The organism is Vibrio sp. SALL6 (assembly GCF_002002385.1).
In the GTDB taxonomy this organism is placed as follows: Bacteria; Pseudomonadota; Gammaproteobacteria; order Enterobacterales; family Vibrionaceae; genus Vibrio; species Vibrio parahaemolyticus.
On sequence record NZ_MQVK01000031.1, the window covers coordinates 1 to 193,737 of the forward strand.

166 protein-coding genes, 4 tRNA genes and 1 other annotated feature are annotated in these 193,737 nt (G+C 45.2%); of the genes, 70 read left to right on the top strand and 100 right to left on the bottom strand.

The window, feature by feature from the left end; translation table 11 throughout:
- Positions 1 to 23 precede the first annotated feature (23 nt).
- On the bottom strand, positions 24 to 596 hold the full coding sequence (locus tag BIW15_RS19120; protein WP_077281466.1) for a hypothetical protein: 573 nt from the start codon (positions 594 to 596) through the stop codon (positions 24 to 26).
- Positions 597 to 753: 157 nt separating this feature from the next.
- Positions 754 to 1,395, bottom strand: a complete 642-nt coding sequence (locus tag BIW15_RS19125) for a hypothetical protein (RefSeq protein WP_025795258.1) — start codon at positions 1,393 to 1,395, stop codon at positions 754 to 756.
- 803 nt (positions 1,396 to 2,198) lie between these two features.
- Here BIW15_RS19125 and BIW15_RS19140 point away from each other — a divergent pair.
- On the top strand, positions 2,199 to 3,161 hold the full coding sequence (locus tag BIW15_RS19140) for an integron integrase (RefSeq protein ID WP_077281517.1): 963 nt from the start codon (positions 2,199 to 2,201) through the stop codon (positions 3,159 to 3,161).
- A gap of 50 nt (positions 3,162 to 3,211) precedes the next feature.
- On the opposite strand, the gene BIW15_RS19145 is transcribed toward BIW15_RS19140, so the two are convergent.
- The 8 genes from BIW15_RS19145 to BIW15_RS19180 form a co-directional block, all read right to left on the bottom strand.
- Positions 3,212 to 3,685, bottom strand: a complete 474-nt coding sequence (locus BIW15_RS19145) for a DUF2947 domain-containing protein (RefSeq protein WP_025441687.1) — start codon at positions 3,683 to 3,685, stop codon at positions 3,212 to 3,214.
- A 13-nt stretch (positions 3,686 to 3,698) separates the two neighbouring features.
- Positions 3,699 to 4,286, bottom strand: a complete 588-nt coding sequence (locus BIW15_RS19150) for an HD domain-containing protein (RefSeq protein WP_005458832.1) — start codon at positions 4,284 to 4,286, stop codon at positions 3,699 to 3,701.
- Between the two features lies 1 nt (position 4,287).
- Positions 4,288 to 4,872 (bottom strand): ribosomal protein S5-alanine N-acetyltransferase, encoded by a 585-nt coding sequence (gene rimJ / locus BIW15_RS19155; protein WP_005458831.1) that lies wholly within the window; start codon positions 4,870 to 4,872, stop codon positions 4,288 to 4,290.
- Positions 4,873 to 4,908: 36 nt separating this feature from the next.
- On the bottom strand, positions 4,909 to 6,453 hold the full coding sequence (tyrR, locus tag BIW15_RS19160; RefSeq protein ID WP_025572249.1) for a transcriptional regulator TyrR: 1,545 nt from the start codon (positions 6,451 to 6,453) through the stop codon (positions 4,909 to 4,911).
- Between the two features lie 100 nt (positions 6,454 to 6,553).
- The gene (locus BIW15_RS19165) at positions 6,554 to 7,594 is read right to left on the bottom strand and encodes a YcjF family protein (protein ID WP_069535772.1); all 1,041 of its coding nucleotides are present in this window, start codon (positions 7,592 to 7,594) and stop codon (positions 6,554 to 6,556) included.
- On the bottom strand, positions 7,591 to 8,967 hold the full coding sequence (locus BIW15_RS19170) for a YcjX family protein (RefSeq protein ID WP_015296940.1): 1,377 nt from the start codon (positions 8,965 to 8,967) through the stop codon (positions 7,591 to 7,593). The genes BIW15_RS19165 and BIW15_RS19170 overlap by 4 nt, the downstream gene beginning before the upstream one ends.
- 211 nt (positions 8,968 to 9,178) lie before the next feature.
- A complete protein-coding gene (locus tag BIW15_RS19175) occupies positions 9,179 to 9,364 on the bottom strand; it encodes a hypothetical protein (RefSeq protein WP_005458825.1) in 186 nt (61 codons plus the stop codon).
- Positions 9,365 to 9,537: 173 nt separating this feature from the next.
- Positions 9,538 to 11,055, bottom strand: a complete 1,518-nt coding sequence (locus tag BIW15_RS19180; protein ID WP_005376905.1) for a fumarate hydratase — start codon at positions 11,053 to 11,055, stop codon at positions 9,538 to 9,540.
- 271 nt (positions 11,056 to 11,326) lie between these two features.
- Here BIW15_RS19180 and pabB point away from each other — a divergent pair, with 271 nt between their 5' ends.
- Positions 11,327 to 12,691, top strand: a complete 1,365-nt coding sequence (pabB, locus tag BIW15_RS19185; protein WP_077281468.1) for an aminodeoxychorismate synthase component I — start codon at positions 11,327 to 11,329, stop codon at positions 12,689 to 12,691.
- Between the two features lie 127 nt (positions 12,692 to 12,818).
- Here pabB and BIW15_RS19190 read toward each other — a convergent pair whose 3' ends face one another.
- Positions 12,819 to 14,519 carry an ATP-binding protein gene (locus tag BIW15_RS19190; RefSeq protein WP_005458818.1) on the bottom strand — a complete coding sequence of 567 codons (1,701 nt, stop codon included), beginning with the start codon at positions 14,517 to 14,519 and terminating at the stop codon, positions 12,819 to 12,821.
- 7 nt (positions 14,520 to 14,526) lie between these two features.
- Entirely contained in the window at positions 14,527 to 15,066 is a 540-nt protein-coding gene (locus tag BIW15_RS19195) for a heme NO-binding domain-containing protein (protein WP_015296942.1), read from the bottom strand.
- Between the two features lie 284 nt (positions 15,067 to 15,350).
- Here BIW15_RS19195 and BIW15_RS19200 point away from each other — a divergent pair, with 284 nt between their 5' ends.
- The 5 genes from BIW15_RS19200 (at position 15,351) to BIW15_RS19220 (ending at position 21,687) form a co-directional block, all read left to right on the top strand.
- Positions 15,351 to 15,950 (top strand): CoA pyrophosphatase, encoded by a 600-nt coding sequence (locus tag BIW15_RS19200; protein ID WP_020840865.1) that lies wholly within the window; start codon positions 15,351 to 15,353, stop codon positions 15,948 to 15,950.
- Positions 15,951 to 16,304: 354 nt separating this feature from the next.
- Complete coding sequence (locus tag BIW15_RS19205) at positions 16,305 to 17,558, top strand: serine transporter (protein WP_005458812.1); 1,254 nt, start codon at positions 16,305 to 16,307, stop codon at positions 17,556 to 17,558.
- Between the two features lie 98 nt (positions 17,559 to 17,656).
- Entirely contained in the window at positions 17,657 to 19,018 is a 1,362-nt protein-coding gene (locus BIW15_RS19210; RefSeq protein WP_005483216.1) for an L-serine ammonia-lyase, read from the top strand.
- A 303-nt stretch (positions 19,019 to 19,321) separates the two neighbouring features.
- The gene (locus BIW15_RS19215; protein ID WP_077281469.1) at positions 19,322 to 21,037 is read left to right on the top strand and encodes an EAL domain-containing protein; all 1,716 of its coding nucleotides are present in this window, start codon (positions 19,322 to 19,324) and stop codon (positions 21,035 to 21,037) included.
- A 182-nt stretch (positions 21,038 to 21,219) separates the two neighbouring features.
- Positions 21,220 to 21,687, top strand: coding sequence for an N-acetyltransferase (locus BIW15_RS19220; protein ID WP_021448879.1), 468 nt, complete (start codon positions 21,220 to 21,222; stop codon positions 21,685 to 21,687).
- Positions 21,688 to 21,769: 82 nt separating this feature from the next.
- Here BIW15_RS19220 and queD read toward each other — a convergent pair whose 3' ends face one another.
- The gene (gene queD, locus BIW15_RS19225; RefSeq protein ID WP_005494779.1) at positions 21,770 to 22,132 is read right to left on the bottom strand and encodes a 6-carboxytetrahydropterin synthase QueD; all 363 of its coding nucleotides are present in this window, start codon (positions 22,130 to 22,132) and stop codon (positions 21,770 to 21,772) included.
- 294 nt (positions 22,133 to 22,426) lie between these two features.
- On the opposite strand from queD, the gene BIW15_RS19230 reads away from it, so the two are divergent.
- Both BIW15_RS19230 and asnS read left to right on the top strand, forming a co-directional pair.
- Positions 22,427 to 24,052, top strand: coding sequence for a methyl-accepting chemotaxis protein (locus BIW15_RS19230; RefSeq protein ID WP_025533449.1), 1,626 nt, complete (start codon positions 22,427 to 22,429; stop codon positions 24,050 to 24,052).
- A 188-nt stretch (positions 24,053 to 24,240) separates the two neighbouring features.
- Positions 24,241 to 25,641: an asparagine--tRNA ligase gene (gene asnS, locus BIW15_RS19235; protein ID WP_005458036.1), complete on the top strand. Its 1,401-nt coding sequence runs from the start codon at positions 24,241 to 24,243 to the stop codon at positions 25,639 to 25,641.
- A 91-nt stretch (positions 25,642 to 25,732) separates the two neighbouring features.
- Here asnS and BIW15_RS19240 read toward each other — a convergent pair whose 3' ends face one another.
- Both BIW15_RS19240 and BIW15_RS19245 read right to left on the bottom strand, forming a co-directional pair.
- Positions 25,733 to 25,957 (bottom strand): hypothetical protein, encoded by a 225-nt coding sequence (locus BIW15_RS19240; protein ID WP_005485465.1) that lies wholly within the window; start codon positions 25,955 to 25,957, stop codon positions 25,733 to 25,735.
- Between the two features lie 99 nt (positions 25,958 to 26,056).
- Positions 26,057 to 27,448 carry a PLP-dependent aminotransferase family protein gene (locus tag BIW15_RS19245; protein ID WP_031848616.1) on the bottom strand — a complete coding sequence of 464 codons (1,392 nt, stop codon included), beginning with the start codon at positions 27,446 to 27,448 and terminating at the stop codon, positions 26,057 to 26,059.
- 178 nt (positions 27,449 to 27,626) lie between these two features.
- On the opposite strand from BIW15_RS19245, the gene BIW15_RS19250 reads away from it, so the two are divergent.
- The 3 genes from BIW15_RS19250 (at position 27,627) to BIW15_RS19260 (ending at position 29,919) form a co-directional block, all read left to right on the top strand.
- A complete protein-coding gene (locus BIW15_RS19250) occupies positions 27,627 to 27,857 on the top strand; it encodes a hypothetical protein (protein WP_005483298.1) in 231 nt (76 codons plus the stop codon).
- A 198-nt stretch (positions 27,858 to 28,055) separates the two neighbouring features.
- Entirely contained in the window at positions 28,056 to 28,355 is a 300-nt protein-coding gene (locus BIW15_RS19255; RefSeq protein ID WP_005458048.1) for a hypothetical protein, read from the top strand.
- Between the two features lie 373 nt (positions 28,356 to 28,728).
- A complete protein-coding gene (locus BIW15_RS19260; protein WP_005458051.1) occupies positions 28,729 to 29,919 on the top strand; it encodes an amino acid aminotransferase in 1,191 nt (396 codons plus the stop codon).
- 99 nt (positions 29,920 to 30,018) lie between these two features.
- Here BIW15_RS19260 and BIW15_RS19265 read toward each other — a convergent pair whose 3' ends face one another.
- On the bottom strand, positions 30,019 to 30,660 hold the full coding sequence (locus BIW15_RS19265) for an outer membrane beta-barrel protein (protein ID WP_031415793.1): 642 nt from the start codon (positions 30,658 to 30,660) through the stop codon (positions 30,019 to 30,021).
- A 194-nt stretch (positions 30,661 to 30,854) separates the two neighbouring features.
- On the opposite strand from BIW15_RS19265, the gene BIW15_RS19270 reads away from it, so the two are divergent.
- Together BIW15_RS19270 and BIW15_RS19275 are read left to right on the top strand one after the other, a co-directional pair.
- Positions 30,855 to 32,744 (top strand): putative nucleotidyltransferase substrate binding domain-containing protein, encoded by a 1,890-nt coding sequence (locus BIW15_RS19270; protein ID WP_017448443.1) that lies wholly within the window; start codon positions 30,855 to 30,857, stop codon positions 32,742 to 32,744.
- Positions 32,745 to 32,752: 8 nt separating this feature from the next.
- The gene (locus BIW15_RS19275; RefSeq protein ID WP_179115311.1) at positions 32,753 to 33,472 is read left to right on the top strand and encodes a 3'-5' exonuclease; all 720 of its coding nucleotides are present in this window, start codon (positions 32,753 to 32,755) and stop codon (positions 33,470 to 33,472) included.
- Positions 33,473 to 33,573: 101 nt separating this feature from the next.
- Here BIW15_RS19275 and BIW15_RS19280 read toward each other — a convergent pair whose 3' ends face one another.
- Both BIW15_RS19280 and BIW15_RS19285 read right to left on the bottom strand, forming a co-directional pair.
- Complete coding sequence (locus tag BIW15_RS19280) at positions 33,574 to 35,457, bottom strand: methyl-accepting chemotaxis protein (RefSeq protein ID WP_005458057.1); 1,884 nt, start codon at positions 35,455 to 35,457, stop codon at positions 33,574 to 33,576.
- 226 nt (positions 35,458 to 35,683) lie between these two features.
- The gene (locus BIW15_RS19285) at positions 35,684 to 37,255 is read right to left on the bottom strand and encodes a BCCT family transporter (protein WP_005458059.1); all 1,572 of its coding nucleotides are present in this window, start codon (positions 37,253 to 37,255) and stop codon (positions 35,684 to 35,686) included.
- Positions 37,256 to 37,650: 395 nt separating this feature from the next.
- On the opposite strand from BIW15_RS19285, the gene cosR reads away from it, so the two are divergent.
- On the top strand, positions 37,651 to 38,127 hold the full coding sequence (gene cosR, locus BIW15_RS19290; RefSeq protein WP_005494763.1) for a MarR family transcriptional regulator CosR: 477 nt from the start codon (positions 37,651 to 37,653) through the stop codon (positions 38,125 to 38,127).
- Between the two features lie 37 nt (positions 38,128 to 38,164).
- Here the strand turns inward: cosR and BIW15_RS19295 are convergent, their stop codons facing one another.
- The 6 genes from BIW15_RS19295 to BIW15_RS19320 form a co-directional block, all read right to left on the bottom strand.
- Positions 38,165 to 38,803: a response regulator transcription factor gene (locus BIW15_RS19295; RefSeq protein ID WP_005458063.1), complete on the bottom strand. Its 639-nt coding sequence runs from the start codon at positions 38,801 to 38,803 to the stop codon at positions 38,165 to 38,167.
- Positions 38,787 to 40,151 carry a cache domain-containing protein gene (locus tag BIW15_RS19300; RefSeq protein WP_005458065.1) on the bottom strand — a complete coding sequence of 455 codons (1,365 nt, stop codon included), beginning with the start codon at positions 40,149 to 40,151 and terminating at the stop codon, positions 38,787 to 38,789. The genes BIW15_RS19295 and BIW15_RS19300 overlap by 17 nt, the downstream gene beginning before the upstream one ends.
- Positions 40,152 to 40,265: 114 nt before the next feature.
- On the bottom strand, positions 40,266 to 41,552 hold the full coding sequence (locus BIW15_RS19305; protein WP_005483284.1) for a TRAP transporter large permease subunit: 1,287 nt from the start codon (positions 41,550 to 41,552) through the stop codon (positions 40,266 to 40,268).
- 12 nt (positions 41,553 to 41,564) lie between these two features.
- Positions 41,565 to 42,104 (bottom strand): TRAP transporter small permease subunit, encoded by a 540-nt coding sequence (locus BIW15_RS19310; RefSeq protein WP_017448440.1) that lies wholly within the window; start codon positions 42,102 to 42,104, stop codon positions 41,565 to 41,567.
- A 125-nt stretch (positions 42,105 to 42,229) separates the two neighbouring features.
- A complete protein-coding gene (locus tag BIW15_RS19315; RefSeq protein WP_005494757.1) occupies positions 42,230 to 43,318 on the bottom strand; it encodes a TRAP transporter substrate-binding protein in 1,089 nt (362 codons plus the stop codon).
- Positions 43,319 to 43,805: 487 nt separating this feature from the next.
- Complete coding sequence (locus tag BIW15_RS19320; protein ID WP_005490722.1) at positions 43,806 to 44,195, bottom strand: hypothetical protein; 390 nt, start codon at positions 44,193 to 44,195, stop codon at positions 43,806 to 43,808.
- A gap of 270 nt (positions 44,196 to 44,465) precedes the next feature.
- Here BIW15_RS19320 and BIW15_RS19325 point away from each other — a divergent pair, with 270 nt between their 5' ends.
- Positions 44,466 to 45,131 (top strand): DUF2982 domain-containing protein, encoded by a 666-nt coding sequence (locus tag BIW15_RS19325; RefSeq protein WP_005494755.1) that lies wholly within the window; start codon positions 44,466 to 44,468, stop codon positions 45,129 to 45,131.
- A 20-nt stretch (positions 45,132 to 45,151) separates the two neighbouring features.
- Here the strand turns inward: BIW15_RS19325 and BIW15_RS19330 are convergent, their stop codons facing one another.
- The 15 genes from BIW15_RS19330 to nrfB form a co-directional block, all read right to left on the bottom strand.
- Positions 45,152 to 45,808, bottom strand: a complete 657-nt coding sequence (locus tag BIW15_RS19330; RefSeq protein WP_077281473.1) for an MBL fold metallo-hydrolase — start codon at positions 45,806 to 45,808, stop codon at positions 45,152 to 45,154.
- Positions 45,809 to 45,904: 96 nt separating this feature from the next.
- Complete coding sequence (locus BIW15_RS19335) at positions 45,905 to 46,453, bottom strand: DUF882 domain-containing protein (protein WP_005457820.1); 549 nt, start codon at positions 46,451 to 46,453, stop codon at positions 45,905 to 45,907.
- A gap of 182 nt (positions 46,454 to 46,635) precedes the next feature.
- Positions 46,636 to 48,177 carry a murein L,D-transpeptidase gene (locus BIW15_RS19340; protein WP_024702487.1) on the bottom strand — a complete coding sequence of 514 codons (1,542 nt, stop codon included), beginning with the start codon at positions 48,175 to 48,177 and terminating at the stop codon, positions 46,636 to 46,638.
- A gap of 152 nt (positions 48,178 to 48,329) precedes the next feature.
- Entirely contained in the window at positions 48,330 to 49,412 is a 1,083-nt protein-coding gene (locus tag BIW15_RS19345; protein ID WP_077281474.1) for a DUF1513 domain-containing protein, read from the bottom strand.
- Positions 49,393 to 50,430, bottom strand: a complete 1,038-nt coding sequence (locus tag BIW15_RS19350; RefSeq protein ID WP_077281475.1) for an imelysin family protein — start codon at positions 50,428 to 50,430, stop codon at positions 49,393 to 49,395. Before BIW15_RS19350 ends, BIW15_RS19345 begins: the two co-directional genes overlap by 20 nt.
- A 10-nt stretch (positions 50,431 to 50,440) precedes the next feature.
- Positions 50,441 to 51,823, bottom strand: coding sequence for a di-heme oxidoredictase family protein (locus BIW15_RS19355; RefSeq protein ID WP_179115312.1), 1,383 nt, complete (start codon positions 51,821 to 51,823; stop codon positions 50,441 to 50,443).
- Positions 51,824 to 51,907: 84 nt separating this feature from the next.
- Positions 51,908 to 53,170 (bottom strand): imelysin family protein, encoded by a 1,263-nt coding sequence (locus BIW15_RS19360; protein WP_005494743.1) that lies wholly within the window; start codon positions 53,168 to 53,170, stop codon positions 51,908 to 51,910.
- 176 nt (positions 53,171 to 53,346) lie between these two features.
- Entirely contained in the window at positions 53,347 to 54,003 is a 657-nt protein-coding gene (gene ribA / locus BIW15_RS19365; protein ID WP_256857007.1) for a GTP cyclohydrolase II, read from the bottom strand.
- Between the two features lie 221 nt (positions 54,004 to 54,224).
- Positions 54,225 to 54,401, bottom strand: coding sequence for a hypothetical protein (locus BIW15_RS19370; protein ID WP_005483239.1), 177 nt, complete (start codon positions 54,399 to 54,401; stop codon positions 54,225 to 54,227).
- Between the two features lie 148 nt (positions 54,402 to 54,549).
- Entirely contained in the window at positions 54,550 to 54,960 is a 411-nt protein-coding gene (gene nrfF, locus BIW15_RS19375; protein WP_025521957.1) for a heme lyase NrfEFG subunit NrfF, read from the bottom strand.
- Positions 54,947 to 55,480, bottom strand: coding sequence for a DsbE family thiol:disulfide interchange protein (locus BIW15_RS19380; protein ID WP_024699808.1), 534 nt, complete (start codon positions 55,478 to 55,480; stop codon positions 54,947 to 54,949). Before BIW15_RS19380 ends, nrfF begins: the two co-directional genes overlap by 14 nt.
- Positions 55,458 to 57,365, bottom strand: coding sequence for a heme lyase CcmF/NrfE family subunit (locus BIW15_RS19385; protein ID WP_077281478.1), 1,908 nt, complete (start codon positions 57,363 to 57,365; stop codon positions 55,458 to 55,460). The genes BIW15_RS19380 and BIW15_RS19385 overlap by 23 nt, the downstream gene beginning before the upstream one ends.
- 9 nt (positions 57,366 to 57,374) lie before the next feature.
- A complete protein-coding gene (nrfD, locus tag BIW15_RS19390) occupies positions 57,375 to 58,346 on the bottom strand; it encodes a cytochrome c nitrite reductase subunit NrfD (RefSeq protein WP_020838774.1) in 972 nt (323 codons plus the stop codon).
- The gene (gene nrfC / locus BIW15_RS19395; RefSeq protein ID WP_020840962.1) at positions 58,343 to 59,029 is read right to left on the bottom strand and encodes a cytochrome c nitrite reductase Fe-S protein; all 687 of its coding nucleotides are present in this window, start codon (positions 59,027 to 59,029) and stop codon (positions 58,343 to 58,345) included. The genes nrfD (BIW15_RS19390) and nrfC overlap by 4 nt, the downstream gene beginning before the upstream one ends.
- A 1-nt stretch (position 59,030) precedes the next feature.
- Positions 59,031 to 59,633 (bottom strand): cytochrome c nitrite reductase pentaheme subunit, encoded by a 603-nt coding sequence (gene nrfB / locus BIW15_RS19400; protein ID WP_143694964.1) that lies wholly within the window; start codon positions 59,631 to 59,633, stop codon positions 59,031 to 59,033.
- Between the two features lie 468 nt (positions 59,634 to 60,101).
- Here nrfB and nrfA point away from each other — a divergent pair, with 468 nt between their 5' ends.
- Positions 60,102 to 61,511: an ammonia-forming nitrite reductase cytochrome c552 subunit gene (gene nrfA / locus BIW15_RS19405; protein WP_373270267.1), complete on the top strand. Its 1,410-nt coding sequence runs from the start codon at positions 60,102 to 60,104 to the stop codon at positions 61,509 to 61,511.
- 116 nt (positions 61,512 to 61,627) lie between these two features.
- Here nrfA and BIW15_RS19410 read toward each other — a convergent pair whose 3' ends face one another.
- The 3 genes from BIW15_RS19410 to gyrA all read right to left on the bottom strand — a co-directional run bounded on the left by BIW15_RS19410 (position 61,628) and on the right by gyrA (position 65,593).
- Positions 61,628 to 62,179 carry a hypothetical protein gene (locus tag BIW15_RS19410; protein ID WP_077281480.1) on the bottom strand — a complete coding sequence of 184 codons (552 nt, stop codon included), beginning with the start codon at positions 62,177 to 62,179 and terminating at the stop codon, positions 61,628 to 61,630.
- Positions 62,180 to 62,211: 32 nt separating this feature from the next.
- Positions 62,212 to 62,835 (bottom strand): hypothetical protein, encoded by a 624-nt coding sequence (locus BIW15_RS19415; protein WP_179115313.1) that lies wholly within the window; start codon positions 62,833 to 62,835, stop codon positions 62,212 to 62,214.
- A 121-nt stretch (positions 62,836 to 62,956) separates the two neighbouring features.
- Entirely contained in the window at positions 62,957 to 65,593 is a 2,637-nt protein-coding gene (gene gyrA, locus BIW15_RS19420) for a DNA topoisomerase (ATP-hydrolyzing) subunit A (RefSeq protein WP_077281482.1), read from the bottom strand.
- A gap of 309 nt (positions 65,594 to 65,902) precedes the next feature.
- Between gyrA and ubiG the strand changes: the two genes are divergently transcribed.
- The 4 genes from ubiG (at position 65,903) to yfaE (ending at position 70,887) form a co-directional block, all read left to right on the top strand.
- Complete coding sequence (gene ubiG, locus BIW15_RS19425; RefSeq protein ID WP_005483291.1) at positions 65,903 to 66,610, top strand: bifunctional 2-polyprenyl-6-hydroxyphenol methylase/3-demethylubiquinol 3-O-methyltransferase UbiG; 708 nt, start codon at positions 65,903 to 65,905, stop codon at positions 66,608 to 66,610.
- 501 nt (positions 66,611 to 67,111) lie between these two features.
- On the top strand, positions 67,112 to 69,394 hold the full coding sequence (gene nrdA / locus BIW15_RS19435; protein WP_005457837.1) for a class 1a ribonucleoside-diphosphate reductase subunit alpha: 2,283 nt from the start codon (positions 67,112 to 67,114) through the stop codon (positions 69,392 to 69,394).
- Between the two features lie 81 nt (positions 69,395 to 69,475).
- A complete protein-coding gene (gene nrdB, locus BIW15_RS19440) occupies positions 69,476 to 70,609 on the top strand; it encodes a class Ia ribonucleoside-diphosphate reductase subunit beta (protein ID WP_005494727.1) in 1,134 nt (377 codons plus the stop codon).
- Complete coding sequence (yfaE, locus tag BIW15_RS19445; RefSeq protein WP_005457859.1) at positions 70,609 to 70,887, top strand: class I ribonucleotide reductase maintenance protein YfaE; 279 nt, start codon at positions 70,609 to 70,611, stop codon at positions 70,885 to 70,887. The genes nrdB and yfaE overlap by 1 nt, the downstream gene beginning before the upstream one ends.
- 72 nt (positions 70,888 to 70,959) lie before the next feature.
- Here the strand turns inward: yfaE and BIW15_RS19450 are convergent, their stop codons facing one another.
- Entirely contained in the window at positions 70,960 to 72,192 is a 1,233-nt protein-coding gene (locus BIW15_RS19450) for a CinA family nicotinamide mononucleotide deamidase-related protein (protein WP_069504432.1), read from the bottom strand.
- Between the two features lie 197 nt (positions 72,193 to 72,389).
- On the opposite strand from BIW15_RS19450, the gene BIW15_RS19455 reads away from it, so the two are divergent.
- The gene (locus BIW15_RS19455; protein WP_021448933.1) at positions 72,390 to 73,292 is read left to right on the top strand and encodes a DUF3943 domain-containing protein; all 903 of its coding nucleotides are present in this window, start codon (positions 72,390 to 72,392) and stop codon (positions 73,290 to 73,292) included.
- A gap of 224 nt (positions 73,293 to 73,516) precedes the next feature.
- A complete protein-coding gene (locus BIW15_RS19460) occupies positions 73,517 to 74,029 on the top strand; it encodes a glycine cleavage system protein R (protein ID WP_005483182.1) in 513 nt (170 codons plus the stop codon).
- A gap of 77 nt (positions 74,030 to 74,106) precedes the next feature.
- Here BIW15_RS19460 and nspC read toward each other — a convergent pair whose 3' ends face one another.
- The 10 genes from nspC to uvrY all read right to left on the bottom strand — a co-directional run bounded on the left by nspC (position 74,107) and on the right by uvrY (position 84,126).
- Positions 74,107 to 75,240, bottom strand: coding sequence for a carboxynorspermidine decarboxylase (nspC, locus tag BIW15_RS19465; RefSeq protein ID WP_077281483.1), 1,134 nt, complete (start codon positions 75,238 to 75,240; stop codon positions 74,107 to 74,109).
- A 113-nt stretch (positions 75,241 to 75,353) separates the two neighbouring features.
- On the bottom strand, positions 75,354 to 76,607 hold the full coding sequence (locus BIW15_RS19470; protein ID WP_077281484.1) for a carboxynorspermidine synthase: 1,254 nt from the start codon (positions 76,605 to 76,607) through the stop codon (positions 75,354 to 75,356).
- Between the two features lie 18 nt (positions 76,608 to 76,625).
- Positions 76,626 to 79,502 carry a pyridoxal phosphate-dependent class III aminotransferase gene (locus BIW15_RS19475; RefSeq protein ID WP_077281485.1) on the bottom strand — a complete coding sequence of 959 codons (2,877 nt, stop codon included), beginning with the start codon at positions 79,500 to 79,502 and terminating at the stop codon, positions 76,626 to 76,628.
- 732 nt (positions 79,503 to 80,234) lie between these two features.
- Positions 80,235 to 80,310, bottom strand: a tRNA-Gly gene (locus BIW15_RS19485).
- A gap of 10 nt (positions 80,311 to 80,320) precedes the next feature.
- Positions 80,321 to 80,407 (bottom strand) — tRNA-Leu (locus BIW15_RS19490).
- 76 nt (positions 80,408 to 80,483) lie between these two features.
- Positions 80,484 to 80,559: transfer RNA gene (locus tag BIW15_RS19495), tRNA-Gly, on the bottom strand.
- A gap of 20 nt (positions 80,560 to 80,579) precedes the next feature.
- A tRNA-Cys gene (locus BIW15_RS19500) sits at positions 80,580 to 80,653 on the bottom strand.
- A 390-nt stretch (positions 80,654 to 81,043) separates the two neighbouring features.
- Entirely contained in the window at positions 81,044 to 81,601 is a 558-nt protein-coding gene (pgsA, locus tag BIW15_RS19505) for a CDP-diacylglycerol--glycerol-3-phosphate 3-phosphatidyltransferase (RefSeq protein ID WP_005494716.1), read from the bottom strand.
- 46 nt (positions 81,602 to 81,647) lie between these two features.
- A complete protein-coding gene (gene uvrC, locus BIW15_RS19510) occupies positions 81,648 to 83,480 on the bottom strand; it encodes an excinuclease ABC subunit UvrC (RefSeq protein WP_077281486.1) in 1,833 nt (610 codons plus the stop codon).
- 1 nt (position 83,481) lies between these two features.
- Complete coding sequence (gene uvrY / locus BIW15_RS19515) at positions 83,482 to 84,126, bottom strand: UvrY/SirA/GacA family response regulator transcription factor (RefSeq protein WP_005386783.1); 645 nt, start codon at positions 84,124 to 84,126, stop codon at positions 83,482 to 83,484.
- Between the two features lie 499 nt (positions 84,127 to 84,625).
- Here uvrY and BIW15_RS19520 point away from each other — a divergent pair, with 499 nt between their 5' ends.
- A complete protein-coding gene (locus BIW15_RS19520; RefSeq protein ID WP_077281487.1) occupies positions 84,626 to 86,989 on the top strand; it encodes a DNA polymerase II in 2,364 nt (787 codons plus the stop codon).
- Here BIW15_RS19520 and BIW15_RS19525 read toward each other — a convergent pair.
- Positions 86,986 to 87,753 (bottom strand): nucleotidyltransferase domain-containing protein, encoded by a 768-nt coding sequence (locus BIW15_RS19525; protein WP_021454126.1) that lies wholly within the window; start codon positions 87,751 to 87,753, stop codon positions 86,986 to 86,988. The two genes, BIW15_RS19520 and BIW15_RS19525, sit on opposite strands and share 4 nt — an antisense overlap.
- Before the next feature lie 186 nt (positions 87,754 to 87,939).
- Between BIW15_RS19525 and yeiP the strand changes: the two genes are divergently transcribed.
- Positions 87,940 to 88,506 carry an elongation factor P-like protein YeiP gene (yeiP, locus tag BIW15_RS19530; protein ID WP_017448416.1) on the top strand — a complete coding sequence of 189 codons (567 nt, stop codon included), beginning with the start codon at positions 87,940 to 87,942 and terminating at the stop codon, positions 88,504 to 88,506.
- A gap of 2 nt (positions 88,507 to 88,508) precedes the next feature.
- Positions 88,509 to 88,829, top strand: a complete 321-nt coding sequence (locus BIW15_RS19535; protein ID WP_005465080.1) for an HI1450 family dsDNA-mimic protein — start codon at positions 88,509 to 88,511, stop codon at positions 88,827 to 88,829.
- Between the two features lie 150 nt (positions 88,830 to 88,979).
- On the opposite strand, the gene rluB is transcribed toward BIW15_RS19535, so the two are convergent.
- On the bottom strand, positions 88,980 to 89,918 hold the full coding sequence (gene rluB / locus BIW15_RS19540; RefSeq protein ID WP_005465081.1) for a 23S rRNA pseudouridine(2605) synthase RluB: 939 nt from the start codon (positions 89,916 to 89,918) through the stop codon (positions 88,980 to 88,982).
- A gap of 344 nt (positions 89,919 to 90,262) precedes the next feature.
- On the opposite strand from rluB, the gene BIW15_RS19545 reads away from it, so the two are divergent.
- The gene (locus BIW15_RS19545) at positions 90,263 to 90,973 is read left to right on the top strand and encodes a calcium-binding protein (protein ID WP_062906942.1); all 711 of its coding nucleotides are present in this window, start codon (positions 90,263 to 90,265) and stop codon (positions 90,971 to 90,973) included.
- An 89-nt stretch (positions 90,974 to 91,062) separates the two neighbouring features.
- On the opposite strand, the gene BIW15_RS19550 is transcribed toward BIW15_RS19545, so the two are convergent.
- A complete protein-coding gene (locus BIW15_RS19550) occupies positions 91,063 to 91,683 on the bottom strand; it encodes an L-threonylcarbamoyladenylate synthase (protein ID WP_017448415.1) in 621 nt (206 codons plus the stop codon).
- Between the two features lie 109 nt (positions 91,684 to 91,792).
- The gene (locus tag BIW15_RS19555; RefSeq protein ID WP_005465084.1) at positions 91,793 to 92,650 is read right to left on the bottom strand and encodes a PHP domain-containing protein; all 858 of its coding nucleotides are present in this window, start codon (positions 92,648 to 92,650) and stop codon (positions 91,793 to 91,795) included.
- 95 nt (positions 92,651 to 92,745) lie between these two features.
- On the opposite strand from BIW15_RS19555, the gene BIW15_RS19560 reads away from it, so the two are divergent.
- From BIW15_RS19560 to BIW15_RS19595, 8 genes are all read left to right on the top strand, one after another.
- Positions 92,746 to 92,871, top strand: coding sequence for a trp operon leader peptide (locus tag BIW15_RS19560; protein WP_005465085.1), 126 nt, complete (start codon positions 92,746 to 92,748; stop codon positions 92,869 to 92,871).
- Positions 92,818 to 92,921, top strand: a sequence feature (Trp leader region). (Overlaps the previous gene by 54 nt.)
- Positions 92,922 to 93,046: 125 nt before the next feature.
- Entirely contained in the window at positions 93,047 to 94,624 is a 1,578-nt protein-coding gene (locus tag BIW15_RS19565; RefSeq protein WP_069514916.1) for an anthranilate synthase component 1, read from the top strand.
- 5 nt (positions 94,625 to 94,629) lie between these two features.
- Entirely contained in the window at positions 94,630 to 95,220 is a 591-nt protein-coding gene (locus BIW15_RS19570) for an aminodeoxychorismate/anthranilate synthase component II (RefSeq protein WP_005465090.1), read from the top strand.
- A gap of 19 nt (positions 95,221 to 95,239) precedes the next feature.
- Positions 95,240 to 96,238, top strand: coding sequence for an anthranilate phosphoribosyltransferase (gene trpD / locus BIW15_RS19575; RefSeq protein WP_069514917.1), 999 nt, complete (start codon positions 95,240 to 95,242; stop codon positions 96,236 to 96,238).
- 13 nt (positions 96,239 to 96,251) lie between these two features.
- Positions 96,252 to 97,691 (top strand): bifunctional indole-3-glycerol-phosphate synthase TrpC/phosphoribosylanthranilate isomerase TrpF, encoded by a 1,440-nt coding sequence (trpCF, locus tag BIW15_RS19580; protein WP_025535464.1) that lies wholly within the window; start codon positions 96,252 to 96,254, stop codon positions 97,689 to 97,691.
- Between the two features lie 40 nt (positions 97,692 to 97,731).
- Positions 97,732 to 98,922, top strand: coding sequence for a tryptophan synthase subunit beta (trpB, locus tag BIW15_RS19585; RefSeq protein WP_005465096.1), 1,191 nt, complete (start codon positions 97,732 to 97,734; stop codon positions 98,920 to 98,922).
- Complete coding sequence (gene trpA / locus BIW15_RS19590; RefSeq protein WP_077281488.1) at positions 98,922 to 99,728, top strand: tryptophan synthase subunit alpha; 807 nt, start codon at positions 98,922 to 98,924, stop codon at positions 99,726 to 99,728. The genes trpB and trpA overlap by 1 nt, the downstream gene beginning before the upstream one ends.
- A gap of 173 nt (positions 99,729 to 99,901) precedes the next feature.
- Positions 99,902 to 100,594, top strand: a complete 693-nt coding sequence (locus BIW15_RS19595; RefSeq protein ID WP_005494705.1) for a Crp/Fnr family transcriptional regulator — start codon at positions 99,902 to 99,904, stop codon at positions 100,592 to 100,594.
- 111 nt (positions 100,595 to 100,705) lie between these two features.
- Here the strand turns inward: BIW15_RS19595 and BIW15_RS19600 are convergent, their stop codons facing one another.
- The gene (locus BIW15_RS19600) at positions 100,706 to 102,253 is read right to left on the bottom strand and encodes a long-chain fatty acid--CoA ligase (protein WP_077281489.1); all 1,548 of its coding nucleotides are present in this window, start codon (positions 102,251 to 102,253) and stop codon (positions 100,706 to 100,708) included.
- Between the two features lie 541 nt (positions 102,254 to 102,794).
- On the opposite strand from BIW15_RS19600, the gene BIW15_RS19605 reads away from it, so the two are divergent.
- From BIW15_RS19605 to BIW15_RS19640, 8 genes are all read left to right on the top strand, one after another.
- Positions 102,795 to 104,054, top strand: coding sequence for a dicarboxylate/amino acid:cation symporter (locus tag BIW15_RS19605; protein ID WP_005481619.1), 1,260 nt, complete (start codon positions 102,795 to 102,797; stop codon positions 104,052 to 104,054).
- Positions 104,055 to 104,210: 156 nt separating this feature from the next.
- Positions 104,211 to 105,392, top strand: coding sequence for an acyl-homoserine-lactone synthase OpaM (opaM, locus tag BIW15_RS19610; protein WP_077281490.1), 1,182 nt, complete (start codon positions 104,211 to 104,213; stop codon positions 105,390 to 105,392).
- A complete protein-coding gene (locus tag BIW15_RS19615; protein WP_077281491.1) occupies positions 105,385 to 107,937 on the top strand; it encodes a hybrid sensor histidine kinase/response regulator in 2,553 nt (850 codons plus the stop codon). The genes opaM and BIW15_RS19615 overlap by 8 nt, the downstream gene beginning before the upstream one ends.
- 95 nt (positions 107,938 to 108,032) lie before the next feature.
- A complete protein-coding gene (locus BIW15_RS19620) occupies positions 108,033 to 108,275 on the top strand; it encodes a hypothetical protein (protein ID WP_179115314.1) in 243 nt (80 codons plus the stop codon).
- Between the two features lie 221 nt (positions 108,276 to 108,496).
- A complete protein-coding gene (locus BIW15_RS19625; RefSeq protein WP_005481614.1) occupies positions 108,497 to 109,060 on the top strand; it encodes a septation protein A in 564 nt (187 codons plus the stop codon).
- 157 nt (positions 109,061 to 109,217) lie between these two features.
- Positions 109,218 to 109,613, top strand: a complete 396-nt coding sequence (yciA, locus tag BIW15_RS19630; protein WP_005459205.1) for an acyl-CoA thioester hydrolase YciA — start codon at positions 109,218 to 109,220, stop codon at positions 109,611 to 109,613.
- Positions 109,614 to 109,728: 115 nt separating this feature from the next.
- Entirely contained in the window at positions 109,729 to 110,025 is a 297-nt protein-coding gene (locus tag BIW15_RS19635; RefSeq protein WP_005481648.1) for a YciI family protein, read from the top strand.
- Positions 110,026 to 110,028: 3 nt separating this feature from the next.
- Entirely contained in the window at positions 110,029 to 110,421 is a 393-nt protein-coding gene (locus BIW15_RS19640) for a GspS/AspS pilotin family protein (protein WP_015296982.1), read from the top strand.
- Between the two features lie 144 nt (positions 110,422 to 110,565).
- Here BIW15_RS19640 and metE read toward each other — a convergent pair whose 3' ends face one another.
- A complete protein-coding gene (metE, locus tag BIW15_RS19645; RefSeq protein WP_077281493.1) occupies positions 110,566 to 112,848 on the bottom strand; it encodes a 5-methyltetrahydropteroyltriglutamate--homocysteine S-methyltransferase in 2,283 nt (760 codons plus the stop codon).
- 445 nt (positions 112,849 to 113,293) lie between these two features.
- Between metE and metR the strand changes: the two genes are divergently transcribed.
- On the top strand, positions 113,294 to 114,205 hold the full coding sequence (gene metR / locus BIW15_RS19655; protein WP_029802547.1) for an HTH-type transcriptional regulator MetR: 912 nt from the start codon (positions 113,294 to 113,296) through the stop codon (positions 114,203 to 114,205).
- 20 nt (positions 114,206 to 114,225) lie between these two features.
- On the opposite strand, the gene BIW15_RS19660 is transcribed toward metR, so the two are convergent.
- The 3 genes from BIW15_RS19660 to BIW15_RS19670 all read right to left on the bottom strand — a co-directional run bounded on the left by BIW15_RS19660 (position 114,226) and on the right by BIW15_RS19670 (position 117,842).
- Complete coding sequence (locus BIW15_RS19660; RefSeq protein ID WP_005457961.1) at positions 114,226 to 114,426, bottom strand: DUF4250 domain-containing protein; 201 nt, start codon at positions 114,424 to 114,426, stop codon at positions 114,226 to 114,228.
- A 108-nt stretch (positions 114,427 to 114,534) separates the two neighbouring features.
- Complete coding sequence (locus tag BIW15_RS19665; protein ID WP_005457936.1) at positions 114,535 to 115,221, bottom strand: hypothetical protein; 687 nt, start codon at positions 115,219 to 115,221, stop codon at positions 114,535 to 114,537.
- A gap of 164 nt (positions 115,222 to 115,385) precedes the next feature.
- Entirely contained in the window at positions 115,386 to 117,842 is a 2,457-nt protein-coding gene (locus BIW15_RS19670; protein ID WP_021453774.1) for an EAL domain-containing protein, read from the bottom strand.
- Positions 117,843 to 118,274: 432 nt separating this feature from the next.
- Between BIW15_RS19670 and BIW15_RS19675 the strand changes: the two genes are divergently transcribed.
- Positions 118,275 to 120,608 carry a YgiQ family radical SAM protein gene (locus BIW15_RS19675; RefSeq protein WP_005494690.1) on the top strand — a complete coding sequence of 778 codons (2,334 nt, stop codon included), beginning with the start codon at positions 118,275 to 118,277 and terminating at the stop codon, positions 120,606 to 120,608.
- Positions 120,609 to 120,716: 108 nt separating this feature from the next.
- Here BIW15_RS19675 and BIW15_RS19680 read toward each other — a convergent pair whose 3' ends face one another.
- Complete coding sequence (locus tag BIW15_RS19680; protein WP_077281495.1) at positions 120,717 to 122,813, bottom strand: methyl-accepting chemotaxis protein; 2,097 nt, start codon at positions 122,811 to 122,813, stop codon at positions 120,717 to 120,719.
- A 560-nt stretch (positions 122,814 to 123,373) separates the two neighbouring features.
- Between BIW15_RS19680 and BIW15_RS19685 the strand changes: the two genes are divergently transcribed.
- On the top strand, positions 123,374 to 124,051 hold the full coding sequence (locus BIW15_RS19685) for a response regulator transcription factor (protein WP_005457963.1): 678 nt from the start codon (positions 123,374 to 123,376) through the stop codon (positions 124,049 to 124,051).
- A complete protein-coding gene (locus BIW15_RS19690) occupies positions 124,048 to 125,337 on the top strand; it encodes a HAMP domain-containing sensor histidine kinase (protein WP_077281496.1) in 1,290 nt (429 codons plus the stop codon). Before BIW15_RS19685 ends, BIW15_RS19690 begins: the two co-directional genes overlap by 4 nt.
- Before the next feature lie 100 nt (positions 125,338 to 125,437).
- Here the strand turns inward: BIW15_RS19690 and BIW15_RS19695 are convergent, their stop codons facing one another.
- Positions 125,438 to 126,676 (bottom strand): leucine-rich repeat-containing protein kinase family protein, encoded by a 1,239-nt coding sequence (locus BIW15_RS19695; protein ID WP_179115315.1) that lies wholly within the window; start codon positions 126,674 to 126,676, stop codon positions 125,438 to 125,440.
- A 280-nt stretch (positions 126,677 to 126,956) separates the two neighbouring features.
- On the opposite strand from BIW15_RS19695, the gene BIW15_RS19700 reads away from it, so the two are divergent.
- The gene (locus tag BIW15_RS19700; RefSeq protein WP_021448889.1) at positions 126,957 to 127,853 is read left to right on the top strand and encodes a 1-aminocyclopropane-1-carboxylate deaminase/D-cysteine desulfhydrase; all 897 of its coding nucleotides are present in this window, start codon (positions 126,957 to 126,959) and stop codon (positions 127,851 to 127,853) included.
- Positions 127,854 to 127,892: 39 nt separating this feature from the next.
- Here BIW15_RS19700 and BIW15_RS19705 read toward each other — a convergent pair whose 3' ends face one another.
- Together BIW15_RS19705 and BIW15_RS19710 are read right to left on the bottom strand one after the other, a co-directional pair.
- A complete protein-coding gene (locus BIW15_RS19705) occupies positions 127,893 to 128,435 on the bottom strand; it encodes an isochorismatase family protein (RefSeq protein ID WP_179115316.1) in 543 nt (180 codons plus the stop codon).
- A 150-nt stretch (positions 128,436 to 128,585) separates the two neighbouring features.
- A complete protein-coding gene (locus tag BIW15_RS19710) occupies positions 128,586 to 129,446 on the bottom strand; it encodes a LysR family transcriptional regulator (protein WP_024700258.1) in 861 nt (286 codons plus the stop codon).
- 99 nt (positions 129,447 to 129,545) lie between these two features.
- Here BIW15_RS19710 and BIW15_RS19715 point away from each other — a divergent pair, with 99 nt between their 5' ends.
- Both BIW15_RS19715 and BIW15_RS19720 read left to right on the top strand, forming a co-directional pair.
- The gene (locus tag BIW15_RS19715) at positions 129,546 to 130,610 is read left to right on the top strand and encodes an HlyD family secretion protein (protein ID WP_031852158.1); all 1,065 of its coding nucleotides are present in this window, start codon (positions 129,546 to 129,548) and stop codon (positions 130,608 to 130,610) included.
- Positions 130,611 to 130,619: 9 nt separating this feature from the next.
- On the top strand, positions 130,620 to 131,639 hold the full coding sequence (locus BIW15_RS19720) for a DUF2955 domain-containing protein (RefSeq protein ID WP_077281500.1): 1,020 nt from the start codon (positions 130,620 to 130,622) through the stop codon (positions 131,637 to 131,639).
- Positions 131,640 to 131,729: 90 nt separating this feature from the next.
- Here the strand turns inward: BIW15_RS19720 and BIW15_RS19725 are convergent, their stop codons facing one another.
- The 4 genes from BIW15_RS19725 to BIW15_RS19740 all read right to left on the bottom strand — a co-directional run bounded on the left by BIW15_RS19725 (position 131,730) and on the right by BIW15_RS19740 (position 136,050).
- On the bottom strand, positions 131,730 to 132,758 hold the full coding sequence (locus BIW15_RS19725; protein ID WP_005481684.1) for a methionine synthase: 1,029 nt from the start codon (positions 132,756 to 132,758) through the stop codon (positions 131,730 to 131,732).
- Between the two features lie 30 nt (positions 132,759 to 132,788).
- A complete protein-coding gene (locus BIW15_RS19730) occupies positions 132,789 to 133,763 on the bottom strand; it encodes a DUF1852 domain-containing protein (RefSeq protein WP_005457949.1) in 975 nt (324 codons plus the stop codon).
- 296 nt (positions 133,764 to 134,059) lie between these two features.
- Positions 134,060 to 134,983, bottom strand: coding sequence for a hypothetical protein (locus tag BIW15_RS19735; protein WP_021484936.1), 924 nt, complete (start codon positions 134,981 to 134,983; stop codon positions 134,060 to 134,062).
- Positions 134,984 to 135,135: 152 nt separating this feature from the next.
- Entirely contained in the window at positions 135,136 to 136,050 is a 915-nt protein-coding gene (locus tag BIW15_RS19740) for a GlxA family transcriptional regulator (protein WP_025610099.1), read from the bottom strand.
- Between the two features lie 110 nt (positions 136,051 to 136,160).
- Here BIW15_RS19740 and BIW15_RS19745 point away from each other — a divergent pair, with 110 nt between their 5' ends.
- Complete coding sequence (locus BIW15_RS19745) at positions 136,161 to 136,685, top strand: cysteine hydrolase family protein (RefSeq protein ID WP_077281501.1); 525 nt, start codon at positions 136,161 to 136,163, stop codon at positions 136,683 to 136,685.
- A 121-nt stretch (positions 136,686 to 136,806) separates the two neighbouring features.
- On the opposite strand, the gene BIW15_RS19750 is transcribed toward BIW15_RS19745, so the two are convergent.
- The 7 genes from BIW15_RS19750 to BIW15_RS19780 all read right to left on the bottom strand — a co-directional run bounded on the left by BIW15_RS19750 (position 136,807) and on the right by BIW15_RS19780 (position 143,920).
- On the bottom strand, positions 136,807 to 137,526 hold the full coding sequence (locus BIW15_RS19750) for an ABC transporter ATP-binding protein (RefSeq protein WP_005457931.1): 720 nt from the start codon (positions 137,524 to 137,526) through the stop codon (positions 136,807 to 136,809).
- Positions 137,527 to 137,548: 22 nt separating this feature from the next.
- Positions 137,549 to 138,832 carry an ABC transporter permease gene (locus BIW15_RS19755; protein WP_021822609.1) on the bottom strand — a complete coding sequence of 428 codons (1,284 nt, stop codon included), beginning with the start codon at positions 138,830 to 138,832 and terminating at the stop codon, positions 137,549 to 137,551.
- Positions 138,833 to 138,834: 2 nt separating this feature from the next.
- Entirely contained in the window at positions 138,835 to 140,049 is a 1,215-nt protein-coding gene (locus BIW15_RS19760) for an ABC transporter permease (protein WP_077281502.1), read from the bottom strand.
- The gene (locus tag BIW15_RS19765) at positions 140,046 to 141,317 is read right to left on the bottom strand and encodes a TolC family protein (RefSeq protein WP_017633886.1); all 1,272 of its coding nucleotides are present in this window, start codon (positions 141,315 to 141,317) and stop codon (positions 140,046 to 140,048) included. Before BIW15_RS19765 ends, BIW15_RS19760 begins: the two co-directional genes overlap by 4 nt.
- On the bottom strand, positions 141,310 to 142,443 hold the full coding sequence (locus tag BIW15_RS19770) for an efflux RND transporter periplasmic adaptor subunit (RefSeq protein WP_023585296.1): 1,134 nt from the start codon (positions 142,441 to 142,443) through the stop codon (positions 141,310 to 141,312). Before BIW15_RS19770 ends, BIW15_RS19765 begins: the two co-directional genes overlap by 8 nt.
- A gap of 227 nt (positions 142,444 to 142,670) precedes the next feature.
- Entirely contained in the window at positions 142,671 to 143,105 is a 435-nt protein-coding gene (locus tag BIW15_RS19775; RefSeq protein ID WP_077281503.1) for a hypothetical protein, read from the bottom strand.
- A 2-nt stretch (positions 143,106 to 143,107) separates the two neighbouring features.
- A complete protein-coding gene (locus BIW15_RS19780) occupies positions 143,108 to 143,920 on the bottom strand; it encodes a TIGR02594 family protein (RefSeq protein WP_020841003.1) in 813 nt (270 codons plus the stop codon).
- 376 nt (positions 143,921 to 144,296) lie between these two features.
- Here BIW15_RS19780 and BIW15_RS19785 point away from each other — a divergent pair, with 376 nt between their 5' ends.
- Entirely contained in the window at positions 144,297 to 144,830 is a 534-nt protein-coding gene (locus BIW15_RS19785) for a hypothetical protein (protein ID WP_029840610.1), read from the top strand.
- A gap of 49 nt (positions 144,831 to 144,879) precedes the next feature.
- On the opposite strand, the gene BIW15_RS19790 is transcribed toward BIW15_RS19785, so the two are convergent.
- From BIW15_RS19790 to BIW15_RS19800, 3 genes are all read right to left on the bottom strand, one after another.
- Positions 144,880 to 145,395: a protein disulfide oxidoreductase gene (locus tag BIW15_RS19790; protein WP_025521472.1), complete on the bottom strand. Its 516-nt coding sequence runs from the start codon at positions 145,393 to 145,395 to the stop codon at positions 144,880 to 144,882.
- On the bottom strand, positions 145,392 to 147,503 hold the full coding sequence (locus BIW15_RS19795; protein ID WP_077281504.1) for a protein-disulfide reductase DsbD: 2,112 nt from the start codon (positions 147,501 to 147,503) through the stop codon (positions 145,392 to 145,394). Before BIW15_RS19795 ends, BIW15_RS19790 begins: the two co-directional genes overlap by 4 nt.
- Positions 147,504 to 147,564: 61 nt before the next feature.
- Positions 147,565 to 147,963: a hypothetical protein gene (locus tag BIW15_RS19800; RefSeq protein WP_143694965.1), complete on the bottom strand. Its 399-nt coding sequence runs from the start codon at positions 147,961 to 147,963 to the stop codon at positions 147,565 to 147,567.
- A 140-nt stretch (positions 147,964 to 148,103) separates the two neighbouring features.
- On the opposite strand from BIW15_RS19800, the gene BIW15_RS19805 reads away from it, so the two are divergent.
- The gene (locus tag BIW15_RS19805; protein ID WP_024700276.1) at positions 148,104 to 149,000 is read left to right on the top strand and encodes a LysR family transcriptional regulator; all 897 of its coding nucleotides are present in this window, start codon (positions 148,104 to 148,106) and stop codon (positions 148,998 to 149,000) included.
- Positions 149,001 to 149,019: 19 nt separating this feature from the next.
- Here BIW15_RS19805 and BIW15_RS19810 read toward each other — a convergent pair whose 3' ends face one another.
- Positions 149,020 to 149,631 (bottom strand): response regulator transcription factor, encoded by a 612-nt coding sequence (locus BIW15_RS19810; protein WP_077281505.1) that lies wholly within the window; start codon positions 149,629 to 149,631, stop codon positions 149,020 to 149,022.
- 20 nt (positions 149,632 to 149,651) lie between these two features.
- Positions 149,652 to 151,475, bottom strand: coding sequence for a PhnD/SsuA/transferrin family substrate-binding protein (locus BIW15_RS19815; protein WP_143694966.1), 1,824 nt, complete (start codon positions 151,473 to 151,475; stop codon positions 149,652 to 149,654).
- Positions 151,476 to 151,653: 178 nt separating this feature from the next.
- On the opposite strand from BIW15_RS19815, the gene dsrO reads away from it, so the two are divergent.
- The 8 genes from dsrO to BIW15_RS19855 all read left to right on the top strand — a co-directional run bounded on the left by dsrO (position 151,654) and on the right by BIW15_RS19855 (position 162,357).
- Entirely contained in the window at positions 151,654 to 152,421 is a 768-nt protein-coding gene (gene dsrO, locus BIW15_RS19820; RefSeq protein ID WP_025502983.1) for a sulfate reduction electron transfer complex DsrMKJOP subunit DsrO, read from the top strand.
- The gene (nrfD, locus tag BIW15_RS19825; RefSeq protein WP_077281506.1) at positions 152,418 to 153,548 is read left to right on the top strand and encodes an NrfD/PsrC family molybdoenzyme membrane anchor subunit; all 1,131 of its coding nucleotides are present in this window, start codon (positions 152,418 to 152,420) and stop codon (positions 153,546 to 153,548) included. Before dsrO ends, nrfD (BIW15_RS19825) begins: the two co-directional genes overlap by 4 nt.
- Before the next feature lie 17 nt (positions 153,549 to 153,565).
- On the top strand, positions 153,566 to 156,658 hold the full coding sequence (locus tag BIW15_RS19830) for a tetrathionate reductase subunit A (RefSeq protein ID WP_077281507.1): 3,093 nt from the start codon (positions 153,566 to 153,568) through the stop codon (positions 156,656 to 156,658).
- A 212-nt stretch (positions 156,659 to 156,870) separates the two neighbouring features.
- Positions 156,871 to 157,434: a cytochrome c gene (locus BIW15_RS19835; protein WP_180766580.1), complete on the top strand. Its 564-nt coding sequence runs from the start codon at positions 156,871 to 156,873 to the stop codon at positions 157,432 to 157,434.
- A gap of 8 nt (positions 157,435 to 157,442) precedes the next feature.
- A complete protein-coding gene (locus BIW15_RS19840; RefSeq protein WP_077281508.1) occupies positions 157,443 to 158,495 on the top strand; it encodes a c-type cytochrome in 1,053 nt (350 codons plus the stop codon).
- Positions 158,496 to 158,808: 313 nt separating this feature from the next.
- Complete coding sequence (locus tag BIW15_RS19845) at positions 158,809 to 160,140, top strand: paraquat-inducible protein A (protein ID WP_077281509.1); 1,332 nt, start codon at positions 158,809 to 158,811, stop codon at positions 160,138 to 160,140.
- Positions 160,133 to 161,779 (top strand): intermembrane transport protein PqiB, encoded by a 1,647-nt coding sequence (gene pqiB / locus BIW15_RS19850; RefSeq protein WP_005457973.1) that lies wholly within the window; start codon positions 160,133 to 160,135, stop codon positions 161,777 to 161,779. The genes BIW15_RS19845 and pqiB overlap by 8 nt, the downstream gene beginning before the upstream one ends.
- Positions 161,779 to 162,357 (top strand): membrane integrity-associated transporter subunit PqiC, encoded by a 579-nt coding sequence (locus BIW15_RS19855; RefSeq protein WP_024700284.1) that lies wholly within the window; start codon positions 161,779 to 161,781, stop codon positions 162,355 to 162,357. Before pqiB ends, BIW15_RS19855 begins: the two co-directional genes overlap by 1 nt.
- 91 nt (positions 162,358 to 162,448) lie before the next feature.
- On the opposite strand, the gene BIW15_RS19860 is transcribed toward BIW15_RS19855, so the two are convergent.
- The 4 genes from BIW15_RS19860 to BIW15_RS19875 are packed head-to-tail and all read right to left on the bottom strand — an operon-like array spanning position 162,449 to position 166,642.
- Positions 162,449 to 164,173: a glycosyltransferase family 39 protein gene (locus BIW15_RS19860; RefSeq protein ID WP_077281510.1), complete on the bottom strand. Its 1,725-nt coding sequence runs from the start codon at positions 164,171 to 164,173 to the stop codon at positions 162,449 to 162,451.
- The gene (locus BIW15_RS19865) at positions 164,170 to 164,838 is read right to left on the bottom strand and encodes a TVP38/TMEM64 family protein (RefSeq protein ID WP_005494615.1); all 669 of its coding nucleotides are present in this window, start codon (positions 164,836 to 164,838) and stop codon (positions 164,170 to 164,172) included. The genes BIW15_RS19860 and BIW15_RS19865 overlap by 4 nt, the downstream gene beginning before the upstream one ends.
- Positions 164,835 to 165,584, bottom strand: coding sequence for a glycosyltransferase family 2 protein (locus BIW15_RS19870; protein WP_021448894.1), 750 nt, complete (start codon positions 165,582 to 165,584; stop codon positions 164,835 to 164,837). Before BIW15_RS19870 ends, BIW15_RS19865 begins: the two co-directional genes overlap by 4 nt.
- A 53-nt stretch (positions 165,585 to 165,637) precedes the next feature.
- The gene (locus BIW15_RS19875; protein WP_025518931.1) at positions 165,638 to 166,642 is read right to left on the bottom strand and encodes an NAD-dependent epimerase; all 1,005 of its coding nucleotides are present in this window, start codon (positions 166,640 to 166,642) and stop codon (positions 165,638 to 165,640) included.
- Between the two features lie 490 nt (positions 166,643 to 167,132).
- Here BIW15_RS19875 and BIW15_RS19880 point away from each other — a divergent pair, with 490 nt between their 5' ends.
- Positions 167,133 to 167,372, top strand: a complete 240-nt coding sequence (locus BIW15_RS19880) for a hypothetical protein (RefSeq protein ID WP_015297020.1) — start codon at positions 167,133 to 167,135, stop codon at positions 167,370 to 167,372.
- Positions 167,373 to 167,443: 71 nt separating this feature from the next.
- Here the strand turns inward: BIW15_RS19880 and BIW15_RS19885 are convergent, their stop codons facing one another.
- The 8 genes from BIW15_RS19885 to sohB all read right to left on the bottom strand — a co-directional run bounded on the left by BIW15_RS19885 (position 167,444) and on the right by sohB (position 176,503).
- Positions 167,444 to 169,282, bottom strand: coding sequence for an extracellular solute-binding protein (locus BIW15_RS19885; protein WP_025527269.1), 1,839 nt, complete (start codon positions 169,280 to 169,282; stop codon positions 167,444 to 167,446).
- Between the two features lie 434 nt (positions 169,283 to 169,716).
- Complete coding sequence (gene pyrF, locus BIW15_RS19890; protein ID WP_005481650.1) at positions 169,717 to 170,418, bottom strand: orotidine-5'-phosphate decarboxylase; 702 nt, start codon at positions 170,416 to 170,418, stop codon at positions 169,717 to 169,719.
- A 90-nt stretch (positions 170,419 to 170,508) separates the two neighbouring features.
- Positions 170,509 to 171,684: a lipopolysaccharide assembly protein LapB gene (gene lapB, locus BIW15_RS19895; RefSeq protein WP_077281512.1), complete on the bottom strand. Its 1,176-nt coding sequence runs from the start codon at positions 171,682 to 171,684 to the stop codon at positions 170,509 to 170,511.
- A gap of 18 nt (positions 171,685 to 171,702) precedes the next feature.
- Positions 171,703 to 171,996: a lipopolysaccharide assembly protein LapA domain-containing protein gene (locus tag BIW15_RS19900; RefSeq protein WP_005457987.1), complete on the bottom strand. Its 294-nt coding sequence runs from the start codon at positions 171,994 to 171,996 to the stop codon at positions 171,703 to 171,705.
- Between the two features lie 250 nt (positions 171,997 to 172,246).
- Positions 172,247 to 172,528 carry an integration host factor subunit beta gene (gene ihfB, locus BIW15_RS19905; RefSeq protein WP_005491075.1) on the bottom strand — a complete coding sequence of 94 codons (282 nt, stop codon included), beginning with the start codon at positions 172,526 to 172,528 and terminating at the stop codon, positions 172,247 to 172,249.
- A 204-nt stretch (positions 172,529 to 172,732) separates the two neighbouring features.
- A complete protein-coding gene (gene rpsA / locus BIW15_RS19910; RefSeq protein ID WP_005494602.1) occupies positions 172,733 to 174,403 on the bottom strand; it encodes a 30S ribosomal protein S1 in 1,671 nt (556 codons plus the stop codon).
- 110 nt (positions 174,404 to 174,513) lie between these two features.
- A complete protein-coding gene (cmk, locus tag BIW15_RS19915; RefSeq protein ID WP_011106010.1) occupies positions 174,514 to 175,194 on the bottom strand; it encodes a (d)CMP kinase in 681 nt (226 codons plus the stop codon).
- Positions 175,195 to 175,441: 247 nt separating this feature from the next.
- A complete protein-coding gene (gene sohB, locus BIW15_RS19920; protein WP_005494599.1) occupies positions 175,442 to 176,503 on the bottom strand; it encodes a protease SohB in 1,062 nt (353 codons plus the stop codon).
- A 255-nt stretch (positions 176,504 to 176,758) separates the two neighbouring features.
- Between sohB and BIW15_RS19925 the strand changes: the two genes are divergently transcribed.
- From BIW15_RS19925 to BIW15_RS19940, 4 genes are all read left to right on the top strand, one after another.
- Complete coding sequence (locus BIW15_RS19925) at positions 176,759 to 177,505, top strand: YciK family oxidoreductase (RefSeq protein WP_077281513.1); 747 nt, start codon at positions 176,759 to 176,761, stop codon at positions 177,503 to 177,505.
- 131 nt (positions 177,506 to 177,636) lie between these two features.
- Positions 177,637 to 178,329 (top strand): translesion DNA synthesis-associated protein ImuA, encoded by a 693-nt coding sequence (imuA, locus tag BIW15_RS19930; RefSeq protein WP_021448897.1) that lies wholly within the window; start codon positions 177,637 to 177,639, stop codon positions 178,327 to 178,329.
- Positions 178,330 to 178,333: 4 nt separating this feature from the next.
- Positions 178,334 to 179,737, top strand: coding sequence for a DNA polymerase Y family protein (locus BIW15_RS19935; RefSeq protein ID WP_077281514.1), 1,404 nt, complete (start codon positions 178,334 to 178,336; stop codon positions 179,735 to 179,737).
- A gap of 6 nt (positions 179,738 to 179,743) precedes the next feature.
- Positions 179,744 to 182,818, top strand: coding sequence for an error-prone DNA polymerase (locus BIW15_RS19940; RefSeq protein WP_077281515.1), 3,075 nt, complete (start codon positions 179,744 to 179,746; stop codon positions 182,816 to 182,818).
- A 58-nt stretch (positions 182,819 to 182,876) separates the two neighbouring features.
- Here the strand turns inward: BIW15_RS19940 and BIW15_RS19945 are convergent, their stop codons facing one another.
- Together BIW15_RS19945 and BIW15_RS19950 are read right to left on the bottom strand one after the other, a co-directional pair.
- Positions 182,877 to 183,830 carry a chemotaxis protein CheV gene (locus BIW15_RS19945; protein ID WP_005494587.1) on the bottom strand — a complete coding sequence of 318 codons (954 nt, stop codon included), beginning with the start codon at positions 183,828 to 183,830 and terminating at the stop codon, positions 182,877 to 182,879.
- Between the two features lie 288 nt (positions 183,831 to 184,118).
- On the bottom strand, positions 184,119 to 185,336 hold the full coding sequence (locus tag BIW15_RS19950) for an ROK family protein (protein ID WP_005494578.1): 1,218 nt from the start codon (positions 185,334 to 185,336) through the stop codon (positions 184,119 to 184,121).
- Positions 185,337 to 185,757: 421 nt separating this feature from the next.
- On the opposite strand from BIW15_RS19950, the gene pyk reads away from it, so the two are divergent.
- Positions 185,758 to 187,200: a pyruvate kinase gene (gene pyk, locus BIW15_RS19955; RefSeq protein ID WP_005453949.1), complete on the top strand. Its 1,443-nt coding sequence runs from the start codon at positions 185,758 to 185,760 to the stop codon at positions 187,198 to 187,200.
- A 68-nt stretch (positions 187,201 to 187,268) separates the two neighbouring features.
- Here pyk and BIW15_RS19960 read toward each other — a convergent pair whose 3' ends face one another.
- Both BIW15_RS19960 and BIW15_RS19965 read right to left on the bottom strand, forming a co-directional pair.
- Entirely contained in the window at positions 187,269 to 188,420 is a 1,152-nt protein-coding gene (locus BIW15_RS19960) for a patatin family protein (protein ID WP_005453952.1), read from the bottom strand.
- Positions 188,421 to 188,450: 30 nt separating this feature from the next.
- On the bottom strand, positions 188,451 to 188,543 hold the full coding sequence (locus BIW15_RS19965; RefSeq protein WP_005494575.1) for a YnhF family membrane protein: 93 nt from the start codon (positions 188,541 to 188,543) through the stop codon (positions 188,451 to 188,453).
- 127 nt (positions 188,544 to 188,670) lie between these two features.
- Between BIW15_RS19965 and BIW15_RS19970 the strand changes: the two genes are divergently transcribed.
- The 3 genes from BIW15_RS19970 (at position 188,671) to BIW15_RS24780 (ending at position 191,297) form a co-directional block, all read left to right on the top strand.
- Positions 188,671 to 189,261 (top strand): outer membrane beta-barrel protein, encoded by a 591-nt coding sequence (locus tag BIW15_RS19970; protein ID WP_005494573.1) that lies wholly within the window; start codon positions 188,671 to 188,673, stop codon positions 189,259 to 189,261.
- 477 nt (positions 189,262 to 189,738) lie between these two features.
- Positions 189,739 to 191,205: a sodium-dependent transporter gene (locus BIW15_RS19975; protein ID WP_005453956.1), complete on the top strand. Its 1,467-nt coding sequence runs from the start codon at positions 189,739 to 189,741 to the stop codon at positions 191,203 to 191,205.
- Positions 191,202 to 191,297, top strand: coding sequence for a MetS family NSS transporter small subunit (locus BIW15_RS24780; RefSeq protein WP_005494570.1), 96 nt, complete (start codon positions 191,202 to 191,204; stop codon positions 191,295 to 191,297). Before BIW15_RS19975 ends, BIW15_RS24780 begins: the two co-directional genes overlap by 4 nt.
- 66 nt (positions 191,298 to 191,363) lie before the next feature.
- Here the strand turns inward: BIW15_RS24780 and BIW15_RS25165 are convergent, their stop codons facing one another.
- Together BIW15_RS25165 and ptsG are read right to left on the bottom strand one after the other, a co-directional pair.
- Positions 191,364 to 191,765, bottom strand: coding sequence for a hypothetical protein (locus tag BIW15_RS25165; RefSeq protein ID WP_005453959.1), 402 nt, complete (start codon positions 191,763 to 191,765; stop codon positions 191,364 to 191,366).
- A 287-nt stretch (positions 191,766 to 192,052) separates the two neighbouring features.
- Positions 192,053 to 193,483, bottom strand: a complete 1,431-nt coding sequence (gene ptsG, locus BIW15_RS19990; RefSeq protein ID WP_005453963.1) for a PTS glucose transporter subunit IIBC — start codon at positions 193,481 to 193,483, stop codon at positions 192,053 to 192,055.
- Positions 193,484 to 193,737: the final 254 nt, after the last annotated feature.

Genomic DNA, 193,737 nt, shown 5'->3' on the forward strand with positions numbered 1-193,737 from the left:
CTCTTGAACAGTTTGTTAAGTGCCTAGAACTCATGCCAAGCAGTATCAAACTCCTTCTTAAATTCAACCTTCAAATTCGACTTGAGACCGTACACAAATACTTTGTTACTCGTCTGTACCGTAATGATGTATAAACAATCCGGATTCGCTTCTAGTTTCAAATTACTTTTACGAGGTCCCTTAGAAAACTGAACAACCTGTAAGCGTACATCGAGATCTTGAAAAGGAACATCTTGGCTACTTAACTCATTAATTACCCAACAAATCGCCGCATCTTCACTAACCCTAGTTGGATTACATTTTTCAATTAGCGAGGATAATTTTTTACCGATCGAAATCCACGCTTCAAGGTTTTTGTTAATCTTGTCGCCAAGCATAAAAACGCCAGCAACAGATGAAGCCGATACAACCGTCCAATCTAGGCTATCAAAAAACTCAACAAGAATTGCAGGGAAATCCGCACCATGCCCCGTGTCTACATGGTGTAATTGCAGGCTTTCATCATACTCTCGAAGCCATCCTTCAAGCTCGTTCAAGTACTGATTTTCATCCCAGTTATCAGAATCATAATATGGGTCACCAAAAATAAGCTGCATTACAATATTATCCTCATAGCTGACAAGGCACTTAACGCCGCATTAAGGTGTGAGTAACGCAACCACGAAATCCAACCATACCACCGTAAACACTGAACTCAACGATGGAATGAAAAATGCCAAGCGTTATGAATCACTCTTAAATGCTTTGTTAGCACTATTGATGAGTGTTTAGCTTAAGTAATTGTTCTGATAGATTGTCAAGGTAAACTCTCTTTGTCTCTATCTCTGATTCAATAGCTGATATTTCCCCCAACTGAGAACTGGCTAATTCACAGATATTTCCCAAGTTTTTTTCCTGTTTATCACATTCAGCTTGTCTGTAATTGTATTCTTTCTTTATCCTTAACAATGTCTTGTGCAGGACTGATAACTCATTGGCAACTGAAGTTTCCTGTTTTTTAAGTGTTCGCAGATAGCTAACAAAGCTCTTGTAAGCTTCACTAGTTTTATTCCCATAAGAGTCTGAAATATCGAGTGACTTCTTACATGAACTGAGCGACATTTCGAGCTCATTTACTCTACTTTTTAATAAGTTCTCTTTGATGACATAGATTTCCTTGTACTCTTTCAGTCGTTCATTTGTTCTTTTATCGCTAATTTGAGTAATATCTGTAATGGTTGTTTGAAGTGTACTTATCTGTTGCTGTAGAGCTACGTTTTTACTTGTCGTAAACGTAACCTCCCTTTCCATGTCCTGAATAACGAGAAAATAAATAGCTGAGGAAACAACTGTAGCTGTACCTATGGCTAAAGTAACACTGTAACCTAGTATATGATTCTTAACCTGTTCTAACATACAAACCCTTTTTGATTACTGTGTAGTTTCATAGTGCTAACGCCCAGTTAAGGGGTGAAGCACGCAATAACGATGTTACTGCATGGCACTTCAACACCGAAACCAACGCATACCAAAAGTGCCACGCGTGCTGAATCCCACTTGAACTGTTTGTTAGCACGCTGCCCTTTAAGCCTTTGGCGCACGCCAAGGCATTGAAATATAGCACGAAATTTATGACTAAAAACACTGAAACCAAACTGGCAGCTGCCAAACAGAAAACTAACTTCAAGACGTAAGTTGGCTAGAAGAAAAACATGCTTAACTGCCCTTTTTCACCGCTTTCAAATTAGCAAAGAATACGGGCTTCGAACTTGAACAACAGCGACAAAGAAACGCTTGTTTTGCCGAAAATTTCTCAGCGCCAAAGAAACAACACCAGAGAAGTAGCCCGAAAGTTAGAAACCGTAAACGATAAACTCACAGCGAAAACTTCACATCTAGTGCCACCGGAACGGACGTGAAAGGCACATTTGATCAGGTGTAAAGTTAGGAAAAGAGACCAATAAACACAGAAACTTTTAACCTTTGATCCCAATCCAGTGCTAACGCTTTCTATACCGCAAATAGCGGCCTTTCTCGCACGCTACCGCCTTCTTTCCTGACAAAAGAAAAGTAAATCCTAGCACTTACCTTCATGAAACAAATAGAAAAGTAGTATGAATATGTGTGTTTGAACACGCAATTAGACGGCAAAAAGCATGATAACTGGGCCAGTATTGATAAATTACAACACCTGTATAAATAAACAGCCTTATAATATTATGAAAAGTCAGTTTCTGCTAAGTGTAAAAGAGCATATGCTTACTCGCCATTATGCCAACAAAACTATCGAGAGTTACCTATTCTGGATAAAGCGCTTTATCGTATTCCACCAGCTTGCTCATCCATCGAAGTTATCTGAAGACGACGTTATTCGATTTCTCAGCCACCTCGCTATCGATGAAAAAGTTGCAGTCAAAACTCAAGCATTGGCGCTGAATGCTATTTCGTTTTTATATCGAGACTTTTTTAAAACCCCGCTTTCCCTGGATATGAGGTTCCAAAAATCACTGACGGAAAAGAAGCTCCCTGTTGTTTTGACTCGTGATGAAGTCCGCAAGTTTGTGCAACATATCGATCCGAGATATAGGCTTCACATCCAACTCCTATACGGTTCTGGGCTTCGAATTATGGAATGCCTTAGACTAAGAATCCAAGACATAGATTATGACTATGGTGCAGTGAGAGTCTGGCAAGGGAAAGGTGGAAAAAACCGTACGGTCACATTGGCGAAAGAGCTCCATGAGCCGCTAAAATCGCAGATGAACTTAGCAAGAAACTACTACTTCAAGGACCGGCATGTACCCGGATACGCAGGTGTTTACATCTCTGAAGGTTTACGCCGTAAATATCCGAATGCAGAACTAGATTTCAATTGGCACTTTTTGTTTCCATCCAATAAGTTAAGTGTCGACAAAGAGACAGGGCAACTGCGAAGACATCATATAAATGAAAGCGCTATTCAAAGAGCGGTAAAGCGCTCCGCGCTCGATGCAAGCATAGAAAAAACTGTCACCTGTCACACGTTAAGACATAGCTTTGCAACGCATTTATTGGAATCTGGTGCCGATATTAGAACAGTGCAAGAGCAGCTTGGCCACACCGATGTAAAGACCACACAAATATATACCCACGTGATTGAGAGAGGTGCAGGCGGAGTCCTAAGCCCTTTATCAAGTCTTTAAAAAAACAAAAGCCACCTGGTTGGTGGCTAGTATCATGAGCGGGTGATGAGTTAGTGACGCTCACCAAGTTTAACCATTCCTTTTGAGTCAAACCACAGTGCTTGCGAGCGGCGACGACCAATAAGAATAGGACCATCATCATAGAACAAAAAGTTCTTCCAATGCTTTTTAAAAATCGACCATTTTGTTTCTATGACATTGTACTTTTCGTAACAGAAATATACGGTCACATCATCTTGCCAATCGATATGTGCATTAACTTCTTGTGGCATTTCAGGCTCATCCGATTCCCATGCAGCCATCCAATCTACAGATTCTAACCAATTTGATTCACTCATCGGCCAATCTTGTGAGCTTAGGCGGTCCATATCAGGGCTTTGCGCGCTAATGTTCTCTTTCCAAAATTGCGCAGAACGAGCTTGGCTCATCGGCTTGATAAATGCCAAATCTTCTTCTGGCACTGGCATCGACTGATGCGTAAAAATCCATTTTCTTTGGTATTCATCCAAAGGCAAATAAGACATTCAGTCTCCTTTATTACGATTTCAGCCAACCTTTCTCTGTGGCTTCTTCAATCAACTCTTTCGCTTTGTCCCACAAGGTAACAGAGCCAAATTCAATTCGTTTATTAATGGTAAGCGCCTGTTCACGCGTTACACTATTCTCTTTCCAACTTTGACCATTGTTATGGTAGTTCAAGAGCATCGGAATTAAACGATCAAGCGCTTTTGCATATTTTGCATCATCACTCTGCGCGGCTTCAAATTCTTGCCAAAGCGCTAATAATTCTTGCCCTTGATCTGTTGGTAACATACCAAATAAGCGTTCAGCGGCTTTTATTTCTTTTTCTGCTTGCTCTTTTGAAGCTGCAGTATCATAAACAAACGTGTCGCCTGCGTCGATCTCAACAACGTCATGTATCAATAGCATTTTCATCACTCGACAGATATCGACTGGCGCATTTGCGTGCTCTTCCATTAAGACTGCCATCAATGCGACGTGCCAACTGTGCTCACCGCTGTTTTCAAGACGACCTTCGGCGCTTTTCACCCGAGTACGACGCAATACGCTTTTGAGCTTATCAAGTTCAATGAGTAATGCTAACTGCTTTTCTAATCGAACCATATTAGCGCCCTTCTTGCTGCCAATGAGGGTTAGTTAATGATGTCAGCACATGGTCTTGCCATTCACCATTGATCAAAAGGTAATCTTTTGCGTAACCTTCTTTGCTAAACCCGACAAACTCTAGCACAGCTTCACTGCGTTTGTTATGAGGCATATAGCCGGCTTGGATACGATGCATTTTTTGCACGTTAAACATGTAGTCGCATGCCATTTTTAACCCACGACGCATATAGCCGTGACCTTGTGCCTCTTCCGCCAAGGAATAGCCAACGTTACAGCTATAAAATGGAAAACGACTCATACTGCTGAATGAAATCGTTCCTAGCATGCGCCCTGTATCAACATGAATTAGCAAGCAATAGTAGCCAAGCCCCATGCGATGGAGCTCATTCAACTTAATCAGTTTTTGGAGCCAACCATTAACAGAGAAAAACGCCTCTTCTCGCTTTGGTTCAAATGGCTTCAAATAATCGCGATTAGATTGAAAATACGCCGCGATCATATCGGCATCACCGATTTCAGCGGTTCGTAGAAGCAAGTCGCCGTCCAACTTGTGAACGGCGATTGATGAACTATGATCTTCCATTACAAACGACAACTTCCCTTTTCTTGATTACTCGCGTTAATTCTTACGAATCCCATAGTCACGTAACTTATTCGCAATAGACGTATGCGATACGTTCAAACGCTTCGCTAACTTACGGCTTGACGGGAACGACTGGTACAAACGCTCCAACACCTGGGATTCATAATCACGCATGATCTCGTCCAAAGAACCATCAATATTAAGCGTTGCACTGCCCCCGCCAACTGACTGCGGCTGTGGCAAATTAAAATGTTCGGCTTTCAGTAAATGACCATCCATTTCTGTTAGCGCTCGCAACACCATATTATCTAGCTGACGCATGTTACCCGGCCATTGGTAGCTGGCCAGAGCATCAACCAAACCGTCATCCAGCCCCGGCTTATCGATACCCAGCTGCTGCGCGTGTTTTGTCACGAACAAATCTAGCAAAGGTGCCACATCATTCGAGCGCTTGCGCAGTGGAGGAATGCTTAGCGTCAGTACATTGAGGCGATAATACAAATCTTCACGGAACATACCCGCTTCAGAAAGCTCAGCAAGGTTATGTTTTGTCGAAGCAATAATGCGAACATCTACATGCATTTCATCTTCTGCACCAACACGACGGAAGTTACCATCTTGTAGAAAACGAAGAAGTTTGATTTGCAGATGAGCACTCATCTCACCAATTTCATCAAGAAATACCGTACCGCCATTTGCCTGTTCAAAAATACCTTTGTGGCCTTGTTCGTGATTGAATGAACCCGGCGCATGACCAAACAGCTCGGTTTCTGCAACGTCATCTGGCATGGATGCACAGCTCAACACAAGGAATGGTTTACTCGCACGGCTTGAACGACTATGACAGGCTTTTGCGAGCATTTCTTTGCCAGTACCTGTTTCACCTTCGATTAGTAGCGGTTGATCCAGAACAGAAAGCTTCTTAGCCTGATTAATCAAGGCTTTATGTCGGTTTGATATTCCTACGAAGTGCTCAAAACCCAATGGATTATGCAACGGTAGTCTTTCTTCGATTTGCGTGCCGTGCTGGCTTGTTCGAATCGTCATCAAAGTGCTTGCAAGCGTAGAATTCTGCGCTTCGTCTCTGATATAGACAGGCATGAGCTCTAAGATGTAATCCAACCCATCAATGACTAGGTTTTCACGAGTACGAGCGTTCACGCCTTCAGACCAACGAGAGAAACGGACGCTTGGTAATAGCGCACCAATCTGAGTGCCAATGACTTCTTGTTTATGCAGGCCGAGTAGCGACAAAGCAGACATGTTCGCCATATCGACAGCACCTTTGAGGTCGATTGCAAAAACCGGGTCCGGCAAATTATCAACCAACGAAAGCAGCTCAGTGTTGTGGCGCTCCATTGGCATAAATTGGATTTTACGTACGTCTTTAACCCCCGGAATACGGCGGATTTCAGCCATCAACTCACTAAAAGTATCAAAATCAATATCTGGGCAATTTAAATAGATGATGCCACTGATATCGATTTCAATACCACGTAAGTCGATACTTTTAGACGCTAAAATATCGAGCAGTTCTCGGGTAAGACCGAGTCTATCTTCACATAAGACTTCAAGACGCACTGAAAATATCCCAATTCACAACTGTCAGGAAAAGTTGACAGTAGTTTCTATCAAGCTTGTATTGGCGTCAAGCAATCCTATCGGTCAAAGGTGATATTCGTTATGGTTTCATAGTGATTGATGCAACTTTAGCCACCACGGCTTTGCGGATAGTCCCGAGTTTGACTTGGCGATCAGGATACCAAGGAAGCGGACGCAGTAAGGCCATTGCTTTCAATCCTAAACGCGCAGTAAGAATCCCCACGCCGAGCCCCTGCCCTGCACGAGCAGATACTTTGCCAGCAAGATCCATCGACATCAAATCCATACCAGCGTCAATGGCTAACTCACTTGCGCCTGCCGCTGCCATATTGACGAATACCGCTCTCAATAGCTTGATGCGCGAAGCATAACCTAATTCAACGCCATACACTTTGGATAAGTTATCGATCATTTTGAAGTTTCGCCACGCCACCAGCAACATATCAGCGGCGGCGAGTGGACTTACCGCAACTAACGCAGCAGACTCAGTCGCGTGCTGAGAAACCACTTTTGTAGCGAGCTTGTCTTGTTGACTAACGACCATAGAATCGTACATATCGAGGATTTCCGCATCACTGTGTGCTGGGTTAATGCTGTTCTGCCAGCGATCAAAGCCTGGGTTTTCTGCTAATACACCACTCTGTTCCGCCACCTTTTCGCAAAACACCTTGCCTTTACCCACACTGTCACTGTGAACGAGCAGTTCGGCTTCTTCTTGAATGCTGAAATGATTTCTTAATTTACGTAGCTTCCAGAGTTCTTTACCGATAGCACCTAGGCCCAATGAAGCCACTGCAGTAATGAAACCCGCCCAACCTAATGCTAGCCAGTCAGCTGTTTGCACCGCAGTGACAAATGAGTCTACAGCCTGCCACCCGACCAATCCGGCAAAAGTAGCAAACACGCCGGTTGCGAGCCATTTTCTGCCCGGCCTAGGACGAATCACGTGTTCAAGTTGCAGTTCTTGTTCGGTTTCAATTCGATCTTCTTCTATCTTTACTGGTACAAAAGTTTCTTTTTCACTGAATGTCTTTTGCGCCGTTAACTCTGGTGAATCCGATTGCTGCTCTTTCTCTAGTGCTTTATCAGAGAAAATTTGTTTCTGCTTCAATTCACTCATTTCAATTTGTCTCCTAGCAGATAATCCAGTGCTTTATCTAGACGTATGTGTTTCATCGGTTCATCACTTGCTGACGGCATAGGGCGGAAGGAAGTAAAGTCGAAACCACTGTTTTGCCAATAGGCAGCATTGGGTAGCTTCTTCGGCACCTCTCCTGGGAACATCGTCATTGCCTCACCGTTTAAGGTCGTCCCTTGTAACGCAGAAATGGTTTTGTCGCCTGAGGTAATAAACCCAGAAGTGGTCGCTTGGATGGAAGCAATGCTCATACAACTCATTTCAATGTTCTCATAAGCAGCGGTTTGCCATGCTGGGTGCACCATTTGTTGCAGTAGAGAAACAAGATGCGGATGCTGATCTGGTGTCACGTGATCGGCCTTGGTGGCGGCAAATAGCACTTTGTCTATTTTTGGCGAGAACAAACGACGTAAAAAGCTACTGCGACCATAACGAAAGCTGTGCATTATCTGCTCAAGAGCCTGACGCATATCATAAAACGCCTCGTCGCCAGCATTAAGTGGCTGTAAACAATCCACCAGCACAATTTGGCGGTCAAATGTTGCAAAATGGTGCTTATAAAACGCTTTCACGACTTTTTGCTGATATTCATGAAAACGCGCTTCTAACATGGCTAAATTGCTGCCTTTAGGCGCTTTGCTTTCCGGTTCAAATCGACAAGGAAAGAACTGCAACACCGGTGCACCAGCAAGCTCTCCTGGTAACACAAATCGTCCTGGCTGAACCCAGTGCAGCCCAGCATCTTTACAAGCATGGAGATAATCCGTGTAAGCGTGAGCCACTTTCTCTAGCTGTTTTTCATCTGCATCCGCATTGAGCTCGATCTGTTCGAGCTCTGCAAGCCATGCTTGAGCTAACTCTTTGCGTTTGCCTTTCAGCGCGTCAAACTGCGTTTGAGACCAACTCAAAAAATTCATATCGAGCAAAGGCAAGTCCAATAGCCATTCACCCGGATAGTCGATGATGTCAACATTGAGAACCGCCGTTTTACTGAGCAGCTTCTTGGTCGTTTTCTTTGGTTTGTATTTTAAAGCTAGGCGAATTTCGCTCACATCACGCGTTGGCACTGGCCATTGTGGTGGGTTCGCATGAATCTGGCTCATCGCCTCGTCGTAAGCAAAGCGAGGCACCATCATATTGGTTTGAGGTTCACGCTTTGCACCAATAAGGCGTTTGTCTCTCGCGGCGGTCAATAAAGGTAGATTGTCGTGAGTGGCGGTGTGAAGCAACTGATTAACCAAAGACGTGATAAAGGCCGTTTTACCCGCTCGGGATAACCCTGTTACCGCAATTCTTACATTAGAATCCATACCACGGCTGATAAAGTCGTTCACTTCTTGCTTTATTCTTTTCATAGTTTTTATTTATCTCACCAGTTTTTATACCCAACGCTTCAATAGAAGTAACTTGAGTATCACGAGTCTAAGTTTACCAACCTTAATCAAAGATGAACAAAATCTGCAATCGAGTGCTGACCTCGATAAGTGTAAAATATTGCTGCCTATAAACGGAAAAGCCTCTGAATCACTTCAGAGGCTTATATATTCTAACTAGCGGCTTGATGTTCTAATCTTCTTCAATCAGCTTGTAGATAACAAAGAGTGCGATTTCAAGAACAAACCAAAGCACACAAGTGATGGTGACGTATTTCTCATCAAAAATACTGATACCGTGAAGAATCAAGTCGTAGCCAACAAAGCCACCAACCACTACAGCAAGAATAATTTGTAGAATCTGAATAAAACGAGGCATGCCGTCTCCTAATTATTGTTCGCATAACGTTTGATTGCTATGCCCTAAGGTTTATATCTACATTATATAGACAAAAAGTGCAGTTTTCGCTGCACTTTTGTCAAATGTTTGCTAGGTAAATCAGCACCTTGTCACATTCTCTCTACTGAGACAATGTAAGATTACCGTTTACCTTACGCTTCCATCTCTTGAATTTTCACTTTCCAAGTGTCTGGACCGATTTGGTGCGCGTTAACACCATTTGAGTCGACAGCCACTGTTACTGGCATATCTTCAACTTCAAATTCGTAAATCGCTTCCATACCTAAATCTTCAAATGCAACAACGCGAGCTTTCTTGATCGCTTTCGCTACAAGGTAGGCCGCGCCACCAACAGCCATTAGGTAAACCGCTTTGTGATTCTTGATAGATTCAACCGTTGCAGGGCCACGCTCAGCTTTACCGATCATGCCCATGATGCCGGTTTTTTCTAACATCATATCGGTGAATTTATCCATACGCGTTGATGTTGTTGGGCCAGCAGGACCAACGACCTCATCACCAACTGCATCGACAGGACCTACGTAGTAAATGAACTTACCGTTTAAATCTACGCCTTCTGGTAGACCTTCGCCATTATCTAGCATGCCTTGAATACGTTTATGCGCAGCATCACGACCAGTCAGAATTTTACCTGATAGAAGAACAGTTTCGCCTGTCTTCCACTCTTGTACTTCTTCTTTAGTGATCGTGTCTAAGTTTACGCGACGCGTATTTTCGCCAGCTTCCCAAGTAATGTCTGGCCAATCTTCTAGTTTAGGTGGCGTTAGCTCTGCTGGGCCGCTGCCATCAAGCGTGAAGTGTACGTGACGAGTCGCCGCACAGTTCGGGATCAAACAAACAGGCTTAGAAGCCGCGTGCGTTGGCGCAGTTTTGATCTTAACGTCGACAACAGTCGTCAAACCGCCAAGGCCTTGCGCGCCGATACCAAGTTTGTTCACGCGATTGAAGATATCAAGACGAAGCTCTTCTTCTGCGTTTTGTGGACCACGGTCGATAAGCTCTTGAATATCGATGTGTTCCATTAGAGATTCTTTTGCCAATACTGCTGCTTTTTCAGCCGTACCGCCAATACCAATGCCAAGCATGCCTGGTGGACACCAGCCCGCGCCCATTGTTGGTAGCGTTTTCTCTACCCACTCAGCAATATCGTCAGATGGGTTTAGCATCACCATCTTAGTTTTGTTTTCACTACCGCCTCCCTTCGCTGCGATCTGAATTTCAACTTTATCGCCCGGTACCATGTTGATGTGTACGACAGCAGGCGTGTTGTCTTTGGTATTAATACGTTTACCGGCAGGATCCATAAGTACTGACGCACGCAACGGGTTATCTGGGTTCGTATACGCTTGTCGGACACCTTCATCTACCATCTGCTGAACCGTCATGTCGGTTGAGTCCCATTGCACGCCCATACCGATGTTGACGAAACACGTCACGATGCCAGTATCCTGACAAATTGGTCGGTGACCTTCTGCTGACATTCGGGAGTTAATTAGGATCTGAGCAATCGCGTCTTTCGCGGCTTGACTCTCTTCGCGGTGATAGGCTTTTTCAAGAGCTTGAACAAAGTCTAGCGGGTGGTAGTAAGAAATATACTGTAGCGCATCAGCGACACTGCTGATTACATCCTGCTTGCGTATTACCGTCATTACATGCCTCGTTATAGTTATGCTTCCATTATTGGCTTGGCTTCAATCGTGTTTGTTGAGCTTATTGCTCTTTTGAGCTTCGTTTTTTTATAAACAATTGTCGAACGGCTGATATCGACACACGAAACGCTGAAGTCGCCTACTTGTAAACCATCTCAAAACCCTATGAATAGAGGGAGTTTGGCTATACAGAGGAATATGATACTCTTGCTGCCCATGACATGCCATGCAGTGAACGATCTCTTTGTCACAAATTACACAAATGAACAACATGGACAATCAATTCATTGATTTTAAAGCGCTGGAATACGCACCAGAGTTTGCTCTTCACCTCTTTTCTCGCATTCAACACCAGCCTTGGGCGATGTTGCTGCGTTCTGCATCAAAAACGCATATCGATAGTCGCTTTGATGTGTTGGTTGCCAACCCAATTGCAACGTTAGAAACCATTGCCGACAGCACACAAGTTGAAACGCCATCGAATGCCTATTCAACTCAAGATGACCCATTCACGCTGCTTCATCAGTTGCAAGAACAGTGGCTTCCTCACGTTGAGTTAAATAAAGAATTGGATTTGCCTTTTGTCGGCGGAGCGCTCGGTTACTTCAGTTACGATTTAGGTCGACGCGTAGAAACAATGCCAGAACAGGCCGAAAAGGATCTCAACACGCCTGATATGGCGGTAGGTCTGTATGAATGGGCCGTCGTTGTTGACCACAAACTTAAAAAAGCATGCTTAGTCGGTCAGAACATCGAGCAAGCTTGGCAATGGTTAGACAAGCAAGAAGCGGAGCAAAACGTAGACTTCGCTCTGTCTGGCGATTGGCAGTCAAACATGACGAAAGAGAGCTACGCCACTCGCTTTGACAAGGTGCAAGAATACTTGTTGAGCGGTGACTGCTATCAGATCAATTTGGCGCAACGCTTTAACGCACCGTATCAAGGCAGCGAGTGGCAAGCGTATCTGAAATTGGAGTCCGCCAACCAAGCGCCATTCTCAGCGTTTATCCGCATGCCTGAGTCTTCGATTTTGAGTATCTCTCCAGAGCGATTTTTAGAACTCAAAGATCGCGTCATTGAAACGAAACCAATCAAAGGTACTCGCCCACGCAGCGAAGATCCAAAGCAAGATAACGCTAATGCCCATGACTTGCAGACAGCAGAAAAAGATCAGGCAGAAAACCTGATGATTGTCGATTTGCTGCGTAATGACATTGGTCGAGTTGCATCACCGGGTAGCGTTCACGTGCCAAAGCTGTTTGATATTGAAAGCTTCCCTGCCGTGCATCATTTGGTGAGCACCATTCGTGCGAATTTGGACGAGCAATATTCTCCTGCAGATTTGCTACGAGCGTGCTTCCCGGGCGGTTCAATTACCGGCGCACCTAAAGTTCGCGCAATGCAGATCATTGAAGAGTTAGAGCCACATCGACGCAGCGCGTATTGCGGCAGTATTGGCTACATTTCTCGCCATGGTCGTATGGATACCAGCATCACCATCCGTACTCTCGTCGCGGAAAATCACAAACTGTACGCTTGGGCTGGCGGCGGCGTCGTTGCAGATAGCGATTGTGCCTCTGAATATCAAGAAACGTTGGATAAGCTTTCAAAAATTTTGCCAGCGCTGCAATCGTAGGTTTCGGACGAAAACAAGTCAAAACGCCTCCAGTACGGAGGCGTTTTTGTGAGCGTTGTTTGTATGCCCTTTAGCCGTTAGCCGTTAGCCGTTAGCCAATAAGCATCCGTTTTTTAAGAGGCAGCGTCTACTGCTCGAGCCACTTACACATAATCTGTTCAATATCGGTTGCGGTGTACGGCTTAGTGAGGATATCGTCCATGCCTGAATCAATGCACTTTTGACGTTCTTCAATCGTTGTGCCTGCTGTTAAGGCGATGATTGGACGGTCGAAGCCTTTTTGTCGCAAGTGAGCCGTTGCTTCGTAACCATCCATTTCCGGCATTCGACAATCCATAAATATCAATTCGTAATCTTTGTTTTTAACCGCTTCTAGCGCTTCCAAACCATTGGCTTTTAAATCAGGAGTAATGTCGAGCTTTTTCAGCATCTGCGTCACAATGACTTGGTTCATTCGGATATCATCCACCACCAATATCGAGCGCCCAGCTAAGTCGCTTCGTTCGACAACAGCCAACTCACCCGACGCTGCGCCTTGAGCTTGCCCCTCTTTTAAAGGGATGGAGACTTTAAAGGTTGTACCTTTGCGCTCTTCACTTTCGAAACTGATCTCACCTTGCATTAAATCCACGAGGTTCTTACAAATCGCTAAGCCCAAACCTGAGCCTTCAAAACTGCGTTTTGCCGAGCGGTCAACTTGTACAAAAGGGTCAAACAACGAACTTTGCGCCGCTAACGGTATCCCAATTCCGGTATCTTCCACCTCAAAAAACGCAGTGCCGTTTACCCACTCGACTCGCAAGACCACGCCGCCCAAATGGGTAAATTTGATCGCGTTCCCAATCAAATTAACTAAGATTTGGGTGATTCGTTCTAAATCGCCAATCAGAAACTCCGGAATGCCTAACTTCTTGTCGATAGAAAAATGAATGCGCTTCTCTGCCGCTTTCGCCGCAAATACGCCCGTAATGGCTTTTTCGAGATCATCCCATGCAAAAACCTTGTCGATAATTTCCATCATGCCAGCATTCATCTTGCTGAAATCGAGCAAGTCGTTGATGATGACGCGAAGTAAATCGCCCGACTGAATCAAATTACCGAGATATTGCCGTTGATCTTCTCCCAACTGAGTTTTGCTTAACAGCTCTGCGCTGCCGAGTACGCCATTAAGTGGCGTTCTTAACTCGTGATTAATCATTGCGACAAACTCTTTCGTCGCTTTTTCTGACTCTTCCGCTCGCTTTCTTAACTCGACTTCACGTTCAAGGCTGAGATGACGGCTGATCACGCCGTGAACCAAATCAGAAACCAGTTCCATTTGTTTGGAGATAAAAGCTTGCTCAATTTGTTCCAGCGACACAGAAAATATCAATTCGCCAACGACTCGCTCATCAATGATGATGGGTAAATGTAGCGCCTCATTCTGCCAATTGGGTGTTCGAGCGATAGGTTTGTCACTTTTTAGATCCAAATGCCCGAAATGATGACGACGTAAAGAAGTGAGTTGGACAGGATCAAGGTATAAATACGAAGCGGTAATAACGGAATTGGACGTCAGTTGCTCAAGAAAACTGGCAATCATTGTCTCGTCGAAAGTGCTGGAAAGGAATGTCCGTCCAAACCGAATAAGCGTGGCATCAATTTTTTCTTCAAACTCAAACTTGCGCAGATCGCTTTCCGATCGAAGTTCTAGCTTCTTTAACGCGACACTCAATTTTTGCGTCGATTCGTAGAGCTCATAACTTTTTTGCTCTAAAAGCAGTTCTGCCGCCTTTCTTGAGGCGATTTCTCGTTTGAGTTTCCTTTCTAATGAGGAGTTACCCGTCATACTCTTCTTATTGTGCCTCCAGCCAAAATCGAACTTGGCTTCCGTCTTCAGTTTGGTTTTGATGCGTAATATGAATGACCTGTCCAAAGTGCGCAGCACAGCCTTTGAGCAACCCTAAACAAACATGCGCCATACACCTTGCACTATGGTAGTCGAACACCAGTTCTGACTGTGTTTCGCTGATAAAATCGAACTTAGGCGGATTGGCGTCTGGGTAAAGTTTTTTAACTTCTACATGAATAAAGCTTTCTACATGTCGAACAAATTGAAAGGTATTGTCGCACTGCTGCAAGCTTGCATGACTGGGAATGGAGCGTAGCAGGTTCAAAAATACGCTTTCACCAAACACTTCTTGTAACTGCTCTGGGGGAATATCAGAAACTTTGCTGAGATTGACGATCAGTTTGACTAAGTCTCGGTGATCATAACTGCCGACAGAGGTATATACCCCTTCGTCATCGGAAAGTTCGAGCACTTGGTCAAGCACTTCAAGTCCAAATTTGCTTTCCACTAACTCCATGAACTCGGTAAAGATTATCCCTTTCATTGGCAAACACCAACCTCATTGCAACGCCTTAAAAATAAGAATGGTGTATAACCCTATAAGTTTCAAATCAATATGCTTCGGCAGAGTGAGACACAAAGCACAAAGCAAAAGGTTGCCTAGATGTGAAGCGATTTTCCTTTAACATTTGAGCTTACTGTTTTATTAACAATAAGGCGGAGTGCACTCACCACTCATTTTCTCACTCAAGCACGCTCGCTTCCGGAGTTTAGGGTTATTATCTTGGGTGTATAATAATGAGTAGACACGAAAATTAGGGATTCGGTTTGGTTATCGACAAAACAAAATTGCTGCAGAACTTTCAATTTCATCTTCCGACGGGGTATCACAAGGAGTCTCTTGCCCGCCTGAATTTTATGAAAGGTAAACAGCTTCGAGACGCCGCGGTTCTGATTGGTTTTGTGGATAGACCTGAAGGCCTACAAGTGATTTTGACCAAGCGAGCCGAACATCTTCGGCATCATCCAGGGCAAATCAGCTTTCCTGGCGGTAAGTTTGAACCCGAAGATATCCATCTGGTGAATACGGCGCTTCGTGAGACTAATGAAGAGGTCGGTATAGAAGATAAACACATTCATGTGTTCGGTCAGTTGCCAAAACTGCCAACGATTAGTCAATTTAATGTGACACCATTTTTGGCCTTTATTTCTCCAGATTACAAAACGCATATTGACCCAAATGAGGTCGAGTCGGTTTTTGAGGTACCAGCCAACCATATTTTGAACCCAAATAAGCTCTACAGCAGTAAGTTTGAGTTAAAAAGAAGCAGTCATCGTGTATTTGCTATCCCATATCGTCAACATTTCATCTGGGGCATGACGGCACAGATCATTGAGTCGATGCAAAAGCACATCATTTCCGGCTAAATCTCTCCTCTTTCATTCGGTAATGATCGTACGACCAATGCGATCATTATGTGCATCAATATTAATAAAACGTTACTTCATAAACATTCATTCACATTAGATTAATTTGCCATTTTCACCGCAAACGCTTGCGGTGAAATAAATTTATACAAATCGCCCCATTGATAAGTTTTTCTAATTTTACTCATTAGCAATAATCACGAGTAGCACATCATTTTCGTGATAAAAAGCAGGTTTTTGACATATCATTCAATAAGCACGAGCAATACATGATTTAGATCTAATTTTCCTAGTGTAAAATCTTGCAAAATTGCCCGCGACTTATTTCCTGTTCCCAAAATGAGTAACTCAAAAATGAATACAACTACTTCTGCGGTTTCTACCGCACAATCGTCTAGTAAGTTTACTTACAAAGACTTCACCTGGTGTCTGTCTCTGTTCGGCACAGCAGTAGGTGCAGGTGTACTTTTCCTTCCTATTAAAGCTGGTGCGGGTGGTTTTTGGCCATTAGTAATCCTAGCTCTAATCGCGGCACCAATGACTTGGTTCGCACACAAATCTCTAGCTCGCTTCGTTCTTTCAGCTAAGAACCCAGAAGCAGACATCACTGACACAGTAGAAGAACACTTCGGTAAAACTGGCGCAAACCTTATTACGTTCGCATACTTCTTCGCTATTTACCCAATCGTACTTATCTACGGTGTTGGTATCACAAACACGGTTGACTCTTTCCTAGTTAACCAAATGGGCATGGAATCGATTCCTCGCTGGCTACTTTCTGGTGCGCTTATCGCAGCAATGACAGCAGGCGTAGTATTCGGTAAAGAACTGATGCTGAAAGCAACTTCAGCAATGGTTTACCCTCTAGTGTTCATCCTATTGGCGTTGTCTTTCTACCTAATCCCTGAGTGGAACACGTCTATGATTGAAGTGGCTCCAGACTGGGCTGCAATGCCAACTATCGTTTGGTTAGCAATTCCTATCATCGTATTCTCATTCAACCACAGCCCAATCATTTCTCAGTTCTCTAAAGAGCAACGCATGCAATACGGCGACGAAGCTTACAAGAAAACAGACATGATCACTGGCGGTGCAGCGATGATGCTAATGGGCTTTGTTATGTTCTTCGTATTCTCTGTAGTACTTTCTCTATCTCCAGAGCAACTAGCATCTGCGAAAGAACAAAACATCTCTGTACTTTCTTACCTAGCGAACATCCACGAATCTCCACTGATCTCATACATGGGTCCATTGGTTGCATTCGCGGCGATCACTTCTAGCTACTTCGGTCACTTCCTAGGTGCACACGAAGGTCTAGTAGGTCTAATCAAATCTCGCTCACAATCTCCAGTAAGCAAGATCGAAAAAGGTTCTCTACTGTTCATCGTTATCACTACTTGGATTGTGGCTATCGTTAACCCAAGCATCCTAGGCATGATCGAAACAATGGGCGCGCCAATGATTGCGGCAATCCTATTCTTGATGCCTGTATTCGCGATGCAAAAAGTTCCAGCAATGGCGAAGTACAAAACTTCAGCACCTGTGCAAATTTTCACAGCAATCTGTGGTCTTGCAGCAATTACTTCTGTAATCTACGGCGCTCTTTAATCATCCCTGTTTTTTAACAGAATGATTAATCCAAAAATATAACGATAAAATTAAGCCTCCCAACTCCCCTTGGGAGGCTTTCTTCTGAGGTAATCGATATGATTAGTGTTTTTGATATCTATAAAATCGGTGTTGGTCCTTCAAGCTCACACACTGTAGGCCCAATGAAAGCGGGTAAAGAGTTTATTGATGATCTTCGTGCAATGGGAAAACTGCGCGACATCACTAAAATCACCGTTGACGTTTATGGATCACTATCACTGACAGGGAAAGGTCACCACACAGATATTGCTATCATCATGGGTCTTGCGGGCAACTCCCCTGAGAAAGTTGATATCGATTCTATTCCGGGCTTCATCGCTCGCGTAGAAGAAACTGAGCGCCTTCCTGTTGGCATGCACTGTCATACAGTATCGTTCCCACGTGAAGGTGGAATGAACTTCCACAAAACGAACCTTGAGCTACACGAAAACGGCATGCAAATCCACGCTTGGATTGATGACGAAAAAGTGTACTCAAAAACTTACTACTCTATCGGTGGAGGCTTCATCGTTGATGAAGAGAACTTCGGTAAAGAAGCTGAGAACCCAATCAAGGTTCCTTACGAGTTCACAACAGCTGAAGAGCTGGTTAACCAGTGTAAAGAAAGCGGTCTTTCTATCAGCGCGCTAGTGATGAAGAACGAACAAGCACTTCACTCAGACGAAGAAACTCGTACTTACTTCGCGAACATCTGGCGCACGATGCGCGAATGTATGGATCGCGGTATGAACGAAGAAGGCATCCTGCCTGGTCCACTACGTGTACCTCGCCGCGCAGCTGCACTTCGTCAACAACTGCTTACTTCTGAGAAAACAACGAACGACCCAATGTCTGTTGTTGACTGGGTAAACATGTTCGCTTTCGCAGTAAACGAAGAGAACGCAGCCGGTGGCCGTGTTGTTACCGCACCGACTAACGGCGCTTGTGGCATCATCCCAGCAGTATTGGCTTACTACGACAAGTTCATCCAAACTGTGACTGAAAAAGATTACATCCGTTACTTTGCCGCTTCTGGCGCAATCGGTGGTCTTTACAAGCGCAACGCGTCAATCTCTGGTGCAGAGGTTGGCTGTCAGGGTGAAGTTGGTGTGGCATGTTCTATGGCGGCGGCTGGCCTTGCAGAGCTTATGGGTGGTAGTCCAGAGCAAGTATGTATGGCTGCAGAAATCGCGATGGAGCACAACCTAGGTCTAACTTGTGACCCAGTTGCAGGTCAGGTTCAAGTTCCATGTATCGAGCGTAACGGTATCGCAGCTGTAAAAGCGATCAACTCAACTCGTATGGCACTACGTCGTTCTTCTGCTCCTACTGTATCTCTAGATAAAGTTATCGAAACAATGCTAGAGACTGGTAAAGACATGAACGCGAAATACCGCGAAACTTCTCAAGGCGGTCTAGCGATCAAAGTGATTTGCTAATCGTCTCGTTATAAAAAAGATATCGATAAGCCCGAGTGAATACTCGGGCTTTTTTTATCCCAAATACGATGAGGTATGCGCATGCAGACGCATTTGAAGCATCACCCGTCATTGCCTTATTCCTGCCGATATTTCTGTTTGTCCCGGCTAAAAACCAGTCAGAGCCTACTCTCGCTGTAGCTCATAAAAAAAACTAAAACTGTTACTATATCCAAATGTTTAGGATATCCCCGTACAAAATCACACCCTTCACTTCTCATTATTGATAACGTAGCCAAAATTTAAATTGGAGCTTATCAACACATGATTAGGTTTGAACTTGGAAACCAAATCTGCGTTTGCTTGTCCGAAAACGACATTTCTTTAGAGATCAACAACACACTCCACCACGCCATCCCTGTTAGTTCAAATGAGTATGCCATTCTTTCAACTATTGCTACTTACGGCAGTTTAAATACGCCGATCAGTCAGCGCGTTATTGAGAGAAAAATCACTCAACACTACAAGATGGCTTTGCCAGAAAATGGATTTAAAAACGCGGTGGCAGCATTGAGAAAGAAGTTTCGCAAGCTCACGGAAGATCACGTTTCTCCCACGAGAAACATCATAGAAAACATTCACAGGACGGGATATTTCATCCCTTTTACCATGCTACATACTCACCAAAGCGGCATCTATCAACAAAAGAGAATCAACCAACACACGAAAAATAGCGTCAGAAAAGCCCTTCGTATTTGCTTGCGGAATAAAAGGATATACACCGACATCGCTTGGGTGCTGCTGGTTACTACAGCTATCTTTTTCTCGGTCTGCTATTACGCCATCAACAGTATTGTGAAACACAACTATTTAGATAGCGCATTGGACATTGCCGACAGCCTGTCTCAGATGAGTTGCTATGCTGATGAAGACCAACTAAAAGGGTTGTTTGATAACGTAAAGCTCGTTGAATCCAGCATGATGTTGGATCGCTTTAATATCCGCTGCTTGGTCACGCCAGAGGCGGTGGTTCCCGTCAGCCAAAAAGCGTTCAACGAGTGGAGCGATAACAGCAATTACACGACTCAATCCTTCGACATCAACAACGCCACCATTTTAGTTCGTGTGAAAAACATCAACTTACAGAATAACGTGGAGAGCCACATCTCGCGCTTTTTCCTTTCAGGGATGAAGCTTTACACCAACACAGGTACATCGTTCGAAATTGGCAACACCAACGGGCGATACTTTCACTATCAAATTAAAGATACAGGCTATAAAGAGGTGTATTACATCTCAGGACCTTTTAAGAGCATCATTTTGTTGAGCCTGTTCTTTTTAGTGATACTAAGGCATCGGTCGCTACAAGCGTTCATCACGTATCTGTTTGCTATTCGAGAATTTCATATCAAGCTCGAACCGATCTACAACACCTCAACGCAGCAAAATATTCACTACGAAGCCCTTTCTCGATTCAAAGTGAAGAACACCCAAAGGTTCATCGAAACACTCATCAGCAATGGACTGCTTTTGATCCACACGATCTTGGTGATCCGAGCAATTTACGCCAAACAGCCGACTTTGTTGGTGCCCATCAGCATCAATGTGTGCCCTTCTCTTCTACGAGGCAGAAACTTTTCGACTCTTTATCAAGAACTCGCGAGCAGAGACTGCCGTTTACTGACCATCGAAATCACGGAGAACGCGTCCATGTACTACACCTCCGAGATCTACGACAACGTCGCGAAACTAAAATTACTGAACTGCAAAATCAGCATTGATGACTTTGGTACTGGAAACAACAACGTGTCACTTATCAGCAAAATCAATCCAGATTATTTGAAAATAGATCGGGAGTTTGTGATTGGTTTAAAATCGGACGATAAGAAAGTGGAAACGCTGCGTCAGTTGATTGCGATGGGAAACACTTACCGCTGCACAGTCATCGTCGAAGGCGTCGAAACCGCAGATAGTGCTCACTTACTCACAACGTTAGGAGCCTACATTCATCAAGGTTACTTCTATCCTCTGCATTTCTAGCTTTTCTTAATGCCGCGAGTTACTTAAACTAGCTGATACCCAAATGACTTCATAATGTATTCGCGCTAAGTGTGCGAAGTGATTTGGGTATCACTAGCGTCTATAACTGGATGAAAGTTAAAGACGTTCGTCCATTTTTGTTAGGTGGTGAGACCATCCACCGCCCACTCGTGATTGAAACCATGATTGCTATTAAACCAACCAAACTGAAAGATTTTTCGAGTTTGATGCAATTGGACGTGCAGGAAGAGCAAATAGGATTTGCCAAGCCGTTTGAACAGGCTTACCAAAAGCGAAACAAGTCAGAAGTATTTTTTACTATTTATTCGGACTACCTAACCGTCGGCTATCTGATCATCGATAAAGGGTTTGCTCAGCATGCTCCTTTTGCAATGCGGCATGAGTTGGGCCTTAATTATTTGATGATTGATCGCCGCTTTCAACGCCAAGGTATTGGTGCAGAGGCGCTGAAAAAACTGTTTGTGTACGCATATACCATCGACCCAGAGAGCACCTCGCTTTGCGTGACAGTACCAAATAGCCATCAAGGTGCACTCGACTTTTTCTCGGCTTGTGGCTTTACGAATACAGAAAAAGCCATTTATGGCGAGCAAGAAAAAGAATGGTTGATGCGTCACCCGCTTGGTTAAACGCTCAATAACCAAACGCTAGATAAAACAAAGGCAAGCGATAGGCTTGCCTTTGTTATTGAACATGGGATTACTACGAAGGTTATTCACCCTTGTAGATACAACCTGCTGTACAAGTTTCTTTGATCTCTACTTTGCTTAGTAGCGGTAGGTTTGGTTTTAGCTGTTGCCAAATCCATTTTGCTAACACTTCGCTGGTCGGGTTTTCTAGACCTTCGATGTCGTTTAGGTAGTAGTGGTCTAAGCGATTGTAAATTGGTTTAAATGCAGCTTTTATCTCTGCAAAATCCACAACCCAACCTGTATGTGGATCAACTTCACCTTCTACATAAAGACGAACAAGGAAAGAGTGTCCGTGCAAACGACCACACTTGTGACCTTCTGGTACGTGTGGCAAATGGTGTGCCGCTTCGAACATAAACTCTTTGTACAATTCTGTTTTCATCTTGATTCTCAGGCTTTAAAAAAGACAGGCAATACTAAGGAATTCGCTGGCAAGAGACAAGCGTTACCCCATACAAGCGTAGCAAAAACTGCCGCTTATTCCTGACCTCTTTGCCATCACGCACACCAAAGCGTCGCATTTTTGTCATGCGCCAAACATTTGATTACACAGCACTCACATCACAATTACATATCCCCAACATGTGTAGGGTCACAATCATTCATTTCGCTCATCGCGCAACCTATGCGAGAAGACTAATATTGTGCAGTTCGTTCCAATTACACTTATAAAAATATGCGCTCAACTATTACCTTTAAGCTCCTGCTCGCGTTAATTGTCGTTTTTAGCTGTGTTCTCGCCGCGTCGACGGCATACCAACACTATCAACAAAAAACGCTGATAAATGATGTTCTTAGTGAACAACTGCACGACAAAGCCAGCAACTACTTCGATAGTCTGAACATGATGATGCTCACTGGCACCATGTCTCAAAAGGAAACGCTGCGACAAAAAGCACTCGCTCAAGAAGGTATTGAGCAAGTTCGAGTGCTACGTGCCGATGCCGTTACAAAACTGTACGGTGCAGGACAAGCCAATCAGCAACCTATTGATGAGATTGATCAGCGTGCACTAGCGGGCGAGCTAGTGATAGAACCAATTACTGCGGACTGGGGCAAAGGCATTGTTGTGGCGCTGCCAATGAAATCGAGCCAAAACTATCGCGGCACCAATTGTGTTTCTTGTCATGTCGCGCCAGAGGGTGAAGTATTGGGTGCTATTCGCTTGGAATACAACATGAACCACGTGAGTTCGATGATCAATAAACAAGCGATGTACGCGATGGGCATCATGTCTGCCATTGCGTTGGTTGGTTTTCTCATCACCATGGGATTGATTCGTAAGATCATCGTGCGACCAATTCAAAAAACCTCGCACTTTATGTCGAACGTTAGTGCCAGCAAAGATCTCTCCCAGAGACTTGTCCATAAACAAAATGACGAAGTTGGCCAACTTTCCCAGTCTATTAATTCCTTTATGGATACCGTTTCGGAAAGTCTTGAGCGCGTGCAAGACACCTCACACTCGTTAGCAGGGTCTGCGGGTCGTCTCACCGACGTTGCTCAATCCACTGATGAAGCAGCAAACAATCAGCAATTAGAAACCAATGAAGTGCAAAACAACATTATTGATATGTTGCAGCAGCAAGTCGTGGTTGAAGAAGCAACAATCAACGCAACGACGTTGGTAAACCACACCGTTGACGTAGCTGCAAACAGCGCCAGCCAAGCGCACAATGTCAGCGAAGACATCAAGAGCTTAGTCAGCAACATTGAACAAGTGCGTGAGAAGATTACGTCTCTAAATCAGAGAACCGAAGAAGTTTCCTCAATACTCGGTGTGATCAAAGGCATCGCCGAACAAACTAACCTACTCGCTCTAAACGCAGCAATCGAAGCGGCACGCGCCGGAGAGCAAGGTCGTGGCTTTGCAGTCGTTGCCGATGAAGTGAGAAATCTGGCCTCACGTACCGCCGAAGCCACCAGCAACATTGAAAGCATCATTTCCCAATTTCAGCAAGGCAGCGAAGAGTCCCTGTCGTCAGTCGATCATGTTTGTCAATTTGCTCATCAACGTTCACTGGATGTCGAAGCGCTGTCTGAAACCATGCACAATGTCGTAGATGAGATGCATCAAGTGCTGAAACACGCAGAAAACATCCAACTGCAAACTCAAACCACCTCGGATGTCAGCAAGCACATTCAATCGAAAATCGACGTGATTACTTTGCACGCGAACGACACGTCTCAATCTGCCTCTCATACACGGGATATCAGTGTCGATTTGGAAGAACTTTCTGAGCGTTTAGAGCAATTACTTAACCAATTCACCCTTTCTGAGCAACAAAGGGCAAATAAATAGGAAATTTCTCGCGTCCAAATTGAATATAAAGGTTGAAGCTGACGAATTGACGGGTAATATGTCCCATTGAATCTGTAAAATTCTATCCAACTCAATGCTTCGCTTGTTTTTTAAACAAAAATGTTTTGAGACAAGCACTTTGATAAGCGTTGAGTTGAATTTTTACCTCAATGGAGAATATTTAAAACATGACTTACGCGCCTGTATCAGACGTACTAAGCGGTAAGCTAGCAGTAGACAGTGAAGTAACTGTTCGCGGCTGGATCCGTTCACGTCGTGATTCCAAAGCTGGAATCTCTTTCCTTGCCATATATGACGGCTCTTGTTTCGACCCGATTCAGGCCGTGGTCCCTAATAATCTTAATAATTACGACAATGAAGTGCTTAAGCTAACGACTGGCTGCTCTGTTGAAGTAACTGGTAAGATTGTTGAGTCTCCTGCGCAAGGTCAGGACTTCGAACTGGCTGCAACTGACGTTAAAGTTGTAGGTTGGGTTGAAGATGCTGAAACTTACCCAATGGCAAAAACTCGTCACTCTATCGAGTACTTACGTGAAGTTGCGCACCTACGTCCGCGCACTAACGTAATCGGTGCGGTAGCACGTGTACGTAACTGTCTATCTCAAGCAATTCACCGTTTCTACCACGAGCAAGGCTACTTTTGGGTCTCTGCGCCACTAATAACGGCTTCTGATGCAGAAGGTGCTGGTGAAATGTTCCGCGTTTCGACGCTAGACATGGAAAACCTACCTCGCACAGACGCAGGCAAAGTGGACTACAACGAAGACTTCTTCGGTAAAGAAACGTTCCTAACCGTATCTGGTCAGCTAAACGCGGAAGCTTACGCTTGTGCACTAAGCAAGGTTTACACTTTCGGTCCTACTTTCCGTGCTGAAAACTCAAACACAAGCCGCCACCTAGCAGAATTCTGGATGGTTGAGCCTGAGGTTGCGTTCGCAGAACTAGACGATGTAGCGAAACTGGCTGAAGACATGCTTAAGTACGTGTTTAAAGCAGTACTTGAAGAGCGTCGCGATGACCTTGAGTTCTTCGCTCAGCGTATCGACAAGCAAGCGATCACTCGTCTAGAGCAATTCGTTTCTTCTGACTTTGCACAAGTTGACTACACTGACGCGATCCAAATCCTTCTGGACTCTGGTCGCGAGTTCGAATTCCCAGTTGAATGGGGTATCGATATGTCTTCTGAGCACGAGCGTTTCCTAGCTGAAGAGCACTTTAAAGCGCCAGTAATCGTGAAGAACTACCCGAAAGACATCAAAGCGTTCTACATGCGTATGAACGACGATGGCAAGACTGTAGCTGCGATGGACGTTCTAGCACCTGGTATCGGTGAAATCATCGGTGGTTCTCAGCGTGAAGAGCGTCTAGACGTTCTAGATGCACGTATGCGTGAAATGGGCATCGACCCTGAACACATGAGCTGGTACCGTGACCTACGTCGTTACGGCACAGTGCCACACGCAGGCTTTGGTCTAGGCTTTGAGCGTCTAGTCTCTTACGTAACAGGCATGGGCAACGTTCGTGACGTAATCCCATTCCCACGTACACCTCGCTCTGCGAACTTCTAATCACTTTTTAGTGATTCAGAATTAGAAAGACCTCCCAAGTGGAGGTCTTTTATTTTGTACGAATAATTTTCTCGCAATCTGCGTGTGCAATTTAGCTGTTGCTTTCGTCTTCATCCTTATCTGCTCGCGCGGCGTATTTCACTCCAACAACACACAAACCAAACATGACGAATGGAATCACGGCAGCAGTGTATTCCGTCCAAACCATATGAGAAAAAGACTTCGCCAATATTAGGTGCGCAAACACCAACAAAAATGCGCTAAAGATAGCAACACCCATTAGCCTAAGTTCATGCTTTACCAACTGCTTTTTCATTATTGCTCCTAACCTAAAATGGTTGTCAGCTAGTAATTGAAACACAGCTTCGGATTCGTTCACTGATACAGTTTGAGCAAAAAATAAGTAAACAGTTGGCTAGTGAAGTAATTCTCCGATCTTCTTCACGGCTTCTTCTAGTTCATCGTTGCAGGGTAACGAAGTATTAAGCCTTAGGTAGTTCTCATAATCTGGGCCGACAGAAAACAACTTACCGAATGCAACGGTGATGTTGTCTTCCAATAACTTCTGATAAATCGATTTTCCGCATTTTGATTCCGGCAGTTCAACCCATAAAAAATAGCCGCCCTCTGGCTGTGTGTAGTGAATCGATTTCGGAAAGTACTTATCGAGAAGCTCAATGAACGCAGATTGTCGCTGCTCAAGATTCTTTCGAAGTTTTCTAAGGTGATTATCATAGCTGTCATTTTGCAAATAATGTGCAATACCTTGTTGGATAGGCGCACTACCTGACAAAGTCGAGATAAGTTGCAGTTTTTGCAGATGCTCATTAAAGCGCTTGTTGACCACCCACCCCAGCCGATAACCCGGGCAAAGACTTTTTGAAAATGACCCGCAATGCAACACACGATCTTGTGTATCAAAAGTTTTAAGCGAACTTGGTTTCTTGTTAGAAAAATAGAGCTCTGAATACACATCGTCTTCAATCAAATACACATCGTGTTTATCAGCAAGCTCGACGATGCGCTGCTTCTGCTCATCGTTTAATGACATTCCGGTTGGGTTGTGAAAGTTCGTCATCAACCAACACGCGCGAACATCATGGTCAGTAAAAGCCGCTTCAATTTGTTGCAAAGAGTGCCCGATACGCGGGTCTACTGAAATTTCTATCGCCTTTAAACCCAAACGTTCTATCGCTTGAAGCGCTCCGTAAAATGTTGGCGATTCAACCACGATAGTATCTCCCGGTTGTGTCACGGCCTGAAGGCTCAAATTCAACGCTTCTAACGCCCCTGAAGTAATGACAATGTCATCATGGGTTAACACCATACCTTGTTGAATGTAACGTTGAGCAATCAAACGACGCAATGATTCAGAGCCTGGCGGTAAGTTATCCAATAACGTCTCTGGCCCCATCTTCCTACCAGAGCTGGCCAGATTACGATTCAGCGCATCCAATGGAAACAACGCAGGATCTGGAAAGGCAGAGCCGAACTTCATCGCATCCGGTGACGCTTGATTTTTGAGATAGTCGTAAAGCTCATCATTGATGTTAGAGCGATAAACAGAGGTCGCAGGAGGGCTCGGTTCCAAACGATCCAGCTCTGCGGTAACAAAGTAGCCAGACTGAGGTTTTGCCGCGACCCAGCCTTGCGCTTCGAGCAACTGATAAGCTTGTAACACCGTTCCGGCGCTGACGGAATGATTTCGGCTGGTGACACGCACTGACGGCAGCTTTTCCCCTGCTCTCCATGTGTTTTGCTGAATCTGCGTTTTGAACAGTTCAGCCAGTTGGCGGTATCGGTTCATGTTTCCCTCATTTATCACGACCGAGCGAACCTTAGCATACTTCGCGCCCGTATTCTGATAACGCGACTATCAATCTCGAAACGTAATTAATCAATCTTAGTGATATCAATTCGCGATACGAAGTGAGAATTTATGTTCCATACTTTCAAAGGTATGACTTTTATTTCGGGAGAAAATGATGAAAGTATTTACTATGGATGACCTCTCATACCGAGGTGCTCATAAAGGCGTACACAGTTGGGATCACCCAGCCAGCACAACGCCTTACTACTGGCACCCTGACTGGTTACATATTGCAGAAGACGCGCTAGGTGTGCACAAAACAGCGGATCTAGTCGTTCCAGAAGGTGAAACACCAACAGAAGAGCACGCAAAAGAGGCGATTGTTAAGCACATTAATGGTGAATAGCCAGAAGCGAACCTTCTGTTATGCAAGGTTGAGAGCCTTTTGGAACAAAACATGTCTGAATGAGAACTGTGCATCATCGTGAGCAATCTATCGACAGGATAAATAGATTGCTATCACATTAATTTTCATGCCATCTGTTACATTTAGAGGCTAATGGTGATGCACACCTCAACTCATAGACTATGAGAGACGATTATAATGACGAAATACAACGAGAATGACATCAAATATAAAGGCGAGACCAATGGCGTACATACGTGGAGTGTGCCATCAGGACAGCCTTACTACTGGCATCCAGATTGGCTACACGTTGCCGAAGATGCGACAGGGTCACACCCAAAAGAAAAACTAGATGTTCAAGCTGGTGACACCCCAACGCAAAAGCATGCGCTTAAAGCAATCCTAAAACACATGAACGATTGGGCGACAGATAAGTTGTCTTCAAATCCTGACATCGAAACCAATGCGGTAGAGTCAGAAATTGAGCTAAAGAAATAGACCTCAACGTTCGATGTAAATTGAATATGCAAGCGCCCCTCACCGTTGGGGCGTTTCTTATCCTTCCCTACTTTTTCCTTCGCAACAGGCTCTGCTTACCTCGTAGGATTCACGTTTTAAACCACTCAAAATCGCTCCTCAGTAGCCATCAGATTCATGAATTGTTCGATTGAATAAATTAGCACCGAATTGCTACAAAACTCCCCTTTACATCCGGATTTAACCAAGGTTTTCATAGCAAAAGCATCGGTTATGTTAGCATCCTGTTTCAAATCGAAATTTTTTTACGTTTTCTTATCAGTAAGTGTTGTAACGAATATTGCTGAAAGGTATAAATACGAGCAGACCCCTTCGATTAACATGGATGAAGATTATGTTTGAAAAAGTAGTTGCCGCTCCGGCCGACCCTATCCTTGGCCTTACTGAAGAATTTAAAAAAGATCCTCGCGCTGAAAAGATTAACCTTGGCGTTGGTATTTACAAAAACGAACAAGGCGAAACACCTGTTCTTGCTACCGTAAAGAAAGCCGAAGCAGCACTGATTGAAACGGAAAAAACCAAATCATACCTTACCATCGAAGGGACTGCTGAGTACGGTCTGGCGGTACAAAAACTACTTTTCGGTGCAGACGCTGAAATCGTAGCGGAAAAACGCGCGAAAACAGCTCAAGCGCCTGGTGGTACAGGTGCGTTACGCGTGGCGGGTGAATTCATTAAACGCCAACTTGGTAACGTAAAAATCTGGATCAGCAACCCAACTTGGGCAAACCACAACGGCGTGTTTACCGCTGCAGGTCTAGAAACTGCTCAATACACTTACTACAACGCAGAAACTAAAGACAAAGACTTCGATGCAATGCTAAACGATCTTCAAGCTGCATCTGAAGGTGACATCGTTCTTCTACACGGCTGCTGCCACAACCCAACTGGCATCGATCCAACTGCTGAAGAATGGGAAACACTAGCGAAGCTGATTGCTGAGAAGAAACTGCTTCCTCTGTTCGACTTTGCATACCAAGGCTTTGCCAAGGGTGTAGAAGAAGACGCAGCTGGCCTACGTACTTTCGCGAAATACAACAAAGAAATTCTCGTTGCGAGCTCGTTCTCGAAAAACTTCGGCCTATACAATGAACGTGTAGGCGCATTCACGCTTGTTGCTGAATCTGAAGAAGTGGCAACAACAGCATTCTCTCAAGTAAAAGCGATCATCCGCTCTATCTACTCTAACCCACCAGCTCACGGTAGTGCTGTTGTTACTCATATTCTAAACAACGAAGAACTGCGTGCCGAATGGGAAGCGGAAGTACAAGAAATGCGTGACCGTATTCAAGAGATGCGCGAGCTGTTCGTAGCAACTCTGAAAGAAGAAGGTGTGGATGCAGATTTCAGCTTTATCGAACGTCAAAACGGCATGTTCTCGTTCTCTGGTCTATCTAAAGAGCAAGTTAATCGTCTGAAAGATGAGTTCGCAATTTACATCGTTGGTTCTGGCCGTATCAGCGTAGCTGGTATGACAAAATCAAACATGGGCCCGCTATGTAAAGGTATCGCAGCGGTTCTATAATCTGTCGAAAATAGACGAAATAAACGAAAAGGTCAGCGTATGCTGACCTTTTTTGTTGTTCTTAAATCTGTTGATTACGGTTGATGTTACTAAATGGGATTAAAATACGAACTTCAAACTTAAGCCGACTTCGTTGATGTAATCCGAACTTTCACCACTGTAATCTGTATCACGGTATTGGTAATACAAGCCCGTGCCAATCACATCATGCCATTGGTAATTGAAGCCGATTCTGTACTTATTCTCGTCAACCACATCACTTCGGTTGGCCTGAATCTGTGCTGACACCATCCATTGTTTATTCAAAAGATAGTTTGCACCAATGGTCACCGCTTGAAGAAACTCGGTGTCAGAGGAAATGGTGCTATCCGTTTTTTCATCCGTCGCTTTCGCTTTCAGCGCACCAAGCCCATAAGTACCATAAACGTCCAGTTGGTCGTTAATTCCATAACGATAACCACCACCAAACAACAATCGATCCACACGTAGTGTTAGATCGTCAGGATGGAAAAACTGCGCTGAGTAATCAACATTAAGCAACCAATTATCGGTGATGAGATAATTGCCACCCAATCCCAGCGTAGTCGCATTCGAGTTGTCTAGCCAATCTTTATTGGTCGTACCCGACCCCACATCCAAATAAATGTGCTCATACCCAAATTTTGCAGCTTGTTCCGCTTCCGAAGCGATACTGATTGCGGGCAAAACTACAAGAGGCACAAGCAATAACTGTCTCACCATCTTACTTCCTTTCATGAGAGTCACCTAAAAACTTAACTACAATTGGCAATTTCCATATTAGCCGAATTAACAAAACCTTGTCGCGGGAGATGTCCGAATCTTATGACTCAGCACGAAAAAGCGTGATCCAATAAGATTCTGTCTTAAAACTGCGTTAAGATTACTTTATTATTTGCGAAACAAAAGGCACCCGAATGGATGCAGAACTTCTCGAGATATATAACTTTCTCGCCAAGTACCCCCCTTTCAACGAACTTCCAGAAGAAACTCTGACCAAAGTGACAGAAAGCGTTGAAATCTCTTACTACCGACAAGATACCCCAATCATTCACTTCGGTGACCATATTCAAGATCTCTTCGTGGTAAGAAGTGGCGTGGTGGAAGTTTATCGCCGCAAGGGTGAGCTTTATAACCGTCTCGATGAAGGCGACTTATTCGGTCAAATGGGGCTGCTTACCAACAACAAAGTTCGTTTCCCGGTAAAAGCTATTGAAGACACCCTACTCTACTGCATTCCGGTCGAAGTGTTTCAAGAGATCTACGACAACTTCGACTCTTTCGCCGATTTTGTTGAAGTAGAAAACAGCGCCCGCTTGCGCCAAACCATTTCAGAAAACAAAGACGCAAACGACTTAACCACCTCTAAAGTCAAGACCCTACTTACTGGCGATGCCCCGACCATAAACCGCGGCCAAACAATCCAACAAGCAGCGCAGTTAATGGCTCAGGACAACATTTCATCACTCTTGATTGTCGACCCCGATTTTGTCCGTGACGAAGATGATCCGCAATCGCCCGTTTTAGGCATCATTACTGACCGAGATTTATGTACTCGAGTGCTTGCAGAAGGCTTGTCTCCTCAAGATGATGTTTCAACAGTCATGACGACGGAAGTGATCTCTCTCGACCATAATGCTTACATCTATGAAGCCATGCTAACGATGTTACGCTACAACGTGCATCATCTGCCGGTGGTCAAAAATCAACTACCGATAGGCATCATCGAAACTACCGATATTGTTCGTTATGAATCGCAAAACTCACTGCTTCTTGTAAGCAGCATTTTTCAGCAGCAAAGCATCGAAGATTTAGCGACAGTCGCAGAAGAAGTCAAAAGCAGCTTCGTACGTCTGGTTAACGAAGACGCCAATTCACACATGGTTGGCAGCGCGATGTCAGTAATTGGCCGAAGTTTCAAACAGCGTTTGTTGGAGTTGGCCGAAGAAGAACTTGGTGCGCCTCCGATTCCTTATTGCTTCCTCGCATTAGGTTCAATGGGACGCGACGAACAGTTGCTGGTTACTGACCAAGACAACGCCATTATTCTGGACGAATCCTATCAAGAAGAGAAACATGGCAAGTACTTTGAAGATCTCGCCAAGTTTGTCAGTGACGGCCTTGACGCTTGTGGTTACAAATATTGTACCGGTGACATCATGGCCACGAACCCGATGTGGCGAATGACTCGCTCCGAATGGGAAGAATGTTTCGCTGACTGGATTGACGATCCCAACCCGAAAGCGTTACTGAATGCATCAATATTTTTCGATTTAGATGGCGTGTATGGCCGCTTAAAATGGGCAGAACAGCTCACCAGCTTCATTGTGCGTCGAGCGCGTAAAAATAATCGCTTCTTAGCATGTTTGGCTCGAAATGCGCTAAACCGCACGCCGCCATTAGGCTTCTTCAAAGATTTTGTGATGGAAAAAGACGGCCAGCACAAAAACTCGATCAACCTAAAACGTCGTGGCACCGCGCCGCTGGTTGATCTGATTCGTGTGCATGCCTTGGCAGTGGGCTCTCGTGCACAAAACTCGTTTGAACGTCTCGACGACATTATTGACGCAGGCATCTTGCCAAAAGGTCGAGCTCAGGACTTAAAAGACGCGTTAGAATTCATCTCTATGGTACGAATTCGCCATCAAGCGACAGATGTTGAACTCGGAATTGAGCCAGATAACAACATCGAGCCAGAAAACCTCTCCGATTTTGAACGCCGTAATTTGAAAGATGCCTTCCAAATTCTCAGCAATGGGCAGAACTTCCTTAAGTTCCGTTATCAAGCAAATAAGAGCTTTAAGTGAGGTTTGGCATGATCAAAAAGCTATTTCAAAAGCCTGCGATTCAATGGCCAACCAAGTTTCAGCAAAAGTTGGAGCTCGTCAGTGATGAAAATCTTGTCGCCTTTTACGGCAGCGAATTACCAGCGCCCAATACCCCCATTTCAGAGGTTGAGTTTGTCGCGTTGGATTTCGAAACGACGGGGCTCAATCCCGAAAAACACGACATTATTACTATCGGTTTAGTACCTTTCAATCTAAGACGTATTTTTCTGCGCGATGCTCGACATTGGAAAGTAAGACCTCAGAAAAAGTTGGATGAAGATTCCGTCATCATCCACGGTATCACTCACAGTGAATTGATTGATGCGCCAGATCTGAGCGATATTTTGGGTGAGTTGCTGCCTTGCTTAAGCGGCAAAATCATCGTTGTGCATTATCGTCGAATCGAGAGAGAATTCTTGGATCAAGCGCTGAAAACGCGTATAGGGGAAGGGATTGAATTTCCCGTGTTAGACACGCTACAAATCGAAGAGAACATCCAAAAGAAAAGCGCTGGCAGCATTTGGAATCGCCTGAAAGGAAAGAGACCAGAGTCTCTACGTTTGGCGCAGTCTCGACGCCGCTATGGGTTACCAGACTACTCTCCGCATCATGCGTTAACTGATGCGATTGCTACTGCCGAGTTGCTTCAGGCGCAGATGGCGCATCACTACAATGATGACCAACCCATCAGTGATTTTTGGTTGTAGATAGATTTTTTGTTGTAGCTATTTACCAACAATCATTCACCGAAAAACATGCATTAAAAAGGAGCCTATCGGCTCCTTTTGTTTTTTAGTCAAACTGAGAATTACAGTTTAAAACGTTTGATCTCTTGCTCAAGCTCGTGAGACAGCTCAGATAGGTGCGCTGCTTGCTCCGCTGCTGAGTGAGCTTCTACAGAAAGCTCGTTCGATACGTCGCGGATGCCTTCTGTGTTACGAGTGATTTCTGTTGTTACAGATGCTTGCTCTTCCGCCGCAGACGCAATTTGCGTTGCCATGTCGCTGATGCGCTCTACCGCACTGTGGATTTGCGTCAGGCTCGCTGCTGCAGAATTCGCGTCATCCACACTGGTATCAGCCAAACGACGACCATCTCCCATGATATCAACCGCTTTCTTGGTTGTACCTTGAAGCATTTCGATCGTTTCTTGGATTTCTTTCGTCGATGCGTGAGTACGTTGGCTCAATACGCGAACTTCGTCAGCAACAACCGCAAAACCACGACCTTGATCGCCTGCACGCGCCGCTTCGATCGCCGCGTTCAGTGCCAACAAGTTAGTTTGCTCTGCAATGTCTTGAATCGTCGATAGAATCGTGTTGATGCTATTACCGTGCGCTTCAAGTTCTTGGATAACATTTGTCGCGACTTGAACTTCTTGCGCCAGATTCTGGATAGAGCCTTGCGTTTGATTCACTTGGCTAGAACCGTGAGCACATGCTTGCACCGCTTCTTCAGAGCTATGCGCTGTGCTGTCTGCGTTACCCGCAATCTCTTGCGTTGCTGCTGCCATTTCATTAACCGCAGTCGCAACCATGTTGATTTCGTCTTGCTGGTAAGAAATACGCTGGCTACGTTCTTCTGCTTGTTGTGCCGTTGTACGTGCTTGCTCAGAAAGTGAGGCAGAAACTTGGCTTAGCTTGGTAACCATCGTGTGCATGTTACCCACAAAGCGGTTGAAGTTCTCAGCCAGTTTGCCCACTTCATCGTCACTGCGAGGTTCTAGGCGTTGAGTAAGGTCGCCCTCACCAGATGCAATTTCTTCCAATGCATCAGACACGCGGCCTAGGTCACGGAACAAGAAGCCAACCAACCAAGATACCGCAAGAATCACAACGATGGTGATCATCACAGCGGTGATCAGCAGGTCACGAAGCAGTACTGCATGGCCTGCTTCTTCTGTTGCGCGATCCATTTCAATCGCGAACATCCAATGCGTGCCAGGTACTTTCTTGAAGTAGTAAAGCTTCTCTTGGCCTTTCAGCATCGTGCTTTCAATCTTGCCTTCTGCTGCCGCACGCTCAATAGCCTCTTCTGAAAAGTCTTTTAGAAAACTGGTGATAGGCTTAAGCGTTAGGCTTTTATCTGGGTGAGCAAGGAACGTACCTTCGTTCATATCAATCAACATTGCGTGCGCATTTTCACCCGCATCAAGATTGATTACGTCATCGATAAGCTGATCAATAAGTACGTCAGCACCCACTACACCGATAAACTTGCCGTTTTTCATTACTGGTTCAGCAATGGTCACTAGCAATGCGTTAGTGATAGCGTCTTGATATGCTTCTGTGATGATCTGCTTACCTGCTGCATTGGCATCTTTATACCAAGGGCGAGTACGCGGATCGTAGTCAGCACGGTTACGCTCTGGGTGAGAACGATACATATCGCCGTTTGGTGTACCCAAGAAGATGTCGTCAAAGCCACCAGCTTTGCGTGCTTGCTGTAGGAAAGGAACAACGTCTTGCTCTGTCGAGTAGTCGTTGAATGCGCTTGCAATATCCTTACGGATATTAACCCAGTCCGAAATACCTTCTGACGCTGTGGTACTTAGACTTTGTGCTCGTGAATAGACACCTGAACGAGTCTGATCAAATAATTGACCAGCCGACAACCAAGTAAGTGCTGTTGCCATCACAACAACAGCAGAAAGGCTTGCGCCTATTAGCTTTTGTTTTAATGATATTTTCATAATTATAATTGAGTTGGGAGAACAGTTAAGGTGGGTGAATATTACACACTTTTTCACGACTATTCACTAATTTTTAAAAAACAAAATAGCGCATTAACTCTTTGTAAAATATGGACTTTTACGTGTCATTTTTTTGTCTAGCGTCAGAAAAACCGCACAAAAAAAGCCAGCAGGGTGCTGGCTTCTTAATTACTTGTTATTTAAGCAAATTTATAAAATTGATCGATTATTGACGCTCTGTCTTCATCCCCATCAATAAACTTACACACATTGCTAGCAATATAAAGGTAAATGGCAGTGCTGTAGAAATGGCGCCCGCTTGTAACGCTTGTACCGCTTCTGAGCCACCAATCCAAAGCAATGCAACCGCAATCGCACCTTCCATAAATGCCCAGAAAACACGTTGCAATACAGGCGCATCGACTTTACCACCCGCCGTAATGCTGTCGATAACCAACGAGCCAGAGTCTGAAGAGGTGATAAAGAATACCAATACCAGAACCACAGCAATGATCGACAATATGTTGCCAAATGGCAGCACATCAAACATTTGGAACATCGCCAGTGATACGTCGGTCAGACCGTTTGCGCCTAACTCGCCTACTTTGTTGACGACTTGATCAATCGCCAGACCACCAAATACCGACATCCAAACCACGGTGACTACCGTCGGAACAATCAGTACCGCTGTGATGAACTCACGTACTGTACGGCCGCGTGAAACGCGAGCGATGAACATACCAACGAATGGTGACCATGAGATCCACCAAGCCCAGTAGAATACCGTCCAGCCTTGGAACCAAGCTTCGTCGGTACGACCAAACGGGTTACTCAATGGAATGATGTTTTCTACGTACGCCATTAACGTTGTTGGGATCGAGCCTAAACTCGCCGCCCAGCCAATCAAACCAACAAGGATAAGCAGCAAAAACGCTACAACCATGTTGATGTTACTGATCACTTTTACGCCGCCGTCGATACCGCGAACAACAGAAACCACTGCGAGCAGAGTAACCACAGTGATAACTACAATTTGCAAACCTAAACCAGGTTCAACACCAAATACATGGTGAATACCACTTGCCGCCTGCTGAGCGCCCAAACCAAGTGATGTCGCTAGACCAAATAGCGTGGCAAGTACTGCAAGAATATCAACGATATGGCCAGCCCAGCCCCAAGCGCGATCGCCCAATAATGGGTAAAAGATCGAACGCATTGATAGAGGCAAACCTTTGTTGTAGGTGAAAAATGCAAGTGAAAGTGCCACAACGCCGTAAATTGCCCAAGGGTGAAGACCCCAGTGGAACATCGTCGCGCCTAGCGCCAAACGTGCGGCTTCTGGTGAGTTTGCTTCTACGCCAAGTGGCGTTTCGTACCAACCAGTGAAGTAAGCCACTGGTTCTGCCACACTCCAGAACATCAAACCAATACCCATACCGGCTGCGAACAACATCGCGAGCCAAGACATGAATGAATAATCAGCGACCGCATCTTTACCGCCTAAGCGTATTTTCCCGAGCGGCGACACAATCAACGCTAAGCAGAAAATAACGAAAATGTTACCAGCGATAATAAACAGCCAGTCGAATGAACCAATGATCTTCCACTTAAGCCCATCCAATGCCGTCTTCGCGGTATGAGCATCTAGAACTAATGCTGCGACAAGAAACAGTGCAATAAAGCCTGCACTAATACCAAAAACTGGGTTATGAACATCAAAGCCCCACTTTTGAACGTTGTCTTGACCTACCGTATAGTCGGTACTGTCAATACTGTACTTATCTATACCCTTTGTCATCGTTCCTCTCTATTTTTGTATTATTTTTTCCGTACCAAACAAAAAATCGTTCGAACACGATACGTTTTACATTCCGTGAAAGCGGAAGATCCTATCATTTGAGGCGTTTTTGTCTATCTTTTGCTGTTAAAAAATCCAATAACTTACTTTTCAGTCGGTAATTTGCATTACAAAAAGCGTAAATCCCCACACCATTAATTAGACCACAAACAATTATTGCTATAATAATTTTAGGTCTTTCTGTTTCAGTTGCACGAGCGAATAAAAAGAAATCGCCAAAGACGAATAAATAGTTGAAAAATGTCGACCTAAATTTTGACTGCAGCCCTTTAAATAACAGCGCATTTGAGTTAGTGTCGCGTCGTTACATGTTCCCTACAGACTGGATGAAAAAATTGGAAAAGTACGAAGAAGTATTGGTCTCGATTCGTCAGATCATCCGCGCTATTGATTTACATTCTAAAAAGCTGAGCAAAGAGTCGGGATTGACCGCTCCGCAATTGATTTTGATGCGTGCTATCAATGAGTTAGATAACGTGACTATCAAACAGTTGTCTAACCACACCAATATGAGTCAAGCAACTGCGACCACGATTTTGGACAGATTAGAACGCAATCAACTCGTTGAGCGTCGTCGTAGCGTTGAAGATAAACGTAAGGTACATGCGGTACTTACCGAGAAGGGCGAAGAAGCTCTGAGACAGGCGCCAACTCCGCTGCAAGAACACTTCATCAATCGATTCCAAAAATTGGAAGAGTGGGAACAAACATTGCTGCTTTCTTCTGTCCAGCGCATCTCCACCATGATGAACGCAGAAGACATCGATGTAGCGCCTCTTCTAGAAATCGGCAGCATCACCAAACCAGAATAATCACCTCTTTAAGTGCTCGTATTAAACGGGCACTTTTTTATTCCGTCAGCCCCGTTTCAAATGCGTATTTGGCTAATTCCGCTGTCGAATGCAAATCTAATTTATGTTTGATGTTGTGACGATGCGTTTCTACTGTTCGATAGCTGATATTGAGTAACGTCGCGATTTTCTTACTGCTATTGCCTTGTGCCACCAATCTCAAGACCGCCTCTTCTCGTCGACTAAGCGGATTGGGTTTATGATGAGCGGGTTTGATTTCTTGCGTAAAGAGCGTCTGAGTTACGGACTCGCAAAAATAGGTTGAGCCTTGGTTCACGGTTTTGATGGCTTGCACCATTTTCTCGGCTGAAATTTCCTTGAGCATGTACCCCACTGCTCCAGCCTGCATCACTTTCATGATGTATTCGCGGTTATCATGCATCGTAAGCATGAGAATTTTACTCTCTGGTAATTCCTCTTTAATCACACCCGTTGCTTCGATGCCATTCATGATTGGCATGCTGATGTCCATCAGCACAACATCCGGTCGCAGATGCTTAACGACCTCAATCGCTTCCAAGCCGTTGCTTGCCGTGCCAATCACATCAATATCCGGCTCCAGCTCTAAACGCGCGATAAATCCATCTAACACCACTTGGTGATCATCGACGATCACCACACTAATCGGTTTGTCCATAAACTAATTCATCCAAATTCAAAAGCACGGTAATTTCCGTGCCTAAACCAAGCTCACTCATGAGTTCGAACTCGCCACCAATAAACTCCACACGTTCTTGCATGTTGCGCAAACCAATCCCTTGGCGATGCACAGCTTGGTTGACGACAAACCCTACGCCATCGTCTCTAATGAGTAATTGCAGCATATTGCCCATTTTTTGCAAAATAACCGTCACTTTTTTCGCTTTTGCATGCTTTTCAATGTTATTTAGCGACTCTTGCGCCACGCGGTAAAGCGTTGTTGCGACTTCGGAGGTCAGCTTATGCTGTTGAGTGTCAAAATGGCTGTCGATATCAATTCCAGAGTGTGAATGAAAATCTTGCAGCAATGTCGTCAACGCAGCTTCCAAACCGATATCATCCAATGCGCTTGGACGAAGTTGATGGGAAATGTGCCGCACTTCATTAATTGCCGTCACCAAAGAGCGTTGTGATTTGTCGAGATGTGACTTGAGCTTTTCATCTTGCAATCGATGGCTCATTAAATCCAAATGACATTTACTCGATACCAGAAGCTGATTGATCCCATCGTGCAATTCGCGCGCTAAATGTTTCTTCTCATCTTCTTGAAACATCACCGTTTTGTGAGCAAGTTCTTTGAGGTTTTTATCGGCAAGTCGATGCTCATGTAAATTGATGGCTAAAGTCAGCACAATGATCACCGCCACGGTGACCACCAAAATCACCACCACGGAAAAAAACGTGGTCTCGATGTTTTTGTTCACCGCTGCACGCATGTTCGCGACTTCTTGGCTGACATCTTCAATGTAAAGACCAGTGCCAATCATCCACTCCCATTTATCCAACCATGCGGCGTAACTGAGCTTGGGTACAATGTCGCCAGTCGAGGGTTTCTGCCACAAGTATTGGTGAAAGCCGCCTCCGGATTGCGCTTGGTAAAGCAACGCTTCTATAAGCCTGTCGCCATTTTCGTCTTCTAGGTGAAGTAAGTTCTCCCCAACCAATTCAGGAAGAACGGGGTGTACGAGGTTAGTGCCGTGTTTATCGTAAGCAAAGAAGTATCCGTCAGAGCCGTAAGTTAAGCGATTGAGAATGGCCTTCACTCGCGCTTTAGCGACACGTTCTTCAATCGTCGAATCGTTGTAAATGTGGGAAATAGCATCAAATGCGACATCAACGGTATCTTTGAGCGCCGCTTCTTTGGATTGAATGAGGTTTTGATGGAAGATCTCCACCTCTCGTTGCCCCAATGTTTTGGCCTGATAAATGGAAATCCAACTGATGCTTGCCGACACTAAAACCACCGGAATCAGTGTCAGCAAAATTAACTTGGCTTTGAGAGGCATCCTTCCCTCCATGAAACGCTGCCCAACGGGTCAATATGCCCCAAGAGCAGCTTAACAACTTGTCTCAAAAGGTGAAGACTCTCAGCTCACAAAATCTCTTTTATTCCTTACCAATTAACCCATGCCGTAGAAACTTGGGAAAAACAGTAAGGAGGCAAGGACGAGAATTTGAATCGCAATGAATGGCATCACGCCACGATAAATATCCCGTGTAGTCACGCCTGCAGGCGCAACCCCTTTCAAATAGAACAAGCTGAAGCCAAATGGCGGTGTTAAGAAGGAGGTTTGTAAGTTCATCGCGATGAGAATAGCAAACCACGTCATGTTGATGCCGAGCAGCTCAGCAACCGGTGCGATAATAGGAACGATGATGAAACAGATTTCAACGAAGTCGATAAAGAAGCCCAGAATCAAAATCACAATCATCGTAATGATCAAGAAGCCCCACTTCTCACCCGGGATCTGCAACATCCATTCTTCAACCAGATAGTCACCGCCTGTATACGTAAACGCCATCGAGAACGCCGTCGCACCCAGCAAAATCGCGAACACCATCGCGGTCACTTTAACCGTCTCTTTCGACGCATCGTAGACCATTGACCAACTAAATTGCTTGTACAGTACGGCGAGAACAATCGCCCCAGCCCCGCCCAGTGCTGCCGATTCCGTTGGCGTTGCAACACCGGCAAAGATGGAGCCCAACACAACAATGATCAACGCCAATGGTGGTAATACAGCTTTCAGCGCCTTGATCACTTCTTCCCTGCGGCTGAGTGACTCATCACGTTCAATCGGCTGCGCTGCTTCAGGGTTAAGCTTGGCGTAAATAAGGATGTAAACAACGTATGCACCCACTAGCGCGATACCCGGCCACACGGCCGCTTGGAACAAATCTCCCACTGGCACGCCAAGCACATCGCCGAGCAAAATGAGTACGATAGAAGGAGGAATAATTTGCCCCAACGTACCTGAAGCACAAATGGTTCCGCACGCGAGGCCTTTGTCATAGTTGTATTTGAGCATCACAGGCAGAGAGATCAACCCCATGGCCACCACCGATGCTCCCACTACGCCAGTCGATGCCGCAAGTAGCGCGCCCACCAGCACCGTCGAAATTGCGATGCCGCCACGGACGCCACCAAACAGACGCCCCATCGATTCCAGCAGCTGCTCTGCTAGCTTCGTTTTTTGCAGCACGAGCCCCATGAAAACAAACAGCGGTACAGCCATCAGCACCGTGTTTTCCATGATGGATTGAATTCGATATGGCATGAAGGCAAACATGTCCATGCCCTCTGCCCAAACACCAAAAATAAGAGCAATACCGCCGAATGTGAACGCGACGGGAAACCCGAGCAGTAGCGCAAAGAGCGCCACAAAAAACATCACTATACCGATCATAATGACTTCCTTTTACGACTTACCGTTGTTACCGGCATAGATAAGATGAGGGTTAACGATTTTATTGACTGAGTGCAGCAGCAAACCAACGCCACTCACCGCCATAAATAAGAAAGAAACCGGGATCATGCCTTTGATTATCCATCGATACGGCAAACCACCTGGGTCACCAGACGTCTCGCCCAAGGCATAACTCTCTTTCGCGAAATCAATACCAAACCATGCGACCAGCAAACAAAAAGGAAAGAGGAAAAACAGGGTGCCGATGATGTCGATGATGGATTGCGCTTTATATGACAGTCGCTCATAAAAAATGTCGACTCGAACGTGACCGCCGGATTTGATGGCATAAGGCACGCCAAGCAAAAAGACAGCAGAGAATAAGTGCCACTCCATTTCTTGAAACGCGATAGACACGTCGTTAAACACGTAACGCATCACAACGTCATACACCACGTTCAACAACAACAAAATGAAGAGGATGCTGGATAACCACCCCAGAAAATCACCAAAGCGGTTGAAGATTCGCTCAATATAGATAAGGCTTCTCATTCCGAACTCCATGGAACGTGTGGGTTGGCTCCGCAGTATCTACGGAGCGTTTTTATGATTTTTATTTGAAATTTTTCTTGGGCTTCCTCGTCAGCCAAATCATACGATTTGGCCAGACCGAGTTTTTATTGCGCTTGGCTATTCAAGTACGCTCGGTGCGAGATGTTCGACCATGGACGAACTTGCTTAATGTAGTTCGCTTGAGATTCTTGAATCTCTTTTGCCAACGCATCTTCCTCAGCATGCTGTTTAAGCAGCTTGTCATTGGCAGCACGCAGCGCATCCATCACCTCAGGTGGGAAATCTTTTACTTCCACATTTGGGTACTCAGACTGAATAGATGCCCAGTTTTTGCCGCTTTCATGCTTCGATTGCGTGTACATGTCGTACGCAGCGGTTTTCATCGCGACTTGGAGGATTGCTTTCAGATCATCCGGTAGACGCTCCCAAGTTCGCTTATTGACGAGGAACTGAAGCTCAGTCGCAGGCTCATGCCAACCTGTGTAGTAGTAAGGCGCAATTTTGTGAAAGCCCATGCGTAAATCCAAAGACGGACCTACCCACTCCAACGCATCGATAGTGCGACGCTCAAGTGAGGTATAAAGCTCACCCGGTGCAATGTTGGTTGGCTTCGCGCCTAATTCAGCCAAGATTTCACCCGCAAAACCCGGAATACGCATCTTCAACCCTTGTAGGTCATCGACCGACTTAATTTCTTTTTGGAACCAGCCACCCATCTGGACATCGGTATTACCACCAGGGAAAGACATCAAATTGTGCGGAGAGTAAACCTTTTCCATCAACTCCATTCCGCCACCGTAGTAGAACCATGCGTATTGTTCTGTCGGCAACATTCCGAAAGGCATAGAAGTGAAGTAAAGCGTGTTTGGCACTTTGCCTTTCCAGTAATAAGACGCAGAGTGTCCCATGTCGTATTGGCCGGATTTCACCATGTCGAATACGCCAAATGGTGCTTTGTGTTTGTTCGCAGAGTCGATACGAATTTGTAGGCGGCCGTTTGACATTTCCTCTGCCATTTTCGCCATATTTTTCGTCGTGTCGCCAAAGATTGGGAAGTTAGGCCCCCACGTTTCAGCCAGCTTGAGGCGATATACTTTTTCAGCAGCATTTGCAGAAGTTGCCACGAATGTCATCGCTGCCACTACGGCAGTCATTTTGAGCACTCGTTTCAAAGATTTTTGGATAAGACTCATCATTCACGTCCTTTGTCACCAAGGTTATTGTTGTCATCCATTTCATGCGGATTTGAAGTACGACAAGCTGACCAGCACCATTCTCGTGTCAAAACACGAGCCGAGTCGCGACGCTTGAAGTAACTTGGGTATAAAGATGTAACAATGTTGTCTAATTCGAAATGGGCGTGAACACGCAAGTTATCTTAGTATCAATAACCTAATTAGCCCTTAGTATTACGTATTTATACGTAGGAGATTAGAAGGTGGTAATGTTATAACGCCTTAAATCATTAAGTTATGAATCAGGCATGAAAGGCATTATTTAGAAAGCTACTTACGTATTAACTTGCCAAAAAATTTACACAGTATTTAAAAAAATGTGACAAACGCCATTTTTGTATCGCTAAAATGCACGCTTGTTTAGAAAGGAAAGTAAGAAATTAGGGCAAAAAAAATACCCCGGCGATCACCGAGGCATTGTATAAAAACAGAACAATAGCGGTAATTAAACTGCTTTGTAGATAACTTTGTTACCTGCCAACTGCTCTTTTTGAACTAGGTTTTCTTCAAGAAGCTTCTTCAGTGCGCCAGTAGCCCATGATGCTGCTTTAGCGTCTTCTTGACCCGCTGCTAAACCGATGCCTTTAGGGTTGATACCTTCAGCATTCGCTACAACGATGTCTAGTACTTGTTGTTGCTTAGGAGTAAGTGCAACATCAACAGTTTTCGCTGCAGCTACTTTCTTCTCAGCTACTGCTTTCTCCACAACAGGTTTTACTGCTGCTTTTTCCGCAACAGGCTTTGCTGTTTTTGGTGCTGCAGCTAGGTTTGCTACTGTCGCTTTAATGCGTTTTTGCAGTTTCATCTGCACTTTACGCTTATGAGCAAGTCTCATTGAATATTTCTCCAGTTCACTGCATCTCAGCAGGGATGAAAATTTGAAGCGCGTTTTATACCAAAATTTACAATCGATTTGTAGGTTTTAGCGGCGAAACGCTACGAAAAATGCGCTCAAAGCTTAGAACGTCTACTATTTAAACAGATTATTTGTGAACGGATTTATTGAATACTGGGTATAAAAACAGAGGTTTCGTTTTGATTAAAAGCATCAAGATGCATATCAAGAAATCTCGATTTTATTTAGAGTATTCATTGAGGTATGAGCATGGAAACGCTGCATCTAACAAATTCACACTTCAAGTCTGATTCGCCAATCAACAGATTGATTTTGTTGCTGGTAGCGCTCATTACACTATTTCTTGTCGTGATTTCTCCGGGTTGGAAACAAGCAATGCTTTCCGTCATTTTGATGGCAATCATCGTCGGTTTCGCCGTCTTGATGATTAAGAAAAGCCAAGTCACTTTCACACTGACCGCCTCGCACTTTCAACAACACCTGTTTAAAGGCGGTTGGGTTGTCCGTTGGCGAAATATTGAGTCCATTGGTATATGCAGTTATCAACAAGACGGTTGGCATCAACCGCTCCCGTGGATAGGCATCCGCTTGAAACACTACTCCCCTTATCTTGATGCAATTTGCCCGCGTATCGCGACGGAGATTTTACTTAGCCAACGCGCTTTGTTGTATTTGGGCGCAAGGCAGAACCATTGTGAAGAGAAATTTGAAGATATGGTGCTCGACCCACAACCGTACACTAGCAAAGCGGGAAAACAATACGACGGTTTGCAAGCCATGCTGGCGAATAGAATGAAGTATCAAAGAAAATTTTACGGCTATGATGTGTTTATTTCTGCCAGTGATTTAGACAGGGAAGCCGACGAATTTGTAGGGCTGACTCGGCGATACTTAGCGGCCGCCGAGCCAGAATAGTAACGAGTACAGACAAGGCGCTAGTATAGTGGCATCTCGTCAGCAACAAACGGGTTGGTTTTGCGCTCGTGACCGAAGGTAGAGTGAGGACCATGACCCGGTACAAATGTAACATCGTTACCTAGAGGCCAAAGTTTCTCTTTAATTGAACTAATCAACGTATTGAAGTCGCCTTGGGGGAAGTCAGTACGACCAATGCTACCGTTAAACAGGACATCACCAACAAACGCTAAACGGGCTTCTTCACTATAAAGTACTACGTGACCTGGTGTATGACCCGGCGTATGGATAACGTTCAGCTTTTGATTACCAAAAGTGACAACGTCACCCTCATTCAACCATTGATTCGGCTCAAATGCCTCAGTTAGAGGGAAACCGAACATTTTGCTTTGCCCTTCCAAACCTTGTAGCCAGAAGTTATCCGCTTTGTGCGGCCCAACGATTTCTGTTCCGCCTAACAGCGCTGATAATGGCTCAGTACCGCCAACGTGATCTAAGTGACCATGGGTCAATACCAATTTCACCACATCAACACCCAGCTCTTTGATGAGCATTGCAAGCTGTTTTTCGTCACCGCCAGGATCAACAACGATGCCTTTCATCGTTTCGTCACACCACACGATAGAACAGTTTTGAGAAAAAGAAGTCACTGGGACAACTTGGTATTTCAGAGCCATAGATAACCTATTACCGAATAAATTTGCGTTAAAACTGCCGCAACTATGACACTAACCCTAGGCGACTTCAAGACTTACGCCAGCCCTAAAATAGGCTTACCAACTGCGCACTGCACCCGTATCAATGTGGACAAAGTTACTGCCCGGATAGTATCCAACACCACCAGCCTTCAAACTGATTGCCGCATCACGCACCGTAGACAGCTTTACACCATCGAGACGAAAATCAATCGCCTTCCCTTCCATGTGTAGACTCTTCTTAGCAACACCAGTAGAACCGCTGCGCAGGGACGCATTGGTCACAGGAGAACGGTAGCCAGAAATCACGATAACTTCGGATTCAGTACCGATGAGCTTTTGAATTTGGCTGATTTGATCGAACAGACGTTTATCCATTGGATGCACTTCATTACGGCGATGATCACGGCAGAACTCATTCAAACGCTGCAATTCTTTGCCGACGTAGCGATTCCCATCGAAGTAGCACGTCTCGAGAAGCTCACCCGTATTCAAGTTATTCATGGCTAACACGCGTGGTTCATCCGGAAGTGAAGCCCATGAAAGTGTAGGCATTGCAGACGCCAGTACGACACCACCAGCGGTCATTTTAAGGAAATCACGGCGAGAAAAATTACGACTTACCATAAACAAAAACACAGCTCAATTACTAAACAAAGAAAGCGGACGATACCGAAACCAATTTATCTCGTCAAATGCATAAATTGGTCCGGAATATCGAAGTCGCGCTGAATTTTTTGTTTACTTATTGAACAGAAAACGATTTTTTAGAATTGTAAATTTTCTTAAATTTACGAGCCATGGCAGGCTTAGCCTTGATGGTCGTATTTGTAGATGTCATCTCGGTAATACAGCGTACCTTCTTCCAACCAAGCTGTTTGGTAGATGATGTGTACCGGAATACGCTCCCCTAGTGGCACCGAAGTCGTTGATGAACGAGCGCTTTCCCGCTTTTTCTCTAAACGCTCTTCCAAACCTTGAGTTTTGAACAGAAGCTCTGCAAGTTGATCGGCGTTTTCTACTCGAACACAACCCGAGCTAAACGCCCTTCTATCTTGTTGGAACAAGTTTTTACTCGGCGTGTCGTGTAGATATATGGCTTGTGGGTTCGGCATGTTGAATTTGTACAAACCCAACGCATTGTGCGAACCAGAAGCCTGACGCATGCGGTACGGGAAGGTTCTTGGATTAACTGTTGCCCAGTTGATCGTGGTTGGATCGATGATTTCGCGCGACGTCCAAGAACGGATGATTTGAATGTTATGTTCCATTAAATACATCGGATTGCGTTTCACTTTTGGAATAATGTCTTTCACCATGATTTTCCAAGGCACATTCCAAGTAGGATTTAAGATCACCGAATCTAGCGTTCCAGTCATGATTGGGGTTTTTCTTGAAGCTCGACCAACCACAACTTTTGATTCAAACAGTGGCTGACCATCATGCCAGTACGTAACTTCATAACCCGGCACGTTCACAAACACGACATTGTCTCGTTCTTTAGCCCAAATACGAGAACGCTCCGCATTCAATGCCAGCAAGTGTAAACGTTGTTGAGGAGAGAAGTTGATCCAACGAATGGTGTTCGGACCAATTACGCCATCTTGATTCAAGCCATGAATACGCTGGAACTCTTTCACCGCCAGCTCTAAATTTTCATCGTATTGCGGTATTTCTGAATCGATGTAACTGACATCCACTCCGACGATCGCCATGCGTTCAACAAGGGTTGATTTGTTTTCTATCGGATCACCGACGCGCAACAGGCCTTTTTGCTCATAGAAAGGATATTGATATTGCGAGAATTCAGAAAGCGAAGCAAATACCGTATTAAATGAAGCATCCATTTGCAAAGGCGAGCGCAAGCTGGCTAAAAACTGATCCAACTTCCCTACCGTGATCTCATTGCTCAGTACCGATAGCGTATCCACACTAGGCGCAGGAAAGCTCACATGGGCTTTATTTGCAAACAACCAGTTAACGCCTTCTTGAGGAACCTGCTCAAGATAGCTGAGGTACATAAGGAGGGAATCGGTCATCACCAAATCGAAGTCAAGGTTGTCTCCTTTCCATCTTACTTGGTTAATACGATGCAGTTGGTTGTCAAACTCTTTAGAAACGTCAGCAAGCGCGACCAGCTTCATCTGAAAAATGAACTGTTCAACATCGCTCTCATTTTCCCAATTCAAACGGTAATTCGTACTTTGATAAAGTTGATCAATCACCGTTGGATAATGGATCATTTTTTCGACAGACAACTGCTCTACGGCCCCTTCTTGCTCCGTTTGGGCAGAAGCATCGAGAGAAACCACGGTAGAAAAGCTGCAAAACGGCACCATAAGTGCCGTCATTATTAAAACCCTAGCAAACACTGAAACGATCCTTGCGCTACTTGCCATAAAAAAAGTATGGCAAATATCTCACAGCTTGCAGGTTTAAAATTAAGAATCTGGTGACGAAATCGACAACAAATCTCTCAATAAGAGATTATTTATTGAACTTTTTAAATAATTCGTGACCAATGATTGTCCCATTGAACACCGCTTGAGTATGCGTTTTTGAATTGCGAAGGTCTTTGTTCAACGACTTTTCCCGCTCCAGAACTGACGCGAAACTCATCGCCGTAAATCACCACGCCAGACGCATCTGGCAGTGCATTCAGCTCCACCAGCTTGCCCGTTTCTTTAGACCAAATGCCATAACAACTGCCCGGAGGTGATGTTGCTAAAATCCAATCATTGGTTGCAGCAATACTGGCTATATAGTGATTAAAGCGTGCCCATTCTTCAGGTTCTGCTTGCAGTGTTTGCATCTCTCCTCCACGCGTATGCATGGCGAGCAAAGCAGGATATTCGTCAGGTTCTCCGCGATATTGCTGGCCGCACAACACCGTTTCTGAACCATCATGCGCAAGATGACGAATGCTCAGCTTATGATCCGGCAACGCAACTTGATCAAGCAACTCGCCGTTTTGCGAAAGGTAGCTCAAGCTTGGCGTCATGCTGTCCAAATTCAAAGGCTCACGGCCATTAGTATGCACTCCACCCACACCAATCGCTAACGTGCCATCGGGCATCATGATCACTTCATGAGGCCCAATGCCGAATCCCGATAACTCAGCGATTTTTCGGTATTGGTTTTGAACATCGTAAACACCAATGATGCCTCGGCTAGTGCCTCTTTCGCCTTCCGTAGCGAAGAGATAAAGACCATCGTGAGAATAAACACCGTGGCCGTAAAAATGGCGCTCCGGTTTTGCCAGTTCCAACTTGATCATTTGCTCTGTTCGATAGTCGAACACCATAAAGAAAGTGCCAGGACGTCGACCAAAAACAACTGCGTGGCCATGCTGATTGGTCGCCACGCCATGTCCACGTTCAGGGATAGGTAACGTCGAAATAGGCATACCATCTTCATCAGCCACCACGGCAGCAAACTTATCTCGCCCGACAATGGAACAGCCAATCAATGCGGGCTCTCGCTTTGTTGTCGCCGCACAACCAAACGGCAACACGGGAGTTGCCGCTCCAAATAGTGCCGCTTTTAGAAGCGTTCGGCGGGTTTGATCAGTCACCATCGGTTGCATTAAATCCTATAACGACACCAAGCTCGATAGCCACCTCTTCATGGATGAGGTATTTAAGTTGTTCTAGCTTGTTGTATTGCGCGAGAACCAAACGATATCCGTCCACACTTTGTAGTGCAGAGAACAGGCTTTTATCTTCAGGCCAAGTCTCTAAAGCCATGTCAAACTGATACGCGACGCGATCCGCCAATTGCGTTTTACCTTGCGCTCTCAACAGCGCATCTAAACCTTTACCGTTCGCAAAATACAACTGATGCAAGCTTTCTAGGTTAGCTTTTAAGTTAGAGAGCGAGGTTTCTGAGCGCCAAGACTCCGAGAAGTAAGGACGAGGATGCCCTATCTTGGCTAGCGGACGACTGAGCTTTTTCATGCTGTATTCTAGCTGGTTAGAAAGCAGCGAAATGTACTCCGATTCCCACTCTGTCTTTTGCAAAGACTTCCACGGGTTTTGAGCCCAAGAATTAGCGATGATCTGTGCTTTATCGTGCAAGTTTTCGGCAATCGCAACACCTGAGGCACATACATTGCTACTGGTGTTAAGCGTGGATGCATCATCATAAAGTAACCATTCCAACGCCCCCAAACCTTGCACAGTCACGCTTTGTGTCGAGATCTCTTCCACTGTCCAAACTTTATCGGCTTTAGTCAGCGCCGACATTTTACGCCCGGTGGTATTTTTTTTATCGGGCCAGAATTGTACGTTCCAGCTTTGCTCCAGCGCAGTCGCTGGGCCACGTTCCTGTCCTTGAAGCGCCATCCAAGCCAGCATGGTGCTGTGCCATTGTTGTTGTACTGGTTCCGCGTCATTTTTCGACGCCAAACAAAAATCAGCAAAGCTCTGCTCTAACTGCGAAGCTTGGTTTAAAAATGACTGTGCAGCATGAAACTCCACTTCGTAAACAGCTTGAGAAATATGGCTAGTTTGCTCAGGTTTTGCATCCGACGAGCCCGTTGTCGATTGGCAACCAACTAAGCTTAGCGTTGCAACAACAGCGCTCATTAATGTTGTTTTCTTCATGGTTGCATCCTTACAGAGAGTTCAGAAACGAGATCAATGCGTCACGTTCTTTTTGGTTCAGCGATAACACGTTTTGTTTCGCTTGCTCCGCTTCACCACCATGCCAAAGCACCGCTTCCATCAAGTTACGTGCTCGACCATCATGTAAAAAATACGTGTGACCGTTCACTTCTTCTGTGTAACCAATCCCCCAAAGTGGTGGCGTACGCCATTCACTGCCATTGGCAAGATATTCAGGTCGATGATCAGCAAGGCCCTCTCCCATGTCATGCAACAGCAGATCGGTATACGGGTGGATAAGTTGCTCTGAAAGCGCAGGCCGGTCTGCTCGTTTTGTCGTTTTTACACTGGTTTTATGGCAGCTTTCGCACCCCGAAGCGGCAAAGATCTTTTGGCCAAGCTGAACATCAGGATCATTCACATTTCGACGAATCGGTACGGCTAAGTGTTGGCTGTAAAACTCTACGAAGTCGAGTATGTTTTGGCTTACTTCTGGCTTGCCGCCATTTGGCAACTCCTCACAAAGGGATTGCTTCGCCGTGCAGTTTTCATTCGGAAACAAGTGACTTGTTAGACCAACATCACCATTAAACGCGGCCGCATTTTGCTGCATCAACGTTGGTTGTCCTGCTTTCCATCCAAAACGGCCAATCGAAAAGTCTCCTTTTTCGATGTCCCAAACTTTATTCACCTTGCCTGAGATGCCATCGCTATCACGGTCATTTTCGTCTGCCCACTTAAGCAACGTTTCATCAGGAATACTTTCTAGCAAACCTAAACCAATCATAGGTGGCGCGACACGAGCGGAAAACTGCGTATCAGGGTGCATGTCCCCATAACCTAAATCGGTAATTTTCAGCGTAGGCTTTCTCAATGTCACTTTTGTGCCATCTTTAAACTCAACGGGAACGTCCGTATAAGTAATAGCAATTTTGCCCTCCGGCGTTTGGTCTTGCAGAGCAAAATCTTGCAGTTGCCCACCATACGTAGGCTCCGGAATACCGCCATCCATGATGTAAGCTTTCTTCTGCTCTGGCGTCATCGCCGGGATACTCAAACGCACCAACATAGACACGGCATGAATGTCGTCTTTTTCAGGAGGATGCCCACGGCCATCTTTTATGTGGCAATTCTGACAACCATTGGTGTTGAAAAGCGGGCCAAGGCCGTCTCTTGCATCTGTAGTCGCTGGCGCTTGCACCCATGGGTTACGGAAAAAACTATTGCCCACACTAAAATCAAGTCGCTTACTCATTGGCAAGTTCGTCGCGGGTAATGAATAGGCATTAGCACCGTCTTTTTTGACACTGGTGTTGCCACCAGACTTAACATCGTAAGCCATGGCAGAAGTCGAAAGGATCGCGGCAAAGGCGGAAAGTAGGTATGGCTTCATATCACTGCTCTTATATGAATGGATAACAACGAGCTCTAACGGCAAAAGGGCTCACGATGAGCCCTTGTTTATTATTATGTGTTCTTAAAACTCGTGGTCTGCGGTGTCTGGGCTTAAGCTATCGATGCCGACAATACCCGCAGCACGCTCAATAGCACCTGTTTGTGCAACCAACGCCATGATGGTGTCGTTAACCAGTGCGTTGCCTTGAGCATTACCCGCAGCAATAAGTTGGTCGAAATGCTGATTGTGTTTTTCAGCAGAAGTCACCAACTCGCCAACTTGACTGCGTGTTACGTCAAATTGCTTCTGGATTTCTTCAGCGGCTTTCTTATCTTCCTGAGCAACTAGGTTTGCGATACTTGGACCAGTAAGGACCGTGCCATCTTGGCGGCTGTACGTACCCGTATAAACGTTGTAGATACCTTGCTCGTTGTAGTAATGTGAGTTGTGCGTGTTATCCGAGAAGCAATCGTGCTCGTCTTCCGTAGAGTTCGCTTCTAGCGCAACTTTCATACGCTCACCGGCTAACTCACCTAAAGACAAAGAGCCCATACCAAACAGCATTTTACGTAGACCATTCTCTGCAGAACCTGTTAGTAGCTCTTGACGGTAGTTGCCTTTTTCATCAGCAGACCACTGTTTTTCCATCCATTCAAGATCTTGAACAAGTAGATCGGCCGCGGCTTTTAAGTACTCACCGCGACGATCGCAGTGACCATTTGTACAACCAGAACCAACAACAAAGTCCGTGTAAGCACGCTGACCTGCACCTGCATTTGTGCCGTTCAGATCTTGTCCCCATAGAAGAAATTCGATCGCGTGATAGCCCGTTGCTACGTTTGCTTCTGAGCCACCTACTTCGTTCAAGCTAGCAAGTAATTCTGGAGTAATTTTTGCCACGTCAAGCTTAGACGGGCCGATAGTTAGGCTTGTGTTGGCAATGATATTTGCCGCTGCACCTTCGTTACCAAGCTCATATTGGTAGTCAGCAGCCACATAATCGATAAGACCTTCGTCAAGTGGCCAGGCATTAAGTTGACCTTCCCAATCGTCGACTACTGCGTTGCCAAAACGGAAAACTTCAGACTGTTGGTATGGCACGCGGGACTCTAGCCAAGCTTGCTTAACGTCTTCAAGCTTTGCCTCAGATGGTGCTTTTAAAAATTCATCGATTTTCACTTCCAACGTTTTTGCCGTCGTCAGTGAGTCAGCAAATACGGCGTGAGCCACATCTGCATAATGTTCAACAACTTGTTGTTTTGTTACTTGAGCAGCAACGGTAGTACCACTGGCAATGAGGAGTGAAGCAGCAATAGATTGGACTAATACTGTTTTTGCATTCATCTGAAGCATCCTTGTTGAGCAATTCATTTGTTATATTCGTAGTGCTAATTATTCTTATTTGCACTTTTAGTCACGAGATAATACAAATTTACAATTTATTTGCAACTCCAGATACAAAAAAAGCCTCATCACTGTGAGGCTTTTAACATTCATAATTGACAGTTTTCTCTTTAGGATTAAACCTTTAGGTTATGTTTGCCGTGAGAAACTTTCGCTCTAAGATAGTTTTCATTACCATCTTTAATGTGCGCCGAAGTATTGACAACTTCGACAATCTCAATTCCGTATTCCGCTAATTCACGGATTTTCTTAGGGTTATTGGTCACAAGACGAATTTTCTTGATACCTAACGCTCCTAACATTTGTGCCGCTTCGGTGAAGTCTCTTAAATCATCATCAAAGCCTAAATGGTTGTTTGCTTCGTAAGTGTTCATCCCCTGGCTTTGCAGACGATACGCATCAATCTTGTTGTACAAACCGATACCACGGCCCTCTTGGCGAAGGTAAAGGATCACGCCGCCAGATTCGCCCATACGTTGGATCGTTTCTTCTAACTGCTCACCGCAGTCACAGCGAGATGAGTGGAAAACATCGCCAGTCAGACACTCGGAATGCATACGCACTAGCGGCGTGTCTTGCGTTTGATCCGCTTGTTTAAAAATAACTGCCACATGCTCTTTATCTGTCTTAAGGCCACGGAAAGACAGGATCTCAGCATCGATATTACTTTTAGCCCCGACTTTAAAATCTACTCTGGCACGTACTTCCGCCATATCTATACTCACTCGATTTATTGCTTGATGCGCTTGATGCGTTTTTGTTATTGCATTCATGGGATTCACTTATTGCTCTTCAACTATGGGGATTGATACCGCATTTTTCAATGTTGAGATCACAATTGGGTTGATCTTATCCCCTTCCGCAAACAAAGACGATCACTTATCTTGCTGCGCTGATGAATTGTTATAGTATAACAATTTTATAAAACTACAATAAAAAACCCCAGACAAATTTTTGCCTGAGGTTGGTAAAGGTTAGAGCATGAAAAGGAATCTTAATGAGTTTGGCTACGTTTCCAAACTGCTAATTCTATCCATACCGCTTCGAGTTCTTGAATTTCTTCGTCTGTTAGGACGGCGAGAGTTGAAGTCACTTGTGGCAGCTTCGGTGTTTGAAACGCACGAATCTGCGAATAAAAGTCCTTCTTTAACTGCAATATAACTGAATCCACTGCGTACACCTACTGTTGTTCTTTTATTACTTCTCCAGCTCAAATTTTATCGTTAGCTTTATACTGGAGGCTTCATAAATTCCAAAAAATGATAACACTCTGCTTGTTATATGCACAATTTATTTTCCATACTGGAATAATGGTCACATTAATTTCGCTTGATTAGTCGGATCGAAAATAGAGCAAAAAAGATCAAAAATATAATAGGAAAGATCCACAATAGCGCAGTTGAATAATTAAATGGAGGTTGATACAGAACAATATTTCCATATCGTTCAACCAAATAATCTTTTACCTGCTGATCGGAGCTACCTTCATTGACCATGGTATAGACCCTTAACCGAAGATCTTTAGCCGCTGGCGCATTGGACTCAATCAAGTTCTGGTTTTGGCATTGTGGGCAGCGCAATGTCTTAGCGAGCGAGGTTGCTCGTTGTTGCACTTCTACAGATTGAAATTCAAAAAGATCAACGTTCTGCTTAATTTCAGTCCCATTGCTCGCAGGAGAATATAATGCAAGTGCAAAAACGGTAATAAATATATATTTAAATAGCGCCATTAAAATACCTAGAAAATATTGAGTTCCATTTGTCGATCGTGATTGCTCCCCGATATTTGATCAAAACCTTGCCATTTTGATCAATAAGATAAGTTTCTGGTGTACCTATCACTCCCAGCTCAACCGCCAATTCGCCATTTGGGTCACTAATCACGTCTTGATAAGGATTGTTTTTAGAGCTCAAGTAGTTTTGAGCGGCAGAGTTATTATCTCGATAATTCAAACCAATGATCGGCACTCCCGCATCCGCTATCTGCAAAAGTGTTTCATGTTCTTTCTTACAGATCCCACACCATGACGCCCACACATTCAGCAACTTATAGCCATTGTCTTGAAACAACACCTGAGTGACCTCTTTTCCAGAGATAACCGATACAGCGCTGAAATTTGGAACCATTAGCGTGCTTTCCTTTGCTTGCTCAACGTGGGGACGGTCAGATAACGCCGCAACGACCACGACTGAAAAGACGGCAACAGCAATAAATAACCCGAATAGTTTAGGCATAGTTTTCGGTGACATTCACGGCCCTCTTTCTTTTGCGATACACAGTCGTCAGTGCGCCAAACACCGCTATCAAACCGCCTGACCATATCCACCAAATCCCCGCCCGGTACTGAACTTTTATCGCATAAGCGTTTGTGCCAACTTTATCCCCCAACGTCAGATAATAGTCTCCGTGCCATAAACTCAGAATCGCGGGCTCAGTCATGTTCATTACTCGCACGGGATAATGGCGTTTTTCAGGTTGTAATGCATAGCGGGTCTGATCATCAAGGCGTAAAATGATCCTTGCTTGTTCTGCGGTGTAATTTGGTCCTATTACCCAATCCATACCTTGATAATCGATACCAATGTTTGCTCTTTGATGTGGAACACCAGGCTCTACTCGCAAGTTGTATTGATACGAGTATTCACTGTTGAAGACTGCTCCTACAACGGCTACAGAAAAACCGACGTGTGCTAATACCATCTTGATTAATGGCTCTTTATTTTCGGCATTCAGCCATAACATAGTGTGCGTAGCAATAACCCAAGCTGCTAAAAATACACTTGTAATTGTCCCAATACGTACGGTATCAACCGATAAGATAAAGACGGCTACGAGACCTAAAGCGATTGTACTTGCAAAGACGAATTGCCATTTCCAGTTCGCGCACACTCCTTTTGTCCACCGCAAAATTGGCGTCATGGCTAACGCCAACAAAGCGAAAATACTAAGAGGAAATATTAAGCTATTAAAATACGGCGCACCAACAGAGATGTTTCCCAACCCTAGCAATTGATAAATCATCGGGTAGAACGTACCTAAAAAGACGATCGCCGTGGATATGACCAAAAGTCCAATGGCCACATATACCATATAAGCTCGACTGATCAAGGAACGTAACCTAAATGGTTTGATGGCATCAGCACGCACAATCAGTACGCCAAACGTCATCAATACTAACGCACTAAGCACAGCAAGCAGGGCTAAACCTTTGGTAGGATCCACAGCAAAAGCATGCACCGATGTCAATACGCCAGAGCGTACGATAAATGTCCCGAGAATACTTAAACTAAAGGTTGCAAACGCCAACGCGTATGTGCTCCACAACGCTCCCTGATTTTTCTTTGCTAATACTCCGCTGTGCAGGAGTGCAGTGCCGGTTAACCACGGCAATAAAGAGGCATTTTCTACTGGGTCCCAAAACCACCAACCTCCCCAGCCAAGTTCATTGTATGCCCACCAAGAGCCGACGAGGATACCAACAGTCAGGGTTCCCCAGGCAAAATACGCGGCCTTTCGCGTACAGCGGTACCATTCATTGACAGGCCGTTTGCTTAATAACGCCGCAAGTGCAAACGCCAAAATGGCGGAATAACCAACGTAACCTAAATATAAAAGTGGCGGATGAATGATCAATCCGATGTCCTGCAGCATTGGATTCAAATCACGTCCTTCTACCGCCAATGTTTTTGCGAACTCAAAAGGGTTAGACGTTGTTAACGTAAACCAAGCAAAAACGGCAATCAGAACATTCATAATGCCAAGGCAATCTGCGGTGTAGCATTGGTTAATCGGAGAACTAAGAGCAATGTATGATGCCCATAAACTGAGCGTCACGACCCAAAACAGCATGGAGCCTTGGTGCCCACCCCATGTCGCTGCGACCTTGTAAGCGGTTGGCAATTGGCTGTTGGAATGAGTGACCACATATTCAAGAGCAAAATTGTCTTGGATAAAACAGACAATCAGCAGTAATAGACAAACAACAGAGGCCAAACTGATGAGATGTGAGGTCGCAAGTTGGTGTTCTAACATAATGGGCTTAGCCGCTGCACGGCGATACCAATGCAGTACAGCGGAACAACTCGCCCCCATTGCGACAAAAATCAGTAAGAAGAACCCTAGTTCAGCCTCCATTGTTCCTCCTTAGACAACGGTCATTTGACCCGCATAGAGTATGAACGTACGCAGCATCAGCACGCCGACCAAACTCAATGTTGTCACGACAAAGACGTAACTACCTTTATGGCGAACTTCAGAAGGCATTAACCAGTTCAATGTTAGAGGCATCAACATACCAATCAACACAACACCAACCCAGAACCACTGCGCCCAAAAGCCGTTGGATATTGCATTCCAAGCTGCGACTTCGTTTTGACCCCCGCTGAAAATCAAGCCAGTAAAGAACGTTACTAAAACGAACAACTCGAATAATACAACCGGACGTTCAAAGCCATGCACCCATGAAACACTAGAACTGGATGTCGGCTCTTTAAACACTAAGATTCCGAACATCAAACATGCCGCTGCGCCCGAAGAAAGGCTTGAGAATAGGAACAAAATCGGCAACACCGGATTGTTGAGCATTGGGTAGGTTTTAAGTGCCGATAATAGGAAGCCAGTATATGCCGCCAGCACTATCGCCAAGAAACCCAAGAACAACTCGATGGCATTACTCACCTTTCCAGCCTTGATCAAAAAGCCATCCACAAAGTCGAGTAATCCGCTCGGTAATTTGCCTTCACAAAAGCTGATGATTTGATGGCGAAAGATCACGCCAATCCAAACAAACAACACAACCATGTAGACTTGAAACAAGACAACGCCCATCGACATCACCGACGTCGGGTTGTAGTAAATCATGATTTTCCAAAACTGGAGTGGCTTAGTTAAATGGAAAATCAAAATCACCAAACCGGAAATGATGCCAAATGGCGCGAGCCAAGCCATCGCTTTCATAATGCCATTGTTCGCCGGATCTCCCTCAATGACTTTGCGTTTAAGGTAGATAGAAATCATCACTGCGCCAGCAGACATCCCAGCTAAAAATAGGTAAATCGCGATGATCCAATCCCACACTAATGAATCAAAGTGGAAAGCACTTTCAAAACCGTTCATGATGACACCTCCCCTTTGTTGTGCGGAATTTTAAACAGCTTAGGTTGCGTTCCTAAATGTGATTTATCGCGATACACAAGATGGTTATCAATGACTTTGCTGACCTCGCTAGTTGGGTCATTCAAATCACCAAAGATGAGTGCTTTTGTTGGGCAAGATTCCACGCAAGCTGGCTGCTTACCTTGTGCTAGGTTGGTATCACGGCAGAAGTTACATTTGTCTGCAGAATGGTCAACAGGGTTGAAAAAGCGCACTTGATAAGGACAAGCCGCCAAACAATAGCCACAGCCGACACATCGCTCTTTGTGCACATCTACTATGCCCGTAGCTTCATCTTTGTACGCAGCACCCGTAGGGCAAACATACACACATGGTGGATTATCACAGTGCTGACAAGATTCACGCGTAAACTGGTACTCAACATCAGGAAATTCCCCAATGGGTTCACTGCGATGAATTTTTAGGCGGGTCACCCCTTCTGGCACTTTATTCACTTCGCGACATGCTTCGGTACATGCAGTACAGCCTATACACGCATTTTCATCGTGCACCATGCCAAAACGTTTGGTTTGCTCACTATCACTGGCATAAAGAGAAGCACTAACAACAGAAGTACCAGCAACGCCAGTGGTCAAAATCAATGCGCCGCTACTGGCTAAAAAATTTCGTCTTGAACACTTCATGCTATCTCTCCTCTTCTTTTGCAAGTTCAGGTTCAACAGCAAACTGAGAGTGGCAATCGACACATTGTTTGATGAGCTGTTTTCCGTCGTAAGAAAGTGCTTTCGTTTTGGCAGCGTGAACATCGTGACAATTTGAACAGGTCAAATTTTTAGCATGGACATCATGCGTCCAATTACTTTCTCTCAACTGAGTTGGAGCGTGGCAATCTACACACTGGCTATTCGCTTTGAGAATGGTACTTGGATCAAGAAAAACCTTGTCATGCACTGCTTTTGACTGCGCAGCAGCAAACTTGATCACATCAGGTGCCCCTTCACGGTGATCTGGCCCGATATTGCTGTGACAGTTTGTGCAGTTAAGTGTTTTACCTTGGCTAAGCAGCGCTTCTGGCTCATGCGACAAATTCAGAGTTTCTTTGGCATCCTTATGACATTGAAGACATTTGTAGTCTCGGTCACGAATCAGCTCAACTTGATGGCGAGTGTTTTGTGCACCCTCAACAGGCTCTGATGAAATCGCATGGGCGGAGATAGAAAAACCATAGATGGCAAAGGCGAAGAGAAATTTCAGCATTGTCACTATGGTCAATTTTATATTGCCCATATTTTTCTTTCCTTAGCTCTAAAATAATTGATAACTGTTCTCAACTATTTAATGGAGCGACAATTAATTTCTTCTGAAGATATTTTTATATCTTCAAATGACATCAATTCTTATTTTGGAAAGCCACAACGCTAAACCTATATTCATAATACCCCTATTATTCCTAAGAGGTAGAAGGTACTGTTCAAAAAGCGAACTTAATCACCTTATTTATAAAATGCTTACACCTCTAACCTACTGTCAATAAAGGGGATTGAATTATACCACTTTAGAGGTATATGAAATTAAACATGATTAAGATCACTAGTGTAAATTGATCTAAAGCAAGACTCATTCCGCTCACTATTTCATCTCTTTATTTACACAATAATATTATTTGTAGATCTCCGGTTCTTATTTGGAATAGCTTCTCACAACGCTGCTAATAAAAATGAATATGGAGATAACACCGTGAGCATAAAACACTGGATGAGCGCACCTATCGCGGTTGCGACCTTATTCGCTAGCCAATTATTGTTGGCCGGCTCTGTGTTGGCGGCAGAAAACAACGATCGACTTGATCCTCGTAATGACGCCTTCGAACAAAACCATCCTGACCAATATCATTCTTGGAAGGCAACATCAGAAAGTAAACATATTGAAGACGCCCTAAGTGAAGACCCAAATATGGTGATTCTTTGGGCTGGCTACGGATTTGCTAAAGATTACAACAAGGCTCGAGGTCACTTTTATGCGCTCGACGATGTAAGGCAGACCCTAAGGACAGGCGCACCGGCAGATGAAAACTCCGGGCCAATGCCAATGGCGTGTTGGAGTTGTAAAAGTCCTGATGTCGCTCGCGTGATAGAAGAGCGTGGCGAGGATGGCTACTTCTCTGGTAAATGGGCACGTCTAGGCTCAGAAATCGTCAATCCTATCGGATGTTCTGACTGTCACGACACTCGCTCAGAAAAATTCAACCAAGGCGAGCCAGAATTAGCACTAACCAGACCTTATGTTGAGCGAGCATTCGATGTAATTGGAAAAAACTTTGATGAGCAGTCACGCCTTGATAAACAAGCGTCTGTGTGTGCTCAGTGCCATGTCGAATACTACTTTACAGGAGCAACGAAAGCGGTGAAGTTCCCTTGGGATATGGGTACGACAGTCGGTGACATGGAGAAGTATTACGATGCGTTGGACTTTAAAGATTGGACTCACGCCGTTTCTAAAGCACCGATGCTAAAAGCACAGCACCCTGGCTTCGAGACTTGGCGTGAAGGGATTCACGGCAAAAACAAAGTGGTTTGCGTCGATTGCCATATGCCGAAGGTGACAAAAGAAGATGGTACCGTTTATACCGATCATAAAGTAGGCAATCCTTTCGACCGCTTCGAAGACACATGTGCGCAGTGCCATACTCAAACCAAAGAGCAGCTACGTAACATCGTGTCGTCACGTAAAGCGCAGGTGTTGAACATGAAATTAACCGCCGAGAAGCAAATTGTCGCGGCGCATTTTGAAGCTGGAGAAGCATGGAAAGCAGGAGCAACGGAAAAAGAAATGAAGCCGATTCTCCAAGATATTCGCCATGCGCAATGGCGTTGGGATTATGCGATCGCCTCTCACGGTGTTCACATGCACGCACCAGAAGTGGCGCTGGAAGTTCTCGGTACCGCAGTTGATCGCGCCGCCGATGCTCGTACTAAATTGGTACGCTTACTGGCAACAAAAGGCATTACTGAACCTGTTCAAATTCCAGATATCTCGACCAAAGCAAAAGCCCAAGAAGCTTTAGGAATGGATATGGAAAAAATGAACGCGGATAAAAAGCACTTCTTAGACACCGTCGTGCCAGATTGGGATAAAGCAGCGGCCGAACGAGAAGCAACCTATTAGTCAAACCGAAAATAGGATTCGAGACCTATGATGCAACAACAAAGGGCGCGTTCTGCGCCCTTTGTTTTCATCAGTTCATTCTAGTCGAAGTACATCATCAAAATGCAAGTAAACCATTAACGTCGACGAATTCTTGGCACCGGTTGGATGTTTGGTCGAGTCTGAGGTCTCTGAATATTTGGCTTGGTAATCGGACGCGGCACGTTATGCGCGGGTAATGGCTGTGTCTTCAATGTTGATTCTGGCAACGTCGTTTGTTTTGGTAACGTTTTTGTTTCTACACGCAGGGGACGCTCGTGCCATTTTGCTTGAATCGCTTGTTTTTGTTTATCCGGCAACGTCTGCCAGTGGTTATCCAGTTGTCTCTTCATGTTATCGAAGTTGGCGTTCATATCGCCATCTTTCCAATCTTCAACTTTGTCTTTGATTGACTGTTGTTTATCGTCGTCGAGACTATTCCACCATGCCTCGAGCTTTTCTCGATGGTCATGTCCGTTGTCACAGCAACCCGGATAATAGTAAATCCAATAGTCATCGTGACCATACCACCAAGGGTCGTAATACCCACTCGAATAATAGACAGATGAAGAACCAGTTGAAGGAGACGAGCATCCCACCAGCACTGTACCGCACAACAATACCAACAAACCCGCTTCTAGCTTCTTCATACTGACTTTCCTCTTTACTCTACATTGTATACTTACATCAGCTTTTTCGCTTTGTTGATGGACTCGATGATCGTCACTCTGTCTAAATTGGGGTCATTGGAATCTAGGAGTAGAACCCAAGTATCGATGGTTTCTTGAAAGCGGAAAGAAATGAAGTGATCGTTCGCTATCAACGACAATGCGGCTTCATTATAAGGTTCAAGTTGCAACGCCTGTTCTAATAGTAAACTGACTTCATCAGTCATCGCTTGTTTATGCAGGTAGTATAATGTTGTCGCCTTAGCGGCAAGTTGCGTCGCGGTTACGTTGTCAGTGAGTTGGAGTGTGTAGTCGAAACAAATCAACGCGGCATCAAATTCTCCCTCCAACAGATAACCTTGACCTAACTGAAACCAAAGCTCATCGTTATTAGGCTCGTGTTTTAGCTGTTGCTGTATTTCATCCATGATGTCTCGCGAGGTCATCATTCGAGCGATCTCCGCTTGGATAGGTTGCGGTGGGGGTTGCTTCAACAATAAGTAGCCAGCGCTAGTGAGTGCTAACACCATCAAACAAAAGCCAAACCACTGGGTAGGCTTCACTTTCGAAGCGCTAAGTGACAAAACGACGATAAAAAGCCCCATCAAAGTGATGGCAATGAAAAACCATAAAGACATAGCGATACCCGTGAGTAAACATAAGCTTAGTGTACTGGTTTGGTTGAGAGATTGCGTTGATGAAGATACAAAAAAGCCGAGCATTTTGCTCGGCTTTCATATTTAGCGATGAAGGAGAAGATTACTCTTCTTTGCCCTCTTCCGCGTCGTCTGCTGCTGGCACTTCAGGAGCTTGCTGTTCTGCATTCGCTTCTGTTGTTTCTGCTTCTTCGCCTTCTGGCAATTCCACTTCTTCAACTTCATCGATACGTTGTAGACCAACAACTGACTCGTCTTCTGCTGTACGGATCAACGTTACACCTTGAGTGTTACGGCCTACTTGGCTAACTTCTGCTACACGTGTACGAACCAGAGTACCAGCGTCGGTGATCATCATCATCTCGTCGCCTTCTTCTACTTGTACTGCGCCAACTACTGGACCATTACGCTCAGAAACCTTGATAGACACAACGCCCTGAGTTGCACGACCTTTCGTTGGGTATTCAGCCAATTCAGTACGTTTACCGTAACCGTTTTGAGTAACCGTTAGGATGTCGCCTTCGTTAGACGGAACGATTAGTGAAACCACTTGGTCGTCGTCAGCCAGCTTCATACCACGGACACCTGCCGCTGTACGACCCATTGCACGTACTTTGTCCTCGCTAAAGCGAACAACTTTACCTGCTTTAGAGAACAGCATGATGTCGCTTGAACCCGTTGTGATATCAACGCCGATTAGAGAATCGTCATCACGTAGGTTCACCGCAATTAGACCGTTTGAACGTACGTTCGCAAACTGGTCTAGAGAAGTCTTCTTAACGGTACCGTCGCCAGTTGCCATGAAGATGAACTTGTCTGCTGAGAACTCATCAACCGGAAGAATTGCAGTGATACGCTCACCGTCTTCCAATGGAAGGATGTTCACGATCGGTTTACCACGTGCAGTACGGCTCGCTAGTGGCAATTGGTAAACTTTCAGACGGTAAGTCTTACCGCGAGTAGAGAAACATAGAATGTTGTCGTGGGTATTCGCCACTAGAAGACGTTCAATGTAGTCTTCATCTTTCATTCGAGTTGCACTCTTACCTTTACCACCACGGCGCTGTGCTTCGTAGTCGCTTAGGATTTGGTACTTAACGTAACCTTCGTGAGATAGAGTTACGACTACGTCTTCACGAGCAATCAGCTCTTCCATGTCGATGTCATGGCTAGCTGCTGTGATTTCAGTACGGCGTGCATCAGCAAATCCGTCACGAACTGCTTCTAGTTCTTCACGAATCACTTCCATCAAACGCTCTGTGCTTGCAAGAATGTGCATTAACTCAGCGATTTCTTCTAGAAGCTCTTTGTATTCAGCAAGAATCTTCTCGTGTTCTAGACCGGTCAATTTATGTAGACGTAGATCTAGAATTGCTTGCGCTTGTTGTTCAGTCAGGAAGTATTGACCGTCGCGGATACCGTATTGAGGCTCTAGCCATTCAGGGCGAGCCGCATCAGTACCAGCACGCTCAAGCATTGCTGCTACGTTACCTAGATCCCAACCACGAGCAATAAGACCAGCTTTTGCTTCAGCAGGAGTCGGCGCTTTACGAATTAGGTCGATGATTTCATCGATGTTCGCTAGAGCAAGTGCAAGACCTTCAAGAATGTGCGCACGCTCACGAGCTTTACGCAATTCGAAGATAGTACGGCGAGTCACGACTTCACGACGGTGATCCACAAAGCACTTCAACATATCTTTCAGGTTGAATAGCTGTGGCTGACCATTGTTCAACGCAACCATGTTGATACCGAAAGTCGTTTGTAGCTGAGTTTGAGCGTAAAGGTTGTTAAGAACCACTTCGCCTACTGCATCACGCTTACATTCAATAACGATACGCATACCATCTTTGTCAGATTCGTCACGTAGCGCACTGATGCCTTCAACTTTCTTATCTTTAACAAGTTCAGCAATCTTCTCGATCAGACGAGCTTTGTTCACTTGGTAAGGAATTTCGGTAACGATGATGGTTTCTTTACCGTTTTTCTCTGTTTCGATTTCCGCTTTTGAACGCATGTAGATCTTACCGCGACCTGTTTTGTACGCGTCTACAATGCCTTTACGACCGCTGATAAGCGCCGCAGTTGGGAAATCTGGACCAGGGATGTAATCCATTAGTTCATCAATAGTAATTTCTTCATTATTGATGTATGCAAGACAGCCATCGATCACTTCGCCAAGGTTATGTGGCGGGATGTTGGTTGCCATACCTACCGCGATACCAGAAGCACCGTTGACCAATAGGTTTGGAATTTTGGTTGGAAGAACCGCTGGAATCTGTTCTGTACCATCATAGTTAGGTACGTAGTCTACGGTTTCTTTGTCTAGGTCAGCCAAAAGTTCGTGGGCAATTTTTGCCATACGTACTTCGGTGTAACGCATTGCCGCAGCAGAGTCGCCATCGATTGAGCCAAAGTTACCTTGACCATCGACCAGCATGTAACGAAGTGAGAACGGCTGAGCCATACGTACGATTGTGTCGTACACAGCACTATCACCGTGTGGGTGATATTTACCGATTACGTCGCCGACAACACGGGCTGATTTTTTATATGGTTTGTTCCAATCGTTGCCTAGTACGTTCATCGCGAATAAAACGCGGCGGTGTACTGGTTTTAGGCCATCACGCACATCTGGAAGAGCACGACCCACGATAACTGACATCGCGTAGTCTAGGTATGAACCTCTAAGCTCATCTTCAATGTTTACGGGCGTGATCTCTTTAGCTAAATCGCTCATAGAGCCATTATCCCTCTATTTTCTGATCGTAATTACGATACGTGTAAGGTGCAAAAATATAACACACAATTCATCACTGGGGCATCACTTTCCCGCTCGTTTTATCAGGTTGTGAGCTTCGTTATGAGTTAAATGAAGAGAAATTGCACATTCATCCCATATCTTTCTGAAAACTGACTATATTTCCACCAACTGTCGCCAAAAAAGTCTCCTGTAACGATTGTGAGAAAAGAAGCAGTTTAAACGTATCGTACCATTAGAGTATAATCTCGCCTTCCAAAGGACTATTAGCGAAGCAAAATAACTATCATGACTAAAGCACAAAACGTCGACCCTAGTGAAATTAAGAAATTCGAAGAGATGGCTTCTCGTTGGTGGGATTTAGAAGGCGAGTTCAAACCTCTTCATCAAATTAATCCGCTTCGCTTGAACTATGTCCTAGAAAAAGCCGATGGCCTTTTCGGCAAGAAAGTTCTCGATGTTGGTTGTGGCGGCGGCATCTTAGCGGAAAGCATGGCAAAGGAAGGCGCCACCGTGACTGGTCTAGATATGGGTAAAGAGCCACTAGAAGTTGCTCGCCTACATGCATTGGAGACAGGGACTAAACTGACCTACATCCAAAGTACCATCGAAGACCACGCTGCGGAAAATGCGGGGACTTACGATGTTGTGACCTGCATGGAAATGCTAGAACACGTGCCAGACCCACTCTCTGTAATTCGTTCATGTGCCGCGTTGGTTAAGCCTGGAGGACATGTATTCTTCTCGACGTTAAACCGCAACATCAAGTCGTACTTGTTTGCGATTGTAGGCGCAGAAAAACTATTGAAGATAGTACCAGAAGGCACGCACGATCATGAGAAGTTCATCAAACCTGCTGAAATGATGAAGATGATCGACCAAACAGATTTGACTGAAATGGGCATCACAGGCCTTCATTACAACCCGCTAAATGACAGCTATAAGCTAGGTCGTAATGTAGATGTAAACTACATCGTCCACACTAAAAAATACTGAACGGCGTTACATTAAAAACGCCTTCTTGTGATTGACATTTCAGTCATAAAATGAATCAAAAGCGGTAGCACAAAGTTGCCGCTTTTTTTGTCTTTTTATGTATGAAATTCGTGCTCTAGATTCCATTTTAACCAACCCATTTTTCGCAAATAAAAACAGGCAAAGATCAAGGAATTTTTTTTTGAGGGCGGTTATTTATAAACCGATCTTCAAAGCTTAGTTTTCCCCATTCAAGTCAGCCCTTTTCTCATCGGTTAGTGTTCACTTACTGATTTTTTTTATTTTATTACTTATCCACAAGTCATCCCAAATCTGTACCTTGATAAATCAGTGCAATAGCACTATCTTGTAACCCGCAAACAAATGAACCCCTATATGTTGTGTTTAAGCTACAATATATAGATAGACTTTGATCACAAAGCCGCCGCAAGCTTTACAAACTTTGCACATAAACAAACAAAAATACGGCTTTTATCAGTTTTCTTAGGGAAATAAAGCAGAATGAACCAACAACTTACCGTCACTAAGCGTGATGGCCGTAAAGAAAGTATTGATCTGGATAAAATCCATCGCGTTATCACTTGGGCTGCAGAAGGTCTAAATAACGTTTCAGTCTCTCAAGTAGAACTTCGCGCTCACATCCAGTTTTACGACGGTATCACAACGACAGATATCCACGAGACTATCATCAAGTCAGCGGCAGACCTGATCTCTGAAGAGACCCCGGATTACCAATACCTAGCTGCTCGCCTAGCGGTATTCCACCTACGTAAAAAAGCGTACGGCCAATATGAGCCGCCAACGCTGTTTGATCACGTGTCTCGTCTTGTAGATATGGGTAAGTACGACCAACATATCCTCGAAGACTACTCAAAAGCTGAACTGGACGAACTAGATTCTTACATCGACCACAAACGCGACCTTAACTTCTCTTACGCTGCGGTAAAACAGCTTGAAGGTAAGTATTTCGTGCAAAACCGTGTGTCTGGCGAGATCTACGAAAGTGCTCAGTTCCTTTACATTCTAGTGTCGGCTTGCCTATTCGCTAACTACCCGAAAGAAACACGTCTTGACTACATCAAGCGCTTCTACGATGCGACATCAACATTTAAAATCTCTCTACCTACACCAATTATGTCTGGTGTACGTACCCCTACTCGTCAGTTCAGCTCATGCGTACTGATTGAGTGTGGTGACAGCCTAGATTCTATCAACGCAACTGCAAGTTCTATTGTTCGTTACGTATCTCAACGTGCTGGTATCGGTATCAACGCGGGTCGCATTCGTGCGCTAGGTTCAGAAATCCGTGGCGGTGAAGCATTCCACACAGGTTGTATCCCGTTCTACAAGTACTTCCAAACAGCCGTAAAATGTTGTTCTCAAGGTGGTGTACGTGGTGGTGCAGCAACGGTGTTCTACCCAATGTGGCACGGCGAAGCACGTTCACTAATGGTGCTTAAGAACAACCGTGGTGTTGAAGAGAACCGCGTTCGTCACATGGATTACGGCGTACAGCTAAACAAACTGATGTACCAACGTCTGGTTGAGGGTGGCAACATCACTCTATTCTCACCTTCAGACGTACCGGGTCTATACGACGCATTCTTCGAGAACCAAGAAGAATTTGAACGTCTATACGTGAAATACGAGAACGATCCTTCAGTTAAGAAGGAAACGGTAAAAGCCATCGAAATGTTCTCGCTACTCATGCAAGAGCGTGCATCAACAGGTCGTATCTACATTCAGAACGTAGACCACTGTAACACTCACAGCCCATTCGACTCTGAAGTTGCGCCAGTTCGTCAGTCTAACCTATGTCTGGAAATCGCACTTCCAACTAAACCACTGACTAACGTTGAAGATGATTCAGGTGAGATTGCACTATGTACGCTTTCCGCGTTCAACCTTGGCGCAATCAAATCTCTAGATGATTTCGAAGAGCTTTCTGATCTTGTTGTTCGCGCTCTAGATGCACTACTGGATTACCAAGATTACCCACTACCAGCGGCGTACAAGTCAACAATGAACCGTCGTACGCTAGGTGTTGGTGTTATCAACTTCGCTTACTACCTAGCGAAGCACGGAGTGAAATACTCTGACGGCAGCGCAAATGGCCTGACTCACCGCACGTTTGAAGCAATGCAATACTACTTGCTAAAAGCATCAGTAGCGCTAGCAAAAGAACAAGGCAAGTGTCCTTCGTTCCACGAAACAAACTACGCGAAAGGCTTACTGCCAATCGACACTTACAAGAAAGATATCGACCTAATTTGTGATGAAGAGCTGCACTACGATTGGGACAGCCTACGTCAAGAAATCATGGAACACGGTCTTCGTAACTCAACGCTGACAGCGCTAATGCCTTCTGAGACCTCTTCTCAGATCTCGAACGCAACAAACGGTATTGAGCCACCACGCGGTTACGTATCTGTAAAAGCATCAAAAGATGGTATCTTGAAGCAAGTTGTTCCTGAGTTCACTGAACTGAAAAACAACTACGAACTGCTTTGGAATATCGGTTCTAACGACGGTTACCTTCACCTTGTTGGCATCATGCAGAAATTCGTTGACCAAGCGATCTCTGCAAACACAAACTACGACCCATCGCGTTACGAGACGGGCAAGGTTCCAATGAAGAAACTTCTTCAAGACCTACTTACAGCGTATAAGTTTGGTGTTAAGACGCTTTACTACCATAACACTCGTGATGGTGCGAAAGACGACCAGAAAGACGCAGTTCAACCACAAGATGACGATTGTGCAGGCGGCGGTTGTAAGATTTAATCTTCCCTACCCTAACAATCCGCAGTAACAGAATATCGAACACCTCCCCTTATGGGGAGGTCTAAAAGGAATTGAGGCATTATGGCTTACAGTACTTTTAACCAGAACAAAAATGACCAACTAAAAGAACCTATGTTCCTTGGTCAATCAGTAAACGTTGCTCGTTACGACCAACAAAAATTCGAAATTTTCGAAAAGCTTATCGAAAAGCAACTGTCTTTCTTCTGGCGTCCAGAAGAAGTTGACGTATCTAGCGATCGTATCGACTACAACAAACTGCCAGACCACGAGAAGCACATCTTCATCTCTAACTTGAAGTACCAAACGCTTCTAGACTCAATCCAAGGTCGTAGCCCAAACGTGGCACTACTTCCACTCGTTTCTCTTCCTGAGCTAGAAACATGGATTGAAACTTGGTCTTTCTCTGAAACGATTCACTCTCGTTCATACACTCATATCATTCGTAACATCGTGAATGATCCAAGTGTTGTATTTGACGACATCGTAGAGAACGAGCACATTCTAAAACGAGCTAAAGACATCGCACACTACTACGATGATCTAATCCAAACGACTAACGACTACCACCGCTACGGTGAGGGTGAGCACGTTATCAACGGTGAAACGGTTAAAATCAGCCTGTACGATCTTAAGAAGAAACTGTACATCTGTCTGATGTCTGTAAACGCGCTAGAAGCAATCCGTTTCTACGTAAGTTTCGCGTGTTCATTCGCTTTCGCAGAGCGTGAGCTAATGGAAGGTAACGCGAAAATCATCAAGCTGATCGCTCGTGATGAAGCGCTTCACTTGAATGGCACGCAGCACATGATCAACCTGCTACGTAACGGTCAAGATGACTTCTCATTCATGCAAATCGCAGAAGAAGCAAAACAAGACTGTTTTGACCTATTCAAAGAAGCGGCAGAGCAAGAGAAGGAATGGGCAGAGTACTTGTTCAAAGACGGTTCAATGATCGGCTTGAACAAAGACATCCTGAGCCAATACGTTGAGTACATCACCAACATCCGTATGCAAGCGGTAGGCCTACCAGCAGCGTACCCAGAAGCAACAACCAACCCAATCCCATGGATTAACGCTTGGTTGTCTTCAGATAACGTTCAAGTAGCGCCTCAAGAAGCGGAAATTTCGTCTTACCTAGTCGGTCAGATTGACAACGAAGTTCGCGCAGACGACTTTGAAGGGTTCGAGCTGTAATGCCAACCATCAAAATCAACAAACTTGTTAGCATTGAATCCAACCCATCCAATACCATTTTGGAGACCATGGAACAGGCGGGCTTACTTCCAGAATACAACTGTCGCGACGGTCACTGCGGTGCATGTCGTTGTAAGTTGGAATCTGGTGAAGTGGAGTATGTTGGTTTTGCCATGGCTTACACGCAAGGTGATGAGATTCTCCCTTGTATCTGTAAAGCCAAATCAAGCGTTTCGCTGACTGGTGTGAACTACGCGATGAAAGAAAAGCGCGCATAGTTCCAGACGAAGAAACACGAAAAAGCCAAGGCGATCGCCTTGGCTTTTTGTTATCTGTAGATGGTGAATAGCCTAAAGTGCGCTGTTAGGAATATGCATCTCTTTCACTTTCTCTAAAAACGCATAGTGGGTAAACATAGGTTTTCGCTCTAAGTAACGGCGTAATAAATCCAGCGCTGCGGTGCTGATCACTTTCACTTGATCGTCACGTTGATACTTTTTCGCTAACTTATAAGACGCGCCCCATTCACCTGATGGTGTAGACAAGGCGACAGAAAATACCCCACCTTCAACCTGTCCGGTCACTAATGCTAAATCGGTAGCGCACTTTTCGCGAGTCGCTCCCGCTAACGCAAATGTTGCAGCCAATGGATCGCCCTCATGGTTTACAGTTTGGTTACGCCCTGCCAGCACCCAACCGTGACCCAATTGCTTTTCTGCATTTTCATCACTGTTTAACCAGTAGGTTAAATATCCAGCACTGCTTTTTTCAGACACAGAAAGTGTGAGATCTTTATCCGCCAGCAGTTGTCCTACATGCTCAACCATCGGAAGGTCGATGCTAACCGTATTGCTTTCGAGGTGCTTGTTGATCAACTGCATCAGCTTCAAACGTTGTTCAAGCTGATCTGCCGGGCCAAACAGCTTCACTTCAATAAAAGGCAGATAAGAGCGATACCCAAGCTCATAGCCTTGTGGCAGTTTTAGCTGATCCAACTTATCCGAGATCCCAGATTCAGAAAGACCAAAAGTGTAGATTCGACTACAGCATGAACCTTTTACATCAGGAAATACTCTTCGAAGATCAGGCAAAATTTGTGTTTCTGCCATCAATTTGAATTCGCTTGGTACACCAGGAGTAAAATAAAAAATCGCGTCATTGATCAGCATTTTAAAGCCACATGCCGTGCCAATAGGATTGTCTAAAATTTCTGCGATTTCAGGTAGCATGGCTTGTTTTAAATTGCTATCAGGCATAGGAATGCCACGCCGAGCATACATGCTCTCCAGTTGCTCTAGCCATTCTTTAAACAATACCAGTTTGCACTCAGCCGCTTTCGCTGCCGCTGCGGCGCTCATGTCGTCGGTCGTTGGCCCCAATCCACCGTTAACAATGACTACGTCATTGTTGAAGCTCAGCATTAAAAACTCTTCGATTAAGCTCGACTGCTTGTCTCCCACAGTGGATCGTTTGGTTAAGCCAAACCCATGCTGATAAAACAAACTCGACAGCCACGCCGCGTTAGTATCAACAATATCTCCGTGAAGCACTTCCTCACCAGTACTTAGCATTGCAATTTTCACAACTGACTCCTGAACATAAGCACAATTCTATTTCTATACGGAGCACTTATATCGTTTTCTTTTTATCAGACTAATCGCTTAGTCAATTTGTTGGGATTAAATTAAGGTCAAGTATTTAAATGGGTTTTCTTTTAAGGGATAATTGTGAGCCCGATCATCAAACCATTAACTCGGAGACCTTTGTGTCAAAATCATCCATGTTCAAGAAGACTCTCGCAGGACTCTTACTGACGACGTCGGCCGTTGCTAACGCGAGCCAGTACGATATGAGCCGCCACTCAGAGTTTTCTTACACGCCTGATTGTATGTCAGGTTACTGCGAAACAACCAATCTGTACACCTTCGAATCTCAAAATCGCAGTCTTGCTTTTGAACAGAATAACGATGATTCTTTAAATCTTGACGCAGGCCTTCAGCCTAGACACCTTATCGTTCCTCAAGATAAGGACTGGGATTACCTAATGGGCCAGACGTACACCATTCTTGGCCTGAGTGTGGCTACTGTTGGTTTGATGACGTTTCTTCCTGAAAGCATTACGAAGTGGGACGAAGAAGACCGCGACATGAGTAAGCTGGGTAGCAAATGGAAAGATAACGTTTCTGATGGCCCGGTATGGGACCGTGACGAACACTTCCTAAACTACATCATGCACCCATACTTTGGCGGTGTTTACTACACAGCGGCAAGACATGCAGGTTACAACGAATTTGAATCATTCTTGTACTCTGCCACCATGTCTACTTTCTTCTGGGAATACGGTGTTGAAGCGTTTGCAGAAGTCCCTTCTTGGCAGGACATCTTTATCACGCCATTCTTTGGTGCGGTCGTGGGTGAAATGATGCTAACAGCAGAGCAAGACATCGTAGCAAATGGCGGCGAAGTGTTAGGTTCAGAAACTGCAGGCGACGTTTCTCTCTTCTTCCTAAACCCTGTTGGTCATATCCACCACTGGGTGACTGACGCATGGGGCGGCAGCGCTGAATTGAAATTCAACTCCTCACCTTGGTTCGGCAATCAAGATGTTGCGAAGTTTGCCATGGACGCAGGTGCAAGCTACGACAGTCAGTTTTACGGCGTAGAGCTGAAAGTAACGTTCTAAGCCAACCATATTGAACGACATTAATGAAGAGCAGCCAAACGGCTGCTCTTTTTGTATCTAGTGCACTGTTTTGATTATTTGCGTCGCGAATTAGTGTGAAAAATTGACTTCTATCAAACATAACCCCTTCCTAGGACCTACACTGAAGAAAAGGATTTATTCCAATAACTTAAGCGATGCGTTCCACCGCACTGCGTCCAAACCTTATTCCAGGAGGGGACATCATGAACACTGTGTTTATCGTTAACTTTGTCGGTCAAGCATCACCGGCGACTATCAAACAACTGGCTGCTGTTACTCATGAAAACGGAGGCAAATGGTTAATCAGTAAAGTAAACTTTATTGAAGACCAAGTCGCTGGGGTGATAAAAGTTGAGTTACCTGAAGAAAACGCGGACACGGTGAAAGAAGCGTTTTCAGCCTGCCAGACTCTAGTAGTTAAATTTGTGGATTCAGAGCCTCACTCACACAAAGAAGATACCATTTTCCAACTTCGTCTCGATTCCAATGACCGTGCAGGTATCGTCAATGAAATCACTCACGTTCTGGATGCACAAGGCATCTCTATTTTAGATATGGATTGCCAACGCGTATTTATTGCCGGGGGTGGCGGTGTGAGTTCTAGCTTGTTCAGCGCCAAAATGGCTATCAAGCTGCCAAGCGAATTGGAAATCGAAGATGTGGCGAACGAGTTAGAAGCGCTCAGCGAAGACACCAGAGTGATAATTGAAAGCTAGTCGATTTAGCCTTTTATTCATAGAAAAAGAGCAGCTATTTATAGCTGCTCTTTGTCATTGTAAGCATGAGAAAAACATTACTTCACAGACCACTGTGACAGTGAGCGTTTGAAGTCTGAGTAGTCAAACTCATTCAGTTTTTGAATCTCGCCGCTTGAACGCTCACAGTAAACAGAAGGCATACGTAGACCATTGAACCAGTTTAGTTTCACCATCGTGTAACCAGCGCTGTCTAGAATGTGCAGACGTTGACCAATCTCTAGTGGCTGATCAAAATTCGCCACACAGAACTGATCACCGGCAAGACATGAACACGAACCAATCACGTACTCGTGCTCGCCGTTGTCAGATGCCTCTAGAATGGAAGCTGGTTCATTGTAAATCAGCGTATCAAGACGGTGTGCTTCAGTTGCAGAGTCAACAATTGCTGTCTTCTTCACGTTCTCAACGATATCGACCACAGTAACCACTAAGTCTGTCGTCTTAGTGATGATGGCTTCACCCGGCTCTAGGTACATTTGCACGCCGTGCTTCTCAGAGAATGCTTTTAACGCTAGACCTAGCTTCTCAATATCGTAACCCGGCCACGTGAAGAATACGCCGCCACCCATGCTCACCCAATCCAGCTTGTTTAGGTATTCGCCAAACTGCTCTGAAATCGCATCTAATAGGCCGATAAACACGTCCACATCTTTGTTTTCACAATTCATATGGAACATCACGCCATCAATACCTTCAAATACTTCAGGTTTGATGTGATCAGCTTGTACACCTAAGCGAGAGAATTTGCGCGCAGGGTTTGCGAGGTCTTGACCCGCGTAGCTCACGCCCGGATTTAAACGTAAACCAATCGACGCTTTGCCATCAACAATGTGGCGGTAAGCTGCAAGTTGAGATTGCGAGTTGAAAATCATTTTGTCACAGATGTCTGCAACTTCACGTACGTCATCTTCGCTGTAACCCACACTGTAGGCGTGCGTTTCGCCACCAAACGTTTCGTATCCAAGTTTTACTTCGAATGGGCCGGAGCTGGTTGTGCCGTCTAAGTACGGCTTGATGATGTCAAACACACCCCAAGTAGAGAAACACTTCAGTGCTAGCACAAGCTTTACACCTGAGATTTCTTTGAGCTGTTTCGCTTTCTCTAGGTTCGCAATCAGCTTGTCTTCATTAATCATGAAGTACGGAGTTTTTAGTTCATTGTGTTGCATGTTAATACCTTGAGTACTTTCGCCGGAACGAAGCCACTATAAAATCGAACAAAGCCGACGCAGTTGCATCGGCTTAGATTTAGTTAATTCAAGATTAGCCTGAGCTTAACTGCTTATTTTTTAAGCTCGTGGATGACTGGTAGCCCTTGAGCTGGTTCCAACTCCTGAACATGCCAATCTAGACCGATTTCTGGCATTGTTTCTAGGAACGGATCTGGGTCTAGCTGCTCCATGTTGAACACGCCTTTGTCAGCCCACTTGCCACGGAAGAATTGAAGTGCGGCTGTGATCGCTGGTACACCTGTTGTGTAAGAAATCGCTTGATGCTCTACATCTTCGTATGCCACTTCGTGGTCAGCGTTGTTGTAGATGAATACGCTACGCTCTTTGCCGTCTTTCTTACCTTGAACCCAAGTACCGATACACGTTAAACCTTTGTAACCCGGCGCTAGAGACGTTGGATCTGGTAGTAGTGCTTTCAATACATGAAGAGGCTGTACTACTGTGCCATCGTGCAGCGTTAGCGGATCTGGACTTAGTAGGCCGATGTCGCGCATTACGTTGAAGTAGTTAAGGTAACGATCACCGAAGCCCATCCAGAACTCAATACGTTTCGCAGGGATGAACTCTTTCATTGAACGCACTTCGTCGTGCGCCATTGAGTACACTTTGTGCGAGCCACAGTTCGGGAATTCGAACTCAAGCATACGTGAGTGACAAGGTACTTGCTTCCACTCGCCATTTTCCCAGTAGAAAGAGTCACCTTGGATCTCTAGCATATTAGTTTCTGGGTCAAAGTTCGTTGCAAACTTCTTACCGTGATCACCCGCGTTTACATCCATCACGTCGATTGTGTCGATCTCGTCGAACAGGTGTTTTACTGCGTATGCTGCAAACACAGAAACTACGCCTGGATCGAAACCAGCGCCTAAGATGCCAGTGATGCCCGCTTCTTCGAACTTCTTACGGTAGCCCCATTGCCAATCGTAAGCTTCAGGGACTTGTTGACCTTCTGAACATAGGTCAACCGCGACTGATGTATCTAGGTATGAAACTTTTGCTCGGTAACACGCTTCCATGATTGGCATGTTTACCCAAGGAGGACCCGCGTTGATGACTAGGTCCGGCTTCACTTCTTCAATCAAAGCAACAAGAGAATCTACGTCGTCAGCATTTACTGCACGAGCTTCTAGTTTCTTAGTTGAATCTTTCAGATTGTTTTTCTTCTGAATCGATTCGATGATTTTCTCACACTTACCTACGGTACGTGATGCGATTGTGATATCACCCAGAACGTCGTTGTTTTGTGCTGCTTTGTGTGCAACTACCCAGCCAACGCCGCCTGCACCAATCTGTAGAATTGCCATAGTTTTCCGTTACCTTTGTTAAACTAGCTCAACTGCTAGCATATTGATTTTAGAGAGCAAAGATTCAAAGTCCGAAGTCGTTAGACACGGGTTCAAAATCGTAAATTTAAGCGCGGTTTTACCGTCGACAATGGTTTCACCCAATACCGCGATACCGCGAGTCAACGCTTCTAAACGTAGCGCTTTGTTCAGTTCATCAAGATCTGCTGTTTCGTGTGTTGCACGGAACAATACCGTCGACAATGAAGGCTCAGCTAGTAGTTCAAACTGATCGTTTGTACGGATCATGTCAGCCACTTCAAGCGTTTGAGCGAGTAGATGATCGTACATGTCACCCAGTGCCTTCGGACCCACGTTTTGCATGGTCATAAAGACTTTCAATGCATCGAAACGTTTGGTTGTCACGATGGATTTATCGACCAAGTTTGGTAGCTCATCGTGCTCACGATTCAAGTAATCTGCGTGATGAAGCAAGAACTTAAAGTTCGACTTGTCGTTCACCAAAAGTGCGCCACAGCTGATTGTTTGGTAGAACAATTTGTGGAAATCGACACTGATAGAGTGAGCGCGCTCAACGCCTTTCAGGCGAGACTTATGACTGCTAAGGATCAGCGCACCACCGTAAGCACCATCCACATGCATCCACATGTCGTGCTTGACTGCCATGTCGGCGATGAAGTCTAGGTCATCAATTGCACCGTGATCCGTCGTACCCGCAGTACCAACAATCGCAAATGGAATTAACCCTTCAGCTTTCGCTTGCGCAATCACTTCATCTAGCTTCGTGATATCCATGGTGCCATCAGCGTTTGCATCCACAGTCATCACCGCTTTCTCACCAAGACCCATCCAAGATGCAGACTTTTGAACTGTAAAGTGTGATTTCTTAGAACATACGATGCGAAGTTTGTCAGCGTAGTCAGGCAGACCTAACTTCTGGATTGAGTGACCACTTAGCTTATCTGCGATCCAGTCACGTGCCAGCATCAAACCCATTTGGTTACTTTGAGTGCCACCGCTAGTGAAAATACCATCGGCTTTTTCGCCTAAGTCGTACTTGTCGCACAACCAATTGACCACTTTTTGCTCAACGTAAGTTGCAGAAGATGCTTGGTCCCATGAATCCATTGATTGGTTCAGTGCTGCAATCATCGCCTCTGCTGCAACAGCCGGCATTAAAGGAGGCGTATGCAAATGCGCGATGCAATCAGGGTGTTGAGTGAAGATAGCGTTCTTTGCCACCAGCTCTGCCGCATCATCGATTACGGATTTAAGTGGCGCATTTTTGTTGTCTAGGTCAACCGCGTTGATCGCATCTTCTAACGCTTTAGGCTCCATACCTGAGTATGGTGCGTTAACTTGTTCAAACACTGACTTCATTGCAGCAGTTGTGTGGTTCATTACTGATGCAAACTCAGCACTGCCTAGTTCACCGGTATGGATGAAGTGCTTTTTCCACTCTTCTTGTGGTGCAGCTTCAACGTGGCTACCGCCTGCGGCGATGATCGCTTCTTCAAGCACACGTAATGCGAAGTCAATCTGTTCGAATGAAATGATAAGTGGTGGAAGGAAGCGAATAACAGAACCTTCGCGGCCGCCTTTTTCAACCATCAAACCACGCTCAAGCGCAGCACGTTGAATCGCTAGGGTCAACTGACCGTCAGCAAGAGGCTCACCAAACTTGTTAAGCTCGCCGTTAGGATTCTTGATTTCAACACCCAGCATCAAGCCTTTGCCACGAACTTCAGCAATACAGTTAACACGTTTTTGGATGCTTTCAAGACCAAAACGTAGGTATTGGCCCGCAACGTTCGCATGCTCAACAAGGTTGTCACGTTGGATAATTTCAAGCGCTTTAGCACCTGAAACCATTGCAAGTTGGTTACCACGGAATGTGCCCGTGTGCTCGCCTGGCTTCCACGTATCGTGTTGCTTATTGATCACAAGCAGTGACATTGGCAAGCCGCCGCCAATCGCTTTAGAAAGACACAATACATCAGGCACGATACCCGCTTCTTCGAAAGCGAAGTTGTAACCAGATTTACCCACACCACACTGGATTTCATCAAAAATCAGTAGGATACCGTGCTCATCACAAATACGACGTAGTTCGCGCAACCAGAATGCTGGAGCAGGAATTACACCGCCCTCACCTTGTACTGGCTCTACGATGATCGCAGCAGGTTTCATTATACCCGCTTCATCATCATTCAATAAACGCTCGATATAACGAATACTTGCTTTCGCACCTTCGTCACCGCCAAGACCAAATGGGCAGCGTAGGTTGTATGGGAAAGGCATAAAGTGCACATCTGACATTAAGCCAGTACGACGCGCTTTTGTTCCTAAATTACCCATCATGCCCATCGTACCGTTTGTCATACCGTGGTATGCACCACGGAAAGCAAACATGGTATTACGACCTGTCGTTTGTTTCGCTAGCTTGATCGCAGCTTCAACCGCATCAGCACCCGATGGTCCACAGAACTGAATAACACAGTTATCGCCCAGCTCTTGAGGAAGAAAAGACTTAACAGACTTAATAAAGTGAGTTTTAGCAGAAGTGGCAATATCAAGAGTTTGATAAGGCAGACCAGAGTCTAACTGCTCTTTTAACGCTTGGTTAATTTCAGGATGGTTGTAACCCAACGCTAAAGTACCAGCACCAGCTAGACAATCTAGGAAGACTTGACCACGAGTATCTTCTACCAAACAGCCATATGCTTGCTTAATCGCAATCGGTAGACGACGTGGATAAGAACGAACCTCAGATTCATGCTCCGCCTGTTCTAATAGAACTTGATCCGGCGTTAAGTCATACGTTCCCTCAACTAAAGGAACCTGAGAAGAAAAAATGTTTGCGATAGTGTTATCGACTTCAAAGGCAGTGCTCATACTACTTAATCCCTTGAATTGTAATAATTCTCGAACCTGTATTTATTTTCGTTTGAATTTAATTACAGGAGATATAGGTAAACCTCCGCATTTGTCGCTACGTAAAAGACAAATACAGATAGTCAGTCACAACATCGGTGACTTTTATTTGTGCTGGGAATTAATCAAGGTTCCGTAATGCAACCGTTTTGTAAAACAGGACATTTCGGCAGTATGAAGCTGATTAGTGTGTGTTTATTCAAAGGTTTCAATGTTGGGTTTCCCATTAACATGCTGCATTTACAGCATTAGTATCCCGTCTATCGACAAATGGCTTTACCGATACCTACCCTACGTAGTGTCACAATCAGCTTGAATGGTCACTACGCGTATCCCCCAGAGAACTAGCGTCATAAATTACGCTCCGAGATTGCGCGCGAATTTATCACAAAATAAAATCTTCTGGCAACGACTTTTCACAATTCATAAGTTGACAGCGATCACAACAAAACCATTCTTATTCTGATCTCAATAACTTACCTGATAGAGGTGAATTTATCTTGTTCTGTCAATATGCATCTAACAAAGTCATAAATAAAACTGGTTGAATAGTATGGATGTGCATTTAAAAGAACTGGTTTCCCAGATAGCCTAGAATTTGCATTTGTTTGGCGAGAGTTGGACTTACTTGTTGAAGTTGTTGAGAAACAACGAATACGAAAAAGCCCAGCTAAAAAGCTGGGCTTATCAATCTGGAGCGACACACGAGGTTCGAACTCGTGACCTCAACCTTGGCAAGGTTGCGCTCTACCAACTGAGCTAGTGTCGCAGATTTAAGATGGTGCCCCGGGCCGGACTTGAACCGGCACAACGCGAACGTCGAGGGATTTTAAATCCCTTGTGTCTACCAATTCCACCACCAGGGCACACAAATATTCTTTGTGATGCCTTTACAGAAAAGTAAAACACCATCTGATACCGCATAACGCCATATCTATAATTTGGAGCGACACACGAGGTTCGAACTCGTGACCTCAACCTTGGCAAGGTTGCGCTCTACCAACTGAGCTAGTGTCGCATTTATTCTCAAAAGAATAATGGAGGCGCCTCCCGGAGTCGAACCGAGGTCCACGGATTTGCAATCCGCTGCATAGCCACTCTGCCAAGGCGCCTCATTTGTGAAGCAAGCATCGCTTTTTTCACCACCCTTTCAAGCCGTGCTCTCTTGGGTACGGGATGCATTCTACGGATTCGAGCGATCGAGTCAACACTATTTTTATTTTTTTAAATCGTTTGACCAGATTTTGTGCGAAAGACTGTGGATTGATTAGTTTTAATACGAAAACATGACCAATTACACTTGTTTATCTTGAGTTTATGGCTACTCAGCACCCGCTGCTACGGTAGGTTCTCGCTATTTCAAGTAGAGATAATTGGACAATTACAAATCTAACAAACACCGACTGAACAAAAAACAAGATTAAGATCACATTTCTATTTTTAGAAAGTCATTCGAAATGCACAAAAAAAGCAGGCATAGCGACCTGCTTTCTTAATCTCGTTTAGTGATGTTCTTCGTTCAGCAAATCATCTTTTGCTGCTGCAAGATACTGAACCATCGACCAATATGTTAGGAATGTAGCGACGTACAGAGCGGCAAAGCCTAGCCAAACCATCCATTCGTCATAGCGCCAAATCAGAACCCATAATGCAAACATCTGAGAAACTGTTTTTACTTTACCAACCCAGGATACAGCGACACTTGCGCGTTTACCGATTTCAGCCATCCATTCACGCAATGCAGAGATGATAATCTCTCGCGCAATCATGGTTACAGCAGGGATAGTTACCCAAATAGTGTGGTAGTGCTCTGTAATCAAAATCAACGCTGTCGCAACCAGTACTTTATCAGCGACTGGATCGATAAACGCACCAAACCTTGAAGTTTGGCCAAGTTTACGAGCTAGCATGCCATCTAACCAGTCGGTAAAACCTGCAACCCAGAACACCATTGCTGCCGCAAAGGGCGCCCAAGAATAAGGCAGATAGAAGACAACCACGAATACAGGGATTAAGAACAGTCTAAGAAGGGACAGAATGTTCGGGATATTCAAACGCATTTTATTATTCTCTTACACATTGCGTGTTTATGTTGCTGGATTTTCCTTATTGTTTCAATGCTTGGAAAATAATTTCTGCTAAAGAGTGACTAATTCCCGGTACTTTGGCGATTTCTTCAACACTTGCACGCTTAAGTTCCTGCAATCCACCCATGTATTTCAATAAAGCCTGGCGTCGTTTTGGCCCAACACCTTCAATCCCCTCCAACGCGCTTGTACGTCGAGTTTTACCACGTTTCGCTCTGTGACCCGCAATCGCATGATTATGACTCTCATCGCGAATATGTTGAATCAAGTGTAAGGCTGGAGCATCACTTGGTAAGTTGAACTCTTGGCCATCAACCGTAATTAAGGTTTCAAGGCCAGGCTTACGTGTTACACCTTTGGCAATACCAATCATGATTGGTCGCTTAGGCCAATCTCCCCAATACTGGGCGATGATTTCATGCGCACGATTTAACTGACCTTTACCACCATCAATAAAGATGATGTCAGGGATTTTTTCTACGTCCAACTGCTTTGAGTAGCGCCGCTCTAACGCCTGCCCCATCGCTGCATAATCATCGCCACCCGTGATTCCAGTAATGTTATAGCGTCGGTATTCTTGCTTTACCGGACCTTCGTTGTTGAAGACCACACATGATGCGATAGTGCTCTCGCCCATCGTATGGGAAATATCAAAACACTCCATCCTCATAATAGACTCCATTCCCAGCGTCTCGCGAAGTGCTTTGAAACGTTGGTTGATCGTCATCTTATGGTTGATTTTTGTCGTGATGGCAGTAAGTGCATTGGTATTAGACAGCTTAAGATATCTCCCTCTCGCACCAGTCGGAGAAGTATGAAAATGAACCTTACGCCCTGCGACTTCACTCAGTGCTTTTTGAATAGGTTCGAGATCGTCGGCCAACTCTTGGTTCAGTATTATTCGAGATGGGATTGTTCGCGCCTCATTGTGGCTCAGGTAGTACTGAGTCAAAAAGCTATCGAATACCTCTTGTTGGCTCGTGTTTTGAGGAATCTTAGGGAAATGACTGCGACTGCCTAACACTTTACCCTGACGAATCATCAATATGTGGATACAAGCGATGCCGTTCTCTTGCGCAAAACCCAGCACATCCATATCGTCCATGCTGTCTTCCGATACATATTGCTGTTCTTGGACTCGTCTTATCGCTTGTATCTGATCACGAAACTTTGCCGCGTCTTCAAACCGAAGTTGCTGACTTGCAACCTCCATTTTCTCTATCAACTGCTTCAGTACTTGCTGATCTTTACCTTGCAGAAATAGACGGACGAAACCCACCAGCTCTGCATACTCTTCATCTGAGATAATCGAGCTCACACACGGGCCAGCGCAACGACCAATTTGATACATCAAGCAAGGGCGCGTTCGATTGGAGTAAACCGTATCTTCACACTGTCTAACAGGAAATATTTTTTGCAGCAAGTGCAGCGTTTCTCGTACCGCCCCAGAGTCAGGGTAAGGACCAAAATACTCACCTTTGCGCTTCTTGGCCCCACGATGCATCGACAATCTCGGATGTTTATGACCGCTAATGAATATATAAGGGTACGATTTATCATCACGCAGAAGCACGTTGTATTTCGGTAAATACTGCTTGATGTAATTGTGTTCAAGAATCAGCGCTTCTGTCTCGGTATGCGTCACCGTGACATCTATTTTGGCAATATTGCTCACCAAAGCGCGTGTTTTTTCACTGTCGACTTTTTTGCGAAAGTAACTAGAAAGGCGTTTTTGAAGATCTTTGGCTTTACCGACGTAAATAACAACAGCATCGGCGTTGTACATGCGGTACACGCCGGGCTGATGAGTTACTGTCTTGAGAAAGGAAGCCGAATCGAAAGGAGGATTCACACTAAAGGGTCTCGGTGTCCAGCATTCCGTGGCGAATCGCTAAGTGTGTTAACTCGACGTCACCATTAATGTCCAGCTTGCTAAACAGTCGATAGCGGTAGCTGTTGACTGTCTTTGGACTTAAGTTAAGTTGCTCAGAAATATCCGTTACTTTCTGACCTTTCGTGATCATAAGCATGATTTGCAGTTCACGTTCGGACAAATCTTTAAATGGGTTTTCAGAGGCTGGTGAGAACTGGCTCAATGCCATTTGCTGCGCTATCTCTGGGGAGATGTAACGCTGCCCACTATTGACCACACGAATTGCATTTACCATTTCATCCGGCCCTGCACCTTTGGTTAAATAACCAGAAGCACCAGCCTGCATCACTTTGGTTGGAAACGGATTTTCCGTATGAACGGTTAGTACGATGATTTTCACATCTGGATTCACGCGAAGAATTTTCTTGGTGGCTTCCAAGCCGCCAATCCCAGGCATGTTCATGTCCATTAAAACGACGTCAGCATGATTACTGCGACACCATTTCACTGCATCTTCACCGCTGTCAGCTTCTCCTGCTACGTTCATTCCACGGACGTCTTCAATAATACGTCGTATCCCTGTGCGAACCAGCTCGTGATCATCTACAAGGAAAACATTAATCAAACTTGTATCTCCACACTTTTTATTGGCTCTGCACCCACATAACTTTACTAAATGTGGATATCAGTATGACTGCCTATATACTAACGTATTTGGCAAAAAATTGCTTTCTATGAATATGTGCTGAAACGCAAACTTTAGCAAGAACTTATTCATAAACCACTCTATTATTTCAGAGCGTGATGTGCAGAGCCGAAATCTAGGAAAAACTAATTAACAACATTACCCCCAACAAATCAAGTATCTATATCCATATAACCTCGATATATGAGAATCACTTAACTTGCAAACGAGAAAACAACTGGCAGATCTGGTGGTTTAATATACAGAAATCGTTAACTAGAAATCCTTTTTTAAGCCATTTGTAATTGCTAAAAACCTCCGATTAAACAAGCCAGAAGTAACTATGCAGAAGTATCTAATTCCATTTTCTATTACTGGTTATTTTTACAGTCCATAATGTTAGAATGGCGACTTGAAAAATTTATAAGGTTTCTCTCTTTTGAACATCCAACAAGGTTTCCTACTTACTCGCCAAGCACGAGACATCAAAGGCCAAACTCAGATAGAGTTGTGGCTCGCGACAGAAGCAGGTCCGACTCAACTATTGATCAATGGTGAGAAACCCGTGTTCTTCATCGCTCAAGAGTACATTGAGCAAACCCAAAACCTGGCGCTATCGAAAAGTATTCAAGTTGAAATTCGAACTCTTGAACTGAAAACGTTCGAGCATACCCCTCTCGCAGCTTGCTATACGAAAGTAACCAAAGAAGCACTCGTATTACAAGATCTGCTCTCACAGCAAGATATCGTGACTTACGAAGGCGATATACGACTCGCTGACCGCTATCTAATGGAGCGCTTTATTAAAGGGAGTGTGGAGTTTACAGGTCATCAGCAATCGCGAAATGGCTTTCATCGTATCCAGAATGCAAAGTGTCGAAGTGGAGACTATGAGCCTAAGTTGCATGTCGTTTCGCTAGACTTGGAGTGCTCAGAAAAAGGCATTATTTACTCCATCGGCTTGGATAGCCCTCATGACTCTCGAGTCATTATGATTGGAGAACCAGAACCAGCTGAAACAAATGTTCAATGGGTTCAAAATGAAAAAGCACTACTCGAAGCATTGATTGCTTGGTTTAAGTCGTTCGATCCTGATGTTATTGTTGGTTGGAACGTTATCGACTTCGATTTTCGTCTCCTTCATAAACGTGCGGAATGGCACAACATGAAGTTGATGTTGGGTCGCGCCGATCAGCCAAGCTTCTTTCGTAGCTCATCCCAAAGCCAACAGGGGTTTATCTCAATCCCTGGACGTGTAGTACTCGATGGCATCGATACACTAAAAACCGCGACTTATCACTTTCGGTCTTGGTCATTAGAATCGGTTTCACAAGAATTACTCGGTGAAGGCAAAGAGATCCATAACGTGCATGACCGTATGGACGAAATCAATCGCATGTATCGCTCCGATAAGCCTTCACTTGCCAAATACAACCTGCAAGACTGCGTGCTGGTAAACAAAATCTTCGAACACACTCATCTCCTCGCGTTTGCTATTGAACGGTCGAGGTTGACGGGGGTTGAGTTGGATCGCGTCGGAGGCTCAGTCGCGGCGTTCACCAATCTTTATTTGCCACAAATTCATCGAGCAGGTTACGTCGCACCCAATTTGCACCCTGAAAACTGGATTGCGAGTCCCGGCGGTTACGTAATGGACTCAATCCCTAACCTTTATGACTCAGTTTTAGTGCTGGATTTTAAGAGTCTATATCCCTCTATTATTCGCTCTTTCTTGATCGACCCAATGGGTTTGGTCGAAGGTTTATTACTGGACATTGGTAAGGATGACGATCAAGCCGTGCCGGGCTTTCGTGGTGGTCAGTTTCATCGTTCGAAACACTTTCTGCCAGAGATGATCGAAAAGCTTTGGGCGGCACGAGATGTTGCGAAGAAAAACAACGAGAAAGCCTTTTCTCAAGCAATCAAAATCATCATGAACTCGTTTTATGGCGTATTGGGCTCATCGGGATGTCGTTTCTTTGATACTCGATTAGCTTCCAGCATCACCATGCGTGGGCATGAAATCATGAAGCAAACTAAAGTGCTGATTGAAAACAAAGGCTATCAAGTGATTTATGGAGATACAGACTCAACATTTGTCTCTTTGAATGGTTCATACAGCCAAGCGGAAGCGGATGAAGTCGGTAATCACTTGGTTGAATACATAAACTCTTGGTGGCAAGAGCATCTTCGCGCTGAGTACAACCTCACTTCAATGCTTGAAATTGAATATGAAACTCACTACCGCAAGTTTCTGATGCCAACTATTCGTGGCGCGGAAACGGGCTCGAAAAAACGTTATGCGGGTTTAATTGGTGAAGGAGAGCAAGAGCGCATTGTATTCAAAGGGCTAGAAAGTGCGCGTACCGACTGGACGCCATTAGCGCAAAAATTCCAAAACACGCTCTATCGAATGGTATTTCACGGCGAAGACCCGAGTGACTATGTGCGTGAAGTAGTAGAAAAAACCAATAATGGGGAGTTTGATGACCAATTGGTTTATCAAAAGCGACTACGCCGAAAGCTGCATGAGTACCAAAAAAACATTCCACCTCAAGTGCGTGCAGCACGTTTAGCCGACGACATTAATGCCAAGCTTGGTCGACCTTTACAGTATCAAAATCGTGGGCGCATAGAGTATTTGATTACCCTAAATGGCCCTGAGCCTCATGAATACCGTAACAGTCCTATCGACTACCAGCACTACATCGACAAGCAGCTAAAGCCTGTTGCAGATGCGATTCTGCCATTTATCGGCACAGACTTTGAAACCCTCTCAGCACCACAGATGGGACTGTTCTAACCAATACGAAACTCAGTCTTTTGGTACTGCTTCACGAGCCAGCCACCGAAAGCATCAATTAGGCCAATGACCGAACGCTTGGGAATTGGCCTTCCAGATAACAATATGCAGAGGCGGTCAATCTCCAGTTTTTTCTCGGGATGATATTGCAAAAACACTTCACCACATTCTATTGGATCATCAAACCAGCGCTTATCGCGATACATCACCAAAGAGTAAGAAGCTCTTAATAACTTTTTAGCGATGACTACCTGCGCACGAACTTGCTCCTCAAGGCTTGTCGCCTGAACAATCTTAGCTCGATACACCGCTAGCCATTCTTCAACATCCATATTCCAGTGCTTAGCAATTTCCCAACTCGGCACATAATCACCAAAACAATCAGCCAAGTCATCGCCATGCACACAAACACAGCAGTGCTTGAGCATAAAGCCCCAAGTAAAAATGCTATCAAGATTGGCAACTTCGCTAACAAGTGCCGTTCTTATCGCCACACCCTTGACTTGCGGGTGATTTTGCTGAGCTCGCCACTTTATAGTATTGAGCAGCGTCGCTCGGTTGTTCTCAAACGTCGACTTTGTCACCACAACTAAATCCAGGTTGGACTTTCCTGCTATTGCCGTTTTTCGCGCAACACTTCCGTACACATAAACGCTGTGAAGATTTTGCCCTAGACCACCTGTTAGGCACATCAACACTTCTTTGATTAAAGGAGCAAACTCTGGTTGAAAAGGTTGTTTAGGATCGATAACTGGAAGAGACATGGATTAAAAAGCGCGCTCAAAGTTTGTCAGTAAGATTCGCTTATGATCCCCTAGCCCCTATTCGGAATCAAGCCTAATCAAACGTTTAATCTTGATTCAACAATCACGATGAATTTTGGTGCCACACAACAAACTTAGCGCTATAATCAGCGAGTTTTGCTTAATAAGTATGAATAGGAATATACAATGCCAAAGGCAAGTGAAATCAAAAAAGGCTTCGCAATCGAGTCTAATGGTAAAACTCTTCTAGTTAAAGACATCGAAGTAACGACTCCTGGCGGTCGTGGCGGCGCTAAAATCTACAAAATGCGTTGTACAGATCTAACAACTGGCGCACGCGTAGACGAGCGTTACAAGTCTGATGACGTTGTAGATACAGTTGAGATGAACAAACGAGCAGTTGTGTACTCATACGCTGACGGCGATGAGCATATCTTTATGGATAACGAAGACTACTCACAGTACACATTCAAACACAATGAAGTTGAAGACGACATGTTGTTCATCAACGAAGACACGCAAGGTATTCACATTATCCTTGTGGACGGTTCTGCTGTAGGTCTTGAACTGCCTTCTTCTGTTGAACTAGTCATCGAAGAAACTGACCCTTCAATCAAAGGCGCTTCAGCTTCTGCTCGTACTAAACCTGCGCGTTTTGCTTCAGGTCTAGTGGTTCAAGTTCCAGAATACATCGCAACTGGTGACCGTGTAGTTATCAACACTGCTGAACGTAAATACATGAGCCGAGCATAAGCATGTCTGATTTGATTTCTTACGACGACGTTATCGACGCAGCGTACGACATCTTCCTTGAAATGGCTCCAGACAATCTAGAGCCAGCTGATGTCATTCTGTTTACTGCTCAATTTGAAGATCGCGGTGCCGCAGAACTTGTTGAAACTGGTGAAGACTGGGTTGAACATGTGGGCTTTGAGGTCGACAAAGAAGTGTATGCCGAAGTTAGAATCGGCCTAGTAAACGAAGAAAATGACGTACTTGATGACGTATTCGCTCGTATGCTAATCAGCCGAGACCCAGAACATAAGTTCTGCCATATGCTTTGGAAGCGCGACTAACGCTCCTTCCCTTATGAATGAAAACACCAGCCTAGCGCTGGTGTTTTTTTATCTTCAAACATCACCGAATATAGAAAACTGGCCTTTTTGCGTATAAGAAAAAGGCCTGCCAATTGGCAAGCCTTTCTGATTTTCGTTTTTCGCTCTCGATTAACGATGCTTGTTGCGTGCACCTTGTTCGCCAGCATTTTTCTTTGGCTTACGACGAGCAGGATTGTTGCTGCGACCTTTAGACGTGCTTACACGTTCTTCATGGCGCTTAACCGCGCGGCGGATTTTTTGGCTGCGAGCACGTTCACGCTTACGTGACGTATTATCCTTGCTCAAATCTAGCATGGTTTCTTTCTCTGGGCGAAGTTCTACAAGCTCACGCAGGTAGTTTACTTCTTTCAGATCCAGTTCCATCCAACCGCCACGAGGCAGTTTTTTGTCTAGGAAGATATCACCGTAACGAACACGTTTCAGACGGCTAACGGTACACTCTTGAGATTCCCATAGACGACGAACTTCGCGGTTACGACCTTCGTTGATCACTACGTAGAAAGTGTGGTTCATACCTTCACCACCTGCGTAGACAACGTCTTCAAAGCGAGCTAAACCGTCTTCCAGTTCAACCCCTTTTACTAGATTACGAACTTTTTGTTCGGTTACTTCACCAAACACACGCACTAGGTATTCACGCTCAACTTGGCGACTTGGGTGCATTAGACGGTTTGCTAATTCACCATCAGTAGTGAAAAGTAGCAGACCAGACGTGTTTGCATCCAAACGACCAACAGAGATCCAACGAGAGCCACGAATTTTTGGCAGACGGTCGAAAACCGTGCGACGGCCTTCTGGGTCATGACGAGTACACAGCTCACCCTCAGGCTTGTAGTACGCAAGTACACGACAGATCACTTCTTCTTGAACCTTTGCAGATACAATGTGACCATCGATACGAACTACGCTGCTCTCATCTTCCAGTCTTTCACCAAGTTTAGCGACCACACCGTTCACGCTTACGCGTCCGGATTTAATTAACGATTCGATCTCACGACGAGAACCGTGTCCAGCACGTGCTAATACTTTTTGTAACTTTTCGCTCATTTATCTACCTATGTGTCGTCTTCACAGACGTCGAGACCAGAATTGGCCTTCATTGTGCAAGTTACCCATGTAGATGGGATTTTTTCGGTCGGTCATTATACGCGATTCTTGCATTTAATGTAAGTGAAATCCTGCCAATTCTCCGCCCACAATTTACCGTTCAAGACAAACTCTCGGCCCAACTTTTGTCCTACTAAGTATGAGATATTCCCATGCAGAATCGAACTATTATGGGTCGTTCCTATCCTCTTTCAAACGGTCTCAGCTGATAAAATTGTCAGGGTTATAACAACAATAACCCATTTAGCTTGCTGGCTATGGTAATCAGATAAAAGGAATAAAAAATGTCTAAGACAAATCTTGACCTAAATTGGATTTTTGGCACATCCGGAGATGACGATTTAACAGGAACAAAAGGATCTGAAACCACCGACATCTTTTTCGGATTTGGCGGTAACGATAAGTTTGTAGGCTACGGCGGCAATGATTATATTTTTGGCGGCTGGGGAGACGACACACTGCTAGGCGGTCGTGGCAACGATTTTATTTCTGGCGGTTTTGGGAATGACTTCATCTCAGGTGGTCTAGGTAATGATTCATTGTTCGGTGGATGCGGTGATGATGTTATTTTCGACTATTCAGGCAACAACTTCCTCAGTGGGGGCTGGGGTAACGATACGCTTGTGGTCGGCGATGGCGAGTCAGTGTTGAGCGGGGGCTGTGGTGACGACACATTTGTCTTTACCAACCGTCTGGCGATTGGCGTTCCTGATCAACCGGTATCCTCCAATGACATTGAGATAGAAGCCGATGTTCTCGACTTTAATATCTTCCACGACAAACTGGTCTTTGATTTGGGTAAAGATACAGATGGTGATGGCATTCGCGATACTTTCTTAGATTCGGCGGATGATCTGACCCTTAGTTACAACGAATGTGGTTGGGCAGTATTCTCTAGCGAAGAATACAACGTAGAAGTGACGCTAAATGGCGTTAATTCAGCTTACATAAACTATGCTGAAAACCACGGTATCGACATTTTCGAATTCGCATAGGCTAACTTTACTCGGCGTAAACACTGCTCAAGTATAAATAATGAAAAAGGAGGCTGATAGCCTCCTTTTGTTTATGTTGATATTTCAACTTATTCGAATGGTGATGGATCACCAGAACCAATTCGAACCACTTCTGGATCACCTTCGCTGAAGTCAATCACTGTAGTAGGTTGCTCACCTAAGTAACCACCATTCAGGATCACATCAACTGCATGTTCAAGTTTGTCGCGGATATCTTCCGGATCAGACTCTGTCACATCGCTACCAGGCAGAATCAATGACGTTGACATCAATGGCTCACCCAGTGCTTCGAGAAGATCCAATGCGATTTGGTTATTTGGCACACGAATACCGATAGTCTTACGTTTCGCATTCATCAAGCGACGAGGAACTTCCTTCGTACCTTTGAAGATGAACGTGTAAGGACCAGGAGTGTTGTTTTTCAGTAGTCGGAATGCTCCGTTGTCCACGCGCGCATACAGAGAAATTTCTGACAAATCGCGACACAACAACGTGAAGTTGTGCTTATCATCTAAGCGACGAATCTGACAAATGCGCTCTAGCGCTTGTTTGTTCTCCAATTGGCAACCAAGTGCATACCCTGAATCTGTCGGGTAAACCACGACACCGCCATTACGAATGATTGCTACTGCTTGATTGATCAAGCGAGCCTGTGGGTTTTCTGGATGAACGTAAAAAAACTGGCTCATTGTAATTCCTCATTATCGAGCCTCTCGGCTCTATATTTTTGTGGAGCTTGAATGCCGTCTTGTTGAGCACTATACCCAAGTCATTCTCGCTGAAACTAACGTCTTGACGTTACTTGGATACATCCAACGAAGGATCGATGCCCCAATCTTTCCAAACGGGTTCAACACCTGCAGGTAACCACAGGTTTCTGCCTAATTCCATCCAAGGAGATGGATAGTGAAAATCGCTGCCTTGAGAGGCTAATAGTTTGTATTGTATAGCATAATCAGCCAAGTTGCGTCTTTCTTGTTGTGCTTGTTGCGGTTGAGCAACTTCCATTGCATCTCCGTTAGCCTCAACAAACGCAGCTAGAAGACGCTTAATCCACTTTGCTGTCAACTGATATCTGCCCGGATGCGCCAATACCGCTTTACCACCAGCGGCATGGATAGCATCGACAGCCTCTTTCATTGAACACCAATTTGGCGGTACATAACCTGGGTTATTGCGAGTGAGATACTTTTTGAACACCATTTGCATGGTTTTCGCATAACCATTATCAACTAACCACTTAGCAAAGTGAGCTCGGGTAATCGGCGCGTCACCAGCCAGTTGCTGAACTTCTTCTAACACCCCTTCACGAGTGGCCTTTTGCAGACGAGAAGCGATCAGCTCAGAACGAGCCACACGATGTTGCTTTTGTTGCTCAATCAATGCCGCTAATGCAGGATTTTCAGGATCAATATTCAAACCAACGATATGGATATCTTTATTCTGCCAAACGGTTGATATTTCAATACCGTTAATGATTTTTATCGGCAAGTCGTTCTCTTCAACGTATTGTTTGGCACGCGCTAAACCGTCAACCGTGTCGTGATCTGTAATCGCCAAAACCTCGATATCAAAACCCAGTGCCCTATCCACTAAATCTTTCGGTTCTAATCGACCATCGGACGCCGTGGTGTGACTATGTAAATCAATTCTCATATTTTTGTCGTTTTAATGCTGTTTTGGGGTTGACTTTTTACTCTCGCACTAGTTAACTAGTACGCAAATACAAAGCGCGTAATTTAAGGCTCACTATGTTACAAGAATTTAACCAGAACCAAAAAGCGAAAGTTGCTGTTTGTCTTAATAAGACAAACTCAGCAGATCTTGCTTGGTGGCGCACTTGGACAAGTTCTTGGTGGGCTAACGTGTACTTCTAGTTTAGAAAAACAAACGTCATAAAGCCCGCTACTCAAGCGGGCTTTTTATTTTGTCGCCCAACTCACATTCAACTGCCTAAACATTAATCGGATATGACCAACTCTTGATTGGGAGAACGTTTGCTTTATGCGACTATGTACTGCAGGACGATTAAAACAGCTACAAGGAGGTCTTGTGAACAAGGCCATTGAAATTAAGAAACTTGGACAACTGGAAGTATTAAAAGCTTCTGTTCCTTACACTCAAGACCCAACCCGTCTGTTCCATACTATTTGTGAGAACAAAACGGATAGCTTGCTTTTAGAATCGGCTGAAATTGATTCTAAACAGAATCTCAAATCGCTGTTAATCGTCGATTCTGCGGTTCGCATCGTTTGTTATGGACATACCGTCAGCTTTCATGCTCTAACGGAGAACGGCAAAAACCTACTGACGCATTTGAATCAAAACGTACGTGGCGAAGTCGCAAGCCAATTTGACGGCGAAACACTGACTTTAGGATTCATCCAACCATGCGATACGATTGATGAAGATTCTCGTCTACGAGAAGCCTCTTCTTTTGATGCGCTTCGTTTGGTACAGCACAGTTTTGATCTTTCTTCGCAAGACAAACATGCCATTTTCCTTGGTGGGCTATTTGCGTATGACTTGGTGGCGAACTTCGAACCATTAGGAAACGCGGTAGCAACAAACCAGTGTCCGGATTACGTCTTCTATGTTGCGGAAACATTGCTGGTTGTAGATCACCAAACAGAATCCTGCCAACTGCAAGCAACATTGTTCGTTGACGGCTCGCAAAAAGCAGCGCTAGAAAGTCGAATCGAAGATATCCGAGCTCAATGCACATCGCCAAAGCGTCTTCCAGACGCAACGCAAGTGGCCAATATCACAGCTCAACCAAGCGTTTCGGATCCAGACTTCTGTCAAATCGTCCGTGATCTAAAAGAATTCGTGGTAAAAGGCGATATTTTCCAAGTGGTTCCTTCTCGTCGATTCACATTGCCTTGCCCTTCTCCGTTGGCAGCTTACAAAGAGCTAAAGCAAAGCAACCCAAGCCCTTACATGTTCTACATGCAAGACGAGCTGTTCACTTTGTTTGGTGCGTCTCCAGAAAGTGCGTTGAAGTATGAAACCGACACCAACCAAATAGAGATCTACCCAATTGCAGGGACTCGCCGTCGCGGTAAACGTCCAAATGGCGAAATCGATTTTGATTTAGATAGCCGTATTGAACTTGAACTGCGTAGCGACAAAAAAGAGAACGCTGAACATATGATGTTGGTAGACCTAGCTCGTAATGATGTAGCGCGCATCTCGCAAGCTGGTACTCGTCATGTTGCCGATCTCCTTAAAGTCGACCGCTATAGCCATGTTATGCACTTGGTGTCCCGCGTGGTTGGCCAGTTGCGCGATGACCTTGATGCTTTGCACGCTTACCAAGCTTGTATGAACATGGGCACGTTAACTGGAGCGCCAAAAATTCGTGCAATGCAACTGATTCGCGATGTCGAAGGTGCTCGTCGTGGCAGCTATGGCGGAGCGGTAGGCTACCTGACAGGAGAAGGCACGCTCGACACTTGTATCGTGATTCGCTCGGCTTACGTGGAAAACGGCATTGCTCAAGTACAAGCAGGTGCAGGCGTGGTATTCGATTCTGACCCTAAAGCGGAAGCCGATGAAACACGCGGAAAAGCTCAAGCGGTTATCTCTGCTATTCAAGCAGCGCATTCTCAACCTGCGAACAAGGAGTAGCAGACATGGCGAACATCGTATTCATCGATAACTTTGACTCGTTCACCTATAACCTTGTGGACCAATTCCGCTCATTAGGTCACTCAGTCAAAATTTATCGTAACCACATTCCGGCAGAAACCATCGAACAAGCAATAAACGAGCTCGAAAACCCCGTCGTTCTGCTATCACCGGGGCCAGGTGCGCCATCAGAAGCTGGTTCGATGCCAGAGCTGATTCAACGAATGAAAGGCAAAGTGCCAATGATTGGTATTTGTCTTGGTCACCAAGCGATTGTTGAAGCATACGGCGGTACTGTCGCTGGCGCTGGTGAAATCATCCACGGCAAAGTGTCGATGATGGAGCACCAAGACCACGCAATTTATCAAAATCTGCCATCGCCACTTGCAATTGCGCGTTACCATTCTTTAGTGGCGACAAAGGTACCAGACAGCCTGACCATCACTGCCGAAGTAGACAATTTGGTCATGTCTGTTGTGCACGAACAAGATAAAGTTTGCGGATTTCAGTTCCACCCAGAGTCAATAATGACGACTTACGGCGCAACCTTGTTGGGCAACGCTATTGAATGGGCGCTTGAGAAAAATAACGCATAAGGAAATGGGGAGAGAAACTATGGAAGCAATCATCAACAAACTGTACGAACAGCAATCACTGACTCAAGAAGAAAGCCAACAGCTGTTCGACACTATTATTCGCGGCGAGCTTGATCCAATTTTAATGGCATCGGCATTAACAGCATTAAAGATCAAAGGCGAAACGCCTGATGAAATTGCCGGTGCAGCAAAAGCCCTACTGGCGAATGCGAACCCGTTCCCTCGTCCTGATTACGACTTTGCAGACATCGTAGGGACAGGGGGCGATGGTCACAATACTATCAATATCTCGACGACGGCCGCCTTTGTTGCAGCAGCATGTGGCCTAAAGGTCGCGAAACACGGCAACCGCAGCGTATCAAGTAAATCCGGCTCTTCTGACTTACTGGACTCGTTTGGCATCAACCTAGCAATGAGTGCTGAAGACACCCGCAAAGCGGTTGACGACATTGGCGTTGCCTTCTTGTTCGCGCCTCAATATCACGGAGGCGTTCGCCACGCGATGCCTGTGCGCCAAACCATGAAAACGCGCACCATTTTCAACATTCTTGGCCCGTTGATTAACCCTGCACGTCCAAACATCGAATTAATGGGCGTCTACAGTGAAGAACTGGTTCGTCCTATCGCAGAAACCATGCTACAAATGGGCTTGAAGCGCGCCGCTGTCGTACATGGTAGCGGATTGGATGAAGTGGCCATTCACGGTACAACAACGGTTGCCGAAATCAAAGATGGCAAGATCACCGAATACACGCTGACGCCAGAAGATTTTGGTCTAGAGTCTCACCCGTTAGAAGCCATTAAAGGCGGTGACCCGGAAGAAAACAAAGCGATCATCACCAACATTCTGACGGGTAAAGGTACAGACGCACAATTAGGCGCAGTCGCGGTTAACGTCGCACTTCTAATGCGTTTATTCGGCCACGAAGATTTAAAAGCCAACACGCAGCAAGCGATCGAGGCTATGAACTCAGGCAAAGCTTTCCAATTGGTACAGCAACTTGCCGCACACGCTTAAGGAGCAGATGAAGATGACTGACTTCAACACCCAGCAAGCAAACAACTTATCAGAGCACGTCTCAAAAAAAGAAGCAGAAATGGCGGAAGTGCTTGCCAAAATTGTTCGCGATAAATACCAATGGGTAGCAGAGCGAAAAGCATCACAGCATCTGAGCACTTTTCAGTCGGATCTATTGCCGTCAGATCGCAGTTTTTATGATGCATTGAGTGGCGATAAAACCGTATTCATTACAGAATGCAAAAAGGCATCGCCATCAAAAGGCCTTATCCGCAACGACTTCGATTTGGACTACATCGCGTCGGTTTACAACAACTACGCAGACGCGATCTCGGTTCTGACCGATGAAAAATACTTCCAGGGTAGCTTCGATTTTCTACCTCAAGTTCGCCGACAAGTGAAACAACCAGTGTTGTGTAAGGACTTCATGGTCGATACCTACCAAGTTTACCTTGCTCGTCATTATGGCGCGGATGCGGTATTGCTCATGCTTTCGGTACTGAATGACGAAGAGTACAAAGCGTTAGAAGAAGCTGCGCACAGCCTAAATATGGGCATTTTAACGGAAGTCAGCAACGAAGAAGAGCTTCACCGCGCAGTTCAGCTTGGCGCTAAAGTTATCGGTATAAACAACCGCAACTTGCGCGACTTAACAACGGATTTAAACCGAACTAAAGCGCTTGCGCCAACCATTCGTAAGCTTGCACCAAACGCAACGGTTATTTCAGAGTCTGGCATTTACACTCATCAACAAGTTCGTGACTTAGCAGAATATGCAGACGGCTTTTTGATTGGCAGCTCGCTGATGGCGGAAGACAACTTAGAACTTGCGGTTCGTAAAGTAACGCTAGGTGAAAATAAGGTTTGCGGTCTGACTCACCCAGATGATGCGGCAAAAGCGTATCAAGCAGGCGCAGTATTTGGTGGTCTGATTTTCGTTGAGAAATCAAAACGAGCGGTCGATTTTGAAAGTGCTCGCCTAACCATGAGCGGCGCGCCACTTAATTATGTTGGCGTGTTCCAAAATCACGACGTTGATTATGTCGCCTCAATCGTAACGTCGTTGGGTTTAAAAGCCGTGCAGTTACATGGGCTAGAAGATCAAGAGTACGTCAACCAGCTCAAAACAGAACTACCCGTTGGCGTCGAGATTTGGAAAGCCTACGGCGTGGCGGATACAAAGCCATCCTTGCTCGCAGACAACATTGACCGTCACCTACTGGATGCTCAAGTTGGTACTCAAACTGGCGGCACAGGCCACGTGTTCGACTGGTCTTTGATCGGCGATCCTAGTCAAATCATGCTGGCAGGTGGACTGTCGCCTGAAAATGCACAGCAAGCAGCAAAATTAGGCTGCTTGGGATTAGATTTAAACTCTGGAGTAGAAAGCGCACCGGGGAAAAAAGATTCACAGAAGTTGCAAGCCGCATTTCACGCTATTCGCAACTACTAAAGTTATTCGCAGTTATAAAAATACGAGAAGGATTATCAAAATGGCAAAACTGAATGCCTACTTTGGCGAATATGGCGGTCAATACGTTCCGCAAATTCTAGTTCCAGCACTTGAGCAACTAGAGCAAGCGTTTATTGACGCGCAAGAAGATCCAGAATTCCGCAGCGAGTTCATGACGCTCCTTCAAGAGTACGCTGGTCGCCCAACGGCACTGACTCTGACTCGTAACCTAACCAAAGGCACAAAAACAAAATTGTACCTAAAACGTGAAGATCTGCTTCACGGCGGCGCACACAAAACCAACCAAGTACTTGGTCAGGCGCTACTTGCGAAGCGCATGGGTAAACACGAAATCATCGCAGAAACAGGCGCAGGTCAACACGGTGTAGCAACTGCACTTGCGTGTGCACTACTTGGCCTCAAGTGTCGAGTTTACATGGGTGCAAAAGACGTTGAACGTCAAAGCCCGAACGTGTTCCGCATGAAACTGATGGGTGCAGAAGTAATTCCTGTCCATTCAGGCTCAGCAACACTTAAAGATGCTTGTAATGAAGCGCTGCGTGATTGGTCAGGCAGCTACGAAGACGCACACTACCTTCTCGGTACAGCAGCAGGCCCTCACCCATTCCCGACTATTGTGCGTGAGTTCCAACGCATGATTGGTGAAGAAACTAAAAACCAAATTCTGGCACGTGAAGGTCGCCTACCTGATGCTGTTATCGCCTGTGTGGGTGGCGGCTCAAACGCGATTGGTATGTTTGCAGATTTTATCGAAGAAGAAAGCGTTCGCCTGATTGGCGTGGAGCCAGCAGGGAAAGGCATCGATACGGATCAACACGGTGCGCCACTTAAGCATGGTAAAACAGGTATCTTCTTTGGTATGAAGGCACCATTAATGCAAGATGAGAATGGTCAGGTTGAAGAGTCTTACTCTGTTTCAGCCGGTCTAGATTTCCCTTCAGTTGGTCCACAGCACGCACATCTTAACGCTATCGGTCGCGCTGAATACGACAACGTAACGGATGATGAAGCATTAGAAGCATTCCAAGAACTAGCTCGCAGCGAAGGCATCATTCCTGCACTTGAATCCTCTCATGCTCTGGCACATGCACTGCGTATGGCTCGTGAGAATCCTGAAAAAGAGCAATTACTGGTTGTTAACCTATCTGGTCGAGGTGACAAAGATATCTTCACCGTACACGCCATCTTAGAAGAAAAAGGAGTAATCTAATGAGCAGTTATGAGAAGATGTTTGCACGCCTAAACGAGAAAAACCAAGGCGCATTTGTACCATTCGTGACGGTTTGTGATCCAAACGCCGAGCAATCGTACACGATCATGGAAACACTGGTTGAATCTGGCGCTGATGCGCTTGAACTTGGTATTCCGTTCTCAGACCCTTTGGCGGACGGCCCAACAATTCAAGGAGCCAACATTCGAGCGTTAGATTCGGGTGCAACTCCGGATATCTGTTTTGAGCAAATCGGAAAAATTCGAGCAAAGTACCCAGACCTGCCAATTGGTCTATTGATGTACGCCAACCTTGTATACTCACGCGGTATTGAAAGCTTCTACGAACGCTGTGCAAAAGCGGGCATCGACTCCGTTCTCATTGCAGACGTTCCGACTAACGAAAGCGCAGAGTTCGTAGCCGCGGCAGAGAAATTTGGAATCCACCCAATCTTTATCGCACCACCAACGGCAAGTGACGAGACGCTAAAACAAGTTTCTGAATTGGGCGGCGGCTACACTTACCTGCTTTCGCGCGCGGGTGTGACGGGTGCAGAAACCAAAGCTAACATGCCAGTTGACCACATGCTTGAAAAGCTAAACCAGTTTAATGCACCACCAGCGTTACTAGGTTTCGGCATTTCTGAACCAGCACAAGTAAAACAAGCCATTGAAGCGGGCGCTGCAGGTGCAATTTCGGGTTCAGCAGTCGTAAAAATCATCGAAGCACACGTAGAGCAACCGCAAATCATGCTCGATAAGCTTGGTGAATTTGTCTCAGCAATGAAAGCGGCAACTCAAAAGTAACCGACACCACAAGCTAAACACAGCAAACGCCCATTAATTCTCGTTAATGGGCGTTTTTTCTATCAACTTGATTGCAAACCTCGCAATGCTCTCACTTCCAACCGTCTTTTAAAGAAGCGAATCCATAAAGTGATAACATGCCATTGTTCAAACCTGTTTTGTAAGGTACTGACATGGAAGATATCAAATCGTTGTTGCTGCAATGCCCTGTTTTAGCCGGTTTGCCAGTGGAAGGAATAAACGAAGCAGTACAAATCGTTCGCGCACGACACTTCGACGAAAAAGCACTCATTTGCAGCAAAGGCGCGCAGCACTCTTCATTAATGGTGATCGCCAAAGGGTCTGTACGCGTTAACTCGATAAGTTCCAAAGGAAAAGAAGTCACCTTGATGATTTTCGAAGCCGGAGGATGGTTTGGTGACAATGTATTTTCACCCGGCATGCCACGCATTTTCGGAGCAACGGCTCATACCGACGTAACCCTATTAGAGCTACCTGGCGATAAATTTCGGCAATTGTTAGTCAAATATCCACAAAGCTACCCTGTGATTCTGGATTTGCTCAGCCGCAGATTATGGTCTGCGATTTCCGTTATCGAAGACGACGCCATTCGCGGCATAGAAGAGAGGATCGGCAGACGATTATTGCTTCTGGCAGAATATCAACATAACCGTCCTATAAGTGCCCAGTCTTGTGTAGTGAAAGTGACTCGTGAGCACATCGCCAACATGATGGGGCTAACACGACAAAGTGTTCATAAGGTACTAAAGAAATTGGAAAACTCGAACGTTCTTAGGCTGCAATACGGCAGTATTACCATATTGAATCCACTGAAAATGGAAGCGTATCTCAAACAATTGGAATAGTTGTAAATGCAAACACGCTTTGGTCTAACCGACGTACTCAGCCAAAACGACCACCAGCCAATGCCATGCAGATCAAACAAAAAGCCAGCGAGAACTTCGCTGGCTTTGACATCATACTGATGCGACTTCGAGTTCCGATTTTAGCTCTCTCTTTAAGATTTTACCCGTAGCACTCATCGGTAACTGTTCACGAATTTCGACAAACCTTGGGTATTTGAAATTGGCTAACTGCTCTCGTCCCCATAATTGCAGCTCATCGGCTTCAACAAATTGATTCGGTTTTAATACCACATAGGCTTTGATCTCTTCGCCATATTCTTGATGCGGAATACCTATCACAGCCACCATCGCTACCGCAGGGTGCGTCATGAATACTTCTTCAATCTCACGAGGATACACATTGAAGCCACCTCGAATGATCAGGTCTTTCATCCTGTCGACAATAAACAGATTACCCGACTCATCAAATCGCCCGACGTCGCCGGTATGGAACCAACCACTTTGCAACACCGATTCCGTCACTTCTGGGCGATCAAGATAACCTTTCATGACGTTGTGCCCGCGCACAATAATTTCGCCTTCCTCACCAACAGGGAGAGTATGACCGTCAAGATCAACGACTTTCACCTCAACACCTTGAATCGGTTGCCCGACAGAGCCCGGTACTCGCTCTTGATCAAGGTGATTAAAACACGCTATCGGACTGGTTTCGGACAAGCCGTAACCTTCTAGAATTGGTACATTGAATCGTGCTTCAAAGGTCTTAAATACTTCTGTCGGTAGCGACGAGCCTCCACTAACCGCTACTCGTAGCGACGAAATATCGCAATTATGTTCAACATGCAGCAAACCAATGTACATCGTGGGCACACCGGCAAAGAGCGTCACTCGATGCTTTTCGATCAGCTCCAACACATGTTTCGGTTCAAATCGAGGGACTAAAACCAAAGTTGCACCGCTTTGCACGCTAGCATTGAGATGCACGGTTTGACCGAATGTATGAAACAGTGGCAACGTTACTAGATGAACATCATCAGCCTGACTCGCCATGATGTTCTGAGCCACAAGCGCATTCATTACGATGTTTTGCTGCGTGAGCTCTGCTCCTTTGGGCAGTCCCGTTGTGCCTGATGTATATAAAATCACACAAGTGTCATCCGCATCGCGAGCAACGTAATCCGCCAAAGGTTCGATATCTTCTATAAAAGACGTCAGTGTCGGTAAACCTTGGTACTCTTTTTGCGTTTGATCTTGCGTCATTACGATCATCGTTTCACACGCACCCACCTCTTTAAACGCTTTCATGCCTTCTTTCGCCATTGGCAGTTCGGACGTTCCTTCAAAACAAAAGTAAAACTTCGCTTTCGAATCTTCTAGGTGGTATTTGATTTCTCTAGATTTGAGCAACACGTTCAGCGGAACGGTAACGGCACCCGCCTTCTGAACCGCAAAATAAACGAAAGGAAAGAAAGGCAAATTCGGGCACGATAACGCCACTCGGTCTCCCGGTTTGACGCCCGCTTTAATCATCGAAGTCGCGATCTTACCTGCAATCGCGTCAAATTCTGCGTATGTGAATTTTTTATCACCACATATCAAAGCCGTTTTATTCGGTTTACTTGCAGCATTTCTCTGCAAGGCAGCAGCAAGGTTCATCATAATGGCTTACCCTCTAAAACTTTGTCATTTTCATTGTTGTTCGTGAATTCCTTTAAGAGAGTCACGCATCATGGGCGACTAGGAGGCTTGGAAAAGCCACACCGCCTTTTGTTAACATTACATTTACAAGATTTAAAAACGCAAGAATGTAAAAAATTTAACATTCAGATACCCGCACGAACCAAAATGTGAGCGTGTTAGCTAATTATTGTTATAAATATCAAACCAAAAAACCAAAGCCCTTCCTCAACTCCGCCGTTGAACAAGCCATTAACATTAACCTAATTTCAACAAATGTGATTTATAACTCAAGAACACATCGAGATACAGAATTCATACATTAAGCAAATGGCAATCGTTTGCTATCGTGCAAAAAATTAGCACCCGTCAATGAAATATCGATTATTTCATCAATAAGCTTCTGCTGCATATTGCCAATTGTGAACGATACGTGTAAAAAGCAAGGCGAGATAATTATCCATAAAACAATTACAGGCTGGTGGGTAATTTTAGGATTTTACATTTTATTAGCACAGAGGTTATGGAAGTGTTAAAACAAAAGAGTTTGCTAAACAACATTGGCGTGCAAGTCGTCATTGCAATGATCGTGGGTACTGCCGTTGGTGCTCTAATGGGTCATGATGCGACTGTATTCGCGCCATTAGGTGCTATCTTTATCAACCTAATCAAGATGCTGGTAATCCCATTGGTTGCTGTTGCTTTGATTTCTGGTGCTGCTGGTCTTGGTAACAGCCAGTCTGCGGGTAAAGTTGGCTTGGTAACATTGGGTTACTTCGGTTTAACTTCGGCTCTAGCAGTTGCATTGGCTCTGTTTATGGGTGAAGTATTCCAACCGGGCATGGGCATCGACGTTTCTGGCGTAGAAGGCATGTTCTCGGCAGAGTACGCTTCAAAAGGTGAACTACCTACTTTCTGGGCAACCATTACTGGTATGATCCCAACCAACGTTTTCCAATCACTGAATGAAGCGAACATCCTACAGATCCTAGTATTCTGTATGTTCTTTGGTATTGCGATTTCTAAGCAAGCGAAAGAGCGTCGTGAACCAATCATCAATGGCGTGAACTGCATTGTTGATGCAATGGTTTGGATGATCAATAAAGTGATGATCATTGCACCTATTGGTGTATTTGGTCTGATGGCAGAAGCCGTAGGTACATTCGGTTTTGGCGCACTCATGGTTGTATTCAAACTGTTCGTTGTTTACGTTGCAGCAATCCTCGTGTTTGGCTTTATCGTATACCCTGCAATGGTGCATGTTTTCACTAAGACATCAGCGAAGAAATTCGTGTCTGCAATGAAAAAACCACAAGCAGTTGCACTATCAACAGCGTCGTCAATGGCGACACTGCCTGTCACTATGGATACGTGTGAAAAAGAACTTGGCGTGAAAAACTCAACTGCGTCATTCGTTCTACCTCTGGGCGCGACCATCAACATGTCTGGTAATGCGATTTACTACGGCTTGGTTGCTATCTTCTTTGCACAGCTGTTCAACATCGACCTAGGCATGGGCGCTTACATCGCGATCATCGTGACTTCAACACTAGGTGCGGTTGGTCAAGCTGGTGTTCCGGGTCCTTCTTTCCTAGTGGTAGCAGTACTACTAGCGGCGGGTATTCCAATTGAAGGTCTGCCTCTACTCTTCGCTCTTGACCGTATCTTCGACATGATTCGTACGGCTCTAAACATTACTGGTGATGCAGCATGTGCGGTCATTGTTGATGCTTTAGTAGAAGAAACTGCCGCTGAAGCGGAGTTACAAAAGCAAGAAGCTTAGTTTCCTAACAAATACTTAAAAGCCGCTGAAAAGAGCGGCTTTTTTTTTCGATTCTTTGCATTACGTAACCATACAAATAGAAACTAATAGCATAATTTTTCTGAAGTGATATAACGCCCGTACTAACTATAAAAAACGTCAGATCTAGGTTGTATCATGAGTCTTAAGCTGTCTTTGGTTTCGCTTTCCAATACAGATTTGCCTATTGAAACAAAACAACAGGCACTGATCGATATTGTTCTTCGCTTCCTCACACCACAAGAGAGAGCCTCTCTCTTTGAGTCCATCACTCATCAACGAGAAACGAACTTGCTGGCACGCTATCCTGAGTACCAGTCCAAAAGTCTTTCTGTCTTGTTTGAGTTAATGGATTATCGAGATTTGGTTCGACTGCATCCGAACAACCTACATGACGACGTCTATCTACTTGAATTAACCGTAGCAGAGTGCTTCCCTCATTGGTTATACTTTTGGTGCGCTTGCGAAATCGAAGCCATCAAACAGAAATACTCGCTTGAAAACCGCGAGCCAGCGACTGAACTCTCCTTCGAAGACGCCTCTTACTCAGCAATGCTCATTGATGATATTTCAGAGTCTTCAATGCGCGTTCAACTGCCCAGCTACCCAGTGGCAATGACCTTGAGTGACGCAGTTGCGCTGAGTAATTTGGAGCTCTTCGTTCAAGGAGAAAAGTGGTATGAGATTTTGCCCTTGTTGTCACTTTCTCAGAAAGGTAAGCACTTTATTCTGCTCCAAACTCAGACAACTTCGGTGTTGGTCGCATCAGCACTAATCCAAGACTGGAACCAACGTAACACTTGGCTAAGTTATGCGCCGCAGTTTAACAGTGAAAAATGGCGATTCTGTCTACCTCTGCACGGCTATCAAGAGCTTAATCGTCTTGATATCTTGGCAAGTGACCTCGTTACAGACTATGGTTCTTTAACAGTGTTTGATCAGGCATTCCAAACACACATAACTAAAACAGAGACGGTATGCGAAGTGCTACGTCTTACTGTGAGCGGCAGCGTTCAACACAAGCTCTACTTCTTATATCTTGCACAAAAAGAGCTGATGAATGTGCTGTTTCAGTCAGGCTACAAGGTTGGGTTCACCATTATAGAACAAGCGTTCATGTTAAATTTTTATCAATCTATTGATTCTAAAGCCTACTTTCATTCAGGATACTGCGACATTAACGGTGACGGTATTAATACGTACCGGGGCTTCTGGAATTTTGAATCGATGGTAGACACCTTTAAACGCACAGACTTTCGCGATTATAAACGCCGTATTCGAGTAATCAGACAAAATACGCAGGTGAATGAACATGCTTGATATAGGTCTTAGTGGCCTACTCTACCCGAAAGCCATCACACTGTTTGCGACAGTGGCCGTGGTTCTCGTGTGGCTGCTGTACTACTGCTATCGCCTTAAACAAAAGAACGAAGTGATCTTAGGTTCGTACCACGCGCCTTATATCGCCTATTCGACATGCATTATTATTTGGATTAGCAGTAACGCCTACTTCCATACCGATTTGCTACCTCTGCTTGGGTCAGAGGGCGGCATTTTCATGGCGAAATTAGCCAACTTAGCTTCCTTCTTCGCATTTGCTTTTGCTTTCTACTTTTCTTGCCAGCTCGCCGCCGAACAGAAAAAAGGCAAAGTAAAACTGTGGCAACAAGGCATTTTTGTTGCGCTGACGGTTTATTCTCTGGTCATCAATTTACGCCCGAACCTAACCGTTGAGAATGTGCTGATTGATGGCCCTAGTCAATTTGTGATTGAGTTTGGCCCTCACACTTCTTATTTCTTCATGGGATTGGTGACCTTTGTCGTTATGACACTCACCAACCTCATTAGCATGCGCGCAAACAGCAGTAAGCTCTCTATAGCGAAGAACAATTACATGATCGCAGGGATCTTAGTATTCATGCTGTCTACGGCTGTCATACACCTAGGCATGACCTACTTCCTTGGGGATTTCTCACTAACCTGGCTACCACCAGCGTTATCCATCAGTGAAATGCTGTTTGTTGGTTACGCGCTGCTTACATCGAGATTCTACAGCGCCAAATACCTTGCTTATCTGACGATCAGTGTGCTTTTTGTGTGCACCATTTTCGTCCTGCCATTAGGTGCGGTATTTATTCCAATGTCTGAAGACAATCAATGGCTCATCTCAATTCCGATTTGCGCCTTGATTGGCATCACCTGGCACTTGGTCTACAAACGCGTTAGCCGAATCGCATCGTTCTTTATCTACGGCAATCGACAAACACCAGTTCAGCAGATCTTAGCGTTAGAAGAAGAGTTTAAGCGCTCAATCGACGATGCCGTGCATCAGTTGAGCACATTACTCAACATACCCAATGACAAGCTTCAACTCGTAACCAGTAACTACACCGAAACCTTCTACGAAGATTATTTACACAGCAATGATTCGGTTTTGGTGCTCGACGAACTTTCTGAAAGGCTCGACGAAAAACCGTCTTCAAAAGGTTCAATCAAAGCTCTGTATGAACGCATGAGATCGAGTAACACGGCACTTGTTATGCCACTGTTTGGTCGTGAAAAGTCGGTTTCACATTTGCTGATTTCTTCACACAAAAGCGATAACAAACTGTTTTCGAACGAAGAGATTTCAGCACTACAAACATTGTTGATCCGCGTACAAAATACGATTGAGTCTGATAGGAAGATTCGTCAAAGCCGCGCGTTGGCCAACTCGATCGCCCATGAGATGCGCAACCCATTGGCGCAAGTTCAGCTTCAATTTGAAGCGCTGACACAGCACATTGATAGCAATGCATCCGATGACAAGATCAGAAGCGATATCGAAAAAGGCCAAGCAGCAATTCAGCGTGGACGCCAACTCATCGACATCATCTTGCGCGAAGTCAGCGATACTTCTGCTGTGCATGAGCCCCTTTCGCTCACCTCGATTCATAAAGCGGTGGATCTTGCGGTGAGTCGATACGGTTTTGAAAACGAACACATCATCGAAAGGGTGAAACTTCCGACTCAAAACGACTTTGTCGCCAAAATCAACGAGACGCTGTTCAACTTTGTCATTTTCAATTTGATTCGCAATGCGATTTACTATTTTGATTCCTATCCCGATAGTCAAATTGAAATCAGAACCCTCGTCGGCCCTTATGAAAACACGCTTGTTTTCCGCGATACAGGGCCTGGGATTGATGACAGCATCGTACACAAAATCTTTGATGACTTTTTCTCATTCCAGAAGAGCGGCGGTAGCGGACTTGGCTTGGGTTACTGTCAGCGTGTGATGCGTTCTTTTGGTGGTCGAATTGAGTGTAAATCGGTAACTAATGAGTTTACTGAGTTTTATCTGCATTTTCCGGTTGTGCCAAATGCACCGAAAGTAGAAACGCTTCGAACGCCAAACTTTTACAACTGGAATCAGAAAGTCAAAACCACACCAAGTCCAGAACCTGTCGTACAAATCAACAAAGATGCACCAACTGTGCTCATTGTCGATGATAAAGAGGTGCAACGTACTTTGGTTCAAATGTACCTAAACCGACTTGGCGTCAATAGTTTACAAGCCAATAACGGCGCAAATGCGGTGGAACTGTTTCAATCACATCAGGTCGATTTGGTGTTGATGGATGTTCAAATGCCAGTGATGAATGGGTTTGACGCCAGCGAAAAAATCAAGCAGTGCTCCCCAACTACGCCAATCATCGCCCTGTCTGGCGAGTCTGGAGAGAAAGAGCTCGAGATGATCGCTAAATTGATGGATGGTCGTCTGGAAAAGCCAACCACACTCAACGCATTGCGTGATGTGCTGGTGCGATGGCTTCATTTCGATAAAATCAGCGTAACGAACAGTTATCAAATTGCGAATGAATAGTTGGCATTAAAACTGCTTAACTGAAGTACAAACCGAATTATCCAGAGCGTTGAGCTTGCTGTTATGCAGTCAGAAAGCTTGATAAGGAGATGGCTATGTTACTTCACCGACACACATATTACGGCTTGATTCATCACGGAATAAAAGCACTATTGTTAGACAGAATCGGACGCTACACCGAGCAAGAGTATCACCAATATTTGAGCCTAATGACAGGCAAATCAACTTGCTTCACCATGACGCATGAAGAGCTAGAAGCCACCGTCGATAACTTGTTGAGAGAAGGCTATTTGGAAGACGTAAAGTCTCTGATTTCTCAATACCAACGCGTGGCGTAGGAAAGAACCGTTTAGCACTCGAGCCATGAGTCAAGCCTACAGAAGCTCACCAAGCTATCTGTACTAACGAGCAAGATTTCGCCTTTTTAGGTGCCTTAAACATATCAATACATTGCCGCTCATTGAGCGGCAATTTTTTATCCAAATCCCCTGAGCTATTCACATTACGCCAGATTCCGCTAGACTGTCAGCAACTCAACAACTCGGTAGTTTTTGGCAACATGAAGCAAATCCTTGATTTTATTCCTCTCATTATCTTCTTCGCTCTATACAAGATGTACGACATCTATGTAGCGACTGGAGCACTCATCGTTGCAACGGCAGTTCAACTTATCGTGACCTACGCGCTGTATAAGAAAGTAGAGAAGATGCAACTGATCACGTTTGTCATCGTCACGATATTCGGCAGCATGACCATTTTCTTCCACGACGACAACTTCATAAAATGGAAAGTCACTATCATTTACGTGGTGCTTGCCGTTGGCTTAACCGCCAGCCACTTAATGGGAAAATCGGTCGTCAAAGGCATGTTGGGTAAAGAGATCACGCTACCTGACGCGATTTGGGCGAAGATAAACTGGGCATGGGTAGGCTTCTTCTCATTTTTTGCAGGCCTAAACATTTACATCGCTTACGAGCTACCTCTGGATGTTTGGGTTAACTTCAAAGTATTTGGAATGCTGATTGCCACCTTCGCCTACATGATTGCTACTGGTGTCTACATTTACAAGCACATGCCAAAGGAAGAGAAAAATAACTCCTCCGATGTCTCGGTTGATGATTAAAAACTCAATTTTGCTATAATCCGCGCAAATGTATTATTCACAGCGACCTTCGGGTCGCTGTTTTGTTCAACGGACCAATAATTACTGCATTAGTATTCTTATTGGCACACCATATTTGCGCTTTTTTTGAGCGCCCTTGAAGATTTAGGATGTCACTATGAGCCAAGAATTTAACTCTCCGAAAGGCCAGCTTCTGCTTCGTACCCTTGCAATGCCCGCTGATACAAATGCAAACGGCGATATCTTTGGTGGTTGGATAATGTCTCAACTTGACTTGGCGGGTGCGATTCTGGCGAAAGAGATCTGTTCTGGTCGCGTCGTTACCGTTTCTGTTTCAAGCATTACATTTAAAAAACCAGTCAGCGTAGGTGACGTGGTTTGTTGTTACGGCGTGTGTAAGAAAATCGGCCGTACATCTATGAGCGTTGACCTAGAAGTTTGGGTGAAACCAGTGAAAGTAGACGGCATCGAAGATCGTTTCATGGTTTGTGAAGCAACCTTTAACTATGTAGCCATCGACAGTGAAGGCAAACCACGTCCAGTGCAAAGCTAAGTTGTCATAAAATCGAATTGCTAGGAAGAATCTCACATTTTCTATTGTTCACTTGTGAGAGGTTCAAAAAAGACGTTAAATTAACACTTTACCCCACCAATTAAGGAACTATGCTATGTGGTACGTCATCTTTTCTCAGGACGTCGAGAACTCATTGGAAAAACGTATGGGCGTTCGTCCTCAACATTTAGAACGCTTGCAACAGCTTCAAGATGAAGGTCGTTTACTTACCGCAGGTCCAATGCCAGCGATCGACTCTGATAACCCAGGAGAAGCCGGCTTTACTGGTTCGACAGTCATTGCTGAATTTTCCTCTTTGGAAGATGCCAAAACATGGGCTGACGCCGATCCTTATGTGGCGGCGGGCGTTTACGAAAACGTGATCGTAAAACCGTTCAAAAAAGTGTTTTAAGTTATGAAAAAATTACTGTGTCTCTTCCTCGCCTTTGGTGCATTGGCGGGTTGTTCATCAAACAATGACAACCAACGCCAACTTGAATTAATGGCGTCTAACCGTGCTGGTGTCTTGTCTGCCGGACTGCCGTTGGAATACGGTCCGCTGCAAATCATGCGTGTTTCTTCTAACAAGAACGTGGTAGAAATGATGATGATTTACAACGACGATGCTTTAGGTGCGAAACCATTAAACCAAGTACTGAATACCAGTATTTATACATACTGCAATACGCCGTCGGTAAGAGAGCAAATTGATATGGGTTTGATGTACCGATTGAAAGTGCGTAACTCACGCGGTCAGTTAATTGCTGATGAATTGGTTTCAGAGCAAACCTGTAGCAAAATCAAATAGTCACAGTAATTTGCTTGTCGCTCAAGCCCGACGACAACGAGAGCCGTCGTTAGTGAGCTAGGCGGACATTAAATAAAAGATACAAAAGCGGAGACGATGGTCTCCGCTTTTTTATTGGCCACTTTAAATTGGTGACGAGCTACCTTATGCAAGCTCTGCGCGAAGCTTCTTCGCAGCAGACACAAGGTTGGCAAGTGCAGCTTCCGTCTCTGCCCAGTTACGTGTTTTCAAACCACAGTCTGGGTTTACCCACAAACGTTGTACCGGAATCTTTTCTGCCGCTTTCTTGATTAAGCCTTCAATCCACTCTTCCGTCGGAATGTTTGGTGAGTGAATGTCATAAACACCTGGGCCGATTTCGTTCGGGTAATTGAACTCTTCAAACGCTTTAAGCAGTTCCATATTCGAGCGTGACGTTTCAATGGTAATCACATCCGCATCGAGCGCTGCAACAGAATCGATGATTTCATTGAACTCGCTGTAACACATGTGAGTGTGAATCTGAGTTTCTGGTTTTGCACTCGCTGCTGAGATCTTAAATGCGTTCACCGCCCATTCTAAATACGCTTTGTGGTCGCGCTTTTTCAACGGCAAACCTTCACGAATCGCAGGCTCATCGATTTGAATGATATTGATGCCTGCATCTTGCAAATCAGAAACCTCATCACGCAGTGCTAAAGCCAGTTGTTGCGCGATTTCTTGACGTGTGATGTCTTCACGCGGGAACGTCCAACATAGAATCGTCACTGGGCCAGTTAACATGCCTTTCATCTGCTTGCTGGTTAGCGATTGTGCGTACGTCGACCATTCAACCGTAATCGGCTTTTCACGCTCAATGTCGGCAACCACAATGGCTGGTTTCACACAGCGCGAACCATAACTCTGTACCCAACCAAACTTCGTCGTTTGGAAGCCCGCCAAATTCTCCGCGAAGTATTCCACCATGTCGTTACGTTCTGCTTCACCATGCACAAGTACATCTAGGTCGAGCGCTTCTTGGCGTTTTACGGCATCCGCAATGTGTCCTTTAAGTGCTTGGATATAGTCGGACTCAGATAACTGACCAGTACGATAAGCACTGCGCTGAACACGGATTTCACCTGTTTGAGGGAAAGAACCGATGGTCGTGGTTGGCAACAAAGGTAAACCCAACACTTCAGCTTGATGCGCAGCACGCTCCGCGTAAGGTGCGCTGCGCTCGGCAAGTGAAGCTGTAATATTGTTTAAACGAGCTTGCACTTGGGGCTTATTCACATGCGTTGCCGTTTTACGTGCCTTGATTGGCTGGCTGTAGGTATCACAAGCCAAAATCGCATTTTGATCACCATCGAGTGCTCGGCCAAGCAGCGCAACTTCTGTCACTTTTTGTTTGGCGAAGGCAAACCAGCTTTTCACTTCTTCACTCAGTTCTGTTTCCAGTTCCAGATCAACTGGGCTGTGCAGCAGAGAACATGAACTCGCTACCCAAAGTTTGTCGCCGAGCTTCTCTTTCACGGGCTGTAGACGTTCAAGTTGCGCACTCAAATCCGAGCGCCACACGTTACGACCATTCACAACTCCGGCAGAAAGCACCCAACCTTCTGGTAGTTTGGCAACCACGTCGTCAAGCTGTTGAGGCGCGGCAGACAAATCAACGTGCAAACCGTCCACTGACAGCTCAACAATTTTGTCTAACGTATCGGTGACAGAGTCAAAGTACGTCGTTAGTAGCACTTTTACATCGCTACGAATGACTTGGTATGCCAGCTTGAATGCATCAGCCCACTGACTTTCTAGCTCGAGTGACAAAATTGGCTCATCAATCTGAACCCACTCGACACCTTGGCTCGCCAGCTTAGCCAAAATAGCTTGGTAAGCCGTAAGCAATCGTGGCAGTAGCGTCAGGCGATCAAACCCTTCTTCTACCTCTTTACCTAAGTAAAGATAACTAACTGGGCCGAGCAATACCGGCTTCACTTTATGCCCGGCTTGTACTGCTTCGTTGATTTCCTCAAACAGTTGCGGCCAGCTCACTTCAAACGTATCGTCCTTGCTGAATTCAGGTACGATGTAGTGGTAGTTTGTGTTGAACCATTTAGTCATATCCGATGCTGCCGCACCCGCACAGCCGCAACCCGCTTGAGATTGACCGCGACCCACTTTGAAGAGCGTATCAAGATTAGGGAAACCACCTGCGTGACGTTTTGGCACGTGCCCCAATAGCAACGTCGTCGTCAGTACATGATCGTACCAAGCGAAGTCGCCAGCGGTAGTAAAACTTAAACCAGCCTCTGTTTGTGTTTGCCAGTTTTTAGCGCGCAGATCTGCACCGACTTTTTTAAGCTCTGTTTGATCGATGTCACCGCGCCAGTATTTTTCTTGAGCGAATTTTAATTCTCGTTTTTCACCGATGCGTGGGTAACCGAGTATGTGCGTTGTTGTAGTCATGTCCCTATTCCTTTTTCAATCTTGTTCAATTTGTTTAGGTCAGAGCATCTTTCTCTAAATCCACAAGATGTCTGGATGGCCAAACTATCTCTCTCCTCTGTCGTTTGGACAACTTCCATTTATTCAACTTGTTTATTAAAAAAATTCATCATGGGTCGATTTCATTCGCAAATAAATCACAACAATAGACGTCTAGACGTTTACATATCCATTTTTTGTCGTTAAGTTAGTTATGTCTGTCGCAGTCAATCAATACGTTTTAACAGCAATAAAAAATTGCTTGCGAGTGAAGTGGATTTGTTTGATAAGTATTTATTCTTAAATCAAAAATTCAAAGTAGCTATTGAGTATTTCAACAAGACAGAGCATTAAGAAACCATATTAAGACGTCATTGACTGGGATAGGAATTCGTTCATGGCGAACCACAAAGGATGAAAGGGATTCATGATAGAGCTAAAACATTTGCGAACATTAACTTCGCTTCGAGACACCGGCTCGTTAACTGCTACGGCTACTGCCTTGCACTTAACGCAATCCGCTCTTTCTCACCAAATCAAAGATCTCGAATCTCGTATTGGCGGTCAGTTATTTTTACGCAAAACTCGCCCAGTAAAATTTACCTCTGAGGGTGAAATTCTCTTGCGCCTCGCAGAAGATATTTTGCCAAAGCTGGCAAGAGCAGAAAACGAACTGGCAAGTTTGAAAGAGGACGTCAACGGTCGATTACACATGGCTATCGAATGTCACTCATGCTTCCAATGGCTCATGCCTGCTCTAAGGGAATATCAATTGGCGTGGCCAAGCGTCACGTTAGATTTTTCGTCCGGCTTTGGGTTTGAGCCCTTACCCGCATTGTTGGCTGGCGAGTTAGATCTCGTTATCACGTCGGATATTCAACCTCGTTCTGAGGTACATTATGAACCGTTGTTTGACTTCGAAATGCGCCTAATTACTGCGACCAATCATCCATTAGCTGACAAAGAAATTATCGAACCACAAGATCTTGCCGATCAAACTATGCTCTCTTATCCGGTTCAAAAACAAAGATTGGACGTTGTTAAGCACTTCTTGCAGCCAGCCGGCGTCGAGCCTGCCAGATGGAAACAATCGGACAATACCTTAATGCTGGTGCAAATGGTTTCGGCAGGGTTGGGCGTTGCGGCGCTGCCAAACTGGGCGATATCCGAGTTTTCTCGTCAGGGGTTAATCACCAGTAAACCATTTGGCAAAGGTTTGTGGCGTCGTCTGTTCGCAGCAACGCGTAACTCTGAAAAAGATAAGCGTTATCTGCAAGCCTTCTTCGCGACCGCGAGACAACAATGCAAAAGCCATCTTGACGGCATCAAGATGGCTTAACAACAAGGAATCGATTGAGACTAGCGTTCGTACGCTTTGAATTGATTGGTGAGTGGGTCGTACTGATAACCAAGCATATCAAGCTTGCCCACCACCGACTCAACATCCATTTCGTAGACCGAAGCCAACTCGTCAAAACTGTCGCACTCTAAGCGTAGTTTTTCGTTGACGATCCCCAACAAAATGATGCTATCCAGATTGCCTACATTGCTTAAATCCATCGCGACACTCCTCTTCGACAACGTATCAAGGTATATACATACAGCGTAGACAGGATCTGGAGAATTTAAAGTGAGCTCACTCGAGATCGTGAACTCACTGTCAGACTGTTAAACAGCCAGAGCAAACAAACCTTGTAGGCTTGTCATGGAAGCAAGAGCAAGCAGCAAAGCAATGCTCAGTTGCACTTTTTCTGGCGCCTTGTGTGTGAAGATATGCCAACACCAAACCACAATGGTAGAGATAAGCAGCGCTAAAGAGATCAAAATCGGCTGCGTTGCGCTCGCAAGCGTAGCTTCATCCAATTGGTACGATGAAAATAAAGTCGCAAGCACCAATAGCATGCCAGACACAATACCCGTTACAGGTAAAATACGGTGGAACGCCTGTAGTCGGCTACGGGCAATCGTAAGCAGCAATTGAGAGAACGACGCACCTAAGAAGAAGATCATCACAGCCATCGCTGCTGAAGCAGGCCAATTCGGCTGTTCAAACACTTGAATGCTCACGTAAGCAAACGCCAAACCATTCGCTAAATGCAGCGCCCACAACGGGCCCTTTTCACGCGTTTTCTTGGTCTGAACTTGAGAGTAGAAATAGAAAATCGCGAACACCACCATAAACGCTTCAATACGAAGTGATGCTACCGCAAGCCAAAGTACCCCTATCGCAGGCAACATTTTGTGGAGACGACCTCGCTGACCCGGACAAATATCGCCCTTGATCAAAAGCAAAGTCAGCAGCGCTTGTGCGCCAAATAACATTGGAGGGAAAGTAACCAGCAATTGTTGAATCATGTTGAATGCAAGCTCAAAAGTCGTTTTGGGGTGGCGATAATAGCAAATCACCTATCGCCAAACCACCTAAACTCTCCGCCTAACTTGCGATCCAAATAGCATCAAACAGGCTTAATGCTCATGCGTTTAATATTAAGCCTGTGCAGCAATACTTGACCTAGTCATTAGCATGAAGCCAGATACTGCAAGGCATCATCTTGAGTGAGTAGCCCACGATATTCTTCTTTGGCGTCGCACAAGATCCAAGGGAAGCCTATACCAGCTTTGATCAAATCTCGAATGGCCGCGACTGGCAAACAGGCATCAACTTGCTCAAATGCGGTGCTCATCACCTGATTGACTGGCCGTTTCCAAAGTCGATGCTCGCGCTCGGTTTCTAAATCTGTCCCCATCGCTGGCGTCATGTGCAAGTTGACTTGCTCTTTGGTGATCAACCCAACGCAGCGGTTTTCATTGATGACCACCAAAGGTGCGCTTGGGCTCAGATTCATGTATTCCACCGCCAAAGACAGCGGTTCACCTGGGTCGAGTCGGCGCACATCGTGATGACATAACGACTGCAGCATCGCATCTTGAGTCGGTTTAACCATCACACCATTAAAAAGTGTGTCATGTGCTTGAGCGGTATCGAGTAGCACGACTGGCAATGCCTGAGAAAAGAGGAAACCCTGCATGTAATCAACACCAATACCAGCCAAAACTTCGAGCTCGCGTTGTGACTCGACACCTTCGGCAACCACCTCGACGTTCAGCTTGTGTGCCAAATCGGTAATGGTTTTGACGATGTTATAACTTGTACTGCCCTCATGAATATTCTTGACGAACTTGCGGTCGATTTTTAGTACATCAAATTGCCCTTCTTCCAAATAAGAAAACGAAGAGTAGCCCGTACCAAAGTCGTCAATCGCAATTTGAATACCCTCTTGGCGAATCTGTTCTAACGCAAACGCGTGTTCTTCATCTTGCTCGAAATACGCGGTTTCTGTTAACTCAATAGTCACCAGTTTTGGGTTTACATCGCTGGCTTTAATCAAATCGAGAGATCGCTGGAGAACTTGCAATGAATCCAGCTTGGTATTCAACGAGCGATTAATGGAAAGTCCGATATTTTCGCCATAGATTTTTTGCAAATGTGGCCACTGCTTCAGCGCGGTTTGGCAAACAACGTCATCCAGCGCAGCGATCAACTCCAGGTCTTCAATGATGGAAATCATCTCTTGCGTGCTGTACTCGCTGTTTTCGTGATAGAAGCGCGCTAATGCCTCAAACTTCACCACATTGCCGGTTCGCGTTTCAATAATTGGCTGAAAATACACATCCACCAGCTCACTTTCAATTTGGGTTTTCAGGAACGTTTCCAAATGCTGACGTTTCACCAACTCGGCGTGAAGTTCACTGTTGTAAAAGTTGAAGTAGCCGTTTTCTCCGGCTTTCGAAGACACCATCGCTTGCGCCGCATGAGCAAGTGCCTGTTTTGGATTGTTGGTGTCATACCCAAGAACAGAAACCCCGGTTTGCCCTTCCACAATCGTAGCGTGCATTTTGTTTCCCATTTCACTTCTCAGCTCAGAAAAGAAACCTTTCATGGCTATTTGAATCAAGCGCAAGGGGCTCAACCACTGACAATGTGGCGTTTGTAAACAGACCACAAAGACGTCTCGCGATAACTGCCCCGCAATGCTGGTGTAGCGACTACGCATGATAAAGTCCGCAAAACCTAGCTGTTGTTCCAACATGCATTTCTGGGCAAAGTTCGGTCTTAGCGTCATCACGATATTGAGATCTTTGTGACCACTTTCGTTTGCGAGGTTATCCAATTGAAGTTCGAATTCATCTCTGGTTGGCAAAAATGCCGACCAGTCTTGCACTTGCTCACAACGATTTTTCATCCACAAAAGGGAAGCCGAGATATCCGTTGAAAAACCGAGAAAAAGCACACGCCCTGAATTGAATGTGAGGCGATAGATACACAAATGATGCGCTTGGTTGCTGCCATTGGCTGTGCGGCTAAGAAGATTGCCGCTCCAATACCCTTCTTCATCAATATGTTTCCAAAGCTGATCGTAAAACGCTTGGCTATGGTGAGAAGTGCTGAAGATGTAGGTTTTTAACCCAACGAGATCACGATTTTGATACCCCATCTGAAGCTCAAAGGCACGATTGCAACCAAGAATACGCGTGTCTTCATCGGCAACGAGTACGCCGACGTTTGGCAAATCGAAGATGGTTTCAAGAATCTTCGCCAGCTCTTCACACCCAGTGATGGTCAGCTGAGGAATGATTGTGCCTTGAACAATCCGCTCGTTGAGCTTTTCAAAACTCATGGTGACATGAATGAGCTTGGCGTCATTAGGCATTAAGCAGCAAGAAAAATGCCCTTGCCCACCCATAAATTCGACGTCCGCAATGCGTTGACGACAAGCCTCTTGCTGCCCCATCAACATATATTGAAGCAGCTCATCTAAACTGTTAATCGGACGTTTAAAGCCAAAAGCATTGGCCATGCTTGGTTGATCGCATTCAAACTCACGAGTATAGATGTCATAAGACCATTCCACGACCTGAGTGTGATTGGCTGCGTGCTGCACTTGTCCTTGTGCAATCGTTAGTGATTCGCTCATTTCCTAGCCCCCTTATTTTGGTCGGCCTTTTTGCTCTCCATTCAAAACCCAATGTCACTGTCGATGTTTGAGGAACCTTTAGATTCTCTGTTATGACTCGAAAGTAAACAGGTTAAGCCTTGCGGTTTTGAATGTTGCTTCGAGCATGCTCGGCACATGCACTTTTAACTATGCACTAATTTGATTATAGGCGAGTTTCAAATAAGCATTCCATTGCTTATCAAATGTATTAAAATTGCGACAAACAAATCTAAGCAGGCTAATAACCATAAGGCTTCAAAGGGGATATCAGATAAAAAATCGTCGATATAACAATGATATTTCTGCAAACCAAATAAAACTCGCTGAACTGAGCTTGAATAGATGAGTTTGTTATAGATACCTGATCATCAAATCGCTATAATTCGCGCTCCCTGGAACAGAGAGCAAAATATGACCAATAACATCACTCCTATTCATGAGTACAAAAAATACTGGGCAGAGTGTTTTGGTACGGCACCTTTCTTGCCGACCAGTCGCAAAGAAATGGATGCCCTAGGATGGGATAGCTGTGACATTATCATCGTAACCGGTGACGCTTACGTAGATCACCCGAGCTTTGGTATGGCTATCATTGGCCGTCTGCTAGAAGCGCAGGGGTTCCGTGTCGGTATCATTGCTCAACCAGAATGGCAAAACAAAGATGCGTTCATGCAGCTTGGTAAGCCAAATCTGTTCTTCGGGATCACTGCGGGTAACATGGACTCCATGATCAACCGTTACACTGCGGATAAAAAACTTCGTCACGATGACGCGTACACACCAAATAACGAAGGTGGCAAACGCCCAGACCGCGCGACTTTGGTTTACTCTCAGCGTTGTCGTGAAGCTTACAAAGAAGTACCTATTGTTTTAGGTGGTATCGAAGCTAGCCTACGCCGTGTTGCGCACTACGATTACTGGTCAGATAAAGTTCGCCGTTCGGTACTGTTTGATGCAAAAGCAGACATCCTACTTTTCGGTAACGCAGAACGCGCACTTGTAGAAGTAGCGCATCGCATCGCAAATGGCGAAGACATCAGCACCATGACCAATATTCGTGGTACTGCCGTGAACTTGCCAGCCGCGCCAGAAGGCTACACGGTTATCGACTCTTCTCGCATTGAAAAACCTCGTAAGGAAGCGTTCGTACCAAAGAACCCATACGAAGTAGAAACTCAGTGTGAAACTAAAAAAGATGAGCCAGTTGCACAACCAATCACGATTCGCCCATCACGCCACGATGCTGCGACAACTGCGGTTCGCCTGCCTTCGTTTGAAAAGCTAAGAAACGATCGCATTCTCTATGCTCATGCAAGTCGTGTATTGCATTTAGAAACGAACCCGTATTCAGGTCGAGCGTTACTTCAAAGCCATGGTGATCGTGAACTTTGGGTAAACCAAGCCCCAATCCCATTGACGACCGAAGAGATGGACTTTGTGTTTGGTCTGCCTTACGCGCGTGTTCCTCATCCTATGTACGGCAAAGCAAAAATTCCAGCGTATGACATGATCAAAACGTCTGTGAACATTATGCGTGGTTGTTTTGGTGGCTGTTCTTTCTGTTCAATTACCGAGCATGAAGGTCGAATTATTCAAAACCGCTCGAAAGAATCGATCATCAATGAGATTGAAGAAATTCGCGACAAAGTTCCGGGCTTTACCGGCACAATTTCCGATCTTGGTGGCCCGACTGCAAACATGTACCGCCTAGGTTGTAAAGATCCAAAAGCGGAAGCGAACTGTCGTCGTCCTTCTTGTGTATTCCCGGGCATCTGTAACAAGCTAAATACAGACCACAAACACACCATCGATCTATACCGCGAAGCGCGTAAAGTTGAAGGCGTGAAGAAAGTGATGGTCGCATCTGGCGTACGTTACGACCTTGCGATTGAATCACCAGAATACGTAAAAGAGCTCGTAACTCACCACGTAGGTGGTTACTTGAAGATTGCACCGGAACATACAGAGAAAGGCCCTCTTGATCTGATGATGAAACCGGGCATGGGCACGTACGATCGCTTTAAAGAAATGTTCGAGAAGTACAGTGCTGAAGCAGGCAAAAAGCAGTACTTAATCCCTTACTTTATCTCTGCGCACCCAGGCACAGAAGACGAAGACATGCTGAACCTTGCTCTGTGGCTGAAGAAAAACAACTTCGAGTGTGACCAAGTACAAAACTTCTACCCATCGCCGATGTGTAACGCAACATCAATGTACTACTCAGAAACTAACCCTCTGAAACGCGTGAAGTACAAACAGCGCGAAGACATTCCAGTAGCGAAAGGTGAACGTCAACGTCGTTTGCATAAAGCACTACTGCGTTACCACGATCCTGCTAACTGGCCATTGATTCGTGAAGCACTGATCAACATGGGCAAGAAGCATTTGATTGGTGACAAACCAACGTGTTTGGTTCCTGCTGAAGATATTGATGCTCAAACTCCAGCGCAACGTCGTAAGTCTGGCCGTCACGGTGCAAACCGCTTTGCAACCAAGCACACCAAAAACCAACCGGGTTTCGGTGGCCACTTGAACAAACGCTCTGAAGGCGGTTCAAAAGATGGTAAACCATCTGGCAACCGTAACGGTTCTGGTAAAGTACAAGGTGGTCAACGCCCTGCTAGCAACGGCCAGCGCCCTAGCGGCAACGGCGCAAACCGCCCAGCAGGTAGCAAGCCGCAAGGCCAAGGTCGTCCACAAGGCCAAGGCAAACCAGCCGGTCAACGTAAACCAAAACGTCGTTAGTTCATTAGAACTTGAATACTAAAAAGGGCTCCAGAGGTAACTCTGGAGCCCTTTTGTTTTGCCGGAAATGAACCGAGTGAGCTGGCTTGAACTCACTCACTCGCTTGATTAAGACAACTTGAACTTACTCAACTCACTGTGAAGATCACTGGCTTTTACTGTCAGTTCGTTACTGATCGCTACAGAAGATGACATGGTATCCATCACTTCCATCGCCGTATCATTAATCACAACCACATTACGGTTGATCTCTTCCGACACCGAACTTTGCTCTTCTGCCGCTGAAGCGATCTGATTATTCATATCATTAATTACTTCAATAGCTTGGTTGATTTCGGCCAACGCCAACTGCGCTGCTTGTGTTTCTTCTTTGGTATCCACCGCTTGCTTCTGGCTTTGCTCCATCAACACGACGATTGATTGCGTTTCTTGCTCCAAACGAGCCAACATTGCACGAATTTCTTCTGTCGAGCCTTGTGTGCGCGTTGCAAGGTTGCGGACTTCATCGGCTACCACAGCAAAACCACGACCCGCTTCACCAGCACGCGCAGCTTCAATCGCCGCGTTTAGAGCCAACAAGTTGGTTTGATCGGCAATGCCACCAATCTCACTCAGAATACCCTGAATCGCCGTGCTTGAAGCCACCAAATTCTGCGTCTGGTGCTGTGCATCATTCACTTGCGAAGCGAGGTTATCCACCGCGCTTGCAGCATTGTCCATACGCGACATACCATTCGCACTATTGCTTTGAACTTGGCTTGCCGCCGCTGCTGCTTGTACCGCAGAATTTGCCACTTCTTGTGCGGTTGCGCTCATCTCATTAATCGCCGCTGCTAGCGAGTTTACTTCGTTTACTTGAACGTTCAGTTGATCTCTCGAAGCCGCCGCGCGAGCTTGGCCTTCACTTGCGTTTTTATCAACTTGGTCTGCCGTCGCCATTACGGTTAAAAGCATTTCCTGAATGCGAGCGAGGAAGGTATTAAACCAGTGCGCCAGCTGCGCGGTTTCGTCCTTACCTTTCACCTCAATGCGGTAAGTTAGGTCGCCCTCGCCTTGTGCTGCGTCTTTAAAACGCTCCACTAAGTTAGTTAACACTTTGCCCAACGAGGTCGCGATCATTGTCATCGCAACAATACCAATCAGAGCCGCAATAATCCCTGCCCACACTCCCTTTTCAAGAGCTTCTGCACTTTGTTCTTCACTCCATCGCTCGTAGTCATCCACGTTCTTTTTAAGGAAACTACTGGGAACCGACACCATAACGATCCAAGGCGCATCGCTGGTTTCAATTGCAGTAATCGCATACTCATCCCCGCCAAACGTCACAAGGCCTGCGCCTTTTTGTTTCGCAATGGATTGAATACGAGCCCATTGAGACGCCAATTCATGAGAAACTTTCTTGCCCACTTGATCCGCTTGGCTGCTGTTCGCCAATGTGATGCCTTTCCATGAAGAAATCAGAATACGGCCTTGTCCATCAAACAAGTCGCTCGCGTAATCTTCACTTTGGCTTTGTAACTCGTTCAATGACAAATCAAAACCGAGAGAGCCGATGATCTCGCCACGTAACTTGATTGGTTGGCTGATGGTCGTGATCAGTTCTTGTTTGCCGCGAACCGGATACATGTACGGTTCCATCACGAACGTTTTGCCCGTTTCGTAAGGCATCAAGTGCCAATCGTCTTTACGCTCACCGTTGTTGTTTAATTCAGTATTGCTAAAGCTATCCATCGCCACGACATCAAAACTGTTGTGCGAATTTGGCGAAAAGAATGGCGCTAAGTAGCCTTCGCTATTAAAGCCAAGGCTTTTGTCTTGAATCGTTGGCTCAACCCACGATGGCTTTTCCCATACCATGTAACCAGCAAACACAGCTTTGTTCTGAGCTTCTAGCGACGCAATAAACTGTTTAACAATAATGTCTGGCGTCGCGGCCGTCTCTGCGCTTAATTCGATAATTGAACGCGCTTGCTTTAGGTTCGCCAACACTGGCTCTAACTGGTTGGAAATATTCAGCCCTTGCTGAATCGCCGTATTGCTCAGGTCGGTCGTGGTGGCTTCGTTCAGTTGAGATTTTACTTTTGTAGTGATTTGTTCATTCACTTGCGTGAACGCATTGGTTGTCATACCCATTGCAATCAATAGAGTGAAGGCCATTGCCCCACCCGCACTGACAGCAATTCGAGTGCGTATACTGTTAAACATGATAGCCTCACAAATTGATTTTTATCTGGCATTAAGCATTGGAAGGATCATGGATTTTAAACAAGTAAAGTTAATGGGAGACTTTCGTTTGTGAACAGATCAAGAACAGAAAATGTAGTTTTATTAATAAAAATAAAATAATGCAGCGTTTCGCTTATGCATGAAACCATTGATTTGATTGAATTATCTCAAAAAAGAGAATCTAAGCGTTTGTATTTAAACGCAATAACCATATCTAAAAAATGGTTTTATAAAAAGTAAGAACCTTCCCTATCAAGTGCACTTGTGAAGATTGGCAATTATTAATAATGTGCTCAGTGTCACATAAATAATTTAGTATCTTCATGTTTTATATGGAGTTAACAGAACCAACCAATCTATACCATTTATATTTCAATCAGTATTGATAGATATAAATAAACAGGTACAACTGTATTTAAGTTAGACATTGAAAACCGACACAAAGGTGAGAAAATCATTGTCGACAACTTTTTCACACCTATAGTGAATAATGTTCGTTAAGATCAACATTCGAATTTATCGAGATTGGATAAGAATAAATGAAACGTGTACTTTTGGTAGAAGATAATCGTGAAATAGCGGGAATGTTGTTCGATTATTTTGAATGTGCTGGCATGCAGCTGGATTACGCCGACAACGGTGAGCTAGGCTTAAAGCTGGCGATGGATAATGCGTTTGACATCATTTTGCTCGACCTCATGCTGCCGCGCATGGATGGCCTAACACTGTGCAACAAGCTGCGCGATGCGGGTAATAACACTCCGGTGTTGATGTTGACAGCACTTGATAGCCGAGACGATATGCTCAAAGGCTTCCAACACGGCGCCGACGACTACCTCACCAAACCGTTTGATCTCGATATTCTTGAAGCACGCATGACTGCATTGATTAAACGCTACCGCGGTACGGTTGCATCAACCAAACTCCAGTATGGCGAAGTGTCTATCGATCAAAAAACGCATCAAGCCTACCGTCAAGATAAGCTGTTGGCGTTGAATCCAACCACGTACACTATTCTAGAAATGCTGGTCAAAAATGCCCCCGAAGTTGTGACGCGTGAAGAAATCGCATTCCGCCTATGGCAAGAAAATGAGCCAAACAATGACGTTTTGCGCAGCCACATTTATCAACTGCGCGGTCAACTCGATAAACCCTTTGAAGAACATTTATTGAAAACCATCCCTAAAGTCGGCTTCCGCTTGGAGCCGGGTGCATGATCCGCCGCTTATTTAACAACACACAAAGCTTAACTGGACGCCTCGAACTCTTCTTCCTGTTGGTGTCGATTGTGATTGGTCTGCTGTGCTTCGCACTTGTTAGTGGCGCGTTGTTGTGGTCGGAAGATCGCGTCGGTGAACGACGTATTATGATCGACAAGAAAGAAGCGATTGAGCATTTTAGGCGTCATCCTGGCGACGGAATGATAAAGCTCGATCTGCTGACAACGGCGTACAACGACATCAATCTGATCCCGCCTATCTACCAGCCTTTTTTGCAAGACAAGCAGTACTTTCTCGGTGAAGTCGGTCAAGAGCCGAACACCAGAATGATTTACATGAGCACTTTTAACCAAAATGGCGAAGAGCACCCTATCATTCTGATTTCACTCATTGATGAAATCGAAATCACCTCAACCGAGTTTGTTTATGTCATCGTAATGGTACTGGCGGTGGTAACGGCGCTTATCCTAATTTTTGGCAGCCTTTTACTGCGCCTATCGCAACGTTTGATTGAGCCAGTCAGCGCACTCAAGGTGCAACTAGACCAACACCAAGGCGATACGTCCCAAAAATTCATCGTGCCTGAAGGTTCGGCTAAAGAGTTCCAAACGTTAGCCTCTCAGCTCAATGAATATCGCAGCCAAATCAATCAGGTGATCAAACGCGAGCAAGCTTTTGCGCGATATGCCAGTCATGAACTGAGAACGCCACTAACGGTGATGAAAGGATCGAGCAGCCTGCTAGCCAGAAGCCCAAGCACGCCGTTTCAAGAGCGTCAGATTGGCCGTATTCAAGATGCTACTCAGCAAATGTCGACCATGGTTGATGCTTTGTTGGGATTAGTTCGATATGAACGTAACACCGACGACAGCCCCGTTCGAACCATCTCAGAGCAAGAGCTTCACAACATCGTTGCTCTTAGCCAAGCGCAAGCCGATGAAAAGTCGTTAGAATTTAATGTTCAGATATTGGGCCATCCGCAAACCAAAGCGACCACTGCAGTGCTTAACATTACGTTGAGTAACTTAATTCGCAACGGCATTGCAGCCACGTCAGCGGGAACGATTCATATCACCATGACCGATACCACACTGTCGGTGAAAGATGAAGGCGAAGGCTTCTCTTCCGTGCCAGATGCCGAAGGCCATGGTTTGGGGCTCATGATTGTGGACGACTTATGCCGACGCTATGGCTGGCAATTCACTATTGATACACATTCTGAGGGTGGATGTGAGGCAGTGATTGACCTTTCGTCAGAGCATCATGAGGCTTGCTCAGAGTAACTTCCTCAGCACTAGATTCAATCAAGAGGTATCTCATTTGCTCAGTATCAAAACGGGCAGTTCAGTTCGATACCTCTTTCTTATTCGATTGAATGAAATCTTATGCCGCAAGCGCAACTAGTCGTTCGAATGCTTGCGATGCCGATTCCGACGCTTCACACACAGAAAACACATCTTCGATAAAGTACTTCAACGCTCTGGATTCAATGGCTCTGATTGCAGCTTGCTGCTCGTCCGATAAATAGCCGTAAATGCTCGCCGCGCCAAAGTCACCGAAGATCATCTCCCCTTGTTCGTTCACCAACGTATTGTGCGCATACAAATCACCATGACACACCTTGTTGTCGTGTAGGTGATTAAATACGTCCACCATCTGCTCAACAATAGAATTCACTTGCTCGACTGTCAGCGTAAACCCTTGTGGGAACGTATCTCGGGTGCAGGTTTCCAACGTTGGTGGCAAACCTAAGTTGTAGTAACTGTTTGGAATCAGCTCCATCACCAAAGCAAGCTCTTTACCGTCATCCACTTGCGCAATGGATTTCACTAGGTTGTTGTGATGCCCAGCTTGCAAACACGCTTCAAGTTCATCATGAGGGTAACCGTCACTGGTGACCTCGCCCTTGAACACTTTTACCGCAACTTCACTCGGGAAGTCGTATTGAGCATCAGTCCAGTTAGCATGAGAAATCACGCCACTTGCCCCTTGGCCGAGAACATGGTTAAGCGAGTAACTGTTTGTGGTCACTTTCGGCACACTGTTTAGCGAAGATGGGTGTTTGCAGAATGGATTACCTGCAAAAGCAAACCATGCCAATTTAGGTAGCTTCATCAACACATCCGGAAAGTGCTCTAGCTGGTTCGCCGAGAGACGAATCAGTTCCAAATTAACTAAGTTTTCCATGCTACGTGGCAGTCGTTTGATGCGATTCCCCGCCAGTGCAAGCTTTCTTAAGCGCGGTCTTTCACCCAGACTGTTTGGCAGCGTTTCAATCTCGTTGTCAGTCAGGATCAGCCAACGTAACTGACTTGGTAGTGAGGCTTCACTCACCACTTTGATCTTGTTGGTTTTAAATCCAACCATCTCAAGGTTTGGCAGCTTGCCCAATACCTCTGGTAAATGGGTGAACTGATTATTGGAAGCAAAAATGATTTTTAGTTTGGCCAGCTGTTCCAGTTCTTGTGGCAAATCTGACAATGCGTTGCCGGATAAATCTAACACTTCAAGCGAGTCTGCAAGCTCTAAAATTTCCATAGGGAACTCAGTTAGCCCTTCCGCCAACTTCAGTTGTTTTATTCCTACTAATTGTCCTGTTTTTAATTGTTCTAGAATCTGCAAAACCAAGCCTTCTGATTGAATGGAAATAAGCGGCGTAGTGTACGTGGCTTGAGGCAGAAAGGCGAGTCATGGGATTGAATACCATGGAATCAAAGCAACCAAAGGATAGAAGTGAAACCATTGCAATGGTATTACAGCACCGGTGAGTGCGAGTCAAAACATCAGGAACAACCGAAATGGTTGTACTGAAACACAGACTTTTTATCTGGGTTTAATGGCGTTACACTACGCGCCCTTTTTAAATGGCAAAGGTGACACGGTTTATTCCGTCAGCATCGACATGAAACTCTCAGAAAGTCCTATCACCCAACATAGCTTTAATGGGCGCAAATTTTTCCTTAAACGTGACGACATGCTCCACTCCCACTTTTCTGGGAACAAAGCACGTAAGTTTATGGCGTTAATGGAAGAGCAAAATCCCGACATCACCACGTTAATAAGCTTTGGCTCCGCTCAATCTAATGCCATGTACTCGCTAGCGGCTCTCGCCCAGATTAAAGGTTGGGCATTTGAGTTTTATGTTCATCACATTCCATCTTGGCTAAAAAACTCCCCCATCGGAAACTATCGCGGCGCTCTCGATTTGGGTATGAAAATCACCGCCATGCAAGACATCGGTAGCGAACTCCACCCTAATGAATACATCCACCAGGTACGAAGATTAGATGAGTCGACATTGCTTATTCCTGAGGGTGGACGTTCCCACCTCGCTGAAGCTGGCATCAAACAGTTAGCACGAGAAATTCTTGATTGGACGCGATTGAGAGGTAAAGAACAGTTTACCGTCGCCCTGCCATCAGGCACTGGCACGACCGCTTTATATCTTCATAAACATTTAAGCCCACACGGCATAGAAGTGCTAACTTGCCCTTGCGTAGGCAATGCAGATTACTTAACTGAGCAGTTCAACCAGCTCGGTGAAAACAGCCACCCAACCATTTTAACCGTGCGCAACAAACACCATTTTGGTCGCTTGTACGAAGAAGATTACATCACATGGAAAGCGCTCTTTGAGCAAACCGACCTCGAATTTGACCTGTTATACGACCCGTATATGTGGCAATGCCTCACCCCTTGGTTGGAAGAGAACACAGATAAAACGGTGATTTATATTCACCAAGGCGGGTTACTTGGCAACGAGTCGATGTTGCCAAGATATCAACGAGAATTTGAATAGCGTGTTCAGATAAAGTTGTTGCTGATTACAGTGATTCCACTATTTGATGAGCGCCAGAATTTCTTTGAATTCAGGTGCTCGGCAATCTTCGACCATTTCATACAAACACATTTCTAGCCCAGTGAGCACCACACCGTTAGCGGTTAACTTCGCAAGAGCGAGCGCCTTATTGGCAGCGGTTCGGGAAGATACACAATCCGTGACTAATTCAACGCGATAACCGGACTGACGCAGAGAAACCGCGGTTTGATAGACACAAATGTGGGATTCAATACCGCAAACCAACCAGGTATCAACTTTCGCGTTCTCCACCGCGACCTTAAACGTCTCCTCTTTGCAACCATCAAACGTGTACTTGGTAATAGGTAAATGCGTGCTTTCAAGCACTTCACGAATCGGCTCCGCGGTTAGGCCCAACCTTTCTGGATTCTGTTCTAGCCACAGAATAGGCAAATCTAGTGCTTTGGCGCCCTTTACCAGTTTCGTGATATTTTCAATCAGTGCGTCGCTTTCATGCATTAATGTAGCGAGTTTGCCCTGAACATCCACCACAATCAGGCCCGTGTTTCCTTTCGACAACATTTCCATCTCCTATCTTGTGCGACCACAAACCATACTCAATAAGTTGAGTAACAGTTAATCTATCAGAACCCTTTCATGTTAGAGCAATAAAACCTAGAAAGATGACCTTCGCTCACACATTTGCCCTTAGTTAAGTGTGGTTTGAACTGACTATTTAAATTTCTCTCGAATTAGTTCAATCAAGGCTTTGACTTTATTAGGCAGAAATAAGGCTGAGGGATAAATCAGAGTAAGATGCTGCTTCGGATGTGCAAATTGAGGCAGCACCTCGACCAACAAACCGTCTCTCAGTGCAGGCTTGGAATGAATTTGAGGAATAAACGCGATGCCGTTTCCTGCTATCGCCATCGAGCGCAGCAAGTTGAGGTCATCCGAACGCAACGCCACATGCAAATCTGAATCGAGCAAATCGGCATTGTAACGATTAGTTAAAAGGCGATGCTGCTTAAGATCTTCCACCGTTTTTACTGGCGGATGCGATTCTAGATAGGCTTTTGACGCAACAAAGTGACTACGATAAGGCAAAAGACTGAACTGCACATAGCTGTCATCGGTGACTTTGACCACGCTCGGAAGAAGCTGTAAATCAAACGATTGACGCTTGAGATCGACACTCTCTTGATGGTTTTCAATCTCGACCGAAACCTCCGGATACCGCGTTGTGTACTCGGTGATGATCGCGTTAAACGCGGCAGAGCTCATCAATGCGGAAGGAATGGCTAAACGCACCTTGCCCGTCAGCTCTTGTTGATATTCATGCATGGCATTTAAACCTTGCTGAATATGGTCAATAGGCTGCCCCACCAACTCAAACAAGCGTTTCCCGTGCTCCGTCAACTCAATGCTGCGTGTTGTGCGGATCAAAAGCTGTACCCCGAGCGATTTCTCTAATTCTTGCAGGCGACGACTCACTTTTGAGCGTTGTAGTTGATTCGCCTCTGCCGCTGCACTTATACCGCCGTGAACCACCGTCTGAGTGAATAGGTAAATATCATCAAAACTAACGTTCATTGTCCTATTTTTAGGTCATTTATGTTCGTATTATCATTCTACTGAATTGTGAGTGACTTCTCTATAATCCGCTATCCAATATGTTTAACGGAACTTGTAATGACGGCTGACCAAAAATTCAAACACTGGATGCGAACTTTGATTGTCCTGTTCATCGTACTATTTTTGTACATTATCATTGCTGACCGCCACGCCCCCTTAACGACCGAAGGACGAGTGCAAGGATACGTTGTCCAAGTCGCACCCGAGGTATCTGGTAAAGTGACCGACGTTCTCATCGAGAATAACCAGTCCGTTCAAAAAGGCGATGTGTTGTTTACGATTGATGATCGTAAATACAAGATAGCGCTTGAACAGGCGGAGCTGTCTCTGCAATCCGCTTATGAAAAAGAAGCAACGCTGTATTCTCAACGCGAAGCCGCTCTTGCCAATATTGCCCGCGCCCAAGCGACATTTGATAATGCGCACCGCGAGTACACCCGCTTACTGACACTATCGAAGCAGAAAGTCATCTCTCAATCGACACTCGATAATGCCTTTGCCCAAAATCAGGTATCACGTGCAGCGCTTAAAGCGGAAAGACAAAACTTAAAAGTCATTGAGGCGCAATTAGGCGATCAAAAAGGTCAAAGCACCGCCGTTCGAATTGCCAAAAACGGCATCGAAAAGGCGCAACTTGATTTGGCAAATACCGCGGTACTCGCTCCCAGTGATGGTGTCGTGACCAACCTGCAACTAGAAGTTGGCACGATGGCAAACACCAACATGCCATTGCTGACATTTGTACCAACAGGATCACTCTGGGTAGCCGCTGATTTTCGTGAAAAATCCGTCGCGAACGTAGACAAGACTTTCCACGCCTTGGTCACATTTGATGCCAACCCAGGTTCGGTGTACGACTTTGATTTAGCTAGCCGCGATTACGGTGTAGCAGCCGCACAACAAACGCCTAATGGCGCACTAACCAAAGTGGAAGTGAACAACCGCTGGGTACGTGATGCGCAGCGTACACGAGTGAACCTAACCAGCAGCGAAGAGTTACCACCAGCGCTGTTTGTCGGCTCTCGCGCTACCATTGTTTTGTACCCAGACAACAGCATTTTCTGGCAGTGGATGGCGCAAGCACAGATTCACCTCGCAAGCTGGTTCCACTTCATTTACTAGGCGGCGACAATGAAAACCTTACGAATTTGGTTCGGCTGCTCTTTAGGGCTTGCGCTAAGCATGGTCTTCGGTTGGTCTTACGGATTTTTTGCCATCATGATGCCGCTGTTTATATTGGGCAGAATGGACAACTTTAATATTTCGGCTTTATTGATCGTGTTTTTCTCTGCGGTGTGGACAACCATACAAGCCACATTTTTGCTGGAATACTTGCAGTTTCATCCAACATTAATGACCGTTGCCGTCGGAATCATGATGCTGTTCAAGTGCATTGCAATGATGAACCAGAAAACCTATTTGTTTGGTTACATGGGGCTGTTGGTGGGTTCAATTGTGTTGAATTTTGCCAGCTATAACTTCATGGATATTGAAGAGTTCAACGTCAACATGTGGGTGATGGCGTTCAGCAATATTTTTGTTTGCGCATTCGCGTATTGGTTGTTCCCGGAGCCAAAATCCCCCGCCGAGCACATTGAGATGTCGACCCCAGTAAAAAGCGATATTGACTACATCAGCCAAGTTGCTATGGGTTGGGTAGTGGCGATGGCGGCATTTATCGTATTCCAAGTAGCGGACTTATATGACTCGCTATCCGCACAAGCTTCCATTTTGATCATCCTAACCCCAATGACTTTAGCGGGCTCGCTCGCCATGGCAAAAATTCGCATCATCGGTACCGCACTAGGCTGCATCGCAGGGATGGCTGTTCAGCTGATATTGGGCAGTTGGTATGGGCATGGGCTACTCTTTTGGCTCGCCTTTACCATTGCAATGGGGCCATTCTGCTTGTGGCTCACCAAGGGGCAAATTAAAGCGGCTATCGCGTTTTCTGCCATGTCTGCCCTATCGGTTCCGCTGACGACCTCGTTGGTGCCAGAACAAAAAGACGCGTTCTTTTCGATCTTGTACCGTTTCAGCTCGATTTTCGTTGCGGTTCTGCTCACCGCGATGGTGATGTGGGTGGTGCATCACTGGATTCGTGTGATGTTGCTAAAGCATCCTGAAGTTCGACAGCTAGAAATGAACTAGCGCGAAGTTACAACGTCTGTTTTAAGAAAAAAACCAAGAACCGAGCTCTTGGTTTTTTTGTTTATCTAAGGGGAAAATATTTTGAATAACTTAAGCAGACAGCTCTCTACGAACAATCTCCGCTCCCGCACTTAGCGCATTGAGCTTGGCGGTTGATACTTCACGAGACAAAGGCGCCATACCACAGTTGGTACATGGGTAAAGCTTGTCGGCATCAACGTACTTCAACGCCTCTCGCAGTGTATTCGCCACTTCTTCTGGCGTTTCAATTTCGTTGGTTGCAACGTCAATCGCACCAACCATCACTTTCTTACCGCGAATCAACTCAAGCAACTCAATAGGCACTCGTGAGTTATGACATTCGAGCGAGATAATATCGATATTCGACTGCTGCAACTTAGGGAATACTTCTTCGTATTGTCGCCATTCAGTGCCTAGCGTTTGCTTCCAATCCGTGTTCGCTTTGATGCCGTAGCCATAGCAGATATGCACCGCCGTTTCACATTTCAGCCCTTCAATCGCACGCTCTAAACATGCAATGCCCCACTCGTTCACATCATCGAAAAACACATTGAACGCAGGCTCATCAAACTGAATGATGTCGACACCTGCCGCTTCAAGCTCTTTCGCTTCTTGATTGAGGATCTTCGCAAATTCCCAAGCCAGCTTCTCACGGCTACCGTAATGATCATCATAAAGCGTGTCGATCATCGTCATAGGGCCTGGCAGCGCCCACTTGATAGGTTGCTTAGTTTGCTGACGCAAGAACTTGGCATCTTCAACAAACACGGGCTTTGTGCGGCTTACTGGGCCAACCACAGTCGGAACACTTGCTTCATAACGGTTGCGAATGGTCACCGTTTTGCGGTTTTCAAAATCTACGCCGCTTAAATGCTCAATAAAGGTCGTCACAAAATGTTGGCGAGTTTGCTCGCCATCACTGACGATATCAACGCCTGCCAGTTCTTGTTCTTGCAAAGCGACACGTAGCGCATCGCGTTTGCCATCAATCAGTTCTTCACCTTGCAGTTTCCACGGTGACCAAAGTTTTTCTGGTTCTGCCAGCCAAGAAGGTTTCGGTAAGCTGCCAGCCGTTGAAGTCGGTAATAGTGTTTTCATCGTCATTCCTTTCTAGATTCTCGTTGTCGATTACGCGTAGTTTGCAGACCATTGTTCAAGCACAGATTGATAAGGTTTGATGAAATGCTCCTCGGCAAATTTCCCTTGTTCAATCGCCAGTTGGCTGCGCTCTTCTCGGTCGTAAACGATTTGAGTTAGCGAGTGGTCTAGGTTTTTTAGGTTTGGCTGGTAGCAATTACCGGCAACCGCGTTGGCATTGTAAATCTCAGGTCGGTAAATCTTCTGGAATGTCTCCATCGTGCTAATCGTACTGATAAGCTCTAGGTTTGAATAATCGTTCAACAAGTCACCGAAGAAGTAGAATGCCAATGGTGCGACACTGTTTGGTGGCATAAAGTAGCGCACCTGTAAGCCCATCTTTTTGAAGTACTGCTCCGTCAACGAAGATTCGTTCGGCTGATATTCAAAGCCCAAAACAGGATGTTGGTTTTCGGTGCGTCGGTATACCTTGTTGTCCGATACGCTCAGACAAATCACCGGCAGCTTTTTGAAATGCTGTTTGTAAGACTCAGAATTAACGAAAGCTTTGAACAGTTTGCCATGCAAATCACCGAAGTTAGCTGGGATGCTGAAACGGGGCTGGTTTTTGTTGTGGTCCAACAGCAAAACGCTAAAGTCGTAATCACGAACGTATGAAGAGAAGTTGTTGCCCACAATGCCTTCGATGCGCTCGTTAGTGTTGTGGTCAACAATGTTGGTTTTGAGCACTTCAATTGATGGGAAGGCTTCGCCACTGCCTTGGATATCCATATCAACAGAGATGATTTCAAGCTCTACTGAGTAGCGGTCACCTTGCGCATTATCCCAATGTGCCAACGCATTAAAACGATTGTCGATCATTCGGAGTGCATTGCGCAGATTCTCTCGGCGGTAGTTTCCACGAGCCAGATTAGCAAAGTTGGTAGTGATTCGCGTGTTGTCTGATGGTTGGTAATTCTCATCAAAACGAATGCTTTTGATAGCAAATGTGAAATCGTTATTCATCGTGAGTTGGTATCCTATTTCCTTAGATAAAGCAGACTTTTCCTAACTCTGCGCATGGGGATATTTTTGTTTTTTGGTTTTCCCAATCGTTAGGTTGCGCAGCGTTCACGACGAACAGTTCGTACTAAAAACGGTGGTCGCAGTGCCTAAAACCAGAGCAGTCCGTTTTTTATACTTGCTTCACGAGTTGAATAATATTGGTATTGTTTCACATTGAACATGAAAGAAATTCATGGCTGGAGAAATGGATAGAGTTCTAGCTTTTAATTGCATACTGATATTGATATTAAAAGTCTTTACCCAAATATTTTATTAATCGCATTGCGAAACACGTGCGATCTTTCATGAAGCCAATCAGCAGATATATCCCAGTTTGACGGTTCACTGGTATCAATTTTTAAATCATCTGAAGGAAAACTTCGATGTTCTCCTATGTTGTCACAGTCCCCGACTAATTGGATAAATTCATCAACATGAGGCGCTAGACGCGATTGTATTTCTTCACACGTCGTTCCTCGTGGCCCTCGCAAAAACACACCGACACTATTACGAGATTTATATAAAGAGATAAACAGATCTATTCCTTTCGCTGTCGAAAGCCAGTTTGATGAAGTGCTGTTAATTTGAAGCCCTAAGTTCTCATCCTGAGGATAACGTCTCAAATAATTTTGCCAAAACTCTCTTCGTTCAGTAGAAAACTGAGAGGACTCCCCTGTCTTTTGTCGAATGTTTTTTTGCATGTTTCTCTCCCATTGATTTGGACGAGCCAAAACATCGAAAACAGGTGCAGGCAAGCTATCGCTTATCCTAACCACACGAAGACGTATAGCGAAGAAGGAAAATTGCTCAGAAGTATGTTCATTGAGCCAGTTAATAGCGGACAGATGAGGTTCTCTAAAATCAGTTGCAATCCAAATTACAATATCGGCATTCAAACCTGATAAATAAGTAAGAATTTGTCCCAAATGAGAGTGATCCGTAGCGGCAAGTTGGTTTTCAATCAGTACAAAACGCCCAAGGATATCTCGCGCAAGAATGTCTGCAGAAAACGGTCCTACTGATACTTCCGTTCCCTCTGATTCCAATTGCAACCCGATAGCTTCGCCAAGTTGATCTAAGTTTTCAGATAGCCAAGGAGTGAAGTCATGCGCCTCGTGTTGCCATGCATCTCGCGGAGAAACATCGATTAATTTACCAATTTCATTTAAAGAGTTGGCCATATTCTATCCTTGTTATCATTGAGTCATCACTGACGATATAGGTAGCTAATTTAATACTAAATGACTTATTCAAATTAAGACAAAGTAGAACATGGAAAAATATTGCATGTAGTTGTCTGACTCTCATGAAACATGTTCTTTGAAAACAAGACTCAAGCAAATCGTTTTCTAAACTCTCGCGGAGTTAAACCAATGACGTTTATGAAAACCTTCCTACAGGCGCTCGTATCCTCGTAACCAACTTGATGGCTTATAGAATCAAAGGAATGTTGTGTGCTTTCTAACAAATTACATGCGCTCTGAATTCTAAGACGCTGCAAGTATTGATTAGGGTTGTATCCTGTCGCTTTCAAAAATCGTCGTTGCATCGTGCGTTCGGTAAGGTTGGCTTGCTTTGCTAACTGCTTTATGGACAAAGGCTCTGCATAGCGCTGATGCATGATTTGTTGAATGGAAACAATCGCATAATCACCGTGAGAAAACGATGGATGAAACTGTTGGTAGTAGCTCTGCGCTCGCTGAGCGGTATCAATAACCAGCGTTTTTCCAAGCTGACGAACAACACTTGGCGAAGCGTATTTCGCGATCAGCTCAAAGCCAAGATCTAACCATGACATCATCCCACCTGCCGTTACTATGTCACCGTGATTGATCAATATCTTATTGCTATCTAGCGCAATGCTAGGAAAGGCTTGGGAGAATGTTTCCGCCAATGCCCAATGGGTCGTGACCTCTCTCGAATCGATCAAGTTGGTTGCGGCAAGAATGAATACTCCGGCACATGCAGAAGATAACACCGCCCCTTGTGAGTAGTGCGCTTTAAGCCATCGAATCAACGCATCATCAGGAGCTAAGTAGTAATTATCAAGTGACGCAGGTGGCAACAAAACAACCGTTAGTCTTTCTGCGGTTAGGTCTGTATGTGGAATTAAAATCGGCTCAAACACAACCTCAATGTTCTGCTCCTTACATATTCTGTTGGCCAGCAAAAACATCTCTTCAAAGCCATAAACTGCCGACTTCAATACTGAGGGATACTCGCAGATTCCAATCTTTATTTTGATCATCTTTAATTTGTCGTTTTTGACTTCTTTTATGTCATTTTAGACTCTAAAAATAATGCAGCAAGTTACTCATAATTTGACAAGACGAGAACCCAAATCAGCAGGAATTGAACATGAGCAACAGCGCATTACTTGTAATCGATATACAAAACGACTATTTCCCGAATGGCCGATTTCCTTTGTGGAATACCGATGCCACTCTGGACAACATTAAGCAGTTGATGGCGAAAGCCAAAGCACAAGATATCCCGATATTCCTTGTTCAACATGTATCTTCGGCCCCTAAAGGGAAAGCGCCTTTCTTTGAGGAAGGCAGTGTTGGTGTGGAGATTCATCCCGACGTCATCTCAATATGTCCTGACGCCGAGATTATTCAAAAACAGCACGCTGACAGTTTTTGTCAAACGGACCTCGAACAAGCGCTAGAAAGGAACGGCGTAGATGAATTGTTGATCTGTGGAATGATGACGCAAAATTGCGTGACACATACGGCAATTTCAAAAGCAGCGGAAAAATACAACGTTTCCATCATTGAAGATTGTTGTACGACGACCGATCAAATGATTCATAACATTGCTTTAAGTGCGGTATCTATTCGAGTACCTCTATTGGCTTCTTCCGACGTGCTTTTAAAATAAACGCCCAACAGAAAAGTTAACCAGTATTATTTGCCCGTTAGCTCTCATACCAATCGAACTTAGGCAGTTATGGTGTCAGTATCCATAGCTGCCCAAATTCAAATCATCGATCTTATTTAGCTTAGCAGTGAGAAATTGCGTTCTCCTTCCCTATCGGTGCTCTATCCGAAATCACCTTACCATCTTTGATCGTGATGATGCGCTTGGTACGTTCTGCGAGGGCGTTATCGTGCGTCACGATGATCAGCGTTCTACCTTCGGCGTGGAGTTGGTTGAACAAGGCTTCAATCTCTGCGCCGGATTTTGAATCCAATGCACCCGTTGGTTCATCCGCTAAGATGATTTGCGGATCGTTGACCAAGGCTCTTGCAATCGCAACTCTCTGCTTTTGACCACCAGAAAGCTGGTTTGGTTTATGGTCTAAACGATCCCCTAACCCGACTTGCTCTAGCAATTTAGCTGCGCGCTGGCGACGTTCTTTGGCCTTAATACCAGAATACACCAATGGCAGCGCCACATTATCGAGCGCCGTCGCGTATTCCAATAAGTTAAAGCTTTGGAAGACAAATCCAATCTTTTGGTTACGAATGCCAGCCAGCTCATTCGCACTTAAACTTGCGACGTTTTGGCCGCCAAGTTGGTACTCGCCATCGGTGGGCTTATCTAAACAGCCGAGCATGTTCATCAACGTTGATTTGCCTGAACCGGACGGGCCAAGGATCGAAAGAAACTCGCCTTGATTGATGGTTAAGTCTACGCCGTCTAGCGCGCGAACTTCCGCCTCCCCGCTTGAGTAGTATTTACAGATGTTGGTCAGCTCAACAAGCGGCTTGTTCGACATGTACTCTCCAGAGTTATTGTTGTTATTCACTTTGTAGCGCCTCCAACGGGCTGACTTTTGCGGCTCGGTTTGCAGGTAACCATGCAGATGCCACACCAATGATCACTAAGGTGAGGATGACAATCGCGACAACGACCCACGACAACTCAGGGACAGGTTTACCCAGTTGTTCATAAAAGGCATTGCCCTCTAAAGGAATGGAACTGATGGCAGACACCAGCGCGTACGTCACGGCTAATCCAAGCGCCCCCCCCATCATCATTGTCAATAAAGACTGTACTAAATAGTGCATGCGAATAGCCGTTGGGGTTGCACCAACAGCCATTCGTACGCCGATATCACGCGTAGATCGCTTTACGGTGGCATACATCACATTGGCGATGCCAACGCCAGCAACAGCTAACGTCACGAAGCCGATAATGCCAAGAAAACTCTGCAAACCTATCAGAAATTGCTGCATACTCTTTTGCTTAAGGAACATATCATCGACTTGGACGACCTGTTCATCACTGACACTTGCCCCGTGTTTACGGGCAATCACTTGCCTGATCGTCTTTGCTAAGGCTTCTCGGTCTACATCCGCTTGTGGCTGCACATTGATGCCACCAATTTCACCGTTGACATGAAATCGCTTCCACGTCGCTAACGGCACAAAGCTGGAATAGTTGATAAGATCCCCCAGTTCTATTTGAGCGCTGTTTTTCTCCAATACGCCCACAACGGTGAACTCCTCATTGCCGATTTTTACCTTTTTCCCCACAGGGTTGAGTTGCAATGTGACTGTCGCAAACCAACTAAAGTCCTCATTCGGGTTGAATAAGTCGGCTGCCAGTTCATAACCCAGTACAACGACTTTGCGCGTCTCTTTTTGATCGAGTGGATTTAACCATCGTCCCCCCGCCATCGGCACCAAATTGGTCATGGATTGAAACTCGCTCGTGACTGCTAACGGCTCTTGCCATGAGCTTCTGTCACCAACGGTGATGCGCTCTTTCCACTTCGCAGTTGGCGCAACGCTTTTTACATCGGGTAATGCTCGAACGACCTCTGAATCGTCCATTTTTAATGTCAGAAACTTACCTTGGTGAAACGCACCGTGGTCGACGGTGGCCATCCCTCCGGTCAAATAGATCAAGTTGCCGTTACCATTTTGTGCGGTTTTCAATACGCCCTGACGAATGCCCTCACCTACCGCCAACATAGCAGCGATACAGAGGGTCGCCCACGCTACAGCCAGAATGGTCAAACCCAATCTCAGCTTTTCTGCGGCCATTTCTTGGAAAATTTGTCTCATCGGTAACAACATGACTAGACCCTCGCACTCAAAGCAATGACTGGCGTGAGACGCGATGCTCGCCTTGCTGGGAAATACGATGCCATCAATGCCAAGATAAGCGTCACAAGTAAAGACCAAGCAATGGAATCTGGCGTGATCACAGGTAAACCCATCCATTCCGGTAATGCCATGCTGCTTAGGACAGACACCACGGCATACGAAAACATCAGACCTAATGCCGTGCCCACAGCTACCAAAATAAGCCCTTCAAGAATAAACTGACTGAGTATGGATTTTTGAGTCGCCCCGATCGCCAAACGCACACCGATTTCACGCGTGCGCTCCGTGACAGATAAAAACATGATGTTGGCAACGCCAAGCGCACCGACCGCCATGGTCATCGCACCGCTCGCTCCGAGAAAAATCTGAATGCCACGCAAAATTCCACTGATGACCGCCGCACCTTCACTAAAATCGGGTAATTCGACCGCATCTTTATCACTTGGGTCAAAATGAAGCTGCTTGGCGAAAAAGTTCACGATATTTTGTCGAAACGACGGTGCATCCATCCCATCTCTTGGCTTCATCAATACCATCCAAGGTTTCGCATCCCACAAATCGCGGTACGTTGTTTGAGGAATGAAAACCGTGCGGCTATCGCCGAATGAAATGCCAGTGTCCTCACCGACGGTTATCCCAATAACCAAGAACGGAATGCCATTGACTTTGAGCCTATCCCCGATTTGGATTCCGCCCATTTGCGCAATTTGATCGCCTAACACTGCCACGCGAGTGTGGTTGTTCATATCACTTGGTGACAGGTTTCTCGAACCGGATTGCAGCTTGCGTTGCACTAAAGGAAAGTAAGACGTATCAATACCGCTGACCGTACTCGATAAGTTCTGTCCTTTGAGATTGGTGATATTCGCATCCCATTTGGCGTAAACGCTTGACGCCTGTTGCACGAAGCCCGACTGTTTGATCATGTCGACTTTTTCTTGTGGAATATCAATTTGTCGTCTTGAAGCTAACCCTTGCCACGGTTTACTGGTACTCGACGGAAACACCACTTGCACATTGTTGATCATAAATGAAAACGACTGGGTCTGATGGCGATAAAAGCCTTCGCCAAGTGCGATTAACACCACCACAGAGATCACGCCCCAAGCAATCGCGATAATGGCTAGCACGCTCTTCATACGGTGCGCCATCAACGTTTGCCAAGTTTGCTGCAACAGGCTGCTCATGAATGAAAAGCTCGAGAGATCAACGCCATTGTATCGTCATCGAGTTTCCCTGCGGTTTGCAGTAAGCCGATTCTCTTACGCCAGTAGCTGTACAAGTTGGTTTGCAGACTGTTTTTCGCCTCAAACAAGCTGTTGTGTGCGCTGATAACTTCCGACACTTCAAGCAGACCAGCGTCGTAAAGTTTCTCTTTGCTTTGCAACACTCTGGCGCGCGACTCAACCAGCTCGTTCGCTATTAAAACTTGATTCCAGTTGATATCGACCTGCGTAAACTGCTGAATAACTCGTTTCTGAATATCAATTTCCACTCTACGCATATCTTGCTTGGCACTTAAAATGTTCAACGATGCTTCGTCCACTTTCGCTCGCACTGCACCATTGAGGTCAATCGGCAAACTCAAACTAATCCCAGCGTTAAACTCGCCGTTTGAACGATTGTCACCATCGCTGTAGCCCACACTGCCTTTGACGGTCGGGTAGTATCCACCTTTAGCTGAATCTTTCGCGAACTCGCTCGCTTTCACCATCTGCGCCGCCACCAACAGCTCTGGACTACTGTCTTTCGCCAGCTTCAGCCATTGCTCCTGAGAGTCCACCAGCATCGGAGGCTGAATTAAAGAATCCGTTCGAATTTGGTCGACACTCTCCGGCATTTGATTGATTAACGCCGCAAGCTCTGCTTTTTTCACTTCGAGATCGGCTTTTGCATTGAGGATACTTGCTTGCTCAGAGACTTGATTCGCTCGCATCTCTTCAACATCAACCGACTTCACTTTGCCTGCTCGATAGCGTTTCTCAATGATGTTGAGAAGTTCTTTCCCCTCCTCCAGCTTGGACTGCGCCAATTTGAGGTCGCCCTGTGCGCTTGCCACATCTAGGTAAGCGGTGAGCAACTTCTGCGCAAGCTCGTTATGTGATTGAGATAGCTCTAACTGTGCTTTGAGATAATTGGCATTCGCTTGATCCAGTTCCGACCACAAACTGCTATCCCAAATAGTTTGAGATAAGGTAGCGCCGTAACTGTTGGAATGGCTTGAGGACTCATTCCAATCCGCTGACGCACTGGCACTTAAACCCGGCAATAACGCACTGCGGCTACTCTGTACGCCAACCTCGCCAAGCTGGACGCCAATTTTCGCTTTTTCGTAATTTGGATCGTTCTGCTTTGCTTGTTGCCAAGCTTGTTCAATAGAAATTGCGTAGGTCGGCAAACTGAGCGTGGCAGCCAACAATGCAAAGGCGATTTTTGATCGTTGCAGCTTAACCATGCGCCGCTCCCATCATGCTGTTGTCGATAACCTCTTCATCAAGCTCCACGCCATCAAGCACTTCGACATTGATGCCATCTGACAGACCGAGTTTCACCGGTTGTTTATGAAACCCTTGTTCTGAGCTGTCGGGGATCAGAACATTCGGTGCGTCACCATCAAATTGCAGAGCGCGCTCCGGTAGAGTGAGCACGTTTTCAGACTTCTTCAGAATGATTTGAGCCGTCGAAGAAAAACCCGAACGAAGCAATACATCTTGTGGGATCTTGAGTTCTCCCACTTCAACCTCAAAACCGTTATCAAAACTTTTTGCCGAAGCATTGCCCTCTGGTGAGTTGAGGTTCTCAGATTGAATCGCCACTTTGGTTAGCACACCAGAAATCGCCACATCAGGATAAGGCGCAACCGTCAACATAACGGGCATTCCCGGAGACAACTGCGCAGCATCATGCTCACTGACGCTACCTTTAAAAATCAGACTGTTCATGTCGGCCAATGACATCATTTCAGTCGCGGCTTGGCTTGATTGAGTCGAGATGATCGGCTCTCCGACCTCTACTTTCTGGTTGAGTACTGTGCCATCAATTGGCGCGTAGATCGTCGACGTTAAACGCGCATCGCCGATAGACGCCTCACCACTGCGGATGAGTTCGAGATTCTGGCGCTTTTGCAATACGTCCGCTTGCGCAGATTTGACTGCCGAGCGCGCACTTACGTATTCGTCGTAGTTACTTGGAATAATGTCCTGCTTGACCAAGCTTTCTAAGTTGGACAGTTTTTGTTTGGCGGATTCCAGATCGGCTTCGCTACGCATGAGTTCTGCCGATGCATCCGTTAATGCTTGGGGAGTTGGGTTTGGACGCACTTTGATCAGCGGCTGGCCTTGCCTCACCTTTTCACCAACTTTCGCGTAAATTTCACCGACGATACCGTCGATTTGTGACTTGATAGACACAGAGTGTGCAGGGACAATTTTACCAACAGCCACCGCTTGTTTTTCAATCGTGCCTTTTTCCACAATCAATGTAGGCAGCAATTCTGGTTGAGCGGCAGATTGGAGATAGAAATACGTACCACCGCCGAGCAGCGCAATGCTCACAGCGGAGACAAGCCAACGTTTCGTCATTATTTATTCCAACAATTATTGGGTAGTCTAATGACTACTCCTAAAACACAAAGTTGAAGGAATAATATCCTGCTTTAATAGCGGTTTGGTTGTCACAGTTGGTAAGGCTTTGTCAGTCGACTCTGACAATCAAAGACCAAAAAACCTCGACGAATCATTCAGCAAAGACGCTGTCTACGATGGCGACTAACATGCTCTGTAACCGCTCGTTTCAACCACCACCCATTTTATTTTGAACAATGTGCAAAATGGTGCTGTTCTATATCTAAGTGAGCAGCTGTTTCTTGAGCGTATAATATATTCTCTTGATTAGCCTCAAACTCAGCCCCCGTCCCAGGCCAATAATATGTATCTTTATCATGACATAGAGTGAGAATGACAGGATCATGGTGTATATTGGGCTCATCTCCTAGCTCGCCATACATACTGAAAGTAATCTCAGACCCAACGTCTCCACGAAGTTTCTGAATCACTTCTGCTTGAACTTTAAAGAGCACATCTTCCTCATGTTCAGAAAATTTTTCAAAACCTGTAACTTTCACCACTGCAGAATAGGGCGTTTGGAATATCGCATCTTTGAGTGCCTCATTCTGATAGTACACTCCCTCTGAAGCACAAGCTGATAAGCTCACACAACCTAACAAACTTATAAATTTCTTCATATTTAACTTTCCGTTCCTGCTAAAGCAGAGCCTTTTGTATATACAGGTAAAGTGCCTTTTGTTTCATCGTAGTTACTCGGCACTACGAATTTGTCCCAAACATCAATAGAGTACTTTGCTATATTGACTTGGTTGTTTTGGTTTCCTCCTAACATGTACAAATGCCTCCCATCTGGGCTCTTTCCCACTACAAAAGCAACATGCCCGCCACCTTTTCTCGATTTAATCCCTAGAGCTCCATGTATAGGATCTGAGATGTTTTTACCAAAACCCTTCCACTCCTTTGCTCGATAAGCTTCTTTTACTGGAGTGATTCCGTGTTGTTTAAAAACCCAAGCGGCAAACGAACCACACCAAGCATTTTGACCTCCAGAGTCATCAGTCCCCCAAAACTTAGATGCCGTAAAATACTCTAAAATCCTTGGGTTGGCTTTAGTACCTGAAACTTCTTTTTGTCCAATTTCTCCCAACGCTGTTTTCATCCAAGGTACTTTGGTTACTAGCTTTTGAGCATCATGAGAATCATTTTTCACTGAGCTATTGGATGGTAACCCGTTGAGCTTACGATGAGTTTTACCATTTACATCAATCCGACCATCTGGCTTTACCATATAAAGCAGCTTACGCTGACACACTTTTATTGCCTCTACTGTTTTCGATAAATGAGGGCTCCGCCCTAACGAGCCATCAACAACCAACAGTCGGGTAAACCCTATTCTCTTTTGGTTATCATTTAAAAATTGTTGAACTGCTTTAACATCATTTTTAGAGTTAGTGCCATTTATACCAACAGAACCACGGATTTTTAGTCCCATTCTCATTACCTTTATAGCTAATCATATACTTAAGAAAGTACGCCTTAGCGTGACAACAATAAAGATGAAATATTTTTTATACGATTAGCCATACGAGGGAAATTAGGTGTTGAAAATATAGATTACAAATAAACTCAACTCATATCACTAAAAACACCTATCTAACATCTTTTGGTAACGCTTCAAAGCAGAACAGCCGGATGTTTTTAAACTACACGTATTAGTAGATGATAAACTGTATGTGAAAGAACACTTAAATTAACATAACAAACCTATCGCTTATTATTTTTCATTTAAATAATGATTCTTATTTTTAATATCACTCTATAATTAAAGTGCTCAAATTCTCATGTTGTATTAACTTGAGGTTTAATTTATGAAACTAATTCCTTATTTAACTGCTGTTGTTTCGGTCAGCTGCGCTTTTGGCGCATTCGCAGCCGATGATTCAAAAGCACTTTTAGAAGATGCACTGAGTGCAGCGCCACCGACTATTCGCGATAAAGTAACGGTGATGGACTGGAACAATAACGTTCTTCAAGAAGGTTCTAGCCAATACACTTGCTTCCCAACGCCACCTCAATTGGAAGGCATTGCTCCAATGTGTATGGATGGTCCTTGGATGGAATGGGCAGACGCTTGGATGAACAAAAAACCTTTCCAAGCCAAAGCATTAGGCATTTCTTACATGTTAGCGGGTGATGGCGGTGCCAGTAACACCGACCCATTTGCAGAAGGGATGACGGACGATAATCAATGGATTGTGGAAGGACCACACTTGATGATTATTACCCCAGACCAAGCGTTACTCGACTCTCTACCAACCGATCCAAGTTATGGTGGCCCATACGTGATGTGGAAAGGCACTCCATACGCACACATTATGATTCCCGTTGGAGCGAGAAAATAAAAATAAAAAATCCGATATTCAGTATTTTGAATATCGGATTTTTATTTCGTTATCGAGCCAACCAAATTCTCGCCAATATTCCTATCGGCGTTGTGATGCCTGTCGTAATAGAGGTCACTTCACCATTTCTTAAAATATAAATGGTTGGAGTCACGCTAATTTTCCATTCACGCATAATATCGCTTGAAGGATCGTTTATGTTTTCAAAACGATATTCTTTTGCCTGCATAAACTGCGCCACACGCTCATTTGGCCCTGATGAGCCAGAAACACCAACTACGGCATAGTCATCACTCAGCAAGCTCACGCTTGGGCTTACAAATTTACAAGCGGGACACCAAGTCGCCCAAAAATAAACAACGACAGGTTGTTCATGACTTTGTGCGATTGCATCGAAGTATTCACCATCGCTCAATACGGAGCTCAATGGTGGTGCCTCCTGTTTGGGAATATCTTTGGTGCGATACCAATCCATCGCGATAGAAATAACGGTGACAATGAGCACCATCTGTACGATTTGAACGAGCCAATATCGGACTGTTCTACGCTGCTTTGTCGAACTCATTGAATGGCTCCCCCACTCGCTTGTTTCACGGCGCTTAAAACAACATCATCAGTCAGAATCACAGGTAACGGGATACCTTGTGGCGCCGCCGGGCCATAAACGATGTTAAACGGCACACCGTAACGCCCATGAGCTCGTAAAAAGTCCGTTACCGAGCCGTCCGGATGCGTCCAATCCCCTTTTAATGTCGCCACATTAGGGCTTTGCAGCAATGAGTAGACAGGATCTTGCCAGATCACGCCGATCTTGTTCGCTTTACACGTGACACACCAATCCGCAGTCACATCCACAAACACCACTCGCCCATTATTGACGTGCTGTTTGATCGCCGAGTTGGAAAGCTTCTTCCATGATAAGTCCTTAGGAAGCGGTGTCGCCCATTGATTTGCGGTGACACTGCCAAGTAGCAGCCCGCCAGCGATTAAGATAAGCGATGCAGAGCCTGATACCACTAGTGCTTTATCGCCATGAACGCGTTTAACGCGAATCATCAGAACAATAAACGCGACTAGACCGGCGAGAATGACCCAAAACACTGGCAGGTGATTGGCCATCAAAGACAGTAGCCAAACGCTGGTGGCCAACATCATCACACCAAATACGTTTTTGACCACATTCATCCACTGACCCGGCTTCGGCAATTTAAGCGCAATGCTTGGGAAAATTGCCACCATAATCCAAGGCAACGCCATCCCCAAAGCTAAGGCGGTGAAAATTGCAAACAGCGTAACTACATCGGCACCCAAAGCAAACGCCACGGCTGTTCCTAGGAAAGGCGCAGAACACGGCGTAGCAAGCAAGGTTGCAAACATCCCTTGCACATAGTGTCCAGCTAACGAGTTGTCGCCTTTCGACGCGAGCCATGTACTGGAGCCAGACGAAAGACGGATTTGAAACAGTCCTAGCATGTTGGCGCCAAACAAACCTGTCACCAGAACCATCAATCCTAAAAACCAAGGACTTTGGAACTGAACGCCCCAACCAATGGCATTACCTGTTAGCTTGAGCACCAAAATAAAACCAGCGAGAATCCAAAACGACGTTAAGATGCCAAGTGAAGACGCAACAAACTGAGCGCGGATTTGACGACGCTCGATACCTTGAGCGGCAACAATACTACTGAGCTTCATCCCCAAAACCGGAAGAACGCAAGGCATGATGTTGAGAATCAAACCACCGAGCAAAGCGAACAGAAAAATACTCACTACAGACGTGCTCGGCAGTGGGTCTACTATCGCCTCAGCTATTGCTTGAGTGGTTTCTTCTGCCAACAAGTTGGCGTCTTTGATGGTCACAAACAGCGACTGATCACTTAACTCCACATCGCCTAACCAAGTATCCACCAAATAGCTCGCGGTAACGGTATTTCCCTCTTGATGTATAGCTTCAAGCTTGAAGCTATAGTCTCGCGTTGCCTCATCGACACCGTCCACCAACACTTGTGGTTGGTTCCAACCTTGAGTGTTCGTGAGCTTGATTTGCAACTTCGATTGGTTTGCATCCCAACTTGCTTGAGTGACATCAATAAACGGCGATGGCTGGGGCACATTGCTCACCGCTTGGGCGTAACTGAACATCACCTGCTCGTCGATTTGCAGCTCAGAAGGCAGGAAGGTCAGTTGAATTTGATAGTCCGTCAACACACAGATGGTGGTGCAGGAAGAGAGCGTGAGCACTGCATCAATCGTGACGGGTTTCGACATATTGTCGATATGCAGCGTCATTGGGAACAAAGTGTCACCTTTGTAACCGAGAGTCTCAATGCCCAATAACTCGAACTTTTGCGGATATGGCCATTGCCAATCAACCTTGCTCAGGTTTTGCGAGTTTTGCCAATCTATCGATGGCGCAACACCACCCTCGCCCGGCGATCGCCAATAAGTTTTCCAGTCTCCGGTTAACTTGACATCCAAATAACCAGTGAGCGTTTTTGCTTGCGGATCTTGTTGACCAGTCAAAACAAAACGCGTTTGCACAGGTGGATGCTGTGGATTGGTCATCCATCCCGTGTCAGTAGTTTGCGCCGAGAGAGTAAGAGAGAACAAGCCCAATACCAACGCCATAAAGAATATGGACGCGAGTTGAGTCGCTTTAGTAATGTGATTCATAGTGATTCCTAATTAATAACAAGTGTAGAAAATGGCTGGCGTTTTCGGCCAGAATCACTTGTCATTCTCGGAACACACAAAAGGTAAGATGAATTCGATGCTTGTCGTAGATGGGCTCAGTCCATTGCCTCGCGTTAACAAAGGCACTGCATCGCCAAACTGTGGCTAAAACAATGCCAATGAACAAAACGACAATGAAGGCTTCGAGCTGATGCTGGGTAAACTGAATCAACTTTTCAGACAGTTCACACTTACTCGGCTCTTTGACTTTATCAGCTTTCACAACATGAGCATCATCGCTAGATAAAGCAGAAACCAAGGTTTGTTCATCACTCATCGAGCATGCCGAAACCAAACCAGAATTTTGCATCAGACACACGACGATGACCCAGCCAATCATTGCTAGCAGCCATTTCGCGCGCTTTTGAGGCGTGCCTTGTCGTGAAATCAATAAGCTCATAAAAAGTCAGATAAAGATGGAAACGCAGAAAATAATACGCAAGTTGTCGTAAAGCTCAAGTCGTTCGACCTTGCTTGCCGATATGATTGGTAAATAATTGTGATAACCTTAAACCCATCGCTTTTTGCAACACGCTCATTATGCTCAATAAAGTTAATCTCGCCGACATTCGCTCGTTTGTTTTGATCGCCCAACTTGGCAACTTCACCAAAGCGGCGGAAGCTCTTTCCGTATCTCGTTCTCACGTTTCTCGCCAAATCAGCGGACTTGAAGCGCAAATGGGCGTGACACTACTCAACCGAACCACACGCACGCTGCGTTTAACTCATGCCGGCGAGCGATTTTATCACGACTGTGAAAAAGCTTTGCGAGACATCGACCAAGCGTTGATTGCCGCCGTCGATGATACTCAAGAGATTCGAGGCGTGATTCGAGTGAACTGTGTGGGTGGCTACATCGGCGAAGACATCATCGCCAAATACGTGTGTGAGTTTATGCAACAGTACCCGAACGTCAGCATTGATTTGGACTTTTCTTCGCCTCGTATTGACTTGATTGAAGATCAGTTTGATGTCGCATTTCGTATGGGGGAATTGGATGATGCAGGGTTTGTCGCGCGCAAGCTGATGACGGTTGACATGGTGACGATCGCAAGCCCGAGCTATGTGCAGCAATATGGCATGCCAAAACACCCAAAAGAGCTGGCCGAACATCGAACTCTGACTGGTTCGGTTACGCGTTGGAGCTATCGTAAAGCAGAGAACCCAAATGACCACGCCGATGTGGTCGTAAAAGGCAACTTGCGCTGTAAAAATGGACGAGCGTTAGTAATGGGCGCGCTGCACGGCAACGGCATTATTCGTGTTCCACTGAGTTACTGTGCAGAAGAAGTGGAGCTAGGCCAACTGATAAAAGTGATGCCAGATTGGGAAATTCCGTCGGTGCCCTTTTCCGCCATATTCCATCGAGATCGCTATCAACCGAAACGACTGCGAACTTTTATCGATTTCATCAAACAGAAGTTTGAAGGCTCCTAATCTTACAGCTCAGCTCTCGCTAGATGGGACTCTCCAACTTGCCATAAATATAGGCCAATTCTGCGACGGTTTTGGCTGAGAACTTTTTCAGTAAGCTGGCTCGATGAACTTCCACCGTTCTCATTGCAATGCACAGCTCATCCGCAATTCGAATATTGCGCTTACCAGCGATGATCAAACGTAAGATATCTTTTTCGCGCGGCGTTAGTGATTCATACGCCGCTCTTGCCGCCACCATATCGAGGCTCGCCGCGGACTGCATCTGACCATGTAATATTGCTTGAGCCAGTTCATCGCCTTTAACTGGTTTTTGGAAAAAGTTGACCGCCCCAGCTTGCAACGCATCGACCGCCATCGGTACATCACCATGACCGGTCAGATAAATCACCGCTAATGGGCTGTGCGCCTCATTCAAAAATTGATGAACTTGCTGACCACGAAGGTTAGGCATTCGGCTATCAAGAATCACGCATCCGGCCTGATGAATGTTCACTTCGTCGAGAAAAGATTGCCCATCAGCAAAAGTCGTCACGTTAAAGTCATGCTCCTCCAGCATAAAAGCCAGCGAATCACGTACCGATTCGTCATCGTCAACCACATAAACAGGCAGCTGCTTTTCACTGCTGATCATTAACTGCTCCTAAATACCGATTAGTTTTGATAAGAAAACACAAGCTCAACCAAACAGCCGTGCGGCGTGGTCGAAGCAATGAGAAACTCGCCGCCGTGCATTTCCATTACGTCGCGACAAATCGCAAGCCCCAGCCCAAGCCCTTCTGCTTTAGAGCTCACAAAAGCTTGGGTCGGATTATCTTGCTGTAACCCAGTGCCGTTATCCAATATGCGAATAGAAAGCTGGTTAGCTTGGTAGTCACAATGCAGGGCAATTTTACCTTGGTAGCCCGACGAGTGGTATTTCTCCTGAAACAAAGAACACGCATCAATGGCGTTGTTGATCACATTAACCAAAACCTGCTGAACGCCCACGGAGTCTGCCAGTAGAGGACGTATCTCTCCTTCAACGCTGGTCACAATGGCGACGTTCTGCTTTTGCATTCGAAAATGAAGCAGCTCAATGGTGTCTGCAATCAAGGCTTGAATATCGCATGGTGTCTTATCAACACTGCGTTTGCGTATCAACGTTCTTAAACGCTGAATGATGGCATCGGCTCGTTCCACTTGCCCCTGTATTTTCTCTAGCACAGGCACAATATCTTCATGCGGACGCTTCTTTGCAAGACGCAGCAACCCACCTTCACTGTAATTACGAATGGCTGCCAGAGGTTGATTTAATTCATGAGCCAGACTGCTGCCAATTTCCCCGACAATCGCCACTCTTTGCGAATGTTCTAACTGCTCGCTTTTCTCTTTCAGCCTTAGCGATGTCAGCTCTAATGCTTGTTTGCTTTTGCTAAAACGATACTCAAGCCAAAAGTGGTACGCGTTCAATACAATCACAAACATGAACAGTGCCCATGCCCATTCTTGATGACTGCGCAACCAGCGCAGCGCCTCACTCCACCAAGGTTGCTGCAATGGATGTAAATCCAACGCCTGATAGAGTTTATCAATGCTCAACAAGCTAACGGGCGATGTCCAGCCTGACGCGCCAGCGGCAATAATGGCGGGGTGCTCTGGTGGCATAGCAAGCAAGACTTGCGCGATTTTTTTCGCCAGAAGAGACGAGCCGCGTTCTGTTTTGGCAAACGACCAGTTTGGATATAACGGCGTAGAAACGGCGCACGAAGAATGTTCATTTGGCTGTTGGTTTAAGACTCGAAAATCACCGTGCTGCAACAGACCTTCATTTTGCATCTGTTCCAGTAGACAAGCAGGCACGACAGCGGCTTCAACATTGCCGTCACGTAGTTGGTAGAGGTTGGCATCAATTGGAAAACCGAGATAGCGAACATCCGCAAAAAAGTCATTCGGATCGAGTCCCATTTCCACGATTTGATAGCGCAGGGTCAGATAACCACCAAACGCTTTTTCGGACACTGCAGCGACAGGAAATCCAGAAACATCTTTTAATGTTTGGTATGGCGAATTTGCCCGAACCACCAGCGCAGAACCAATGCTATAGTTCGAGTTTTGCGGTGCGCGCCCCGTCAATGTTGCCATCCATGACAACGCATATTGTCTGCCCAAGCGCACAGCCTGACCTGGGTTGGTTAAGATGAAGTCCATGGTCTGAAACTTCACCGCCTCCCCCATTTCGTCCAAATTGAGCGGGTGCAGTTCAAAGTACACATCCGAGATTTGCTGGTTGAGCCAATCGATGGTCGGTTGCCATCTCTGCTCGGCATAAAGGTGACCACGTATCGCTAACACGCCCACTTCGACTTTCTGCTTGGCCTCTGGCTGCACTGCCTTTTGCTCCTGCATTTCTTGTTCAGAAACAGCGCCCTGAGCTAAAGATGCAAAGACAACCAAGCACAGAATCCAAAACTGAAGCAACCGTGGCGTTTTGTTCATGATGAGTCGAATCGTTCCTTCGAAAATAATGAAGCAAGAATAACAGCTACCTTCCGTAAACCACATTTGTTTTAGATCAACTTTGATCTGGGTATGTGGAAATCCACTATATCGGCCTCGCAGCGCATTTCTCACAATGGAATCAGTCAGTTCAAATTCAACTAACAGCAGGTGAGTTATGGATTCCACCAAACGTCGCTTTCTTAGCGCCATTACAGCGGGTGCCGCGTTGATCCCCATTGCCGGTATTGGCACCGCAACCGCGGGCAATGTTATTCGCAATAACCAATCCGCCGACCGAAAAGGACAAGTCGGAAAACGTTACGCCATGGTGATCGATTTACGTAAATGCGTCGGCTGCCAAGCGTGCACCGTAGGTTGCAGCATTGAAAACCAAGCGCCAATCGGTCAGTTTCGAACCACAGTGAAACAATACGAAGTCACGCTCGATGACGGTTCCACAACCACACAAGAAGCGAAGGCTTTTATGCTGCCTCGACTTTGTAATCATTGCGATAACCCGCCGTGCGTAGCCGTTTGTCCCGTTCAAGCAACCTTTCAGCGAGAAGATGGCATCGTCATGGTGGATAACAGTCGCTGCGTAGCGTGTGCGTATTGTGTACAAGCCTGCCCTTACGATGCGCGTTTTATCAATGAAGACACGCTCACCGCAGATAAATGCACCTTCTGCGCACACCGCTTAGAACAAGGTTTGTTACCCGCTTGTGTGGAAACCTGCGTGGGTGGTGCTCGCGTGATTGGTGATTTGAATGATCCATCAAGTGAAGCCCGCCGCTTAATTACGAAGCACCAAGACGACATCAAAGTGCTAAAGCCCAATGAAGAGACCAAGCCACATGTGTTTTACATCGGCATGGATGAACGTTTCACCAGCCACATTGACGGGCAGCCAGCTATTTACGACCCTCAAGGAGAGCGAGCATGAACATCACCGAAGTGTTAGTCCAACCTCAAGCGATGGCTTGGCTACCGTGGGCGGTGCAGTACTTCTTCTACATCGGTTCTGCTTACGCTGCCGCTATTTTGTTCCTAATCGCACTGTTATTTGAGCAACACACCAGTCATCGGTTACGCGCCGCGCTGGTGCTAACGATGGCCATCGGCGCTATCGTAGGCCCGTTGGCGTTAACTGGCGACCTTCACCAGCCGGGACGAGCTTGGCATTTTTACGCGCACATCACGCCGTGGTCATGGATGTCTCTAGGCTCGCTGTTCCTGCCTGTTTTTTCTGCGCTGGCGGTTGCGACAGCATGGCTGTATCTGCGTCAGGATCTTATCGCACTGCGAAATCAACCGGGAAAAGTACTACCTCTGTTATCTAAGTTGTCGCTTGGTGAATGGGCTATTTCTCGCAAAGTGATGCTCACAATATCTGCAATCACCGTGTTATCAGGCTTAACCATCGCCCTTTATACTGGAGCTGAAATTGCAGTCGTTCAATCGCGCTCGTTATGGCACCAACCCGCGTCACCAATTCTTTGGTTTGTCACTGCATTTATGGGCGCTGTCGGATTTTCTCTGCTGATTTGGTTACTGCTGCCTAGCCAATCGAAAACTCTCACTTCTGGTGATAACAATTTACTCAAAAAGTCACTGGTAACGAGCGGCGTTCTGACGCTGATTCTCCTACCCATTTGGGCATCCAACAATTCCGCATTTTCGCTCTATTCTAGCGAACAATGGATGCACAACATTGCCTTGCTCACTTTTGTCGTTTTAGGTTGTGTTTTGCTCGCCTTCATCTTCTTGCGCGATACCCAAAAGTCCACATCAGCCAGATTTCGTCACGTCATAGGGCTCGGCTTTGTGTCTGCTGCCGCATTGGCAAGCGCGTGGCTAATTCGCTGGTTCACCATCATGGAAGTACAAACCATCGCCAAGTTCGATGCAGGGCTGTATCCATACCAACTCACTATGGATGGAAATGGCTGGATAGGCATTATCGGCATGCTCGGATTATGGCTTGCTCTGGCACTGCTCGGCTCAGAGCTGGTTCAGCCAAAACAAGATATCGAAGCAAACGCATCATCACTCACCTTAACTGAACGCTAATCAAAGAGGATTTCATTATGGATAACAAACGCCGTCAGTTTTTGAAATCAGGCCTTGCAGTCGGTGGGCTTGGTGCATTTGCTGCAGGTTACGCCACCACAACCAAGCACATGGTAGAAGGTGCGCTGGAAGGCACTGCTGGGCAAAAGACCCGCGATATTCACCACGGCAATTCCCTCGAACCAGAATACGCCGTTAATGACCAAGGTAATCTGATCCCAAATCCAAACCAGCGTGTTGCACCATCGATGTGTTTTGGTTGCTGGTCACTGTGCGGATTGCGTGTACGCATTGATAACCGCAATGACGAGATCTTGCGCATCACTGGCAACCCATATCACCCACTCTCTCATCAACAACACATTCCTTTCGAAACGCCAGTCAAAGATGCTTATTTGAGTTTGGCAGGAGAAGCGGGCCTTGACGGCCGTTCCACCGCCTGTGCGAGAGGAAACGGGATGCTAGAAATTCGCAACAGCCCGTACCGCATTACTCAGCCGCTGAAACGAGTTGGCAAACGCGGCGAAGGAAAATGGATTCCGATCAGCTACGAGCAATTGATAAAAGAAGTCGTTGAAGGTGGTGATTTATTTGGTGAAGGCCATGTTGATGGCTTACGCGATATTCGCGATTTAACAACGCCCGTTGATCCTGAAAACCCAGAATATGGACCGAAAGCCAACCAATTGTTAATGACCAACGCAGGTAACGAAGGCCGAGACGACATATTCAAACGCTTCGCGTTCAACAGCTATGGTACGCGTAACTTTGGGCATCATGGCTCTTACTGCGGCTATGCATTTCGTGCTGGCAGCGGCGCATTTATGAACGATTTAGATAAGAACGCACACTTAAAGCCAGACTTTGATAATGCGGAATACATCATCTTCATCGGTATGTCGCCAGCTCAAGCGGGTAACCCTTTTAAGCGTCAGGCGCGCCAACTCGCCAATGCGCGAACAGAAGGCAGCTTGGAATACACCATCATCACACCAAGTTTGCCGGCGGGTTCATCGAGCTTGGCAGCAGGTGACAATAACCGCTGGATACCAATCAAACCGGGCACCGACTCTGCCCTCGTGCTTGGCATGATCCAATGGATCATCGAAAACCAACGCTACAACAAAACCTTCTTGGCGCAGCCGGGGGCAAACGCGATGAAACGAGCAGGCACCGCGCACTGGTGTAATGCTACACATCTCGTGATAAGCGATGAGCAGCACCCGAGAAACGGCACGTTTTTACGCGCATCGGATCTGAATCTGCCATTCGAGGGCGAAGCGTTGTCTGATTCCGACCCGTACGTCATCGTGGATGATCAAAGCGGCGAATTTGGTGTGCATACCCAGACAGGAGAAGCGGCACTGTTTGTCGATAAAACGGTTTCGCTTGCATCAGGCGAAGTACGAGTAAAATCGTCTCTACAAAGGCTCAAAGAAGAGGCGTTCAAATACAGTCTTGCGTTCTACAGCCAACAATGTGAAATCCCTGTCGAACAAATTGTTGAACTAGCAAAGCGCTTTACCAGTCACGGAACAAAAGCGGTGGTCGATACCCACGGTGGCAACATGCACACCAATGGGTTCTATAACTCGTTTACCATCATGATGCTCAATGCGTTGATTGGTAATATCAACATGAAAGGCGGCGCGATGGCGAAAGCGGGTGGCTACCCAACTTCCGCTGCGGGTCCTCGTTACGACTTCACCAAATTTGCTGACAAAGTCGGCCCGAAAGGCGTCTTTTTATCGCGCAGTAAATTCCCATACCACAAAACCAGCGAATACAAACGTCGCGTTGAGGCAGGAAAATCCCCTTACCCAACTCGCGCACCTTGGTATCCGTTTGCAGCGCCACTGCTGACAGAACACCTATCTGCGGCTATTGATGGTTATCCATATCGCGTTAAAGCGTGGATCAACCACATGGCGAACCCGATGTATGGTGTACCCGGTTTGAAAACACTGCTGGAAGACAAGCTTAAAGATCCAAAGCAGCTCGGTTTGATTGTGTCTGTTGATGCATTCATTAACGAAACCACCGCGTTGTCGGATTACATTGTGCCGGACACCGTTACTTACGAAAGCTGGGGCATGGCAACGCCTTGGCACGATGTTCCGGTGAAAACCGTCACCGCTCGTTGGCCGATTGTGGAAGCGCGAACAGAGAAAACCGCCGACGGTCGTTCGATTTGTTTAGAAAACTTCCTGATTGATGTTGCTAAGAAAATGCAACTAGGCGGCTTTGGTGACAACGCGATTCAAGATGCGCAAGGGAATTGGCACGCTCTCCACAGCGCTGAAGATTTCTACTTACGTTCCGCGGCAAACTTGGCGTATGTGAAAGGCGGCGTGCCTGAAGTTTCGGCAGAAGACATTGCGTGGTCCGGCCTAGAGCGTTTAATGCCAGCCATGCAGAAGACGCTGACAGCGGATGAGATGAAACGTGTGGCGTTTATTTTTGCTCGCAGCGGACGCTTTGAAAATGCAACCGAAGCGTATCAAGGTGATCAAATGAAGCACAAATGGACACGACCTGTTGCGATATGGAATGAACGTGTCGGCAGCGCAAGAAACACCATGACGGGAGATTTCTACACGGGTTGCCCAACATGGCATCCACAAAAACTGGCCGACGGCACACCAATGGAAGACCAGTTTCCAAGCTCAGAATGGCCTTTCAGCCTGACTAACTTTAAATCCAACATTCACAGTGCGGTATCCAACCTATCGCCAAGGTTGAACTCGATTAAAGGCGTAAACCCTGTGTACATCCATCCAATCGATGCCGAGCGCTCAGGCATTAAAACGGGTGATGAGTTTGTTATCGAGACACCATCTGCAAGCACCAAAGCACTTGCGATGATAGTCAGCGGGATTCGCCCTGGCACACTAGGATTTGAACATGGGTTTGGTCATACCGAGCTAGGACAACGCTCGCACTGGATCGGCGATAAACAGCAACCCATAAAAACTCGCAGCCAAGATGGTGTCAACATTAACGACATCGGATTAATTGACCCAACCCGAGAAGGGAAAGGCGTTTTGTTAGATTGGGTGGTAGGAGCCGCGGCTCGCCAATCATTACCAGCCAAAATCCGCAAAGCTTAGTAGACAACCAAACCTGAAGAGCTGCCATTTAGCGGCTCTTCACATCCTCTAAATATGTGGAAATCCACAATACCTTTAGTTATTGACAAAGCCGACAATACAGCATCCAAGTCACTATCACAGTAGACACTTGGAGATATTAATAACAATTAAAGTGAGTCAGCATGTCAAAAATACTACCTGTGGTGACGGCCTGTTTGCTGGCAACCACAATGGGCGCAAGCGCCTCGTCTATTCCTGAAAAAGCCAGCGTGTGCAGCGGTTGTCACGGCCAAGATGGCATGGGTCAACCAAACATTGCGCCTATGATTGCTGGTCTGAACGCGAATTATCTCAACACCCAAATAGAACTCTTCCTTAGTGGCGAACGACAAAACGTAGTAATGCAAGGCATGGCGAAAGAGCTTAGCGATCCTGCCGTTCGTAAAGAAGTCATGGATTACTTTGCTAATCTTCCAAGCTACGAGTTCACTAACCCAGAGCAACGCGGCGACCAAGCCGACATTCGTAACCCGTATCGTAAATTGATCTTCCAAGGTGATTGGGATAGAAACATTCCAGCTTGCGCGACTTGTCATGGAGCCAGCGGAATGGGCGTCGACAAATTCCCTCGCCTCGCAAGCCAACATGCTGATTACTTAAAAACGCAATTGATGGCATGGAAAAACGGCACTCGCAGTGGTGACCCGCTCAATATGATGGGTACTATCGCGAAAAATCTCACTGACGAAGAGATTGAAAACCTTTCCTACTACTTTGCCTCATTACGTTACTAGGAGCAGACATGAAACGTTTCTATTCTTTGTTCGCATTGCCTCTCATCTCTGCTGCTACTTTGGCCAACGAGCCACTGCCGGATCGTCAAACTGAACTGCCCGCGGTAAAAAAAGAGAATCACGGTGAATATTTGCAGCCTCGCGATCTGAGTAAAATTCCAAACACCGCATTTGGTGAGCAAGTAAAACGTGGTTACTCGCTCTTTGTTAACTCGCAACAGATGCGCGGCAAATACGTTGGCAATGAGCAAAACTGTGTGAACTGCCATATGGAAGCAGGACGAAAAGCCAATGCAGCACCGCTGTGGGCGGCGTACATGGCCTATCCGGCTTATCGCAAGAAAAACGATCGCGTAAACAGCTACGCAGACCGTATTCAAGGTTGCTTTGAATACTCCATGAACGGCAAAGCCCCCGCTTACGACTCACCCGAAATTGTTGCCCTCAGCGCTTACGCTTATTGGTTGGCAATGGGTGGATTACTCGATAGTTATGGTATGAACGATGAAGCGGTGCCAGAGCTAGACATTAAAGCTCTCCAAGTGGGTGGTAAAACGCAAAACTTCCCTTTGCCAGATGCTATCGCTCAAGCATTACCGGTTAAAGAGCGCGGCAACCTCGCAGGACGTGGCTACCCAAAAATCGCCGCACCGAAGCAAGAACCATCACCAGAGCGAGGGGCTTTAGTCTATGAAAAGAACTGCGAGACTTGTCATCGCGCCGACGGCTCGGGTATCAAAGGCACCGACGGCCATTCATACATTCCTCCGCTTTGGGGCGAATTTGCGTATAACTGGGGCGCGGGTATGCACCGCATTAACACTGCGGCCTATTTTATTTATGAGAACATGCCACTTGGAAAAAGTGTGCAGCTGACTGAGCAAGAAGCGTGGGATGTTGCTGCGTACATCAATAGTCACGAACGCCCACAAGATCCTCGATTTAAAGGCAGCGTCACCGCAAATGCTGAAAAATACCACCAGCATCAAGGTTACTACGGCAAAACACTAAACGGTAAGCAAATAGGTAAAAACGCATTTGCAAGCGGAACGGTTGAGTAGCAACGTTAGAGCTTGCCGTATAGCTACATCCTTATATACATTCCTGCCCTATGCTTGGGCAGGTTCTTTCTCTCCCTCATCCCAAAGAGCACCATTTCATTTGCTTCACTCAAACCACTTCTATGCGGTAACGACTTCCCAATTTCAAACCCTAGCAGTAAAATGTTGCATACTTTTCAGCATCGCTTGGCATGTTTTAGCAACACGAGTACGGCGATTGCAAAAGTAAGAAACTCGTAAACTCCTGAATCAACACAAGCGTGTCTAGTGAAAACAGAGTATTCTTAGGACAAATGAATTCAAAACCTACCCAATGAGTATTCAACCTAATTCACGTCAGTTAATTTCTTGCGAAGAATGTGGCCTTGTCGTCCGCATTCCGGAGATCGAGCAAGGGCAAAAAGCTCAATGCCCTCGATGTTCGCATTCACTTACAAAAATTAACGCCAAGCCTTATCAAAGCGTGATTGCGGTATCGTCTGCGTGTTTGATCATGCTGGTGCTCAGTATCTCTTTCCCATTCATGTCATTCAGCGTGCAAGGGTTGTCGCAAGAGATCACTCTGCTTCACGCAGCCAAAATGCTGGCTGAATTTCAAAACGCCCTTCTTGGTACGCTTCTGCTCGCGACGGTCGTCGTTTTGCCAGCTATCTATGTGGGTTTGATCCTTTTTCTGCACCTTGAGGCGTTAAAAGTTCGCAACCATCCGCCGTCTAAAAAGCAGCAGCGTATGGCCAAAGTACTTTGCCGAATTCTGTTTCGAGTTGAACCGTGGTTAATGGTCGATGTGTTTTTAATTGGCGTATTGGTGAGCTTAATTAAAATTGCGTCTCTGGCCGACATCGGAATGGGCAGCTCGTTTTGGGCGTTTTGCGTATACACAATATTGGTGGTGAAATGCATTTCGATGGTCGATAAAAGCTGGCTGTGGGGGCACTTTATTCCGGCAATCGAGTTACCAAGCGTCAAAGAAGGTGACACTCACCACAACCACAATCACATCGGTTGCCACACTTGCCACCAACTCAATCCCATCGAGGATAAAAAACATCAGCGCTGTATTCGCTGTTACAGTCGACTTCACGAATACAACCCGAGCGAGAACCTACAAAAAGCGTGGGCATTGTTGTTTGCCTCGGTGATTTTTTATATCCCAGCAAACCTCTACCCTATGATGTACACCGTCAGTCTTGGGCACTCAGAAGGTTCAACCATTATGGAAGGCGTCATCTTGCTGTGGCATTTAGGCTCCTACCCTATCGCCATGGTGATTTTCTTCGCGAGCGTGTTTATCCCGATGGCGAAAATGTTGGCGTTGGCGTGGTTGTATTACAATGCGCAAAAGGCTCAATACCTTCCACCTGAAGAGAGCATTTCGCGCTTAAAGATATACCGATTAACCGAATTCATTGGCCGTTGGTCAATGATCGATATTTTTGTTGTCGCCATTTTAGTTGCACTGGTTCAGTTGCAAAACTTAATGGCCATTTACCCCGGCCCTGCTGCATTATCTTTTGCCGCAGTGGTCATTTTCACCATGCTCTCTGCGATGATTTTTGACTCCCGTTTGTTGTGGCAACTACCACAGAGCGAAGTGCAAGAGCCGATGACTAATAACCTAACTGAGAAAGCCAAATATGAGTGATGAGAACAACGCAACCGCTCAAATAAAACCGCAAAAGCAGATTTCTGCTATTTGGATTGTTCCGATCCTTGCGCTAGCCATGGGAGCGTGGATGCTGTTCCAATACATCAACAGTACTGGCCCACAAATTACTTTACAGCTGCCAACTGCGGATGGGATTGAAGTCGGCAAGACAGAAATCCGCGCACTGAATGTAAAAGTGGGACTGATCACTGAAGTCACACTCAGTGAGAACTACGATCACATCATCGCCAAAGCGCAGATGAATAAAGACGCAGAGCGCATGCTGCGAGATGACACCATGTTTTGGGTGGTGAAGCCGCGCATTGGCCGTGATGGCGTCTCTGGTTTGGAAACCCTTCTCTCCGGTGCTTACATTCAATTGCAACCGGGCAGTTCTGAGGTCGAAAAAGATCATTTCGCAGTTCTGGATGTTCCACCGGTCGCTTCGCCTGACGCAGAAGGTCTGCGCATTGTCTTGACTCACCGTGAAGCAGGTAAGCTTGGTGTGGGTGACCCGGTTATTTATAAAGGCTTTACGGTTGGGCGAGTAGAGAAAACCAGCTTTGACGTAGATACGCGCCGTGCTCTTTACCAACTTTTCATCTTTAAGCCTTACGACAGTTTAGTGCGCACTCGCACCAAATTCTGGCTCAATTCAGGCCTCGATCTACAGTTGAATGCGGAAGGGTTTGAAGTGAAATTTGGCTCGCTTGAAAGCCTTCTTACTGGTGGCGTCACCTTTGATAGCATTCCTGGAATGGAGTCAGGCGAAGCTCTTACCAAAGACATGACGAACTTCCGTTTGTACGATGATGTTAAACAAGTACGCGAAGGCATGTACGACGAATACATCGAATTCGTAATGCTATTCGAAGAGTCCGTTCGTGGCCTAAAACGCAAAGCTCCGGTTGAATACCGAGGCCTGCGCATTGGTACAGTAATGAGAGTGCCTATGCGTCTTCCAACTCCAGAAGAGCATTTCTCAGCGAAGAGAATTCCGGTGTTAGTCCGTATTGAGCTTGGCCGTGTATACGGTGATGTTGAGTCCCACTCGATGGAAATGTTCAAAGAGAAACTAAAAGACGAGTTTGCAAAAGGGCTTCGCGGCACACTAAAAACCGGGAATTTGTTGACTGGCGCACTATACATTGACGCGGATTTTTATCCAGACGATACGCCATATGAAGCAAACACGTATGAAGGGCTAGACGTATTCCCTACAATGCGAGGTGGCTTTGCACAGGTTCAGCGCCAAGTAAATGACTTCTTAAACAAGCTTAATAACTTGCCAATGGAAGATACATTAACGTCTCTGAACGCAACGTTGAAAACGTCTGAGCGCACTTTGGCGTCCGCAGAAAAAGTGGCGAATAGCATTGATAAGCTCTTAAGCCAAAAAGACACACAAGAGATACCTGCAGATATTCGCCAAAGCTTGCAGCAACTGCAAAAAACGCTGGATGGATACGGCCCTAACTCGACAATGTACAGTGAGATGGAATCGACATTGAAAGAGCTAGAGAAGGTGATGACGGAATTCAAACCTGTTTTAAAACAGCTAAATGAAAAACCAAACTCATTAGTATTTGGAGAAGATGAAGTGAAGGATCCAATTCCTGTTAGAGGGCAACAATAATGAAACGTGTATTTTTATTAGCGACAGCACTTATAACCGGATTGACAGGATGCAGCAGCGCGCCAGAAGCAACGGGGGCGCTGTATCTCTTACCTAAAGCTGAGACAAAAACGTCTAACCAGATGAGCGTTGCAGAACGCCCTTTACTGGTGATTCGTCCGGCTCAACTCGCTAGTTACCTGAATGACAATAGTATTGTGTATCGCACATCAGATACTCAGATTGTTCAAGCCAAACGCCACCAGTGGGCTCAAAGTATTTCTGAGCAAATTACCCAACGTGTTGTGGCTGAGCTGCGCCAAAAACAAAGCGACTATTGGCCAGTTGAAATGAATAATCTTCTGGATCAAAGTGGAGAATCCAAGCTTCAACTTACTTTGAACAAGTTTAATGGTAGCTACCAAGGTAACGCGGAGATTGAAGGTGAATGGTTACTCATCGATGCAAGCGGCAACATCGTTCGCAGCTCGCAAATAAAGATATTGATGCCATTGCAAGATGAAGGCTACGACGCTCTGGTTGATGCACTGTCGGCAGGTTTGAACCAACTAACCGACGATATGGCTGCGCAGCTATAGTAAATAGACACCAGATACGAAAGTCATCAGATCAGGGAGGGGAGCATCACGCTCCCCTTTCTTGTTTATGTATGTTTAGCGGCTCAAGAGATTAAGAATATGGCTTGTCGATATGTAGCTCATATCGTTTGATGCTTCTTGGCGGCTGACAGGATTCAAGCGCACTCTCGGCATCAAATAAAATCCAATCCCGACGGTGGGCTTCCCCTAGTTTTTTCGCTTTGTTGGCATCGAAACATTCCATCTCATTCCCACCTTGGGTCAAGATATACCGATTCGGCTTTTCTTGTAGCCACAACCAAGCATTGCGCTCTTGCTCTTTGTGATCTGATAAATAGCTAAAATGTGTTACCGACACAGGTGAAAACAGCAAAAATTGCTCTTTAAATAGCGTCAGTCCTAGCTCACCATCTTTACCGATTGCTTTTTGTGCTTCTGACATGATCTCTTTAGCCGGCGTGCGAACTGGGTTAAGCAATGTATATCCCGCAACGCTATACCAGACCCAAGTCAGCGCAAGAGCCCCCCAAAAGGTATATCGAGCCTGTACCTTGCGCGTTTTGAAAAATGCGCCAACCCAAATCGCTGCGGCAACAAGAAAGAATACGACGTAAGGGAATATAGAATCGTACTCGCCTAAATGCTTCGTGACGGATTTAACCTCTAGACCTGCAACAACAGCGGCAGAAAACAAAACTACGCTTAAAATCAAAACGATAGCTTTAAGTAATTCGTCGGTCCATTTAGGCCAAGCTTGGTTCGTTAACGCATAACCCGCAATAACAGCAAGCATTGGAAGCGCTGGCAATATGTAAACACCTCGCTTACCCGGGCTCAGACTAAAGAAAGCGATAACAAGCACAACCCAAGCGAACAAACTTAATAACGCAGGTGATAATCGTAGTTGTTGCCAACACTTCTTATTGAAAAACACCAAGTACAGCGGGAACCACATAACGGGAATCACACTGACAATAAAGTAATACCATGGCTGAATGTGTCCCCAAGAGTTCGCATAACGCTCACCCGTTTGTTTAAACAAGATGTTGTCTCTGTAAGCAGCAAAATCAGGGTTATGACTGATCTCTACAATCGAAACCATAGGCACAAACCAACATGCAATGGTCAAAAGCATGAACACTGGGCCCAGTAATAGCTTCCATGAAACCGCATCATCAAAATGGTGTCTGCCAGAAAAATGCAAAAACAAAACGGGTATCAAAAACAACGCGGGAAGAAATCCAACACCTTTTGTAATAATGCCAAGCCCCATAAACACCCAAGCCAAGCAATACCAAACCCAGTTGGTCTTAATATAGAAGTGTCGCAACAGCCCATACATGGAGATGGTGATCCACGCGGCTACCATCGCATCAATTTGCGCCGCTTTTGCTTGAATAATAAATTGTGGAGCAAGCAATAGTAGAAAGCCCACATTTCGCGCAGTTTTGACATTCCACAGCTTTGCGGAAATATCGTAACAGCACACCAAAGCAATTAGGCTGACAATCGCATTAGGTAACATGAACGTTGCTTTTAGGCTGCCGGTCAACCAATAAAAAGCCGCCATTGACCACATAAATACTGGCGGTTTATCGGGATAGAGCTCTCCCCCCCTGGTAGGAAAAAACCAGTTTCCTGATTGCACCATCTCTCGAGCAACTTCGACAAAGCGTGGTTCATCGGCAGGCCACGGGTCGCGTAACCCTATCCCCGAAAAAATAATGATGAAGGCGAGGAACAACAAAAACCATAGGGTTTGATAATAGTCATCACTTTGCCAAACTTGTCGACACTTGGACGTCACTAAGCTCATACTTCCTCTTCCATATTCAATAATTCAACACGACTTTTAATATGATCTCGATAGAGAAACCCTGTGAGTACCGCGCTAACGATGCCAAAGAAAATACTGAGATATATCATTGTATTACTCGATGAATGAATACCAGCGCCCATCAATGCGAAGATGATAATTTGAGGCAAGTACCCCAACAGACTGGCGGAGATAAAGGCAAAGAACGGCACTCGGACACTACCCGATAAAACATTGGTCACGACGTTATTCCCAATCGGAAACAAACGTAGCAAAAGGATTTTGTAAAACGGCTTACGACTCGCAAATGAATTAAAACGCGTCATTTTTTTCGGGAACCGTCGATATAGCCAGTTTCCGATGAGAAAGCGCGCGCAGGCGTAGTTAAATGTCGCCCCAAAAACACAAGCAAATAAGGTGATAAGCACGCCTAATTGGACGTGGTATAAATAGCCGAATACCAATGCGATGGCTTGCTTTGGCCCACTCAACGACAAAAACACCACACTGAATGTGAAGATGACCACATGCCCTAAAGCCCCGTTTTTTTGAATGTAGCCAACCAGCCAGTTCTTATCTGTGAGGTGAGATAAAACGGGATTATCGAGCTGATTTGCTAACAAAACCCCAGCAAGTATAAGAAGTGCAAGCTTTAACCATTTCATTGTTTTGCATTTTCATTGGCAATGCTGACAGCTTTGATCATCGGATTTTTCGTGCGCTTTTGTAACCAGATCACACCAAACATATCAACAATCCCTACCCAAGCACGGTTCCACGCATTGTAATTGGAAGTGCCTGCTTCTCTGTCTCGGTGCGCGACTGGGTGAACGACGATCTCCCCGTCCATCGCTTTGATGAGTGCAGGCAAAAACCGATGCATATGATCAAAATACGGCAAGCGCAGATAAGTCGATTTAGGGATGACTTTAAGTCCACAACCAGAATCTGGAACACCATCACCTAGTAATGCATGGCGCACTTTGTTCGCCACCTTCGATTGAAACCTAACCCAAGCTGTATCCAACCTTTTCGCTCGATAACCCGCGATGCAAAAGTTCGGATTGCTGACTTTAGCAGCAAGCTCAAGCATCTTAGGCATATCCGACGGATCGTTCTGTCCATCAGCATCGGAGGTAACAATCCACTCGCCTTTTGCATGTTTGACGGCAGTTAACACTGCTGTGCTTTGACCGCAACTATGTTCGTGGCTTACCACTTGCAGGTCACACCCACATTCTTTAGCAGCTTCAAGTGCCTCTTGCACCGTATCATCGGTACTACCATCGTCCGTAATGACAATTTCGACGTTAGGGTATGCTTCTAAACTGGCATGAATTTCTTTCACTAACTTCCCGATATTTCCTTGTTCATTTTTTGCAGGAATAACGACTGATATACTCGGTAACATAGCTCTAACCTTATGTGAACTCTCGACCTTGAAAGTTCTGAATGACAAATCTTTTACTTGTTATAAAAATTCCGGTACCAAGCGACAAACTCGGCAATACCTTCTTCTACGGAAATTGACGGCCGGTAACCAGTGGCTTGATAGAAAGCTGTTGTATCAGCATAGGTTTGGTATACATCTCCTGGCTGCATCTCTCGATAATTTTTCTTTGCTTCTATTCCGAGTTCATTTTCTATTGCTTTGATAAAATCCATCAAACAAATCGGTGAACCATAACCAATATTGTAAATAGAATAAGGAGCAGAACTATCCGCTGGAGTACTATTTTCAAACTGCCATCGCTGATTAATTCTTGGTATGACATCAGAAATTCTGACTATCCCTTCGACAATGTCATTAATATGGGTAAAGTCCCTCCACATATCACCGTTATTATTAATATCAATAGACTGACCGTTAATTATTTTCTCAGTAAAGATAAAAGGCGCCATATCTGGACGTCCCCAAGAACCATACACAGTAAAAAAACGTAAGCCTGTTGTAGGAAGTTGATAGAGATGAGAATAACTATGCGCCATCAATTCATTAGATTTTTTAGTCGCTGCATATAAAGAAACGGGGTGATCAACATTATCCGATGTAGAGAAAGGCACTTTCTTGTTTAAGCCGTAAACGGAGCTGGAAGATGCATATATGAAATGCTTGATATGGCTTTTACGACAAGCTTCTAAGACGTTTAAAAATCCACTTAAATTCGATTCAGCGTAACAATGTGGGTTTACAAGTGAATATCTAACACCAGCCTGTGCGGCAAGATGGATAACTCTGTCAAACTTTTCTTTCTCAAATAAACGTTCTATTTCATTTTTATTTGATACATCCATATTAAAGAATCGAAATAATGGATTTTTTATAAAATTTAATCTTGCATACTTTAACTCAACATCATAATAGTCATTGATATTATCAATACCTATAACCTCATATCCTAATGAGTTTAGTTTTCTAATAGTTGCACTACCAATAAAACCTGCCGCACCTGTAACTAAGTACTTCATAAATTAACACCATAAGACGCATACAACAAAAATAGTAGTAATTTATTGATATGTAAAGCTAATTAACTAGCGCTACTTCTTGGTTATATTGAATTTAATGATGCTGTGATTTTGATCTAGATTATTATGAAAAACGAAGAAAAACATCCATCTTAATAGTGAAGTTAATTAGAAAGAGTATTTTTATTACGTTATTTATATTTCATATTTATTTAATAAAAACTCAATTATTTCCATTCATAATCTACATTTGATAAAGAATAAAAATACTTACTTCGGTTTTACATTAAGCATAATATCGCCATCCGAGCATTAGATGCTTAGACTTTCTGCTAGCTCACCTCTATCTCAAAGCGTTTGATACTGGTACGAACTACACAAATTGATCTCCATCAGTCTGTGCTCCACAGGTTAGTGATACTCTACCGCCAAATATAAAGCCCACGTCCTATGGCTCAGCAAAGCCTGTAGATAAGGTCATTAAGTAGCAATGTCGATTAATATTTCAGATCTAACGAATGCACTAACTAAAGTCGAAAACGTTCATAAAGTTCAGTTGGAAAACGTCCATCAGTTTTTCAAAACAAATGAAGCTTTATCAATCGAAACATTCAGTCAAATCATCGCCTGTGATTCTATTGATGAACGATTTAAAACGATCGACAAAGCGTTTTCGCCCCTAGGTGATGTAAAAACTTACCTATTAGAGGCGTCTTACTTAGTTAGCTAACACAGCATAATCCACAAACAAAAAGCCCCACTCATATGGTGGGGCTTTCTTCCTATCTTAGTCAGTAACGATTACAGCTTGTAGCGATCATCAATCACGGTGACTTCTTGGAAGGATTTACCGTTCTTCATGGCTTTTTCAGTCTCTTTCTTAACGGATTCATCAATCCAGAAGTTACCGATATCCATTGGGTGCAGAACCCATTCCGTTGCTTTAGTCATGCCATCTTTTGGAATTTTAACCCAACGCCAATGTGCTACACGTGAGTAAGGCACCATGTATCCAGGAACAATAATATTTGCTTCTTTTACGTATTCTTGAATCTGGTGCGACAGCTCATAACGTTTATTCTGATCAAACTCTGCATCATACGCTTCGATCAACTTATCGAGTTCTGGGCTACTGTAGTTGGTGTGAGCATTGGTTTGCGGCTTGTTCGCATTGTCAGAATGCAAGTACTCCCAGTAAGCAGGAATCTCACCAGATCCCATGTTCAGGAATGCCAACTGGTGCTTCTTCTCTAGAATGTACTTAAACGCAGATGAACCATCGACCAAGTTCAATGTGAACTCTAGACCTGCCAGTTTCGCTTGCTCTTTTAAGTATGCAATACGAGGTGTCCATGAGTTGTAACCGTACGTAATCGCAAAGCTTAAACGTTGGCCTTTGTCGTTTACGCGAATACCATCTGAACCTAGAGTATCAAAACCTGCTTTTTCGAAGTGCTTAACCGCAGCATCGACATCAAACTTTGGCGGTGTGTTGTTTGGATCGTCATACTCACCATGACCAAAGCCCAAACCATGTGGCTTACGTGAGTAGTCACCACGCATGATGTTCTCTATCATGCCATCAAAATCTGTTGCAGCCATGATGCCTTTGCGCACTTCAAGATTATCCAACAAAGGCATTGCCGTATTCATCCATACGCCACCAGCGCCTTGTGGTGATTGGTTGAATCCCCAATACTTTTGGATATAACCTTTTTTGTAAACATCAGTGTTCGTTTTATCGTGCCAAAAGCTTGGTAGCACCATTTCAAAGTAATCGAGATTACCTTTTTCGAAGTGCTTCATCGCAATGTCAGGATCGCGAATAACTGTGATACGGACTTTCTCTACGTTATAACGGTTCTTGTAGTAACGATTGTTGTAGCCCCACCAATCTTCACCAACATGCTTAAAGGTAACACTTTTCCCTTTTTTAACCTTATCTAGGTAGTATGGTGCTGCCGTTGGTTCAGCTTTGAAGTTGAATTTACGTACAAAATTATCCGGCATGCCATCGTTGTTTTCATCCTTCTCACCTTTGAAAAAGTGTTTTGGACGAGGTTGGAAGCCATTGCTTGGCATATTAATCATGACCATCAGAGAGTCATGACTCTGTGCAACCGCTAAATTAACGCGGATGGTGTAATCATCAATTTTTTCCACGCTAACAATGCTGTTGGTAAAAAAGTCATTGTACCAAGGGTCAATAATGTCTTTTGAGGTGTAGTACTGCATCATGAAGACATAATCATCGGCCGTGATCTTCTCACCATCAGACCATTTCGCGGTGTCATCAAGCTTAAAATAAACCGTTTTATTATCTTCACCAAATGCCCATGACTTAGCCAATTGAGGAATCCACTTACCCGTATTTGGGTGACGTTGAGCCATTTTTGGTGTGCCATCCATCAAATATTGACGCAATCCAGAGTTAGCATCCGGGCCAACACTGCGTAATGTCTGCGGAAAACTTTCGATGTAAGTGCGGTAAGTTCCACCATAAACGGCTTCTTCCGAAGCAAATAACGGCTCATTATTATTTGAAACCCACTCGATATCAGCAGGCAACTCAGCTGCATGCAGTTGGAAACTGACAGCAGTCAGTGCAGCCAAAACTGAAAATGGCATTTTTTTGGTCATATTTCTTCCTTGTTGTGTTTGCGCACTAAGGTCAGTACAAGGAAGACGAGTGTGAAGCTCACGATAGGCTGCGGACACGACAGTACGCAGATAGGAAATAATAGGAGCATAATATGAAAGCGACATCCTGCCGACTTCTATATTGATTTCAAAGAGTTTCACCAGGTCATCCTAGACCTTACAACGCAGTGAATGCATCTTCGATATAGTATTCGTTACCTATTTGTAACGCAAGCCATCTACAGCACATGGTTGCATTTTCGGCTTATCATTATCAATTATGTTATTAAAGTGTGATCGATATAGTGCATTCCCCTGTAGGACTAAGAATAATCCGTAGAACCTTTGTTCTCATCGGGTAATTCGTTGTTCTGAGAAAGAAAAAAGGTGAGGCATCCTAGCCTCACCTTTATCCATTTAATGCTCGAGAGTTATTACTTGCTAGCTAAGCTGTCGTTGATAGATTTCAATACGGCAGCAGGGTCCGTCGCCTGAGTGATCGGACGGCCAATAACAAGGTAGTCAGAACCCGCTTGAATAGCATCAACTGGCGTCATAATACGACGTTGGTCGCCTTGATCAGAACCAGCAGGACGAATTCCTGGAGTGATCAGTTTAAACTCTTTACCTAGCTCATTTTTAAGTAGTGAAGATTCTTGCGCAGAGCACACTACACCATCGAGACCTGAGTTCTTAGTCAATGTCGCTAGACGAATCACTTGCTCTTGCGGTTCGACATTCAGACCAATACCTGCCAAGTCACTTTGTTCCATGCTAGTCAGTACCGTTACACCAATCAGAAGTGGACGGTCTTTACCATATGGCTCAAGAATCTCACGTGATGCTGTCATCATACGCTCACCACCGCTTGCATGAACGTTCACCATCCATACACCTAACTCAGCAGCAGCGCGTACCGCTTTTGAACAGGTATTCGGGATATCATGAAATTTCAAATCCAGGAATACAGAAAAACCACGTTTGTGGAGTTCACGTACGAAATCAGGACCAAATAGCGTAAACATTTCCTTGCCGACTTTTAGGCGACATGACGCAGGATCAATTCTATCTACAAACGCTAGCGCATCAGCTTGGTTATCATAATCCAGTGCGACAATAACTTTTTGGTCGATCATTTCATCTCCTAATTATTTTTGGTTCTTTTACTTGTTAGACATAAGGTTAAAAAAATGCAGCGGACAGAAACTCTGCCAGCTGCATTAAAACTATTCACCATCCAATCCGCGGATTGGCTTGATCGTCCCCCACCCTTTACAGGAAGGGCAATGCCAATAAAGGGAATGAGTAGAGAAGCCACACTTCCTGCATCGGTAGTGCGGTTTTACTTTTAATTGTTCTCCAACCATCGCTTGTAATGTAGATAAACTGTCTTTTGCGCGACCGTCTTCAGCCTCTGCAATGTGGTAGTCAATCAGGCGATAAAAGCCCTTCATGGTTGGATTTTTCAGTAGCTGTTTCGTCAGCAATTCTTGGGCAGCGCCGACGCTTTCATGGTGAGCGACTAACTGAGCCAGCATCAACTCCGCGGACACCCCTGCCTTTTTATCAATACAGGCGCGTAAAAACTCGACCAGTTCATCTTCTTGCCCGAGATGGTGATAGCACTCAGCAATTGTCGGCAAAACATCGCTCACAAAGTCTTTGTCTTGATCCAATACACCCGTTAGATACTTAATGGTTTGTTTGTAGTCTTCTGACTCCAAGTAAATCCGGCCGAGCGAAATACTTGCTCGAACACATTTTGGATCTTCGGAAAGTGCTTTTTTGAAATGCTGGATAGCTTTATTCGTATTGCCATCAGCTTGGTCTAGCATGGCAATTTCACACCAAAAATGCGCAATATTTGTACGCATACGACTACGCTGATTACCCATTTTAGCTAGCTGATTGGCGTAATGAATCGCTTTTTCCCATTCACGCGTTTGCTGGTAAATAGTGACTAACTGTTGGAGCGCCGCCTCTTTGTAATCGGGCTCTTCAACTAATTGTTCGAAGATTTTTTCAGCTCGGTCTAAAAACCCCGACACCATATAGTCTTTCGCTAACTGCTGCAGGGCTAGGTTTTTCTGATCTAGAGTCAAGCCAGAACGAGAAATGAGATTTTGGTGGATACGAATAGCACGGTCGACTTCACCACGAGAACGGAAAAGATTACCCAGCGCTAAGTGAGTATCAATCGTTTCGTTGTCAACTTGGAGCAATTCAATAAAGTGGTCTACGGCTTTATCTGATTGATCAGAGAGCAGTAAGTTCAGACCCGCCATATACTGACGGGAAATTTGATGAGATTGCTTCTGCTTGTCTTGCTGAGCGCTGCGATGCCCCATGTACCAGCCATACGCAGCCGCTATCGGCAACAACAAGAAGAGTAGTTCAAGCATTAAAGTTAAGCCTTATCCTTATGCCTGTTTTTCAATGGCTGGCTTTGCAGTTTTTTCTGCTTCAGCCGGCTCGTACTTTTTCAGTTTCTTTTTAAGACGTCGAACTTGAAGCTGAGTTTTTAGTTGAATGCTAGCGAAGATAACCCAAGCTACAGCAAAACCAACCACAAATACCACGCCCAATAGCGTTGATAAATGGAATTCTCCTTTCGCTAAAAGGTAATTAAAGGTCACAAGTTCTTGGTTTTGTGAGCCTAAAGCCAGTGCAACTAAAAAGAGAACTAAAACAGCAACGATTTTTATAATTTTCATTTTACATCACCCTTCGAGGAGTAAGTAGGTAAGATTATGCAGGAAAATGCTTCTTCAGACTACGTATATTAGCAATAATCTATACCCAAGTAACCTCAAGATGCTGGGTTTGTAGACACACCCTAGAAGTTAAAGTTATTTGGGTATCACAACTTGCGTATGAAATGACCTAATTGAATTTTCGTAAGCGATATTACAAAAAAGCGGCATACACAAAAGTATGCCGCTTTTTTAATCCAATAAGAGTGCGTTAGCCTAGATTCACACGCTCACGAAGCTCTTTACCAGGTTTGAAATGTGGAACGTATTTACCTTCCAATTCCACTTTGTCGCCCGTTTTAGGGTTACGACCGACGCGAGGCTCACGGTAATGAAGAGAAAAACTACCAAAGCCACGGATCTCGATACGATCACCGCTCTCTAGTGTAGAGGCCATGTGCTCTAAAATATCTTTTACAGCATCCTCTACCTCTTTCGCTGATAAATGTGTTTGCTCAGCGCAGAGTCTTTCAATCAGTTCAGACTTAGTCATAGTTGCCCTCTTTGAGTATCTTTATCACTCATTATAGTAAGTAATACTAATTCCAACAAACACTTGCTAACAATTCTAGACAAAATTTACGCAAATTGCGTAATGATGAAATGCCTTTTATTAAGATAGTTTACCAGCATTAGTATTACTACTTTGAACATAAAAAAGGAGCCTTGCGGCTCCTTTTTAGCTTAAGCGAGTATATTATTCGCCTTTAGCAGCTTTGAAAGCGTCAGCCATTGCATTACCAAAAGCAGCTTCGTCTTGCTTGTTGATAGATGCCATTGCTTCTTGCTCTTCAGCTTCGTCTTTAGCTTTGATAGATAGGTTGATTACGCGGTTCTTACGGTCTACACCTGTGAACTTAGCTTCAACAACATCACCAGCGCTTAGGATTAGAGAAGCATCTTCTACGCGATCGCGAGATACTTCAGAAGCACGGATGTAACCTTCAACGCCTTCTGCGATTTCAACAGTAGCACCTTTAGCGTCAACTGCAGTTACAGTAGCGTTAACTAGAGTACCTTTCTTGTTGTCAGCAACGTAAGCATTGAATGGGTCGTTTTCCATTTGCTTGATGCCTAGAGAGATACGCTCACGCTCAGCGTCTACTGCTAGAACAACTGCAGAGATCTCGTCGCCTTTCTTGTACTCACGTACAGCTTCTTCGCCAGCAACATTCCAAGAAATGTCAGATAGGTGAACTAGACCATCGATGCCGCCTTCTAGACCGATGAAGATACCGAAGTCAGTGATTGACTTGATCTTACCAGTAACTTTGTCGCCTTTAGCTTGTGCTTCAGCGAATGACTGCCATGGGTTAGCTTTACACTGTTTCAGACCTAGAGAGATACGACGACGTTCTTCGTCGATTTCAAGAACCATAACCTCAACTTCGTCGCCAACATTAACAACTTTAGAAGGGTGGATGTTCTTGTTAGTCCAATCCATTTCAGAAACGTGTACTAGACCTTCAACGCCTTCTTCGATTTCAACGAAGCAGCCGTAGTCAGTTAGGTTAGTTACGCGACCAGTTAGTTTGTGACCTTCTGGGTAACGCTTAGCGATTGCTACCCATGGATCTTCGCCTAGTTGCTTAAGACCTAGTGATACGCGAGTACGCTCACGATCGAACTTAAGAACTTTAACTTGGATCTCGTCACCAACGTTAACGATTTCAGATGGGTGCTTAACGCGCTTCCAAGCCATATCTGTGATATGTAGAAGACCGTCAACGCCACCTAGGTCAACGAACGCACCGTAGTCAGTAAGGTTCTTAACGATACCTTTAACTTCAGAACCTTCTTGTAGAGTTTCTAGAAGCTCGTCACGCTCAACGCTGTTTTCAGATTCGATAACAGCACGACGTGAAACAACTACGTTGTTACGTTTTTGGTCAAGTTTGATAACTTTGAACTCTAGCTCTTTGTTTTCTAGGTGAGCAGTGTCGCGGATTGGACGTACGTCTACTAGAGAGCCAGGAAGGAAAGCACGGATACCGTTTAGTTCAACAGTGAAACCGCCTTTAACTTTACCGTTGATGATACCAACAACAGTTTCAGCTTCTTCGTAAGCTTTCTCAAGAACGATCCAAGCTTCGTGACGCTTAGCTTTCTCACGAGAAAGTTGAGTTTCACCGAAACCATCTTCAACAGCGTCTAGAGCTACGTCTACTTCAGCGCCAACTTCAACTTCAAGTTCGCCAGCAGCGTTCTTGAACTGTTCAGCAGGGATAGCAGATTCAGACTTAAGACCAGCGTCAACAAGAACGAAACCGTTCTCGATAGCTACTACAGTACCTTTAACGATGCTGCCTTGTTGGAATTCTGTTTCGTTTAGAAACTCTTCAAAGAGTTGAGCAAAAGATTCAGTCATTTATTTAATCTTCAATAAATTAAACGTCCACGGGTATCCTACCTCATGGGGTTATTAAATTCGCCGGTCATCATCCTTGCGACCAACGCTCTTAGCTTAGTCGAGTATCATTACTCAGCTAGCTTCGATTCGATATATTGTAGTGCCTTTTCTACTACTTCGTCGATAGTCATCGACGTAGAATCTAGCACAAGCGCATCCTCTGCAGGGCGCAGTGGCGCCACTGGGCGGTTACGATCTCGGTCGTCACGCTCTTGGATCTCGCTTAAAAGGTCAGCAAATCTAACATCTAACCCTTTATCTTGCAACTGTTTAAGGCGTCGATTTGCACGCTCTTCCGCGCTTGCATCAAGGAAAATTTTTGCTTGAGCACTTGGGAATACAACCGTACCCATATCACGACCATCAGCAACAAGGCCAGGAGCGGCTTCAAACGCACGCTGACGGCGCAATAATGCTTCGCGAACGCGTGGTAATGCAGCCACTTTAGACGCAGCCATACCCGTTTCTTCTTTACGAAGCTCACCTGAGACATCTTCACCTTCTAAGATAACCTTCACTAGGTCACCTTCGGCGATAAATTGGACGTCTAGGTGTGTCGCTAGCGGGACAAGAGCATCTTCAGACTCAGTATCAACACCGTGGTGAATCGCAGCGAGTGCAAGTACACGATAAATTGCGCCAGAGTCTAAGAGTTGGAAACCCAACTTTTTCGCCAGCAACATACATAAAGTGCCTTTACCTGCACCACTAGGTCCATCTACGGTTACAACCGGAGTTTGAGAGGACATGTTCTTCTCCACCTATAGTTTCTTTTTAGCAATTTGCTCGGTTTTCGAGGCGCGTATTATACGGGTAATCGCCTTCTGGAGCGAGGAAAAATGTCGTGTAAAGCATTACACCCAATGCTCACTTGGGTTCATCAGGACACATAAAAATAAGTTCTGGATATTGAGTTGTTTGTAGACAAATTAGTTCCAATAAAAATGGCGAGAGCTTTCACTCTCGCCATGTTGAATGACCGAATTATCTCATTGATTAGACAATTGGTTTTTGACCACGCTCTGCAAGTTTAAGCACAACACTGTCAGCGACTTTACTTGCTACACCAGCAAGCTTGTCTGCCAATTTTTTCTTCTGCACGTAATGAACGGCTAACACTGTTTTTTCTTTGCACGCAGCAACAACAAGATCGTCAGAGGTGCTGATTTCATCCACTAGTCCCAACTCTTTAGCTTGAGTACCAAACCAGTGCTCACCCGTCGCCACTTTTTCCAATTCTAAACTTGGACGACGCTCACGGATGAAGTCTTTGAACAATACGTGCGTTTCTTCTAGCTCTTGCTTGAATTTATCACGTGCTTTGTCGGTGTTTTCACCAAACATGGTTAGCGTGCGTTTGTATTCACCAGCCGTTAACTGCTCGTACTCGATGTCGTGCTTTTTCAGCAGCTTATTGAAGTTTGGAATTTGTGCGATGACACCAATCGAACCCACAATCGCAAATGGTGCAGAAACAATTTTGTCTGCTACACAAGCCATCATGTAACCGCCACTTGCTGCTACTTTATCAACCGAGATGGTCAGAGGAAGTCCGGCCGCTTTGATGCGATCAAGTTGAGAGGAGGCTAAGCCGTAACCATGAACCATACCACCACCAGACTCTAGACGAAGCAATACTTCATCGCCTTCACGAGCAACAGCCAAAATGGCAGTGATTTCTTCACGTAGAGACGCGACTTCTTTTGCATCGATGCTACCGTTGAAATCAAGAACAAACAGGTGTGGTTCGCGTTTGCTGTCTAGCGCCCCCTCTTTGCTCGCTTGTTTGATTTCTTTCTCGCGAGATTTGTTCTTCTCTTTTTCTTCTTTCTTCACCGCTTTGTCACGAGCTTTGATAAAAGCATCGTCATGCAAATAGTGTTCAAGCTGCTCGATAGATTGCTTGTGCTGTTCAGAAAGATTCGTCACTTCGAGTTCGCCTTTTGCAGCGCCCGATTTGCTACCAACCGATTTAACAAGGATGAGAATGACAATGATCGCAGCAACAACTGTCACAATCTTGGCCAAGAATAAGCCGTAATCTAATAAAAATTCCAATGAGAGCTCCTTTATCTCATTCCAGCGAATATGTCGCTATGCTACACCGATAAATCAGAGAGAAGGCAACGTGGTTTGTAACCACTTGTTCTGATTGATAGCATACCTAACGAAAGTTCTGGAATTGGTATAACACATGAATTGGTGTATTGTAACCAACTTGTCACGATTACCAAGATTTTCCATTGAGAAACAGGCGTATTTTAGCGCTAACCCACTACATGGACCCTCTTACAATAATAAGGATTAAATACCGTGAACTACTCCGTTTCAAAAGATGCCCTAAAAGGTAAAGTCATTCTTGTTACTGGTGCCGGTAATGGCATTGGCCGCCAAGCGGCGCTTTCTTACGCCAAGCACGGTGCGACTGTGATTCTATTGGGCCGAAACGTTAAGAATCTTGAATCCATCTACGACGAAATTGAAGCCGCAGGTTACCCACAAGCCGCGATCATCCCTCTCGATTTAAAAGGCGCGACCAAGCAAAACTACATTGATATGGCCGAAACCATTGAAGGTCAATTTGATCAACTAGATGGTTTATTACACAACGCTGGTGTTCTTAGCGCGTTATGTCCATTCGAGCAGATCAACGAAGAGGACTTCGATGACATCATGCAGATTAACGTAAAAGCCGAGGTGCTGATGACTCAAGCGCTACTGCCTGTCATGCGTAAATCTGAAGCAGGTCGCATTATCTTTACCTCTTCTACCGTTGGCCATTCTGGCCGTGCTTTTTGGGGCCCATATGCGATATCTAAGTTTGCAGTAGAAGGTATGATGCAAGTATTGGCGGACGAGTTGAGTGACACGCCAATGCGCGTTAACGCAATTAACCCTGGTGCGACTCGAACTCGCATGCGTGAGAAAGCGTACCCAGGTGAAGACGCGAACACGCTGAAAACACCGCTAGACATTATGCCGCTGTATCTGCATTTGATGGATCCTGCGATGACAGACATACACGGCCAGTGTATTGACGCCCAACCTAAGCGTAAGTAATACATTATCACAACCTTACATAATCGATTAAAAAGGCAGCAAACGCTGCCTTTTTTCATTTTCTCACTGACAAAAATCTTGCGTGTTTTCACCATAGAAATATACTGTATATATATACAGGTATTTTATTTATGCAAGACATCATACAACACTTAAAAAGCCAGCATCTTGTTTGGCAGGCCAATTTAACAAAAGCGGACGACCATCAATTCCTAAGCAGCTCCGGTTTTGCTGAGCTAGACGAATTGCTTGGTGGCGGCTTTCCTTCTCACGGTGTGGTAGAGATGGAATCCGTAGGCAGTATTGGTGAACTGCGTTTACTCGCTCCATATCTAAAAGCGTCTCTTTCGAGAGGGGTAACCGCATTCATTCAGCCTCCAGCGTTAATGAATTCGCTGTTTCTACACAATATTGGCTTAGATATAAACCAAGTTTGGGTCGTAAATCCTACACATCATCGAGATGCTTTGTGGGCCGCAGAACAGTGTCTGAAAAGTGGTGTTTGTGCCAACGTATTGCTATGGCAAGACGAACTAGAAATCCACCAAGTAAAACGCTTACAGGTTGCCAGTGAACAAGGCGCTTGTCCGCTTTTTATGCTCAAACCGAGCATGGCAAATCGCTTGTCCCTACCTGTGTCATTGAGCTTAAAGCTGCAAGGTCATGAACAAGGCGTAAATGTGGAAGTATTGAAACGCAAAGGGGGCTGGAACAAAGGCAGTATCAATATCGACTTTCAACATGATTACCCGCAGTTGGTGATGCCAGTGATGACTCATATCCCATCGACTGTGGTGAACTTCCCATTGGCGAATCAAGGATAATCACATGGTTTTGTGGATCTACTTGCACTTCCCTCGCCTACAGTTGGATGCGCTGTTTGGCAACAACCAAGAGCACCCGGTCGTCATTGTCGAAAGTCAACGCTGCCGGATTATTCAATACAACGAGACGGCCGAGCAGCAAGGTATTAAGCCAAATATGGGCTTAGGCAGTGCTGCGTCTTTGTGCCATGACTTGCAAGTACATCCTTACCACCCACAAACGGAGTGGAATAAGTTGCAAGAGGTGGCTCAATGGATGTATTTGGTCACTTCTGATGTCGTATTGATGCCAAACCAAGGTATTTTGCTGCGTGCGACGCCAATGCTTAATCTCTATGAAGGATTACAAAACTATTGGAATAAAATCCGAACTCATTTAGATGAACTAAAATTGAGCTTTCAGTTTGGTTGTGGCTTCTCACCTTTTTCCGCTAAATTGATGGCGTTATCTGGTGCGAATGTGCTTAGCGAAGATAAAGCTTTTATCCAAAAAGCTTTATTTTCGTTGCCATTAACCCTAACCGATTTATCGCCCTCCAATGTTGAAAAACTCCAACGAGTGGGCACAACAACGCTGCAAGGGTTACTGGAATTGCCATTGCAAGACATCGCTCGCCGTTTTGATATTGATTTAGTCAACTACGTCGGACGTCTTACTGGTCAGTTCAAACACCCTGTCGACTTTTACCATCCAACCGAGTCGTTCCAAGTGTATTTGGAGTTACTGTTTGAGATCGAAAACGTTCAATGGATTGAAAAACCGTTAGCAAAGCTCCTTCGCCAACTCGAAACCTTTCTAAAATTGCGAGACAAAGTCGCCTTTGAACTTCGCTTAACGCTCCATCAACGCGATAAACACGAGCAGCATCTTCAGCTCACCTCAGCTCAAGGCGATTATCTATGCCATCGCTGGCAACAACTGGCGAGTTTGAGCTTAGAGTCGCTCACGCTTAATGGAGCGGTGGTCGGTTTGACACTCAAAGTTGTTCGTCAGGGTGAGCCTTTAAGTGCTGCGCGAGATCTTTTTTCTGGGCCAAAAGGACAGATGAATGCGTTAGAACTGCTCTCTTTACTCCAAGCTAAACTTGGGAAAAGTGCAGTGCTCAAACCAGATATTGCCTGCGACCCAAGACCGGAGAAAGCCAGCCAATACCGACTAGCCGATGAGCCAGACGTACCCACTCATAGCATCCCAGATTTGCTGCGCCCAGCAATGCAACTGCCTGCCCCCATTGCTCTACAAGAGCAAGTATCGCTGGTGCATGGACCAGAACGAATCGTATCCGGATGGTGGGATGGCGACGAAATTATGCGCGATTACTACATTGCTCATACCAAGCAAGGTCGCTGGTTATGGGTATTTCGCGATCAACATAAACATTGGTTTCTTCATGGCTATTTTTGTTGAGTCGTTATGAGTTACGCAGAATTATTTTGTCAGTCTAATTTCTCTTTCCTCACTGGCGCTTCTCATGCAGAAGAGCTTGTGTTGCAAGCGGCTTTTTATCGCTACCATGCCATCGCGATTACTGACGAGTGCTCGGTCGCTGGCGTGGTCAAAGCCCATGCAACGATTGAGCAGCATAAACTTGATATCAAACAGATCGTCGGCAGCATGTTCTGGCTCAACGAAGAGTGCCAAATAGTCCTACTTTGCCCCTGCCGTAAAGCTTATGCTGAGATGTGCCGTATCATCACTAACACGAGACGACGCAGCGAAAAAGGCAGCTATCAGCTTTCTGAGTGGGATCTGATGTCGATTCGTCACTGCTTAGTATTGTGGCTTCCTGCCCATCAAGCGAGTGACCATTACTGGGGGCGCTGGCTCAATCAACACCATAACAATCGACTATGGGTTGCGATTCAACGTCATCTTGGTGGCGACGATGATGCCTACACAAATCACTGCGAGAAGCTAGCTCACGAATTGCAACTGCCTATTACAGCTTGTGGCGGCGTACTCATGCACACGGCTGAGCGCCTGCCTTTACAACATATACTCACCGCCATTAAACATGGTTGCAGTGTTGATAAGCTGGGCTTTGAACGTCTTTCTAATGCTGAACGCGCATTACGACCACTGAATAAGTTGGTTCGTATCTACAAACCAGAGTGGCTAGAGGAAAGTAAGTACATCGCGGATTTGTGCGAATTCAAATTGTCTGATCTGAAATACGAATACCCTACAGAACTGATTCCTAATGGCTATACACCAAATTCTTACTTACGAATGTTGGTGGAACAAGGTAAAGAGCGTCGCTTTCCTGAAGGCGTGCCGGAGGACATCAACCAAACCATCGAAAACGAACTGAGGTTGATAGAAGACCTCAAGTACCATTATTACTTTTTAACCATTCATGACATCGTCATGTTTGCTAAACAGCAAGGCATTCTTTATCAAGGCCGAGGATCAGCGGCGAATTCCGTCGTGTGTTACTGCTTAGAAATCACCGCCGTCGATCCAAGACAAATCTCCGTCTTGTTCGAACGATTTATCAGTAAGGAACGCAAAGAGCCACCAGATATCGACGTTGACTTCGAACACGAGCGCCGTGAAGAAGTCATTCAATACATTTATAAAAAATACGGGCGTGAGCGTGCCGCTCTTGCCGCAACAGTGATCAGTTATCGCTTCAAAAGTGCGGTACGTGAGGTCGGAAAAGCGTTAGGTATTGAAGAGACCCAATTGGATTTTTTCATCAAAAATGTTAACCGCCGAGATCGTAGCCAAGGTTGGCAAGCACAAATTATTGAGCTTGGTTTGCAACCGGAATCGCTCAAAGGTCAGCAGTTTATCCAACTGGTGAACGAGATTATTGGTTTTCCTCGTCATCTTTCTCAGCATGTCGGCGGCTTCGTGATTTCATCGGGTCCATTATATGAATTGGTGCCCGTTGAAAATGCAGCAATGGAAGATCGAACTATCATTCAATGGGATAAGGACGATCTCGAAAGCTTAGAGCTTCTGAAAGTCGATGTATTGGCGCTCGGGATGCTCAATGCTATCCGTAAATGCTTTCAATTAATTGAGAAACACCATCAGCGATCACTTTCAATTGCTGAGATCACTCGCCGACAAGATGATCCTCATGTATATCGCATGCTCCAAAAAGCAGACACCGTTGGCGTTTTTCAAATCGAATCTCGCGCGCAAATGAGCATGCTGCCTCGCTTAAAACCAGCTTGTTATTACGACTTAGTTATTCAAATCGCGATCGTACGCCCAGGGCCGATTCAAGGCGACATGGTTCACCCGTTTTTGAAAAGGCGCAACGGTGAAGAGCCTGTCAGCTATCCATCAGAAGCAGTGAAAAGCGTTTTAGAAAGAACCATGGGCGTGCCTATATTCCAAGAACAAGTCATCAAACTTGCCATGGTCGCTGCGGGGTTTAGTGGTGGCGAGGCTGATCAACTTCGTCGAGCCATGGCGTCATGGAAAAAGAATGGTGATTTAGCCAAGTTTAAGCCTAAGCTGCTCAATGGCATGCAAGAGCGAGGTTACGACTTAGCATTTGCGGAGCGCATTTTTGAACAAATTTGTGGCTTTGGTGAATACGGATTTCCAGAAAGTCATTCAGCGTCTTTCGCCGTTTTGGCGTATTGCTCGGCATGGCTAAAATACTACTATCCCGCAGAGTTTTATACGGCACTGTTAAACAGCCAACCAATGGGGTTTTACAGCCCTTCTCAATTGGTGCAAGACGCTCGTCGTCACGGCGTCGAAGTTCTGCCTATCTGTGTCAATCATTCCTATTACCAACATCATTTGATTCAACGCCCCAATGGCCGACTTGGTGTGCAACTGGGCTTTCGATTGGTTAAGGGCTTTAATGAGGAAGGCGCGACTAGCTTAGTCGAACGACGACCAAAAACGGGCTATCACTCAATACAAGAGGTCAAACAAATCTTGAGAAGTCGTCGTGATATCGAATTATTAGCTTCTGCAAATGCCTTTCAGATCTTATCGGGTAACCGTTATAACGCACGTTGGGCAGCAATGGATTCACTGTCTGATTTGCCTTTGTTTCATCATATCGAAGAGCCAAGCGTTGGCTATCAAGCACAGCCATCTGAATATGAAAGCCTTATTGAAGACTATGCCAGTACAGGTCTTTCGCTGAATCGACACCCAATTACTCTGCTAGAAGAAGCGGGAATACTTCCTCGCTTTACGCGTATGAAGCAATTGGTTGATAAAGAGCATAAATCGCTTGTGACTGTGGCAGGTGTCGTCACCGGAAGGCAGTCCCCAGGCACTGCAGCAGGCGTTACATTTTTCACCTTAGAAGATGACACTGGCAACATTAACGTTGTGGTATGGAGTGCGACGGCAAGAGCGCAAAAGCAAGCTTACCTCACCTCAAAAATATTGATGGTAAAAGGTATTTTGGAACGAGAGGGAGAAGTCATCCACGTCATTGCGGGTAAATTGATTGACTGTACTCATTACTTATCCAACTTGCAGAGTAAGTCTCGTGACTTCCATTAAGAATGAGTAGATACAACAAAGGGAGGTTACCCTCCCTTTGTTTACATTCATTGATGAGTTAGGCGTTTGTAGAAAGCACCTGACGCAAACGATCTTGTGCTACTTCAACTAACAAATCTGGCTGGAATTTTGAGATAAAACGATCACAGCCTACCTTTTGCACCATCGCCTCGTTAAAGCTACCGCTGAGTGACGTGTTCAATGTGATGAACAACTTCGACATACGAGGATCGCTACGGACTTCGTGAGTCAATTTGTAACCATCCATCTCTGGCATTTCAGCGTCCGTGATCATCATTAACAGCTCTTTTTCAACATCACGACCTTCATCACACCAACGTTTGAGCACCGTTAATGCCTCTAAACCATCTCGGCACTCGATGATGTTCATACCCAATTGAGAAAGGGTGTCACGTACTTGGTTTCTTGCTGTCGAAGAGTCGTCTACGATAAGAACGTTACGTCCAACCATCGACTGCGATAAGTCGTGATCTAAGATATCTTCTGAGATAGTGACATCATAATGAACGATTTCCGCCAACACTTTCTCAACGTCAATAATCTCAACGATTTGAGAAGTATCACCATCTTTCACTTGGGTAATAGCTGTGAGGTAGTTAGAGCGTCCAGAAGTCGATGGCGGCGGCTGAATTTCAGTCCATGCGGTATTGATGATGTTACGTACCGGACCAACAAGGAAACCCTGCACCGAACGGTTATATTCCGTCACGATCAAGTTTTCTTCTTCCGCTTCTCCACGAAGAGGAGGAAAACCAATCGAACAACGTAAATCAATCACAGGTACGGCCTCACCTCGAAGAGAAGCAACACCACGGATGTTGTAGTGTGAGCCAGGCAGCTTAGTCAACGGCGGAAGCTTTATCACCTCTTTCACTTTGAACACATTAATCGCAAATAACTGACGACTGTTTAACGTGAACAGCAAAAGTTCCAGTCGGTTTTCACCCACTAAGTTCGTACGCTGATCAACCGTATTTAAAACTCCGGACATACTACTACCTAAATTCTGAACGATTATTTTTCACTCTTTATTGGAAACCTTGCTGAGAATACAAGGCGACGTTTTTTAATGAGTGTATAGATATCTAAGTAAACTCAATACGTTAGCTTGATACGTTTAACATCATGAGCCAAATTAGATATAAGTGCAAATTACATCAATGACGTGCACATAGCAATGCACTGCTGCTCAGATTCGTCATTTGATGGCTTTTTAAGATCAAAAAAGGGTGCGCTCTTGAGCCACACCCTAAATCAAATTAAAGATAGAAAGAAGTGATTAACCTTCCACCACCTTCATTAACAACTGCCCATCATACAGAGCTTGTTTTATCAGCGCAGCGCCCGGCATCGTCGCTTGTTTATAAAAGCGAGATTCCACCAGCTCAAGATCTTGGTGATAAACAGGCAAACTTTGTTCTTCAATACAACGGCGAACGGCTGGATAAAGCACCTCTTTCGCTTGGTTAATTACCCCACCAATCAAAATCTTTTCTGGGTTAAACAAGTTGATCACGATAGCAATTGCAGAACCTAAATAGCGTCCCAATTTTTCAATCACATCAACCGCGAGAGGATCGCCATTTGCCGCGGCTTCACAGATACTTTCGATACTCATCTCTTCTTGAGCCGCGAGAATAGAAGCTTCACCTTCAGAGATGCGTCTTACCACTTCTTCACGAATCGCTTGCGAGCTGGCAACCGTTTCTAAGCAACCAATGTTGCCACAGTGACATCGCTTCCCGTTGGGATCAATTTGAATATGCCCTAGTTCACCAATATTACCGTGGCGGCCTTGAAGAACTCGCCCATCAAGAATGATACCGGCGCCTAAACCATGGTGAATCGAAATAAGAACAGAGTTGTCGTTTTCTTGGGAATGGCCAAAGAGCTTTTCAGCTAAAGCCCAAGCACGCGTATCGTTGGCAATAAAGACCGGCAAACCCGTCGCTTTGTAAATCTCTGGCCCCAAAGCAAGGTTTTCGACGTTATAGTGAGGCATTTGTAGCACCACGCCCTGCTCAGAGTTTACAAGGCCTGGAAGCGTAATCGCGATGCTAGTAACACGATCGAGCTGATCGGCATACGTCTGAAAAAAATCGTCAATTTCGTAGAGCAGACGCTCAAGAACATCGTCTTGGTCACGTTCATGAATTTCGATTTTGGTATCGATCAAGACATCGCCACCCAACTCATGCAGAGCAATAGTCAGATAGCCACGACCTAAACGCATCGACAGAAACTGCCAACCTTCGTTGTTAACTTGTAGGCCTACGGCAGGACGACCACGACTTGTCGCCTCTTGTACGGTAGTTTCATGAATCAAGTGTGCTTCGATTAATTCTCGAGTGATTTTGGTGATACTCGCAGGCGCAAGCTCACTTTGCTTCGACAAATCAATTCGAGAAATTGGACCTTTTAGGTCAATAAGTTTATATACACGACCAGCATTGACCTGTTTGATATGATCAATATGGCCCGGTTGAGCCATGTACATCTTGCACTCCGAAATTCTATAACGAGACAATTTTTTTACTTTGCGAAGTAATTGTGAAGTGAATTAATAAATCCCCGTGACAAGCATCACGTATAAACATGTTTGTTTGTGTATTCAATCAAATAACGGGAAATCTACTCCTGTTAAATTGTTTGAAAAATAACTTATTTTATTCTTCAAATTAGGAGAGCAACATAAGCGACCACAGAGCATCCCTACAAAGAGGTTTTCGCTAACTCGTTAGTCCTCTATGTATTATCCGTCTGTTTTAGCGAGTGTCACTCTTCATGCAAACAATCTGTGCATATACTTATACCTAACTGGCATCGAGCTTAGAAAATACTGACCTCGACAGTGGTTAGATTAAGTAAGAATAAAATTTGAGTTACCTTGTCCTACACCTGCATTCTTCGGAGAATTTATGACTTCCAAATTAAGAAGAACGAAAATTGTCACCACTCTTGGCCCTTCAACTGATAAAGACAATGTACTGGAGGAGATCATTAAAGCTGGTGCGAACGTCGTTCGTATGAACTTTTCTCACGGTACAAGTGAAGACCACATTCAACGCGCTAAAAAAGTACGCGCGATTGCCGCAAGATTAGGACGTCAGGTTGCCATTCTTGGCGATTTACAGGGACCTAAAATTCGTGTTTCGACCTTTAAAGACGGTAAAATCACACTCAAAGTCGGCGATAAATTCACACTAGATAGCGACTTACCAAAAGGCGAAGGGAACCAAGAATCCGTTGGTTTGGATTACAAAGAACTGCCTCAAGATGTTTCACCGAACGACATTCTACTGCTTGATGATGGCAGAGTTCAATTGCAAGTCACCAGCGTAGAAGGAAATAAAGTCCATACCCGTGTGACCGTTGGTGGTCCATTATCCAACAACAAGGGCATCAACAAAAAAGGCGGTGGCTTATCAGCCGATGCGCTCACGGAAAAAGACAAAGCTGACATCATCACAGCCGCAGAAATTAAGGTCGACTATTTGGCCATTTCTTTCCCACGCAATGGCGAGGACATGCACTATGCCAGACGCTTGGCCCGGGATGCCGGCTTAGAAGCAAAACTCGTCGCAAAAGTAGAACGTGCAGAAACCGTCGCCACGAGCGAGTCGATTGACGATATCATCCTAGCTTCTGACGTCGTGATGGTCGCTCGCGGCGATTTAGGCGTTGAGATTGGCGATCCTGAGCTGATCGGTGTTCAGAAAAAACTCATTCGTCGAGCTCGCAGTTTGAACCGCGTTGTCATTACTGCAACTCAAATGATGGAATCGATGATCAATAGCCCAATGCCAACGCGTGCAGAAGTCATGGACGTAGCAAACGCCGTTTTGGATGGCACCGATGCCGTGATGCTGTCTGGAGAGACCGCTGCCGGTCAATATCCGGTAGAGACCGTGAAATCAATGGCGGATGTCTGTATTGGCGCAGAAAAGATGTCTGAAGCAAGTCTATCGACCTACCGTCTCGACCGCACCTTTGAAACAGCAGAAGAGACCATTGCAATGGCAACCATGTACTCAGCGAACCACATGGAAGGCATCAAAGCGATGATTGCATTAACAGAGTCAGGAAGAACTGCTTTGATGATGTCACGCCTAAGCTCGGGTTTGCCGATTTTTGCTTTATCGCGTAACGAATCGACGCTCAACCGCGCAGCGTTATATCGTGGCGTGACGCCAGTGTACTTTGATGCGAAATGCGATGCGGGCTTACCAACCGCTCAAGCCGCAATTTCCAGCCTCAAAGATCAAGGTTACCTACATGAAGGTGACTTAGTGATCATCACTCAAGGTGACGTGATGGACGTCGTTGGTTCAACCAACTGCATGCGTATTCTGCCAGTCTAACGTAATAGAAATGCTAAGGGCTCCAGTGGAGCCCTTTTTTGTTTATCGCTTAGGTGACTTACGCTAGCTTAAGCGCTTTCTCTACCTTCAAGGTCCATATTCAGTTGATCGTATAACTGAACCAGATTAAACCCGGCTTGCAAGCCCAATTGATAATCATGTTCTAACGCTTCTGGTTCACTCAGGAGTGAAGAAGATTTCAAGCCCTCTTTGGGCGCAATTTGCAAAATAAACGTGTCGTCCGGTGGGTTTGATAAAAACGCCTGCGTTAGCTCAAAGGTCTGATAGTGAATCATCAGCATATCGGCCAAGCCAGAATCAAAATTCTCACCAATCAAATGGCTTAATCGATACAAATTATCAGCACCAAATAACCAACGACCACCGTTGAGAAGCATTTTCCCAGTTAACTTAGACTGGTGCGCAGTATTAATTTTTTGTTGGAAGAAAGACGTCCAGTCAGACTTCCATTGGCTGACTTTTTGTTGCCAAGATTGCTGCACCGAGTTTATGGATTCGCGATACCATTCTACTGGCACGTCTCCGATTTCACTTTGCGCCCTCGCCTCTATCTCAGAGAAGGGTTCTGTGCGAATCACAATAATGTTGCGCGCATTTTGTCGCCACGCTTCTTGAACCGGAATCGAGGCGGAAACACCACCATCCACAAACTTTTGCCCATTTACATCGACAGGGCCGTGGTACAACTTAGGAATCGCACAAGTGGCTAGCATGGTGTGGAACCAATCGTCACCAAGAATCGGCAAATACTGATCGGATAAATTTTCCACGTTCGTAACGGCTGCAAACGCCCCTCTTCCAGCCAAGGTCTTACGCCCTAAATCGAGATCCAGTTTGTAAGGAAAATCTTGGATTCTTTCTAGCGCCCACTCAAGACTCAAGTATTGTTGCTTACGAATGTAGCGGAAAAGATTAAAAAACTCAGGAGAAGTAGTCAGTTCGGTAATGAACGCTTTACCCATGCCATGTTGACGACATAAATACGAGCAAAGGTTTAGAGCACCGGCAGAAGTGCCGTAAAACTCATCGAAAGGATCGAAATTAGAAAGGAGTAGTGCGTCCAACACTCCAGCGGTAAAAATCCCTCGCTGCCCTCCTCCTTGTGTGACTAGAGCAGTTTTGCCATGTCTAAAGTGCTCATAAACTTCTATATCGAGCTCTGTATGGCTTTCGGTGATTATACCGCTGTTACGTATCATCGGCTCACGCCAGTTTTCTGATGCTTATTGTTAGGCCGTCGTAATCGCAATAATTCCGAACGACAAAAGCACTGCGAAAACACTGACGACAATGATTAGTGCGGATTTTAGATCGTGTTCCATAAACGCCTCCTTGACCTGTAACAAATTAATAACACCAGTGTGAAACATGTTCAAGATTTGGTTAATTTAGTCGCGCGATTTTGACTAAGCCATCACAATTAGCTTAGTCATAATAAGGAGATAGGACATGAAGAATAAACTCAGTTGGCTAGTTGGGGGCATGTTAATGAGCTGCGCATTGAGCGCGCAAGCAAATGTTATCGTAACCCCATTTATTGGCTTTACTGGCGGCGGGCAAGTCGAAGATGAAAACAAAAACACCTATGACATAGACCCTGCCCTCAGTTACGCCTTATCAATAGAAACACCTTTTGAAATGGGAAAAATCGGCCTTTTCTATTCTGCACAACCGACAGAGCTCAAAGAGTTGTCGAACTCCGCCGATATCCATTATTTACAATTCCAAAGCAGTATTTACTATCCCCTCGCTGAAGGTTGGCAAAGCTATGTAGGGTTGGGGGTTGGCGGGTCTTACACCGACGTCGACTGGGCTGATAAAAAATACGGTTTTTCTGCCAGTGCTTTTGCTGGGTTAGAGTACGCATTTTCAAAAAACTTTGCTCTAACGGCACAAGTACGCTGGTTAGGTACGGTCGTAGATAATGACACATCTGGTGCATGTACGTTGCCATCTGATGGTTCAAGCTGCATCATCAAATTCGATACTGATTGGATGAACCAATTTCAGTCAAACGTAGGCTTTAGTTTTCGCTTTTAACTGAGGCAAATTAACCGGAACATTATCTATAGGGTGTGCAAAAGATAGTCGTACGCCCTAAATGATAAAAATAGTCCATAAGACCATTCAAATAGCAATATAGCAGTCATTTATTTCACTAAACCGCCTAACCAACCTTTCAGATCACCTATTTTCTCACTATTTAACAACATTAAAACCACACAAAACACTACTGTTAACATTTAGAATCTATTGCGCTCTGTATTATTAGAAGTTAGTCTGAATAACGAAAACAGATAAATATTTCAGTTTTATCAAACACACATCAACATAATAAGAGTTAATCTCTAACTTCTCTTACGTTAGGCAAAACATAACTCTGCAAATTAATGACAAGTTAGAATTTAGGATCATAAAACTGACGGATAACAGTTGTCCTTTCTTTTAACAATTTAGCAGGGATTGCAGATCAACTGAGAGAGCTTCATTCCTTAGGGAGTCGTATAGGAGTCAGATATGAAGCGAGAACAATGGGGATCCCGTGCAGGATTCATCTTAGCAGCAGTCGGGTCAGCCATCGGATTGGGTAACATTTGGCGTTTCCCATACATGGCTTACGAAAACGGTGGCGGCGCATTTTTTATTCCTTACCTTTTTGCCATGATCACTGCCGGTATCCCATTCATGATCCTTGAGTTCAGTATGGGACAAAAATACCGTGGTTCAGCGCCGAAAACACTAGCAAAAATCCATTCGAAGTTTGAATGGCTTGGCTGGTTCCAAGTTGGCGTTGCTGCTGTTATTGCCGTTTACTATGTTGCGGTAATTGGTTGGTCTATCTCTTACTTTGGTATGTCGTTTACTCAAAGTTGGGGAACCGACACTAACGCGTTTTTCTTTAGCGAATACCTAAAGTTAGGTGATAACTCACCAACAAACTTAGGCGGTATTCAATGGAAAATTGCTATAGCGATGACCATTGCTTGGGCTGTTACTTACATTGCCATTGCAAGTGGCGTTAAGTCCGGCATCGAACGCGCATCAAAAATCATGATGCCAATCCTATTCTTGATGGTTCTATTTCTGATCGGTCGCATGGTATTCCTACCCGGTGCACTCGATGGTGTGAACTATATGTTCGAACCCGATTTCAGCAAGATTTGGGACGTAAAAGTATGGGCTGCCGCGTATGGTCAAATCTTCTTTACCCTAAGTATCGGCTTTGCAATCATGTTGGCCTACTCAAGCTACTTACCTGAGAAGTCTGACATCACAAACAACGCCTTTATGACCGTACTGATCAACTGTGGTTTCTCTATCCTTGCAGGTATCATGATCTTCTCTGTATTGGGTTACATGGCTCAAGAGCAAGGTAAACCACTAACAGAAGTTGTATCTGCCGGCGTAGGCCTTGCCTTTGTGACGTTACCTGCGGCAATTAACCTATTGCCAGCGCCTTACATTCTTGGCCCGCTGTTCTTCTTTGCGCTTGTTGTGGCCGGTCTAAGTTCACATATTTCGATTATGGAAGCCGTGACGTCAGCCATTATCGATAAGTTAAAGTGGAGCCGTAAGAAAGCAGCAAATGTGGTAATCGGCACTGGCTTTGTTGTGTCGATGGCATTTGCGACCAACGGTGGCCTATTGCTACTAGACTTAGTCGATCACTTTGCAAACAACGTTGGTATTATGGTTGGTGGCTTGATTGAAATCGTATTGATGGCTTGGTTGCTAAATCGTGTACCAGAAGTACGCGGCTACGTGAATGAGCGTTCTGATTTCTCTATCGGCCAATGGTTTGAGATTTGTTTACGCTTTGTAACACCAATCATGTTAGCAATCATCTTGGCAACTAAGCTTTATGCTCTATTTACAGAAGGCTATGGTGGCTACGATCTAACTCTAGGTTGGGCAATCATTGCCGCACTCTTTATCTTTGGCTTACTTATCAACGCAGCAAACCGCAAGGAGGCAGTAAAATGACCGTTAGCGCAATCATTATGATGGTTCTTGGTTTGGGCATCACTTGGGGTGGTGCAGCTATCTGCATTAAACGTGCGATGAACAAACAGTAAGATTGAAATTCCGTCTTAATCAGACACAAAATGCCGGCATCTATGCCGGCATTTTTTATTTGAGAGCTAGAAGCTGTATTTCACACCAACTGCCCCACCCAACTGTAAGTCAGGGCCTTTATAGAGATCGAGCTCAGGATGGATCTGCGCATAAACGTCCCACCCTTTCGATAGGTCCCAGTTCACGCCAAGTGGAACACGAATACCAAATTCGTCATCCCACTCATACCAGCCACCAACCCCGACATACCAAGTGATTGGCATATTCTGGTCAAACGCACCACGCTTCGCGATATAGTCGAACGCCATGCCATCGTTGCCAATGATACCTCGATACTTGTTGTCAACTTCCACAACCACGCTCAATTGCTGGTCTACTGCCATACCGACAGACAGATTAGCAGGCTCGTTAGCCGCCATTGCCGAGCTAGAAATAAGACCCACTGCTAAGATAATTTTATTCTTCATACACGTTATCAATTCTTAAAAAACATCGTGCATAATTCAAACATGTTCAATATTTGTTATGTCATCAGCGAGTAAACGATTTGTACGAAAAAGCCGACAAAAGTAAAGATGAGTTTGAGATCACAAGGTTCAATAAGGTGAGCCTAGGCCGTACTTATGAAACCAATAGGCAAAAAATATAGGCAAGAAAGTCAGGCAGGTAGGCAATAGATAATAAGTTATTCAGCAATATCCAAAAAACAAAAAAGGAGGCCTTAGCCTCCTTTCAAAACAATGAATGTTGGGGATTAACCGTGGTTACGGATCCACTCATCCATTTCAGTTTTTAGGTTGTCAGACTTAGTACCGAAGATAGCCTGAACACCACCTGCAACAACTACAACACCAGCAGCGCCAAGTTGTTTTAGTTTGTCTTGGTCAACCGCAGCAGTATCTGCAACAGCAACACGTAGACGAGTGATACATGCGTCTAGACCAGTGATGTTTGCTTTGCCGCCGAATGCTGCAACAAGCTCACCTGCCATGTCTGAACTAGAAGTCGCCGCAGCTTCTTCAGTTTCATCTTCACGACCAGGAGTTTTTAGGTCAAGAGCTGTGATTACTGCACGGAACACTACGTAGTAGATTACTGCGTAAACTAGACCAACAGCGATCATCAGACCCATCTTCTGAGCGTTACCAGATAGAACTAGGAAGTCGATCAGACCATGAGAGAAAGATGTACCGTGTACAAAGCCTAGAGTGTTAGCAACGATGTATGCAGAACCAGCTAGTAGAGCGTGGATACCGTATAGAACAGGAGCAACGAATAGGAATGAGAATTCGATTGGCTCAGTAATACCTGTTAGGAATGAAGTCAGAGCAGCTGACGCCATGATACCCATTACTTTCGCGCGGTTTTCAGGTTTAGCACAGTGAGCAATTGCGATTGCTGCAGCTGGTAGACCGAACATCTTGAACATGTAACCACCCGCTAGCTGACCGAAGCCATTACCAGCAGCACGAGATGCTTCATCAGCAACTAGGTAACAAGTTAGAACGCCGTGTTGAGTTTCGCCTGCTGCGTTAACACAAGTACCAGCTTCGAAGAAGAAAGGTACGTTCCAAACGTGGTGTAGACCGAATGGGATTAGTGAACGCTCAACAACACCGTAGATACCGAATGCTAGTTGTGGGTTTTGGTGCGCAGCCCAGTCAGAGAATGCAGAGATTGCACCGCCGATTGGTGGCCAAATTACAGAAAGAATTACACCAAGGATGATCGCTGCAAAACCAGTGATGATTGGCACTGCACGCTTACCAGCAAAGAAGCCAAGGTATTCTGGAAGTTGAATTTTGAAGAAACGGTTGAATGCCCAAGCAGCAACACCACCGACAAGGATACCACCTAGTACACCTGTATCGATTTTTTCAACGCCCATTACGCCAGCCATAACACCTAGTGTTGCAGTCATGATGCCGTAACCAACAATTGCAGCTAGACCAGCTACACCATCGTTGTTTGTGAAGCCTAGTGCAACACCTACAGCGAATAGAAGTGCCATTTGGCCGAATACTGAACCACCAGCTTGTTCCATAAGGTTCGAAACGATCTCTGGAATAAAGCTTAGGTGGGCAGCACCAACACCTAGTAAAATACCTGCAACTGGTAAAACTGATACTGGAAGCATCAGCGCCTTACCAACTTTTTGCAGGTTAGCAAAAAGGTTCTTAAACATGTTTATGCTCCTGATAAATTTATAAGTATTATTTGGGCACTAACGGCACACCCCCGTAGCCTAAAGGTTAGCACCCAATGAAAATGTAACCACAACTGCATTATATTTTCCGGCTCTAAATATATATTGATGACCCTCAAACTTTCCACACAGTTACGAAATTTAGTTTCAAAACAAGTCTTAGATCACACCCAAAAACGGTCAATGAAAAGGTTTGCATTTAACTTATATTACTGTTTTATAAAGATTTTATT

What these genes read in the sequence shown, in the direction of transcription:
- BIW15_RS19120 (WP_077281466.1), bottom strand. Translation starts at nt 596, where the DNA reads ATGCAGCTTATTTTTGGTGACCCATATTATGATTCTGATAACTGGGAT.
- BIW15_RS19125 (WP_025795258.1), bottom strand. Translation starts at nt 1,395, where the DNA reads ATGTTAGAACAGGTTAAGAATCATATACTAGGTTACAGTGTTACTTTA.
- BIW15_RS19140 (WP_077281517.1), top strand. Translation starts at nt 2,199, where the DNA reads ATGAAAAGTCAGTTTCTGCTAAGTGTAAAAGAGCATATGCTTACTCGC.
- BIW15_RS19145 (WP_025441687.1), bottom strand. Translation starts at nt 3,685, where the DNA reads ATGTCTTATTTGCCTTTGGATGAATACCAAAGAAAATGGATTTTTACG.
- BIW15_RS19150 (WP_005458832.1), bottom strand. Translation starts at nt 4,286, where the DNA reads ATGGTTCGATTAGAAAAGCAGTTAGCATTACTCATTGAACTTGATAAG.
- rimJ (WP_005458831.1), bottom strand. Translation starts at nt 4,872, where the DNA reads ATGGAAGATCATAGTTCATCAATCGCCGTTCACAAGTTGGACGGCGAC.
- BIW15_RS19165 (WP_069535772.1), bottom strand. Translation starts at nt 7,594, where the DNA reads ATGAGTGAATTGAAGCAGAAACAAATTTTCTCTGATAAAGCACTAGAG.
- BIW15_RS19170 (WP_015296940.1), bottom strand. Translation starts at nt 8,967, where the DNA reads ATGAAAAGAATAAAGCAAGAAGTGAACGACTTTATCAGCCGTGGTATG.
- BIW15_RS19175 (WP_005458825.1), bottom strand. Translation starts at nt 9,364, where the DNA reads ATGCCTCGTTTTATTCAGATTCTACAAATTATTCTTGCTGTAGTGGTT.
- BIW15_RS19180 (WP_005376905.1), bottom strand. Translation starts at nt 11,055, where the DNA reads ATGACGGTAATACGCAAGCAGGATGTAATCAGCAGTGTCGCTGATGCG.
- pabB (WP_077281468.1), top strand. Translation starts at nt 11,327, where the DNA reads ATGGACAATCAATTCATTGATTTTAAAGCGCTGGAATACGCACCAGAG.
- BIW15_RS19190 (WP_005458818.1), bottom strand. Translation starts at nt 14,519, where the DNA reads ATGACGGGTAACTCCTCATTAGAAAGGAAACTCAAACGAGAAATCGCC.
- BIW15_RS19195 (WP_015296942.1), bottom strand. Translation starts at nt 15,066, where the DNA reads ATGAAAGGGATAATCTTTACCGAGTTCATGGAGTTAGTGGAAAGCAAA.
- BIW15_RS19205 (WP_005458812.1), top strand. Translation starts at nt 16,305, where the DNA reads ATGAATACAACTACTTCTGCGGTTTCTACCGCACAATCGTCTAGTAAG.
- BIW15_RS19210 (WP_005483216.1), top strand. Translation starts at nt 17,657, where the DNA reads ATGATTAGTGTTTTTGATATCTATAAAATCGGTGTTGGTCCTTCAAGC.
- BIW15_RS19215 (WP_077281469.1), top strand. Translation starts at nt 19,322, where the DNA reads ATGATTAGGTTTGAACTTGGAAACCAAATCTGCGTTTGCTTGTCCGAA.
- BIW15_RS19220 (WP_021448879.1), top strand. Translation starts at nt 21,220, where the DNA reads ATGATTGCTATTAAACCAACCAAACTGAAAGATTTTTCGAGTTTGATG.
- queD (WP_005494779.1), bottom strand. Translation starts at nt 22,132, where the DNA reads ATGAAAACAGAATTGTACAAAGAGTTTATGTTCGAAGCGGCACACCAT.
- BIW15_RS19230 (WP_025533449.1), top strand. Translation starts at nt 22,427, where the DNA reads ATGCGCTCAACTATTACCTTTAAGCTCCTGCTCGCGTTAATTGTCGTT.
- asnS (WP_005458036.1), top strand. Translation starts at nt 24,241, where the DNA reads ATGACTTACGCGCCTGTATCAGACGTACTAAGCGGTAAGCTAGCAGTA.
- BIW15_RS19240 (WP_005485465.1), bottom strand. Translation starts at nt 25,957, where the DNA reads ATGAAAAAGCAGTTGGTAAAGCATGAACTTAGGCTAATGGGTGTTGCT.
- BIW15_RS19245 (WP_031848616.1), bottom strand. Translation starts at nt 27,448, where the DNA reads ATGAACCGATACCGCCAACTGGCTGAACTGTTCAAAACGCAGATTCAG.
- BIW15_RS19250 (WP_005483298.1), top strand. Translation starts at nt 27,627, where the DNA reads ATGAAAGTATTTACTATGGATGACCTCTCATACCGAGGTGCTCATAAA.
- BIW15_RS19255 (WP_005458048.1), top strand. Translation starts at nt 28,056, where the DNA reads ATGACGAAATACAACGAGAATGACATCAAATATAAAGGCGAGACCAAT.
- BIW15_RS19260 (WP_005458051.1), top strand. Translation starts at nt 28,729, where the DNA reads ATGTTTGAAAAAGTAGTTGCCGCTCCGGCCGACCCTATCCTTGGCCTT.
- BIW15_RS19265 (WP_031415793.1), bottom strand. Translation starts at nt 30,660, where the DNA reads ATGGTGAGACAGTTATTGCTTGTGCCTCTTGTAGTTTTGCCCGCAATC.
- BIW15_RS19270 (WP_017448443.1), top strand. Translation starts at nt 30,855, where the DNA reads ATGGATGCAGAACTTCTCGAGATATATAACTTTCTCGCCAAGTACCCC.
- BIW15_RS19275 (WP_179115311.1), top strand. Translation starts at nt 32,753, where the DNA reads ATGATCAAAAAGCTATTTCAAAAGCCTGCGATTCAATGGCCAACCAAG.
- BIW15_RS19280 (WP_005458057.1), bottom strand. Translation starts at nt 35,457, where the DNA reads ATGAAAATATCATTAAAACAAAAGCTAATAGGCGCAAGCCTTTCTGCT.
- BIW15_RS19285 (WP_005458059.1), bottom strand. Translation starts at nt 37,255, where the DNA reads ATGACAAAGGGTATAGATAAGTACAGTATTGACAGTACCGACTATACG.
- BIW15_RS19295 (WP_005458063.1), bottom strand. Translation starts at nt 38,803, where the DNA reads ATGGACAAACCGATTAGTGTGGTGATCGTCGATGATCACCAAGTGGTG.
- BIW15_RS19300 (WP_005458065.1), bottom strand. Translation starts at nt 40,151, where the DNA reads ATGCCTCTCAAAGCCAAGTTAATTTTGCTGACACTGATTCCGGTGGTT.
- BIW15_RS19305 (WP_005483284.1), bottom strand. Translation starts at nt 41,552, where the DNA reads ATGATCGGTATAGTGATGTTTTTTGTGGCGCTCTTTGCGCTACTGCTC.
- BIW15_RS19310 (WP_017448440.1), bottom strand. Translation starts at nt 42,104, where the DNA reads ATGAGAAGCCTTATCTATATTGAGCGAATCTTCAACCGCTTTGGTGAT.
- BIW15_RS19315 (WP_005494757.1), bottom strand. Translation starts at nt 43,318, where the DNA reads ATGAGTCTTATCCAAAAATCTTTGAAACGAGTGCTCAAAATGACTGCC.
- BIW15_RS19320 (WP_005490722.1), bottom strand. Translation starts at nt 44,195, where the DNA reads ATGAGACTTGCTCATAAGCGTAAAGTGCAGATGAAACTGCAAAAACGC.
- BIW15_RS19325 (WP_005494755.1), top strand. Translation starts at nt 44,466, where the DNA reads ATGGAAACGCTGCATCTAACAAATTCACACTTCAAGTCTGATTCGCCA.
- BIW15_RS19330 (WP_077281473.1), bottom strand. Translation starts at nt 45,808, where the DNA reads ATGGCTCTGAAATACCAAGTTGTCCCAGTGACTTCTTTTTCTCAAAAC.
- BIW15_RS19335 (WP_005457820.1), bottom strand. Translation starts at nt 46,453, where the DNA reads ATGGTAAGTCGTAATTTTTCTCGCCGTGATTTCCTTAAAATGACCGCT.
- BIW15_RS19340 (WP_024702487.1), bottom strand. Translation starts at nt 48,177, where the DNA reads ATGACGGCACTTATGGTGCCGTTTTGCAGCTTTTCTACCGTGGTTTCT.
- BIW15_RS19345 (WP_077281474.1), bottom strand. Translation starts at nt 49,412, where the DNA reads ATGCAACCGATGGTGACTGATCAAACCCGCCGAACGCTTCTAAAAGCG.
- BIW15_RS19350 (WP_077281475.1), bottom strand. Translation starts at nt 50,430, where the DNA reads ATGAAGAAAACAACATTAATGAGCGCTGTTGTTGCAACGCTAAGCTTA.
- BIW15_RS19355 (WP_179115312.1), bottom strand. Translation starts at nt 51,823, where the DNA reads ATGAAGCCATACCTACTTTCCGCCTTTGCCGCGATCCTTTCGACTTCT.
- BIW15_RS19360 (WP_005494743.1), bottom strand. Translation starts at nt 53,170, where the DNA reads ATGAATGCAAAAACAGTATTAGTCCAATCTATTGCTGCTTCACTCCTC.
- ribA (WP_256857007.1), bottom strand. Translation starts at nt 54,003, where the DNA reads ATGAATGCAATAACAAAAACGCATCAAGCGCATCAAGCAATAAATCGA.
- nrfF (WP_025521957.1), bottom strand. Translation starts at nt 54,960, where the DNA reads ATGGCGCTATTTAAATATATATTTATTACCGTTTTTGCACTTGCATTA.
- BIW15_RS19380 (WP_024699808.1), bottom strand. Translation starts at nt 55,480, where the DNA reads ATGTCACCGAAAACTATGCCTAAACTATTCGGGTTATTTATTGCTGTT.
- BIW15_RS19385 (WP_077281478.1), bottom strand. Translation starts at nt 57,365, where the DNA reads ATGGAGGCTGAACTAGGGTTCTTCTTACTGATTTTTGTCGCAATGGGG.
- nrfD (WP_020838774.1), bottom strand. Translation starts at nt 58,346, where the DNA reads ATGAACGGTTTTGAAAGTGCTTTCCACTTTGATTCATTAGTGTGGGAT.
- nrfC (WP_020840962.1), bottom strand. Translation starts at nt 59,029, where the DNA reads ATGAAGTGTTCAAGACGAAATTTTTTAGCCAGTAGCGGCGCATTGATT.
- nrfB (WP_143694964.1), bottom strand. Translation starts at nt 59,633, where the DNA reads ATGGGCAATATAAAATTGACCATAGTGACAATGCTGAAATTTCTCTTC.
- nrfA (WP_373270267.1), top strand. Translation starts at nt 60,102, where the DNA reads ATGAGCGCACCTATCGCGGTTGCGACCTTATTCGCTAGCCAATTATTG.
- BIW15_RS19410 (WP_077281480.1), bottom strand. Translation starts at nt 62,179, where the DNA reads ATGAAGAAGCTAGAAGCGGGTTTGTTGGTATTGTTGTGCGGTACAGTG.
- BIW15_RS19415 (WP_179115313.1), bottom strand. Translation starts at nt 62,835, where the DNA reads ATGTCTTTATGGTTTTTCATTGCCATCACTTTGATGGGGCTTTTTATC.
- gyrA (WP_077281482.1), bottom strand. Translation starts at nt 65,593, where the DNA reads ATGAGCGATTTAGCTAAAGAGATCACGCCCGTAAACATTGAAGATGAG.
- ubiG (WP_005483291.1), top strand. Translation starts at nt 65,903, where the DNA reads ATGACTAAAGCACAAAACGTCGACCCTAGTGAAATTAAGAAATTCGAA.
- nrdA (WP_005457837.1), top strand. Translation starts at nt 67,112, where the DNA reads ATGAACCAACAACTTACCGTCACTAAGCGTGATGGCCGTAAAGAAAGT.
- nrdB (WP_005494727.1), top strand. Translation starts at nt 69,476, where the DNA reads ATGGCTTACAGTACTTTTAACCAGAACAAAAATGACCAACTAAAAGAA.
- yfaE (WP_005457859.1), top strand. Translation starts at nt 70,609, where the DNA reads ATGCCAACCATCAAAATCAACAAACTTGTTAGCATTGAATCCAACCCA.
- BIW15_RS19455 (WP_021448933.1), top strand. Translation starts at nt 72,390, where the DNA reads ATGTTCAAGAAGACTCTCGCAGGACTCTTACTGACGACGTCGGCCGTT.
- BIW15_RS19460 (WP_005483182.1), top strand. Translation starts at nt 73,517, where the DNA reads ATGAACACTGTGTTTATCGTTAACTTTGTCGGTCAAGCATCACCGGCG.
- nspC (WP_077281483.1), bottom strand. Translation starts at nt 75,240, where the DNA reads ATGCAACACAATGAACTAAAAACTCCGTACTTCATGATTAATGAAGAC.
- BIW15_RS19470 (WP_077281484.1), bottom strand. Translation starts at nt 76,607, where the DNA reads ATGGCAATTCTACAGATTGGTGCAGGCGGCGTTGGCTGGGTAGTTGCA.
- BIW15_RS19475 (WP_077281485.1), bottom strand. Translation starts at nt 79,502, where the DNA reads ATGAGCACTGCCTTTGAAGTCGATAACACTATCGCAAACATTTTTTCT.
- pgsA (WP_005494716.1), bottom strand. Translation starts at nt 81,601, where the DNA reads ATGCGTTTGAATATCCCGAACATTCTGTCCCTTCTTAGACTGTTCTTA.
- BIW15_RS19525 (WP_021454126.1), bottom strand. Translation starts at nt 87,753, where the DNA reads ATGTCTCTTCCAGTTATCGATCCTAAACAACCTTTTCAACCAGAGTTT.
- yeiP (WP_017448416.1), top strand. Translation starts at nt 87,940, where the DNA reads ATGCCAAAGGCAAGTGAAATCAAAAAAGGCTTCGCAATCGAGTCTAAT.
- BIW15_RS19535 (WP_005465080.1), top strand. Translation starts at nt 88,509, where the DNA reads ATGTCTGATTTGATTTCTTACGACGACGTTATCGACGCAGCGTACGAC.
- rluB (WP_005465081.1), bottom strand. Translation starts at nt 89,918, where the DNA reads ATGAGCGAAAAGTTACAAAAAGTATTAGCACGTGCTGGACACGGTTCT.
- BIW15_RS19545 (WP_062906942.1), top strand. Translation starts at nt 90,263, where the DNA reads ATGTCTAAGACAAATCTTGACCTAAATTGGATTTTTGGCACATCCGGA.
- BIW15_RS19550 (WP_017448415.1), bottom strand. Translation starts at nt 91,683, where the DNA reads ATGAGCCAGTTTTTTTACGTTCATCCAGAAAACCCACAGGCTCGCTTG.
- BIW15_RS19555 (WP_005465084.1), bottom strand. Translation starts at nt 92,650, where the DNA reads ATGAGAATTGATTTACATAGTCACACCACGGCGTCCGATGGTCGATTA.
- BIW15_RS19560 (WP_005465085.1), top strand. Translation starts at nt 92,746, where the DNA reads ATGTTACAAGAATTTAACCAGAACCAAAAAGCGAAAGTTGCTGTTTGT.
- BIW15_RS19570 (WP_005465090.1), top strand. Translation starts at nt 94,630, where the DNA reads ATGGCGAACATCGTATTCATCGATAACTTTGACTCGTTCACCTATAAC.
- trpD (WP_069514917.1), top strand. Translation starts at nt 95,240, where the DNA reads ATGGAAGCAATCATCAACAAACTGTACGAACAGCAATCACTGACTCAA.
- trpCF (WP_025535464.1), top strand. Translation starts at nt 96,252, where the DNA reads ATGACTGACTTCAACACCCAGCAAGCAAACAACTTATCAGAGCACGTC.
- trpB (WP_005465096.1), top strand. Translation starts at nt 97,732, where the DNA reads ATGGCAAAACTGAATGCCTACTTTGGCGAATATGGCGGTCAATACGTT.
- trpA (WP_077281488.1), top strand. Translation starts at nt 98,922, where the DNA reads ATGAGCAGTTATGAGAAGATGTTTGCACGCCTAAACGAGAAAAACCAA.
- BIW15_RS19595 (WP_005494705.1), top strand. Translation starts at nt 99,902, where the DNA reads ATGGAAGATATCAAATCGTTGTTGCTGCAATGCCCTGTTTTAGCCGGT.
- BIW15_RS19600 (WP_077281489.1), bottom strand. Translation starts at nt 102,253, where the DNA reads ATGATGAACCTTGCTGCTGCCTTGCAGAGAAATGCTGCAAGTAAACCG.
- BIW15_RS19605 (WP_005481619.1), top strand. Translation starts at nt 102,795, where the DNA reads ATGGAAGTGTTAAAACAAAAGAGTTTGCTAAACAACATTGGCGTGCAA.
- opaM (WP_077281490.1), top strand. Translation starts at nt 104,211, where the DNA reads ATGAGTCTTAAGCTGTCTTTGGTTTCGCTTTCCAATACAGATTTGCCT.
- BIW15_RS19615 (WP_077281491.1), top strand. Translation starts at nt 105,385, where the DNA reads ATGCTTGATATAGGTCTTAGTGGCCTACTCTACCCGAAAGCCATCACA.
- BIW15_RS19620 (WP_179115314.1), top strand. Translation starts at nt 108,033, where the DNA reads ATGTTACTTCACCGACACACATATTACGGCTTGATTCATCACGGAATA.
- BIW15_RS19625 (WP_005481614.1), top strand. Translation starts at nt 108,497, where the DNA reads ATGAAGCAAATCCTTGATTTTATTCCTCTCATTATCTTCTTCGCTCTA.
- yciA (WP_005459205.1), top strand. Translation starts at nt 109,218, where the DNA reads ATGAGCCAAGAATTTAACTCTCCGAAAGGCCAGCTTCTGCTTCGTACC.
- BIW15_RS19635 (WP_005481648.1), top strand. Translation starts at nt 109,729, where the DNA reads ATGTGGTACGTCATCTTTTCTCAGGACGTCGAGAACTCATTGGAAAAA.
- BIW15_RS19640 (WP_015296982.1), top strand. Translation starts at nt 110,029, where the DNA reads ATGAAAAAATTACTGTGTCTCTTCCTCGCCTTTGGTGCATTGGCGGGT.
- metE (WP_077281493.1), bottom strand. Translation starts at nt 112,848, where the DNA reads ATGACTACAACAACGCACATACTCGGTTACCCACGCATCGGTGAAAAA.
- metR (WP_029802547.1), top strand. Translation starts at nt 113,294, where the DNA reads ATGATAGAGCTAAAACATTTGCGAACATTAACTTCGCTTCGAGACACC.
- BIW15_RS19660 (WP_005457961.1), bottom strand. Translation starts at nt 114,426, where the DNA reads ATGGATTTAAGCAATGTAGGCAATCTGGATAGCATCATTTTGTTGGGG.
- BIW15_RS19665 (WP_005457936.1), bottom strand. Translation starts at nt 115,221, where the DNA reads ATGATTCAACAATTGCTGGTTACTTTCCCTCCAATGTTATTTGGCGCA.
- BIW15_RS19670 (WP_021453774.1), bottom strand. Translation starts at nt 117,842, where the DNA reads ATGAGCGAATCACTAACGATTGCACAAGGACAAGTGCAGCACGCAGCC.
- BIW15_RS19675 (WP_005494690.1), top strand. Translation starts at nt 118,275, where the DNA reads ATGACCAATAACATCACTCCTATTCATGAGTACAAAAAATACTGGGCA.
- BIW15_RS19680 (WP_077281495.1), bottom strand. Translation starts at nt 122,813, where the DNA reads ATGTTTAACAGTATACGCACTCGAATTGCTGTCAGTGCGGGTGGGGCA.
- BIW15_RS19685 (WP_005457963.1), top strand. Translation starts at nt 123,374, where the DNA reads ATGAAACGTGTACTTTTGGTAGAAGATAATCGTGAAATAGCGGGAATG.
- BIW15_RS19690 (WP_077281496.1), top strand. Translation starts at nt 124,048, where the DNA reads ATGATCCGCCGCTTATTTAACAACACACAAAGCTTAACTGGACGCCTC.
- BIW15_RS19700 (WP_021448889.1), top strand. Translation starts at nt 126,957, where the DNA reads ATGAAACTCTCAGAAAGTCCTATCACCCAACATAGCTTTAATGGGCGC.
- BIW15_RS19705 (WP_179115316.1), bottom strand. Translation starts at nt 128,435, where the DNA reads ATGTTGTCGAAAGGAAACACGGGCCTGATTGTGGTGGATGTTCAGGGC.
- BIW15_RS19710 (WP_024700258.1), bottom strand. Translation starts at nt 129,446, where the DNA reads ATGAACGTTAGTTTTGATGATATTTACCTATTCACTCAGACGGTGGTT.
- BIW15_RS19715 (WP_031852158.1), top strand. Translation starts at nt 129,546, where the DNA reads ATGACGGCTGACCAAAAATTCAAACACTGGATGCGAACTTTGATTGTC.
- BIW15_RS19720 (WP_077281500.1), top strand. Translation starts at nt 130,620, where the DNA reads ATGAAAACCTTACGAATTTGGTTCGGCTGCTCTTTAGGGCTTGCGCTA.
- BIW15_RS19725 (WP_005481684.1), bottom strand. Translation starts at nt 132,758, where the DNA reads ATGAAAACACTATTACCGACTTCAACGGCTGGCAGCTTACCGAAACCT.
- BIW15_RS19730 (WP_005457949.1), bottom strand. Translation starts at nt 133,763, where the DNA reads ATGAATAACGATTTCACATTTGCTATCAAAAGCATTCGTTTTGATGAG.
- BIW15_RS19735 (WP_021484936.1), bottom strand. Translation starts at nt 134,983, where the DNA reads ATGGCCAACTCTTTAAATGAAATTGGTAAATTAATCGATGTTTCTCCG.
- BIW15_RS19740 (WP_025610099.1), bottom strand. Translation starts at nt 136,050, where the DNA reads ATGATCAAAATAAAGATTGGAATCTGCGAGTATCCCTCAGTATTGAAG.
- BIW15_RS19745 (WP_077281501.1), top strand. Translation starts at nt 136,161, where the DNA reads ATGAGCAACAGCGCATTACTTGTAATCGATATACAAAACGACTATTTC.
- BIW15_RS19750 (WP_005457931.1), bottom strand. Translation starts at nt 137,526, where the DNA reads ATGTCGAACAAGCCGCTTGTTGAGCTGACCAACATCTGTAAATACTAC.
- BIW15_RS19755 (WP_021822609.1), bottom strand. Translation starts at nt 138,832, where the DNA reads ATGTTGTTACCGATGAGACAAATTTTCCAAGAAATGGCCGCAGAAAAG.
- BIW15_RS19760 (WP_077281502.1), bottom strand. Translation starts at nt 140,049, where the DNA reads ATGAGCAGCCTGTTGCAGCAAACTTGGCAAACGTTGATGGCGCACCGT.
- BIW15_RS19765 (WP_017633886.1), bottom strand. Translation starts at nt 141,317, where the DNA reads ATGGTTAAGCTGCAACGATCAAAAATCGCCTTTGCATTGTTGGCTGCC.
- BIW15_RS19770 (WP_023585296.1), bottom strand. Translation starts at nt 142,443, where the DNA reads ATGACGAAACGTTGGCTTGTCTCCGCTGTGAGCATTGCGCTGCTCGGC.
- BIW15_RS19775 (WP_077281503.1), bottom strand. Translation starts at nt 143,105, where the DNA reads ATGAAGAAATTTATAAGTTTGTTAGGTTGTGTGAGCTTATCAGCTTGT.
- BIW15_RS19780 (WP_020841003.1), bottom strand. Translation starts at nt 143,920, where the DNA reads ATGGGACTAAAAATCCGTGGTTCTGTTGGTATAAATGGCACTAACTCT.
- BIW15_RS19785 (WP_029840610.1), top strand. Translation starts at nt 144,297, where the DNA reads ATGAAACTAATTCCTTATTTAACTGCTGTTGTTTCGGTCAGCTGCGCT.
- BIW15_RS19790 (WP_025521472.1), bottom strand. Translation starts at nt 145,395, where the DNA reads ATGAGTTCGACAAAGCAGCGTAGAACAGTCCGATATTGGCTCGTTCAA.
- BIW15_RS19795 (WP_077281504.1), bottom strand. Translation starts at nt 147,503, where the DNA reads ATGAATCACATTACTAAAGCGACTCAACTCGCGTCCATATTCTTTATG.
- BIW15_RS19800 (WP_143694965.1), bottom strand. Translation starts at nt 147,963, where the DNA reads ATGAGCTTATTGATTTCACGACAAGGCACGCCTCAAAAGCGCGCGAAA.
- BIW15_RS19805 (WP_024700276.1), top strand. Translation starts at nt 148,104, where the DNA reads ATGCTCAATAAAGTTAATCTCGCCGACATTCGCTCGTTTGTTTTGATC.
- BIW15_RS19810 (WP_077281505.1), bottom strand. Translation starts at nt 149,631, where the DNA reads ATGATCAGCAGTGAAAAGCAGCTGCCTGTTTATGTGGTTGACGATGAC.
- BIW15_RS19815 (WP_143694966.1), bottom strand. Translation starts at nt 151,475, where the DNA reads ATGAACAAAACGCCACGGTTGCTTCAGTTTTGGATTCTGTGCTTGGTT.
- dsrO (WP_025502983.1), top strand. Translation starts at nt 151,654, where the DNA reads ATGGATTCCACCAAACGTCGCTTTCTTAGCGCCATTACAGCGGGTGCC.
- nrfD (WP_077281506.1), top strand. Translation starts at nt 152,418, where the DNA reads ATGAACATCACCGAAGTGTTAGTCCAACCTCAAGCGATGGCTTGGCTA.
- BIW15_RS19830 (WP_077281507.1), top strand. Translation starts at nt 153,566, where the DNA reads ATGGATAACAAACGCCGTCAGTTTTTGAAATCAGGCCTTGCAGTCGGT.
- BIW15_RS19835 (WP_180766580.1), top strand. Translation starts at nt 156,871, where the DNA reads ATGGGCGCAAGCGCCTCGTCTATTCCTGAAAAAGCCAGCGTGTGCAGC.
- BIW15_RS19840 (WP_077281508.1), top strand. Translation starts at nt 157,443, where the DNA reads ATGAAACGTTTCTATTCTTTGTTCGCATTGCCTCTCATCTCTGCTGCT.
- BIW15_RS19845 (WP_077281509.1), top strand. Translation starts at nt 158,809, where the DNA reads ATGAGTATTCAACCTAATTCACGTCAGTTAATTTCTTGCGAAGAATGT.
- pqiB (WP_005457973.1), top strand. Translation starts at nt 160,133, where the DNA reads ATGAGTGATGAGAACAACGCAACCGCTCAAATAAAACCGCAAAAGCAG.
- BIW15_RS19855 (WP_024700284.1), top strand. Translation starts at nt 161,779, where the DNA reads ATGAAACGTGTATTTTTATTAGCGACAGCACTTATAACCGGATTGACA.
- BIW15_RS19860 (WP_077281510.1), bottom strand. Translation starts at nt 164,173, where the DNA reads ATGAGCTTAGTGACGTCCAAGTGTCGACAAGTTTGGCAAAGTGATGAC.
- BIW15_RS19865 (WP_005494615.1), bottom strand. Translation starts at nt 164,838, where the DNA reads ATGAAATGGTTAAAGCTTGCACTTCTTATACTTGCTGGGGTTTTGTTA.
- BIW15_RS19870 (WP_021448894.1), bottom strand. Translation starts at nt 165,584, where the DNA reads ATGTTACCGAGTATATCAGTCGTTATTCCTGCAAAAAATGAACAAGGA.
- BIW15_RS19875 (WP_025518931.1), bottom strand. Translation starts at nt 166,642, where the DNA reads ATGAAGTACTTAGTTACAGGTGCGGCAGGTTTTATTGGTAGTGCAACT.
- BIW15_RS19880 (WP_015297020.1), top strand. Translation starts at nt 167,133, where the DNA reads ATGTCGATTAATATTTCAGATCTAACGAATGCACTAACTAAAGTCGAA.
- BIW15_RS19885 (WP_025527269.1), bottom strand. Translation starts at nt 169,282, where the DNA reads ATGACCAAAAAAATGCCATTTTCAGTTTTGGCTGCACTGACTGCTGTC.
- pyrF (WP_005481650.1), bottom strand. Translation starts at nt 170,418, where the DNA reads ATGATCGACCAAAAAGTTATTGTCGCACTGGATTATGATAACCAAGCT.
- lapB (WP_077281512.1), bottom strand. Translation starts at nt 171,684, where the DNA reads ATGCTTGAACTACTCTTCTTGTTGTTGCCGATAGCGGCTGCGTATGGC.
- BIW15_RS19900 (WP_005457987.1), bottom strand. Translation starts at nt 171,996, where the DNA reads ATGAAAATTATAAAAATCGTTGCTGTTTTAGTTCTCTTTTTAGTTGCA.
- ihfB (WP_005491075.1), bottom strand. Translation starts at nt 172,528, where the DNA reads ATGACTAAGTCTGAACTGATTGAAAGACTCTGCGCTGAGCAAACACAT.
- rpsA (WP_005494602.1), bottom strand. Translation starts at nt 174,403, where the DNA reads ATGACTGAATCTTTTGCTCAACTCTTTGAAGAGTTTCTAAACGAAACA.
- cmk (WP_011106010.1), bottom strand. Translation starts at nt 175,194, where the DNA reads ATGTCCTCTCAAACTCCGGTTGTAACCGTAGATGGACCTAGTGGTGCA.
- imuA (WP_021448897.1), top strand. Translation starts at nt 177,637, where the DNA reads ATGCAAGACATCATACAACACTTAAAAAGCCAGCATCTTGTTTGGCAG.
- BIW15_RS19935 (WP_077281514.1), top strand. Translation starts at nt 178,334, where the DNA reads ATGGTTTTGTGGATCTACTTGCACTTCCCTCGCCTACAGTTGGATGCG.
- BIW15_RS19940 (WP_077281515.1), top strand. Translation starts at nt 179,744, where the DNA reads ATGAGTTACGCAGAATTATTTTGTCAGTCTAATTTCTCTTTCCTCACT.
- BIW15_RS19945 (WP_005494587.1), bottom strand. Translation starts at nt 183,830, where the DNA reads ATGTCCGGAGTTTTAAATACGGTTGATCAGCGTACGAACTTAGTGGGT.
- BIW15_RS19950 (WP_005494578.1), bottom strand. Translation starts at nt 185,336, where the DNA reads ATGTACATGGCTCAACCGGGCCATATTGATCATATCAAACAGGTCAAT.
- pyk (WP_005453949.1), top strand. Translation starts at nt 185,758, where the DNA reads ATGACTTCCAAATTAAGAAGAACGAAAATTGTCACCACTCTTGGCCCT.
- BIW15_RS19960 (WP_005453952.1), bottom strand. Translation starts at nt 188,420, where the DNA reads ATGATACGTAACAGCGGTATAATCACCGAAAGCCATACAGAGCTCGAT.
- BIW15_RS19965 (WP_005494575.1), bottom strand. Translation starts at nt 188,543, where the DNA reads ATGGAACACGATCTAAAATCCGCACTAATCATTGTCGTCAGTGTTTTC.
- BIW15_RS19970 (WP_005494573.1), top strand. Translation starts at nt 188,671, where the DNA reads ATGAAGAATAAACTCAGTTGGCTAGTTGGGGGCATGTTAATGAGCTGC.
- BIW15_RS19975 (WP_005453956.1), top strand. Translation starts at nt 189,739, where the DNA reads ATGAAGCGAGAACAATGGGGATCCCGTGCAGGATTCATCTTAGCAGCA.
- BIW15_RS24780 (WP_005494570.1), top strand. Translation starts at nt 191,202, where the DNA reads ATGACCGTTAGCGCAATCATTATGATGGTTCTTGGTTTGGGCATCACT.
- BIW15_RS25165 (WP_005453959.1), bottom strand. Translation starts at nt 191,765, where the DNA reads ATGAAGAATAAAATTATCTTAGCAGTGGGTCTTATTTCTAGCTCGGCA.
- ptsG (WP_005453963.1), bottom strand. Translation starts at nt 193,483, where the DNA reads ATGTTTAAGAACCTTTTTGCTAACCTGCAAAAAGTTGGTAAGGCGCTG.